General features: G+C 71.4%; 161 protein-coding genes, 6 pseudogenes and 1 riboswitch. Of the genes and pseudogenes, 64 read left to right on the top strand and 103 right to left on the bottom strand.

Going from position 1 to position 175,447, the window contains the following annotated elements; genetic code table 11:
• Positions 1–526: 526 nt before the first annotated feature.
• On the bottom strand, positions 527–1,768 hold the full coding sequence (locus V5O46_RS15235; protein WP_332885124.1) for a tetratricopeptide repeat protein: 1,242 nt from the start codon (positions 1,766–1,768) through the stop codon (positions 527–529).
• A 469-nt stretch (positions 1,769–2,237) separates the two neighbouring features.
• Between V5O46_RS15235 and V5O46_RS15230 the strand changes: the two genes are divergently transcribed.
• On the top strand, positions 2,238–3,404 hold the full coding sequence (locus V5O46_RS15230) for an amidase (RefSeq protein ID WP_332885136.1): 1,167 nt from the start codon (positions 2,238–2,240) through the stop codon (positions 3,402–3,404).
• Here V5O46_RS15230 and V5O46_RS15225 read toward each other — a convergent pair.
• From V5O46_RS15225 to V5O46_RS15210, 4 genes are all read right to left on the bottom strand, one after another.
• Entirely contained in the window at positions 3,394–4,350 is a 957-nt protein-coding gene (locus V5O46_RS15225; RefSeq protein ID WP_332885123.1) for an ABC transporter permease, read from the bottom strand. The genes V5O46_RS15230 and V5O46_RS15225 overlap by 11 nt on opposite strands.
• Positions 4,337–5,293 (bottom strand): ABC transporter ATP-binding protein, encoded by a 957-nt coding sequence (locus V5O46_RS15220; protein ID WP_332885122.1) that lies wholly within the window; start codon positions 5,291–5,293, stop codon positions 4,337–4,339. Before V5O46_RS15220 ends, V5O46_RS15225 begins: the two co-directional genes overlap by 14 nt.
• Before the next feature lie 190 nt (positions 5,294–5,483).
• Positions 5,484–6,686: a LolA family protein gene (locus V5O46_RS15215; protein WP_332885121.1), complete on the bottom strand. Its 1,203-nt coding sequence runs from the start codon at positions 6,684–6,686 to the stop codon at positions 5,484–5,486.
• 337 nt (positions 6,687–7,023) lie between these two features.
• On the bottom strand, positions 7,024–8,034 hold the full coding sequence (locus V5O46_RS15210; protein WP_332885120.1) for a polyprenyl synthetase family protein: 1,011 nt from the start codon (positions 8,032–8,034) through the stop codon (positions 7,024–7,026).
• A gap of 596 nt (positions 8,035–8,630) precedes the next feature.
• A riboswitch (cyclic di-AMP (ydaO/yuaA leader) is annotated at positions 8,631–8,799 on the top strand.
• 4 nt (positions 8,800–8,803) lie between these two features.
• On the opposite strand from V5O46_RS15210, the gene V5O46_RS15205 reads away from it, so the two are divergent.
• The gene (locus V5O46_RS15205; protein ID WP_332885119.1) at positions 8,804–9,301 is read left to right on the top strand and encodes a transglycosylase SLT domain-containing protein; all 498 of its coding nucleotides are present in this window, start codon (positions 8,804–8,806) and stop codon (positions 9,299–9,301) included.
• A gap of 33 nt (positions 9,302–9,334) precedes the next feature.
• On the opposite strand, the gene V5O46_RS15200 is transcribed toward V5O46_RS15205, so the two are convergent.
• Positions 9,335–10,141 (bottom strand): HAD family hydrolase, encoded by an 807-nt coding sequence (locus V5O46_RS15200; RefSeq protein WP_408648998.1) that lies wholly within the window; start codon positions 10,139–10,141, stop codon positions 9,335–9,337.
• Between the two features lie 254 nt (positions 10,142–10,395).
• On the opposite strand from V5O46_RS15200, the gene V5O46_RS15195 reads away from it, so the two are divergent.
• From V5O46_RS15195 to V5O46_RS15185, 3 genes are all read left to right on the top strand, one after another.
• Positions 10,396–11,475 carry a GNAT family N-acetyltransferase gene (locus V5O46_RS15195; protein ID WP_332885118.1) on the top strand — a complete coding sequence of 360 codons (1,080 nt, stop codon included), beginning with the start codon at positions 10,396–10,398 and terminating at the stop codon, positions 11,473–11,475.
• Between the two features lie 447 nt (positions 11,476–11,922).
• Positions 11,923–13,245: a glycosyltransferase gene (locus tag V5O46_RS15190; RefSeq protein ID WP_332885134.1), complete on the top strand. Its 1,323-nt coding sequence runs from the start codon at positions 11,923–11,925 to the stop codon at positions 13,243–13,245.
• Positions 13,246–13,385: 140 nt separating this feature from the next.
• Positions 13,386–14,141 (top strand): polysaccharide deacetylase family protein, encoded by a 756-nt coding sequence (locus V5O46_RS15185; RefSeq protein ID WP_332885117.1) that lies wholly within the window; start codon positions 13,386–13,388, stop codon positions 14,139–14,141.
• A 40-nt stretch (positions 14,142–14,181) separates the two neighbouring features.
• On the opposite strand, the gene V5O46_RS15180 is transcribed toward V5O46_RS15185, so the two are convergent.
• The 5 genes from V5O46_RS15180 to V5O46_RS15160 form a co-directional block, all read right to left on the bottom strand.
• Positions 14,182–15,261, bottom strand: coding sequence for a glycosyl hydrolase (locus V5O46_RS15180; RefSeq protein ID WP_332885116.1), 1,080 nt, complete (start codon positions 15,259–15,261; stop codon positions 14,182–14,184).
• Between the two features lie 104 nt (positions 15,262–15,365).
• The gene (locus V5O46_RS15175) at positions 15,366–15,794 is read right to left on the bottom strand and encodes a hypothetical protein (protein WP_332885115.1); all 429 of its coding nucleotides are present in this window, start codon (positions 15,792–15,794) and stop codon (positions 15,366–15,368) included.
• Positions 15,795–15,809: 15 nt separating this feature from the next.
• Positions 15,810–18,008 (bottom strand): glycosyltransferase, encoded by a 2,199-nt coding sequence (locus V5O46_RS15170; RefSeq protein ID WP_332885114.1) that lies wholly within the window; start codon positions 18,006–18,008, stop codon positions 15,810–15,812.
• Positions 18,009–18,345: 337 nt separating this feature from the next.
• Positions 18,346–20,691, bottom strand: a complete 2,346-nt coding sequence (locus V5O46_RS15165) for a lipopolysaccharide biosynthesis protein (protein ID WP_408648997.1) — start codon at positions 20,689–20,691, stop codon at positions 18,346–18,348.
• Positions 20,684–21,952, bottom strand: a complete 1,269-nt coding sequence (locus V5O46_RS15160; protein WP_332885113.1) for a DegT/DnrJ/EryC1/StrS family aminotransferase — start codon at positions 21,950–21,952, stop codon at positions 20,684–20,686. Before V5O46_RS15160 ends, V5O46_RS15165 begins: the two co-directional genes overlap by 8 nt.
• A 491-nt stretch (positions 21,953–22,443) precedes the next feature.
• Between V5O46_RS15160 and fahA the strand changes: the two genes are divergently transcribed.
• Positions 22,444–23,655, top strand: a complete 1,212-nt coding sequence (fahA, locus tag V5O46_RS15155) for a fumarylacetoacetase (protein WP_332885112.1) — start codon at positions 22,444–22,446, stop codon at positions 23,653–23,655.
• A gap of 191 nt (positions 23,656–23,846) precedes the next feature.
• On the top strand, positions 23,847–24,785 hold the full coding sequence (locus tag V5O46_RS15150; RefSeq protein WP_332885111.1) for a M56 family metallopeptidase: 939 nt from the start codon (positions 23,847–23,849) through the stop codon (positions 24,783–24,785).
• 23 nt (positions 24,786–24,808) lie between these two features.
• Here V5O46_RS15150 and recQ read toward each other — a convergent pair whose 3' ends face one another.
• From recQ to V5O46_RS15075, 15 genes are all read right to left on the bottom strand, one after another.
• Positions 24,809–26,764, bottom strand: coding sequence for a DNA helicase RecQ (recQ, locus tag V5O46_RS15145; RefSeq protein WP_332885110.1), 1,956 nt, complete (start codon positions 26,762–26,764; stop codon positions 24,809–24,811).
• A gap of 286 nt (positions 26,765–27,050) precedes the next feature.
• On the bottom strand, positions 27,051–28,709 hold the full coding sequence (nuoN, locus tag V5O46_RS15140; protein WP_332885109.1) for an NADH-quinone oxidoreductase subunit NuoN: 1,659 nt from the start codon (positions 28,707–28,709) through the stop codon (positions 27,051–27,053).
• Positions 28,706–30,277, bottom strand: coding sequence for an NADH-quinone oxidoreductase subunit M (locus V5O46_RS15135; RefSeq protein WP_332885108.1), 1,572 nt, complete (start codon positions 30,275–30,277; stop codon positions 28,706–28,708). The genes nuoN and V5O46_RS15135 overlap by 4 nt, the downstream gene beginning before the upstream one ends.
• A gap of 5 nt (positions 30,278–30,282) precedes the next feature.
• Positions 30,283–32,259: an NADH-quinone oxidoreductase subunit L gene (gene nuoL / locus V5O46_RS15130; RefSeq protein ID WP_332885107.1), complete on the bottom strand. Its 1,977-nt coding sequence runs from the start codon at positions 32,257–32,259 to the stop codon at positions 30,283–30,285.
• 15 nt (positions 32,260–32,274) lie between these two features.
• Positions 32,275–32,574, bottom strand: coding sequence for an NADH-quinone oxidoreductase subunit NuoK (nuoK, locus tag V5O46_RS15125; protein ID WP_037929353.1), 300 nt, complete (start codon positions 32,572–32,574; stop codon positions 32,275–32,277).
• The gene (locus tag V5O46_RS15120) at positions 32,571–33,413 is read right to left on the bottom strand and encodes an NADH-quinone oxidoreductase subunit J (protein WP_332885106.1); all 843 of its coding nucleotides are present in this window, start codon (positions 33,411–33,413) and stop codon (positions 32,571–32,573) included. The genes nuoK and V5O46_RS15120 overlap by 4 nt, the downstream gene beginning before the upstream one ends.
• Entirely contained in the window at positions 33,410–34,060 is a 651-nt protein-coding gene (gene nuoI, locus V5O46_RS15115) for an NADH-quinone oxidoreductase subunit NuoI (RefSeq protein ID WP_332885105.1), read from the bottom strand. The genes V5O46_RS15120 and nuoI overlap by 4 nt, the downstream gene beginning before the upstream one ends.
• On the bottom strand, positions 34,053–35,453 hold the full coding sequence (nuoH, locus tag V5O46_RS15110; protein ID WP_332885104.1) for an NADH-quinone oxidoreductase subunit NuoH: 1,401 nt from the start codon (positions 35,451–35,453) through the stop codon (positions 34,053–34,055). The genes nuoI and nuoH overlap by 8 nt, the downstream gene beginning before the upstream one ends.
• Positions 35,450–37,954: an NADH-quinone oxidoreductase subunit G gene (locus tag V5O46_RS15105; RefSeq protein WP_332885103.1), complete on the bottom strand. Its 2,505-nt coding sequence runs from the start codon at positions 37,952–37,954 to the stop codon at positions 35,450–35,452. Before V5O46_RS15105 ends, nuoH begins: the two co-directional genes overlap by 4 nt.
• Positions 37,951–39,300, bottom strand: coding sequence for an NADH-quinone oxidoreductase subunit NuoF (gene nuoF, locus V5O46_RS15100; protein WP_332885102.1), 1,350 nt, complete (start codon positions 39,298–39,300; stop codon positions 37,951–37,953). Before nuoF ends, V5O46_RS15105 begins: the two co-directional genes overlap by 4 nt.
• A complete protein-coding gene (gene nuoE / locus V5O46_RS15095) occupies positions 39,297–40,169 on the bottom strand; it encodes an NADH-quinone oxidoreductase subunit NuoE (protein WP_332885101.1) in 873 nt (290 codons plus the stop codon). The genes nuoF and nuoE overlap by 4 nt, the downstream gene beginning before the upstream one ends.
• Complete coding sequence (locus V5O46_RS15090; RefSeq protein WP_332885100.1) at positions 40,166–41,488, bottom strand: NADH-quinone oxidoreductase subunit D; 1,323 nt, start codon at positions 41,486–41,488, stop codon at positions 40,166–40,168. Before V5O46_RS15090 ends, nuoE begins: the two co-directional genes overlap by 4 nt.
• Positions 41,485–42,303, bottom strand: coding sequence for an NADH-quinone oxidoreductase subunit C (locus tag V5O46_RS15085; protein WP_332885099.1), 819 nt, complete (start codon positions 42,301–42,303; stop codon positions 41,485–41,487). Before V5O46_RS15085 ends, V5O46_RS15090 begins: the two co-directional genes overlap by 4 nt.
• Positions 42,300–42,854, bottom strand: a complete 555-nt coding sequence (locus tag V5O46_RS15080) for a NuoB/complex I 20 kDa subunit family protein (protein WP_332885098.1) — start codon at positions 42,852–42,854, stop codon at positions 42,300–42,302. Before V5O46_RS15080 ends, V5O46_RS15085 begins: the two co-directional genes overlap by 4 nt.
• 13 nt (positions 42,855–42,867) lie before the next feature.
• Positions 42,868–43,227, bottom strand: a complete 360-nt coding sequence (locus V5O46_RS15075; protein WP_003992243.1) for an NADH-quinone oxidoreductase subunit A — start codon at positions 43,225–43,227, stop codon at positions 42,868–42,870.
• A gap of 746 nt (positions 43,228–43,973) precedes the next feature.
• Here V5O46_RS15075 and V5O46_RS15070 point away from each other — a divergent pair.
• A complete protein-coding gene (locus tag V5O46_RS15070; protein ID WP_332885097.1) occupies positions 43,974–44,828 on the top strand; it encodes a C40 family peptidase in 855 nt (284 codons plus the stop codon).
• Positions 44,829–45,049: 221 nt separating this feature from the next.
• On the opposite strand, the gene V5O46_RS15065 is transcribed toward V5O46_RS15070, so the two are convergent.
• On the bottom strand, positions 45,050–46,384 hold the full coding sequence (locus V5O46_RS15065; protein ID WP_332885096.1) for a geranylgeranyl reductase family protein: 1,335 nt from the start codon (positions 46,382–46,384) through the stop codon (positions 45,050–45,052).
• 47 nt (positions 46,385–46,431) lie between these two features.
• Here V5O46_RS15065 and V5O46_RS15060 point away from each other — a divergent pair, with 47 nt between their 5' ends.
• Entirely contained in the window at positions 46,432–46,938 is a 507-nt protein-coding gene (locus V5O46_RS15060; protein WP_332885095.1) for a GNAT family N-acetyltransferase, read from the top strand.
• Between the two features lie 92 nt (positions 46,939–47,030).
• On the top strand, positions 47,031–47,381 hold the full coding sequence (locus V5O46_RS15055) for a PASTA domain-containing protein (protein WP_332885094.1): 351 nt from the start codon (positions 47,031–47,033) through the stop codon (positions 47,379–47,381).
• A 42-nt stretch (positions 47,382–47,423) separates the two neighbouring features.
• Here the strand turns inward: V5O46_RS15055 and V5O46_RS15050 are convergent, their stop codons facing one another.
• From V5O46_RS15050 to V5O46_RS15030, 5 genes and pseudogenes are all read right to left on the bottom strand, one after another.
• Entirely contained in the window at positions 47,424–48,119 is a 696-nt protein-coding gene (locus V5O46_RS15050) for a demethylmenaquinone methyltransferase (RefSeq protein WP_332885093.1), read from the bottom strand.
• A 46-nt stretch (positions 48,120–48,165) separates the two neighbouring features.
• Positions 48,166–48,765 (bottom strand): imidazolonepropionase-like domain-containing protein, encoded by a 600-nt coding sequence (locus V5O46_RS15045; protein WP_332885092.1) that lies wholly within the window; start codon positions 48,763–48,765, stop codon positions 48,166–48,168.
• Between the two features lie 7 nt (positions 48,766–48,772).
• On the bottom strand, positions 48,773–49,972 hold the full coding sequence (mqnC, locus tag V5O46_RS15040) for a cyclic dehypoxanthinyl futalosine synthase (protein WP_332885091.1): 1,200 nt from the start codon (positions 49,970–49,972) through the stop codon (positions 48,773–48,775).
• Between the two features lie 69 nt (positions 49,973–50,041).
• A pseudogene (locus tag V5O46_RS31935) lies at positions 50,042–50,563 on the bottom strand (prepilin peptidase); the annotation flags it as partial.
• 757 nt (positions 50,564–51,320) lie between these two features.
• Positions 51,321–54,380 (bottom strand): BTAD domain-containing putative transcriptional regulator, encoded by a 3,060-nt coding sequence (locus tag V5O46_RS15030; protein WP_332885089.1) that lies wholly within the window; start codon positions 54,378–54,380, stop codon positions 51,321–51,323.
• A gap of 270 nt (positions 54,381–54,650) precedes the next feature.
• Here V5O46_RS15030 and V5O46_RS15025 point away from each other — a divergent pair, with 270 nt between their 5' ends.
• Positions 54,651–54,875 (top strand): hypothetical protein, encoded by a 225-nt coding sequence (locus V5O46_RS15025; protein ID WP_332885088.1) that lies wholly within the window; start codon positions 54,651–54,653, stop codon positions 54,873–54,875.
• Between the two features lie 158 nt (positions 54,876–55,033).
• On the opposite strand, the gene V5O46_RS15020 is transcribed toward V5O46_RS15025, so the two are convergent.
• The 9 genes from V5O46_RS15020 to V5O46_RS14980 form a co-directional block, all read right to left on the bottom strand.
• Positions 55,034–55,504 (bottom strand): TadE/TadG family type IV pilus assembly protein, encoded by a 471-nt coding sequence (locus V5O46_RS15020; RefSeq protein ID WP_332885087.1) that lies wholly within the window; start codon positions 55,502–55,504, stop codon positions 55,034–55,036.
• A 77-nt stretch (positions 55,505–55,581) separates the two neighbouring features.
• The gene (locus V5O46_RS15015) at positions 55,582–56,073 is read right to left on the bottom strand and encodes a TadE/TadG family type IV pilus assembly protein (protein WP_332885086.1); all 492 of its coding nucleotides are present in this window, start codon (positions 56,071–56,073) and stop codon (positions 55,582–55,584) included.
• A complete protein-coding gene (locus V5O46_RS15010; RefSeq protein WP_332885132.1) occupies positions 56,074–56,454 on the bottom strand; it encodes a TadE family protein in 381 nt (126 codons plus the stop codon).
• Between the two features lie 229 nt (positions 56,455–56,683).
• Positions 56,684–56,935: a hypothetical protein gene (locus tag V5O46_RS15005; RefSeq protein WP_332885085.1), complete on the bottom strand. Its 252-nt coding sequence runs from the start codon at positions 56,933–56,935 to the stop codon at positions 56,684–56,686.
• Between the two features lie 74 nt (positions 56,936–57,009).
• On the bottom strand, positions 57,010–57,930 hold the full coding sequence (locus V5O46_RS15000; protein ID WP_332885084.1) for a type II secretion system F family protein: 921 nt from the start codon (positions 57,928–57,930) through the stop codon (positions 57,010–57,012).
• Positions 57,927–58,916 (bottom strand): type II secretion system F family protein, encoded by a 990-nt coding sequence (locus tag V5O46_RS14995; RefSeq protein WP_332885083.1) that lies wholly within the window; start codon positions 58,914–58,916, stop codon positions 57,927–57,929. The genes V5O46_RS15000 and V5O46_RS14995 overlap by 4 nt, the downstream gene beginning before the upstream one ends.
• 8 nt (positions 58,917–58,924) lie before the next feature.
• Positions 58,925–60,232, bottom strand: a complete 1,308-nt coding sequence (locus V5O46_RS14990) for a CpaF family protein (RefSeq protein ID WP_332885082.1) — start codon at positions 60,230–60,232, stop codon at positions 58,925–58,927.
• A complete protein-coding gene (locus tag V5O46_RS14985; RefSeq protein ID WP_332885081.1) occupies positions 60,229–61,101 on the bottom strand; it encodes a hypothetical protein in 873 nt (290 codons plus the stop codon). Before V5O46_RS14985 ends, V5O46_RS14990 begins: the two co-directional genes overlap by 4 nt.
• 14 nt (positions 61,102–61,115) lie before the next feature.
• Positions 61,116–61,835, bottom strand: a complete 720-nt coding sequence (locus V5O46_RS14980; RefSeq protein ID WP_332885080.1) for a hypothetical protein — start codon at positions 61,833–61,835, stop codon at positions 61,116–61,118.
• Positions 61,836–62,287: 452 nt separating this feature from the next.
• Between V5O46_RS14980 and V5O46_RS14975 the strand changes: the two genes are divergently transcribed.
• Positions 62,288–63,034, top strand: coding sequence for a hypothetical protein (locus tag V5O46_RS14975; protein ID WP_332885079.1), 747 nt, complete (start codon positions 62,288–62,290; stop codon positions 63,032–63,034).
• 352 nt (positions 63,035–63,386) lie between these two features.
• Here V5O46_RS14975 and V5O46_RS14970 read toward each other — a convergent pair whose 3' ends face one another.
• Entirely contained in the window at positions 63,387–63,680 is a 294-nt protein-coding gene (locus V5O46_RS14970; RefSeq protein WP_332885078.1) for a GntR family transcriptional regulator, read from the bottom strand.
• 389 nt (positions 63,681–64,069) lie between these two features.
• Between V5O46_RS14970 and V5O46_RS14965 the strand changes: the two genes are divergently transcribed.
• From V5O46_RS14965 to V5O46_RS14915, 11 genes are all read left to right on the top strand, one after another.
• Entirely contained in the window at positions 64,070–64,417 is a 348-nt protein-coding gene (locus tag V5O46_RS14965; protein ID WP_332885077.1) for a hypothetical protein, read from the top strand.
• A 230-nt stretch (positions 64,418–64,647) separates the two neighbouring features.
• Positions 64,648–65,304: a hypothetical protein gene (locus V5O46_RS14960; RefSeq protein ID WP_332885076.1), complete on the top strand. Its 657-nt coding sequence runs from the start codon at positions 64,648–64,650 to the stop codon at positions 65,302–65,304.
• Positions 65,305–65,360: 56 nt separating this feature from the next.
• On the top strand, positions 65,361–66,347 hold the full coding sequence (locus V5O46_RS14955; protein ID WP_332885075.1) for a hypothetical protein: 987 nt from the start codon (positions 65,361–65,363) through the stop codon (positions 66,345–66,347).
• Positions 66,348–66,567: 220 nt separating this feature from the next.
• Entirely contained in the window at positions 66,568–66,912 is a 345-nt protein-coding gene (locus tag V5O46_RS14950; RefSeq protein ID WP_332885074.1) for a hypothetical protein, read from the top strand.
• 433 nt (positions 66,913–67,345) lie between these two features.
• The gene (locus V5O46_RS14945) at positions 67,346–67,996 is read left to right on the top strand and encodes a hypothetical protein (protein ID WP_332885073.1); all 651 of its coding nucleotides are present in this window, start codon (positions 67,346–67,348) and stop codon (positions 67,994–67,996) included.
• Positions 67,993–69,033: a hypothetical protein gene (locus V5O46_RS14940; RefSeq protein WP_408648996.1), complete on the top strand. Its 1,041-nt coding sequence runs from the start codon at positions 67,993–67,995 to the stop codon at positions 69,031–69,033. Before V5O46_RS14945 ends, V5O46_RS14940 begins: the two co-directional genes overlap by 4 nt.
• Before the next feature lie 40 nt (positions 69,034–69,073).
• Positions 69,074–69,373: a hypothetical protein gene (locus V5O46_RS14935; RefSeq protein ID WP_332885072.1), complete on the top strand. Its 300-nt coding sequence runs from the start codon at positions 69,074–69,076 to the stop codon at positions 69,371–69,373.
• Between the two features lie 4 nt (positions 69,374–69,377).
• A complete protein-coding gene (locus V5O46_RS14930) occupies positions 69,378–70,733 on the top strand; it encodes an AAA family ATPase (protein ID WP_332885071.1) in 1,356 nt (451 codons plus the stop codon).
• A 9-nt stretch (positions 70,734–70,742) separates the two neighbouring features.
• Positions 70,743–71,156: a hypothetical protein gene (locus V5O46_RS14925; protein ID WP_332885070.1), complete on the top strand. Its 414-nt coding sequence runs from the start codon at positions 70,743–70,745 to the stop codon at positions 71,154–71,156.
• A 67-nt stretch (positions 71,157–71,223) separates the two neighbouring features.
• Positions 71,224–71,775, top strand: coding sequence for a hypothetical protein (locus tag V5O46_RS14920; protein WP_332885069.1), 552 nt, complete (start codon positions 71,224–71,226; stop codon positions 71,773–71,775).
• Between the two features lie 41 nt (positions 71,776–71,816).
• Positions 71,817–72,455, top strand: coding sequence for a hypothetical protein (locus V5O46_RS14915; protein ID WP_332885068.1), 639 nt, complete (start codon positions 71,817–71,819; stop codon positions 72,453–72,455).
• Between the two features lie 427 nt (positions 72,456–72,882).
• Here V5O46_RS14915 and V5O46_RS14910 read toward each other — a convergent pair whose 3' ends face one another.
• Together V5O46_RS14910 and V5O46_RS14905 are read right to left on the bottom strand one after the other, a co-directional pair.
• Entirely contained in the window at positions 72,883–73,413 is a 531-nt protein-coding gene (locus V5O46_RS14910) for an HAD domain-containing protein (RefSeq protein ID WP_332885067.1), read from the bottom strand.
• A gap of 129 nt (positions 73,414–73,542) precedes the next feature.
• Positions 73,543–73,845, bottom strand: coding sequence for a WXG100 family type VII secretion target (locus V5O46_RS14905; RefSeq protein ID WP_332885066.1), 303 nt, complete (start codon positions 73,843–73,845; stop codon positions 73,543–73,545).
• A 337-nt stretch (positions 73,846–74,182) separates the two neighbouring features.
• Here V5O46_RS14905 and V5O46_RS14900 point away from each other — a divergent pair, with 337 nt between their 5' ends.
• Positions 74,183–78,856 (top strand): FtsK/SpoIIIE domain-containing protein, encoded by a 4,674-nt coding sequence (locus V5O46_RS14900; protein ID WP_332885065.1) that lies wholly within the window; start codon positions 74,183–74,185, stop codon positions 78,854–78,856.
• A 38-nt stretch (positions 78,857–78,894) separates the two neighbouring features.
• Here the strand turns inward: V5O46_RS14900 and V5O46_RS14895 are convergent, their stop codons facing one another.
• Positions 78,895–80,793, bottom strand: coding sequence for a serine/threonine-protein kinase (locus V5O46_RS14895; RefSeq protein ID WP_332885064.1), 1,899 nt, complete (start codon positions 80,791–80,793; stop codon positions 78,895–78,897).
• 150 nt (positions 80,794–80,943) lie between these two features.
• Positions 80,944–81,792: a menaquinone biosynthetic enzyme MqnA/MqnD family protein gene (locus V5O46_RS14890; RefSeq protein WP_332885063.1), complete on the bottom strand. Its 849-nt coding sequence runs from the start codon at positions 81,790–81,792 to the stop codon at positions 80,944–80,946.
• A 289-nt stretch (positions 81,793–82,081) separates the two neighbouring features.
• Here V5O46_RS14890 and V5O46_RS14885 point away from each other — a divergent pair, with 289 nt between their 5' ends.
• Entirely contained in the window at positions 82,082–82,285 is a 204-nt protein-coding gene (locus V5O46_RS14885) for a cold-shock protein (RefSeq protein WP_004984723.1), read from the top strand.
• A gap of 261 nt (positions 82,286–82,546) precedes the next feature.
• Complete coding sequence (locus V5O46_RS14880) at positions 82,547–83,191, top strand: class I SAM-dependent DNA methyltransferase (protein ID WP_408649001.1); 645 nt, start codon at positions 82,547–82,549, stop codon at positions 83,189–83,191.
• Between the two features lie 69 nt (positions 83,192–83,260).
• Here the strand turns inward: V5O46_RS14880 and V5O46_RS14875 are convergent, their stop codons facing one another.
• Positions 83,261–85,255: an AMP-dependent synthetase/ligase gene (locus tag V5O46_RS14875; protein ID WP_332885061.1), complete on the bottom strand. Its 1,995-nt coding sequence runs from the start codon at positions 85,253–85,255 to the stop codon at positions 83,261–83,263.
• 324 nt (positions 85,256–85,579) lie between these two features.
• Positions 85,580–86,023 (bottom strand): annotated as a pseudogene (locus V5O46_RS14870) (thiolase family protein); the annotation flags it as partial.
• Between the two features lie 119 nt (positions 86,024–86,142).
• Here V5O46_RS14870 and V5O46_RS14865 point away from each other — a divergent pair.
• A pseudogene (locus tag V5O46_RS14865) lies at positions 86,143–86,640 on the top strand (SDR family oxidoreductase); the annotation flags it as partial.
• Positions 86,637–87,536, top strand: a complete 900-nt coding sequence (locus tag V5O46_RS14860; RefSeq protein ID WP_332885060.1) for a MaoC/PaaZ C-terminal domain-containing protein — start codon at positions 86,637–86,639, stop codon at positions 87,534–87,536. The pseudogene V5O46_RS14865 and the gene V5O46_RS14860, both read left to right, overlap by 4 nt.
• Here the strand turns inward: V5O46_RS14860 and V5O46_RS14855 are convergent.
• The 8 genes from V5O46_RS14855 to V5O46_RS14820 form a co-directional block, all read right to left on the bottom strand.
• Positions 87,524–88,318: a TetR/AcrR family transcriptional regulator gene (locus V5O46_RS14855; protein ID WP_332885059.1), complete on the bottom strand. Its 795-nt coding sequence runs from the start codon at positions 88,316–88,318 to the stop codon at positions 87,524–87,526. The genes V5O46_RS14860 and V5O46_RS14855 overlap by 13 nt on opposite strands.
• A gap of 186 nt (positions 88,319–88,504) precedes the next feature.
• On the bottom strand, positions 88,505–89,821 hold the full coding sequence (locus V5O46_RS14850) for a dicarboxylate/amino acid:cation symporter (RefSeq protein WP_332885058.1): 1,317 nt from the start codon (positions 89,819–89,821) through the stop codon (positions 88,505–88,507).
• A gap of 65 nt (positions 89,822–89,886) precedes the next feature.
• Complete coding sequence (locus tag V5O46_RS14845) at positions 89,887–89,988, bottom strand: putative leader peptide (protein ID WP_332885057.1); 102 nt, start codon at positions 89,986–89,988, stop codon at positions 89,887–89,889.
• Between the two features lie 244 nt (positions 89,989–90,232).
• Positions 90,233–90,523 (bottom strand): DUF4229 domain-containing protein, encoded by a 291-nt coding sequence (locus V5O46_RS14840; RefSeq protein ID WP_332885056.1) that lies wholly within the window; start codon positions 90,521–90,523, stop codon positions 90,233–90,235.
• A gap of 150 nt (positions 90,524–90,673) precedes the next feature.
• A complete protein-coding gene (locus V5O46_RS14835) occupies positions 90,674–91,198 on the bottom strand; it encodes a GNAT family N-acetyltransferase (RefSeq protein WP_332885055.1) in 525 nt (174 codons plus the stop codon).
• A gap of 117 nt (positions 91,199–91,315) precedes the next feature.
• Positions 91,316–92,479: an aminofutalosine synthase MqnE gene (gene mqnE / locus V5O46_RS14830; RefSeq protein ID WP_332885054.1), complete on the bottom strand. Its 1,164-nt coding sequence runs from the start codon at positions 92,477–92,479 to the stop codon at positions 91,316–91,318.
• A gap of 122 nt (positions 92,480–92,601) precedes the next feature.
• Positions 92,602–93,057, bottom strand: a complete 456-nt coding sequence (locus V5O46_RS14825) for an Lrp/AsnC family transcriptional regulator (protein WP_332885053.1) — start codon at positions 93,055–93,057, stop codon at positions 92,602–92,604.
• Positions 93,058–93,185: 128 nt separating this feature from the next.
• On the bottom strand, positions 93,186–93,875 hold the full coding sequence (locus V5O46_RS14820) for a UbiX family flavin prenyltransferase (RefSeq protein ID WP_332885052.1): 690 nt from the start codon (positions 93,873–93,875) through the stop codon (positions 93,186–93,188).
• Positions 93,876–93,966: 91 nt separating this feature from the next.
• Between V5O46_RS14820 and V5O46_RS14815 the strand changes: the two genes are divergently transcribed.
• The 3 genes from V5O46_RS14815 (at position 93,967) to V5O46_RS14805 (ending at position 95,894) form a co-directional block, all read left to right on the top strand.
• Entirely contained in the window at positions 93,967–94,593 is a 627-nt protein-coding gene (locus V5O46_RS14815) for a rhomboid family intramembrane serine protease (protein ID WP_332885051.1), read from the top strand.
• Positions 94,594–94,900: 307 nt separating this feature from the next.
• Positions 94,901–95,314 (top strand): peptidoglycan-binding domain-containing protein, encoded by a 414-nt coding sequence (locus V5O46_RS14810; RefSeq protein ID WP_332885050.1) that lies wholly within the window; start codon positions 94,901–94,903, stop codon positions 95,312–95,314.
• Between the two features lie 133 nt (positions 95,315–95,447).
• Positions 95,448–95,894, top strand: a complete 447-nt coding sequence (locus V5O46_RS14805) for a peptidoglycan-binding domain-containing protein (protein ID WP_332885049.1) — start codon at positions 95,448–95,450, stop codon at positions 95,892–95,894.
• 36 nt (positions 95,895–95,930) lie between these two features.
• On the opposite strand, the gene mqnP is transcribed toward V5O46_RS14805, so the two are convergent.
• Both mqnP and V5O46_RS14795 read right to left on the bottom strand, forming a co-directional pair.
• Positions 95,931–96,833 carry a menaquinone biosynthesis prenyltransferase MqnP gene (gene mqnP / locus V5O46_RS14800; RefSeq protein ID WP_332885048.1) on the bottom strand — a complete coding sequence of 301 codons (903 nt, stop codon included), beginning with the start codon at positions 96,831–96,833 and terminating at the stop codon, positions 95,931–95,933.
• Positions 96,830–98,287: a menaquinone biosynthesis decarboxylase gene (locus V5O46_RS14795; RefSeq protein WP_332885047.1), complete on the bottom strand. Its 1,458-nt coding sequence runs from the start codon at positions 98,285–98,287 to the stop codon at positions 96,830–96,832. The genes mqnP and V5O46_RS14795 overlap by 4 nt, the downstream gene beginning before the upstream one ends.
• A 77-nt stretch (positions 98,288–98,364) precedes the next feature.
• On the opposite strand from V5O46_RS14795, the gene V5O46_RS14790 reads away from it, so the two are divergent.
• The gene (locus tag V5O46_RS14790) at positions 98,365–98,733 is read left to right on the top strand and encodes a PLD nuclease N-terminal domain-containing protein (RefSeq protein WP_332885046.1); all 369 of its coding nucleotides are present in this window, start codon (positions 98,365–98,367) and stop codon (positions 98,731–98,733) included.
• A 12-nt stretch (positions 98,734–98,745) separates the two neighbouring features.
• On the opposite strand, the gene V5O46_RS14785 is transcribed toward V5O46_RS14790, so the two are convergent.
• Positions 98,746–100,848: a serine/threonine-protein kinase gene (locus V5O46_RS14785; RefSeq protein WP_332885045.1), complete on the bottom strand. Its 2,103-nt coding sequence runs from the start codon at positions 100,846–100,848 to the stop codon at positions 98,746–98,748.
• Between the two features lie 158 nt (positions 100,849–101,006).
• The gene (locus tag V5O46_RS14780; protein WP_332885044.1) at positions 101,007–101,504 is read right to left on the bottom strand and encodes an LppU/SCO3897 family protein; all 498 of its coding nucleotides are present in this window, start codon (positions 101,502–101,504) and stop codon (positions 101,007–101,009) included.
• Between the two features lie 196 nt (positions 101,505–101,700).
• Here V5O46_RS14780 and V5O46_RS14775 point away from each other — a divergent pair, with 196 nt between their 5' ends.
• Positions 101,701–102,303, top strand: coding sequence for a TetR/AcrR family transcriptional regulator (locus V5O46_RS14775; protein ID WP_332885043.1), 603 nt, complete (start codon positions 101,701–101,703; stop codon positions 102,301–102,303).
• Positions 102,304–102,321: 18 nt separating this feature from the next.
• On the opposite strand, the gene V5O46_RS31930 is transcribed toward V5O46_RS14775, so the two are convergent.
• Both V5O46_RS31930 and V5O46_RS14765 read right to left on the bottom strand, forming a co-directional pair.
• A complete protein-coding gene (locus V5O46_RS31930; protein ID WP_408648995.1) occupies positions 102,322–102,600 on the bottom strand; it encodes a hypothetical protein in 279 nt (92 codons plus the stop codon).
• Between the two features lie 130 nt (positions 102,601–102,730).
• The gene (locus V5O46_RS14765; RefSeq protein WP_332885042.1) at positions 102,731–103,135 is read right to left on the bottom strand and encodes an SRPBCC domain-containing protein; all 405 of its coding nucleotides are present in this window, start codon (positions 103,133–103,135) and stop codon (positions 102,731–102,733) included.
• 118 nt (positions 103,136–103,253) lie between these two features.
• Between V5O46_RS14765 and V5O46_RS14760 the strand changes: the two genes are divergently transcribed.
• Positions 103,254–103,673 carry a hypothetical protein gene (locus V5O46_RS14760; RefSeq protein WP_332885041.1) on the top strand — a complete coding sequence of 140 codons (420 nt, stop codon included), beginning with the start codon at positions 103,254–103,256 and terminating at the stop codon, positions 103,671–103,673.
• Here V5O46_RS14760 and V5O46_RS14755 read toward each other — a convergent pair.
• From V5O46_RS14755 to hemL, 9 genes are all read right to left on the bottom strand, one after another.
• A complete protein-coding gene (locus V5O46_RS14755) occupies positions 103,663–104,592 on the bottom strand; it encodes a CU044_5270 family protein (RefSeq protein WP_332885040.1) in 930 nt (309 codons plus the stop codon). The genes V5O46_RS14760 and V5O46_RS14755 overlap by 11 nt on opposite strands.
• A complete protein-coding gene (locus V5O46_RS14750; RefSeq protein WP_332885039.1) occupies positions 104,589–105,206 on the bottom strand; it encodes an RNA polymerase sigma factor in 618 nt (205 codons plus the stop codon). The genes V5O46_RS14755 and V5O46_RS14750 overlap by 4 nt, the downstream gene beginning before the upstream one ends.
• A 103-nt stretch (positions 105,207–105,309) precedes the next feature.
• Positions 105,310–106,380, bottom strand: coding sequence for a c-type cytochrome biogenesis protein CcsB (ccsB, locus tag V5O46_RS14745; RefSeq protein ID WP_408649000.1), 1,071 nt, complete (start codon positions 106,378–106,380; stop codon positions 105,310–105,312).
• A gap of 98 nt (positions 106,381–106,478) precedes the next feature.
• Positions 106,479–108,446 (bottom strand): cytochrome c biogenesis protein ResB, encoded by a 1,968-nt coding sequence (locus tag V5O46_RS14740; protein WP_408648994.1) that lies wholly within the window; start codon positions 108,444–108,446, stop codon positions 106,479–106,481.
• Positions 108,447–108,449: 3 nt separating this feature from the next.
• Positions 108,450–109,217 (bottom strand): cytochrome c biogenesis CcdA family protein, encoded by a 768-nt coding sequence (locus tag V5O46_RS14735; protein WP_332885038.1) that lies wholly within the window; start codon positions 109,215–109,217, stop codon positions 108,450–108,452.
• 1 nt (position 109,218) lies between these two features.
• Complete coding sequence (locus tag V5O46_RS14730) at positions 109,219–109,851, bottom strand: TlpA family protein disulfide reductase (protein ID WP_332885037.1); 633 nt, start codon at positions 109,849–109,851, stop codon at positions 109,219–109,221.
• 110 nt (positions 109,852–109,961) lie between these two features.
• Entirely contained in the window at positions 109,962–111,218 is a 1,257-nt protein-coding gene (locus tag V5O46_RS14725; RefSeq protein WP_332885036.1) for a polysaccharide deacetylase family protein, read from the bottom strand.
• A gap of 141 nt (positions 111,219–111,359) precedes the next feature.
• Positions 111,360–112,007 carry a histidine phosphatase family protein gene (locus tag V5O46_RS14720; protein ID WP_332885128.1) on the bottom strand — a complete coding sequence of 216 codons (648 nt, stop codon included), beginning with the start codon at positions 112,005–112,007 and terminating at the stop codon, positions 111,360–111,362.
• Positions 112,008–112,114: 107 nt separating this feature from the next.
• Positions 112,115–113,431, bottom strand: coding sequence for a glutamate-1-semialdehyde 2,1-aminomutase (gene hemL / locus V5O46_RS14715; protein ID WP_332885035.1), 1,317 nt, complete (start codon positions 113,429–113,431; stop codon positions 112,115–112,117).
• 654 nt (positions 113,432–114,085) lie between these two features.
• Between hemL and V5O46_RS14710 the strand changes: the two genes are divergently transcribed.
• Positions 114,086–114,523 carry a hypothetical protein gene (locus V5O46_RS14710; RefSeq protein ID WP_003974483.1) on the top strand — a complete coding sequence of 146 codons (438 nt, stop codon included), beginning with the start codon at positions 114,086–114,088 and terminating at the stop codon, positions 114,521–114,523.
• A gap of 67 nt (positions 114,524–114,590) precedes the next feature.
• Here the strand turns inward: V5O46_RS14710 and V5O46_RS14705 are convergent.
• Positions 114,591–115,522: pseudogene (locus V5O46_RS14705) on the bottom strand (tyrosine-type recombinase/integrase).
• A 13-nt stretch (positions 115,523–115,535) separates the two neighbouring features.
• On the opposite strand from V5O46_RS14705, the pseudogene V5O46_RS14700 reads away from it, so the two are divergent.
• A pseudogene (locus V5O46_RS14700) lies at positions 115,536–116,234 on the top strand (DUF3631 domain-containing protein); the annotation flags it as partial.
• A gap of 27 nt (positions 116,235–116,261) precedes the next feature.
• Here V5O46_RS14700 and V5O46_RS14695 read toward each other — a convergent pair.
• The 3 genes from V5O46_RS14695 to V5O46_RS14685 all read right to left on the bottom strand — a co-directional run bounded on the left by V5O46_RS14695 (position 116,262) and on the right by V5O46_RS14685 (position 118,355).
• A complete protein-coding gene (locus V5O46_RS14695) occupies positions 116,262–117,110 on the bottom strand; it encodes an IS5 family transposase (protein WP_332885034.1) in 849 nt (282 codons plus the stop codon).
• Between the two features lie 136 nt (positions 117,111–117,246).
• On the bottom strand, positions 117,247–117,477 hold the full coding sequence (locus V5O46_RS14690) for a DUF397 domain-containing protein (protein ID WP_266456055.1): 231 nt from the start codon (positions 117,475–117,477) through the stop codon (positions 117,247–117,249).
• Positions 117,474–118,355, bottom strand: a complete 882-nt coding sequence (locus tag V5O46_RS14685; RefSeq protein WP_332885033.1) for a helix-turn-helix domain-containing protein — start codon at positions 118,353–118,355, stop codon at positions 117,474–117,476. The genes V5O46_RS14690 and V5O46_RS14685 overlap by 4 nt, the downstream gene beginning before the upstream one ends.
• A gap of 183 nt (positions 118,356–118,538) precedes the next feature.
• On the opposite strand from V5O46_RS14685, the gene V5O46_RS14680 reads away from it, so the two are divergent.
• The gene (locus tag V5O46_RS14680; protein WP_332885032.1) at positions 118,539–119,861 is read left to right on the top strand and encodes a tetratricopeptide repeat protein; all 1,323 of its coding nucleotides are present in this window, start codon (positions 118,539–118,541) and stop codon (positions 119,859–119,861) included.
• A gap of 19 nt (positions 119,862–119,880) precedes the next feature.
• Positions 119,881–120,597 carry a 2'-5' RNA ligase family protein gene (locus V5O46_RS14675; protein WP_332885031.1) on the top strand — a complete coding sequence of 239 codons (717 nt, stop codon included), beginning with the start codon at positions 119,881–119,883 and terminating at the stop codon, positions 120,595–120,597.
• Here V5O46_RS14675 and V5O46_RS14670 read toward each other — a convergent pair.
• On the bottom strand, positions 120,575–121,018 hold the full coding sequence (locus V5O46_RS14670) for an ATP-binding protein (protein ID WP_332885030.1): 444 nt from the start codon (positions 121,016–121,018) through the stop codon (positions 120,575–120,577). The genes V5O46_RS14675 and V5O46_RS14670 overlap by 23 nt on opposite strands.
• A gap of 289 nt (positions 121,019–121,307) precedes the next feature.
• Between V5O46_RS14670 and V5O46_RS14665 the strand changes: the two genes are divergently transcribed.
• From V5O46_RS14665 to V5O46_RS14645, 5 genes are all read left to right on the top strand, one after another.
• Positions 121,308–121,736 (top strand): DUF6415 family natural product biosynthesis protein, encoded by a 429-nt coding sequence (locus tag V5O46_RS14665; RefSeq protein ID WP_252103116.1) that lies wholly within the window; start codon positions 121,308–121,310, stop codon positions 121,734–121,736.
• Positions 121,733–122,437, top strand: coding sequence for a hypothetical protein (locus V5O46_RS14660; RefSeq protein WP_332885029.1), 705 nt, complete (start codon positions 121,733–121,735; stop codon positions 122,435–122,437). Before V5O46_RS14665 ends, V5O46_RS14660 begins: the two co-directional genes overlap by 4 nt.
• A gap of 143 nt (positions 122,438–122,580) precedes the next feature.
• A complete protein-coding gene (locus V5O46_RS14655) occupies positions 122,581–123,699 on the top strand; it encodes a radical SAM protein (RefSeq protein ID WP_332885028.1) in 1,119 nt (372 codons plus the stop codon).
• Positions 123,696–123,908: a hypothetical protein gene (locus V5O46_RS14650; protein ID WP_332885027.1), complete on the top strand. Its 213-nt coding sequence runs from the start codon at positions 123,696–123,698 to the stop codon at positions 123,906–123,908. Before V5O46_RS14655 ends, V5O46_RS14650 begins: the two co-directional genes overlap by 4 nt.
• A gap of 85 nt (positions 123,909–123,993) precedes the next feature.
• The gene (locus tag V5O46_RS14645) at positions 123,994–124,809 is read left to right on the top strand and encodes a protein kinase family protein (RefSeq protein ID WP_332885127.1); all 816 of its coding nucleotides are present in this window, start codon (positions 123,994–123,996) and stop codon (positions 124,807–124,809) included.
• 542 nt (positions 124,810–125,351) lie between these two features.
• Here V5O46_RS14645 and V5O46_RS14640 read toward each other — a convergent pair.
• Complete coding sequence (locus V5O46_RS14640) at positions 125,352–126,677, bottom strand: NAD(P)-binding domain-containing protein (RefSeq protein ID WP_332885026.1); 1,326 nt, start codon at positions 126,675–126,677, stop codon at positions 125,352–125,354.
• Positions 126,678–126,810: 133 nt separating this feature from the next.
• Here V5O46_RS14640 and V5O46_RS14635 point away from each other — a divergent pair, with 133 nt between their 5' ends.
• Positions 126,811–127,215 carry an ArsR/SmtB family transcription factor gene (locus V5O46_RS14635; protein WP_332885025.1) on the top strand — a complete coding sequence of 135 codons (405 nt, stop codon included), beginning with the start codon at positions 126,811–126,813 and terminating at the stop codon, positions 127,213–127,215.
• Here the strand turns inward: V5O46_RS14635 and V5O46_RS14630 are convergent.
• A complete protein-coding gene (locus V5O46_RS14630; RefSeq protein WP_408648999.1) occupies positions 127,172–127,894 on the bottom strand; it encodes an aquaporin in 723 nt (240 codons plus the stop codon). The genes V5O46_RS14635 and V5O46_RS14630 overlap by 44 nt on opposite strands.
• 110 nt (positions 127,895–128,004) lie before the next feature.
• Positions 128,005–128,316 carry an ArsR/SmtB family transcription factor gene (locus V5O46_RS14625; protein WP_332885023.1) on the bottom strand — a complete coding sequence of 104 codons (312 nt, stop codon included), beginning with the start codon at positions 128,314–128,316 and terminating at the stop codon, positions 128,005–128,007.
• A 107-nt stretch (positions 128,317–128,423) separates the two neighbouring features.
• Between V5O46_RS14625 and V5O46_RS14620 the strand changes: the two genes are divergently transcribed.
• From V5O46_RS14620 to V5O46_RS14600, 6 genes and pseudogenes are all read left to right on the top strand, one after another.
• The gene (locus V5O46_RS14620) at positions 128,424–129,059 is read left to right on the top strand and encodes an arsenate-mycothiol transferase ArsC (protein ID WP_332885022.1); all 636 of its coding nucleotides are present in this window, start codon (positions 128,424–128,426) and stop codon (positions 129,057–129,059) included.
• Positions 129,060–129,196: 137 nt separating this feature from the next.
• Positions 129,197–129,616, top strand: a complete 420-nt coding sequence (locus V5O46_RS14615) for an arsenate reductase ArsC (RefSeq protein WP_332885021.1) — start codon at positions 129,197–129,199, stop codon at positions 129,614–129,616.
• Between the two features lie 207 nt (positions 129,617–129,823).
• A complete protein-coding gene (locus V5O46_RS14610; protein ID WP_332885020.1) occupies positions 129,824–131,824 on the top strand; it encodes an alkyl/aryl-sulfatase in 2,001 nt (666 codons plus the stop codon).
• An 82-nt stretch (positions 131,825–131,906) separates the two neighbouring features.
• Positions 131,907–132,032, top strand: a pseudogene (locus tag V5O46_RS31925) (cation:proton antiporter); the annotation flags it as partial.
• Between the two features lie 245 nt (positions 132,033–132,277).
• On the top strand, positions 132,278–132,724 hold the full coding sequence (locus V5O46_RS14605; protein WP_332885019.1) for a DUF7144 family membrane protein: 447 nt from the start codon (positions 132,278–132,280) through the stop codon (positions 132,722–132,724).
• 77 nt (positions 132,725–132,801) lie between these two features.
• A complete protein-coding gene (locus V5O46_RS14600; protein ID WP_332885018.1) occupies positions 132,802–133,074 on the top strand; it encodes a lipopolysaccharide assembly protein LapA domain-containing protein in 273 nt (90 codons plus the stop codon).
• 7 nt (positions 133,075–133,081) lie between these two features.
• On the opposite strand, the gene V5O46_RS14595 is transcribed toward V5O46_RS14600, so the two are convergent.
• From V5O46_RS14595 to V5O46_RS14585, 3 genes are all read right to left on the bottom strand, one after another.
• Positions 133,082–134,443 (bottom strand): HAMP domain-containing sensor histidine kinase, encoded by a 1,362-nt coding sequence (locus V5O46_RS14595; protein WP_408648993.1) that lies wholly within the window; start codon positions 134,441–134,443, stop codon positions 133,082–133,084.
• Positions 134,444–134,644: 201 nt separating this feature from the next.
• On the bottom strand, positions 134,645–135,403 hold the full coding sequence (locus V5O46_RS14590) for a response regulator transcription factor (protein ID WP_332885017.1): 759 nt from the start codon (positions 135,401–135,403) through the stop codon (positions 134,645–134,647).
• Between the two features lie 274 nt (positions 135,404–135,677).
• Positions 135,678–136,193 (bottom strand): hypothetical protein, encoded by a 516-nt coding sequence (locus V5O46_RS14585; RefSeq protein WP_332885016.1) that lies wholly within the window; start codon positions 136,191–136,193, stop codon positions 135,678–135,680.
• A 118-nt stretch (positions 136,194–136,311) separates the two neighbouring features.
• Here V5O46_RS14585 and V5O46_RS14580 point away from each other — a divergent pair, with 118 nt between their 5' ends.
• Together V5O46_RS14580 and V5O46_RS14575 are read left to right on the top strand one after the other, a co-directional pair.
• A complete protein-coding gene (locus tag V5O46_RS14580; protein WP_332885015.1) occupies positions 136,312–136,647 on the top strand; it encodes a YnfA family protein in 336 nt (111 codons plus the stop codon).
• 74 nt (positions 136,648–136,721) lie between these two features.
• Positions 136,722–137,498 (top strand): SDR family NAD(P)-dependent oxidoreductase, encoded by a 777-nt coding sequence (locus tag V5O46_RS14575; RefSeq protein WP_332885014.1) that lies wholly within the window; start codon positions 136,722–136,724, stop codon positions 137,496–137,498.
• A 19-nt stretch (positions 137,499–137,517) separates the two neighbouring features.
• Here the strand turns inward: V5O46_RS14575 and V5O46_RS14570 are convergent, their stop codons facing one another.
• Entirely contained in the window at positions 137,518–138,711 is a 1,194-nt protein-coding gene (locus tag V5O46_RS14570) for an RtcB family protein (RefSeq protein WP_332885013.1), read from the bottom strand.
• Positions 138,712–138,915: 204 nt separating this feature from the next.
• Between V5O46_RS14570 and V5O46_RS14565 the strand changes: the two genes are divergently transcribed.
• The 3 genes from V5O46_RS14565 (at position 138,916) to V5O46_RS14555 (ending at position 142,165) form a co-directional block, all read left to right on the top strand.
• Positions 138,916–139,779, top strand: coding sequence for a DUF3558 domain-containing protein (locus tag V5O46_RS14565; protein WP_332885012.1), 864 nt, complete (start codon positions 138,916–138,918; stop codon positions 139,777–139,779).
• 116 nt (positions 139,780–139,895) lie between these two features.
• A complete protein-coding gene (locus tag V5O46_RS14560; protein ID WP_332885011.1) occupies positions 139,896–140,753 on the top strand; it encodes a DUF3558 family protein in 858 nt (285 codons plus the stop codon).
• Positions 140,754–140,845: 92 nt separating this feature from the next.
• Positions 140,846–142,165, top strand: a complete 1,320-nt coding sequence (locus V5O46_RS14555) for a DUF2637 domain-containing protein (RefSeq protein ID WP_332885010.1) — start codon at positions 140,846–140,848, stop codon at positions 142,163–142,165.
• 225 nt (positions 142,166–142,390) lie between these two features.
• Here V5O46_RS14555 and V5O46_RS14550 read toward each other — a convergent pair whose 3' ends face one another.
• Both V5O46_RS14550 and V5O46_RS14545 read right to left on the bottom strand, forming a co-directional pair.
• Positions 142,391–144,604 carry a S1 family peptidase gene (locus tag V5O46_RS14550; RefSeq protein WP_332885009.1) on the bottom strand — a complete coding sequence of 738 codons (2,214 nt, stop codon included), beginning with the start codon at positions 144,602–144,604 and terminating at the stop codon, positions 142,391–142,393.
• A 34-nt stretch (positions 144,605–144,638) separates the two neighbouring features.
• Entirely contained in the window at positions 144,639–145,136 is a 498-nt protein-coding gene (locus tag V5O46_RS14545; RefSeq protein ID WP_332885008.1) for a hypothetical protein, read from the bottom strand.
• 519 nt (positions 145,137–145,655) lie between these two features.
• On the opposite strand from V5O46_RS14545, the gene V5O46_RS14540 reads away from it, so the two are divergent.
• Positions 145,656–149,033: an ALF repeat-containing protein gene (locus V5O46_RS14540; RefSeq protein WP_332885007.1), complete on the top strand. Its 3,378-nt coding sequence runs from the start codon at positions 145,656–145,658 to the stop codon at positions 149,031–149,033.
• Positions 149,034–149,225: 192 nt separating this feature from the next.
• Positions 149,226–149,609 carry a hypothetical protein gene (locus tag V5O46_RS14535; RefSeq protein ID WP_332885006.1) on the top strand — a complete coding sequence of 128 codons (384 nt, stop codon included), beginning with the start codon at positions 149,226–149,228 and terminating at the stop codon, positions 149,607–149,609.
• Between the two features lie 102 nt (positions 149,610–149,711).
• Here V5O46_RS14535 and lysS read toward each other — a convergent pair whose 3' ends face one another.
• Positions 149,712–151,484: a lysine--tRNA ligase gene (gene lysS / locus V5O46_RS14530; protein ID WP_332885005.1), complete on the bottom strand. Its 1,773-nt coding sequence runs from the start codon at positions 151,482–151,484 to the stop codon at positions 149,712–149,714.
• Positions 151,485–151,688: 204 nt separating this feature from the next.
• On the opposite strand from lysS, the gene argS reads away from it, so the two are divergent.
• The gene (argS, locus tag V5O46_RS14525) at positions 151,689–153,461 is read left to right on the top strand and encodes an arginine--tRNA ligase (RefSeq protein ID WP_332885004.1); all 1,773 of its coding nucleotides are present in this window, start codon (positions 151,689–151,691) and stop codon (positions 153,459–153,461) included.
• Positions 153,462–153,548: 87 nt separating this feature from the next.
• On the opposite strand, the gene V5O46_RS14520 is transcribed toward argS, so the two are convergent.
• Entirely contained in the window at positions 153,549–153,932 is a 384-nt protein-coding gene (locus V5O46_RS14520) for a peptidase inhibitor family I36 protein (RefSeq protein ID WP_332885003.1), read from the bottom strand.
• Positions 153,933–154,245: 313 nt separating this feature from the next.
• On the opposite strand from V5O46_RS14520, the gene V5O46_RS14515 reads away from it, so the two are divergent.
• Both V5O46_RS14515 and V5O46_RS14510 read left to right on the top strand, forming a co-directional pair.
• Positions 154,246–155,040 (top strand): peptidoglycan-binding protein, encoded by a 795-nt coding sequence (locus V5O46_RS14515; protein ID WP_332885002.1) that lies wholly within the window; start codon positions 154,246–154,248, stop codon positions 155,038–155,040.
• Between the two features lie 7 nt (positions 155,041–155,047).
• Positions 155,048–155,995 carry a helix-turn-helix domain-containing protein gene (locus V5O46_RS14510; RefSeq protein ID WP_332885001.1) on the top strand — a complete coding sequence of 316 codons (948 nt, stop codon included), beginning with the start codon at positions 155,048–155,050 and terminating at the stop codon, positions 155,993–155,995.
• 63 nt (positions 155,996–156,058) lie between these two features.
• On the opposite strand, the gene V5O46_RS14505 is transcribed toward V5O46_RS14510, so the two are convergent.
• The 8 genes from V5O46_RS14505 to V5O46_RS14470 form a co-directional block, all read right to left on the bottom strand.
• A complete protein-coding gene (locus V5O46_RS14505) occupies positions 156,059–156,901 on the bottom strand; it encodes an arylamine N-acetyltransferase family protein (protein WP_332885000.1) in 843 nt (280 codons plus the stop codon).
• Positions 156,902–157,028: 127 nt separating this feature from the next.
• A complete protein-coding gene (gene hemB / locus V5O46_RS14500) occupies positions 157,029–158,024 on the bottom strand; it encodes a porphobilinogen synthase (RefSeq protein ID WP_332884999.1) in 996 nt (331 codons plus the stop codon).
• Between the two features lie 253 nt (positions 158,025–158,277).
• Positions 158,278–158,577 carry a TetR/AcrR family transcriptional regulator gene (locus V5O46_RS14495; RefSeq protein ID WP_332885125.1) on the bottom strand — a complete coding sequence of 100 codons (300 nt, stop codon included), beginning with the start codon at positions 158,575–158,577 and terminating at the stop codon, positions 158,278–158,280.
• Between the two features lie 212 nt (positions 158,578–158,789).
• On the bottom strand, positions 158,790–160,487 hold the full coding sequence (locus tag V5O46_RS14490) for a bifunctional uroporphyrinogen-III C-methyltransferase/uroporphyrinogen-III synthase (protein ID WP_332884998.1): 1,698 nt from the start codon (positions 160,485–160,487) through the stop codon (positions 158,790–158,792).
• Positions 160,484–161,479 (bottom strand): hydroxymethylbilane synthase, encoded by a 996-nt coding sequence (gene hemC, locus V5O46_RS14485; protein WP_332884997.1) that lies wholly within the window; start codon positions 161,477–161,479, stop codon positions 160,484–160,486. Before hemC ends, V5O46_RS14490 begins: the two co-directional genes overlap by 4 nt.
• Entirely contained in the window at positions 161,476–163,218 is a 1,743-nt protein-coding gene (locus tag V5O46_RS14480; RefSeq protein WP_332884996.1) for a glutamyl-tRNA reductase, read from the bottom strand. The genes hemC and V5O46_RS14480 overlap by 4 nt, the downstream gene beginning before the upstream one ends.
• Entirely contained in the window at positions 163,215–163,979 is a 765-nt protein-coding gene (locus V5O46_RS14475; protein ID WP_332884995.1) for a redox-sensing transcriptional repressor Rex, read from the bottom strand. Before V5O46_RS14475 ends, V5O46_RS14480 begins: the two co-directional genes overlap by 4 nt.
• Positions 163,980–164,262: 283 nt before the next feature.
• On the bottom strand, positions 164,263–164,565 hold the full coding sequence (locus tag V5O46_RS14470; RefSeq protein ID WP_332884994.1) for a glutaredoxin family protein: 303 nt from the start codon (positions 164,563–164,565) through the stop codon (positions 164,263–164,265).
• Positions 164,566–164,739: 174 nt separating this feature from the next.
• Here V5O46_RS14470 and V5O46_RS14465 point away from each other — a divergent pair, with 174 nt between their 5' ends.
• The 3 genes from V5O46_RS14465 (at position 164,740) to V5O46_RS14455 (ending at position 168,618) form a co-directional block, all read left to right on the top strand.
• Positions 164,740–165,669: an HAD family hydrolase gene (locus V5O46_RS14465; RefSeq protein WP_332884993.1), complete on the top strand. Its 930-nt coding sequence runs from the start codon at positions 164,740–164,742 to the stop codon at positions 165,667–165,669.
• A 692-nt stretch (positions 165,670–166,361) separates the two neighbouring features.
• Positions 166,362–167,144 carry an ECF subfamily RNA polymerase sigma factor, BldN family gene (locus V5O46_RS14460; protein ID WP_332884992.1) on the top strand — a complete coding sequence of 261 codons (783 nt, stop codon included), beginning with the start codon at positions 166,362–166,364 and terminating at the stop codon, positions 167,142–167,144.
• A 241-nt stretch (positions 167,145–167,385) separates the two neighbouring features.
• Positions 167,386–168,618 carry a DUF5667 domain-containing protein gene (locus V5O46_RS14455; protein ID WP_332884991.1) on the top strand — a complete coding sequence of 411 codons (1,233 nt, stop codon included), beginning with the start codon at positions 167,386–167,388 and terminating at the stop codon, positions 168,616–168,618.
• Between the two features lie 96 nt (positions 168,619–168,714).
• On the opposite strand, the gene V5O46_RS14450 is transcribed toward V5O46_RS14455, so the two are convergent.
• Complete coding sequence (locus V5O46_RS14450) at positions 168,715–169,095, bottom strand: winged helix-turn-helix transcriptional regulator (RefSeq protein ID WP_332884990.1); 381 nt, start codon at positions 169,093–169,095, stop codon at positions 168,715–168,717.
• A 100-nt stretch (positions 169,096–169,195) separates the two neighbouring features.
• Here V5O46_RS14450 and V5O46_RS14445 point away from each other — a divergent pair, with 100 nt between their 5' ends.
• Positions 169,196–169,603: a RidA family protein gene (locus V5O46_RS14445; protein WP_332884989.1), complete on the top strand. Its 408-nt coding sequence runs from the start codon at positions 169,196–169,198 to the stop codon at positions 169,601–169,603.
• Between the two features lie 24 nt (positions 169,604–169,627).
• Here V5O46_RS14445 and V5O46_RS14440 read toward each other — a convergent pair whose 3' ends face one another.
• From V5O46_RS14440 to V5O46_RS14410, 7 genes are all read right to left on the bottom strand, one after another.
• Positions 169,628–170,692: a lysophospholipid acyltransferase family protein gene (locus tag V5O46_RS14440; RefSeq protein WP_332884988.1), complete on the bottom strand. Its 1,065-nt coding sequence runs from the start codon at positions 170,690–170,692 to the stop codon at positions 169,628–169,630.
• 15 nt (positions 170,693–170,707) lie between these two features.
• On the bottom strand, positions 170,708–171,769 hold the full coding sequence (locus V5O46_RS14435) for an NAD-dependent epimerase/dehydratase family protein (RefSeq protein ID WP_332884987.1): 1,062 nt from the start codon (positions 171,767–171,769) through the stop codon (positions 170,708–170,710).
• 248 nt (positions 171,770–172,017) lie between these two features.
• Positions 172,018–172,116 carry a 30S ribosomal protein bS22 gene (locus V5O46_RS14430; protein ID WP_003948845.1) on the bottom strand — a complete coding sequence of 33 codons (99 nt, stop codon included), beginning with the start codon at positions 172,114–172,116 and terminating at the stop codon, positions 172,018–172,020.
• 153 nt (positions 172,117–172,269) lie between these two features.
• The gene (locus V5O46_RS14425) at positions 172,270–172,479 is read right to left on the bottom strand and encodes a helix-turn-helix domain-containing protein (RefSeq protein ID WP_332884986.1); all 210 of its coding nucleotides are present in this window, start codon (positions 172,477–172,479) and stop codon (positions 172,270–172,272) included.
• A gap of 128 nt (positions 172,480–172,607) precedes the next feature.
• Positions 172,608–173,423 (bottom strand): phosphatase, encoded by an 816-nt coding sequence (locus tag V5O46_RS14420; RefSeq protein WP_332884985.1) that lies wholly within the window; start codon positions 173,421–173,423, stop codon positions 172,608–172,610.
• Between the two features lie 111 nt (positions 173,424–173,534).
• Positions 173,535–174,707: an acetoin utilization protein AcuC gene (locus tag V5O46_RS14415; protein WP_332884984.1), complete on the bottom strand. Its 1,173-nt coding sequence runs from the start codon at positions 174,705–174,707 to the stop codon at positions 173,535–173,537.
• A gap of 65 nt (positions 174,708–174,772) precedes the next feature.
• On the bottom strand, positions 174,773–175,417 hold the full coding sequence (locus V5O46_RS14410) for an HAD family hydrolase (RefSeq protein WP_332884983.1): 645 nt from the start codon (positions 175,415–175,417) through the stop codon (positions 174,773–174,775).
• Positions 175,418–175,447 lie beyond the last annotated feature (30 nt).

Below are 175,447 nucleotides of genomic sequence, written 5' to 3'. Positions count from 1 at the left end.
CGTCAGACCCGGGTAGCGCTGGAAGGTGTAGCCGAGATAGGCGTAGGCCACCGGAAGAACGCCGAGCGACGCCGCTGCGGGCTGTTCCGCTCGAATGAACATGGGGGCCGAACTGTCCTCCCAAACGTGACATTCACGCTGCGGAACGACATAGATTTCATCCTCATCCGTGCCGGTGCCGAGATTCGTCGCAGTGTTATTGCCCGACCAGGAGCCCGGACGACAGTTTGGCGCGAACGGCAGGACCGTATTCGTTCGTCGACGACAGTCCCCCAGTATTGACTGGCATACCGCTGGTGGACACAAACGGCCAAGTTGATCCGGACGACACGGCCCTGAACCGCAACAGCGACGCCGCGGCGTACGCGATGTGGGAGCTGTCCGGCTGAGGGTGCCCTCCGGCCGGGACGGGTCGGCGGAGCAGGGAAGGCAGGACCGTAGGGAGGGACGGGAGCGACGGGAGGCACACCGGAGGCACGGACCGGGCCGGGGCGAGCGTGGACCAGGGGCTGGAGGCCACGTCTCCTCACCCGGCCTGAGTACGCGCCCGATCGGTCAGGCGGGCCATGCGGGCGCGGGCGGACTCCAGTCGCTCGACGTCGGCGGCGGCCGGGCCGTCCTCGACCGTGAGCTCCGTCCACAGGCCGATCAGCTCGCGCCCCAGCTCCAGCCCCTGTACGGGGTCGCGTACGGCGCGCCAGGCTGTGGCCGCGCTCTGGACGTTGCCGTACGCGGCCTCCGCGTCGCCCGCGCGGCGGTACAGCCGGGCCAGCTCCAGAGAGAGACGGTGGGCGCGAACCGGTTCGCCCGACAGGTAGGCGATGTACGCGGTCAGTTCGCGCAACCGGAGCACCTCGGGGTGCTCCGTCCCCAGCGTCCGTGATGCCTGCTCCACCGCGTCCTCCGCCAACCGCGCCGCCTCCTGTGTGCGTCCCTCCTTGACGGCGTCGTTGATCCGGGCCGTCGGTCCGGCGAGCAGCGCGGGAGTGCTCGCATCGCCGGGCGCGGTGAGCGGGTCGCCCCCGAGCACGGCCTCGGCGACGGCGTCGAAGCCACGGGCCGGGGTGGGGGTCGACTTCAGATCCGGATCCGGATCCGGATCCGGGTCGGGATCGGGATCCGGATCGGGGTCAGGACCAGGGGTGGGACCCGGCCCGGCGATGGGATCGGGCTCAGGGTTGGCATCACCACCGCGGATCGGGCCGGGCTCACGGGTGGGGTGGGGAAGTGGGATGGGGCGGGGAGCGCGGATCGGGTCGGCATCGGGGATCGGGGCGGCATCGGGGATCGGGGCGGGATCAGAGTCCGGGGCAGACGTGTCCGGGTGCGTGGCCGGCGGTTCGTCCATCCGGGGCGGCGGTCCGAACACTCCCGTCGGCGGCGCCACCGTGCCGGGCGCCGTGCACTCGGGGCGCGAGGTGTCCGGCACCGCACGCAGCAGATGCGTGGGCCTGTCGCGCCGTGCCGGGGCGGGCTCGCCGGCGAGGTGACTGGAGCCGTCCGGTTCGACGCGGAGCGGCACGACGTAACCGAGGTTCTCGTCGTGCACGGTGGCGAGGACGGGGCCGCCCGCGGTGAGCGCGATGCGATGGAGGCGGTTCAGCACGGCGGCCCGGATGTCCTCGCCGGGAGCCGCGACGACGGGGACGCCGTCGACCGCACCGGGGCCGGTCATCGGGACACGGACGTCGAGCGGCTTCGCCGTCGGGGCGGCCGGCCCTTCGGCTTGCAGGTCGTCCCGTCTGCTGTCGCGGCTGAGTCGCGCCATCGTCCCCTCATTCGCCGACGGGTTCCGCGGGCGGTCGGGCCGGTGAAGTCGGCCCCCGCACCGTCAGACCCCTTTCGTACACCTAATGTTGAGTCTCTCCGGTTGCTCGTGGTTCTCGCGTCACCGCGCTGTCACAGGCTCGTTCCAGGAGACCGTGGCCCGGCGGAAGGGCGTGGAGCCGGGCGGCGGAGGCGGCCCGGGCGGCTGCAGGAAGAGAACGGACGTGCCTATGACACAAAGAGGCGGGGCGACTGAGCGGGGTGCTGCGAAGACGGACATGACATCCGTGACGGCCGTGACCGCTGAGACAGTCGTGACCACTAAGCCAGTCGTGACCAGTGCGACCGCGGTGACCGCTGCGGCAGCCATGACCAGTGCGACCGCCATCACCACTGCACCAGCCGCAGCACACGCCCTCGACGGCGGCGTGGACGCGGTCGGGATCGCGTCGGCCGTTCGTGCGCGGACGATGCGGGCCGTCGACGTCGTCGCGGCGGCACTGGACCGGATTGCGCACGTCGATCCCGGCCTGTGCGCGTTCCTGGAGGTGTGGGGCGAGGCGGCGCTGCGCCGGGCCGGTGAGGTGGACGCACGGGTTGCGGCGGGTGAAGCGCTGCCGCTCGCAGGTGTGCCGCTGGCCGTGAAGGGGCGGCGCGGGCTGCGCGCCGCGGGGCCGCTGCTCGCCGCCGGTTGCGTGGCGGTGGGCGCGACCTCGGTACCGGGCCCGGGCACCGCCTGGCAGACATGGGGGCTCGGGGCCCACGGCCGTACCGTCAACCCCTGGCGGGCCGACCGTACGCCGGGTGGTTCCTCGGCCGGGTCCGCCGCCGCGGTGGCGGCCGGGCTGGTGCCGCTGGCGACGGGCAGTGACGGAGCCGGGTCGGTGCGGATCCCGGCCGCATGGTGCGGTGTGCTCGGCCTGAAGCTCACCAGCACCGATCGTGACGGGCTCACGGCACCCGGGATCCTCGCCCGCTCGGCGCGGGACGTTGCGGCGTACTGGCGGACGGTGGCACCGGAGGCACGGCGGGCCGGCGGGGCGGCAGCCACCACTGCGCCGGAGCGGGGCGGAAGGACGGCGACGTCGCCAGGACCGGCCGGCAGGACGGCCGCACTTCCCGTCCCCGCCGTGTGGTCCCCCGACCTCGGCTTCGCCGCTTCCGATCCCGGGCCCGTCGCCCTGGCTCGGGCTGCCGTGGACCGCCTGGTCGATGCCGGGGTCGTCCGGCTCGTACGGCCGCGGCGCCCGGTCCGGCTGGCCGATCCTGCGTCCGCATGGCTGGCCCTGCGCACACCCGGGGCAACCGATGGCGACCGGCGGGCCGCCCGTCGGATCCGGGCGGAGAACGACCGCCGGCTGACCCTGCACTTCGCCGGCGCCGAGCTGCTGCTGACGCCGACGACCCCGATCGCGCCGCACGGCCACGACGGGCCGGGCGACTGCTACTCCACCGCCCTGACATGGGCGTTCAACCTGAGTGGGCATCCTGCGCTGAGTCTTCCCGCGGGCTTGGGCGACGACGGCTGCCCGGCCGGACTCCAGTTGGTGGCAGACCACGGCGACGAGGCACTTCTGCTCGGCGTGGCGGAGGCCTGGGAGAGCCGCGGGGGACGCGCCCCGGTCGTCACGCTGTGATGTCCTTCGCAGTGAAGCGCGCCCAGGCGGCCGAGCCGAACACCGCCGCGTACAGGGTCTGCAGACCGAGGTTCTTCGTCAGGTCCTCCCAGTAGACCGGATCGCGCATCAGGTCGGCGAAGGACAGCCAGTAGTGGGAGAAGAAGTACGGCTGGACCGCGCGGAGCTGGGGTATCTGGTCGAGGATCTGGACGGTGATCAGCAGCCCCACGGTGGTCGCCATCGCCGCGATGCCGCTGCCGGTGAGGGTGGAGACGAACAGGCCGAGGGCCGCGACGCCGACGAGTGACGCGGCGACGACCAGCGCGATCAGCAGGGCCCGGCCCAGGCCCTCGGCGAACGAGATCCGCGTGCCCGAGATGGTCGTCAGGTCACCGAGCGGGAACAGCAGCGCCCCGGCCGCCAGCGCCGAGACCGCGACCACGAGGGTGGCGGCCAGGCAGAAGACGATCACCGTGACGTACTTGGTGAACAGCAGGCGGGTGCGCCCGGCCGGGGCGACCAGCAGATAGCGCAGCGTGCCCGCGCTCGCCTCGCCGGCTATGGCATCGCCCGCGACGACCCCGACGGCCATCGGCAGGAAGAACGGCAGCGTGGCTGCCAGCGCGGTGAAGACCAGGAACAGGCCGTTGTTGGTGATCTGGGCGATGAACGCAGGGCCCGCCCCGCCTTCGCCGCCCCCGCCACCACCGACCGGGGAACCGTCGCTCGTCTCGATCCTGACAGCGATCCCGACCAGCACCGGTACGGCGGCGAGCACAGCGAGCAGCGCAAGGGTGCGCCAGCGCCGGAAGGTGGTCAGCAGCTCGCTGCGCAGCAGCCCGAACGTCCACAGCACGCTCGGCTCACGGGCGGACGGCCACGCCGCAGACCCGGCCCCCGTACCCTTCCGTGCCCCGGTCCGCGTGCCGGCCTGCGTCTCAGGCCCTGACTCAGCCCGCGACATCGAACCCCTCCCCGGTCAGGGCCACGAACGCGTCCTCCAGAGAGGCCCGTTCCAGTCCGAAGCCGCGTACGCGCACCCCGGCCGCCACCAGAGCGGCGTTCACCTCGGCCAGGTCATGGCCCGGCGGCTGCGCCGTCACCCGGTCCTCGGCGGTGACGACGTCCGCGGCGCCCTGCTCCTTGAGCACCCGGGCCGCGTCCGTGGTGTCCGGCGTGGTCACCACCAGTCGGCCGCGCACGCCCGCGGCCAGGTCCGCCACCGACCCCTGGACGATCAGCCGGCCCTGGGCCATCACGGCGGCGTGCGTGCACACCTGGTCGATCTCGTCCAGCAGATGGGAGGAGAGGAACACGGTGGTGCCGTCGGAGGCCAGCTCGCGCACCAGGGTGCGGATCTCGCGCATGCCCTGCGGGTCGAGTCCGTTGGTCGGCTCGTCGAGGACCAGCAGGCGACGCGGCTGCAGCAGCGCCGCCGCGAGCCCCAGCCGCTGTTTCATCCCCAGCGAGTAGGCCTTCGCCTTCTTCGTGGCCGCGGCTGTGAGGCCGACCCGGTCCAGCGCCGACGCGACCCGCTCGCGCCGGGTGCGCGGATCGGCGGTGGGGTCGGCGGCGTCGTACCGGAGCAGGTTGTCGCGCCCGGACAGATGGCCGTACAGGGCCGGACCCTCGATGAGAGCGCCTACCCACGGCACTACGGCGCGGGCCGCGCCCGGCATCGGTCTGCCCAGCACGGCTGCCGTCCCCGATGTGGGCTCGATCAGGCCCATCAGCATGCGGATGGTGGTGGTCTTGCCCGAGCCGTTGGGGCCGAGGAAGCCGAAGACGCTGCCCGCCGGAACGGTCAGGTCCAGGCCGTCCACGGCGAGCTGGCCACCGCGGTAACGCTTGGTGAGCGCGCGTGTGGCGATGACGGCATCACCCTCGCCCTCGCTCGGTTCGTCCATCGGCTCCCTCGCTACCCCGAGTACGGACGCTCGTCCTGCGTGCAGACGCGCCGCCCTGCGTACGGATACGCCGCCCTGCGTACAGACGCGCCGCCCTGCGTACGGACTCTCTTTTCCCTCCGTGCGGACGCTCCGCCCTCCGTACGGACTGGCGAACCGGTCGTCGGCCCCGGTTCGCCGGCCCGGACCGTCAGTTCCCGTTCGCCGCCTGGACCAGGGTGTCCTTGGTGACGGCGCCGACGTACACCTTGCCGTCCTCCGTGATCAGGGCGTTGATCAGGCGGGTCTTGAAGACCGTGCCCGAGCCGAAGGAACCGGTGACCTGGTCACCGAGCGAGTCCAGGAACCCGCCGAGGTCGCCGCCCGCGGAGGCCGTCGGCAGACCCTCGCCGCCGGTGTCGAAGGACGCGACCGCGTTCCAGCCCTCGCCTATGACGCTCAGGCCGTCGAAGCCCTTTGCCAGCTCCTCCTCCGACTTCTGGCCGTGCTCCGGCGCCTGGTCCTCCAGCGCGCCGTCCTCGGTGATCTTCGCGCCCTTGGGCGGCTCGAAGTCGAAGGTCGACGCGTCCGGCTTGGCGAAGCTCACCTGGGTGAAGCCCGCGTCGACCACGGCGGCGCCGCCGGCGGCCGGGGTCAGTGTGAACTTCAGCGGCATCCCGGTCCTGGCATCCACCGCCACGGTGATCGCGCCGACCGTGGTTCCGGACTGCTTGGGGTCGATCACGAGCCGGTACGCGTCCCGGCCGGCGACCTGCGCCGTGCCGTCCACGGTGACGGACGTGGTGTCGTCGACCGCCTTCAACGCCTCTTCGGCGAAGTCCTTCGGGGTGGCGGGCGGCTGCTCGTGCGACTCCTCGGCCTGGTCGGAGACAGTGGCGTGGTAGACCTCGTTGGACGCGCTGTCGTAGCCCCAGACGTCCTTGCCGTCGTGGATCAGGCTGTACTCGGCGGCGTCCTGGAGCACTGACACCTTCTGCCGGTCGGGTCCGTCGGCCGCGACCCGCAGCGTGTGGGTGCCGCTGGCCAGCTCCGTCAGCCGGGCCTGGGGATCGGCGGCGGAACCGCCGTCCTCGCCGGCGCCCAGGCCGCCGGACATCAGGCCGCTCTCCAGACCGCCGAGATCCGGGAGGCCGAGATCGGTGCTGATCTTCACCGTGCCGGACAGCTGCTCCACGTCCGACGTGGCGATCTTCTCGATGAGTTCCTGAGCGGTGATCTCCGGGAGGTCGGGGTCCCCGGAGTCGGCGAGCGCGGGAACGAGCCCGATCGTGGCGGCCGCCACGCCCATCACCGTGACCGGGACGACGTACCGTGCGGCCTTGCGCCGCCTCCCCGCCCGGCGCTCCTCGTCCTGTCCGGCGGTCTTGATGCCGTCGGATTCGTACGGTGCCATGTGTGCCCTACCTCCGTCGTCGGCGGCGGCTTTCTCGCGACCTCGCACTCGTCCACCCCTGAGCCGCCATTCTCACCCGAATCGGTGAGGAGTGGTGTTTTCCGTGGTGTCCATCCCACCAAATCCGCGCCGCAGAAGCGTCAGACCGCGGAGCCAACTGCGTGTACTGCTGGGGTATGACATGACGGCATGACACCTCCCCCGACCAGTAGGGGTCGTGTGACGCGCGCCACCCGCCCAGGCCGACGAACGGGCGAGTGGGGTAGACGGCGAGGAGGAGGGAGAGAAGGGGAGGGAAAGAGGAGGAAAGGGAGGAGAGGAAGAGAGGGGCGGGAGACTAACCGGCCCGGTGCACCACCGCGTCGCACAGTTCCACCAGCGCGGCCTTCGCGTCGCACTCCGGCAGCGGGGTCAGGGCGGCGCGGGCGTCCTCGGCATAGCGAACGGTGTCCCGCCGGGCCTGCTCCAGCGCGGGGTGGGCGCGCAGCAGGCGCAGTGCCTCCGCGTGGCGCCCGTCGTCGCTGAGGTCGGAGTCGAGCAGTTCGCACAGCGCGCGGTCCTCGGCGAGGCCCAGGCGGGCCGTCCGCTCCCGGAGCCGCAGCACCGGCAGGGTCGGGATGCCCTCGCGCAGGTCCGTGCCCGGGGTCTTGCCCGACTCGCGCGAGTCGGAGGCGATGTCCAGCACGTCGTCCGCGAGCTGGAAGGCGACGCCGAGCCGCTCGCCGTACTGGCTGATCACGTCCACCAGCCGCTCGTCGGCGCCGGACATCATCGCGCCGAACCGGCAGGACACCGCCACCAGCGAACCGGTCTTGCCGGCCAGCACATCCAGGTAGTGGTCGACCGGGTCGCGGCCGTCCTGGGGGCCGGCCGTCTCCAGGATCTGCCCGGTGACCAGCCGCTCGAACGCCAGCGCCTGCACCCGGACCGCCTCCGGTCCGAGGTCGGCGAGAATCTGTGAGGCCCGGGCGAACAGGAAGTCGCCGGTCAGGACGGCGACCGAGTTGCCCCAGCGAGTGTTCGCGCTGGCCACCCCGCGGCGGACGGCGGCCTCGTCCATCACGTCGTCGTGGTAGAGCGTGGCGAGGTGGGTCAGCTCCACGACGACGGCCGACGGCACGACACCGGGCGCGTACGGGTCACCGAACTGGGCCGCGAGCATCACGAGCAGCGGCCGGAACCGCTTGCCGCCGGCCCGCACCAGGTGCTGGGCGGCCTCGGTGATGAAGGGCACCTCGCTCTTGGTTGCCTCGAGCAACCCTTCCTCGACAGCCGCCAAACCGACCTGGACATCGGCTTCCAGAGCCTGGTCCCGCACGCTCAGCCCGAACGGCCCGACGACGGTCACGAGGGGTCTCCTGTCTGCTGGTGTCTACTGGCGGTTACCCGGCTTGTCGATAGGTCGCTGCCATCACTCGAGTCAGCGTATCCGGTCACGTTTCGATCACCGCTAGCGCCCACCGTTACAGGCCGGTCGGTATCGGATCATGAGCGGTATGTTTTCGATCAGGTGATATGGAGAGATTTTGATCGATACCGACCGGCGGGCGCGACCGCGACGCGCGGCCCGCCCAGGGCCCCGGCACCCCTCCCAACGCCCCCGGCCCCGCCGACGTCACCCATTCGACGCGCAATCGCACGATCCCGCCCACGAGTGGGCGGTTGACTCCTAGTTGGCTGTATTGCCCGATTTGCCGTAGATGCGATCGCGGGTGAGTTGGCTCACGCGAGCCTCTCGGCCCGGCAGTCACCTCGCCACTTACTCCTCCTTTACCTCGCAAGCCAGTTGACCCTTGGCGCCCACAAAGGATCAAGCACACCAAAAGCCTCGGATCATGGTCAAAGCGCTGCTTGTGTGAATCCTGCACTTGTTCCGGACATGTGCTCTCGCATACGTTCCCGGCCTGTCGGGCGGACGCCGAGTCCTGCCGCCGCCCGGACGGAACCCATCGACCGACCAACTCACGCACGGCAGGAGCGGGGGACCCAGGTAAGTCGCCGCGCCGGTCACCGACCGGAACGGCTCGGGGTGAAGCCACGCCCGTCAGGGCGCGGCCGGGCACCTCCCGCCCGAACCCGACAGCTCACCTCGCAGGCGTAGGAGAGGAATCCTTCACATGGCTGCCTTCGGCTCCCTTCGCCCCGCCCTGACCACCCGGACCTCGCGCCTCGCCCGCACGCTCGCCGTCGCCGGCACGGGCGCCGCCGTGCTCGCGCTGCCGCTCGTCGGCGCTACCACCGCCGCCGCCGCTCCCGCTGCCCCGGCGACCGTCACGACCGCGACGACGGCCTACTCCAACAACCTCGACGGCTGGATCCGCGAGTCGCTCGCCGTCATGGCGCAGCACGGCATCCCCGGCTCGTACAACGGCATCCACCGCAACATCATGCGGGAGTCGTCCGGTAACCCGTACGCCATCAACAACTGGGACATCAACGCGGCCAACGGCACCCCGTCCAAGGGCCTGCTCCAGGTCATCGACCCGACCTTCCGCGCCTACCACGTGCCCGGCACCTCCTGGGACCCGTACGACCCGGTCGCCAACATCACCGCCGCCTGCAACTACGCGGCCCACCGGTACGGCTCGATCGACAACGTCTACGGTCCGTACTGAGGCACCCCGGAGGCGCGGCAGGATTCCCCCTGATCACCGCCCGTACAGTCGCTCGAGGACGACGGCGATGCCGTCGTCCTCGTTCGACAGGGTGACCTCGTCGGCCACCGCCCGCAGTTCGGGATGTGCGTTGGCCATCGCCACACCGCGGTCCGCCCAGTCGAACATGGGGATGTCGTTGGGCATGTCACCGAAGGCGATGGTCTGTTCCGGGCTCAGCCCCAGCTGCGCGGCGGCCAGCGCCAGACCGGTCGCCTTGGTGATGCCGCAGGGCTGCAGCTCCACGGTCCCCGGCCCCGACATGGTGACCGTGGCCAGCGAACCGACCACCGCGCGCGCGGTGGCCGCCAATTCGTCGTCGGACAGGTCGGGATGGCGCAGCAGCACCTTGCTGATCGGTTCGGACCACAGATCCTCGCGCCGGCCGACCCGCACGGCGGGCAGCGTCGGGTGCGGCATCAGATACCCCGGCTCGATCAGTGTGAGCCCGTCGACGCCGTCCTGGTCGACGGCCGCGTACACCTGCCCCACCTCGGCCTCGATCTTGCCCAGCGCGGTCTCTGCCAGCTCCCGGTCCAGGGTGACCGACCACAGCAGACGGTCCGCCCGGGCGTCGTACAGCTGCGCTCCCTGACCGCACACCGCGAGCCCCTTGCAGCCGAGGTCGGCGAGGAGCGGCCGCACCCGGGGCGCCGGGCGGCCCGTCACCACCAGATGCCGCGCACCGGACCCGGTCACCCGCGTGAGCGCGGCGAGCGACCGATCGGAGACGGTGTCGTCGCCCCGGAGCAGGGTTCCGTCGAGATCGGTGGCGACGAGTGCATATGCGGTGGGGTCCATGATCAGAGAATACGGACATCGCGCCCCACCGACTCACCCACGGAACGCATGCGAAGCAGAACGCACGCGTGACGGTCAAGAACAGGTCCGCATCAGGACGTTTGTGTCCGAAAGCTATCGGATCACGGACTAAAGCCGGTTAAGGGCCTGTGCACCGATTGGCAACAACATGCTCCGCTACCTACCCTCCGGACGGCTCCGGCGGTACCTTCCTGTTTGTCCAGGGGGGACTTGATCGGGGGGTCGAGTTGAGCATGGGACGCGTACGTGTGCTGCGCCCGCACGAGCTGGGCGAGGGGGACCGGGAGCACTGGCGCGAACTGCGCGCCAAGTCGCAGGCGCCGCGGAACCCGTTCATGGAACCGGAGTTCACCGAGGCAGTGGGCCGGGTGCGGCCCGGGGCCCGGGTGGCGGTCCTGTACGACGGCCGGGAACCGGCCGGATTCCTGCCGTACGAGCGGGGTCCGCTGGGCCAGGGCCGCGCGATCGGCCTGGGCGTCTCGGACTGCCAGGGGGCGGTGCTGGGCCAGGGTCCGGCCCCGGACGCCGGTGCCCTGCTGCGGGCCTGCGGCCTGTCCGGCCTCTCCTTCGACAACCTCGAGGCGGAGCAACGGCTGTTCGTGCCGTACGCCGCCGAGGAGCACGCCGCCTACGTCATCGACGTGGAGCAGGGCTACGAAGTGTACGAGCGGCAACTGCGCGCCCGGTCCCCGAAGTTCCTGAGGACGACGCTGGCCAAGGAGCGGCGGCTCGGCCGCCAGGTCGGCGTCGTGCGCTTCGTGCTCGACGAGCGCGACCCGGCCGCGCTGCGCACGCTCATGGCCTGGAAGTCGGCGCAGTACCGCAGGACCGGGCGCCGGGACCGGTTCGCCCAGGAATGGATCGCCCGGCTGGTCGGCGGGCTCGCCGGGACCCGGGCACCGGAGTGCACCGGCACACTCTCCGTGCTCTACGCCGGCGAGCGCCCCGTCGCCGCCCACTTCGGGCTGCGCTCGGCGACCGTGCTGTCCTGCTGGTTCCCGGCGTACGACCCGGAGTTCGCGAAGTACTCACCGGGGCTGGTGCTGCATCTGCGGATGGCCGAGGCCGCCGCGGCCGAGGGCGTCGGCATGCTCGACATGGGGCGCGGGGCCGCCGAGTACAAGGACTCGCTGAAGACGGGCGAACTGCCCGTGTACGAGGGTGCGGCGGCACGTCCGGGGCCCGGTGCCGCGCTGCAGTGGCTCCGCCGGGAGCCGACGCGCCGCACACAGGGCTTCGTCCGCGCCCGGCCACGGCTCGCGTCGCTGGCCGTACGGACGTTGAGGGGGGCGGCGCGGCTGCGCCGGTCGTGAGGACAGGGTGACGAGCAAGGGGGTGGGCGCATGGCCGGGGCACGGCGCGCGCGTGAGGGGTCGCAGCGGGAACGGGCACGGGCTGAGGACCCGCAGAACGAGAGAACCGATCCGGACCAGGAAACGGCGGACCGGGAAGCGACAGGGCAGGGAACGACAGGGCAGGACGCAACGCGGCAGGAAGCGGCGCGGGAGGGGAAGACACTGCGGGGCAAGACACGGCGGGGCAAGACAGTGCCAGGGAGGACTCGGCGGGAGATCGAGCGGTTTCTGAGCATCGGCCCGGTGCAGGTGGCAGAGCTGGAACTCGGCCGTGAACCGGGGCCGGGGCTCGGCCGGGACCCCGGACAGGATCACAGACCGGAGCTCGGCCGCGGCCCCGGGGAGGATCACAGGCCGGAGCTCGGGCAGGACCCCGGGCAGGACAGCAGGCGGGACCCCAGGCGGATCTCCTGGTGCGACGGGGTGCAGCTCAGGCCGGGGCCGGCCAGTGCGACGGTGACGTCCGGTGAGGTGTTCGTCCTGGTCCGGCGGTCGGGGCGGCCCGTCGGCACACTGCTGGGACGGGTGCCGGAGGGCGCCGAACCGGCCGAGGTACTGGCGGGGCTCGCCCGGGAGTTGCCGGTGCCGGAGGAACCGGCAACTCCCGGGGGGCGGGTGCCGTCGGTGAGTGTCGTGGTGGCCACCCGGGAGCGCGCCGGTCAGCTGGCGCGGGCCCTCGACTCGCTGCTCGCCCAGGACCATCCGGACGCCGAGATCGTCGTCGTCGACAACGCGCCCGTGACCCACGAGACCCGGGAACTGGTCGAGCGCAAGTACGCCGAGCGCGTGCGGTACGTGTGCGAGCCGGTCCCCGGCCTCGCCGTCGCGCACAACACGGGACTCGCCGCCGTACGGGGCGAGGTGGTCGCCTTCACGGACGACGACGTGGTCGCCGACCCCCGCTGGCTCACCGAACTGACCGCGCCCTTCGCGGCCGACCCCGCGCTCGGGTGCGCCACCGGCCTGATCCTGCCCGCGCGGCTGGGCACCCCCGCCCAGGTGCTGCTGGAGAGCCACGGGGGCTTTGCCAAGGGATTCACACCACGGACGTACGACCCGTCCACCCCGCCCGTGGACGAGCCGCTGTTCCCCTTCACTGCGGGGCGGTTCGGCTCCGGCGCCAACATGGCGTTCCGTACCGAGGTACTGCGGTCCGTCGGCGGCTTCGACCCGGCCACCGGTGCGGGCACGCGCGCGCGTGGCGGCGACGACCTCTACGGGTTCGTCCGCGTCCTCGCCGCGGGGCACCGGCTGCACTACACGCCGTACGCCCTGGTGTGGCACCACCACAGGGAGACCTGGCGGGACCTGGAGACCCAGGCGTTCGGCTACGGTGCGGGCCTCACCGCCTACCTCACCGCGGTCCTGGTCAACCGACCTGCCCTGCTGCCGGCCTTCCTCGCCCGGCTCCCGCGGGGGCTCGCCCACGCGCACACGCTGACCGCGACGCGGGATCCGATGCGGGACGCAGCACAGGACGACGGGCCCGGCACCGCACAGGACGACGAGCCGGGCACCGCACAGGACGACGGACGGGACGTGCCGCAGGACGGCGTGCGGGACCGGGTGGGGATCGGGCAGGCCGGCGTGCCGGGTGGGCACGACTCCCGCAGCCACCCGTGGCCCCGGCGCCTGTCCCGCCTGCAGCGCCGCGGCATGCTGTACGGACCCGTCGGCTATCTCCGCGCCCGCCGGGCCCTGCGCACGGTCACCCTGGAGGAGCGATGAGCGAGGGCGCGAGAGCGGCACGCGGCAGGCCCGGGGCCCGGGTCGGGAGCGGGACCGGGACCGGGAAGCCGACGGGGGACGGGCGGAGCGGGGACGGCGCCCGGCCGGGGCACATCCCCGTGTTCCTCTACCACGCAGTGATGGACGATCCGCCCGGCTGGATCGCCGAGTTCACCCTCACCCCGAGGCAGTTCGCCGCACATCTGGACGCGATCGTCGACAGCGGCCGTACGCCCGTCACGATCGGCACGCTCGCCGGTCACCTGGCCGGACGGACGCCGCTGCCGTCCCGGCCCGTGCTGCTGACCTTCGACGACGGCTTCGCGGACCTGCCGGGGCGCACCGCCGAGGCACTGGCCGAACGCGCCCTGCCCGCCACCGCGTACCTGACCACCGGCGCCATCACCCCGGGCGGACACAGCCTGCTGCCTCCCGCCCCGATGATGACCCTGGACCAGGTGCCGGAGCTGGAACGTCACGGCATGGAGATCGGCAGCCACACCGTCACCCACGCACAGCTCGACACCCTGCCGGCGCGCCGCCTGGCCGAGGAGCTGCGCACGTCCAAGACCGTCCTGGAGGACGCCCTGGGCCACGCTGTCCCCCACCTCGCCTACCCGCACGGCTACAACAGCCCGCGGGTACGCGGGATGGCGGCCCGAACGGGCTACGAGACGGCGACCGCGGTGCGGCACGCGCTCAGCTCGGACCGCGACGAGCGCTACCGCATCGCCCGGCTGATCGTCCGGCGCTCGCACACCGCCGCCGACGTCGAGGCGTGGCTGGCGGGGCTGGGGGCGCGGACCGCCCCCTACCGCGACGGTCCGAGGACGGTGGCCTGGCGCTGGTACCGCAGGGCCCGCGCGGTGGTGCACGGGCCCGAGTTCGCGGGCTGACCCGGGGTGACAGCCGGTCGGCCCGCGCCCCGTCCGTCGCCTACTCGCGCGGCTGGTTGAGGTACGGGTCGGCGGCCACCTCGCGCAGGCTGCGCCACGCCGCGTCGTTGGCCACGGCGAGGTTGCAGTGCGGTCCCGGGTCTCGGTAGTTCCACTGGAGCGCGGCCTTCACGCCCTCGAGGCGCTTGAGCACCCGTGGAACCTGCGCGTACCAGTCGGCCTGCCGGTCCGGACGGTCCGTGTCGAAGGCGCTGCCGAACTCCGACAGCATCAGCGGCTTGTCGTCGGATATCCGCGTGCGGATCCAGTCGTGCGTGGCGGTCTGCGTCTCGGCGAAGGACAGCCAGCCCGTCTTGTGGCAGCGGTAGTAGTTGTACTGGTTGTAGCCGATCCAGTCGACGTAGGCGTGTCCCGGGTACATCCGCTCGAACAGCTCTGCGTGGTTCAGGTATCCGGTGATGATCCAGGTCCACACCACGTTGTCGACGCCCAGTTCCCGGAACCGGTCGTGAATGTGCCGGTAGGCGCGTACGTACTCCTCCGGGGTGCCCGCGTCCGGGGTGCGGGTGTCCATCTCCAGGTCGAAGGAGAGGAACACCTTCTTCCCTGTGCCCTGACCGTACTCCTTGATGCGCTGGGCCTGGACGTCGATCACGGAGTCGTCCAGGTCACCATCGGCAATCTGCTTCCAGGTCGGCTGCTGGTGCCGCGTGCCGCCCCACCACTTGCTCTCCCAGGACAACAGCAGCATCCGGTCCTCACCCACGCGCTGTTCCTGCTCGGTGAGCAGCTGTCCTTCCAGCCGGGTGTCCGTGACCGCTGACATGTCGTGGTACGTGTACACGATGTCGAGCCTGCGGCCCACGCGCTTCTCGTAGGCACGGACCTTCTCGGCGAGGTCCGCCTTGTCGTGCGGCACGAAGGCGCCGAACCAGGCACCGCACGGTGGTTCGAGGAGCTCCGTCGGACGGCAGTCGCCGTCCCGGCCGGAGCCTGGAGAACCGGAGTCACCTCCCGCGGGCCCGGAGGAGTGGCGCAGGGCGAGCACGGCCAGCAGGACCGCGCACATGACGGCGAGTGAGGTGACGAGCAGGCGGCGCCTGCTCCGCGTTCTGGGCATGCGGTCGGCGCCGGAGCGGCCGGGCGGGCCGGACGGCGCCGGGTCGGCCGTCGTGCGACGAAGGGGGCGGGGCAACCGGTTCCACCGGTTCGACCGGGACACCTTCACGGAGTGGAACCCTTTCCTGTCCTCGGCATCGGGGAGGCCCGCAGACGCGGGCAGAACGCGGCGAGCGTGGTCAGCAAGGTGAGTGCCAGCAGTACCCGCTCCCCGCTGAGGGCCTGCGCGGCTATCAGGACGGTCGCCACCAGGATCGTCGCGCTGACACTGAGGAACACGGCGAGCATCAGCCGCTCCAGCAGGTCGGAGTGGCGTTCGAAGGCGGCGTTCCGGCGTTCGACGGGTCCCTCGGCCGGCCGGGAGCTCAGCGCGGGGCCGCAGATTCTGACCAGCGCGGCTCCCGGCCCGGCTGCCAGGAAGACCGCGACCGCCGCGCCGCGCAGCGGTGAACCGCCGGGCAGAGCGAGCGCGGCGAGGGCCAGCCAGCCCCCGAACGCGGGCAGCATACGGATCACCAGATCCTGCGGTGTCATGGCGCGCACCTCTCCTCAGCTCGCCGGTGTCAGGACATAGAGCACGCCGGCGCCGTTCTCGGCGACCAGCCGGAACCGCGGCGACGCGGCCACGGACTCCCGTATGTGCTCGAGCTGTTCTCCGTCCAGCTGCCCGTTCATCTCGGAATTGGCCCACTGGCCCTGGGTGAGCAGGAAGTACGCCCGCGCCGGTGCCTCGACCCCGGACATGTCGCGGGCGAGCACGGTGGCCGGGTCCTGCACGATCGCGTCGACGTGCCGCCGGTCGTCGTCGAGGAACCAGTAGTGGTCGATGTTCCAGTACTCCTCGTAGGCGAGCGGGTAGTTGCGGTTGGCGGCGACCACGAGCGAACCGTCGGGCGCTCGCTCGAAGAGCTCGCGCACCAGGGCCACCTCCTGCGGCGGGAAGTAGTTGATGCGGTCCTTGCCGGAGTAGCTCGGCACGAACGCGAGCGTCCCGGCGAGGAGTGCGACCAGCGGCAACCACGCTCCGTACCGGGCGCGGGGCAGCGGGATCCTGCGGCGCGGGGCGGGCACGCTCCCGCCGGGCTCCCGCGCGGGAGCGGGCGCGGCGTCGGCGGCCAGGGTCCGCACCCTGGGCAGCAGCGCGGCGGCGAAGAAGGCCGCACCGGGCAGCATGAACAGCAGCACCCGGAAGATCATCTCGCTGCCGTAGCTGCTCGCCACGAGCATCGGCAGCGGCGCCGCGGTGACGAGCAGCAGCGGCAGGGCGCGGTGCCGCAGCACCGGCTGGCGCAGCACGCCGGCCAGTGCGAGCAGCAGGGCGGAGGCCGAGAGGAGCCTGGCGGCCCACGAGGTCCACTCCGCTCCGGTGCCGGTCGGCGTCGCCCCGTACCCCGTCGAGACATTGCCGCCGACGTCGCCGACGGAGCGGATCATGTCCGGCATCACGGAGGACAGGAAGGGCAGCGCGGCGGTGAGGCACCAGGCCAGGAAGATCACGACCGCGGTGACCAGCGGCACCCAGTCGCGATGGCGGCGGGTGAGGCACAGGGCCGCGAGCGAGACGACCAGCATGCCGGGCGTCAGCTGGTGTGTCACGACCATGGTCGTGACCAGCACGGTGACGACCACCGTCCAGAGTGCCTGCCGCTGTCTGCCGCTCCGCCCGCCCGACCGGCCGTACCGGCGCAGCACCACGGCCAGGACGCACAGGTGCAGGGCGAAGGCGACGGACTGCGGGGAGAAGTAGTCCTGGCCCACCCAGTTGCCGACGCAGAACAGCCACACCGCGGTCCAGATCAGCCGCCGGTCCGTGGTGAAGGTGCGGTAGACCAGCAGCAGCGGGAGCAGCAGCAACAGGCTGGAGACCAGCGGCCACCACGCCATGTACATCGCGGTGTTCTCGACGCCCAGCAGCCGTACCAGCGCCGCCTGGGCTGCGAAGAAGCCCGGCCACTGGTCGTAGACGGCCATGTCGCCGAGCTGGGCCTCGGTCTGCAGCCCGCCCGACGTCAGCAGATGGTCGACGACCGCGTCGTGCTTCCACGCCCAGGCGTACAGCGGACTCGGGTAGAGCAGGGCCTGGGTGGCGCGCTCCATGACCAGCAGCCCGAGGACGTACAACAGAGGCCAGGCGTGCCCGCGCCGCGGATCACGGACGGTGAACCAGAAGCCCGTGGTGAGTACGGCGAGGCCGGCCCAGAACGTGGGGTGCAGCGCGGTGACCAGGCCGAAGTCGTCGAGTGCGGAGACGTCGGTGCGGCGCAGCGCGTACAGCCACAGGGCGAGGGCGGTGAGCAGTGGCAGGACCGGACGGACGGCGAACGCTCGGCGCGCGGACCACGCGGACCACGCGGACGACAGCGGCGCGAGGTCGGCGAGGTCCGTCGGCGCCTCCGCGCCGGAGCCCGCCGGCTCCGCCGCGGTCTGCGTGGAACCCGGGGCGCCCAGGACGGTGGCGGTGTGCGGGGGCGGCGGGGAGATCTCCTCCTCGTCCGGCGTACGGGGGGCCGACTCCTGTGAACCCGGCGATTCCACCACGGTGCCCGGGCCGCCCGGGGCCACTTCCCCCGTGGCCGGGAAGTCGTCGGTCCCCGAGGTGCTCTCCCACACCGAGTCGCCCTCCGCGACTGTGGTGCCCTCCTTGGCCGAGGTGCCCTGCGGGGGCGTGCGATCCAGCGCGGGCGTGGGGCTCTGCGTGGGGCTCTGCGCGGGCGTGGTGCCCTGCATCCCCATGACGCCGCCCTGCATGTCCGTGGCGTCCGGTGTGCCCGTGGTGGCGTCCTGCGTGTCGGTGATGCTCCGCGTGTCCCTGGTGTACCGCGCCGGCGCGGCATTCTGCGCCTGTGCCGGAGCCTCGTGCTCGGTGTCGTGCGGGTGCCCGTCCTCCTCCGACGCGGCGGGCCTGCCCGGCCGCGAGGCGTCCCTGGTGGCCGAGGTGCCAGGCCCGTCCGAGGCAGCATCCTGCGCGTCGGACGTCTGCGCGTCCGGTACTTCCTTCCCTGGCGCGGGCTCTGATGCCCTTCTCTCCCGTGGAGTTGTTGACGGCCGCACGACGGTCCCCCCTGGCTTTCGGCTCTGTACTCGATCAGTCCTTGGTCATGTCGTTCGATCTGGTGCGGTGCGGGGGCTCCGTCGTCGGGGCCGGGCGGCGCAGCGACAGGAGCGGGACGGCGATGACGAGCAGCAGAAGCAGCGGAGGTGCGGCGGGCGCGAGCGCCTCCCGGCCCACCCAGCCCGTCACTGCGACGAGATAGAGAACCCCCCAGCGTCCCGGCCAGGGCAGTCGCTCACCCGCGTGCGCGAGGAGCAGCCACAGGGGTACGAGACACAGCAGCTGCAAGACGAGCGGCGACCAGCGCAGCAGGGGACCCGGCCCGTCCAGTGCCACCGCCTCCGCGAGGAATGCGGCCGCCTGCTCGTACAACACCCCACCGACCGGCAGGGGTTCCCGGCCGAGGGCGACCGGCGCGGCGTAGAGCGCGAGAACGGCCGAGCCCAGCGCGGCAGCGGGCAGCCACGGCTCCGGCCGCCGGCACAGCGTCACCGAGGCCACGAACACCACGAGCAGCACGCCGCCCGCGAGGAGCGAGACCGGCGGCAGCTCGTCCAGCAGGGCACGCCCGTTCACTTCGGCCGACGGCGCGGACGCACCGCCCGGCCAGGGCAGTTCGCGCAGCGCAGTCCAGAAGGCGAGGGTGGCGGCGCCGAGGAGCGCCCACAGGACGAGCCTGAGACGCCGCTCGCGGGTCTCGTCCCGCACCCGGACCCGGTCGGCCTGAGCAACGTCCGCGTCACCGTGGCCGGGCTGCTGCTGCGGCGGCCTGACCACCAACGCGAGCGTGTCCGCTTCCAGGGCCTCCCGTTCGTATCCAGGCCGCCCTATGAACAACGTGACGGTGTCCTCCTGGCCGGCGCCGCCGGACCCACCGGACCCGCCGGACCCACCGGCCCGCCCGCCGTCCTCGCCGGGCCCGCGCTGCTCGTACGCCGCCCGCCGCGCCCAGCTGGTGCCGTACCCGGCGGTCGCGTTGAGCCGCGCCCAGCGGGTGCCGTAGGCGGGGACTCCCTGGCTGGTGCCACGGCCGGCGCCCGGCACACCGCCCTGCCCCCTGCCCTTGCCGCCGCCTCCCCGCAGTACCGCGCGCAGCCCGGGGACGCAGCCCAGCGCGACCGCGGTCATCCCCAGCAGCACCGCCCAGCCCGCGCCCGCGATCCCGGCCGGGGTGAACAGCACCGCCGCGCTGCCCAGTACCAGGACACACATGGCGCCCTGCACGGCCGCGAGCACGCCGGTCCGACCCTGCACCCGCAGCACACCGATGTACAGCTCGACGAGGATTCTCGGCAGCGCACCCAGGGCGAGCAGACGCAGTACCAGGGAGCCGTGCTCGGCATAGTCCTGGTCGAAGGGGGCGAGGATCTGCGGCGCGAAGAGCACGAGCACCAGCACCACCGGCACCAGCAGCAAGGTCATCCGGCGCAGCGCACCGCGGACGCCGTCGGCGAGGCGGCGCGGGTCGTGCGAGGCGTGGGCGGTGAGGGAGGAGGCCATGTTGATGGCCATGAACTCCATGGTGCCGCCGACGGTGTACGCCACGTAGAAGTAGCCGTTCTCGGCGGCGGTGAAGCGGACGGCGACCATCACCGGCAGCAGATTGATCATCGCGAGGCTGAACAGCGCACCGAGCGAGTCGCCGGCCAGGAAGCGGCCCATCTCGCGCAGCCGGGGCGGCTCCACGTCACGGTCGGTGGCGGCCTGGCGCGGGATGAGCCGACGGAAGATCAGCCAGCCGAGGGGCAGCGTGGAGAAGGCGATCGCCACGGCCCAGGACACGAAGATGCCGAGGACCGGCAGCGCGGTGGCGAAGAAGGCCAGCAGGACGAGCTTTCCGATCGAGAACACCGCGTTCCCGGCGGGCACCCACTCGGCCTTGCGCAGCCCGGTCAGCACCCCGTCCTGCAGGGTGAGCAGCGCCCAGGCCACACAGGCGGCGACGAACAGGGCCCCGGCCGCCGGGGTGCCCAGCGGCGCGTACGACGCCCCCCACAGGTCGAGGGTGAGCAGGAACACTCCAGCGGCCAGGGCCACGATCAACGAACTCGCCGCGTACGTCCGCCACACCAGCGCCCCGGTGGCCCGGCCCGCGCGAGGGACGAAGCGGACTACTGCACCGATCATCGTCGTCGCCGTGATGCTGGCGAGCAGACGCATCGCGGCGATCGCGGCGGAGCCCTGGCCGACCGCCTCCTCCGAGTAGTAGCGGGCGGCCACGAGCCAGAAGCCCAGGCCGAGCACGGCGGACACGCCGGTGCTGAGCATGAGGAAGTAGGCGTTCTTGAACAGCGAGTCGCCGTCGCGCCCGCGGGCCGCCGGCTTCGGGCGGCCGTCGGCGGCCACCGCGGTGGTCTCGTGCACCTGCGTCTCAGCCACCGACCGGACCCGGCCCTTCCGCGGCGGGATCCGTCAGCGACTGCGGCGATTCGGCCGGCCGCACCCCGGCCTCCTCCAGCACCTCGACGGCCGCCCGCGCCTGCAGCGGGTCGACGGGCAGTGCGTGCCGCGCGAACCAGCGCGCCGCCTGGGGGGCGGGTGAGACATCGGTGAACGTCCCGCCCGCGTAGTCGTCCAGGGGCGGGTCGTACAGGTATCCGACGACGACGCCGCGCCGGGCCAGCACGGTGATTGCCGCGTCCCGGTCCGCCACCAGCAACGGCACCCGGAACAGCGGCTGGGCCCGTCCGGTGTCCCCCTGCCGCGTGGACGGGGGCGCCCAGCGCGTGGACAGCAGCAGTTCCGTGCCCGCCCGGCAGGCCGCCAGCACCTCGTCCAGCCGGTCCAGCCTGCGGCCGATGCGGGCCAGCCGGAACCGGCCGGACCGCAGCCGGTAGTCGTGCATGTCGACGCGTACCCACGGGTCATGGGCGGCGAGGTCCGGCGCCAGGGCGACCGCACGGGCCAGTTCCTCGGGGCGCAGCGGCATCCGGATCTCCTCGCGCTCCGTCAGGCCCAGCAGCCGCAGCGTGACCCAGGCGGCGCGCCGGAGGCGCAGTCCTCGCACGGCCGCCTCCGCGTACGGCCGGACCGCATACGCGAGTTCGGCCGTCGCCCGGCGTGGAGCCAGCAGTTCGGCGCAGGACGTCTCCATTGTCTCCCGCAGCCGCGGGTCGGCGACGGCGAGCACGCCTCCGGCCTGCGCGCCGGCATGCTTGGAGAGGCTGAAAACGGAGGCGTCGCCCCAGGCGCCGACCGGCCGTCCCCCCACCTCGCTGCCGATGGCGTGCGCCGCATCCTCGAACAGCGGGATCCCCAGCGCGTCGCAGCGGGCGCGCAGTCCGGGCGCCGGGTCCGGGTTCCCGTACAGGTTCGTCGTCAGCACCGCGGACAGCGAGCCCCACACCTTCTCGGGCACCGCGTCGATGTCGATCGACGCGTCCAGCGGGTTCAGCGGTGCCTGCACCGGGCGCAGTCCGGCCGCGAGGACGACGAAGAAGATGACGTCGTCGTTGACCGGCGACATCAGCACCCGGCTGCCCGGCGGGCACCAGTGACGCAGTGCCACGAACAGACCGAACCGGCATGACGGTACGTAAACGCATTCCCGGCCCAGTCGCCCGCGCATGGTCGCTTCCAGCCGCTCGCGCCGCTGCGCGGAAGCCCACGCCGAACCCGGACCGGCCACCCCAATGGCCATCCGCCCCCCTGGTGTGCCGTCGGAACGCCCCCTCCCCGAGGCCTTCCGGCACCCGCCCAGAGTCGCCCCCTTCGCACCGCTCCGTCAAGATTGCGGCCCGCCCTGTTGACAACTTCCCGCACACAAGCGGAAGCGGAGCGCCACCGGCCGACCGCGCCGCCCTGCGAAGGGCCCAGGCCTCACCGGTCCCTCCCACGAGCCCCAAGACCCCCATACCGCCCTCCCGTGTCACTCCACGCCGTTCCCGCATCACACCGCACCCCTCTGCCCTGATCCCGAGCGCACCCACCCGTCCCGCACCCGCACCTGGCCGGTCCGGCACACGCCGCGGTCTGCCGGTGCACTGCCCAAGACCCGCACGTCACCCGTAACGTGTGGCCAGACCACGGAACGTCGTGGCGCACGCCCGCGCCACCCGGCCCGTGACCCCATGGCTGACGCACACAGCGCGCACAGCGCACACGGCGAGCACGAAAGCGAGGCAGCACCCGATGCCCCCCTTCGATGTCCCCGAGGGCGATCCCTTCGGTCCGCACAACCTCCCGTACGGCGTGTTCTCGATCCCCGGCACGCAGGAACGGACGGTGGGCGTCCGGCTCGGCGACCACGTCCTCGACGTCGGCGCGGCGGCCCACGCGCTCGGCTCCCCGTACGCCTCCCTGCTTGCACGGCCGACCCTCAACCCGCTGCTCGCGGCGGGCCGCACCGCCTGGTCGGACGTGCGGCGCGCGCTGACGGCCTGGGTGACGGTGCCGTCCCACCGGGACACCCTCGAGCCGCTGTTCCACCCGCTGTCGTCGGTGACCCTGCATCTGCCCTTCGAGGTCGCGGACTACGTCGACTTCTACGCCTCCGAGAACCACGCCCGGAACGTCGGCCAGATCTTCCGCCCGGACGCCGAGGACTCCCTCACCCCGAACTGGAAGCACCTCCCGATCGGCTACCACGGCCGCTCCGGCACGGTGGTGGTGTCGGGCACGGACATCGGCCGGCCGTCCGGCCAGCGAAAGGCACCCACGGACACCGCTCCGGTCTTCGGCCCGTCGGTGCGGCTGGACATCGAGGCCGAGGTCGGCTTCGTCGTCGGCGTCCCGTCCGAGCTTGGCCGGCCAGTGCCGCTCGGCGACTTCCGCGAGCACGTGTTCGGGCTGTGCCTGCTCAACGACTGGTCCGCACGCGACGTCCAGGCCTGGGAGTACGTCCCCCTCGGCCCCTTCCTGGGCAAGTCCTTCGCCACGTCGGTGTCCGCCTGGATCACCCCGCTGGACGCTCTGGAGGAGGCCCGGGTGGCGCCGCCGCAGCGGACCCACGAGCTGCTGCCCTATCTGGACGATACGAACGAGGAGCCCGGCGGCTACGACCTGCGGATCTCCGTCGCCGTCAACGGCCACGTCGTCTCCGAGCCGCCCTTCTCCACCATGTACTGGACGGCCGCCCAGCAGCTGGCCCACATGACGGTCAACGGGGCGTCCCTGCGCACCGGTGACCTGTACGGCTCGGGCACGGTCAGCGGCCCGACCGAACGGGAACGCGGCTCCCTGCTGGAGCTGACCTGGAACGGCCGCGACCCGCTCGAACTGCCCGACGGCAAGCGCGCGTTCCTGGAGGACGGCGACGAAGTCACCCTCACGGCCTGGGCGCCCGGCCCGGACGGAACCCGGGTGGGCCTCGGGGAGGTGACGGGACGGGTGCTCGCGGGCTGACGCGACAGGCCCTGGACCGACGGCAGGGCACCCCGTCCTCCGGTCCGGCTGCGTGAACGGAGGCCTCCGGCACCTGACGCACACCGCCCGCCCCCGTCATACTGGCGGCGGGCGGTGTGCGCGGCACGCCGGCCCCTCCCGCACACCCCAGAGCCGAAGCCGCCTTCCGAACAGGATCCGGAGCCCGTGGCATGACTGTCTGCCTGCTCCTGCTCAGCATGGTCGCCCTGATCGCCGCCGTACCGGCACCGCGCGCGCTGACCCGGGCCGCCTGGCCGGAGCGGGATCCGGTGGTCGCCCTGTGGGTGTGGCAGTGTCTGGTCGCCACCGTGCTGCTGTCCTGCCTGACCGCCCTGGCCCTGGGCGCCGCCGCCGTCTTCGGCACCGTCCGAGCCCAGCTCTTCGCCCCGGCGCCGCCCGAGGTGACCGAGGCGTACAACCTTTCCGCCGGCCCGGCCTGGGCCGCCGCCCTCACCCTGCTGCTGGCCTGCGGCGCCGCCTGGACGACCGCCATGCTCGCCCGCCAACTCGCCGAGGCCCGCCGGCGCCACGCCCGATCCCGCGCCCGACTGCGCGAACGCGCCCCCGACCTGCCGGCCGGCCTGGCCGCCGAGCGGGGCCCGCTCCTGGTCCTCGAGGACGCGTATCCGGATGCCTGGTGGATGCCGGGCAGCCCGCCCCAGCTGATCGTCACCACCGGGGCCCTGCACCGCCTCACCGACCACCAGCTCGACGCCGTCCTCACCCATGAGCGCGGCCACGCCCGCGCCCGCCACGACTGGCTGCTGCACCTGTCCACCGCACTGGCCACCGGATTCCCCCGTATCCCGCTGTTCACCCACTTCTGCGACCAGACCCACCGGCTGGTCGAGCTCGCCGCCGACGACACCGCCTCGCGCCGCTGCGGTCACCTGACCACGGCGCTGGCACTGATCGAGCTGAACCAGCACCGGGGCGTCCTGTCCTGCGCCTCCAGCCACCGCCTGCTCGGAGAGCGCGTCGACCGCCTCCTGGAGCCACAGCCCCGCCCGAGCCGCCGCCATCGGGCGTTGGCCACGACCATGGCGGCACTCGTGCCGCTGCTCCCGCTGCTGATCACCTTTGCGCCGGGTCTGACGGCCCTGTCATAGCCGCGCCGCCCCGGCAGCGGGACCTACGCCCAGTCGTCGGGCTCCGGCTCGGGCTCCAGGGCCGGGTCCTCGTCGGGCAGGTCACCGGAGCCACCGCGCGGTCCGCTCAGCCCCGCCAGCACCTCCAGCACACCCTCGCCGTACGTCACCAGCTTCTTCTCGCCCACCCCGCTGACACCGCCGAGCTGCGCGATCGAGGTGGGCCACGCCGTGGCGATCTCCCGGAGGGTGGCGTCATGGAAGATGACGTACGCCGGAACGCCCTGATCCCGGGCCTGCTCCGCGCGCCAGGCCCGCAGTGCCTCGAAGGCGGGCAGCAGCTCCTCGGGGAGCTCCGCGGCCGCGGCTCTGGGCTTGCCCCCGCGTGCTCCGCCGGCCGTCCGCGTCGCCGCCGGTCTCTTCGGCTCCTTGCGCAGCGGCACCTCCCGCTCCTGACGCAGCACGGTGGTACTGGCGTCGGTCAGCACCAGCGTGCCGTACTCACCCTCTACGGCGAGCAGCCCCTGGGCCAGCAACTGCCGGACCACACCCCGCCATTCGCCCTCGGTGAGGTCCTCGCCGATACCGAACACGGAGAGCTGGTCGTGGTCGAACTGGATCACCTTGGCGGAGCGCTTGCCCAGCAGGATGTCGATGATCTGCCCGGTGCCGAACTTCTGCCCCCGCTCCCGCTTCAGCCGCACCACCGTGGACAGCACCTTCTGCGCCGCGATCGTGCCGTCCCAGGTCTCGGGCGGGGTGAGGCAGGTGTCGCAGTTGCCGCAGCCCGCCGTGCCCGGCTCCTGCCCGAAGTACGCCAGCAGCTGACCGCGGCGGCACCGGGCGGTCTCGCACAGCGCCAGCATCGCGTCCAGGTGAGCCTGGGCCCGGCGCCGGAAGGCCTCGTCGCCCTCGCCGGACTGGATCAGCTTGCGCTGCTGGATGACGTCATTGAGGCCGTAGGCCATCCACGCGGTGGACGGCAGTCCGTCGCGCCCTGCACGGCCGGTCTCCTGGTAGTACCCCTCGACCGACTTGGGCAGGTCGAGGTGAGCGACGAAGCGCACGTCCGGCTTGTCGATGCCCATGCCGAACGCGATGGTCGCGACGACCACCAGGCCCTCCTCCCGCAGGAACCGCGACTGGTGCGCCGCGCGGGTGCCCGCGTCCAGGCCCGCGTGGTAGGGAACCGCGTCGATGCCGCTGCGGGTGAGGAACTCGGCCGTCTTCTCGACGGAGTTGCGCGAGAGGCAGTACACGATGCCCGCATCCCCGGCGTGCTCCTCGCGCAGAAAACTCAGCAGCTGCTTCTTGGGGTCCGTCTTGGGCACGATGCGGTACTGGATGTTGGGCCGGTCGAAGCTCGCCACGAAGTGCCGGGCGGCCGGCATGTGCAGCCGCTCGGTGATCTCCTGATGGGTCGCATGCGTGGCCGTCGCCGTGAGCGCGATCCGCGGGACGTCCGGCCAGCGCTCGCCGAGCACGGAGAGGGTCAGGTAGTCGGGCCGGAAGTCGTGGCCCCACTGCGACACGCAGTGGGCCTCGTCGATCGCGAAGAGTGCGATCTTGCCACGGGAGAGCAGGTCCAGGGTGCTGTCCAGACGCAGCCGCTCGGGGGCCAGGTAGAGCAGGTCCAGCTCGCCCGCGAGGAACTCCGCCTCCACCATGCGGCGCTCGTCGAAGTCCTGCGTCGAGTTCATGAACCCGGCGCGCACGCCCAGCGCCCGCAGCGCGTCCACCTGGTCCTGCATCAGCGCGATCAGCGGGGAGACCACGATGCCCGTGCCGGGCCGGACCAGGGACGGGATCTGGTAGCACAGCGACTTGCCGCCGCCGGTCGGCATGAGCACGACGGCGTCGCCGCCGGCCACCACATGATCGACGACCGCTTCCTGCTCGCCGCGGAAGCCCTCGTACCCGAAGACCCGCCGTAGCGCGGCCAGCGTCTCGCTGTCCGACCCCGTCTCCGCCATCTCGCCGATCACGCCCGTCCCGCCCATAGTCCATTCCCCCGATTGTCCTGCCCTGCCCGGCTGTCCCGGCCTCCGGTCCCGGCCTTCTGCCCGGGTCTTCTGCTCCCGGCCGCTGTGGGCCGGCCTGCTGCTCCCGGCCAGACTCTCGGCCCCTCGGTCCCATCCGGTCCGTCCTGCCTCGACCACTGCCTCAACGATAGGGGCTCGCGCCGACAGTCCCGGAGTTATCCACAGGCCGTCCGGCCAGGAGACGAACGAGCGGCCCGGCACCCCCCAAGGTGCGCCGGGCCGCCCTGCCTCCGCGGGTGCCGTGTCAGCGGACGAACACCCCCGCCTGACCCGCCAGGTCCAGGAAGTACTGCGGCGCCACCCCGAGGACCACCGTGACCGCGACGCCGACCCCGATCGCCGTCATCGTCAGCGGCGACGGAACGGCGACGGTCGGGCCCTCGGGCCGCGGCTCGCTGAAGAACATCAGCACGATCACCCTGATGTAGAAGAACGCCGCGACCGCCGACGAGAGCACGCCGATCACCACCAGCGGAACGGCACCTCCCTCCGCCGCCGCCTTGAACACGGCGAACTTGCCCGCGAAGCCGGAGGTCAGCGGGATGCCGGCGAAGGCCAGCAGGAACACCGCGAACACGGCCGCCACCAGCGGGGACCGGCGGCCGAGCCCCGCCCATTTGGACAGGTGCGTCGCCTCGCCGCCGGCGTCCCTGACCAGCGTCACCACCGCGAAGGCACCGACCGTCACGAACGAGTACGCCGCCAGGTAGAACAGGACGGACGACACACCCTCCGGGGTGGCGGCGATGACACCGGCCAGGATGAAACCGCCGTGGGCGATCGACGAGTACGCCAGCAGCCGCTTGATGTCGGTCTGAGTGATCGCCACGATCGCACCGCCGAGCATGGTGACGATCGCCACCGCCCACATCACCGGCCGCCAGTCCCAGCGCAGGCCGGGCAGGACGACGTACAGGATCCGCAGCAGCGCACCGAAGGCCGCCACCTTGGTGGCCGCCGCCATGAAGCCCGTCACCGGTGTCGGCGCACCCTGGTACACGTCCGGCGTCCACATGTGGAACGGCACGGCGCCCACCTTGAAGAGCAGGCCCATCACCACCAGAGCGGAGCCGACGAGGAGCAGCGCGTCGTTGCCCATCGTCTCGGCGAGCGCCGGGGTGACCTCCTGGACGGTGCCGTCGACGACCCGCGCGATCGTCCCGTACGACATCGAGCCCGCGTAGCCGTAGAGCAGGGCGATGCCGAACAGCATGAACGCGGAGGCGAAAGCGCCGAGCAGGAAGTACTTGACCGCGGCCTCCTGCGACATCAACCGCTTGCGGCGGGCCAGGGCGCACAGCAGGTAGAGCGGGAGCGAGAACACCTCCAGGGCGACGAACAGCGTCAGCAGGTCGTTGGCCGCCGGGAAGACCAGCATGCCGGCGATCGCGAAGAGCAGGAGCGGGAACACCTCGGTGGTGGTGAAGCCCGCCTTGACCGCGTTCTTCTCGCTCTCGCTGCCCGGCACCGCCGCCGCCTGCGCGGCGAAGGAGTCCACGCGGTTGCCGTGCGCCGCCGGGTCGAGCCGGCGTTCGGCGAAGGTGAACAGGCCCACCAGTCCGACCAGCAGGACGGTGCCCTGCAGGAAGAGGGCCGGTCCGTCGACCGCCAGGGCGCCCATCGCGGTGATGCCCGCCCGGGTGGTGCCGTACCCGTTCGCCGCGAGCGCGACGACCGCGGCGAAGGCGGCGGTGAGCGCGACGGCGGAGAGGAACATCTGCACGTGATAGCGGGACCTGCGCGGCAGGACCGCCTCGACGAGCACGCCGACGACCGCCGCGCCCACGACGATCAGAATGGGAGCGAGCTGCCCGTACTCGATCTTCGGAGCGTCGATCTGCGAGATCGGCTGGGCCGCGGTGCCCGCGGTTGTCCACAGGCTGTGGACGGCTGTTGCGCTCACTTGGCCGCCTCCACCTCGGGCTGGGGATCCGTTTTCTGTACATCCGACATGGTCTGCTCGACCGCCGGGTTGACCACGTCCGTGAGGGGTTTCGGATAGACACCGAGGCCGATCAGCAAGGCGACCAGCGGCGCCACCACCACCAGTTCACGCAGCCGGAGATCCGGCATCTTGGCGATCTCGGGCTTCACCGGACCGGTCATGGTCCGCTGGTAGAGGACGAGGGTGTAGAGCGCGGCGAGCACGATGCCGAAGGTCGCGATGATCCCGATCACCGGATAGCGCGTGAACGTGCCGACCAGGACCAGGAACTCGCTGACGAAGGGGGCGAGTCCCGGCAGCGACAGCGTGGCCAGGCCGCCGATCAGGAAGGTGCCGGCGAGCACCGGGGCGACCTTCTGCACCCCGCCGTAGTCGGCGATGAGCCGCGACCCGCGCCGCGAGATCAGGAACCCGGCCACCAGCATCAGCGCCGCGGTCGAGATGCCGTGGTTGACCATGTAGAGCGTCGCACCGGACTGGCCCTGGCTGGTCATCGCGAAGATGCCCATGATGATGAAGCCGAAGTGCGAGATCGACGCGTAGGCCACCAGCCGCTTGATGTCCCGCTGGCCGACCGCGAGCAGCGCGCCGTAGATGATGCTGATCAGGGCGAGCACCAGGACGACGGGAGTCGCCCACTTGCTGGCCTCCGGGAACAGCTGGAGGCAGAAGCGGAGCATCGCGAAGGTGCCCACCTTGTCGACGACCGCCGTGATCAGCACCGCGACCGGGGCGGTGGACTCCTGCATGGCGTTGGGCAGCCACGTGTGCAGCGGCCACAGCGGTGCCTTCACCGCGAACGCGAGGAAGAAGCCGAGGAACAGCCAGCGCTCGGTGCTGGTCGCCATGGTCAGCTCACCGCTCGCGCGGGCCTCGGCGATCTCGGTGAGCGAGAAGTTCCCGGCGACCACGTACAGGCCGATCACCGCGGCCAGCATGATCAGTCCGCCGGCCAGGTTGTACAGCAGGAACTTCACCGCCGCGTACGACCGCTGCGTGGCCGCCGCCTTCTCACCGTGCTCGTGCGCCCGGTCCCCGAAGCCGCCGATGAGGAAGTACATCGGGATCAGCATGGCTTCGAAGAAGATGTAGAAGAGGAAGACGTCGGTGGCCTCGAAGGAGAGGATCACCATCGCCTCGACGAGCAGGATCAGGGCGAAGAAGCCCTGGGTCGGCCGCCAGCGGCTGCTGCCGGTCTCCAGCGGGTCGGCGTCGTGCCAGCCCGCGAGGACGATGAACGGGATCAGTACGGCGGTCAGCGCGATCAGCGCCACCGCGATGCCGTCCACGCCCAGTTCGTAGCGCACTCCGAAGTCCGCGATCCAGGCGTGCGACTCGGTGAGCTGGTAGCGGTCGCCGTCAGGGTCGAAGCGGACCAGGACCGCGATCGCCAGCGCGAGCGTGGCCAGCGAGAAGAGCAGCGCCATCCACTTGGCCACGGTGCGCCGCGCGGCCGGCACGGCGGCCGTGGCGATCGCCCCGACGGCCGGGAGCGCCGCCGTCGCTGTCAGCAGGGGAAAGGACATCGGTATCAGACCGCCCTCATCAGCAGGGTCGCGGCGACCAGGACCGCCGCACCGCCGAACATCGAGACCGCATACGAGCGCGCGAAGCCGTTCTGCAGCCTGCGCATCCGCCCGGACAGGCCGCCGACCGAGGCCGCCGTGCCGTTGACCACGCCGTCGACCAGGGTGTGGTCGACATACACCAGAGAGCGTGTGAGGTGCTCGCCGCCGCGGACCAGGACCACGTGGTTGAAGTCGTCCTGGAGCAGGTCGCGCCGGGCGGCCCGGGTGAGCAGTGACCCGCGCGGCGCGACGGCCGGGACCGGGCGGCGGCCGTACTGTGCCCAGGCGACGGCGACACCGACGACCATCACGGCGACCGTGGACACCGTCACAGTGAGGGCGCTGATCGGCGGGTGGCCGTGCTCATAGGCGGTGATCGGCTCCAGCCAGTGCACGAACCGGTCGCCGATACTGAAGAACGCACCTCCCGCCACCGATCCGACGGCGAGCAGGATCATCGGGATCGTCATCACCTTCGGTGACTCGTGCGGGTGCGGCGGGGTGTACTCGTCGCGGGCGCTCCCGCCGGCGGGCGCCACACCCGGCTCGGCCGGGGCCGGCGCCGGGGCGTTGCGCCAGCGCTCCTCGCCGAAGAACGTCATCAGCATCACGCGCGTCATGTAGTAAGCCGTGATCGCCGCCCCCAACAGGGCCACGCCACCGAGGATCCAGCCCTCCGTGCCCCCCTTGGCGAACGCCGCCTCGATGATCTTGTCCTTGGAGAAGAAGCCGGACAGCCCCGGGAAGCCGATGATGGCGAGATAGCCGAGGCCGAAGGTGACGAAGGTGATCGGCATGTACTTGCGCAGTCCGCCGTAGCGGCGCATGTCGACCTCGTCGTTCATACCGTGCATGACCGAACCGGCGCCGAGGAACAGCCCGGCCTTGAAGAAGCCGTGCGTCACCAGGTGCATGATCGCGAAGACGTAGCCGATCGGGCCGAGGCCCGCGGCCAGCACCATGTAGCCGATCTGCGACATGGTCGAGCCGGCCAGTGCCTTCTTGATGTCGTCCTTGGCGCAACCGACGATCGCACCGAAGATCAGTGTGACCGCGCCGACGACGGCGACCACCAGCTGTGCGTCCGGAGCGCCGTTGAAGATCGCAGCCGACCGGACGATCAGGTACACGCCCGCCGTCACCATGGTGGCGGCGTGGATCAGGGCGGACACCGGGGTCGGGCCCTCCATGGCGTCCCCGAGCCAGGACTGCAGCGGCACCTGGGCGGACTTGCCGCAGGCGGCGAGCAGCAGCATCAGGGCCAGGGCCGTGAGCCTGCCCTCGCCGGCCTCGCCCGCGAGACCTGCCTCCCCCTGGCCGCCGAGCAACGGCCCGAAGGCGAAGGTGCCGAACCACAGGAACATCAGCATGATCGCGATGGACAGGCCCATGTCGCCGACCCGGTTGACCAGGAAGGCCTTCTTCGCCGCCGTGGCGGCGCTGGGCTTGTGCTGCCAGAAGCCGATCAGCAGGTAGGAGGCGAGACCGACGCCTTCCCAGCCGACGTACAGCAGCAGGTAGTTGTCGGCGAGGACGAGGATCAGCATCGCCGCGAGGAACAGGTTCAGATAGCCGAAGAAGCGGCGGCGGCGCTCGTCGTGCTCCATGTACCCGACGGAGTACAGGTGGATGAGCGAGCCGACGCCGGTGATCAGCAGCACGAACGTCATCGACAGCTGGTCCAGCCGGAAGGCGACGTCCGCCTGGAAGCCCTCGACCGGGATCCAGGTGAACAGGTGCTGGGTCAGGGTGCGGTCCTCGGCACCCCTGCCCAGCATGTCCGTGAAGAGGACGGCGCCGAGCACGAAGGACAGGGTCGCCAGCAGTGTGCCGACCCAGTGGCCGACGGCGTCCAGTCGGCGTCCGCCGCAGAGCAGGACCACCGCTCCGAGCAAGGGCGCCGCCACCAGCAGCGCAATCAGGTTCTCTGCGTTAGTCACGGTTCAGCGACCCCTTTACAGCTTCATCAGGCTGGCGTCGTCGACCGAGGCCGAGTGGCGGGAACGGAACAGGGACACGATGATCGCGAGCCCGACCACGACCTCCGCAGCGGCGACGACCATCGTGAAGAACGCGATGACCTGGCCGTCGAGATTGCCGTGCATCCGGGAGAACGCGACGAACGCGAGGTTGCAGGCATTGAGCATCAGCTCGACGCACATGAACACCACGATCGCGTTGCGCCGGATCAACACACCCGTGGCGCCGATCGTGAACAACAGGGCCGCGAGGTAGAGATAGTTGACGGGGTTCACTTCGACGCCTCCTCGGCCCGCTTGAAGCCGGCCGGATCGACCGCCTTGCGCTCCAGGCGCTCCTCCGCGCGCTGCTCAAGCGCCCGCAGGTCGTTGAGCGCCTCCCGCGACACATCACGGATCTGGCCGCGCTCGCGCAGCGTCTTGCTGACGGTGAGATCGGACGGCGTGCCGTCGGGCAGCAGACCGGCGATGTCCACGGCGTTGTGCCGGGCGTACACACCGGGCGCCGGGAGCGGCGGCACGTGCTTGCCCTCGCGGACGCGCTGCTCGGCCAGCTCGCGCTGGGTCCTGGCCCGCTCGGTACGCTCACGGTGGGTGAGCACCATCGCGCCGACGGCGGCGGTGATGAGCAGTGCGCCGGTGACCTCGAAGGCGAAGACGTACTTGGTGAAGATGAGGGCCGCGAGGCCCTCCACATTGCCGCCCGCGTTCGCCTGGCCGATACCGCTGAACTCCGACAGCGAGGCGTTGCCGATCCCGCCGACCAGCAGGAGGCCGAAGCCTAGCCCGCACAGCAGGGCCAGCCAGCGCTGGCCCTTGATCGTCTCCTTCAGGGAGTCCGCCGCGGTGACGCCGACGAGCATCACCACGAAGAGGAACAGCATCATGATCGCGCCGGTGTAGACGACGATCTGCACGACGCCGAGGAAGTAGGCGCCGTTGGCCAGATAGAACACCGCCAGGACGATCATGGTCCCGGCGAGGCAGAGCGCGCTGTGCACCGCTCTCTTCATGAAGACGGTGCACAGCGCCCCGATCACGGCGACCGTGCCGAGGATCCAGAACTGGACGGCCTCTCCGGTGGACGTGGAGTAGGCGGCGAGCTGCTCGGTCATCGGCGGATCACCTTCTCGGACGCCGGTTCCTCCTCGCCGAACGTCGAGGCGGCCTCCTGGACCACCTCGCCCTCGGAATGGGCCACCTGCTGCTCGGTGCCGGGCGCGGCCTCCGTCACCAGGCCGCGGTAGTAGTCCTGCTCGTCCGTCCCCGGATAGATGGCGTGGGGCGTGTCGACCATGCCCTCGTCCAGCCCGGCGAGCAACTGCTCCTTGGTGTAGATGAGATCGGCGCGGGTGGAGTCGGCCAGCTCGAACTCGTTGGTCATCGTCAGTGCGCGCGTGGGGCACGCCTCGATGCACAGGCCGCACAGGATGCAGCGGGCGTAGTTGATCTGGTAGACCCGCCCGTACCGCTCACCCGGGGAGTAGCGCTCCTCCTCGGTGTTGTCCGCGCCCTCCACGTAGATGGCGTCGGCGGGACAGGCCCAGGCGCACAGCTCGCAGCCGACGCACTTCTCCAGGCCGTCGGGATGGCGGTTGAGCTGGTGCCGTCCGTGGAAGCGCGGAGCGGTGGTCTTCTGCTGCTCCGGGTACTGCTCGGTGAGCCGCTTCCTGAACATGGCCTTGAAGGTCACGCCGAAGCCGGCCACCGGGTTCTGGAAGCCGGGCTTCGACTGCCCGGCCTCCTTGGGCTCCTCAGCCATCGGACGCCTCCTTTCCCTCCGTAGATCCGCCCAGCGGTCCATCACTGTGAGTATCGGGCCCGCCACTGACAATCAGCTCCCGCTCCCGGCGGGGACGGCGGCGCGGCACCGGCGGTGACTCCTGTCCCGGCAGCGGCGGTACGGGGAATCCCCCGGCCATCGGGTCGAACGCGGGGGGCTCCTCGACGGGCCGCACCGCCTGCTTCGCCCGCTCGCGGTACATGTCGACGACGAAGGACAGCAGCAGCAGGACGAGCACCGCACCGGCGACGTAGAGGGCGATGTCCGCGAATCCGTACCCCTCGTTGCGCAGGGCCCGCACGGTGGCGACCATCATCAGCCAGGCCAGGGAGACCGGGATGAGGACCTTCCAGCCGAGTTTCATCAGCTGGTCGTAGCGGACCCGCGGGAGGGTGCCGCGCAGCCAGACGAACATGAACAGCAGCAGCTGGACCTTGACGACGAACCAGAGCATCGGCCACCAGCCGTGGTTCGCGCCCTCCCAGAAGGTGCTGATCGGCCATGGGGCCCGCCAGCCGCCGAGGAAGAGGGTCACGGCGATCATCGAGACCGTCACCATGTTCACGTACTCGGCGAGCATGAACATCGCGAACTTGATCGACGAGTACTCGGTGTTGAAGCCACCCACCAGGTCGCCCTCGGACTCGGGCATGTCGAGGGGGGCGCGGTTGGTCTCGCCGACCATCGTCACGATGTAGAGGACGAAGGAGACCGGCAGCAGGACCAGGTACCAGCGGTCCGCCTGCTGGTCCACGATCGTCGATGTCGACATCGACCCGGAGTACAGGAAGACGGAGGCGAACGCGGCGCCCATCGCGATCTCGTAGGAGATCATCTGGGCGCACGCCCGCAGTCCGCCGAGCAGCGGGTAGGTCGATCCGGAGCTCCAGCCCGCCAGTACCAGGCCGTAGATGCCGACCGAGGCGACGGCGAGGAGGTACAGCACCGCGATCGGCAGGTCGGTGAGCTGCATCGTGGTGCGCTGGCCGAAGATCGAGATCTCGTTGCCGGCCGGGCCGAAGGGGATCACCGCGACCGCCATGAAGGCCGGGATGGCCGCGACGATCGGCGCGAGGACGTACACCACCTTGTCCGCGCGCTTGACGACCACGTCCTCCTTGAGCATCAGCTTCATGCCGTCGGCGAGCGACTGGAGCATGCCCCAGGGCCCGTGCCGGTTGGGGCCGATGCGCCGCTGCATCCAGGCGACGACCTTGCGCTCCATGACGATGGAGACCAGGACGGTCACCATCAGGAAGGCGAAGCAGAACACCGCCTTGATGACGACCAGCCACCACGGGTCACGGCCGAACAGCGACAGGTCTTCGGCGGCGAGGACCGAGAGGTCCCCGGCAGCGAGGTACGGGCTCATGCCTCCACCTCCTTCGGGGCCTCGCCGACGGGCGTCGCCGGGCCGATACGGACGAGGGAGCCGGGCTGTGCCCCGGCGTCGGCGGCAACTCCGGCGCCGGTGGAGTTCAGCGGCAGCCAGACCACCCGGTCCGGCATGGAGGTGACCTTCAACGGCAGTTCGACGGTGCCGCCCGGGCCGGTGACCGCCAGCACGTCACCGTCGTCGACGCCTGCCTCGGCGGCCGTCGCGGCCGACACGCGCGCGTGTGCCGCGTGCCGGGTGCCGGCCAGGGCCTCGTCGCCCTGCTGGAGGACGCCCTGGTCGAGCAGGAGCCGGTGTCCGGCGAGCACGGCCTCTCCGGCGGCGGGCCGCGGCAGCGCACCGGCGGTCTCGATCGGCTCGGTGGCCGTCGGCCCGTCCCAGGCGCCGAGCCGGTCGATCTCCGCCCGCAGCGTTCGCAGGTCCGGCAGCCCCAGGTGGACGTCCATGGCATCGGCCAGCATCTGCAGCACGCGCGCGTCGGCGGGGGCGAGACGGCGCGTCATCTGATCGGGCTTGAGCGCGGCCTCGAAGAACCGGACCCGCCCCTCCCAGTTGAGGAAGGTGCCGGCCTTCTCGGCGACCGCCGCCACCGGCAGCACCACATCGGCGCGCTCGGTGACCTCGCTGGGCCGCAGCTCCAGCGACACCACGAAACCGACCTCGTCGAGTGCCGCACGCGCGCGTGCGGGGTCCGGCAGGTCGGCGACCTCCACGCCCGCCACGAGCAGTGCCTGCAGCTCGCCGCTCGCGGCGGCCTCGACGATCTGCCCGGTGTCCCGGCCGTAGCGGTGCGGAAGGTCGGCGACGCCCCAGACGGCGGCGACCTCCTCCCGCGCGCGCGGGTCGGTCGCCGGACGCCCGCCCGGCAGCAGCGACGGCAGCGCGCCCGCCTCGACCGCGCCGCGCTCCCCGGCCCGGCGCGGGATCCACACCAGCCGGGCGCCGGTCGCGGACGCGGTCCGTACCGCGGCGGTGAGGCCACCGGCGACCGCCGCGAGCCGCTCGCCCACGACGATCACGGCCCCCTCCGTGCGCAGCCCCTCGGCGGCCCGGGTGCCCGGCTCCTCCAGGCCGACGCCGCCCGCGAGCGCGTCCAGCCACTCGGTCTCGGTACCGGGAGCCGCCGGCAGCAGTGTGCCGCCGGCCTTCTGCAGACCGCGCGTGGCATGCGTGGCCAGGGAGAACACCCGCTGGCCGTGCTTGCGCCAGGCCTTGCGCAGCCGCAGGAAGACGCCGGGCGCCTCCTCCTCGGCCTCGAACCCGACCAGCAGCACCGCGGGCGCCTTCTCCAGGGCGGTGTACGTGACGCCCGTACCGTCGAGGTCACGGCCGCGGCCGGCGATCCGGGCGGCCAGGAAGTCGGCCTCCTCGCCACTGTGTACGCGCGCGCGGAAGTCGATGTCGTTGGTGTCGAGCGCCACGCGCGCGAACTTGCTGTACGCGTAGGCGTCCTCGACGGTGAGCCGGCCCCCCGCCAGGACACCGGTGCGGCCCCGCGATGCCAGCAGCCCTTGCGCGGCGATCTGCAGGGCCTCCGGCCAGGACGCCGGCTCCAGCTCGCCCTCCGGGCTGCGCACCAGGGGTGTCTGCAGCCGGTCCCGCTGCTGCGCGTAGCGGAACGCGAAGCGTCCCTTGTCGCAGATCCACTCCTCGTTGACCTCGGGGTCGTCGGCGGCGAGGCGCCGCATGACCTTGCCGCGCCGGTGGTCGGTGCGGGTGGCGCAGCCGCCCGAGCAGTGCTCGCACACGCTCGGGGAGGACACCAGGTCGAAGGGGCGGGAGCGGAACCGGTACGCCGCCGAGGTGAGCGCGCCGACCGGGCAGATCTGGATGGTGTTGCCGGAGAAGTAGGACTCGAAGGGGTCGCCCTCGCCGGTGCCGACCTGCTGGAGCGCGCCCCGTTCCAGCAGTTCGATCATCGGGTCGCCGGCGACCTGGTTGGAGAAGCGGGTGCAGCGGGCGCACAGCACGCACCGCTCGCGGTCCAGCAGTACCTGGGTGGAGATCGGCACCGGTTTCTCGAAGGTGCGCTTCTTGCCCTCGAACCGGGATTCGGCGTGGCCGTGCGACATCGCCTGGTTCTGCAGCGGGCACTCGCCGCCCTTGTCGCAGACCGGGCAGTCCAGCGGGTGGTTGATGAGCAGCAGCTCCATCACCCCCTTCTGGGCCTTCTCCGCGACCGGCGAGGTGAGCTGGGTCTTCACCACCATCCCGTCGGTGCAGGTGATGGTGCAGGACGCCATGGGCTTGCGCTGGCCCTCGACCTCGACGATGCACTGGCGGCAGGCGCCTGCCGGGTCGAGGAGGGGGTGGTCGCAGAACCGGGGGATCTCGATGCCGAGCCGTTCGGCGGCGCGGATGACCAGGGTGCCCTTGGGCACGCTGAGTTCGACGCCGTCGATGGTCAGCGTCACCAGGTCCTCCGGCGGGACCGCCGTCTCCCCCCCGCCTGAGGGGGCGTTGGTGGTCACGGTCATGCGTTCACCTCCGTGCGGTCGGCCCAGGCCGTCGACTTGGCCGGGTCGAAGGGGCAGCCGCGGCCCGTGATGTGCTGCTCGTACTCCTCGCGGAAGTAGGCGAGCGAGGAGAAGATCGGCGAGGCGGCGCCGTCGCCGAGGGCGCAGAACGACTTGCCGTTGATGTTGTCGGCGATGTCGTTCAGCTTGTCGAGGTCCTCCATGGAGCCCTTGCCGGCCTCGATGTCTCGCAACAACTGCACGAGCCAGTACGTCCCTTCCCGGCAGGGCGTGCACTTGCCGCAGGACTCGTGTGCGTAGAACTCGGTCCAGCGGGTGACGGCGCGTACGACGCAGGTCGTCTCGTCGAAGCACTGCAGGGCCTTGGTGCCGAGCATGGACCCCGCCGCGCCCACTCCTTCGTAGTCAAGAGGGACGTCGAGGTGCTCGTCGGTGAACATCGGTGTGGAGGAGCCGCCCGGTGTCCAGAACTTCAGCCGGTGGCCGGGGCGCATGCCCCCGCTCATGTCGAGGAGCTGGCGCAGTGTGATGCCGAGCGGCGCCTCGTACTGACCGGGTCCGGCGACATGGCCGCTGAGCGAGTAGAGCGTGAAGCCCGGGGACTTCTCGCTGCCCATCGACCTGAACCATTCCTTGCCTTTGTTCAGGATCGCGGGAACCGACGCGATCGACTCGACGTTGTTCACAACAGTCGGGCACGCATAGAGGCCCTCGACAGCAGGAAAGGGGGGACGGAGCCGCGGTTGGCCGCGGCGGCCTTCGAGCGAGTCGAGCAGTGCGGTCTCCTCACCGCAGATGTACGCGCCGGCGCCCGCGTGCACGGTGATGTCGAGGTCGAGTCCGCTGCCGAGGATGTTCTTGCCGAGCAGGCCTGCCGCATAGGCCTCGGCGACGGCCGAGTGCAGCCGCCGCAGCACAGGGACGACTTCACCACGCAGATAGATGAAGGCATGAGACGACCTGATGGCATAGCACGCGATCACCATGCCCTCGATGAGGCTATGCGGGTTCGCGAAGAGGAGCGGGATGTCCTTGCAGGTGCCCGGCTCCGATTCGTCGGCGTTGACAACTAGATAGTGAGGCTTGCCGTCCCCCTGGGGAATGAACTGCCACTTCATCCCCGTGGGGAATCCCGCGCCGCCGCGTCCGCGCAGACCTGAGTCCTTGACGTACGCGATCAGGTCGTCCGGCGACATGGCCAGCGCCTTGCGAAGCCCCTCGTACCCCTCGTGCCTCCGGTAGACGTCCAGCGTCCAGGACCTGTCCTCGTCCCAGAAGGCCGACAGCACGGGTGCGAGCAGCTTCTCCGGGCTGGTGTCCTTGATCTCAGCTGCCAAGGTCATCACTCCCCCTCCTCGGCGGTAGGCCCGGCGGGATGCGCCGGGTCGGAGGCCGATGTCTCCTGCGGCGCGTCGTGCGAGCTGAGGTGCTCCGTCGGCGACGGGTCGTGCACGGCCCCGTCGGGCGGGGCCGCGTGCGGCCCGCCGTCCCGCGGGTGTACCACGCGCGCGGCGGCCGTCTCGCCCTTCGCCAGCTTCAGGCCGACCAGGGAGGCGGGTCCCGCGCTTCCCCCGGCCTCGAGGGCGCCCTCACGCTCGTCGGGGAAGCCCGCCAGGATCCGGGCGGTCTCCTTGAACGTGCACAGGCGCGCACCGCGCGTGGGCGTGACGGGCCGGCCCTCGCGGAGGTCGTCGACCAGGCGCCGGGCGCTGTCCGGGGTCTGGTTGTCGAAGAACTCCCAGTTGACCATGACGACCGGGGCGTAGTCGCAGGCCGCGTTGCACTCGATGTGCTCCAGGGTGACCTTGCCGTCGTCGGTGGTCTCGCCGTTGCCGACGCCCAGGTGCTCCTGAAGCTCTTCGAAGATGGCGTCGCCGCCCATGACCGCGCACAGGGTGTTGGTGCAGACCCCGACCTGGTAGTCACCGGAGGGCCTGCGCCGGTACATGGTGTAGAAGGTGGCGACCGCGGTGACCTCGGCCGTGGTCAGGCCGAGCACGTCCGCGCAGAACCGCATCCCGGTGCGCGTGACATGGCCCTCCTCCGACTGCACGAGGTGCAGCAGCGGCAGCAGGGCGGACCGGGAGTCCGGGTAGCGGGCGGCGATCTCGCGCGCGTCGGTCTCCAGGCGCGCTCGGACGTCGTCCGGGTAGTCGGGCGCGGGCAGCTCGGGCATGCCCAGGCTGACACCGTGCTCGGAGGAACTGGTGGTCACCGGTCGACGCCTCCCATCACGGGGTCGATGGACGCGACGGCGACGATGACGTCGGCGACCTGGCCGCCCTCGCACATCGCCGCCATCGCCTGCAGGTTGGTGAAGGACGGGTCGCGGAAGTGGACCCGGTAGGGGCGGGTGCCGCCGTCGGAGACCGCGTGCACCCCGAGCTCGCCCTTGGGCGACTCGACCGCCGCGTACGCCTGTCCCGGTGGGACGCGGAAGCCCTCGGTGACCAGCTTGAAGTGGTGGATCAGGGCCTCCATGGAGGTACCCATGATCTTCTTGATGTGGTCGAGGGAGTTGCCGAGCCCGTCCGGTCCCAGGGCGAGCTGGGCGGGCCAGGCGATCTTCTTGTCGTCGACCATGACCGGGCCGGGCTCCAGCCGGTCAAGGCACTGCTCGACGATCCTGAGCGACTGGCGCATCTCCTCCAGGCGGATCAGGAAGCGGCCGTAGGAGTCGCAGGTGTCGGTGGTCGGGATGTCGAAGTCGTACGTCTCGTAGCCGCAGTACGGCCGGGCCTTGCGCAGGTCGTGGGGCAGGCCGGTGGAGCGCAGGATCGGGCCGGTGGCGCCGAGTGCCATGCAGCCGGCCAGGTCCAGATAGCCGATGTCCTGCATGCGGCCCTTGAAGATCGGGTTCCCGGTGGCGAGCTTGTCGTACTCCGGGAGGTTCTTCTTCATCTGCTTCACGAACGCGCGGATGTGGTCCACCGAGCCCGGGGGCAGATCCTGTGCGAGGCCGCCGGGGCGGATATAGGCGTGGTTCATCCGCAGGCCGGTGATCAGCTCGTAGATGTCGAGGATCAGTTCACGGTCACGGAAGCCGTAGATCATGATCGTGGTGGCACCGAGCTCCATGCCTCCGGTGGCGATGCACACCAGGTGCGACGACAGCCGGTTCAGCTCCATCAGGAGCACCCGGACGATCGTGGCCCTGTCCGGGATCTGGTCCTCGAGGCCGAGGAGCCGTTCGACCGCGAGGCAGTACGCCGTCTCGTTGAAGAACGACGTCAGGTAGTCCATGCGCGTCACGAACGTGGTGCCCTGGGTCCACGTGCGGTACTCGAGGTTCTTCTCGATACCGGTGTGCAGGTAGCCGATGCCGCAGCGGGCCTCGGTGACCGTCTCGCCCTCGATCTCCAGGATCAGGCGGAGCACACCGTGTGTGGACGGGTGCTGCGGACCCATGTTGACGACGATGCGCTCGTCGTCGACACGGGCCGCGGACTGGACGACCTCGTCCCAGTCGCCACCGGTGACCGTGTACACGGTGCCCTCGGTGGTTTCCCGAGGGGAGGCGTGCGAAGTGCTCATGAGTACGACCTCCGCTGGTCCGGAGCCGGGATCTGGGCGCCCTTGTACTCGACGGGGATGCCGCCGAGGGGGTAGTCCTTGCGCTGCGGAAAGCCCTGCCAGTCGTCCGGCATCATGATCCGCGTCAGGGCCGGGTGACCGTCGAAGACGATGCCGAAGAAGTCGTACGTCTCGCGCTCGTGCCAGTCGTTGGTCGGATAGACCGAGACCAGTGACGGGATGTGCGGGTCGGCGTCGGGAGCGCTGACCTCCAGGCGGATCAGCCGGTTGTGGGTGATCGAGCGCAGGTGGTAGACGGCGTGCAGCTCGCGGCCTTTGTCGCCCGGGTAGTGGACGCCGCTGACCCCGGTGCACAGCTCGAAGCGCAGGGCCGGGTCGTCGCGCAGCGTGCGGGCGACGCGGACCAGGTGCTCGCGTTCGATGTGGAAGGTCAGCTCGTCGCGGTCGACGACCGTCTTCTCGATCACGTTGTCGGGCAGCAGACCCTGTTCCTCCAGCGCGCCCTCCAGCTCGTCGGCGACCTCGTCGAACCAGCCGCCGTACGGCCTGTTCGCCGGCCCCGGGAGTCGGACCGAGCGGACCAGACCGCCGTAGCCGGAGGTGTCGCCGCCGTTGGTGGCGCCGAACATGCCGCGCTGGACGCGGATCTCCTCGCCGCCCTGGCCGCGCTGGCCCGGGAGGTTCTCGGCGGAGAGGTCCTTCTCGGGGTTGACCCCGTTGGAGCCGTCGCCCGGGTTGGGCCCACCGGCGCCGTTCGCGACGCCGTTGCCGTTGCCGTTGGCCTGGCCGTTCGCCTTGCCGTTCGCGTCGCTCATCGCAGCAGCCCCTTCATCTCGATGGTGGGCAGGGCCTTGAGCGCCGCCTCCTCCGCCTCGCGGGCCGCTTCCTCGGCGTTCACGCCGAGCTTGGAGTTCTGGATCTTGTGGTGGAGCTTGATGATCGCGTCCAGCAGCATCTCCGGCCGTGGCGGACAGCCGGGCAGATAGATGTCGACCGGGACGATGTGGTCGACACCCTGGACGATCGCGTAGTTGTTGAACATGCCGCCCGAGGAGGCGCACACCCCCATGGAGATCACCCACTTGGGGTTCGGCATCTGGTCGTAGACCTGCCGCAGCACCGGCGCCATCTTCTGGCTGACCCGGCCGGCGACGATCATGAGGTCCGCCTGGCGCGGTGAGCCGCGGAAGACCTCCATGCCGAAGCGCGCCAGGTCGTAGCGGCCGGCGCCGGTGGTCATCATCTCGATGGCACAGCAGGCCAGGCCGAAGGTGGCCGGGAAGACCGACGACTTGCGCGCCCAGCCCACGGCCTGCTCGACGGTGGTCAGCAGGAATCCGCTCGGCAGCTTTTCTTCGAGTCCCATGACTTAAGGCCCCTCAGTCCCATTCCAGGCCGCCGCGCCGCCATACGTACGCGTACGCGACGAAGACGGTGAGCACGAAGAGCAGCATCTCCACGAGCCCGAAAATCCCCAGGGCGTCGAAGGTGACGGCCCAGGGGTAGAGGAAGACGATCTCGATGTCGAAGACGATGAAGAGCATCGCCGTCAGGTAGTACTTGATGGGGAAGCGCCCGCCGCCGGCCGGCGTGGGGGTCGGCTCGATACCGCACTCGTAGGCCTCGAGCTTGGCCCGGTTGTACCGCTTCGGACCGATCAGCGTGGCCATGACCACGGAGAAGATCGCAAAGCCTGCCCCGAGGGCTCCCAGTACGAGGATGGGCGCATACGCGTTCACCGCTCCTCGCTCCTCTCAGTCGGCACTGACTGCTGGCGGTTGCACTGGACTCACAGCCGCCCCGACACCCCCACGAGCCCCGTCCGCCCTGCGACGAAGATCGCGAACATGTGAAGCAGGTCACAAGCCCAACTGCCTCGCATCTTATGCCCGCCGCTCTGTGATCTGCGACACGGGGTATTGCACAAGCTTTGTGATCTCCACCACCTGACGAAGGATCATGAAGTCATACCAGCGATGATCTTCGTACAGGAAGCGCCCGACTGGTCACCAGAGGTGACATTCTCGCTCGTCTCCGCTGGCCAGAGGGTGCGTCTCCATATCAAGAGACTTCCCTTGCATGCAAATTGGTGCCGGACACACCCTCCTGATAGAGGCACGCGTTCACACATCAGAGGGAGGCGCGGGACGCGATGTGGACGCGTGCATGCATTCACGAGCGGATCCGGCCGCACCGGTTCGCGCGAGACGCGGCCACCCCGGTAACCGTTCCGTGACCTCCGCCACATTCATGAGAGGCGCGTGAGAACCGGGCTTGGCCAATCACCTCAACCGGTGGTAGGCGAGGAGCAATTCGGGCGTAACGATCAAAGCCCGTGATCACAGGCGTATCACGGACGCCCGCAATGTCCGTTACGGCGTCAATAAAGGGCGACACGCCCGGGATTCACGGGGCCGGTTGAACAACTGTGGCGCAGCACACGTTTCTTGAAGGTATGGAGGAGCTCCTGATACCGGTTGTTTCCATGTCCCACACCGCTCACATACGCAGCCACCGGAAGCCCCGCCGCAGCGCGTCCAAGATCGCAATGCGGGCCGGAGTTGCCGGTGGCGTCCTCAGCACCCTGGCCGTCGCCGGGGCCTCCGGGTCGGCGAACGCCGCCGAGCCGGTCACGCAGACCCTGGAACTGCCCACCCTGACGGGTGACCTGGCCGCCCAGGTCGCCCAGTCCGCGGAGGTCACGGAGCAGGCGGCTGCGAACTACGAGCTGCGGGCCGAGCGCGACGCGGCCGCCGCGAAGGCCGCCGAAGAAGCCAAGGCGGACCTGAAGGAAGCCAAGAAGAAGGCCGAGGAAGCCAAGAAGAAGGCCGAGGAGGCCCGGAAGAAGGCCGCGGAGGAGGCTGCCCGCCAGGCCGCCGCCGAGCGCGCCTCGCGCAGCAGCGAGCGGGCCACCCTCAGCGCCTCGACGGACTCCGGCTCCACGGGGTCGTCCTCGTCCGCGAGCACGAGCACCTCCACGGCGACCGGCTCGGCCGCCGCGGTCGTCGCGTTCGTGCAGGCGCAGGTCGGCGACGCCTACGTCCTGGGCAGCACCGGCCCCAACTCCTGGGACTGCTCAGGCCTGGTGCAGGCCGCCTTCAAGCAGGCCGGCATCGACCTGCCGCGCGTCTCCCAGTCCCAGTCCACCGCCGGCACCCAGGTCTCGCTGAGCAACCTCCAGCCGGGCGACATCCTGTACTGGGGCGGCGCGGGCAGCGCGTACCACGTCGCCGTGTACGTCGGGAACGGCCAGTTCGTCGGCGCCCAGAACCCGTCCACCGGCGTGGTGCAGAAGTCGCTCTCCTACGACCCGCCGAGCGGTGCGGTGCGCGTGCTCTAGGAGCGCACCAGAGAACGCAGGAAGGGCCGCAGCCACTCGTGTGGCTGCGGCCCTTTCGCTCACACTCGCTCGGTCTCGCCTGCTTTCGCCCTGTTCGCTGCCGCCCCGTCCACTTTCACCCCGTCCACTTCACTCCGTCCACTTCACTCCGTCCGCTCAACTACGTCCACTTCACTCCGTCCGCCTCACTCCGTTTGCTGTCGTCCCGGTTCGTCCGCGACTCACGCCTTCGGGGCCACGCGGCTCAGGCCGTTGATGATGCGGTCCATCGCGTCGCCGCCCGTCGGGTCGGTGAGGTTGGCGAGCATCTTGAGGGTGAACTTCATCAGCATCGGGTGGGTGAGCCCCCGCTGGGCCGCGATCTGCATGACCTTGGGGTTGCCGATGAGCTTCACGAAGGCACGGCCGAGCGTGTAGTAGCCGCCGTAGGTGTCCTTCAGGACGCGCGGGTAGCGCTGCAGGGCGGTCTCGCGCTGGGCCGGGGTCGACCGCGCATGGGCCTGGACGACGACGTCGGCGGCGATCTGCCCGGATTCCATGGCGTAGGCGATGCCCTCGCCGTTGAAGGGGTTGACCAGCCCGCCCGCGTCGCCGACGAGCAGCAGGCCGCGGGTGTAGTGGGGCTGGCGGTTGAAGGCCATGGGCAGCGCGGCGCCGCGGATCGGGCCCGTCATGTTGTCGGGTGTGTAGCCCCAGTCCTCGGGCATGGAGGCGCACCAGGCCTTGAGGACCTCGCGCCAGTCGAGTTCCTTGAAGGAGTCGGAGGTGTTGAGGACACCGAGGCCGACGTTGCTCGTCCCGTCGCCCATGCCGAAGATCCAGCCGTAGCCGGGCAGCAGGCGGTCCTGCGGGCCGCGGCGGTCCCACAGCTCCAGCCAGGACTCCAGGTAGTCGTCCTCGTGGCGGGGGCTGGTGAAGTACGTGCGGACGGCGACGCCCATCGGGCGGTCCTCGCGGCGGTGCAGGCCCATCGCCAGGGAGAGCCGTGTGGAGTTGCCGTCGGCGGCGACGACCAGCGGCGCATGGAAGGAGACCTCGCGTTTGTCCTCGCCCATCTTCGCCCGTACGCCGGTGATGCGGCCGGTGCGGTCGTCGACCACCGGGGCGCCGACGTTGCAGCGCTCGTAGAGCCTGGCGCCGGCCTTCTGGGCCTGCCGGGCGAGCTGCTCGTCGAAGTCGTCGCGCTTGCGGACGAGTCCGTAGTCGGGGAAGGAGGCGAGGTCGGGCCAGTCCAGCTGGAGGCGGACGCCGCCGCCGATGATGCGCAGGCCCTTGTTGCGCAGCCAGCCGGCCTCCTCGGAGATGTCGAGGCCCATCGCCACCAGCTGCTTCACGGCGCGCGGTGTGAGGCCGTCACCGCAGACCTTCTCGCGCGGGAAGGCGGTCTTCTCCAGCAGAAGGACATCGAGTCCGGCCCGGGCCAGGTGGTACGCGGTCGTGGAGCCGGCTGGCCCCGCGCCCACGACGATCACGTCTGCGGTGTTGTCGGAGAGGGACTCGGTCACGGCGGGATCTCCCCCGGGTTCAGAATCTGCGTGCCGACCGGCACCGGACATGGGCAGTCTATGCAGCGTCACTGATCTCCCGGCTGAAGGGCTGCCCCGTGAACCGAGCTCTGCCCGCTGTACGGTTGCGCGTTCCCACCGACGAGGACGCCCTCGCCTGGCACCGGGTCTTCGCCCACCCCGATGTCATGGAGTTCCACGGCGGACAACCGGCGGAGCTGTCGGTGTACGAGGAGCTCACCGCCCGCCAGCGGCGGCACGACGCCGAGCGCGGGTTCTGCCTGTGGTCGGTGCTCGACGAGGCCGGGGAGGTCATCGGGTTCACCGGCGCCCAGCCCTGGCCCGCGGACTGGGGCCCCGCCGGCGAGATCGAGATCGGCTGGCGGCTCGGGCGGGACCACTGGGGCAAGGGGTACGTCACTGCGGCGGCCCGGCAGACCCTGGAGCGGGTGCGGGCGGCCGGGGTGCCGGGCGTGGTGGCGATGGTCGACGCCCGCAACACCCGGTCCATCGCCGTGACGCAGCGGCTGGGCATGCGGCTCGCGGAGGTGTTCGTAACGCCGGCGGCCGGGCGGGAGGGGCACTGTTACCGTCTGGATCTATGACACGGAGTGACCGACTGTCACAGAACGCCACCTGATGCTTCCGGCGGGTGCGCGGCGGAGCTACTCTGCCCGTACCGCTGGGGGTGACATCTGTGCGCACCACACGCAAGACACCCGAAGTACACGTACCGCGCTTTGTCGGCCTGATGGCCATGGACGCGCGGGAGGCGGCCCGTGCCCAGGACCTCGCCCTGACCACACCGGACCGGCCCGACCTGCCGTCGGCCGTCGTCGACTACGTCGTACGCCAGTACCCGCAGCCCGGGGCCGAGGTGCCGCGGGGTTCGACGGTGTACGTGTGGTTCGACCTCGGGGAGGGCGAGGGCGGCGGGGGTATGCGGGAACCGCGGATGCCGCCACCGCCGAGGGGCGGGCTGCGACGGGAGCTGACCGAGCCGCGCGAGCACCCGCCGATCGCCCTCGGGACCGTCGGTGTGCTGTGAGCCCCGCCGGGAGTTCGGGCGCCCTGCGGGGCCGGCCCGCGCTCAGTCCTCCTTGAACCCGCGGTGGAGGGCGACCACCCCGCCGGTGAGGTTGCGCCAGGCCACCTTCGACCAGCCCGCCCCGCCCAGCCGTGCGGCGAGGCCCGCCTGGTCGGGCCAGGCGCGGATGGACTCGGCGAGGTAGACGTACGCGTCCGGGTTGGAGGAGACGGCGCGGGCGACCGGCGGCAGCGCGCGCATCAGGTACTCGGTGTAGACCGTGCGGAACGGCGCCCACGTGGGGTGCGAGAACTCGCAGATGACGACCCGGCCGCCAGGTCGCGTCACCCGGTACATCTCGCGCAGCGCGGCATCCGTGTCCTGCACGTTGCGCAGCCCGAAGGAGATGGTGACGGCGTCGAAGACGTCGTCCCGGAACGGCAGCCGGGTCGCGTCGCCCGCGGTGAACGGCAGCCAGTCGTGGCGCCGCTTGCCGACCTGGAGCATGCCGAGGGAGAAGTCGCAGGGGACGACGTACGCCCCGGTCCGGGCGAAGGGGAGGGAGGAGGTGGCGGTCCCCGCCGCGAGGTCGAGGATCTTCTGCGCGGGCCGGGCATCGACGGCGCGGGCGACCTCCCTGCGCCACACCCGGTCCTGGCCGAGCGACAGCACGTCGTTGGTGAGGTCGTACCGTTCCGCCACGTCATCGAACATCGAGGCGACTTCGTGCGGCTGCTTGTTCAGGGAGGCGCGGGTCACGGGCCCATTCTTGCAGGCGGGCCGCCGGGCCGACGGAGCACCCGCCCTACGTGCGCCGGTACACCAGGCGGCCGCCGACGACCGTGGCCACGCAGGTCGACGCACCGAGGCGGACCAGCTCCGCCCGGTCGGGGACGTCGAACACCGCGAACCGCGCGGGGCTGCCGGCGCCGAGGCCGGGCAGCAGCACGAGCGGTACCGGAGAGAAGGACGCGGGCCCCGGCAGGGAGGCGGGACGTCCGCCCAGGGCGAGGCCGGCCCGGCGTACCGCGTCCAGGGCGGCTCGGCCGCGCAGTTCACCGGCGACGGCGACCGTTCCGTGTGCCAGCATCCGCTGCACTCCGCGGCGGGCGCTGGCACCCGGTGCGGACGCGTCGGCACGCAGCAGCGCCTGTGCGCGCGGCCCGAAGACCGGTTCGGTGCCGAGCCGGTCCGCCTCGCGCGGGTCGGGGTGGTAGGCCTGTTCCAGGAGTTCGGGGCCGTAGGGGTTGAGCAGCCCCGGCGTGAGGATGCCGGGCCAGCGCCGCACCCGCGCCCGCGGGTGGTCGGCGGCCAGTTGCCCGTACGGGCCGACGGCGGCGAGGTGCGTGCCGTCGACGAGGACGGCCGCGTCGGGTGAGGCCTCGGCCACGTGGATCGTCAGCATGATGACGTCAGTTGGAGGCGAGCAGCTTCAGTTCCGGATGGGCGGTGCCGCCGTCGATCGCGGTGGACGAGATATGGGAGACGACACGCTCGTCGACCGGGTCGTTCGCCGGGTCGTCGTGCACCACGAGGTGCTCGTACGTCGTGGAGCGCTGCGCCGGGACGCGGCCCGCCTTCCGGATCAGATCGATGATCTCCAGCCGGTTCGAGCGGTGCTTGGCCCCGGCCGACGACACGACGTTCTCCTCGAGCATGATCGAGCCGAGGTCGTCGGCGCCGTAGTGCAGGGAGAGCTGACCGATCTCCTTGCCGGTGGTCAGCCACGAGCCCTGGATGTGCCGGACGTTGTCGAGGAACAGGCGGGCGATCGCGATCATCCGCAGGTACTCGAAAACGGTGGCCTGGGTGCGGCCCTTCAGGTGGTTGTTCTCGGGCTGGTAGGTGTACGGGATGAAGGCGCGGAAGCCGCCGGTGCGGTCCTGCGCGTCCCGGATCATCCTGAGGTGCTCGATGCGCTCGGCGTTGGTCTCGCCGGTGCCCATGAGCATGGTGGAGGTGGACTCGACACCGAGCCTGTGCGCGATCTCCATGATCTCCAGCCAGCGCTCGCCGGACTCCTTCAGCGGCGCGATCGCCTTGCGGGGCCGCTCCGGCAGCAGTTCGGCGCCGGCGCCGGCGAAGGAGTCGAGGCCGGCCTGGTGGATCCGGGTGATGGCCTCCTCGACCGCCACCCCGGAGATCCGGGCCATGTGCTCGACCTCGCTCGCCCCCAGGCTGTGGATGACGAGCTGCGGGAACTCCTTCTTGATGGCGGCGAAGTGCCGCTCGTAGTACTCGACGCCGAAGTCCGGGTGGTGGCCGCCCTGGAACATGACCTGCGTCCCGCCGAGTTCCACCGTCTCCGCGCAGCGGCGCAGGATGTCGTCCAGGTCCCGGGTCCAGCCCTTGTCCTTGTCCTTCGGGGCCGCGTAGAAGGCGCAGAACCGGCACGCCGTGACGCACACGTTGGTGTAGTTGATGTTGCGCTCGATGATGTACGTGGCGATGTGCTCGGTACCGGCGTAGTTCCGCCGGCGGACGGCGTCGGCGGCGGCGCCGAGGGCGTGCAGCGGGGCGTCGCGGTAGAGGACGAGAGCCTCGTCGGGGGTGATCCGCCCACCGGCGGCGGCGCGGTCGAGGATGGGCTGAAGGTCGGCCTTCTCGGTCACCGGCGTCCCTTTCATAAGGGGTGTGGACGGACCCGACCAGCGTACGCCAGGGGTTACGCGCGATTTGCGTCAGGCCGTGTACGCGCCCGCCAGCAGCCCCAGGAACGCGCCCGCGATGAGGAACGGCCCGAACGCGATGTGCGTCTTGCGCCCGGCCCGGCGCAGGGCGACGAGGGCGCCCCCGTACAGCGCCCCGAGCAGGAACCCGGCGAAGGTGCCCAGCATCACCGTGCCCCAGCCGTACCAGCCGAGGACGGCACCGGCCCCCAGGGCCAGCTTCACATCGCCGAAGCCCATGCCGGCGGGGTTGATCAGCCACAGCACGAAGTACCCGGCGCCAAGGACGAGGGCGCCCAGCAGGGCGGTGGTCCACGATCCGGTGTGCTCGGGCGCGAGCGTGACCAGGCCGAGCAGGGCGAGGGCGGCGCCGGCGAACGGCAGCGTGAGCGGGTCGGGCAGCCGGGCCACGCGCAGGTCGACGACGGCCAGCAGCACGCCTACGGGCGCGAGCAGCAGCCAGACGGCCAGCTCGGGCCGGGCGCCGGTGGCAGCGGCGAGGGCGGCGCAGACGAGGGCCGTGATGGTGGCGGGGAGGGCGGGGCCGGGGGCGTACGAGGGGGTGTCGGGGGCGGGCGAGGGGAAGCCGGGGCCGCGCGAAGAGATGTCGGACCCGCGCGAGGCGGAGCCGGGGGTGGGCGAGGCGGAGCCGGCGGCGGCTGACGCGTTGCCGGGTGCGAACGGCGCGGCGGATTCGGTGTCGGGGACACCGGAGGCACTGGGGGCACTGGGGGCGCCGGGAGCGCCGGGAGCGCCGGGAGCGCCGGAGGCACCGGGAGCGCCGGAGGCACCGGGAGCGCCGGGAGCGCCGAGGGCACCGGGAGCGCCGGAGGCACCGGGAGCGCCGGGAGCGCCGGGAGCACCGAGGGCACTGGGGGCGCCGGAGGCATCGGGGACACCCGCGTCCCCCGTATCCCCCGCGGCGCACTGTCCGCACCGCGCCCCGCCGAGCCACCCGGCGAGCAGGTGCCCGCGCGGGCACCGCTCCCGCCACGGCTCCCCGGCCGGCGCGGAGAACCGGTAGGCGGCCCGCGGCAGCAGCGCCCCCGTCCCCGCACCCCACAACACGGCGACCACGACCACCAGCGCCTCGATGCCACCCTGCATGTCGGCGCTCAGCACCCGGCGCCCATTGCGCCCATGGCACTCGTGGCGCCCACGGCACGCATCACGCCCGCCGTGCCCCGCGCACCGATCGAACCCGTCGCACCCGTCGCACCCGTCGCAGTCACCATGATCACCGTGGTCATCGCACCCATCACAGTCACCGTGGTCACCGCACCCATCGCGGTCATCCGGCCGCAGCGGCGCCCTCGCGCCACGTCGGCAGCAGTTCGTCGAGCAGCGCCTCGGTGCGCGGCGGCAGTCCGCGGGCGCCGCTGCGGCCGACCAGGTCGTCGGCGAGGGCGCGGAGCCGGTCGGCATCGCCGGTGGCGTGCGTGGCGCGCAGCAGCTCGTGCCACAGCCGCTCGTCGTCCGGAGCGGTGCGCAGAGCGGCGTTCAGCGCCTCGATCGCCTTCTCCGCGCGGTCCTTCTCCATGTGGAACTCGGACAGCGCCAGCCCGGTGTCCGCGACGAGCAGCGGCAGCTGGGCGTCGACGATCTCGTGGCCGAGCCACCGGTAGCGGCCTTCCGGCCGGTCGGCGAGCAGCGGCCCGCGCACCAGCACCAGGGCGTCGGTGAGCATCCGCCCGCGCACGGCACGGCTGTCCACACCCTTGCCCTGGGTGGCCTCGTGGTAGAGGGAGCGCAGGACGTCCAGGTCGGAGACGACGGACCGGGCGAGGGTGAGCCGCCCGGTGGCATCGCTGCGCAGCCGCGGGCTGCCGTCGGTGTCGGTGCCGAGCCAGTCGCGCAGCCGCTCGAAGAGCGCGTCGCGTACGTCGTCGGTGACACCGCGCGGCCACAGCGCCGACGCCAGCACCCGGGGGTGGACGCCCTCACGGTGCAGCAGGAGCAGCGCGAGCGCCTCGTGCAGCTGGGCGCTGCGCTCCCCGTCGGGGTCGTCCAGGCCGATGATCTCGTACGGGCCGACGAGCCGGGCGTAGACCGCGGGCCGCCCCTGCTCGCTGATGTCGACGAGGAACGGCGGGGCGGCGCCCGGCCCGCCGTCGGCCGGCCCGCCGGATCCGCGCTCGGGGTCGGCCTCGACGAACAGCTCGACGACGGCCCGCTGCTGGGCGGTCGGCAGCAGCTGGGCGTCGAGTTCCAGCCCGAGCAGCGGGGCGAGCAGCTTGCCCTCGCCGGTGATCTCCATCTCCCAGGCGGCGCCGGGCAGATCGCCCGACTCGGTTCCGACGAGGTAGCCGATGCCGAGGCGGCCGGCGTCGGCGGCGAGTTCGGCGAGGCGGCGGGCGTCGTCGTCGGACGGCTGGGCGGCGAGCAGGACGAGGTGCGGGGCCCAGCGGGTGTGCTGGGCGGGTCCGGTGCGGCCGGTCAGTACGGAGTCGTGCCCGGCGGCGCCCAGTGCGCCGCGCCGCTGCCGGGTCTCCGCGGCCATCGTCTCGAACAGCGCCTCGACGTCGTCGAGATGGCGAAGCCGGTTGGGCGCCAGCGGCGTCAGATCCTCCCCGAATCCGACGAGGGTGATCGTCATCCGGTCCGACCAGCCGTTGGTGGCCAGTTCGGCGGCGACGGAAGCGAACACGGCGGCCCGGTCGGCCTCCCGGCCGCTGAGCGAGACGATGCCGGGCACGGACTCCAGGTTGAGCAGGAGCCGGGCGTCGTCCATGGTGCCGAGGCTGACGAGGCCGGGGTAGGGGGCGGCGGTGTCCACGTCCTCGTACCGCTCGGCGTCGTCCTTGGCGAGCATCCAGAACGTCTGGTCCTGCCCGAGCTGCCAGGGCGCGGGCGGCTTGCCGGCGGGCTGGGCGAGTTGCAGATGCAGATCGCCGTTGCTGAGCCAGGCGGCATAGACGACGGGCAGCGGGCGGGAGTCGGCGGCCAGCGCGGCGGACAGTCCGCGCAGCGAACGGTCGAGCAGCCGTACGCCGTCGGGGTCGGCACCGACGAGCAGCGCGTCCTGCGCGTCCTGCGCGTCGCCGGTCGGCGTGGGCGGCTCCATCCCGCGCCTGGCGCCGACACCGCCGAAGGCCGACTGCCACAGTGCCTGGCGACGCCGGTGGCCGAGGGCGCCGAGCAGGCCGGCGGCGAGGAGCGGGGCGGCGAGGAGCGCCTCGGGCAGCCCGAAGGGGGACTGACTCCCGGATTCCGTGGCGGCTTCGGCACCGGGAGCCGGGGCCGGGGCGGGCCGCTGCTCGGGAAGGGAGACGCGGGAGTCGGAGCCGTCGGCACGGCCGCCGGGCTCGGCATCGCCCTGCCCGCCGCCATGAGCACCGCCGCCATGGGCACCGCCATGAGCACCGCCGCCATGGGCACCGCCATGAGCACCGCCGCCATGGGCACCCCCGCCCTGGGCGTGATCGCCGGTCCGGGCGTAGTCCTGGATCTCCTGCTGCACCTGCTCGGAGACGTTCGGCGCCTCGTCGGGCATCTCGACGAGCTCGCCCCCGCGTGCGTCGCCCGGCATCTCCATGATCCAGCCGGGCCGGATCAGGCTGGCCTCGGAGAGCCGGGAACCGTCCGGCTGCACCCGGTCCTTGTTGAGCGCGAAGATCTCCTTGTACCGGCGTCCGTCCCCGAGGTGCCGCTCGGCGATCTCCCAGAGGGAGTCGTGGTGCCGGCCCTCGGGCGGCTGGATCCGGTAGTACTTCGTGTCGCCGTGCGCGGCGGCGCGGTCGGCGGCGGCGTCGGACTGGGCGGACGCCTGCTCCGCCAGCGCGCCCGCGGCACTCGTGGCGGACCGCTCCTGCTGCTGGGAGAAGACGCCCGGCGTCTGCTGCGCGGCGGCGACCGTCGGCTTCTGGTTCCCCTCCAGGCCCTGCCCGAGCTGCGACAGCCCCGGCGTGAGGCTCGCGGCACCCGCGCCGATGAGCAGCAGCGCGGCGACGAGCTGCCGGGCCAGCAGCTGGCTTGGCCCGGACCCCGGCACCCGGCCCGGCACTCCGACGCCGGACAGCGCGGCCCGGACCTCGACCAGCACGCAGGCGGTGAACTGCGCCCAGGCCAGCCAGACGACGACGGTGAGGATGTTCAGGAAGGTGCGGACGGTGATCTCACGCTGCAGCCAGTCCAGGCTCGGCGCCCCGTCCGGGAACGGCCATCCGCCCACGGTGGCCAGCGCCAGCGGCACCCCGACGACCAGCCCCAGCAACGCGACGAACGCGAGGAACGCCTTGACGACGTCCCCGAACGTCCGCCGCCGCACACGCACGGGCTGGGGCGTCCGGTTCCTCGGAGCCGTCGAGCTTCCCGTGGAGCTGGACGAGCTTGAGGTGCGGCGTCGCGGCATGGCGGGTGTCCCGGGTTGTCGTGGGGTGTCGGTGGTGGTGCGTCGGTGGGGGTGTACTGAGCCTACAGAGATCTTATGGACTCACGCGGAGCCCGTCGAAGGGGAGCCCGATAAGCCCGACTTGGCGTCATTGCTCACCGCCGCACGCCCCGACCGGGGAAGAACAGCCGTGGCCCACCGCGCCCGACATGGACGCCGGGTTCTCCCAGGACCGCGCGTGGGTGCGTTTCCTGCACGGACAAGAACCTGACGGTCATCGGCGCACCTTCGGTGCTCGACCCCGAGGTGTCGCTCTTCGCCCAGAACACGAAGGACCGGCTCAGGTACTGCACGAACGGGGCGGAAGCCCCGACCGAGCACCACAAGACGGGCAAGGGCGAGGGCAATCCCCCGGGCACCGATCCGGAGGTCGCCTACACGGTCACCATGCAGAAGTCCGCAGAGAAGGTGCGGCAGGCAGTGTCCACCGCGTCGAAGAGCGGTGGCTGCTCCTGATACGGCGGTGTACGAGGCTGCCGGCCGGAGTCCTCGCCCCGGCCCGGGCGGTCGTCCTCGCCGGCACCTCGGCGCAGGCCTTCGGCGGCGGGGGAACCAAGGCCGGACTCCGGCACCGGAACCCGCGTCACCCGGAACTCCGGCACCCGCCACCTGCGTCACCCCACCTCGTTCTCCGCCACCGCCTGTCCGCGGACCACCACGTCGCCGCCGTAGAACATGCCCGTGAACACCGGGGAATAGGTGAGCTGGACCTGGACCTGGACCTGGTCGGCGTCGGCGGACACGCAATGGGTCGCGGCGATGTCCGCGTTCGTCATGTCCATCTCGGCAGCGAACGCCTTGACCCGTGCGTTGCAGTTCTCGTAGTTGATCGGCGCGGGGCCGCCCACGTCGTCGTAGAGGGCCTCGCGGTCGATGTCCTGGGCGGCGTAGCGGGCGGCCTGTTCGGCGATGTCGGCGGCGCGTTCGCGCTTCGAGATGGACAGGCCGCCGTCGATGACGAACGCCGAGAGGGCGAGGAAGACCAGCGCGAAGATGATGACCGCGCCGGCGCCGGAGCCCCGGTCGTCGAGGGGGGCGCGGCGGGCGGACGTCCAGGCGTGCAGCCGGTACTTCGCGTTCCTCAAGCCCCTCGCGTTCCTCAAGCCCCTCGCATTCCTCGCGAGCCTTGTATTCCTCACACCGCTCACACCGTTCACACCGCTCACGCCGTCCTCCGGTACGGGTCGAGCGGGGAGCTGAAGCTGGCCGACAGCGTCGTCGGGATGTCCAGGCCGATCATCGCCAGGCCCCGCACCTCGCAGCTCACCTCGACCGTGAAGAGGGTGTCGGGTTCGAAGCCCTGGCTCTTCTGGACCACCGAGACCGGGCCGGAGCAGACGTCCGCGAGGTCCGCCTCCGCGGCCCTGCGCGCCTCCGCCATCGCCGTCGCGTGGTCCTTCTGGATCGAGCCCGCGCGTGCCGCGTCCCGCGCCGCGCCGTCGAGGGCCCCGCGGCCCCCCACCAACTGGCCGAAGCCCACCAGGACCAGGATGAACAGGATCATCACCGGGGCGATGATCACCACCTCGACGGTGGACAGGCCGCGGTCGCCGGACGGTGGGCACTCGGCCGGCGAGGGCTCCCCCGGTGAGGACTCGGCCGGCGAGGACTGCCGGCTCGTGCGGAGGCAGCGGAAGCGGACGGGGGCCCTCATCTAGTTGCCCCCGTCCTGCACGAACCGCTCCACCGGGCCCGTCGACTGCGCGTGCACCGTCAGGTCCAGTCCCGGGAAAACGGTCGGGATCCGGGCCGTGATCTCCACGCCGACGGTGTTCTGCTCCGGCTGCAGCATCTTGACGTCCGGTGCCAGGACCAGTTGGGGGCCCAGCTGGTCGATGTAGCTGTCGACCACGTCGCGTGCCTCGCCCCGCCACGCGCCCGGCTGGTCGTGCGCTGTGGCCCGCGCCTTTCGCGCCCCCGCCTGCGCCGCCGCCTGGGCGACGTGGTCGGCGAAGAAGTACAGCGCGAACTGGACGGTCGCGAAGATCATGAAGAACAGGATCGGGGTCAGCAGCACGAACTCGATCGCCGTCATGCCGGAATCACCGCGGGCGGCGGCGGCCTCCCGTGCGGCCACCACCCTGCGGCGTATCCATCCGCGGTAGCCGCGGCATCCGCGGCATCCGCGGTAGCCGCGGCATCTGCGGCACGCGCGGCATCTGCGGCATGCGCGGCATGTACGGCTTCTGCGGGCACTCACGTGCAACCCCGTCACCCCGTTGTCGGTACGTGCTTCGCGCCGCGCCTACGGCCGGCGCGTCAGGTCAGCAGGTGTTTCCGGCATCCGCACCCTTGATGCAGTCACCGACCTTGTTGGCGCCCTCGCTCAGCGCGGCGTTGATGATCGCGGCGACGACGCCCACGATCGCCACGACGACCGCGGAGATGATGACCCACTCGACCGCGGAGGCACCGCGGTCCAGTTCGCCGGAGCGGGCGCGCTCGACGCGGGCCTGCAGGAAGGTGACCAGGAAGTCCACGGCAGGGATACCGGTGCGGAAGTTCCGTCCGTTCATGATGTGCTGTCCTCTCGAATCAGTTCTGGAAGCGGCGTCGGGCTGTGTCGCCGGCCGGGGCGTCAGCGGTGCCGTCACACCTGGAACACCCGCATCGCCGCCGGAAAGATCAGGAAGACCAGGAACCCGGCGCACAGCAGCAGCTGCGCAACGAGCATCGACTGCGACTTCTCGCCCGCGCTGCCCTCGATCTCGGCCAGCTCGCGGTGGCGCATGGTCTCGGCACGGGAGGCCAGGGACTCGCGGACCTTGGCGCCGTCGTCCGACACCAGGGCCAGCGAGGCCGACAGGTCCTTCAGCTCCTCGACGCCGAGCTCGTCGCCGAGCTGCCCCAGCGCCTGCCACTGGCTGATGCCGGTGATCCGGGCGTCCGCGAGGGCGCTGCGGATCCGCTGGGCCGCCCAGCCGTCCGACACCTCCGCCGCCGCCATCAGCGCCTCCGGCAGACCGCGGCCGCCGGCCAGGCTCATGGAGACCAGGTCCAGATAGGCGCCGATGACGCGGCGCAGGTCGCGGCGCTTCTCCGCCGCGTCCCGCCGGACCTCCAGGTCGGGGAGGAAGAAGAACACCGCGGCGCACGCCAGGGCCAGCCAGACCGGGATGACCGGGCCGGATCCGAGCCCCAGCGTCCACACGATCGCGAACAGGAACGGCCCGAAGAACAGGCCTGCCACGCCCAGCAGCACCTTCGTCGCCAGGAACTTCTCCCAGCTGCGGTCCAGTACCGCCAGATCCGCGCGCAGCGAGCGCTGTTCCCAGCCCTGCTGCAGATACAGCTCGGCGACCCGCGTCCCCACCTGGGCGCGCAGCGAACCGAGGCGGCCGGTGTCCTGCGCCGTGCGGGAGGACTCGTACGCCGCCCCGCGCGCCCGCATCGCGTCGATCCGGGCGACCTGCGCGAGCGGGCTGCGTCTGCTCGGCATCAGGGCGCGTACGAGGACGTAGACGCCGAGGCCGATGAGGGCGCCGATCAGGACCGGCATCGTCAGGTTCACCGTCGTACCCCTTCCTCCGGACGGGCCCCTTCCGCGGGGGCCGGGGTCCGGGGACGGACGAACTGCACCGGCGACGCGTCCCGCACCAGGAAGCGCTCCGGCGTCTCGATGGTGGACAGCTTGCGCAGCCACCAGAAGCCCAGCGCGAACAGCCCGCACACGCAGGCCAGCACCAGCTGGCCGACGGCCGTGCCGTACGGCTCGACGAAGTCGCGGTTGAAGACGGACAGACCGAGGACGAACGCCACCGACACCGCCACCACGATCTGCACCGAGCGCCGGGTCGAGGCGCGCTGCGCCATCACGCGCTGACGCATGTCGACCTCCTCGCGCGCCGACTTGGCGAGCGCGCCGAGCACCTGGCGCAGCCCCGGCCCGCGCAGCCGCGCGTTGAGGATGAGGGCCGCGACGATGATGTCGGCGGAGGCGTCGTCGATCTCGTCGGCGAGTACCTGCAGCGCGTCGGGCAGCGGGGTGCGCGCCCTGAGGCGGTCGACCAGGGCGTCCAGGTGGGGACGGAGGACGGGCGCGGCGGCGCGGGCGGAGGACGGGATGGCCTGCTCCAGACCGACGGCGCCGGCGATGGTGTCGCGCAGCGACTCCGTCCAGGAGGCGAGGGCCTCCACGCGGCGCATGGCGGCGCGTTCCTCGGCGGCACCGCCGAAGAGCCGGTCCCAGAAGAAGACGAGGACGCCGGCCGCGATACCGGCGATGGCCCAGCGGGTGAGGAGGAGGACGGCGATGCCGACGAGCGCGGCGAGCGAGCCGCGCTGACCGGCGAAGCGGAGCAGCTCGTTGGCGCGCTCGGTGGCCTTCTGCTTCTCGTGCTCCGGCTTGGCGGGCAGTCCGCGTGCGGCGACGAGGAACAGCGCGAGGCCGCCGCCGACGGCGACGCCGCAGGCGAGGGCGTACAGGACGGTGGTGGAGAACAGGCCGCCCGTGGAGCCGAGCGAGCCTGCCGCCGCGAGAGTCGTGGAGGTCGTCACTTGATCGCTCACCCCCACGTTCCGCTGGGCCGGTAACCGTAGGCGATCAGTTCCTCCAGGCAGGCTATGGGGGCGTGCGCCACGACCCGTCCGTCGGGCGCCTCGGTGAACACCTCGCTGGAGAGCACCCGCCCGTCGACGCCGTTGACCTCGCGGACCGAGGTGACCATGCGCTGGAGCCGGCCGCCGCTCTGGAAGCCGTTGCGCCGCTGGACGAAGACGACGAAGTTGACGGCGCCGGCCACCAGCATCTGGCTGGCCTCGATCGGCAGCCGTTCCGTCGCCTGCAGGGCGTAGGTGGAGATGCGGTTGAACACCTCGTGCGAGCTGTTGGCGTGGATCGTGGACAGCGAGCCGTCGTTGCCCTGCGACATCGCGTTGAGCATGGTGACGATCTCGTCGCCGAGCACCTCGCCGACGATGACCCGGGAGGGGTTCATACGCAGCGAGCGGCGGACCAGTTCCGCCATGGTGATGGCGCCCTGGCCCTCGGAGTTGGGCAACCGCTCCTCGAACGCCACCACATTGGGGTGGAGTTCGACGAACGTGTCCAGGCCCAGCTCCAGGGCGCGCTCCACGGTGATGAGCCGCTCGTGCGGTGGGATCTCGTTGGCCAGGGCCCGCAGCAGCGTGGTCTTGCCGGCGTTCGTGGCGCCCGCGATCATGATGTTCTTGCGGGCGCGGACCGCGCAGGCCAGGAAGTGACCCAGCTCGGGGGTGAGGGTGCCGTTGCCGACGAGATCGGAGATGAAGACCTTGCCCATGCGGGCACGGCGGATGGACAGCGCCGGGCGGCGGGCCACGTCCATGACCGCGGACAGCCGCGAACCGTCCGGCAGCCGCAGGTCCAGCTGCGGGTTGGCGGAGTCGAAAGGGCGGGAGGACAGACCCGAGTAGGCTCCGAGGACCTGGATCAGCTCGATGAGCTCCTCGTCGGTGTCGGCGACCGGTTCGCCGCGCACCTCGCGGCCGTCGGAGTAGCCGACGAAGACGTTGTCGCAGCCGTTGATGTCGATGTTCTCGACCTCGGGGTCGTCCAGCAGCGGCTGCAGCCGCCCGACGCCGAACAGCGCGGCGTGCACGGCCGCCGCGTACTGCTCCTCGGTCTCCGCGTCCAGCGGCGTCCGTCCCGCGTTGATCTCGGTGCGGGCGTACTCCTCCAGGATCTGGGCTATGACGGCGCGCGCGTACTGCCGCTCGTCCTCCGTCGACATCGGCGTGACGCCGCCCACCTGGTCCAGGCGGCGCTGCTCGGCGATGCGGTCGCCGGCGTCCTGCCGGAACCGCTTGACGAGCTGGTGGTCGACAGCGGTCATCGCCCGGCCTCCGCATGCCCGTTCACCGGGTACCGGTCGGGTGCGGATGCGGGTGCGGCGCCGGGTACGGACCAGGCGGCGCCGTACTGCTGGTACAGATCGGCGGTGACCTTGCGGGCGGAGCGGACCAGCAGCGACTTGTCCAGCCTGCCCCGCCTGCGGCCGGCCAACTGGTCGGCGCCGGACGGGTCGTCGGCGAGGGTGCCGACCACCCGGGCGCCCGTCTGGGCGTGTACGAGCATGTCGTTGACCTGGCCGGCGAGCTTGCCGGCGGTGCTGGTGTCGGCGATCAGCACGACGCCGATCGCGGGCATGGCGATGCTCGCGGCACCGCGCGGCCCGCCGTGCAGCTTGGCGGACAGGGCCGCCGCGCGGTCCCGTACCCGCGCCAGCGCCTCCGGCTCGGTACGGGAGATCAGCAGCACCAGCGCGGCGTGCGGGAACAGTTCGGTGGCCGGGGTGTCGCCGCTGATCCGGCCGCAGTCGGCGATCACGTCGGCGGGCGCGTGCTGCGACTCGGCGAGCGAGGAGAAGGCCCGGCCGAGGGTGGGCCAGAGCCCGGCGAGTCCGGCGGCCTGCTCGGCGATCCCGAGTCCGACGAGGACCTCCAGGCCGCCGCTGAGCGGCTGGACGTGGTCCCAGAGCTGGTCGGGCACGAGTCCACGGCGCGCGGTGGCCGCGATGGACAGCATGCCGGTGTTGGGGTTCAGCGGCCCGCCGTGCGCTGCGGCGGAGCGGTACACCAGGTCCCCGCCGGCCGGGTCGGTCTCGGCGAGCAGCACCCGCCGCGGCCAGACCGCCGCGAGAGCGACGGCCGCGGTGGTGACGCCGGGGGAACCCTTGTCGGCGGCTAGGGCGATGAGGGCCATGGCTTCGGGCCGCCTTACTGCTGGGCGGGAATGACGACGAGGGCGACCTCACCGGCCGCCGCGGCCTGGGCGAGGGCGGCGGCTTCGGAGGCGTCCACGGTGAGGGTGACGGGGAGGTTGGTGCTGCTGACCACGTCGCTGCCGCTGTCGCCCTTGACCTTGCTGACCACGGCGCGGTCGACGAGCGGGGAGTCACTGCCTGACGAACCGGAGGAGCCGTCCTCGTCGCTGCTGGAGGCCTTGGTGCCGACTCGGTAGGCGGCGACGTTGTCCCCGGGCTTCAGGCCGTCCGGGTACTGCCCCTCCTTCAGGGCGAGGCCGACTGCCACCTTGCCCTGCTCCATGGCGGTCTTGCCGCCGAACATCTGCCCCACGAGGACCGTCTTCGCGTAGAGCGTGGACTTGGCCTGGAGCTTCATCAGCGAGCCACGCTGCTCCCACAGGACGAAGTCGGCGCCCGAATCGCCGTTCACCATCACCGGCTTGATGATGTCCTTGTTGATGGAGGAACCGGCGGGGACGTCCGCCGTCAGCTGGATGGCCTCGACCCGGTCGCCGGCACGGAGCACCAGCGTCGTGGCCCCGAGGGCACCGAGCAGAATCAGCAGCACCGCCAACGCGGCCAGCGCCGGCTTGCGCTCGCGGGGAGGTGTGGGAAGCCGGTCACCGACCGGCGGCTGAGCCGGAGCGGCGGCACGACCGGCGCCCGCCCCCGTACGCTCCTGGATCTTCACGCAACTGCTCCCCGTTACACCCAAGAAATTCTGCGAAATTACCTGCGAATTCGGACACTTCGCCCGCGCCCACGCCTCTCCCGACAGCCGGGAAATGCCGGACTTACCCGCCCGACCTGGGTGAATAGCCAGAGCAGGGGGCCAGTGTCAAGCCATCGGCACCGTATCAGCCGCACATAGGCCCCTCAAGGCAAGGCCGTTGTACCGGCTTCCACTCTCCCACCGTTTCTCTTCTGCAACTCGACAGGCAGGCAACCCCGTTGTCACGGCTACGCTACGGACTGCCCTCCTGTGCGGCAGCGAACCAGATACGCCCGTTCCCGACGGCCTCTCACGTGCTGTTCATCACGGCGTGGCCATGATGTCTGCACGATTCACTCACGAAGGTCCGGAACGACCATGCCATGATCTTCGCTCGGACCGGTGACGGTGCACACCACCAAGGAGCCCTCGTGAACCAAGTCCGTCTGGCCGCCACGGCTTCCGCCCTTTCCCTGCTCTCCCTGACCGCACTCACCGCGTGCGGCGGGAGCCAGGACGAAGGCGCGTCCCCGGGCGGCTCCCCCAAGGCAACGGCCTCGACCCCGGCGCCGGAGGAGAAGCCGCTCACCCCGGAGCAGCGCCTGGCCGAACTGATGGTCACCGCCGCCGACGTGGACGGCTTCACGGTGCAGGAACCCGGCGACGAGTTCCTCTTCGCCGAGTCCCCGGAGGAGGTGGAGCTCGACAGACCAGACTGCGCACCGCTCGCGTACGCGATGAACCAGCTCCCCCTCGGGACCCCGGACGCCGACCTCACGCGCGTACTGTCGGGTGACGAGGGCCTCAACGGCGCCCACACGTACATCACTCTCACCGCCTACGCATCCGGCGAAGGCGCGCGGTCCGCCCTGGCCGACGTGCGGAAGGCGGTGCAGTCCTGCGGCGAGGGCTTCACCGCCGAGGCGGGCGGCAACACCAGCGCGTACGACACGGTGACGGCGGAGGAGGCGACTCCGGGCGGCGACGAATCGATCGGCTTCGCCTCCACGATGAGCTTCCGGGGCGCCGACCACACCCTGCACACCGGGGTCGTCCGCAGCGGGGACGTCGTCGGGGTGTACTTCTCGGTCAACGGCCTCGCCATCACGAAGGCGCTCCCGAGCGACGCGAAGCTGCCGACGGCGGTGGTGCAGGCGCAGAACAAGAAGCTGGGGTGACCTCACCCGTACGGCACGTCCTGCCGGGCCCCGTCCCGCCACGGGCCCGGCAGGGACGGGTCACCGCCCGTCGTACTCACGTCCCACCTGCTCTGCCGCACGCCGCCGCACGTGCCCATCGCGACGGCTGCACCGAAGAGCGACACGAGAACCACACCGTACGAGCGGGCGCTCGGGCGGACGGGCGGACGGGCGGACGGGCGGACGGGCCACACCAGCCGGGTCGTAGCGCACCCGCAACGTGCCGCCCTCCGAAACCCAGTCGCCACAGCCACCGCCGGCACCCGGCACGCTGAACAGCAGCCACCGCATCACGTCGGCGTTCCGCCCACCCCGCGCCGCGCCCCCTCCGTCAGCTCTCCTGATCACCGTCTGCCGCGTCGTCACCATCGGCGGGGTACGCGACGAAGGTGCCCTTCGCGGGCAGCGTGACCACGAGGCCGCGTTCGCGGAGTTCACGGACGGCACGACGGGCGGTCAGGTAGGCAACCCCGTATTCGACACCCAGGTCCCGCTCACCAGGCAACCGAGCCCCTGGCCTCAGGTGACCCGACGCGATTCGGGCAGCAATGTGGTCGGCCACCTGCATATAGACGTACGCGATCTTGTTTGGATCGATCGGCGAATCGCCTGTGTCTGCTGCCATAAGAACCACGGTAAAACAGCTCTGAGCTGCAGCAATAGACGCATTGCTGCGCACTGCTATGCACTGACATGCGCAGCAATGTAGGCTTACTCGACGAAAGAAGACCCCGGCGACGGTGGTGGCCGTCCCGGGGCATGGCCAACGCTGCACAGGAGCGTCAACATGCTGGACCTTACCCTCCGCGCCCTCGCCCGGGCGCTGAGTCTCGCCACCCCACGCCCACGGGGCCGACACCGCGCAGGCGCCCTGCCGCCCCTCCGGTTCACCCCCACCCCACCACCGCCACCCCGCTTCACCGAGCTCCTCGACGGCACCGCATCCCGTCTCGTACGCCCCTACGTCTTAACTCCCGCCGAACTCCACGGCGCACGCGTCAAGGCGGCCGCCCGATGAGCCGCCGCCCGGCACTGCGCATGTGCACCCGCTGCGAGCGCATGACGGACGAACCGGTCGTGGTCCACGAGGTGCACGCCGCCACGGGCCCCGGCTTCAACATCTACGCCTGCCCGGACTGCGCCCCGCACTACCCGCCCATGACCGACCCGCTGGACCTCATCGAGTCCGCCCGCCACCATTCAAGGCTCACCCTCCACGCCGACAGGGCGGAAGCCGAAGCCACACCGCCCGACGACGAGGCCACCACCGGGCCCCACACCAGCCCCCTCACCTCACCGGCACCCTGCGCAACGGCGCACCCGCCTTGCAACTGCCGGAGGTGCACCACGCAAACGCAGTAGACAGCAGGCGGCAGGCAGACCCACCCCTGACACCCGGCCCCGGACGCACTGGCACGACGCATCCGGGGCGCCCATCCGTATGGCCACAATCACGTCGCAGAGCGCTTCGCCAACGCCCCCGGACACCCGAATTGCCCCGGTTCCCGGGTCAGTTCGCTCTGGCGAAACCAGGAACCCCACCGATACCGTCATAGCTCTCGACTGAATCTTTGTCTCACGGGGAGTCCACAGTGAAGCGCCGATCTTTGCCCGTTGCCGCCGCACTCACGGCAGCGGCAGCCCTGCTGCTGACGGCCTGCGGCAACGAGGACGACAAGGCCGGCGACAACGACAAGATCGCGGGAGCCGAGACCGGTGACACCACCGCGTCAGCAAGTCCCAGCGCCAGTGCACCGGCCGGAGCCGACCGGCCCACGATCAAGCTGCCGAAGGACATGACGAACGTCTTCGAGGGCGGCGAGACCGGCGACCCCGTCAAGGATGCGATCCTCCGCGACAGCCAGGGACGCATCAACTCACTCGACGAGGCCATCCACACCCGCTCTCTCGAGCGACCCTCGTTCGGCTTCTACTCCACCGGCAAGGCCGCCCGCTCGGCTGCCGTGTGGGTCCAGGGATTCTTCGACGACGGCATCACCTGGACCGGAACCGTCCGCTACTACGACCACAAGGTCTCCGTCGAGGGCGAGGACAGGGCCACGCTCTCGTACTGCTCGGACGAATCCAAGGCGTACAACAAGGACCTCAAGACGGGAAAGACTTCGGGTGAGGTCGACAACCCCGTCGATTCCCTGGTCTTCTACACCACCCGGCTGGCGAAGAACGACAAGGGTGTCTGGCAGACCACCGATGTGTTCTCGAAGAGGGGGGCTTCGCAGTGCCAGTAGTCCGGCGAGCCTCCATAGTGTGGCCAACCCTGGCCGCAGCCGTCGCGCTCTCCCTCGTGCCCCAGTCCGCATGGGCGGGAGGCAGCCGAGGATCGGGCGGGGCGACCGAGAATCCGCCCGCCACACCATCCGGCGGTGCGGACGGCAACAACATCCATGCCAGCGTCGTTCAGTACGACGACTCGAAGAACGGATCCGGGGGAGCCACCGGCCCCGTCGCTCCAGTGGGAGATTGGGATCCTCCCGCCTGCTGGTACGAGCCGAGGTGGACGCCCGAGGAGTTCGAGGAGGAGTTCCGGCGGCGCTGGGACGTGCCGCACTTCAGCGGGGCCGGCGAGGCCCACGCGATGGACCAGGACCGCTACATCAATGGCGAACCCTACGACGACTTCAACAAGGAGAAGTCCGGCGAGGGCATGTGGTGGGAGATGGTCCGGGACGAGCGCCGAGCAGAGGAGGGAGACCCGGCCGCATTCGCCTGCGAGGAACCGACATTCTGGGTGGACAACGGTGACGCGCCCCAGGTGGAGAACGCCATCACGCCGGAGATCCTGGCACAGCTCGCTTACAACAGGATCAAGGTGCCGGGCACCGAAGTCACCCTCCGCCCGCAGCAGGCAACCAAGGTGAACCTCCCGACCTGGGCCTGGCTCGACAAGGCCACCTTCAAGGAAGTCTCGGTCACCGCCTCCCTCAATGCCGGCGGGGTGAACATCTCGGCGACCACCACCGCCAAGCCCGTCTCCCTGAAACTGGAACCCGGCACCAACGACGCCGAGACCTACCCCGCCTCCGGCGAATGCACGATCAGCGACGACGGCTCGATCGGCGAGCCCTATGCCGACGGCAAGGCCGACGAGACCCCGTCCTGCGGCCTCAAGTACCTCAGAGCCTCCGGAGACGCCGGCTACAACCTCCAGGCAACCGTCACCTGGGACATCACCTGGGAAGGCACGGGTGGCGCAGGTGGCGACCTGCCAGACGGCACCTTCGGCAACGACCAGCAAGTCATCGTCCAGGAGATCCAGGCCATCAACCGCTGAGACCCCGTAGATGGCAGTCCCCCACGGCTTGAGCGGCGGGCCGCTGCCCCGCACTCCCACGCAGATGCGGCTGTCTGGCACGGTGACGGCAGTCGCGACGTAGTGAAGGCTGCCGGGACTCGGCATGGTCCCGGACCCGGTCAAGGGCGACGATCATGAGGGCCCCGCAAGGTGTTTCAGCGGTTCCGGCCGTCTGGTCGAGCAAGAGAAGGAGCAGCCCATGGCATGGGTGGTGGGAGCGGGAATGCTCCTGAGCGCATTGGCGGTCACGGTCGGCATCATCACGCTCCGGACCGGATGGATCCCGCCCCTGGCGCGCGGCCACGTGCGCAGGCCCAAGCTCTACGGTCTCGGTGTTCTGGCCATGGGCCTGTCGCCCTTGCTCCCCGGTCTTTTCTACTTCGACGTCCTGCCGGGAGCTTCCTGGGACCTGCGCTTCTTCGGAATGAACGCCTTCGTGCTCGTCGGCCTTCTTCTCATCGCCGCGAGTCAACTGATGCCGGTGAGGCGCCCTTCGCCGACCCACGAGGTCCTGGGCGATGCGGCCTCACCGGACCGGGGGTAGCAGAGCCGGGCAAGGCACCTACTCCGGCGGCGTCCACGGCACACCCATCGCAGCCAAGCGGGGGCCTGACGGTGAACTGCTCAGCCCTCCGCCGTGACCTTCGCTAGCGCGTTCAAAGAGTGTCGCAAAAGGGCGGCCCCCGGCCACACCGGCACCCTGCACCCTGCACAAGGACCCACCCTGTACCTGCCGGAGGCGCACCAGGCCGCAGCGCTGAACCCACACAGCCCACGATCGGCGGCCCGGAGGCACGACACGACGGCGTCGGGGACCGTCACCTATATGGGCACGATCACGTCGCAGAGCAGGTGGACAACACCCCCGTACACACCAATTGCCCATGTTCTCAGGCCAGTTCGCTCTGGTGAAACCAGGAACCCCACCGATACCGTCAGAGCTCTCGACTGAATCTTTGTCTCACGGGGAGTCCACAGTGAAGCGCCGATCTTTGCCCGTTGCCGCCGCACTCACGGCAACGGCAGCCCTCCTGTTGACGGCCTGCAGCAGCGGAGACGACAAGGCAGGGGACAACGACAAGATTGCCGGCGCCGATCAGGGCGGTGAGGCTAGCAGCCCTTCGCCACGCACCGCGCCCTCGCCGGAGCGCCCTAGGATCTCGCTGCCCGGCGACGTCAAGAACGTCTTCGACGGCTGGACGATCGGAGACCCTGGCAAGGACGCCGTCCTGGCAGACGTCAAGCAGCGCATCAACGCAACCGACGCAGCCATAGCAGCTGGGGACCCCGATGCCGAAACCCTCGGCCTCTACTACAAAGGGGAAGCCCTCGTCGGGGTCGCCGAGTGGGTCCAGGGCTACGTGGACGACGGCAAGTCGATCACCGGCACCGTGCGCTTCTACAAGCCCGACCTCGTGATGGTCGACAAGGACACTGCCGCCTTCGCCTACTGCGCCGACGAGACCAAGGCCTTCGACAAGGACCGCAAAACCGGCAAGGCCGACCAGAACGCTGTGACCGACGACGCGTACGTCGCATACAACACCCGGGTGGAGAAGAACCAGGACGGGGTCTGGCAGACCTCCAGCCTCCTCTCGGAGAGGGGCAACGCGAAGTGCACTCCGTGACTCAGCGGCGCGGTGTCCTCCTGGCGGCTTTAGCTGCGACCGCCATGGCCCTCATCCCTGCCATTGCGTACGCCGAGCGCGGAGGCGGCCGGTCACAAGGCGATTCAACGGAAACGAGCGGCACTCAGTCCGGACGAAGTATCGCGTCCACGGTCCGTTACACCGGCAGCACGGTCGGCAGGGGCGACAGCGCCTCGCGAAGTCTCAAGCCCGCGGGAAACTGGAGCCCGCCGGCCTGCTGGTACGAACCACGCTCGGCGGAGGAGTTCTCGGAGTACGTAGAAGCCGCCTATTCGGAAACGGTCAATACGCCCGGGCAGCACGGCTATGCCAAGACGACCGTCGGCGAGTTCCGCGACAGGTACAAGGACAGCGAGTACGAGAACTACAACCTCGAGAAGGCGGACGAGGGCTACTGGTGGGTCGCGGTCCGTGACAAGGACCGCTGGATGGAACCGGAGGCCCAGGTGTGCGACATGCCGCCGTTCTGGGTGGAGAACGGCGATGCCCCGCCCGTAGAGAACGCCATCACGCCGCAGATTCTCGCCGAACTCGCCTACAACCGCGTTCAACTACCCCCCACCGAAGTAGCTCTCGCCCCCGACGCAGCCACCAAGGTCAACCTTCCGACCTGGGTCTGGCTCGACGAGGCAACCTTCAAGGAGGTCTCCGTGACCGCCTCGCTGGACGTGGGCGGGCTTGACATCCAAGCGACGACAACGGCCAAGCCGGTCTCTCTGAAGCTGGAGCCCGGCACCGCCGACGCCGAGACCTACCCCTCCTCCGGCGAGTGCACGATCAACACCGACGGCGTCTCGATCGGCGAGCCCTACGCCGACGGCAAGGCCGACGAGACCCCGCCATGCGGCGTCAGGTACCTGCGCTCCTCCGGCGAAGGCACCTTCAAGCTGCAGGCCACCATCACGTGGGACATCACCTGGGAAGGCACGGGCGGCACGGGCGGCGACCTGCCCGACGGGACATTCGGGAACGACCAGGCGGTGACAGTCCAGGAGATCCAGGCCGTAAACCGGTGATCATAGATTCGCCACACCACATGCACAGGGAGACTCATCAGTGGCAGACCCGGACCTGACGGTCGACTTCGCCTTCCTCGCAGACTGCGAGCGCAAGCTCAGCCAGCTCAAGAAGACCTTCGAGGACATCGAGAACCGCCGGGACGACATGAAGGAGCACTGGGGGTCCGGGGCCGTCGCCGGAGCCATGGAGGACTTCGTCGACAACTGGGACGACTACCGCACCAGACTCATCGAGTCGATCGAATCGGTCGGCAAGCTCGTGGCCGGCAGCAAGAAGGCGTTCGAGGATCTCGACGACGAGCTGGCCAAGGCGAACAAGAAGAAGCAGAAGAAGTGACGCCATGACACCGACATCCAAGCGCCGTCCGGTGGACTGGCAGCCGCTGTGCGAATCCGACCCCGTCCCCGGCGATCCGGAGGAGATCCGAGCCGAGGTCAAGCACATGGTCTCGGTCGCCAAGAAGCTCCGGGACCAGGCCAAGAATCTCAAGGCGATCAGCGACGACGAGACCCTCAAGGGCAAGTACGTAAAGGCCCTGCGCGACCAGTCGTCCACGCTGGAGAAGCACATGCGGGAGGTGGCCGGGCGGTACGAGCGCGTGCACGGCCATCTGACCAAGTGGTCGAACGAGCTGGAGGACTTCCAGAGCGACGCCGACAAACTCCTGCGCCAGGCCAAGGAGAAGCAGGAGGAGGTCGAGGCCGACAAGGCCAAGAAGGCCGCCTCGGAGGACAAGGACGTCCCCCACGCGCCTCCCAGCGGCACCAGTTCCGCCGACGACCCCCTCCAGCCGCACCGAACCCGCCTGCACACCCTCACCGGCGACCGGAGTACCCGCGCCAGCCACTATGCCGGGAAGATCCGCGACGAGATCGACGACGTGATCGAGGACTCGTTGTGGGACGACGTCAAGGGCTGGGTCCATGACCATGCGGACGGGATCAAGGCGTTCATCGATGTTCTCGGCTGGGTCGCGACGTTCGCGGGCTTTCTGGCGCTCGCCATTCCCGGTCTGAACCTGCTCGTCCTTGGCATCGCGGCGCTCACGATCGGGCTCAGACTCCTGCTGGTGGCATCCGGCGACGCCACCTGGACGGATGTCATCTTCGACGTCGTGGGTGGGCTACTCGTCGTGGGTGGCCTCGGGACCGCCGCGAAGCTCGCCACTGGCGCCAAGGCCACCGTGGGCGCCGCTCAGGCCGCCCGGACCGCTGGCCTGAGCCGAGGGCTCAGGGGCGTCAAGGGCATCATGGACGACATGGGACGGCTGATGTCCAGAATGCCGGCAGGGGCGGGGCGACAGGTAATCGGTGCGGCCCGTAACGGCATACGCAAGTCCATCTCCCAGAACGTCGGCCTGGTGGTCAAGGGGCCTCTACGGGTCAGCCCCCTGTCGACCCTGTTGCACCTCGGTGATAAGGAAATGGCCGGCATGGCCAAGATGCTGAAGGCGAATAAGGCCGCCTTCCCGGAGGCTGCCGGGGCCGCCGCGGACCGTGCGTACAAGTCCTACCAGGTGGGCCTCGGCATCGCATGGACCGGCATGGGGATGGACATCGTGGACAAGGTCCTCGGCAAGAGCGACATGACAAGCTGGACCCACGAGAACCTCGGGACCGGTGAAAAACCATACAACGAGGGCTACTCCGACTGGAAGGACAACACCCTGAAGCCCGCCCCCGACACTCACTGGTGAGGAACGATCATGGATCTGCACTCGGCGCAACGCATTGTCGGAGCCGAAGCCGCCCGCACGGGACTCGGCACTGGCCCTAACCGGCGTCTCAGGCTGACTTTGTTCATCGGAATGCCGCTGGCTTTTCCGGTGATCGGAATCATGATCCTCGTGCCAGAATTCCTGAGGAACGACGTTCTTTACGTCTATGAGGCCGGGATCATCGGCTGCCTCCTCCATTATGTCTGGGTCTTCGCGAAGTACCCCCGATATGCAGGCCGTCCGCCCTACCTCACACGAGATCTCGCTATGGGTGGCGGCTTCTTCCTGCCTTCTTTGATGCTCGGCTTCTGGCCGGGCATCATCGCCGCCCCGGCGTGGGCGTTCTTCGTGGGCGTTGCCTATGCCGTGGAAGTGACGCGGGGGCGCAATGGCCACCGCTGAGCACCGTCGAGCCCCGAACGGCTTCAACCTCGTGCCGCCACCTGGCTGGGACGTAATTCCACTACGTATGGGCACCAAGGAAGCGGTGGACCGCATCGTCCGCAAGGCCGTCGCACAACTGCCCGTCGGCTTTCCCAAGGACGACATTCCGAAGGCCCGGCTGAAGCTCACTCAGGAGATGCAGAAGGTCATCCGCCGGGCCAGGGCCAAGGGGGGAATGACCCTCTACCTCCCCACGGAACGACTCCACGGCGTCGCGCTGCCCGTCTCGATCGTGGCCTCCGAGCCGATCGAGATTCCGCGGGTCAGGCCTAACAGCGGCCCGGACGTGGTCCTGGCCGCGCTCGCGTCCGTCACGCCCGGTGCGGAGTCGCGGGAGCTCGACGACACCGCGGCCCTGCGCTCGGAGCGAGACGTACCCGCCGACGCCGCCAAGGGCGTCGACGTCGCTCACCGCCGGGTCGAGTACTTCGTTCCCGTCCCGGACAGCGTCCCCGACCAGTACCTCACCTTCTCCTTCAGCGCCCTGATCGCGCCCGGCTCGGATCCCACTTTCTACGACACCCTCGTGGAGTTGTTCGATGCCGTGATGGGCACCTTCCGCTGGAGCTATGCCTGAAGGCTCCCCCCTGCCGTGCCCCCCGAAGAAAGAGACCACTCATGTCCGAAGGCACCCTGTGGAGCACCGAACTCGGCGCTCTTCACATCGACACGGATGCCAATAAGGGCCTTTGGGGCTATCTCTGGCTCCAGATGGACAAGAAGACCTTTAAGGAATGGCTGGACGCATCCCTGGCCGACCTGGCCGCCGCACACGACATCGAACTCACCCGCAAACTCCGACGATTCCACAAGAGTTTCTACGAGCAGACGATCACCACCCTCCGAGACAAACTCCAGGCCGACGAGGCGTTCATCTACCACCCCGTTCCACTGACGTACATGCCGCTGGTGATGCACGCCACCCGCCTCCACTGCGAGGCCCGTGACGCGGCCTCCTGCGAGGGAGTCACGGCGCTCACAGCGCCGCACCCGGACATCCCCGAATGGCAGCAGCGAACCGGCAGCGTGCCGTTCGAATCTCCGCACCTGGGCGCGGACGGGGTCCGGGTCACCCGCTCCTACCCTGCGGACAGCACCATCATGATGACCTCGGTGACGTACCATTGGCACACCCCGCCCGGCCTCCCCGATGTTCTGTTCCGTGGCCACCACGACGATCCGGAAGTGATCGCCGCGGCGATGGAGGCACTGGACGACTTCGCGCGGACGCTCCGGCTTCCCGGGACGGCTCACTGACCGGCGCCGCCGGGGGCGGACTCGAGCGGTGAGACTCTCGCCGACCCACACGACCTGATCAGCGCCGGCCGGCGGCCGGAGGCACCTCACTGGTACTTGCCCTGGCCTCCTGGCCCTGGCCCTGGCCCTCGCAGCCGAGCCCTTCGACCTGCCCGCATCACCGGCCCTCTACGACAAGGTCCATGCCGAGGATCGGGCTCTCGAAGCCATCGGCATCATCTGGGCGCTGCTCGCGATACCCATCGGCGGCCTTCTGCAGACCCCCGTGGCACGGCTGAGCGCGGCGCGGATCGCAGCGGGTTGGGCCCTGCTGGCCCGGCTACTGGCCGTACTCCCTGCTCCTGGCGGTCGCCAACTGGCAGGTGCAGGACCTCTTCCCACCACACGACGGCCCCGGGAAGAGCGGCGGACTGCTCGACGCCACGCCTCACAAGCTGCGCAACCAGTCGTCCAGGACGACGAAATCCGCGTCGGTCAGCCCGTGACGAGGATCGACTCGAACTAGCAGTGCCCGGTCTCCACGGCGCGTGGCGATCCACGCCCGGTCTCTGTCGGTGATCTCGTCGTCAACCCAGGCGAACGCCCTTCGTCCCGCCCACTCGAGGAGCGGACGCGTCTTCCAGTGCAGCCCCGCACGCACGTCTCGTTCCTCCTCCTCGGACGGGACCGGCCACTCCACGACGGGCAGCTCGGGCAGCCCGAGTCGTGGTGCAATGCACGAGTTCGCGTCAGCCATCCACGTGGTTGCCCAGACCAGGTCGCACGGAAGGGCCGCCAGTCTGGCTCCGTGATCGGGACTGAGTCTGTCGAGAAGTGGGTTCGATGCCGCACTCGAGGACTCGTGTCCCATTCGGAATTCCCGGCGTACCGGCTTCCGCTCGTGCGCCGGTGCACCGAACGGGATGAGTGGTCCGTCAACGTCGAGAAAGAGAAGGGGGCGCTCTGCGGAACCAGTCACTGCCGCACGATAGCGGTGCATGGCCGCGGGTGCGCCGCAGTCGTGGGTACGGATCGCCTCTCGCGGTCTGTGGGTGGTCGGCACCCGTGCCGGCCGCCCACAGACCGCTTCCGGCTGCTGCCGCGCGGCCTACTTGCTGCGCGCCTGCTTCGCCAGTTCGTCGTCGATCTGCTCGAACTTGTCGGCGGCCGTGGTCAGGTAGTCGCCCATGCCGTCCAGGCCGTCCAGCGTGGTCTTGGCACCGTTGGTGAACTCGTCGAAGTTCTCGTCGAAGGCCTTGGACGAGCTCTTCGTGACGTAGCCGGACTGGACCAGGTTGCTGATGTACTTGCGGAGGCCGTCGAGCTTCTCCTGGAGCTTCTCCTTCTCCTTCACGACATGCTTGGCAGCTTCCCGCATGTCCTGATATGTGATGTCAAGGTCCTTGGCCATGAAGCCGCTCCCTCTCAACACGCCGCAGGGCCAACCCCCGTGGCTCCCTGTTTGCGGACCGGACCGGCCCGGCGCAACGGGCCCGCTGGGCGCACGTGACCGCCGGTGTGATCGTCCGTTCTTGTGGCAGCAGCTTACGGGGGTGGCTTGTGGTGTCACATCCCCACCGCGTCAGCGTGCGGTCGCGGAGCCGTCACAGGACCCGCCCTCGCGTTGCCTTCGGGAACGAACGTCATGCCGCCTCCCCATTGCCCCGCCCCGACGCCCAGCGGATATCGTCGCTTCGACTGTGCGGCCGCATTGCGGAAGCGGCCACGGGGGCCTGGGGAGGACAAGCGTGCGCCTGACTCTGACCGTCGTCGACCCGTTCGGCGGGGGCACCGCCGACGTCGTGCTCGACGCCGATCCTGAGTCCACCGTGGGGGACATCTCCGCGGAGTTGGCCCGGCAGGTCGGCGCCGCGGGCGGTGCGCAGGTGATCCCCATCGGGCAGCAGCGGCGCGGCGGCGGTGTCCCCGCCGGCAACGCGCCCCTGGTCTACGTCGACGGGTACGCGGTCGACCCCTCCGCCACCGTCATCGGGTCGCCGCTGCGCGACGGCGCCGTCGTCAGTCTGCAGGATCCCGGCGGATGCCTGCCCGGGGAGCCGAGCGGGCTGGTGGAGGTGCGGGTCGTCGGGGGACCGGGCGCCGGGTTCGTGCACCGGCTCGGGGTCGGCAAGTACGACATCGGCAGCGGGGCCGCCTCGTACATCCGTATCGACGATCCCGAACTGGACGAGCGCGCACTCACCCTCGCCGTGGCCACCGACGGGACCTGCCGGCTCACCGTGCACTCCGACAAGGAGACCGTCACCCTCGACGGCGAGTCCGTCGGAGGCAAGGAGGAGAAGGAGACGAAGGGAAAGAAGAAGGAGAAGAAGAGGGGTGGGAGCAGCACCGGCAGCGGCGCGGGCCGGGGCAGTGGTGGCGGCGACAGCTCCGCCTGGCCGCTCGGTGCGCAGGTCGCCGTCGGGAACAGTCTCGTCGAGCTCGCCCGGTACTCCCCGCCCGACGCCGCGCTCAAGTGGTCGGACGACGGGATCGGGCTGGACTACAACCGCCCGCCGCGGCTGCGGCCGCCGGAGCGGCAGACGAAGTTCCGGTTGCCGTCGTCGCCGCGTGAGTTCGAGGCGCGGCCGCTGCCCTGGCTGATGGCGCTGACACCGCTGGTCGGTGCGGTGGTGTCCGCGATGATCTTCCAGCGCTGGTACTACCTGATCATCGCGGGCCTGAGTCCGTTCATCCTCTTCGCGCAGTACTTCAACGACAAGAAGCACGGCCGCAAGTCGCACGCCAAGCAGGTCAGGGAGTACAAGGAACAGAAGGCGCGGATCGAGCAGGACGCGCAGGACGCGCTGGTCGTCGAGCGGAACGACCGGCGGCATGCCGTTCCGGATCCCGCGACCGTGCTGTCCGTCGGGACCGGGCCGCGAACCCGGTTGTGGGAGCGGCGGCGCACCGACCCGGATCACCTGCTGCTGCGGTTCGGCACCGGGCGGCTGCCCTCGGAGGTCGTGCTCGACGATCCCGAGCAGGACGACCATCGCCGTGAAGTGACCTGGAGGATCGAGGACGCGCCGGTCGCCCTCTCCCTGCGCGGGCTCGGGGTCATCGGGGTCGCCGGGCCGGGGGACTCGGCGCGCGCACTCGGGCGGTGGGCCGTCGCCCAAACGGCCGCGCTGCACAGCCCGATGGACGTGCAGTTCTATGTGCTGAGCGAGAACTCCGCGCAGGAGTCCTGGGACTGGGTGCGGTGGCTGCCGCACGCCCGCCCGTCCGGCGGGCAGGACGTGAACGTGCTGATCGGCACCGACGCCGAGACCGTCGGCGCCCGGATCGGCGAGCTGACGCAGATCCTCGACGCGCGGAAGAAGGCCGCCGAGGAGAACCGGTCGCAGGGCACCTCGTTCAGCGACCCGGACATCGTCGTCGTATGGGACGGGTCGCGGCGATTGCGGTCGCTGCCGGGTGTGGTGCGGCTGCTGCGCGAGGGTCCGGCCGTGTCCATGTTTGCGGTGTGCCTCGATGCCGAAGAGCGGTTTCTGCCCGGCGAGTGCCAGGCGTTCGTCGTCGCCGAGCCCCAGGCCGAGGAGACCGACCGGACTCCTCAGGTGCGGGAGGCACAGCAGGTCGCCGGGGGGTTCCCGTCCTTCCAGGCCTGGCACACCGGCGGCCGGCAGCCGCAGCGCCCGGAACCGGAGCGGGAGCGGCAGAAGCTGCGGCTGCGGGTGGAGGAGGCCGGGGCGGAGCGGCTCACCGGTGTGCGGCCCGACTTCGTCACGGGTGCCTGGTGTCTGCGGATCGCCCGGTCGCTCTCCCCGCTGCGCGACATCAGCGGGGAGACGGAGGACTCGGCGCTGCCCGGTTCCAGCCGGCTGCTGGACGTCCTGCAGCTGGAGCCGCCGACGAGCGAGGCGATCGCGGCCCGGTGGCGGACGGGCGGACAGTCGACACTCGCGGTGATCGGCGAGTCGTACGACGGCCCGTTCGGGATCGACATGCGCAAGGACGGGCCGCACGGTCTGATCGCCGGTACCACCGGTTCCGGCAAGTCGGAGCTGCTGCAGACCATCGTGGCCGCGCTGGCCGTCGCCAACACCCCCGAGAACATGACGTTCGTGCTCGTCGACTACAAGGGCGGCTCGGCGTTCAAGGACTGTGTGAAGCTGCCGCACACGGTCGGCATGGTGACGGACCTCGACGCCCATCTCGTGGAGCGCGCGCTGGAGTCGCTGGGCGCCGAGCTGAAGCGGCGTGAGCACATCCTCGCCGCCGCCGACGCCAAGGACATCGAGGACTACCAGGATCTGGTGCGGCGGGATCCGTCGCACGCTCCGGTGCCCCGGCTGCTCATCGTCATCGACGAGTTCGCGTCGATGGTGCGGGATCTGCCGGACTTCGTGACCGGGCTGGTCAACATCGCCCAGCGAGGGCGGTCCCTCGGGATCCATCTGCTGCTCGCCACACAGCGGCCCAGCGGCGTCGTCTCCCCAGAGATCCGTGCCAACACCAACCTCCGCATCGCACTGCGCGTCACCGACGCCGGAGAGTCGACCGACGTCATCGACTCGCCGGAGGCCGGGCACATCGCGAAGAGCACGCCGGGCCGTGCCTACGCCCGGCTCGGGCACGCCTCGCTCGTCCCGTTCCAGTCGGGGCGGGTCGGTGGCCGCCGGCCGGGTGCCGCGGACCCGGCCGCGCTGGCGCCCTGGGTAGGGCCGCTGTCCTGGGAGGATCTGGGCCGGGCGGCCCTGGCCAAGCCGAAGACCGAGGCCCGCGAGGACGACGAGATCACCGACCTGAAGGTCTTGGTGGACGCCGTGCGCGACGCCAACCGGGCGCTCGCCATCCCTGCCCAGCACAGCCCCTGGCTGCCGGCGCTGGACGAGACGCTGCTGCTGGACGACATCGAGGTGCCCTCGCCCGTCCCCGCGCCGGGCAAGCTGCCACCCGCGCCGTACGGCATCGAGGATCTGCCCTCCGACCAGGCTCGCCGCCCGGTCGTGGTGGACTTCTCCTCGTTCGGGCACCTGATGATCGGCGGTGCGCCGCGCAGCGGCCGTTCCCAGGTGCTGCGCACCATCGCGGGTTCCCTCGCCCGTACCCACTCCACCGCCGACGTCCACCTCTACGGCATCGACTGCGGCAACGGCGCCCTGAACGCGCTGACCCGGCTGCCGCACTGCGGCGCGGTCGTCGGCCGCAACCAGACCGAGCGCGTGGTGCGGCTGGTCAACCGGCTCAAGGGCGAGCTGTCGCGGCGTCAGGATCTGCTGGCCGAGAAGGGCTTCGCCGACATCGGTGAGCAGCGTGCCGCGGTCGCCGAGGACGAGCGACTGCCGCACATCGTGGTGCTGCTGGACCGCTGGGAGGGCTGGGTGCCCACCCTCGGCGAGATCGACCACGGCTCACTCACGGACGAGCTGCAGACGATGATGCGCGAGGGCGCCAGCGTCGGCATCCACCTGGTCCTGACCGGCGACCGCACGCTGCTGGTCGGCCGGATCGCAACGCTCACTGAGGACAAGTACGGACTGCGCCTCGCCGACCGCAGCGACTTCTCCTCGCTCGGCATCCCGGCCCGCAAGGTGCCCGAGGAGATCCCGCCGGGCCGCGGCTTCCGCAACGAGGCCGGTACGGAGACGCAGTTCGCGCTGCTCGCCGAGGACACCACCGGTCAGGGGCAGGCGGCGGCGCTGACCGCAATCGGCGAGTCCGCCGCGGCCCGCGATACCGAGGTGCCGCGCGTCCGGCGCCCGTTCCGGGTGGACAGCCTGCCCAGCCGCATCTCCTTCGCGGAGGCCTGGGAGATGCGCGACCCGGAGGCGTCCGGCTCCAGGCTGTGGGCGCTGGCCGGTATCGGCGGCGACGAGATCGTCGGGTTCGGCCCCGATCTCGCGGAGGGCGTCCCGACGTTCGTCATCGGCGGTCCCGCCAAGTCCGGCCGCTCGACGGTCCTGATGAACATCGCCCACTCGCTGCTGGCGCAAGGCACCCGGCTGGTCGTCGCCGCACCCCGGCAGTCTCCGCTGCGTTCCCTCGACGGCACCGACGGCGTGCTGAAGGTGTTCACCGGCGACGACATCGACGAGGACGACTTCGAGGAGCTCATCGACGAGGCTTCGCCTTCACGTGAGGAGCCGGTCGCCGTGCTCGTCGACGACGCCGAGATCCTGGAGGACTGCGACGCCGAGAAGCACCTGAAGAAGATCGTCTCGCGCGGCGCCGAACGCGGCCTCGCCCTCGTCATCGCCGGTGACGAGGAGGACGTGTGCAGCGGCTTCTCCGGCTGGCAGGTGGACGCCAAGAAGGCCCGCCGCGGCATCCTGCTCTCCCCGCAGGAGTCCTCCAGCGGCGACCTCATCGGGCTGCGCCTGTCCCGCAGCATGGTCGGCGGCCAGGTCAGCCCCGGCAAGGGCATGCTGCACCTCGGGGACGGTGAGCTGCGGACGGTCGTGGTGCCGGGGTGAGTGCCCCGGTCCGTGCCCCGGGCCGCGGGGGCGGCCGGTCAGCCGACCCTCGACAGGCGGGCCTCCGGGCGGCCCGATTCCTCGCTCTCCGAGGTGTACTTCAGGTCGTCGCCGACCGGGGTGAGGCGGACGGTCGTGGGGGCCGGGTTGCAGCCGCTGTGGTTGGTCTCGGCGCCCACGGACCTGGCGACGAGCTCCTTGTCCGTCACCTGCTTCAGGGTCAGTACGTCGACGCAGACGCCGCCGAGCGCGTCGGTCTGGTGGAGTCGGCCCAGCTCGTCCCCCGGGTCGGCGCGCTCGACGGTGATGCGGAAGGTGCCCAGCGGCAGCCTGCCGTTCAGGGCGGTGCCCTGGCCCTCCCAGGTGCCGAGGTAGGCGGCGGGCACGGAGTCCTCGCCGGTGTCGGCGCCGGGTTCCGTGGCGGCGGGGGGCGTACCGGTGTCGTTCCCGTCGCCGCCTTGGCCACCCGGCAGCAGGTCGAGGACGAACACCGAGCTGACCGTCACCGCGGCCAGTGCCCCGGCGACGGCGAGGGCCACAGTGCAGCTCAGCCGCCGGGCCCGGCCGCCGGTCCCCTCGGGTGTCGAGGTCGCTGCGACGGAGACGGAGACCCTGCCGGGGCGTCGGCCCGAGGGCTGGGTCGGCTCGTACCGGTGCGCTAGCTCGTGCGGGTGGGCGTTCCGGGGGGCGTGGACGGAGGAGGACGGCACGGAGGAGGACGGCACGGAGGAGGACGGCACGGAGGAGGACGGGACGGAGGAGGACGGGACGGAGTGGGACGGCGCGGAGACGGGTTCCCGTGGCGGCATTGCCGGGGGCGGCCCGAAGCCGCCTGCCGCCGGAGCACCGGCACCCGAACCGCCCGGAAAACCGCCCGGCGCCGGACCGAGCCCCGAACCACCCGGGAAACCATCCCCCGCCGGAGCACCCTGAGAACCGCCCGCCGCCGGAGCACCGGCACCCCGACCACCCGGAGTGTCCTCCGCGGTCACCGCCGGGCTGCTGAAGCCCATCGGGCCGGACGGTGCGGGGCCCTCCCCCGTCGTCTCCAGGTTCAGCAGCTGTACGGCGCTGCGGCTGACCTGCTCCACCAGCGGGCCCGGCAGCCAGCCGCCCGTGACGAGGCGGGCCGCACCCGCGGGCGCGAGTCGGCGGGCGAGCTCCGCCGGGGCCGGGCGCGCGGCCGGGTCCTTGGCCAGGCATTCCGCCACCAGGTCCCGTACCTCGCCGGTCAGGGCGCCCAGCTCCGGCTGCTCGTGGACCACCTTGTACAGCAGCGCCGCCGAGGAGTCGCCGGGGAACGGGGGCTCGCCGGTCGCCGCGAAGGCCAGCACGGCGCCCAGGGAGAACACGTCCGCGGCGCCCGTGACGCCCTTGCCGAGGATCTGCTCGGGTGCCATGTAGCCGGGCGAGCCGATCGACACGCCGGTCGAGGTCAGGGAGGCCGTGCCGTCGGTGGCGCGGGCGATGCCGAAGTCGATCAGCAGGGGGCCGTCGAGGGTGAGCAGCACGTTGGACGGTTTCACGTCACGGTGGACCAGGCCCAGCTCGTGCACGGCCGCCAGCGCCTCGCCGAGGCCCGCGCCCAGCGCCCGTACGGTGTGCTCGGGCAGCGCGCCGGTGTCCGCGACCGCCGAGGTCAGGGAGGGTCCTGCGGCGTACGCCGTGGCCACCCAGGGCACCCGCGCCTCCGGGTCGGCGTCCAGGACCGGCGCGGTCCAGGCGCCGCCAACCCGGCGCGCGGCCTCGACCTCGCGGCGGAAGCGGGCCCGGAACTCCTCGTCGAGCGCGAAGTGCGGGTGCACGATCTTCACCGCGACGGTGCGGCCCCCGGCGCTGCGGCCCAGGTAGACCCGGCCCATGCCGCCCGAGCCGAGCCGGCCGAGCAGCCGGTAGGGCCCGAGGACCGTGGGTTCGTCGCTGTCGAGCGGCTGCATGGGCGTCCACCCTCCCCGTATCCCCGTAATCCCCCGTGACGCCGTGACAGGCAGCAGCGTAGTGGCGGGGCACCTGCTGCGGCCCCCGAGGCGTCGGGGCCCCGAGCCTCCGAGGCCCCAGGAGGAGTCCCAGGGCTGAAGGCTCAGGGCTCAGGGACGGAGCAGGTCCACCGTCACGTCCGCCGGGAAGCCGGTCGTCGGGCCGACCCGGCGGGCGAACTCCGCGACCGCCGCCAGCTGCCGGGTGCCGAGTCGGAAGTCGAGGGTGGTGAAGTACTGGGCGAGGGTCCGCTCGTCGAAGTCCTCCCAGCGGGCCGCCTGCTCGGCGACCTTGCCGACCTCCTCCAGGGAGAGGTTGCGGGAGGCGAGGAAGGCCTCGTGCACCTGGCGGGTGATCACAGGCTCGCGTTCGGCGTAGTCGCGCCGGGCGGCCCAGACTGCGAAGACGAACGGCAGGCCCGTCCACTCCTTCCACAGGGTGCCCAGGTCGTGCACCTCCAGGCCGAAGCGGGGGCCGTCGAGCATGTTGGCGCGCAGCGCCGCGTCGCCGATGAGGACGGCCGCCTCGGCCTCCTGCATCATCAGGCTCAGGTCGGGCGGGCAGCTGTAGTAGTCGGGCCGGACGCCGTAGCGATCGGCCAGCAGCAGCTGGGCCAGGCGCACGGAGGTGCGTGAGGTGGAGCCGAGGGCGACCCGGGCGCCGTCCAGCTGCTCCAGCGGCCGCTGCGACACGATCACGCAGGACATCACCGGGCCGTCGCAGCCGACGGCGATGTCGGGGAAGGCGACGAGCCGGTCGGTGTGCCTGAGGAACTCGACCAGGGTGATCGGGCCGATGTCGAGGTCCCCTCGCACCAGCTGCTCGCTGAGCTTCTCCGGGGTGTCCTTGGTCAGCTCGAAGTCGAGGAGCGTGCCCGTTCTCGCGAGCCCCCAGTACAGGGGCAGGCAGTTCAGGAACTGGATGTGGCCGACGCGCGGCCGGGTGCGAGAATTGTCCACATCGTGAGGCTAGCCCTCGTCCCACGGGCTCCGGGCGCCGACCCCCGGCGTCAGGGAGACCGAAGTCGCGTTCAAACATTCGGGTGAAGTGATCTTGACCTCTGTTGCTTTCGGCCGCCTGCATGCTAGGCTCGCCGCAAGTTGCAGTTTGGTTTCCCTTGCAGTGCAGAGCCTGCGGAGCATGTGACCGCGGGCTCTAGTCATTCTCAGACATATGCAGTTGTGCAGAATTTCTCTTCACACTTGCTGGTTCTGGAGCAGGGCAACCCTTTGAGCCCAAGGAGGGCTTATGGCTACCGGAACCGTGAAGTGGTTCAACGCCGAAAAGGGCTTTGGTTTCATCGCCCAGGAAGGCGGCGGCCCCGACGTCTTCGTCCACTACTCCGCGATCAACGCGACCGGCTTCCGGTCCCTCGAGGAGAACCAGCAGGTGTCCTTCGACGTCACGCAGGGCCCGAAGGGCCCGCAGGCGGAGAATGTCACTCCTGTCTGATTGACAGCAGTACCCAAGGAGCCCCGCGCCGTTCCGGTGACGGGGCTCCTGCCCTTTTGAGGACCCGGCTCCCTCATCCCGGGCGCCGCCGGTCGCTGAATTCCTGGTGAATTCCTCCCGTACACGCCGCATGATCAGCGCGAACTCCTGCCCCTGGGATACGGCCCGCAGTCATGGCCGTAGCCATTGCCGTGGCGGCCGATGATGTCAGTGGTCGCCCCTAGAGTGCCCGCCATGACCGCCGAGACCGCCATGACCGCCATGACCGCCATGACCGCCGAGACGATCAACACCCGCACGTTCTACGACGCCATCGCCGAGGACTACTCGGTCCGGTACCGGGATGTACTCGCCGCCCAGCCCCTGGACCGGGGCGTGCTGGCGGGCTTCGCCGAGCTGGTCGGGGCGGGCGGCCGGGTGGCGGACCTGGGCTGCGGGCCCGGCCGGGTGACCGCCCACCTCGCCGCCCTGGGCCTGGACGTCTACGGCCTCGACCTCTCCGCGTCGATGCTCGCCGTCGCCCGGCGCGAGAACCCCGGGCTGCGGTTCGAGCAGGGTTCGATGACCGGGATACCGGCCGCCGACGGGGAGCTGGCCGGGGTGGTGTCCTGGTACTCGTCCATCCATACGGCGGACGAGCGGCTGCCGGGGCTCTTCGCCGAGTTCCGGCGGGTGCTGGCCCCCGGCGGGTACCTCCTGCTCGCCTTCCAGACGGGTGACGAGCCCCGGCGCGTCGAGCGGCCCTTCGGCCACCCCGTCTCCCTCGACTTCCGCCGGCTGCGGCCCGGGCGTGTCGCCGAGCTGCTGGAGGGGGCGGGGTTCGGTCTCCGCGCGCGGACCGTGCGGGAGCCGGCCGAGGAGTCGGGCGAGTCAACCCCCCAGGCCTTTCTGATCGCCCGCCGCTGAGCCCCGAGAGCGCCCGGCGGTGGCGTCCCGCCGCCGGTCACCACGGTTCCCGGGGCCCAGACCCACCGGTCACTGTCCTGACCAGCCCCCGCCCCCGCCCGCGCCGCTGCCCCGTCCCCGTCCCCCGTGCCGGTCCCGGTCACCGTAGAGCCCCTCCACCACCTCCGCGAAGTCCCGCATGATCACATCTCGGCGCAGCTTCATCGACGGGGTGAGATGACCCCGCTCCTCGGTGAAGTCCGCCGGGAGGACGGCGAAGCGGCGGATCGACTCGGGCCGGGAGACGAGCTTGTTGGCCTCGTCGACGGCGCGCTGCAGCACCTCGTGCAGATCCTCGTCGTCGGCGAGCAGCTCCGGCGGCACCGGGTGCTTGCCGTTCATCCGGCGCCAGTGGGTGATGCCGTCCGGGTCGAGGGTGAGCAGGGCCGAGACGTAGGGGCGGGCGTCGCCCAGGACCATGGCGTGCGAGATCAGGGGGTGGGCGCGGAGCCAGTTCTCCAGCGGGGCCGGGGCCACGCTCTTGCCGCCCGCGGTGATCAGCAGCTCCTTCTTCCTCCCGGTGATCGTCAGGTAGCCCTCGTCGTCCAGGGTGCCGATGTCGCCGGTGGCGAACCAGCCGTCCGGCGCGGCCGGGACGACCCCGCCGGCGGCCGGGTCCCAGTAGCCGTGCAGGACCTGGTCGCCGGCGATGAGGATCTCGCCGTCGGCGGCGATCCGGATGCGGGTGCCCGGCAGCGGCCAGCCCACGGTGCCCAGCCGGGGCTGCAGCGGGGGCGTCACCGTGGCCGCGCCGGTGGTCTCGGTCAGCCCGTAGCCCTCGAAGATCTCGATGCCCGCACCGGCGTAGAAGGCGGCCAGTCGGCGGCCCAGCGGGGAGCCGCCGCAGATGGCGTACCGGACCCGGCCGCCCAGGGCGTTGCGCAGCCGCCGGTAGGCGAGGGGGTCGTAGACGGCGCGGGCCGCCTTCAGCGCGCGCGAGGGGCCGGGTCCCGTCCCGCTCTGGCGGGCCTCCAGCGCCTCTCCGTACTTCACCGCCACCGATGCCGCGCGCTCGAAGGACGCCGCCCGGCCGATCGATTCGGCCTTGGCGCGTGCGGCGTTGAAGACCTTCTCCAGCAGGTAGGGGATGGTGAGGAGGCAGGTGGGTCGGAAGGCGGCGAAGTCGGGGAGCAGGTCGTCCGGTTTCAGGCTGGGGGCGTGGCCCAACCGGACCCGGGCGCGGACGCAGGCCACGGCGACCATGCGGCCGAAGACGTGGGACATGGGCAGGAAGAGCAGGACGGAGGCTTCCTCGCTGGTCCTCGCCTTGAAGATCGGGTAGAGCAGCTCGATGGCGTTGTCGACCTCGGCGAAGAAGTTCCCGTGGGTGAGGGCGCAGCCCTTCGGGCGGCCGGTGGTGCCCGAGGTGTAGACGAGGGTGGCGAGGGTGCTCGGGCCCAGCATGCCGCGGCGTACGGCGACCTCGGCGTCCGGGACGCCGGCACCGGCCTCCGCCAGCCGCTCCACGTGGTCCTTCTCCATCACCCACAGATGCCGCAGGTCGGGCAGGTGCTCCAGTTCGGGGCCGAGCGCCGCCGCCTGCGCGGCCGTCTCCGTGACCAGGGCGACCGCGCCCGCGTCCTGGAGGATCCAGCGGGTCTGGAAGAGGGAGGACGTCGGGTAGATCGGCACCGTCACCAGGCCGGCCGCCCAGGCGGCGAAGTCGAGGAGCGTCCACTCGTACGTCGTACGGGCCATGATCGCGATCCGGTCGCCGGGCGTCAGGCCCTCCGCGACCAGGCCCTGGGCGACGGCCTGTACCTCCGCGGCGAAGCCGGCCGCCGTCACGTCCGTCCACCGTCCGTCCCGGCCCTTGCGGCTGAGCACGACCGTGCCGGGTGCGGCGGCCGCGTTGTCGTACGGCAGCTCCGCGAGGGAGCCGTGCCGCACCGGCGGCGCGAACGGCGGGACGTGCGCCTCCCGGACCGCCCCGTCCAGCCGCCGGGTCTCGGGCGCCACGAGGGTGGGACCGGGCGCGTCGGCGAAGGCGGCGGACGCGGCGCGGGAGGGAAGGGGGGTCGACACGGGCGGCTCCTGGGACGTGCGGCGGCGACACGGCTCTGCTGCAGCGGCCTGCTGCAGGGCTCTGCTGCAGCAGGCCGCTGCAGCAGGACGTACGCGCCTCGCGCGCCGAGGCGTTCACCGGCGGACCGTCGAGGAAGGGGGTTGCCGCCGGCCGGGATGGAGATCGTACGAGGCTGTCGTGGGGGGTTGGTGCGGGTTCGACGATGGTCCGGAGCCGGGTCTGTGCAACCTCGCGGGTTACGTGAGAGTAGGTCACGTTCGCCCCCCGGCCGTCCGTCCCGGTCCTGGCGCTCACGGGCCTTCCAGCACCGCCCTCACCCCCTCGCCGCCCGCGACCGCGGACTCCGTCCGGCCGGGGGCGATCTTGTCGGCGGCGGCGGTCACGGCCCGGAGGCCGGTACCGCAAGCCTGCTGGAGGTCATGGGCGGGAGTGCGCGGGTCCCGGGCCGAGCCGAGCACGGTCTCGCGGGCGGGGTTGAGGTCGCGGCTGTGCCCGAGGACCGCTCCGGCGACGAACTCGCCGACGGCGCCGGGAGCCGGTAGGCCGTGGCGGCCGACCGGGTCGTTCAGAGGGGGGTGAGCAACTCCCGGTGGGCGGCGGTGGCGTACGGGCCGTCGGAGCGGGCGAGCGGGCGAGCGGGATGGGCGGGCGAGCGGGATGGGCGTACCGCCGACGATCGCGACACGGCGGAACTGGACGCCGCTCTGCGACGGCGGCTGCGGCTGCGGCTGCGGCTGCGGCTGCGGCTGCGGCTGCGCGAGGCTCATCCCGATCTGCTCCTCAGCGTGGAAGGGGCGCGGACGTGGACTTACCTCCGGTAACTTTACTCCAGAGTAAGCAGTTTGCGACCGACCGGGAGACACACATGGCCGACCGTTACCTGAGCCTCGCCGGCATCACCCGGGACCGGCGGCTGGTCAACATGCCCGCCGAGCGCTGGAGTCCGGTGCCGGAGGTGAGTCTGACGAGCGTGCCGCGCACGACGGGCGCACTGCTCACCTCCCGCACGCTGCGGCCGGGCGGCCGGACCGTGGCCACCGCCTCCATCGCCGGGATCGCGGGCAACGCGGGCAACGCGGGGCAGACCGACTACGGGGCGGGCAAGGCGGGGATCGTCGGCCTGGCGCACTCCCTCGCCCCGGGGGCGCTCGCCGAGCACGGGGTGACGGTCGACGCCGTCGCGCCGGGGTTCACCGAGACCAGGACGACGACGGCGGCCGTCCCGCGGTTCCTCCGGGAGGCCGGGCGCCGGATGAACTCCCTGGCCCAGGGCGGGCTTCCGGTCGACGTCGCGGAGACCACCGCCTGGCTCGCGCACCCGGCGTCGGGTGCGGCCAACGGCCAGGTCGTCCGGGTCTGCGGCCGGATTCTGCTGGGGGCATGATGACCACCGACGGGAACGCCGTCACCCTCACCTCCCCGCCCGCACTGCCGCCGCTGCTCGCCCGGGGCGCCCTGCTCTCCCCGCTCAAGCGGCCCCGCCCGGACGCCGGCCACGCCCGTACCCGGCTGCTGCTGCCCGCCCTGCGGGTGGATCCCGCCCGGCTCGCGGCGTACGAGCGGGTGTGCGGCTTCGCGACGGGCGCGGGCCCCGGCGTGCTGCCGGTGACGTATCCGCATGTGCTGGGCTTTCCGCTGGCCATGCGTCTGATGAGCGGACGGGACTTCCCGCTGCCGCTGCTGGGTCTGGTCCACACGTCGATCGAGATCCGGCGGCGCGGCGCGATGCCGGCCGACGGGGAGTACGGACTCGCCGTGCACATCGCCGGGCTGGCACCGCACCGGCGCGGGACCGAGGCCACGGTGGTCACCGAGGTGCTGCGCGGCGGGGATGCCGTATGGGAGTCCCGCAGCACGTATCTGGCGCGGCACCGTACGCGGTGCTCCCCACCGGCGGAGGCGGCGGCGCTCCGGCCGGATCCGGAGCCGCTTCCCGTACGGGACGAGTGGCGGCTCGGCGGCGATCTGGGCCGGCGCTACGGTGCCGCCTCCGGCGATCGCAACCCGATCCACCTGCATCCGCTCGCCGCCCGTCTGTTCGGCTTCCCGCGGGCCATCGCCCACGGCATGTGGACGGTGGCCCGGTGCCTGGCCGCCCATGCCACCCCCGAGGCGGTCGCGGTACGCGCCGGGTTCCGGGCCCCGGTCCTGCTGCCGGGGACGGTGGTGTACGGGGCCGGGGGCGGGCGGTTCGAGTTGCGGGGCGGCGGAGCGGACGGCAGCTCTGCGCGGCCGGACGGCGGCCGGCTGCATCTGACCGGCGAGGTCTACCCGGCCTGAGCCACGGGTGCCGCCGCTGCCCCGGCGGCGACCGCGGGCTCCGCCCCGGCCTCGGGCACGGTCCGCGCCCCGGGCTCCGTCCGGGCACCGAACCCGGCCCCGGTCTCGCGCTCCGTCCCGGCCCCGGTCCCGCCCTCGTCCCCGGGCGGTGGCCAGGAGCGGCCTGCCATCAGGTCGCCCAGGCCGGTCCAGGCGAAGTTCATCAAGGTGGCCGCCGCCTGCCGGGCCGTGACGCCCGGGGTGGCGCCGGCCCAGTCGGCGAGCGACTCCGCGGCTCCGACCAGCGCTTCGGCGAGCCCGGCGACCTCGTGCTTCGGCAGGTCGGGGGCGCGGTGCGCCTCCCGCGCGGCGACGGCGATCAGCTGTGTCACGAACGCGACGATCTCCCGGCGCATCGCGTTGACCTCGGCGGCGAAGATCTCGCCGTGAGTGCGGGCCTGGAGATGCAGCACCGCCCAGCCGTCGGGGTGCTGGGCGGTGTGGGTGAAGAAGGCCCGCAGGCCGTTCCAGAGCTGGCGGTCGGCGGGCAGGTCGGACGGCTGGGCGCCGGCCCGGACGGCCTCGGTGAGCGCCTGCGCCTCGCGGCGGATGCAGGCGCTGAAGAGGTCCTCCTTCGAGTTCAGGTACAGGTACACCAGCGGCTTGGAGACACCGGCGAGTTCGGCGATCTCGTCCATCGACGCGGCCATGTAGCCACGCTGTCCGAAAATCGTCACGGCGGCGTCCAGCATCTGCTGCTCGCGGACCGCACGCGGCATCCGCTTGGTCTTCCCGTCACCCATGCGGCTTAGCGTACGGTCCGTGCGGCAGTCGGCAGGAACTTCCGGCCGTCGGGGCCGGCCCGCCCGGCAGGTCGGCTGAATGCGGCTGCGGTCCGGGCGCCCCGAAGGGCGCGGGGAACCGCGCGGTCGGTCCACGACGGCGCGGCCGTGGACCGACCGCACATCGCGGCACTTCCGGCGGAGCGCTCAGGCGACGGCGGTCACCGGCTCCGGCTCCGGCGCCCGCTGCGGCTCGGGCTCGTCGATCGGCGAGCCGTGCGCGGCGTCGTACGCCGTGCGGTCGAGCAGGCCCTCCCGGGCGGACACGAGGACCGGGACCAGCGCCTGGCCGGCCACGTTGGTCGCGGTGCGGATCATGTCCAGGATCGGGTCGATGGCGAGCAGCAGGCCGACGCCCTCCATCGGCAGGCCGAGCGTGGACAGGGTCAGCGTCAGCATCACCGTGGCGCCGGTGAGACCGGCCGTGGCGGCGGAGCCGATCACCGAGACGAACGCGATCAGCAGGTAGTCGCCGATGCCCAGCTGGATGTCGAAGATCTGCGCGACGAAGATCGCAGCGATCGCGGGGTAGATGGCGGCGCAGCCGTCCATCTTCGTCGTCGCGCCGAACGGCACGGCGAAGGACGCGTACTCCTTCGGAACGCCGAGGCGCTCGGTGACCTTCTGGGTCAGCGGCATGGTGCCGACGGAGGAGCGGGAGACGAAGGCGAGCTGGATCGCCGGCCAGGCGCCCCTGAAGAACTGGACCGGGTTGGCCTTGGCGACGGTGGCGAGCAGCGCAGGGTAGACCACGAAGAGGACGATCGCGCAGCCGACGTAGATGTCTGCGGTGAAGGTGGCGTACTTGCCGATCAGGTCCCAGCCGTAGGTGGCGATGGCCTTGCCGATCAGGCCGACGGTGCCGATCGGGGCGAGCCGGATGACCCACCACAGGGCCTTCTGCAGCAGGGTGAGGACGGACTCGCTGAGGGTGAGGATCGGCTGGGCCTTCTCGCCGAGCTGCAGGGCGGCGATACCGGCGACGGCGGCCATGAAGACGATCTGCAGCACGTTCAGTTCGGTGAACGGCGTGATGACGTCGGTCGGCACGATGCCGGTGAGGAAGTCGATCCAGGAGCCGGTGTTCTCCGGCGCGGCGCCGTCGGCGGGCGTGAGGCCGGTGCCGGCGCCGGGGTTGGTGAGCAGGCCGATGGTGAGGCCGATGCTCACCGCGATCAGCGAGGTGATCATGAACCAGAGGAGGGTGCGGGACGCCAGGCGCGCGGCGTTGTTGACCTTCCGCAGGTTGGTGATCGAGACGAGGATCGCGAAGAAGACGAGCGGGGCGACGGCCAGCTTCAGCAGGCCGATGAAGGTGTCGCCGACCTTCTCCAGGGTGGTGACCAGCCAGGAGACGTCCTGGTTGCGGGCTATCCAGCCGAGCAGGACACCGAGGACGAGACCGGCGAGTATCTGGGCCCAGAAGGGCACCTTGAAGGACTTCAGGCGTGTGGACACGGACATGCTCCGTTAGGGGACGGGACGCGCAGGGCTGACGTGGCGGACGACGGGGGTCGGGACGGAGGACGTCAGGGACGACAGTTCGCGGACGCGCACCGACAGAGGTCCACGTGCAGGCGCGCCACGAGCGGAACGCTCGACGGCGATGAGGGCGCGGCTGCTGACTTCATGCGCTCGACTTTAACACTCATGCTTTGGGACCCCCAAAGCCTGACTTTGATAGGCCGGATGGGGCTCTCACCCTCGGAAACGCAAAGCGCCCCGGTCTCCGGTGAATTCGGAAACCGGGGCGCTCGCGCGTGTGACGGAGGTTACGGCCCTCCGGGCCGGGGCTGCCGCGCCGGGCGCCGGGCAGGCACATCCGCGTGCCGCGCGGTCACGCCCGGGGCCGGGCGGTCCAGGGTGCGGGCCGTGTCACGCCTGGGTGCGGGCGGCCTCGTCGACGGAGTCCTCCTGGCTGCGGTTGGCCTCCAGGTCGGCCTTCATACGGTCCACCCGCTGCACGACCTGCACGGAGGCGCGGTCCCGCTCCTTGCGGAGGACGACGAAGCTGATGGGCGCCGAGAGCAGCAGGGAGAGCAGGATGATCCACATGCCGTTGGAGTCACCGAGACCGCGCGGGAACACGCCGACGTAGACGAGACCCCAGACGACCACGAGGCAGCCCACGAAGATCCCCAGGCGCTTCAGCGTGTAGCGGAGCATCTCAATCCACTCTTCCGTTTCTGGCACAAAGAGGCACCGTCCAGTGAAGCATGCCGGAGCGCCGGCCCTGCAGGGGGGTCCAGCCGGGGCCCGCTGGATGCGCAGGCCCCGGTGAGCGTGCGCGGCCCGGTGAGCGTGCACGTGCGAGGCTCAGTCCAGCGACAGCAGCATGATGATGTCGTCGCGGTCGTCACCGTGGGCCACGCGGATGGCGGCGGGGATCCGGCCGACCTCCTTGTAGCCGCAGGAGGCGTAGAACCGCTCCAGGCCGACGCCGCCCCGGCAGGTGAGCCGGACCGCCTCGATGCCGTCGAGGGTGCGGGCGGCGTCCGCGGCGGCGGCCAGCAGGTCCCGGCCGTACCCCCGGCCCTGGTGCCGCGGGTGCACCATCACCGTGTAGAGCCACAGCCAGTGCACCATCAACCGGTGGGTGTTGAGGGTGAGGAAGGCGGTGGCGGCCACCGCACCGTCGGTGTCGTGCCCGACGAGCAGCCGCGTGCGGCCCTCGGCCATGGCCGCCAGATGCTTGACCAGTTCGGGCCGGATGGCATCCCGGTCGACCGGGGGCACGAAGCCGACCGAGCCGCCCGCGTTGGAGACGTCGGTCCACAGGTCGAGGATGCCGTCACGGAGCTCGGGTGTGACGGCGGGATCGAGCGTGAAGGTAAGGGACACATATCGATGGTAACCCTTACCCTCACTCGAGTGGCCGCCATCGGCCGGTGCCGCCCCCACCCCGCGCGAGTCCCCGCGGGTATCCCCGCGTGGATCCCCGCCTGAGTCCGGACGGTCTCACACCCGCATCGGCTGCGGGGCGTCGCGCCGCGCCGGGTCCGGGCCGTCGTACTCCCGGACGACCTCGTAGCGCGTGTTGCGCTCCACCGGACGGAAACCGGCGTCGCGGATCAGGTCGAGCAGGTCCTCGCGGGTGAGCTTGTTCGGCGTGCCGTAGTTGTCCGCGTCGTGGGTGATCTTGTACTCGACGACCGAGCCGTCCATGTCGTCGGCACCGTGCTGGAGCGCCAGCTGCGCGGTCTGCACCCCGTGCATCACCCAGAAGACCTTGAGGTGCGGGACGTTGTCGAAGAGCAGCCGGGAGACGGCGAAGGTCTTCAGGGCCTCGGCTCCGGTGGCCATCTGGGTCCGGGCCTGCAGCCGGTTGCGGACCTTGCCGTCCTGCATGTCGACGAAGTCGTGCTGGTAGCGCAGCGGGATGAAGACCTGGAAGCCGCCGGTCTCGTCCTGCAGTTCGCGCAGCCGCAGCACGTGGTCGACGCGGTGGCGGGGCTCCTCGACGTGGCCGTACAGCATGGTGCACGGGGTCTTCAGCCCCTTCTCGTGCGCCAGTCGGTGGATGCGCGACCAGTCCTCCCAGTGGGTGCGGTGGTCGACGATGTGCTGCCGGACCTCCCAGTCGAAGATCTCCGCGCCGCCGCCGGTGAGGGACTCCAGACCGGCGTCGATCAGCTCGTCGAGGATCTCGGAGGCGGACAGCCCGGAGATGGTCTCGAAGTGGTGGATCTCGGTTGCGGTGAACGCCTTCAGGGAGACGTCCGGCAGGGCGGCCTTCAGCTCCCGCAGCGAACGCGGGTAGTACCGCCACGGGAGATTCGGGTGCAGACCGTTGACGATGTGCAGCTCGGTGAGGTTCTCCGCCTCCATCGACCTCGCCAGCTTCACGGCCTCCTCGATGCGCATGGTGTACGCGTCCTTCTCGCCGGGCTTGCGCTGGAAGGAGCAGTAGGCGCAGGAGGCCGTGCACACGTTGGTCATGTTGAGGTGGCGGTTGACGTTGAAGTGGACGACGTCGCCGTTCTTCCGCGTCCGCACCTCGTGCGCGAGGCCGCCCAGCCAGGCCAGGTCGTCCGACTCGTACAGCGCGATGCCGTCCTCGCGGGTCAGGCGGACGCCCGCCCTGACCTTCTCCTCCAGCTCGCGCCTGAGCCCGACGTCCATGCCGATTCCCTCTCTGCCGAAGAGTTGTGAAGACTCGCGAAGACCTGCGAGGACTTTCCTGAGCCGTCCGAAGCCGTCCGAAGCCGTCCGAAGCCGGCTCCGCCCACCGTACGCCCAGCCGGCTACACCGATTCCGGCAGCTCACCCACCCGGTTCTCCCACTTGGTGGAGAGCACGATCGTGGTACGGGTGCGGGAGACGCCCTTGGTGCCGGAGAGCCGGCGGATGATCTTCTCCAGGCCGTCCACGTCGGTCGCCCGCACCTTGAGCATGTAGGAGTCGTCGCCGGCGATGAACCAGCAGTCCTCGATCTCCTGGAGGTCCTTCAGCCGCTGGGCCACGTCCTCGTGGTCGGTGGCGTCGGACAGCGAGATGCCGATGAGGGCGGTGACGCCGAGGCCCAGCGAGGCGGCGTCGACGGTGGCCCGGTAGCCGGTGATGACACCGGCCGCCTCCAGCCGGTTGATGCGGTCGGTGACACTGGGTCCCGACAGTCCGACGAGGCGCCCCAGCTCCGCATAGGAGGCCCGGCCGTTCTCCCTCAGGGCCTGGATGAGCTGCCTGTCCACCGCGTCCATGCGATCGAAGCCTTCCGGTGTATTCCGATGAATTGAGGTACGGGAAGAGAAGACGAGATACGAGATACGAGATTCGGGAGTCGGGAATCGGGAGTCGGGAATCGGGATCGGGGTTGACGGGACAGGGGTCAGGGGGTGCGCGAACCGCCGCCCAGCTCACCCCGCCAGCGCCGGTACAGCCCGTGCTCGACGCCCGCCGCGTCCAGGACGCGTCCGGCGACGAAGTCCACCAGGTCCTGGATGTGCGTCGCGCCCGCGTAGAAGGCCGGTGAGGCGGGGACCACGGCCGCGCCGGCGTCGTCCAGGGTCACCAGATGCCGGAGGGTACGGCCGTCCAGCGGGGTCTCCCGGACGGCCACCACCAGTCTGCGCCCCTCCTTCAGGGTGACGCTCGCCGCCCGCTGCAGCAGGTCCTTCGACAGCCCGAGGGCGACACCGGCCACGCACGCCGTCGAGGCGGGCACGATCAGCATGCCCCGGGTGCGGTACGACCCCGAGGACGGTCCGGCGGCCAGGTCCCCGGCGCTCCAGTGCCGTACCCGGTCGGTGCCGAGGTCGACGTCGAAGGAGCCGGGCTTGCCATCGGCCCCGCGGGACAGCCATTCCCGCAGGTCGTCCCGCCAGTGGGCGTCCCGGAAGGAGATGCCGGTCTCGTCGAGCAGGGTGAGCCGCGAGGCCCGGCTGACGACCAGGTCGACGCTTTCGCCCGCGGCGAGGAGCGCGCGCAGAACCGAGGCGGCATACGGGGTGCCGGAGGCACCGGACACCCCTACGATCCAAGGCGTACGCCGCGTCTCTCCTGGCTTGACTGGGTTCACGACACCGAGCCTATCCGGCCGCGCGGGGCGGGAACCGGTCAAGGGGTGCCGGGCGTTCTCCGGAGGGGACGCGCAAGCAGTGGGGGTCGACATGTCGGGTACGCCGGGCACGCTGGGCACGGGGCGCGACCGGTCGCCCGGAGACCGTGCGACGACCGCGGCCAAGCTGATGGTGGGCTGGGTCGCGCTGCTGTGGCTGCTGGAGGTCGTCGACGTGGCCAGCGGCCATGCGCTGGACCGCTTCGGCATCGTCCCGCGCGTCCCGTCCGAGCTGGCCGACGTCGTCCCCGCCTCGTTCATCCACTTCGGCTTCGCCCATGTGGCCGCCAACAGTCTGCCGCTGCTCGTCCTCGGTTTCCTCGCCGCGCTGGGCGGGATCGGCCGCTTCCTCGCGGTCTGCGCCCTGATCGTCGTCGCGGACGGCCTCGGCGTCTGGCTGGTCTCCCCGGAGTACAGCAACACCGCGGGCGCGTCCGGCCTGGTCTTCGGCCTCTTCGGCTTCCTCCTGGTCAGCGGCTTCGTGGAGCGCCGGCCGGTCGGTGTCCTGGTCGGGGTGCTGATCGCCGCGATATGGGGCGGCTCCATCCTGGCCGGCATAGCCCCGACCCAGGCCGGCGTCAGCTGGCAGGGCCATCTGATCGGGCTGGCGGCGGGGGTGGCGGCGGCGTTCCTGTTCCGGCGCCGCACCGGGCCCGCCGACGCGCCGCTCGGCCCCTGAGCCCGGGCTCCGCGTCCGGCCCGCTCCGCCGGGCGTTCCAGACCGTCCCACCGGATGGAGTTCCCGGGTCACGTCCCCGCAGGTGAGCGACTGGGACATCCCAGGAACTCCCGGGACGTCCCGGATCGTGGCGCCACCGCCGGAGCGCCGGACAGTCTGGAGGCGCATGCGCACCGCACCACCGGCCCGATCCGACAGGCAGTCGGCTCCGGCCTCGGCGAGCGGAGACGCATGCGGGTCCGAGCGTGCACGTGCGACGCACGGCGCGCCGCGGCCCGGAACCGACCCCCTCTCGGAAGGAACACCCATGCAGCTTCGCCTCCGTACCGGAGCCGCCGCCCTGGCCGCGACCGCCGCACTCGTCGGCGCGGCCGGAGCCACGGCTCCCGCCGCGGTCGCGGCGCCCGCGACCGCCGGGAAGGCCGCCGCGTCGTCCTGCACCTACGGCAGCATCGGCTGGTACTGCGGCCACTACTACGCCACACCGCAGCGCAGTGTCACGCTCTCCTACGGCAGCAGCGGAGCCGCCGTCCGCGAGCTGCAGGACCTGATCGGCTCGACGACGGCCTACTACGCGTACCACAACCAGCCTCTCACCGTGGACGGTCAGTTCGGGCCGCAGACCCGCAGTGCCGTCCGCTGGTTCCAGGGCCACTACATGGGGAAGGGCGCGGTCGACGGCATCGTCGGCCCGAAGACCTGGCGCGAGCTGCGCGGCTGACCCGGCGCACCGCCCCCGCCCGGAGACAGACCCGACCGGCCCGGCACCGGGCCTCGGACGGGTGTCCCGCAGGCACTCGACGGACTTCCGCAAGCACTCGGCGGAGTTCCCCACGCACTCGAAGGAGTCACCCATGCACCACACCCGGCAGCACCCCCACGGTGGACCGCGCCGGACGGCGGTCACCGCCGCTGCCGCCGCTGCCGCCGCCGCCCTGATCCTGCTGCCCGCCGGTTCCGCCCAGGCGGCCGGCGGCGCGTCATCGGCTCCGGCCGCCGCCAAGGCCGCGGCCGGCTGCTCCGCTGTCAGCACCGTCGGCCGCTACTGCGGCTACCACGCGGGCACGGCCTGGGCCCAGCGCGGCAGCACCGGCGCCCATGTCAGGGAGATCCAGGCGCTGATCAACGAAACCACCCGCTTTCCGCAGGCCAGCGGCAAGAGGCTGGCCGTGGACGGCATCTACGGCCCGGCGACGGAGACCGCGGTCGAATGGTTCCAGTGGTACTACATCGGCGTGAGCGCCTCCGACGGCATCGTCGGCCCCCAGACCTGGGAGGAACTGCGCTACGGCAAGCGCTGAGCCACCGGTCCCAGACCGGTGGCTGAGCCACCGGTCCTAGACCGTCAGCCCGCGGACCAGCAGGTCGAGCAGCGCGCACACGAACAGGGCGATGCCGATGAACCCGTTGACGCTGAAGAACGCCCGGTCGACGCGGGTCAGGTCGTGGGGACGGACGATGGTGTGCTCGTAGAGGAAGGCGCCCGCGACGATCAGCAGGCCGAGCCAGAAGAAGGCACCGGCGTCGGTGGCGACCGCGTACCAGACCAACAGCGCGGTCGTCACCGTGTGACAGGCGCGGGCGCCCCAGATCGCGGCCGGGACGCCGAAGCGGGCCGGAACCGAGCGGACACCGATCTCCCGGTCGGTGTCCACGTCCTGGCAGGCGTAGATCAGGTCGAAGCCGCCGATCCAGATGCCCACCGCCAGACCGAGGAGCACCGCGTCCCAGGACCAGCTGCCGGTGATCGCCAGCCAGCCGCCGACCGGGCCCATGGCCTGGGCGAGACCGAGGATGGCCTGCGGGAAGTTGGTGAACCGCTTGCCGTAGGGGTAGACCACCATCGGCACGATCGCGATCGGCGCGAGGGCCAGGCAGAGCGGGTTCAGCAGGGCCGCCGCGCCCAGGAAGACCACCAGGGCGACCAGGGCGCCCGTCCACGCGTGCCGCACCGACATCGCGCCGGTCACCAGCTCGCGGTGGGCGGTGCGCGGGTTCCGCGCGTCGATCTCACGGTCGATGATCCGGTTGACGGCCATCGCGAAGGTGCGCAGACCGACCATGGCGAGGGTGACCAGGAGCAGTCGGCCCCAGTGGATGTTCCGGTCCCACTCGTACATCGCCGTCAGTGCGGCGATGTACGCGAAGGGCAGGGCGAACACCGAGTGCTCGATCATCACCAGCCGCAGGAACGCGCGTGCCCCACCGGGCTGGGGCACCGCGGCGGCGGAGGCGGTCACAGGCCGTATTCCTTCCAGCGCCGCGTCACCCGTTCGGCCGTATCCGGGTCCGAGAGGACCATGTCGGGCCAGCCGCCGTCGCGTGTGTAGCCCTCCTCGGGCCACTTCTTCGTCGCGTCGATGCCCGCCTTGCCGCCCCAGAACTGCTGGTAGGAGGCGTGGTCGAGATGGTCGACGGGGCCTTCGACGACGGTGAGGTCGCGGGCGTAGTCGGTGTTGCCGAGCGCGCGCCAGGACACCTCGTGCAGATCGTGGACGTCGCAGTCGGCGTCCACCACCACGATCAGCTTGGTCAGCGACATCATGTGCGCGCCCCAGACGGCGTGCATCACCTTCTGGGCGTGCTTGGGGTACTTCTTGTCGATCGAGATGATCGCGCAGTTGTGGAAGCCGCCGGACTCGGGGAGGTGGTAGTCGACGATGTCCGGCACGATGATCTTGAGGAGGGGGAGGAAGAAGCGCTCCGTGGCCCGTCCCAGCGGCCCGTCCTCCGTCGGGGGGCGGCCGACCACGATCGACTGGAGCAGCGGACGCTTCCGCATCGTCACGCAGTCGATCTTCAGCGCGGGGAAGGGCTCCTGCGGGGTGTAGAAGCCGGTGTGGTCGCCGAAGGGCCCCTCGGGCAGCATCTCGCCGGGCTCCAGCCAGCCCTCCAGCACCACCTCGGCCTGCGCCGGCACCTGCAGCGGCACGGTCTTGCAGTCGACCATCTCGATCCGCTTGCCCGCCACGAACCCGGCGAACAGGTACTCGTCGATGTCGCCGGGCAGCGGGGCGGTGGAGGCGTAGGTCACGGCGGGCGGGCAGCCGAAGGCGATGGCGACCGGGAGCCGCTCGCCGCGGCGGGCGGCGACCTGGTAGTGGTTCCGGCTGTCCTTGTGGATCTGCCAGTGCATGCCGATGGTGCGGCTGTCGTGCCGCTGCAGCCGGTACAGCCCCAGATTGCGGACGCCGGTCTCCGGGTCCTTGGTGTGGGTCAGGCCCAGGTTGAAGAAGGAGCCGCCGTCCTGCGGCCAGGTGAACAGCGCCGGGAGCCGGTCCAGATCGACGTCGTCGCCCTGCAGCACGACCTCCTGCGCGGGCGCGCTGTCGGACTTGACCTTCTTCGGCGGTACGTGGGTCATCGCGCCGAGCTTGCCGAAGGCCTCGCGCACGCCGACGAACCCGTGCGGCAGCTCGGGCCTGAGCAGCCCGCCGATCTTGCCGGAGATCTCGTCGTACGACTTCAGGCCCAGCGCCTTGAGCAGCCGGCGGTCGGTGCCGAAGACGTTCATCGCCAGCGGCATCGCGGAGCCCTTCACGTTCTCGAAGAGCAGCGCGGGACCGCCGGCCTTGTTCACCCGGTCGACGATCTCCCCGACCTCCAGATACGGGTCCACCTCGGCCTTGATGCGCTTGAGGTCGCCCTCGCGCTCCAGCGCCCTGAGCAGGGAGCGAAGATCGTCGTAAGCCATGGGGTCCAGTATCCCCGAGCGGCTACCCTGGCCCTGTACCGCCCACCGCTTTCGCACGATTCGCTGGAAGAGGCCGCATGCTCCGGGTGCTGATGTTCCTCGTGCCACTGGCGTTGAGCGTCTATGCGTTCATCGACTGCATCAGCACGAAGGACGAGGACGTGCGCCACATCCCCAAGCCGCTGTGGGCGATCCTCGTCCTGCTGTTCCCGCTGGTCGGATCGATCTCGTGGATCCTCGCGGGCAAGAAGCGGCACGGGTCCGCTCCGCTGGGCCGCGCCCAGGGTCCGGGCCAGGGCCGGGCGCAGTGGGTCGCGCCGGACGACAATCCGGACTTCCTCAAGTCCCTCGGCCAGGACAAGGACCGGGACGGGGACAAGGACGGCGGCCCTGACAAGGACCGCGGCCGGGACAGGGACCGTGACGAGGATCCCAAGGGCGACTGAGCCGGGCCCGGCTCAGCTCCGCGTCCAGCGCTGTGACGCCTCCCCCGCGCAGGTGGACGTCGCCACACCGCCGCCGAAGGCCAGGTCGAGGCAGCCGCCGTTGCTGACGCTCCGGATCGATCCGCCGGACCCCGACTTCCAGCGCGCCGCCGTGCTGTCGCAGCCGCCGATGAAGACCGCCTGGCCCAGCATGTTCGCGTACAGGCACCCGCCGTTGGCCTGGTTGACGAGCCGGAAGCTGCCACCCGACGCGGCCTGGACGGTCCAGGAGGCGGCGGCGCCCGAGCAGGAACCGTCGGACGCGGCGCTGAAGACGGCGGTGAGGCAGTTGCCGTTGTCGCCGTTGCGGTAGCGGTACGGGCCCGAGCCGGGGGCCGGGGCGGAGGTCGACGCACCTCCGGAGCTACCACCGGAGCTGCCACCGGAGCTGCCACCGGAGCCGCCTCCGGAACTCCCGCCGGAGCTGCTCGACCCGCCAGAAGCACCGGAACCGCCCGAACTCCCAGAGCTCCCAGAGCTCCCAGAGCTCCCGGAACTCCCGGAACTCCCGCCGGAGCTGCCGGACCCGCCTGAGCCGTTCGAGCCGCCCGACCCGTTCGAGCCGCCCGACCCGTTCGAGCCGCCGCCCGTGCCGGAGCCGCCGCCCGCACCCGTACCGGTGTCGGCACCCCCACCGCCACCGGCGCCCGAGCCGCCCGTGGCACGGGAGGTGTCCCCGCCCGAACCGCCGCCCTGGCCGGCGCCGTTCCTGGCCGATCCGCCCCCGGTGTCCTTGCCGTTCCCGCCCTTCCCGCCGTCCTTGTCCGCGCCCTGCGACGACGACGGGGACGCGGACTCCCCAGGGGTGCTCCCCTCCGCGCCCGAGGCGGACGAACCGGGTCCGGGCGACGCCGTGACGGCGGCCGAGGCGGACGGCCCCGCGTCGGCTCCGGTGGCCGGGTCGGAGACGTTCGGCAGGAGCTGGATCGCGAGCGTCGTCCCGGCGGCCACCACGACGACGGGCACGACGGCGAAGAAGGGGCGGGCCCGGCGCCGGGCGCCCTTCTTCCCCTTCTCCCCCGTCTCCTGCTGCTTCTGCTTCTCCGGCTGTCCCGGCCGCGCAGCACCCGCGGGCTGCGGCTCCGGCTCCGGCTCCGGCTCGGGCTCGGGCTCGGGCTCGGGCGGCAGTTCGCCGGGTTCCGGCACCCGCGCGGCGAAGGCGGCCCGCTCGGCCAGCCGGGCACTGACCGTCTCCGGCCACAGCGGCGCGGCGAACGGGCCGTGCCGGTCGGCGAGTCCGACGAGCTCGGCGGCGCTGGGCCGCCCTTCGTAGTCCTTGTCGAGGCAGGACGCGACGACTTCGGCAAGCTCGGCGTCGAGTGCGTGCAGGGCGCCGAGGTCGGGTTGCTCGTGCACGATGCGGTAGAGCACCGCGTGCCCGGACTCCTCGCCGAACGGAGGCCGCCCGGAAGCGGCGTACGCGAGGACCGAGCCGAGGGCGAAGACGTCGACGGCGCTGCTCGACGCCCGGTTGCCCGAGGCCTGTTCGGGCGACATGTAGGCGGGCGTGCCGACCACCATGCCGGTCCGGGTCACCTGGCTCTGCTCGGCGGCGCGGGCGACCCCGAAGTCGATGAGCGTGAGCCCGTCGAGGGTCAGCATCGCGTTGGACGGCTTGAGGTCCCGGTGCACCATGTCCAGCGCGTGCACCGCGGCCAGTCCCGAGGCGGCCTCCCGCAGCAGCAGCCACAGCGCGTCGGCGGGCAGCGGTCCGTGCAGCTCGACGGCCTCGTGCAGGGTGATGCCGGGTACGTAGGCGGTGGCGAACCAGGGCGGCCGGGCCTCGCGGTCACCGGCGAGCAGCGGTGCGGTGGCCTCCTCGGGCAGCCGGGACAGGTTGTCCAGCTCGTGCCCGAAGCGGCGGACGAAGTCGGGGTCCTCGGCGACGACGGAGGGCAGCACCTGCTTGACCGCGACGTGGCGGCCCTCGTGGACGCCGAGGAACACCCGGCCCATGCCTCCGGCGCCGAGCCGTCCGATCAGCGGGATCGGCCCGATCCGCCGCGGGTCGTCCGCCTCCAGCGGTTCGGCCCCGCTGCCCGAGAGTTCCGGCCCTTGCCCCTGTGGCCCGTTCACGCTCTCCCCGTCTCCCCCGTCTCCCCCGTCGGCCTGGCCGGACCCGCGTCCGTGCGCTCCCCCCCGGAGCCCGCACGGACGGACACGGATCCGGGCGTGGGCACCAGTCTGGTCCATCGTCCCGTCCGTGAAAAGTCTTTCTAGAAAACAGTTCTATTTCAGCGGGCGTACGAACCGAGGCCGATCAGGCAGTACACGTACTCGTTGATGGTCGCGCCGTTGAGGGTGTAGCGGGAGGAGAAGGCGTACTGCGTCCGGGGGTTGTCCTCGCAGCGGCTCAGGTCCGAGGTGAGCGGGATGGTCTCGATCACCTTGTAGTGCGCGTCCGACGCCGAGCAGGACACCTCGTCGACATCGTCGACCTCTTGCGCGGTCGTGGAGGTGGGCAGGCTGCCGTTGAGGCAGGTGCCGGACTCGTACGGGTCCGGCGGCTCGCTCGGCGAGGCGTAGGGGTCGCTGCTCTCGGGAGTGTACGGCGAGGGACTGTACGGACTCGACGGGCCCGACGGGCTCGACGACCCGGCCGCCGCGTCGGAGCCGTCGGCGCCGCCGCAGCCGGTGAGCGCCAGCGAGAACCCGAGGGCCGCGGCGGCGAGCAGTGCCGGGCGGAAGCGGCCCGGGCGAGCGGCGGCCGAGGGGTGCTGCGAGGAAGACACGGGCGACTCCAGGTCCTGGCGTAGGGCGTGCGACGAGGCACCAGTGTGCTCCGCCGCGGCGGCTTACTGTAGTGGATTTCTAGAAATGAACTCTAAAAATTCACCTGCTGCGGCGCAGGAGGGCCCGTGCTCTACCCTGTCGGTCACCGCCCCCCACCAGGCAACCGGCCCAGCACGACACCGAGGACGGCCATCGATGAGCCCCAAACAGCACCGCGGGGAGGTCACCGCCGACCTGCTGCTCGACACCGCCCTCCGCCTCTACACGGAGTCGGGCGAGCAGGGCGTCACCGTCAGCGCCGTGACCAAGGCGAGCGGGGTCAGCCTCGGCAGCCTCTACCACCACTTCGGGAGCCTGGACGGCCTGCTCACCGCCCTCACGGAACGCTGGACGCACCGGCTGCTGGGGCAGTTGGTCACCGCGGTGACAGCGACCGACACCGGCCCGGACGGAATCCGGGCCGTGGTCGAGGCCTACGTCGGCTTCGTCCGCGAGCACCCCGGCGCCGCGCTGCTCATCCACTCGCCCTACGCGGACGAACGCATGATGGCCAGGGCTCCGGAGCTGCGGGAGGCGCATGCCCCGAGCGTGTCGGCGTTCGCCCTCTGGGCGCAGCCCCGCATCGAGTCCGGCGAACTCGCCCCGCTGCCGCTGCCGTTGGTGGAGACGCTGGTCCTGGGCCCGGTGGTGGGGCTCGCCCGGCGCTGGCTGGCCGGCATCCAGGACATCGACCTCGACGAGGCGGTACGTATCCTGCCGGACCGGATCTGGCGGTCGATCAGCGCGGACCCGGACTGAACCGGGCCCGCGCCGGGATCACTGGCCGTCGAAGAACTCTTCGGCCCGGGTCGCACCGAGTGCTCCGTCAGGCCAGAGGTCCACGTGTCCCGCGACGCGATGGAGGAACCCGCCCTGCTCGGCGGTATCCAGGCTCAGCAAGATCAGAGCAGCGGACCCAGAGGCTGACAGAACGTCCGCCCTGAGCACATCACAGGTCCGGCTGTGCCGCACGAAGACGGCCGGATCGTCGCTGAAATGCCCCCGGTCCAAGGACTCGGAGTACACCCAGCGCTGTCCGTCGGGCATCTCGATCAACGACAGAGAAGTGTCCGGGCGATCGATGTCCTCACGGCCCGCGGGGGTTACCGGCGCAGTTTCGCGGACTACGCGGTACTGGAGAGCGGCCCCGGCGATGACACAGCGCGGCCACCCCCGCAGGACGGGCTCAGTCAGTCTGTTCCAGGACCGCGACGAGCCGCTCGAACCGCGCCCGCCAACGCTGTTCGCTCTCCCGGCCACCGCGGAACTCATGAGTGAAGCGGAGGGCTGCGCCCCGGTCGCCGTCGCGTTCCAGGTGGAACCGGATCCGCCCGCCGTCCTCCAGCGTGTACTCGGCGACCCGGTCCACGTCCCAGGCGGTGACCCGGCCGGTCCCGATGTCCCGCAGGGTGACCGCGCCGCCGAGCCGGGCTTCGAGGACGTCGGCCGGGGTGAACCAGGCGGCGAGCCCCGTCGGTGTGGACAGGGCGGGCCAGACCTCCTCCATGGGCCGGGGGAGCCGCACCAGGAAGTGCAGGATGTGCGTGCTCCCGCGCGTCCGGCTGGCGCCCTGTTCGATGGAACCGGTCATACCTCCAGCGTGACTCCGGCCTTCGCAAAATGCACACGGCCGCACACCAAGATCGTGATATTCATAGAGCGACCCCGAACATCCATGCGATGTTCATGAAAACGGGAGGGAACCCCACGTGAAGAAGAACCTCGGCCGGTCCGCTTCGGTCGCCGCCGCCGCGTCCGTCCTCGCCCTGGGCGCCACGCTGGCGAGCGCCGGTACCGCCAGCGCGCACCCGTCGGTGAAGTTCGACTACTCCAGCAACCAGATCATGGTGCTCACCGGCGGTACCCCCGCCGGCTACGCGAACTGGTTCGCGGACCCGCAGGCGGGCTGGCCGGGCGACCTGATCACCGCCTACGACTCCAAGTCCGACGGGTACGGCATCGAGGCCCACCTCAGCAACGGGCGCGTCGCCTCGACCCGGGGCCACAACGCCCCGTACACCGACAAGGCCTCCGGCAACCTCCCCGAGGGCAAGAGCTACAAGATGTGGGTCTGCCTGGTGAAGGGCAGCTGGTCCTCCTGCTCCTCGAAGATCACCGTCACGGCCTGACCCCCGCCTCGTCCACCACGGCACGGCGGAGCACCGCCGTGTTGCTGGTGACGGTGCCCTTCTCGACGTCCGAGTAGTCCTCGGTGGCCACGCTGCGCTCACCGAGGAACTCGTACGTCGTCCGGTCGAAGATCCACTCGTCGCGGGTGGGGTTGTCCGGGTCCTCGCGGGTGATGGCCACTCCCTTGCGCCCGGCGGCGTCGACCGCGTTCTCGACGATCGTCACGCCGGGGATCCGCGCGACCGCCCGGTAGAGCGCGGCACCCTGCTCGGGCGGCACGACGGCGTTCCGGATCAGGTCGGCGACCAGCACGTACATCGCCTGATGGGTCTCCTGGCCGCTGTACTCCGGGGCGGTCTCGCGCAGCCAGTCGTACATCTCGTCCGGATCGGTGGGCAGCGTGGACAGGTGGCGGTAGTTGGTCGTGACCTCGTAGCCGGCCTCTCCCGGCTGTGCGTCGGGGTCCGTCGACCACCGGCCCCGTCCCGTCTCCTGCATGAGCCCCTTGCGGGTGCCGTCCACCGCGTGCCAGCTCTCCAGCCGGTGCAGCGGCGGAATCCTCGTCTTCGTCCCCTCGCCGGTCTGCGAGTAGGACACCTTGCTGTCCACGTACACGTACTGGTCGTCGCGGATCTCGCCGTAGTCGCCGCCGCGCTCGGCCGCCAGGGCGATGTCCTCCAGCAGCGCGACCGTCGCCCGGCTCGGGGGCTTCGCGCTCGCGTCGCCGCCGGAGCCCGGCGGCAGCAGCACGAGGGAGACGGCGGCGGCCGTGGCGACGGCAGCCGCGGCGAGTGCCGGGCGCAGCCACCCCCGGCGGGCGCGGGTGGTCTGTTCTTCCTGCCGGATCTCGGTCATCAGATGCTCCTTGAGGAGGCGGTGACGGCCCGGCCGGAGGTCCCTCTCGGGAAGCTGGTTCATCGGTTTCCCTCCGTGATGGGCCCGACCGCGCGGGTGCGGTCGTCACCTCTCATCTGTCCGTGAGCGGCGGACGGTTCCATACGTTCGAGATGTTTCGCGAGCTTTGTCCGGGCTCGGGAGAGCCGGGAGCGAACGGTGCCCACCGGCACGCCGAGCGCCTCCGCGGCGGCGCGGTAGTCCAGTCCCGACCACACGCACAGTGCGAGCACCTCCCGCTCGGCCCGCCGGAGCCCGGCCAGCGCGGCGCGGACGAGGGCCAGTTGTGCCGCGTCGTCCACCCGCCCGGCGACTTCGTCGGCGAAGTCCCGTACTGTCTCGTCGCGCGGCAGCCGCGACACCGCAGCCGCGTGTCTTCGGGCGGCGCGGGTGGTGTTGCGGGCCACGTTGGTCGCGATGCCCAGCAGCCAGGGCCGCAGCGAGCCGCCCTCCGCGTCCAGCCGCCCCCGCAGCCGCCAGGCCTCCAGGAAGGTCAGCGAGACGACGTCCTCGGCCGTGCTCCACTGCCCCGTGAGCCGGAAGGCGTGGTTGTAGACCGAGCGTGCGTACGCGTCGAAGAGGTCGCCGAAGGCGTCGTGGTCCCCCGCACGGATACGGTTCCGCAGATTCGTCTCCACACCCTGTCGTCTGTCCGTACGGCGAAGGCCGGTTCCCGTGACGCGGGTCACGGGAACCGGCCTTCGGCGGCGGCACGGGGCGGGACGGCCGGTGCGCGGGGCCTCAGAAGCCGACGGCCTGGAGCGCGCCCAGGCCCACATCGGCGTACGAGTGCTTGCCGGAGACGAAGATGTTGACGCCGTAGTAGTTGAACAGCCAGCAGGCGAAGGCGACCAGGGCCAGATACGCGGCCTTGCGGCCCTTCCAGCCGGCGGTGGCGCGGGCGTGCAGGTAGCAGGCGTAGGCGATCCAGGTGATGAAGGACCAGGTCTCCTTGGGGTCCCAGCCCCAGTAGCGGCCCCAGGCGTCGCCCGCCCAGATGGCGCCCGCGATGATCGTGAACGTCCACAGCGGGAACACGGCGGCGTTGACGCGGTAGGCGAACTTGTCGAGGGAGGCGGCGGAGGGCAGCCGGTCGAGGACCGAGTCGGCGAAGCGGCCGGGCTTGCCGCCGCTCGCGAGCTTGTTCTCGAAGCCGTCCTTGAACAGGTAGAGGACGGTGGAGACCGCGCCCACGTAGAAGACCGCGCCGCAGAAGATCGCCGTGGAGACGTGGATCCACAGCCAGTACGAGTGCAGGGCGGGCACGAGCTGGTCGCTGGCGGTGTAGAGGACGGTGACGGCCAGACCCAGGTCGAGCAGCACAGTGGTGGTCAGCGGCAGGCCGAGCCAGCGGATGTTCTTCTTGAGGGCGAGCAGCACGAGGTACACGCCCACCGCGGTGGTGGTGAACGTGATGTTGAACTCGTACATGTTGCCCCACGGCGCCCGCTGCACCGACAGGGCGCGGGTGAGCACACCGCCGAACTCCAGCGCGAAGGCCAGCACCGTGAGGGAGATGGCGATCCGCCCGTAGAGGTCGCCCTTGACGGTGTCGCCGTGCGCGCCGGGCCCGTCGGGCACGTCGCGGGTCCCGGAGGTGGACCGGACGACGACCTTGGGGCGCTCCAGGACGGTGGTACCGCCGCCGGCCTGCTTCACCGTCACCGCGGGGGCCGTCCCGGTGCCTGCCTTCGCCCCTGCCGCGGCCTGCGCCTCGGTGGTGAGCGCGGCGGCGGTACGGCCGACCCTGCTGCGGCTGCCGAAGATCCACTCGGCGATGTACGCGAGGAAGGCCAGGGTGTAGACCGCCATCGCGGAGTAGATCAGCGTGTTGCTGAGGTTCGCGAGGTTCTCGTTGGTCGCGGCGGCCAGGTCGACCGCGGCGGCGAGATCGTGGGTGATGGCGAGAGTCACTTCTGCTCAGCCCTCTCGGCAGGTGCGGCTGCGTGGTGGTGTGGGTCGGGGGCTTCGTGGGTGTCGGGCGTGTCGTGGGTGCCGGGCGTGTCGCGGGTGCCGGGCTCCGAAGTGCCGGGCTCGGTGGGCTCCGGGGCGGTGGACTCGAGGCCGGTGGGCTCCGGGGCGGTGGACTGGGGGTCGGTGGACTCCGGGGCGGTGGACTCGGGGTCGAGGTCGGCGGGCTCGGAGTCGGGTGCGCCGGGGGCCTGTGCGTACAGGACCGCGGCAAGATCGCCGAGTTCCTCGGGCACCTTGGCGGACTCGCTGCGGCCGAGGCCGGCCATCTCGACGACGGTGACCCCGTCCGCGCCCCTGACCGCCCGCACCCACACACGGCGGCGCTGGACGAACAGGGAGGCGGCGAGACCGAGGATGGCTGCGAGGGAGCCGGCGAGCGCCCAGCCGCTGGCGGGCTGTTCGGTGACCTGGAAGCCGGCCCACTCCGTGACGCCCTCGAAGGTGACGGTGCCGGCGCCGTTCGGGAGAGTCATGGTGTCGCCCACGGCCAGCTGCTCCTTGAAGAGCTCGCCGTCGGGGTCCTTGAACTCCTCCAGGTTCCGCTTGTCGAGCTGGTAGACGCTCTGCGGGAAGCCCGCGTCCACGCCGAGGTCGCCGTGGTAGGCGGAGAGCGCCAGCATCGGATTGAGCGGCGCCGGGAACTGGGACACCATCGTGGTGCCCTTGCCGCCGTACGTCGGCAGGAACCAGGCGTTGAAGCCGAGCTGCTCCTTCTCCCCCTTGGCGTTGCGGTAGCCGTCCATGACCTTGACGGCGCCGGAGGAGGTGACCATGGCGTCCTGCGGCAGCAGGGGCACGGCCTCGTGGTCCATGACCACGTTGCCCCGGGCGTCCTTGACGGTGAGGATCGGCGCATAGCCGTGGCTGACCAGGTAGATCTTCGAACCGTCGATCTCCAGCGGCTCGTTGACCTTGATCGTGGTGGTCTTCTCCGCGCCGTACGCGCCCTCGCTGTAGGTGAGGTGGGCCTCGAAGGTGCGCGGGGTGCCGCGGTTGGGGCCGGTCGGCTCGTAGGTGCCGTTGAAGTCCTTCAGGGTGAAGCTGAACGGGTCCAGGTCGTCCGCGGCGAAGAGGTTGCCGGACTTGAAGTCGTCGTACTGGGTGAGGGTGTTGGAGAAGCCGCCGCCCTCCAGGATCAGCTTGTTGCCCTCGTACCGGAACAGCTGGCCCCAGGCGAAGGCGATCAGCATCACGATCAGGGCGACATGGAAGACGAGGTTGCCGAGCTCACGCAGATAGCCCTTCTCGGCGGCGACCGCGTCCCCGCTGACATGGGCGCGGAAGCGGCGCCTGCCCATCAGGGCGAGCGCGGCCTCGCGGACCTGCTCCGGCTCGGTCTGTGTGCGCCAGGTGGTGTAGGCGGGCAGCCGGGTCAGGCGGCGGGGCGCGCCGGGCGGGCGGCTGCGCAGCTGGCCCACGAACTGCCAGGTGCGCGGGACGATGCAGCCGATGAGGGAGACGAACAGCAGGATGTAGATCGCCGAGAACCACACCGAGCTGTAGACGTTGAAGAGGCCGAGCTTGTCGTAGACCGGGGCGAGCGTCTCGTGCTTCTGGCGGAAGAGCTCGACCTGGGTGGGGTCGACGCCGGTCTGCGGGATCAGCGAGCCGGGGATCGCGCCCAGCGACAGCAGCAGGAGCAGCAGCAGCGCGACCCGCATCGAGGTGAGCTGCCGCCAGAACCAGCGGACCCAGCCGACGACGCCCAGGGCGGGCAGGTTCGGCTCCTCGGTGGGGGCCGTGGACAGCCGGGATCCGGCGTCGCCCAGCTGCTGGTCGTCGCGGGCCTGCGGGGTCTCGTCGGTGGTGACCCCGGCCACGTCGGTGGTGACCCCAGCCGCGTCGCTGGTGACCCCAGCCGCGTCGGTGGTGGCCTCGGTCGCGTCGGTGGTCGCCTCGGTCATCGGTCAGATCCCCACAGTGAAGCCGTTGGACCAGGTCTGCATCTGCGCCACCATGCTGTCCCAGGCGCCGGTCAGCAGCAGCAGACCGGTCACGATCATCATGGTGCCGCCGATGCGCATCACCCAGACATAGTGGCGCTTGATCCAGCCGAAGGCGCCGAGCGCCTTGCGGAAGGCGACCGCGGCGAGCACGAAGGGCACGCCGAGGCCGAGGCAGTAGGCGACGGTCAGTACGGCGCCGCGGCCGGCGCCCGCCTGACTGGAGGAGAGCGCCAGCACGGACCCGAGGGTCGGGCCGATGCAGGGTGTCCAGCCGATGCCGAACAGCGCGCCCAGCACCGGGGCGCCGACCAGCCCCGTCGCGGGCCGCCGGTGGAAGCGGAACTCGCGCTGGGTGAACCAGGGCATCAGCCCCATGAAGAAGACGCCCATGAGGATCATGAAGACGCCCAGCACCCTGGAGAGGATCTCCTTGTTCTCCTGGAGCGTCTGCCCGAAGTAGCCGAGCAGCGCCCCGCTGGAGACGAACACGGCGGTGAAGCCGAGCACGAACAGGGAGGCGCCGACCACCATCCGCCCGCGCCGCGCGTCGGCCAGATCAGTACCGGTGACCCCGGTGACGTAGGAGAGGTAGCCGGGGACGAGGGGCAGGACGCAGGGCGAGAAGAAGGAGACGAGCCCGGCGAGCAGGGCGATCGGCAGCGCCAGCAGGAGCGCCCCGTCGCGTACCGTCGCGCCGGGATCCGCCGCGAGCGTCGAGACTGCGCTCACGTCACTTCTCCGCGAGGACCGGGTCGACCATCTTGCGCAGCTTCTCCTCGGTCAGCGGCTGGAGGGCGCGGGAGGCGATCTTCCCGTCCCGGTCCAGGACGAGGGTGGAGGGGATGGCCTGCGGGTTGAGCGTGCCCTTCTCGAAGCGGAGCATCAGCTTGCCCGAGGGGTCGTACAGGCTGGGGTAGGTGACGCCCTGCTCCTCCTCGAAGCGGAGGGCCGCGGCGGTACTGGTGTCGCGGGTGTTGATGCCGACGAACCGGACGCCCTGGTCCTTGGTGTCCTGGTAGACCTTCTCGAAGTTCTTGGCCTCGGCGCGGCACGGCCCGCACCAGGAGCCCCACACGTTGAGGACGACGATCTTGCCGCGGTAGTCGGCGACGTCGAGCTGCCCGCCGTCGACGGTCTCGCCGGACAGCTCGGGTGCCTGGTGCCGCTCGCCCTTCGCCACGGTGGCGATGCCGTCGGTGCCGGTGACGAAGTTGGTGTCACCGCCGCCGCCCGAGGTCCCCCCGGAGCTGCACGCGGTCGCGAACAGTGCGCACGCGGCGGCGCCCGCGGTCAGGGCGGCACGGCGACGGACGCGGACCGTGGTGCGGTTCGAGCGCTGGGAGGCGCGGCTGTCGGCACTCATGTGAAAAGTTTCGCATGTCCGTTCCGGGGATCTTGCCCACCCCCCTCACGGGTGAGAACCCGCATTTCAGAGCCGTTTCCGGCGTCTCGTTCGCAGGATCGCCCGCGCACTCAGGTCCGCTTCCAGCCCTCCGCCGGCGCCTGGCCGACCTCCAGTCGGCGCAGCTGCGCGAGCACGTCCGGCTTCTGCACGTCCAGCCAGTCGGTGAACTGCCGGAAGGAGACCATCCGGATGTCCCCGCCCTTGTCCCGCTCCCTGGCGATGTGCTTGAGGGACTCCTCCACGGCATCCATGTAGATGCCGCCGTTCCACTCCTCGAAGTGGTTGCCGATGAAGAAGGGTGCCCGATTTGACTCATACGCCCGCTTGAATCCCTGGATGTAGGCCTGCGCGGACTGCTCGCGCCAGGCCGGGTAGTTGTGCGGCGGCGCCTTGGTGGTGTTCACCGACTGGTTGGCGAGCATGTTGTAGTCCATCGAGAGGACCTCGAAGGAACGTCCGGGGAAAGGTATCTGCTGGAGCGGAAGGTCCCATATGCCCTGCTTCCTCACCGGCCACACCTGACGACCGCCGGGCGAGGAGGCGTCGTAGCGCCAACCCAGCTCACGGGCGGCGGGCAGCAGCTTGTCCTGGCCGAGAAGGCAGGGCGTACGGCCGCCGACCAGTTCCTTGTCGTAGTCGAAGGGCAGCGACGGCAGATCGGTCCAGCCGGTGTTGGTGCGCCACTGCTTGACGAAGGACTTCGCCTGGTCGATCTCGCTGCGCCACTGCTTGGGCGTCCAGTTGCCGACCGAGCCGGAGCCGGCGCAGAAGTGGCCGTTGAAGTGGGTGCCGATCTCGTGCCCGTCCAGCCAGGCCCGGCGGATGTTGGTCAGCGTGTCCTTGATGTGGCCGTCGGTGAGGTATCCGATGTCGGAGGCGCCGCGGCGGTTGTTCGGCGGGTCGTAGAGCCGCTTCTTCGACTCGGGCAGGAGATACAGCCCGGAGAGGAAGAAGGTCATGTGCGCGCCGTGTTCCTCGGCCAGGTCCAGGAAGCGCGGGAAGAGGCCGTTGCCGACCTCGCCCGCGCCGTCCCAGGAGAAGACGACGAACTGCGGCGGTTGCTGCCCCGGCTCCAGCGGCACCGGCTCGTCCGGCTGGTGGGGCTGCTTCCCGGTGTACGACGTGGAGCCGTCGCCGATCGGACGGGCCTTCGGCGCACTGCTGCCGGACGGCGACGACGACGGGCCGCCGGAACCGCCGGCCGCCCCGGAACCGTCCGACGGTGTACGGGAGTCCGACCCGGGAGAGCCGCAGCCCGCCAGTCCGACGGCCGCCGCGGCACCCGCACCGAGCCCGAGCATTCCCCTGCGGGTGAGAGAGCGCATCGCTTCCCCGATTCTCACGTCCTCTGGTGGTCACCCAGTCAGAGGACATGAGAGAAGGGGTGGTTCCGGATTACTTCCGGAAATCTGTGCGGATTCCGTAACGAAAGGTGATCAAGTCGGGCGGAAGCGACGAGCCTCGATTCAGGCCCCGTACGCCTTGGACTGCCCCTTGACCGGCTTGGCGCCGGCCAGGAGGTGGGCCGGGACCAGATCGCGGGCCGGTTCGGTGTAGCCGACGGAGACGATCCGGTCGCCCTGGTACGTGAACGTCGTCAGTGACGCCAGCGTGCACTGGCGGCGGCGCGGGTCGTGCCACAGGCGGCGCTTCTCCACGTAGGACCGCACGATCCAGATCGGCAGCTGATGGCTGACCAGCACCGCCTCGTGCCCGCGGGCACGGTCCTTGGCGGCGTCGAGCGCGCCCATCATCCGGATCACCTGGTCGACGTACGGCTCGCCCCAGGACGGCTTGAACGGGTTGACCACGTGCTTCCAATTGGCGGGCCGGCGCAGGGCGCCGTCGCCGATGCCGAAGGTCTTGCCCTGGAACACGTTCTCGGCCTCGATCAGCCGCCCGTCGGTGTCGAGGTCCAGCCCGTGCACCTTGGCGATCGGCGTCGCCGTCTCCTGCGCCCGCTCCAGCGGGGAGGCGACGGCGTAGGTGATGTCCCGGGGGGCGAGGTGCTCGGCGACCCGGTCGGCCATCCGCCGGCCCAGCTCGGACAGGTGGTAGCCGGGCAGCCGCCCGTACAGGACCCCGTCGGGGTTCTCGACCTCGCCGTGCCGCATCAGGTGGACGACGGTGATGTCGTCGCCGTGCGCACCCCGGGCGTTCCCGCCGGTCCCGCCGTTCCCGGTGCTGCCGGTGCTGCCGGTGCTGCCTGCGTTCCCGGTGCTCATGCCGTCGCCTCCGCAGCCGCCCGGGCCGCCGCCGGAAGGGCGTCGGCGATGCGCTGCACGGCGAGCTCGTCGTGCGCGGTGGACACGAACCAGGACTCGAAGGACGACGGCGGCAGATAGACGCCGCCCGCCAGCATCGCGTGGAAGAAGGCGGTGAACCGGAACGACTCCTGCGCCCTGGCCTCGTCGTAGTTGTTCACCTGCCCGTCGGTGAAGAACACCGAGAACATGTTGGAGGCGGTCTGCAGGGTGTGCGCGACGCCCTCCTTGGCGAGTGCCTCCGTGACGAGGCCCTGGATCTGCGCGGACACGGCGTCGACCCTGACGTACGCGGCGTCGTCGAGGAGCCGCAACTGGGCGAGGCCGGCGGCGGTGGCGACCGGGTTCCCGGAGAGGGTGCCGGCCTGGTAGACGGGCCCGGCCGGGGCGAGGTGCGCCATGACGTCGGCGCGTCCGCCGAAGGCCGCGGCGGGGAAACCGCCGCCCATGACCTTTCCGAAGGTCATCAGGTCGGGGACGACGCCCTCGACGCCGTACCACCCGGCCCGGCTGGTGCGGAAGCCGGTCATGACCTCGTCGGACACGAACAGCGCGCCGTTCGCGGCGCAGGCGTCCTTGAGCCCCTGGTTGAACCCGGGCAGCGGGGTGACGACGCCCATGTTGCCGGGAGCGGCCTCGGTGATCACGCAGGCGATCTCGCCGGGGTGGGCGGCGAAGGCGGCGTGCACGGCGTCGAGGTCGTTGTACGGCAGCACGATCGTGTCGCCGGCCTGGGCACCGGTGACGCCGGGCGTGTCGGGCAGCGCGAAGGTGGCGACGCCGGAGCCGGCGGCGGCGAGGAGCGAGTCGACGTGGCCGTGGTAGCAGCCGGCGAACTTGATCACCTTGGTGCGCCGGGTGAAGCCGCGGGCGAGGCGGATGGCCGACATGGTGGCCTCGGTGCCGCTGGACACGAGCCGGACCTGCTCGAGGGGGGCGATCCGGGCGATCATCTCCTCGGCGAGCGCGACCTCGCCCTCACCGGGTGTGCCGAAGGAGGTGCCGCGGGCCACGGCCTCCTGCACGGCGGCCGTCACCTCGGGGTGCGCATGCCCGACGATCATCGGCCCCCAGGAGCACACGAGGTCGACGTACTCCCGCCCGTCGGCGTCCGTCAGATACGGCCCGGTGCCCGACACCATGAACCGGGGGGTGCCGCCGACGGCGCGGAAAGCCCGCACCGGCGAGTTCACGCCGCCGGGCGTGACGGCCGCCGCACGGTCGAAAAGGGCCTGCGAGGCCGGGGCTTCGTACGGATATGCCTGTTCGCTCATGACCTGCGACTTCTCCGACCTTCTCGACCTTCTCCGACTTCTCGGACACCGGTTGCGTGGCTGACCTCCTCAGGGTAGGCCAGGGGGCAGGCCGGCAGCGGGGGCCGGGCGGGCCGTCGGCGCCTGCCCGGGTTGTGACCAGGGCGGTGGCCGGAACCATGGACACGGATGCATACGGATGCCCACGGATGCACACGGATCACGGCCGGATGATCGGACAACCGGTCCGGGAGCCGCGTCGTCTGCCAGACTGGAGCCGGAAACAGGCAGTTCACACGGGGCACATGACCACGGCCTGACGAGAGGCTGCCGACATCCTGCGGACAGATGTTTTCACCGCACGTTTCGGCGGGCTGCCGTGGGGGAGGTCACTGACACGATGATCGGGTTGCGCGGAGGGGTCCGCGCGTCCTAGAAAAGCAGTCGGGTGGAGATATGCATCGCGGTGGCGGACTGGGCGAGGGGACCGACGACCTGGGTCCTCGCCGTGCCCGGCGGGGAAGGCACCGGCGCGAAGCGGAGGACACGACCGAAGCACGTCGGACGTTCGGCACGGACGACGCTGCAGACGGTGCAGACGGAGTACCGAGCGATCCGGGCCGGCCCGACCGACGGGTGGACCGGCTGAGGGCGGGGAGCAGGAATGGTGGTCGGGTGGGGGTGACGTACAAGTATTTCGGCGCGCCCGACGGCGCGACCGCGGCCCGCGTCCCGATCTCCATGCGCCCGGAAGAACTGGGCGGCGACGAGCTCGGGATGAACGGCATGTTCACCAAGATCAAGCCGGAGACCATGGCCGCCATGGTCCTCACCGGCATCGAGGGCGTCCCCCTGCACAAGGTGCCCCCGCTGGAACTGGTCGTCCTCCACCCCGACTACGCGGTCGTCAAGCTCCCGATGACCGTCGTCGACCCGCTCCGCGGCATCGGCGAGGAGGCGGTGGGCGCGGCGGCGTTCATCTGGTCCACGGTCCCCGACCGCGGCGGCCCGCGGGACGCGTTCAACGTCTACCAGCTGCTGCACGAGTGGCAGGACTTCTCGCACCGCCTGCACGAGGCGGGGCATCAGCCGTACTGCCTGGTGTGGCCCTGACCTGGGGTTTTGGTGGGTTCGGGCGGGGCTTTCGGGTCCCGCTCTCACTAGTGCCTGAGAGGGGCCGTCAGGCGGCCAGGGCACATTGAGGGCACATTGGTTTCGCGTGGGGCACCGATGTGCCCTGGGCGGCGGCGGGATCGCCGTCGTCCTCGGTCTCGGCTTCCGTGAAGGCGTCGTCGATCGCCTTGCGGGTACGGGTCTCGCTGGACGGCAGCAGGTGGGTGTACGTCCGCAGCGTGAAGCCCGGGTCCGAGTGGCCGAGGTACTCGGAGAGCGCCTTGATGCTCTCGCCCGCGTCCAGGAGCACGGAGGCATACGCGTGACGGAGGGCGTGCATGCCGTCCTCAGGCGCCGCCTGGAGGTACCTCTCCCCGCGCTCGCGGGGAGGGATCACGCCGGCGGCGACCAGGGCTCGCTTCCAGGCGCCCATGTTGAAGACGCTGCGGTTGTCGCTCGGCCCTTCTCGTCGACGAAAAGCAGCCGGAAGGTCTTGGGCTCGCCGTCGGGCTTCGCCCAGGGCAGCGTGACCGCCGTGGGCGGGAATCGCCTCATGTGGCCCTTGAGGGCAGTGGCCGGCTGCGCCGACAGCGGCACTGACCGGATCCGGTTGCCCTTTGTCAGGGCGAAAACCGGCTTCGTGCCGACGAGCCGCACCTGGCGGTTGACGTGGATCCTCAAGGACCGCAGCTCGCGCCGGCCGAGGTGGGCGACGATGTGGTTGCGAACGGTGGCCTCGTAGCGGAGGGCCGTGGTCGGGCCGACCGAGTTCGCGTCGAGCCACTTCTGGGCGTAGGCGCCGAGCGTCTGCTTCGTCTCGGCGGGAACGACGTAGCTGCCGCTCCGGATTTCGACGTCGACCTCGGCCGCCCGCTTGTCGGCTTCGGCCCTCGTGTGGAAGTTCTCCTTGCGCTGGTGGCCGTCCAGGTCCCGGTACCGAACCTGCCAGCGCTTCCCGGTCCCGTGGTCCAGCGAGCGTGATGGGACGGATAGCTCCAACGAAGGCGCCGGCCTGCTGGACGAGCTGCGCGCAGCGATCGCCCGGTACGTGATCCTGCCAAGTGGCGAGGCGCTGACCGCCGTCATGCTGTGGGTGGGGGCCACGCACATCCAGCCCGCACTGCAGCACGCTCCGCGCCTGGCGGTGGTCGGGCCGGCGAAGCGGTGCGGCAAGTCCCGCCTGCTGGACGTGATCACGGAGACGGCCCACGACCCGCTGATCACCGTGAACACCAGCCCAGCTGTCGTCTTCCGTGCCATCGGTGACGACCCGCCCACTCTGCTGGTGGACTAGGCCGACACCATCTTTGGCAGTATCAAGGCCGCCGAGAAGAACGAGGAACTGCGCGGCCTGCTCAACGCCGGCCACCAGCGCAACCGGCCCGCCCTGCGGATCTCCGGCCCCGAGCACAAGACGCGGAAGTTCCCCACCTTCGCCATGGCCGCGCTTGCCGGCATCGGCGCCCTGCCGGACACGGTCATGGACCGGGCGGTGGTGATCCGCATGCAACGCCGCAAGGACGGCGAGCGGGTCGAACAGTTCCGCTCCCGCCGCGACATCCCCGCCCTGCACACCCTGCGGGACCGCCTGGCGGCCTGGATCCGTCCGCTCATGGACACCGCCGAGGACCTGGTACCGCGGATGCCGGTGCAGGACCGCGCGGCGGACACCTGGGAACCTCTCGGGCCCGGGCGGCGTCTTCCTGGAGGTCCAGGGCGTCGAGGAGGGGCTCGATGTTCACGCTGCCACCGCCTGCGTCTCGCGCCAGGTGGGGGCGTTCGCGCCGGTGAGGCGTCGGGTCATGACGTGGGTCATCGCCCAGTAGACACTGGAGGCGGAGGAGGAGGTGTGGTGCTCGTAGTCGCGGACCGGACGCCGGTGCAGTATCAGGATCCCGTAGGTCTGCTCGGCTCTCCACCGCTTCGGCTGGGGCACGAACCCCTTGACCTGCGGGTTGCGTTCGACGATCTCGACGTCGATGCCCAGGCCGGCGCCGTGCATGACGACCTGATTCTTGAAGCCCTGGTCGGCCAGGGCTTTGCGCACGGTTCCGTCGGCGTGCTCGGCGACCTGGTCAAGCAGGACGATGCCCGCGGCGTTGTCGTGGGTGTTCGCAGCAAGGACGACGACCGCGATGACCAGGCCGAGGACGTCCACGGCCAGGCCGCGCTTGCGGCCGGGCACCCGCTTGGCCGGATCGTGGCCACTCGTGGAGGCGGGGACCCCGGCGGCCACGTGGACACTCTGGGTGTCCAGCACCACCAGGGTCGGGTCCTCTGATCGTCGGGCCCTCTCCCGGACCTGGCAGCGCAGGAGTTCATGAATGACCTGGTCGGTCCCGTCGTCCCGCCAGGCGGCGAAGTAGTAGTACGTCGCGCTCTTCTGCGGCAGGTCGTGCGGGAGATGGGCCCACTGGCAACCGGTCCGCCCCTGGTAGAGGATGGCGTTCACGATCTCCCGCATGTCGTAGGCGCCCTGATGACCGCTGACCGAGCGGTGCCGGTCCTTCCATGCGATGATCACCGGTTCGATCAACGACCACTGCTCGTCCGATAAGTCACTCGGGTACGGCTTGCGTTCACTCACCCGGTCACATCACCAGACCACCAACCGCTGACCGGCAGAGTCCGCCCCACCGCCACACGATCAGGCGACAGCAGATCGACTCAAAGACTCACGAACCGCCCACTAAAACGGTGGCATGTGCGGCTCGGGCAGTGCGTCAGCCGACGCAAGTTTCGCCGTCCGTGTAGTGGTCCAGCAGATCGCCCAGGGCGGAACGGCTGAGGATCACAGGTGAGAGGTCAGGAGCCTTGGAATCGCGCATCCCCGCGTACGCGCCGAGGTCGGCGATCTCGACACAGTCGTTGGCACCTCCGCTGTAGGAGCTCCTGCGCCATTGCGCGTTGTGCAGTTCCTCGGCGCGGGGACGGCGGGGTGGATTCGTGCTCAAGGTTCGAGCTCCTCGGCAGTGCGGATGAAGCGGGTAAGGGTCTCGGCCGGGCTGAGGGCGGAGGCCCTGAGCTGGTCGAAGGTGTCCGTGTAGTTCTGGACGTCGCTTTGGGACTCCAGATACACGGAGTTGTTGGGGTTCTCCAACCAGACCAGCGGAGCTGTGGGCTGGGGGAAGGTGAGGATGACAAAGGGGCCGTACAGGCCCGGATGGGCACCGAGGGCGAACGGGAGGAGCTGGATGGTGACGTTCGGTTGTTTGCCGGCCTGGACCAGGCGCGCGAACTGCTGGCGCATCACGGTGGGTGAGCCGATGACACGGTGGAGGACTGCTTCGTCCAGGACTGCCCGCAGTTCGGCGGGACGCTCACCGGACAAGCGGCTTTCCTGACGTTCCATGCGTACCTTGACCAGAGCGTCCACCTGATCGGCACTGAGATCAGGACGCATTTGTGCAATGACAGCGCGAGCGTAGTCCTCCGTCTGAAGCAGGCCGGGAACGAGCAGGGGCTGGTAGTTGGCCAGCCCGATGGCACCTGCCTCCAGGGCGAGGTAACCGTCGTAGCGGGTCGGGGTGAGAACCGTGGAGTACTTGCGCCACCAGGGCTTCTGCTGTTCCTTGTCGGCACGCACCAAGTCCAGGATGTCGTCGCGCAGCTCGGTGTCCGTGACGGCGTAGCAGTCGAGGAGAGCCCGAACCAATACCGGGGTGGTGCCGCGCTCGCCGGTCTCGATCCGGCTGAGAGACCCCTGGTTTACTTCAATCTGCTCCGACACCTCGGTGAGGGTCAGGCCGGACGCCTCCCTTAACTCGCGCAGTCGTGTGGCGAGCTGGCGTCGGTAGACCGACTGAGGGACCAGCTTCCTCTTCAGTGCCATGGAGGCAGTCTGTCCATCCACCCATTGGCGGACAACCCGAACGGGGCAACTTAGCCAGACATATTGCCTAGTTGCACTTTGCGTCGGCACTCTTGCGTAGGACATCCCGTACGCCACACGGTCCGGCGTGCGTGCCGTTCGCCGAGGAGCCCCTGGTTCCGCCGACGTGTTGGAGGGTCTTCCATGCCCCGTAACACGCTGCTTCGGCAGTTACTCGAAGAGCGCCACCTCACGACTTACGCGGCGTTCGAGGTGCAGTTCTCCCGCGCGGCCCGGGACCTGGCCGAGGAGGCGGGTGACCCTCGGCTGGCCTCGGTCGCGGTCTCTTCGCGACAGTTCGACCGGTGGATGAGTGGGGAACTGAAGCAGCTTCCCCGCCCCGACACGTGCCGCATTCTGGAGGAGCTGCTGGGAAGGGCCGCCCGCGACCTGTTCGCTTCGGCCTCGGCCTATCCGCCGACCGTCCCAGAACCACTACCAGCGGACGTTCCAGCTTCTACCCAAGCCGGTCCGCCGGCCCACGATGACGACCCGGCGGAGATCGTCGCCCGAGCCCGCCAGCTGGCCTGCGGCAACGTCGACCAGACCACTCTGTCCTTTCTCGCCTCCCGGATCGAGGTGATCACCGAGCGGTACGAGAAGGACGGGCCGGACGGCCTGTGGGGACAGACGAAGAGCCTGCACAGCATGGGGTACACCCTGCTAGCGGGTCAGCAACCTCCATCCGCACGCAGGGAGCTGTTCCGGATCACTGCACGCGCCGGCGGACTGCTCGGCTACATGGCGGTCAACACCGGCGCGTTCCGCCTGGCTGAGGCGTACTGCGCCGAAGCGCTGGAACTGAGCCGGGCGATCGGCGATCTCGACACCGAGATGTGGGCCTGCGCCACCCAGTCCTTCGCGGCGTACTACGCAGGCCGTTACGACGAGGCCGACGCGCGGGCCGTCGCCGCGGTGGACCGGGCGCCGGACCACCCGCAGGCCATCCGGCTGCTGGTCAACGGCCGGGCCCGGGCGCTCGGCAAGCTCGGTGACCGGAACCAGGCCGAGCGGGCCATCGGACGGGCGCTGGAGCTCTCCGACCGGCATGATGTGCCCGTCGGCCTGACCTCATGCATCTCCTTCTTGCCGTATGGGCGGGCCCGCACCCTGGCAAATGCGCTGACCGCCCGTGTCGCTCTGCAGGACACCGGGCACGTGCTGCGGGACGCCGAGGACCTCGACGACCTGGTCGAGAAGTCCGACTCCGCGTGGAGCCGCTCGCTGGTCCGCCTCGACGTGGCCACCGCGGTGCTTCAACAGCGAGCACCGGATGTGGAGCACGCCATGTCCCTCGGGCAACAGGCGATCACTCTGGCCAGCCCGCTGCCGATCAGTTCGGTGCGGCAACGCTCTCGGGATCTGTACGAGCGAGCAGCCCCTTGGCGGTCCCGGTCGGCGGTGCGCGAGTATGGCGAACAGCTCCGCGTCTGGGGCTGTCAGCTCCCGCCTGCTGAGGCGGGGTGATCACGGAGGAGTTCGCCGGGTGTCTTGGCCGCATGTCCAGCTCAGCGCCGATCCCGCAGCCTTCCCTACCCATCCCCCGGCCGACCTGAGTGACCCGGTGGTGATCGCGGCACACGACCAGGCCGCCTTCGACGCCGTGGAGACCATGGTCGATCACTGGGATCGGCCCGGCTGGACGGCACAGACCCGGGCGTACTACTGGATGCTCACCTTCCCCGGCAGTCCAGCGTTGGCCGACCTCGCTCTTCGCTGCCAGCAGCACCTCGCGCGGCTCGGCCTGGACCCGGTCCCCGACGACGGGCTGCACATCACGCTCACACGCGTCGGTTCCGCCGCAACGCTGCCGCTGAGCCGTCTCGATGACGTCATCAGCGCGGCGGCCCCGCTTCTCCCGGCGGCCTTCCGCCTGCGGGCTGTCCCGCTCGCGGGTTCTCGGGGAGCCGTACGCCTGACGGTCGCCCCTTGGGGCCCGGTACTGGCGCTGCACTCGGCCCTCAGCGAGTCCATGGCTTCGCTCGGGCTGGCGCCCCGCAAGCCGACCGCGCTGTTCCGCCCCCACCTGAGCCTGGCCTACAACAACCGGCCACGCCCCGCTGCCCCGGTCATCGAGGCCGTCACCCCACTCCGGGGCCTTGCACCAGTCGATCTGCACGTCCAGGAAGTGCAGTTGGTGGAGCTGCGACGTGAGGACCGCGCCTATCGGTGGAACGTCGTCAAGAGCCTGCCGCTCGGCTGACTGCCGCTTCCCCGCGCGGCAGGACGGCAACGACCGCCTTGCCGACGGCGGTGGTCTCCACGTACCACCGACGTGCCAGCGTCTGCACCAGCCACAGCCCACGGCCGGACTCGGCCAGCGGATCGGCAGCCGTCTCCGACAGGTGCACACGACCGTCGTCAGGCTCCGGGTCGTGGACCGCGACGATGACCTGATCCCCGTCGATCTCGATGGTCAGACAGTCAGGGCCGGCCGTCGTGTGTCGCACGGCGTTGCCCACCAGCTCGGATACGACCAGCACAGCGTCGTTTTCGCAGGGGGCGACGTCGGCCAGGACGGTACGTGCCCGGTCACGGGCCGAGGCAAGGGGATCGCACCGACCGGCCAGGGCCACCCAGTGCGTGTGCGGACTGGGCACTGCCGGGCTCGAGTCGTTCAGCATCGCGGTCGCTCTTCCGGTCGTACGAACGGGCGTGACCCACAGGTTCCTCCTGTCTCCAGCGCGTCTCCACGCCGCTCGACCGACGCTTCTCCGCCGTCCAGACGGCGGGGGGACGACGTAGCGACGGCGTGGAAACGCCACTACGGCAACGGGATCCTCGAAGCCGATGGCCGGCCCTCTCCAGGGACGGACGTTCGGATCGCCGACTTCGTGCAGAGGAGATCACCGTGCCCGCCCCCGTACGAGGTACCTACCGGCTCCGCCTCGCCGTGCCAGAGGAGTCGAGGCGATGACGGCCACCACCATCCGCCCCGGTTGGTCCCATCCCGTGCGAGCCGCTGTACCGCCCTTCACCGAGGCCGGCTTGAGAAGGGTCCTGGAGAAGGTGCAGCGCTGGGCCCCGTACGTCGACGGACTGCTGCTCGATGACGTGGCAGCCGTCCTGGACGACTACACGCCCACTGAACACGAGGTCGACGAGCACGCGCAGCGCCTTCGTGGCCACCTGATGCGGCTCGTCCACCTCGCTGTGGTCTCCAAAGTGGCCGAGCAGGACGGGCAGGTGGCCGACCTCATCGAGCGCGGGCGCACCATCGGGACCGAGGAAGTACCCACCGACCACCGTCGTGCCGTCGGGCACCTCCGGCGCATGGCGTGGACGCTCCACGAACTCCTCGAACGCCTGGTGGCCCACCAGTGCCTTACGGAGGCGCCGTGACCTTCCCGCCCCTCCGCCTCACGTACAATCCGCGGGCCGCCGAGTCGAGAGACAAGAGTCTCTCCCTGGTCCCGTATATCACCCAGAGGGAAGGGGAGGACGCGGCGCCGGACAACCTCGTCATCATGCGTCACTCCTCCAGCCCGCGGCTGTATTACGCGGACGAGGACCCCCGGGACCGAGACCCGCGGGGCGTGCTCTGGGCCCGGTGCGGGTGGAACCCTGTCGACACCGAAGGCCGGATCTCCGGTGTGCCGCAGTGGAAGCTGATGCACCCCCACCGGCAGATGGTGTGCATGCAGACGCTCACCTGCCAGGTCTGCACAGGTCCCGCCCGCACGCCCCTCGGCTTCATCTTTCTCACCGGCCCTCGGGATCACGATCCAAGTCGGCCGAGCATCCTCACCAATCAACCTCCGGTGTGCCGCAGGCACACCCGTGCTGCCGCGAGGCTTTGTCCGCACCTGGAGGACGACCCGACGGTGTTCCTGGCCAGGAGCGCACCCCTGTACGGCGTGCACGGCACTCTGTACGGCCGGGACGAGGGCGGTGTGAAGGTCATCGCACAGCCGGATGCGCCCTTGCCGTACGGCCATCCGAACATCGGGACGTTCCTCGCCTCGCAATTGGTTCGCCGCCTCCAGTCGTTCCGCGTCGTCGGCCTCGACGAGCTGCTCAATGATCTGGCCACTGCCTCGTAGCTCCCCACGTCGGGGCCCTCTAGCCTCACCGGCCGGCCAACCGAAGGACAGGGGGCCGGTGAGCGGGGCGGGTCCGAGGAGTTCCCCCGACTCCACCTCTGCAAGGACCCGCCCCACCCCCTGCCAGACGACATGGAGGCAACGTGCACCAACTGATCGCGAGTCCGTTCCTGGGCCAGTACCTCCTCCTCCGGCCCGGTCACGCCAAGGGAGTGGCCATCCCCGAGTCCCGCTTCGAGGCACTGCACACGGCGGTCACCGAGGATCGGTCGGCCCCGGCCTGGCTCGCCGAGGCGGCCACGGCCGCATGGCAGATTCCCCTGCCCACCGGGCCACTGCGGGACACCCTCCTCGTCCGTGAACGCTCCACCTACGGGTATGCGAAGGCGTCATGGGAGATCAACCTCGGCTGTGACCACGACTGCGGCTTCTGCTACCTCGGCGAGAAGCGGTTCGAGGGCCTGGACTGGGACGACAAGACGCGCCTGCTCACGATGCTGCGAGACGCCGGTGTCCTGTGGCTCCAGATCACCGGCGGCGAGGCACTGATCGACCCGCAGTTCGCCGCCGCGTACGAATACGCCACCGGGCTCGGGATGATGATCCAGGTATCGACGAACGGCAGCCGGCTCCACAAAGTGAGGATGCAGGAGCTGTTCACCCGCCTGCGGCCCTACCGCCTGACGGTGAGCCTCTACGGGGCGACCGGGGAGACCTACGACGCCGTCACCCGCAACCGCGGCGCCTTCGACCGCTTCAGCCGCGGCCTGGACGCCTCCCGTGCGGCGGGCCTGCCCGTGCGAATCAACATCATCGTCGCCGAGGAGAACGCCCACGAGGTGGACGACATGGTCCGCCTGGTGGAAGACCGCTGGGGCTTCCCGTACCAGGTCTTCACGAACATGTCCCCGACGATCGACGGAGAGGCGAAGCCGCTCGCCTCACAGGCCCAGAAGTACGTCCGCGCCCGCCGTGTCTTCACCGGCTGCAACGCCGGCCACACCTTCTTCCACGTGGACCCGCACGGCATCGCCTCGGTCTGCAAGATCGGCCGCGACCCCAGCGTGAACCTCATGACCGAGGGTCTGACCGCCCTCCCCCGACTCGGCGGCATCGCCGAGTCCCTCCAGCTCCGCACCGGTGGATGCTCCGGCTGCTCGAAGGTCGGCGCCTGCAGGACATGCCGACCGCTGGCCAAGCTCCACCAGGAGGCGGGGGACAACCGATCGCTCTACTGCCAACACGGAGGTTACGGAGCATGACTCCCACCAGCGCCAGCCTGACCCGGCCCGCACCGGTCCCGGTCACCATCGGCCTGCGCCCGCCCACAGAGGCCACCGGCACCCTGCCCGTGCCCATCTCCGCGCCCCCGGTCCCTGAGGGCACGTTCCGGATCATCGGCGACCTGGACGTCGACGTCGCCGAGTCCGCCGGGTGCAGCTGCTCGGCCGGCGACGACCAGCCCTACTAGACCGGGGCTCCGCTCCGGCACGCTGCCCCGGCCGTACGCTGGCCGGGGCAGCCCATCGTCTTCTCCGAGGAACCGCGCCGTGTCCATGATCCGCCGCCACTTCCACGACCTTCCCGTGGAGGCACGCCAGGCCATCGCCGACAAGGCGGGCCCCGTCCACGCCGCCCGCACCGCCGACGGAGGGCTGAACTCGGGCATCGCCGCGTTCCTCGAGACCGATCACGGCCCGGTCTTCGTCAAGGGCATCCCCACCGACCACCCACAGGCCCCGGCCCAGCGTCGAGAGGCCGCGATCAACCCACACCTCCCCCGTGCCTGCCCCCGCCTGTACTGGCACATTGAGGTGGCCGGCTGGGACCTCCTCGGATACGAGGTCCGCCCGGGGCGGCACGCCGACTACAGCCCGGGCTCCCCAGACCTGCCCCTCGTTGCTGCCGCTCTTGCGGAACTCCAGGAGACCACCGCTCCCACGGACGTTCCCATCAAGGCCGCCGAACAGCGCTGGGCCGCCTACGCCCCGCCCGGAACCGCCGCCCTCTTCTCCGGCGACACCCTCCTACACACCGACCTCGCCCCGCACAACGTGCTCGTGGACGACCACGCCCACATCCTCGACTGGGCTTGGCCCACACGCGGGGCAGCCTGGATCGACCCCGCCATCCTCATCCTGCGCCTGCTGGAAGCCGGACACACGCTCGTTGAGGCGGAAGCCTTCGCCAGCCGATTCTCCTCCTGGCGCACTGCGCCAGCCGAGGCCAAGCAGGCGTTCGCCGCCGCCAACGATGCGGCGTGGCGGGAGATCGCCCGCGACGATGCCGCGCCCTGGAAGGCTGCGATGGCTGGCCACGCGGCCGCCTTCCAGGCTCACCTGCACACCTGTAGAGAGAAGGACAGCGCGTAGAAGGCGTGCCGGTCGTTGACCAGCAACTGCGACCCTGAGCCCGGGTGCGCACGCCGTCATCAAATGATGACCTGGCCAGCCCAGCATGGCTCCGTTGTTCAGCTGATTCAAGCAAGCCTTGCGTCCAGTTGAAGTGAGCGGATCAGCTCGGTCGAGGTCAGTCGCATCGAAAGCCAGTCGACTGGCACCGGCGGGCAGCCCCCTGAGGTTGCGTCCTGGGAAGTGGTGTACGGGTTGGACCTGATCCGTACAAGCACATCGGAGCGACCATCCACGTCGCCTCCACGTCCGGGCTCAAGGCACCCGTCACCGTCCTCCGCACGAAGAACGTCAGGGAAGGTGTCGCCATGTACGTCGAGGCGTGCGTACGCAAGAGCGGCCGCTACCCCGACTGCTCCAACCGGGTTCCCGTTCACTCCGAGAGCCGCCATCGGGACTGGCCGTGGACGGCGGCGGCGTCGGGGGGAGAGCCAGGCCCGATCGTTCAAGGAGTGCCGGAGCAGCGGGTGAGCGAGCAGCCGGGGGGCGGCCGAGGCGAGGGGTCAGGTCGCGGTGCCCGGGGTGCTGCAGCAGCCGCTGGGCTGGGTGGCGGGGTCCGGTTCGTCGTAGAGGCCCGCGCCGCCGCAGACTCCGGTCTCCGGGAGGGTCAGTTCGACGCGTGCCGCGGCCTCGTGATCGCCGGCGAGGGCGGCGGCGACGGAGCGGACCTGTTCGTAGCCGGTCATCGCCAGGAACGTGGGCGCGCGGCCGTAGGACTTCATACCGGCGAGGTAGACGCCCTGTTCCGGGTGGGAGAGCTCGGCCGCGCCGTGCGGGTAGACCGTGCCGCAGGAGTGGACGTTGGGGTCGATGAGCGGGGCCAGTGCGGTCGGCGCCCGGAGGCGCTCGTCGAGGCCGAGGCGGACCTCGGAGAGGAAGGACAGGTCGGGGCGGAAGCCGGTCAGCACGATGATCTCGTCGACCGGGTCCAGCCGGCGGCCGTCCTCGGCGACCAGGGTCAGCCGGTCGCCGTCGGGCTCCACGGCCCGGGTGCGGAATCCGGTCACGGCGGAGGCGTGGCCGGCCTCCACCGCCGCCTTTGCACGCAGGCCCAGCGCACCGCGGGCGGGGAGCTGGTCCGCCTCGCCCCCGCCGAAGGTGGAGTCGGTGAGGCCGCGGCGCAGGATCCATACGGCGTGCGCGCCGCTCCCGTCCCCGGCCAGGTCGGCGAGACCGGCCAGCGCGGTGAAGGCGGAGGCGCCGGAGCCCACGACGGCGGTGCGCCGGCCCGCGTACCGAGCGCGGACCGCGGGGTCCCTCAGGTCCGGGACCCGGTAGGAGATGCGGTCGGCCGCCGCCCGCTCGCCGAGGGCGGGCAGGCCGTCGGCGCCCAGCGGGCCGGGGACCGACCAGGTCCCGGACGCGTCGATCACGGCCCGGGCGGCCAGGCGCTCCTCGCGGCCGTCGGCGGTGCGGATGTGCACGGTGAAGGGCTGCGCCTCGCGGTCGGCGTCGACGATCCGGTCCCGGCCGGCGCGGGCCACGCCGGTCACCGTCGCGCCGTAGCGGACCCGGTCGCCGAGGGCGTCGGCGAGCGGCTGGAGGTACCGGTCGGCCCAGTCGCCGCCGGTGGGGTACGCGGCACCGTCGGGCCGGGTCCAGCCGGTGGGGGCGAGAAGCTTCTCCGCGGCCGGGTCCGTGAGCTCGGCCCACGGGGAGAACAGCCGCACATGCGCCCACTCGCGCACGGCGCTGCCCGCGACCGGCCCGGCCTCCAGGACCACTGGTTCGATTCCGCGCCCGATGAGATGGGCTGCCGCGGCCAGACCGATCGGGCCGGCTCCGATGACCGCGACCGGGGGCGGCTGGTCGGCGGTGGGCGAGGTCATGAGGTTCCCCTTTGCTTCGACGTTCGTCGATGACTTGGCAGCCAGCCTGGCACTTGATTCGACATTCGTCAACATAGATGAATGTCGAATCAGCCGGGATCCGTTTTGGATCGACGTGTGTCAACATAGATATGTGTCGAACACCCGGGTACTGGCCCTACTGGACTCCGCCGACGACGGAACGGTCGCGGCGCCCTGCTGCCCGCCACTGACCGAGCGGCCGTTCAGCGCCGAGGAGGCGGAGACGGCCGCCCGGATGTTCAAGGCGCTCGGCGATCCGGTCCGGCTGCGGCTGTTCTCGGCCGTCGCCTCGCACGAGGGCGGCGAGGCGTGCGTGTGCGACATCTCCGACGTCGGGGTCTCCCAGCCGACCGTCTCCCACCACCTGAAGAAGCTCAAGGACGCCGGCCTGCTCGCCTCCGAGCGGCGCGGCACCTGGGTGTACTACCGGGTGGAGCCCGCCGTGCTGGCCGCGATGGGGAGGCTGCTGACCGTCACGCCGCCGGTCGGCCGTCAGGGTCCTGCCGGCCCCGCGTGAAGATCAGCGCCACCAGCGCCAGACCGGCGACCGCGCCGCAGAGCTGCGCGCCGACGAACGCCGGAACCGAGCCGGGCGCGATACCCGCGAAGGTGTCGGTGAAGGCACGGCCGACGGTCACCGCCGGGTTGGCGAAGGACGTGGACGAGGTGAACCAGTAGGCGGCGCCGATGTACGACGCCACGGCCACCGGCGCGAAGCGCAGCCGGTCGGTGCGGGCCAGGCCGAAGATCAGCAGGATCAGGCCGGCGGTGGCGACGAACTCGCCGAGCAGCAGATGGCCCGCCGACCGGTCGTGCGTCGACCACTGCACCAGCGGACGCCCGAACATCGCATCGGCCAGGATCGCCCCCGCGACCCCGCCGGTGATCTGGGCGGGTATGTAGACGACCGCCTCGCGCGCGGTCACCCCGGCACCGCCACGCCGGGCGGTCCACCACTCGGCGAGGGTGACGGCCGGGTTGAAGTGTGCGCCGGAGACCGGGCCGAAGAGTGTGATCAGCACGCCGAGGCCGAAGACGGTGGCCAGGGAGTTTGCCAGCAGCTGGAGGCCGACGTCCCCTGTCAGCTCGGTGGCCTGGATGCCGGATCCGACCACGACCGCCACCAGCGCCGCGGTGCCGACCAGTTCGGCCGCCGCCCGGGCCGGCAGCGGAGGGGTCCGGGGCCGCTGGTCCACGCCGGCGGCCTCGCGACGTTCGGTGACTTCACGGGTCCCGGTGGCTCTGGAGGTCTCGGCGGCCTCGCGGGTCCCGGGAACCCCGTCGATCCCGGTGGGCTCTGTGGTGGTCAACAGGACCGCCTGACGTTGTTCTCGACGGTCACGCGCGCCTTCTCCGCGAGGTCCGTGAACTGCCCCGCCAGCGCGGCGATGACATCGGGTCTGAGCCGGTAGTAGGTGAACCTGCCGCAGGGCTCGGTCTCCACGACCCCCGCCTCGCGCAGCACCTTCAGATGGTTGGAGAGGTTGGTCTGCCTGGCCCCCGTCTCCTCCATCAGGTGTGTGGTGCAGAGCGTCTCCTCCGCGAGCAGAGTGACGATCCGGAGCCGGAGCGGGTCCGCGAGCACCCGCATCAGATCAGTGTCGACTGACGTCATCATGGGCTGATACTCTCACATCACTCCGAGCTGATACCAGTCTGGAGTGAGCCGTTGGGCACCGACCCGAAACCCACACCCGTGGGACCCGCGCCCCGAAGGGGTTTCCCATGACCGCATCACCGCCCCCGGTCCTGCCGGACCAGCGCCTCGCGTCCGGCGTCGCCCGCCTCGCCCTGCGCTATCGCGGGCGCTTCTCCCCGGAGACCATCCTGCGCCTGGTCGGCGACTCGTACGAGCGGCTCGCCGAGCACGCCCGCGTCCGCACCCACCTCGTCGTGCTCGCCGAGCACCTGGCCACCGAACGGCTGGACGCGCTCGCCCATGTCCAGGGCGCCCCGGGCACCGGCCTGCCCCGCGTGCTGTTCGTGTGCAGCCAGAACGCCGGCCGCTCCCAGCTGGCCGCCGCCCTCCTCGCGCACCGGGCCCAGGGGCACGTCGTCGTCTCCTCGGCGGGCACGCACCCGGCGGCCGAGGTGGAACCCGCCGTCGCGCAGGTGCTCACCGAGGCCGGCGTGGATCTGACGTACGCCTTCCCCAAGCCGCTCACCGACGAGGTCGTGCGCGCCGCCGACATCGTCGTCACCATGGGCTGCGGTGACGCCTGCCCCGTGCTGCCCGGCCGCCGCTACCTGGACTGGCCGGTCACCGACCCCGAGGGCTCCCCGGTCGCCGTCGTCCGCGGCATCCGCGACGAGATCGACGCCCACATCGCCGAGCTGCTCGCGTCGTTGCCGCGCAGCTGAACCCGCCCGAGCCCACCTCCGGGGCCCGGGCCCGCCGGCCCCAGGTCCCACCCGAACCACCGGACCCCCAACCACCAGACCCCCAACCACCAGACCCCCAACCACCGGACCCCGAACCACCGGAAAAGGAAGTACCGATGTCCTCCAGCCCCCTCGCCTCCGTGCTCTTCGTCTGCGTCCACAACGCGGGGCGCTCGCAGATGGCCGCCGGATTCCTCTCCCATCTCGCGGGCGACCGGGTCGAGGTGCGCTCCGCCGGGTCCGTGCCCGGGGACCGGGTCAACCCGGCCGCGGTCGAGGCGATGCGGGAGGTCGGCATCGACATCTCCGCGGCCACGCCCAAGGTCCTGACCACCGAGGCCGTACAGGCGTCCGACTACGTCATCACCATGGGCTGCGGCGACGCCTGCCCGGTCTTCCCCGGCAAGAAGTACCTCGACTGGGCCCTGGAGGACCCGGCCGGCAAGGGCGTCGAGGCCGTCCGCCCCATCCGGGACGAGATCCAGAAGCGTATCGAGGAGCTGATCGCCGAGATCGATGCCGGGCACGGGGACTGAGGGCAGGACGAGGGCAGGACGACGGCCGGGCAGGGGCCGGGCAAGACCTGGCAGCGGGCCCCGGGTCCGGGTCGGACGGATGCCGCGACCGCTCCCTCCGACGGCGTAGCAGCGGTGGGCCCGGCGCGGAGGCGCGGGTGAGAGTGGCAGTGGCCGTGCGGCCGTCGCGTCGGCGGCCTCCGGACGCCGTCAGCGAGGGAGACGCCGATGCCCCACCCCACGCAGTCCAGGCCCGCCGAGCCGGCCATCGCCGCGGCCAACCGGGCCGTGCGGCAGCGTTTCCCCTTCGGTGACACGCAGGACCTGGAGGACGCGCGGCGCGGGTTCATGGGCACGGCGGCCGAGGACGTGATCCGGGGCGCCGACGGGCGGGCGGTGTGGGATCTCGCCGCATACGGCTTTCTGCGGCAGGACTGTCCGGACTCGGTCAACCCGAGCCTGTGGCGGCAGAGCCGACTGGTCGCCGACCACGGGCTGTTCGAGGTGGTCGAGGGGATCTACCAGGTACGCGGCTTCGACCTGTCGAACATGACCGTGGTCGAGGGCGAGCGCGGCATCCTCGTCATCGACCCGCTGATCTCCGCCGAGACCGCCTCCGCCGCCCTCGCCCTCTACCGTGCCCACCGCGGGGACCGGCCCGTCACCGGGATGCTGTACACCCACAGCCACGTCGACCACTTCGGCGGGGTGCGGGGGGTCGTGGACGACCAACAGGTCGCCGCCGGGGTGCCGGTGATCGCGCCGGCCGGCTTCCTCGGACACGCCGTCAGCGAGAACGTCTACGCCGGCACCGCCATGGCCCGCCGCGCCGCCTACATGTACGGCGCCGCACTGCCGAGGAGCGAGCGCGGCCAGGTCGGCGCCGGTCTCGGGCAGACCACCTCGACCGGCAGCGTCGGGCTCATCCCGCCGACGCGGGACATCGTCCGGACCGGGCAGACCGAGACCGTCGACGGCATCCGCATGGTCTTCCAGCTCACCCCCGGCACCGAGGCCCCGGCGGAACTGAACATCCACTTCCCGGACCACGCGGCCCTGTGCATGGCCGAGAACGCCACCCACAACCTGCACAACCTGCTCACCCTGCGCGGCGCCGAGGTCCGCGACCCGCGGGTGTGGGCCCGCTACCTCACCGAGGCCGCCGACCTCTTCGGCGGCGCCTCGGACGTCGCCTTCGCCTCCCACCACTGGCCGGTCTGGGGCCGGGACCGTGTCCTCGCGTTCCTGACCGAACAGCGCGACCTGTACGCCTACCTGCACGACCAGACGCTGCGCATGCTCAACCAGGGGCTGACCGCACCGGAGATCGCCGAGGAGATGAGCATGCCGCCGGCGCTGGAGCGGGCCTGGCACACCCACGGCTACTACGGCTCGGTCAGCCACAACACCAAGGCCGTCTACCAGCGCTACCTGGGCTGGTTCGACGGCAACCCGGCACACCTGTGGCAGCATCCGCCCGCCGAGGCCGCACGCCGGTACGTGGAGTTCATGGGCGGTGCCGACGAAGTACTGCGCCGCGCCCGGAAGTCATACGAGGCCGGAGACTTCCGCTGGGTGGTGCAGGTCGTCGACCACCTGGTCTTCGCCGAACCCGGCAACGCCGAGGCCCGCACCCTCCAGGCGGACGCCCTGGAACAGCTCGGCTACGGCAGCGAGAACGGAACCTGGCGGAACTTCTACCTCACCGGAGCCCTGGAGCTGCGCCGCGGCCCCGTCGGCACCCCCACGGTCACCACGTCCCCCGACCTCCTGCGCGCCCTGACGGTGGAACAGCTCTGCGACGCGCTGGCCATCCGGGTGGACGGACCGCGGAGCTGGGACGCGGACATCAGCGTCCGGTTCGATCTCAAGGGGGGTGCCAAGGGCGGTGCGTCCAAGGGGGGTGTCGGCAAGGGGAGCGGCTCCGTCACGCTGCGGCTGCGCAACGGCGTGCTCACCCACGGCACCGGCCCCGGCCCGGACTTCCGCCCCGGTTCACGGTCAGGATCCGGCCCGCACGCCGCCCCCGGACCGCACGCCGCCCTCGAACCGGACGTCGCCATCGCCCTCGACGAGGACACCCTGCGCGGCCTCCTCCTCGGCACCACCGCCCCCGGCGAACTGTACGACCGGCCGGGCGTCGAGATCACCGGCGATCCGGCCGCGCTGACCGCCCTGCTCGGCCATCTCGACACCCCGGATCCGGACTTCGTCATCGTGACCCCCTGACCCTCCGCCCTCCTGGCGGTCCGTCCGTCCTCCTGACCCCCGTCCTCGGTGATGTCGGCGTTCGGCGCGGTCGGCGAGTTCGGGCAAGGCGGAGGCGATGGGGTTCGGCTTCCTGGTACCGCTGTTCTACGTGGTCACGGGCATCGAGTTCGACCTGGACGCGCTGCTGGACGACCCCGTGGCGCTGCTGCTGGTTCCGTACTCGCTCTGCCGCTGCCGGCGATGCGGCTGCGGGCGGCGGCCGGACCGCCCCGGCCGGCGCCGCCCGCGCAGGACACCGCGGAGAGCTCGGAGGCCTGGTGACAGCTCCGCCGGCGACGGGCCCGCGCGCTCACCCGTTCGGCGCAGGTCCTGTGGTGGCCGGTGGCGGGGGCCGGTCAGGGTCGTAGCAGCAGTGCGGCGCGCCGGGCGCCCGCGCCGCCTCCCCGCAACGGACTCGGAAGGGACAGGACCATGAGCGGACAGCCGTCCTGGGGCTCATCGGCCTCATCGGCCTCATCGGCCTCATCAGCCTCCAACAGCGGCTGGGTCACCGGCGGCGTCATCTTCGCGGGCGCCCTGATGCTGATCAACGGAGTGCTGTTCGTCTTCCAGGGGATCGCGGCGATCGCCGAGGACGACGTGTACGTCCGGGTCGACGACTACATCTACCGGATCAACCTCACGGGCTGGGGATGGATCCTGCTCGTCCTCGGTGTCGTCGCGTTCTTCGTCGGCGTGGGCATCCTGCAGGGCGCGGCCTGGGCGCGCGTCCTCGGCATCCTGCTGGCCGCGCTGAGCCTGGTGGCCCAGTTCCTGTTCCTGCCGTACCAGCCCGTCTGGTCCGTCGTGATGATGGCCATCGCCGTCTTCGTCATCTGGGCGCTCGCGGTCCACCACCCCGACCCCGCCAGGCGCTGACCGCGCCCGTGGGCCGCGTCACCCGGACGGCCGCCCTCATCGCAGCACGGCGGTCCGGCGCGGCCGATGCTGGCATCATGAGCCGAGCAGACAACCCGGGCCCGTCGGGCAGAGGCACCGGCCGACGCAAGAGCGCAGGGCGGCGCCGCGGCCCCGAACTGACCGCGACCCGCATCACGGTGCTGGTGCTGATCGCCCTCGCGATCATCCTCATCGCCGAGAACACCGAGGACATCGAGATCCGGCTCGTGGTCCCGGTCGTCACGATGCCCCTCTATCTGGCCCTCCTCCTCATGTTCCTGATCGGCGGCCTGGCCGGGGCGCTGGCCCTGCGCCTGAGGAACAGGTGACGCGCCCTCACCCCCGGCCCACGGTGAAGCCGATCACCGAGCCGCCGCCCTCCCGCCGGAACGCGAACGGCGCTCCCCCGTGGGCCAGCGCCACCTCCCGCACGATGGACAGGCCGAGGCCAGAGCCGGAGCGGGAGCGGGCCTCGGCGGCGCGGTAGAAGCGGTCGAAGACCCGGGTCAGATCGCCGTCGGCGATACCGGGCCCGCGGTCGCGGACCTCGACGCGGACGATCCCCGCGGGGCCGGGAGTCCCCCGGAGGGCCGGGCCGGTCACGGCGACCTCGATGGGGGCGGCGCCGTCGGGGTCGAACTTCGCGGCGTTCTCCACCAGGTTGGACAGCGCGCGGGCCAGCATCGCAGGGCGGCACTCCGCCGCCGTGTCGCCACCGGCCCGCACGGCGATCTCCCGGCCGGTGCGGCGGCGGGCGGCAGCCGCCACGTCGTCGGCGAGATCGGCGAGGTCCACCCGCTGCGGGGGCTCGCTGTCCGACTGGCCGGCCGCCAGGTCGACCAGCTCGTTGACCAGGTCGGTCAGCTCCCGGGCCTCCTGGCCGAGGTCCGCGACGAGTTCCTCCCGGGTGGCGGGCGGGAACTCGTCGATCCTGCGCAGCAGCGAGATGTTGGTCCGCAGCGAGGTCAGCGGCGTACGGAGCTCGTGGCCCGCGTCCTGCACCAGCCGCCGCTGGTCGTCCTCCGACTGGGCGAGCCGGCCCAGCATGCGGTCGAAGGCCCGGCCGAGCCGGCCGACCTCGTCGTGTCCGGTGACCGGGACCTGGATGCCGAGCCTGCGGGTACGGGCGACGTCCTCCGCGGCGGAGGTGAGCGCCACCAGGCGGCGGGTGATGCGGTGGGCCAGCCACCAGCCGAACAGCCCGGCCGCGGTCACCACCGCGGCCATCAGCACCAGCGTGCGGCGCTGCAGGGCGCGCAGCAGATCCTCGGTGCCGCTGAACTCCTGCGCCACCTGCACCGCGCCCCGCCCGCCGCCGAGGGAGACGGTCGCGATGCGGTAGACGTCGGCGCCGACACCGACGTCCTGGTGCCGCACCAGCCGCCCGGGGGCCACGGAGGCGGCGATCCGCCGGTCGGCTCCGGTGACCGGCAGCCGCCGGCCGGCCCCGTCGGAGACCTCGCCGCCCGCGCCGAGCACCTGGACGTAGGTGCGGGCCGGGCGCACGATGTCGTGGCCCGGCGCGGCGGACAGGAAGTCGCCGGGGGTCATCCGCTGCTGCCGTACCTCGGCCCGCAGATCCTGCACGGCCTGCGCGAAGACGGTCTCCTGGTCGACGCGGACGAGGCGGGCGGCGGCGCTGTAGGACAGCACGCCGACGAGCACGGTGACCGCGGCGGTGACCGCCGCGAAGGACACGGCGAAGGTGGTCCGCAGCGAGGTCGGCCGAGGCCGCCGCCCGGAGCAGGACCGGGCCCCTGGCCTGTCCCCGACCTCCGCCCCCTCCTCAGCCCCTGCCCCTGGCCTGTCCCCGACCTCCGACCCCTCCTCAGCGCCTGCCCCTGGCCTGTCCTCGACCTCCGCCCCCTCCTCAGTCCCTGCCCCTGTACCTGCGGTCACTCAGTCCTCCCGCAGGACGTAACCCACCCCGCGCACGGTCTGGATCGGCTGGGGCGCGCCCGGCTCGTCGAGTTTGCGGCGCAGATAGCCGACGTAGACGGCGAGGTTCTTGGAGCCGGGCCCGAAGTCGTAGCCCCAGATACGGTCGTAGATCGTGGAGTGGTCGAGCACGATGCCCGCGTTGCGGACCAGCAGCCCCAGCAGCTCGAACTCGGTGCGGGTCAGCTCCAGCTCCCGCTCGCCGCGCCAGGCGCGCCGGGCCCGGGGGTCCATGCGCAGCCCGGCCGCCTCCAGGTACCGGGCGGGCGACTGCGCCGGTGCCTGCCCGGGCGCCCGCTGCGGGCGCGGCCCGGCCCCGGCCCGGTTCCCGCCGCCGCTCCCGCCGTCCGCGGTGCCGGTGCGGCGGAGCAGGGCGCGCAGCCGGGCGAAGACCTCCTCGACGTCGAACGGCTTGACGACGTAGTCGTCCGCGCCCGCGTCCAGGCCCGCGACCCGGTCGGCGGTCTCCACCAGCGCCGTCAGCATCAGGATGGGCGTGGAGTCGCCCTCGGCGCGCAGTTCCCGGCAGACCTGGAGCCCGTCGGGACCGGGCATCATCACGTCCAGTACCAGCACGTCCGGCCGGGCGCACCGGCTCTGCTGCAGCGCCTGGGCGCCGTCCGCCACCGCGGTGACCTGGTAGCCCTCCAGGGTGAGGGCGCGCTCCAGGGCGTTGCGGATGGCACGGTCGTCCTCGGCGAGCAGCACGGTGTGGGGCACGCGCCCAGTCTGCCAAGTCCACCGGCCGCCCAACCGCCGGGCGGGTGCGGCTTCTTACCGGCCTCTCACCCGGCCCTCCGGCCGCCCCCCGATCCGGCCTCGGCCACCCCGAGCCGGGCCACTCCGCCGCCCCCGAGCCCAGCCCTCCGCCGGCCCCGAGCCCGGCTCACCGCCGGCCCCTCGCCGGCGGCCGTCCGCTCGGCCGGGCAAGGAGCCCCGGCCGAGGCCTCCAGGCCCGCCGTCCAGGCCCGGCGCCCAGGGCGTGGCCCGCTGCTCAGAAGTGGTAGGTGTCCCCGGTGTCCAGCACGAGCACCCGCTGCTGGTCGTTCTCCCGGTTGCGGTCCACCGCGCCGCCGCCCCACACGGTGTCCAGCTCGAGCACGACCTCCGACGGGGTGTCCTGCAGCGACACCCGCAGTTCGATCGGCTCCCCCACGCCGTCCGCGGCCAGCGCCCCGGTCCGGCACAGGACCACCTGGGTTCCCGACCGCGCGCACCCGTCGGGCAGCTCCTGCTGCGCCACCGGGGGCACGGACCAGCGCAGCCGCACGGTCGCGTCCGGCACCGCCGAGGGGCCGTGGTTGCGCGGCACGAAGGAGACGTCCACCCGGCCTTCGTCCAGCGTCGCGGACCCGTGGTACGCGAGGTCGGCCTCCGGCGCGCCACCGGGCACCGCCCGCTCCGCGCCGGCCGCCGACCCCGCCGTCCCGGCCACCGTCGTCGTCAGTGCGGCCCCGCACACCGCGAGCGCCCGCACCGCCCTCGTCACCCTGTTCCGCCGCTGCCGCATCGGAGCCTCCTGCACCTGTGCCGTCCCGTCCTGTGGATGTATGCCACGCCGGGCCGCCGTCAGGCGCCCTCCAACAGGTGATGCACGGAGCCGGCCGGGCACATGCCAAGCTGCCCGCATGCTCATCCTGCGCTCCGCCGCCCTCTTCGTGATCGCCGCCCTGTTCGAGATCGGCGGCGCCTGGCTGGTCTGGCAGGGCGTGCGCGAGAACCGGGGGTGGCTGTGGGTCACCGGCGGAGTGCTCGCGCTCGGTGCCTACGGCTTCGTCGCCACCTTCCAGCCCGACGCCCACTTCGGCCGGGTCCTCGCCGCGTACGGCGGGGTCTTCGTGGCCGGGTCGATCCTGTGGGGGGTGGTGGCGGACGGCTACCGCCCGGACCGCTGGGACATCACGGGCGCGCTCATCTGTCTCGGTGGGATGGCGGTGCTGATGTGGGCCCCGCGCGGCGGCTGACCGCCCGCTCGCCCCGTCCACCCCGTCACCTACGCTGGGTGACGACCGGTCGTACCCATGCCGAGGAGCAGCCCATGGCCACCGCCGCACCGTCCGCCGCGTCCCGCATCGCCGTCGTCACCGGTGCGAGCAGCGGCATCGGCGCCGCCACGGCCCGCGGGCTGGCCGCCGCCGGCTACCGGGTGGTCCTCACCGCCCGCCGCAAGGACCGTGTCGAGGCGATCGCCGAGGAGATCAACACCGCCGGGCACTCGGCGACGGCGTACCCGCTCGACGTCACCGACCGGGCCGCGGTCGACGAGTTCGCGACCGCGTTCCGGACCATCGGCGTCCTGGTGAACAACGCGGGCGGCGCGCTCGGCGCCGACCCGGTGGCCACCGGCGACCCGGACGACTGGCGCCGGATGTACGAGACCAACGTCATCGGCACCCTCCACCTCACCCAGGCGCTGCTGCCCAAGCTGGAGGCCAGCGGCGACGGCACGGTGGTGGTCGTCTCCTCCACCGCCGGCCACGGCACCTACGAGGGCGGCGCCGGCTACGTCGCCGCCAAGCACGCCGAGCACGTCCTGGCGGAGACGCTGCGCCTGGAGATCGTCGGCCGCCCGGTGCGCGTCGTCGAGATCGCGCCCGGCATGGTGAAGACCGACGAGTTCGCCCTGACCCGCTTCGCCGGCGACCGGGAGAAGGCGGACAAGGTCTATGCGGGCGTGGCCGAGCCGCTGACCGCCGGCGACGTCGCCGACACCATCGTCTGGACGGTCACCCGCCCCTCCCACGTCAACGTCGACCTCCTGGTGGTCCGCCCCCGCGCCCAGGCGTCGAACACCAAGGTCCACCGGGAGCGGTGAGCTCCGCGGGGAAGGGGGGTCAGCCCTTCACGCAGACGACCTGCTTCAGCTTCACCACGACCTCCACGAGATCCCGCTGCTGGTCGATGACCTGCTCGATCGGTTTGTAGGCACCCGGGATCTCGTCCACGACGCCGGAGTCCTTGCGGCACTCCACGCCCTGCGTCTGCTGCTCCAGGTCCCTGGTCGAGAAGCGGCGCTTGGCGGCGTTGCGGCTCATCCGGCGGCCGGCGCCGTGCGACGCCGAGTTGAAGGAACCGGGGTTTCCGAGCCCCTTCACGATGTACGAACCCGTGCCCATGGAGCCGGGGATGATGCCGTACTCGCCGGAGCCCGCGCGGATCGCGCCCTTGCGCGTCACCAGCAGGTCCATCCCCTCGTACCGCTCCTCCGCCACGTAGTTGTGGTGGCAGGAGATCTCCGGCTCGAAGGTCGGCCTGGCCTTCCTGAACTCCTTGCGGACGACGTCCTTCAGGAGCGCCATCATGATCGAGCGGTTGTACTTCGCGTACTCCTGTGCCCAGAACAGGTCGTTGCGGTAGGCCGCCATCTGCGGGGTGTCCGCGACGAAGACGGCGAGGTCCCGGTCGACCAGACCCTGGTTGTGCGGGAGTCCCTGGGCCACGCCGATGTGATGGTCGGCCAGTTCCTTGCCGATGTTGCGGGAACCGGAGTGCAGCATCAGCCAGACGGAACCGTTCGTATCCGTGCAGACCTCGACGAAATGATTGCCGCTGCCCAGCGTTCCCATCTGCTTGTGCGCACGGTCCTGACGGAACCTGACCGCTTCGGCCACTCCGCCGAAGCGCCCCCAGAACTCGTCCCACCCGGAGGTGGCGAACCCGTGCAGTCGGCCCGGGTCGACCGGGTCGTCGTGCATCCCGCGGCCCACCGGGATGGCCTGCTCGATCCGGGAGCGCAGTCGCGAGAGGTCCCCGGGCAGGTCGTTCACCGTGAGGGAGGTCTTCACCGCGGACATCCCGCAGCCGATGTCGACCCCCACCGCCGCCGGGCACACCGCGCCCCGCATGGCGATGACGGAGCCGACGGTCGCACCCTTGCCGTAGTGCACGTCCGGCATCACGGCCAAGCCCTTGATCCACGGCAGCGTGGCGACGTTCCGCAGCTGCTGGAGGGCGCCCTCCTCGACCGTCGCCGGGTCGGCCCACATACGGATCGGGACCTTGGCGCCCGGCATCTCCACGTACGACATAACTTCCCCGTTCCCCCGAAAACGAACAAAAGTCCCGAAGCGCAAAACCGGCGCCAGATCCCCGGAAAAAGGGCGACGGACCGGCGTCCACGGCAGCGCGTGCGATACACATTGTGTCCAGCGGGCGCCCCCGTGCGGCAAGCGAATATCCAGCGGGGACACTGGAACACCGTGCCGAGATCCACCGTCGAGAGGAGCCAGACCGTGCAGCGGAAGGCGTATGTATCCGGCGCCGCCGCACTCCTCGCGGCACTGCTCACCGGCTGCACCGCGGGCTCCGGCGAAGGCGGCCCGGCGGACGACTCCAACCCCGGCGACCCGGACGCCACCTCCGCAGCGGCCGAGCCCGGCAGGTACCGCACGCTCCCCGAGCCGTGCCGCGCACTCTCCCACGACACGCTCGACGGCCTGCTGCCCGGCATCCGGCAGATCGCGGACAGGGAGCAGCGCGAGAAGGCCTACGAGGGGGCGCCCACCCTCACCTACGACACCGACCGCAAGGTCGGCTGCCGCTGGAAGGTGGAGTCGGCGGACGCCACCCACCACCTGTTCGTCGACTTCGAGCGGGTGGTGTCGTACGACACCGCGGTCAGCGACGACGACCGGGCCGAGACCCTGTTCGCGGGCAAGGAACTGGCCGCCGACCTCCCCGAGCCGGCCGCGAGCACGGGCGGGTCGCCCGGCGGCAGCGGACCCCCCTCCGGGTCGCCGTCCGGGTCGCCGTCCAGCAGTTCCTCCCCCTCGGCGACCAGCTCGCCCGGCGCGAACACGAGCTCGAGCCCTGCCACGGACGCCTCCACCGGTCCGTCCACCGGTGCCACCCCCACCGGACTCCAGCCCCGCACCCTCGACGGCCTCGGTGACGATGCCTTCGTGGACGACGAGCTCAGCACCGCCGGGACGGCCAAGCGCCGTACGGTCACTGTGGCGTTCCGCACGTCGAACGTGATCGTGACCGTCGAGTACGTCGAGCAGCCGGCCACGGCCGCGGTCGAGCCGGACAGCGAGGAAATGCAGGACAGGGCGCGGAAGCTGGCCGCGAGCCTGGACGATTCGCTGGGCGGCTGAGGCGGCTTCGGCCCGCCCGGTCCCGGCGGGCGAATGCCGCCGACCGGGACCATGGGGTTCCTTCACCGCGTACCGTGGCCCCTCGGACAGAGTCCGACCGCAGGAACACGAGCGTCATGAGTGAAGGAACCATGCAGCGACGAGCCCAGCGAGACCAGCGTGCCCAGCGAGACCACGGAGCCAGGCGCCGCCGCCGCGCATTCGCCGGCCTCGCCGCAGTCCCCGCGGTGCTGCTGGCCGCGGGCTGCTCCTCGGACTCCGGCTCCGGCAACTCCGGGGACAAGGCCCGCAAGTCGCCCTCGGCCTCCGCGAGCCCGTCCCCGACCGTGCAGGCGGCGGTGTACGGCAAACTCCCCGAGCCCTGCTCCGTGGTGCCGGAGAAGACGCTGAAGGACCTGGTGCCGAAGGGCGCCGACTCCGGCAAGGAGGGCTCCTCCAACGACATCGCGACCCGCGCCAGCTGCTCCTGGGACAGCCTGGACGACAACGGCGTCGACGGTTCGCAGTTCCGCTGGCTGAACGTCTCGCTGCTGCGCTTCGAGTCGGACCTCGCGCGGGGCGAGGGCGACCTGCTGGCGCAGGAGTACTACGAGAAGCAGGTCAGGGACGCGCAGGCGGTCGACGGCGCCAAGGGGACGAAGGCCGAGCCGCTGTCCGGGACCGGCGACGTGGCCACGGCGGTGCGCTACGACCTGAAGAAGAAGGAAGGCACCTTCAAGCAGCAGACGGTCGTCGTCCGCGCGGAGAACGTGGTCGTCACCGTCGACTACAACGGCGCCGGTCTCGCCGGGGACAAGACCCCGGACGCCGGTGACCTGATGAAGGACGCCCAGCGGGCCGCCGAGGACGCGGTCGCCGCGGTCGCCGCCGCCAACAAGGACGGCGGCAGCGGTGCGGCGAGCGGCTCGCCGTCGGCCTCGCAGGGCGCCTCCGACCCGGCGTCGGCATCGGCCTCCGCCGCGGCGAAGAGCTGACGCGGAAGCCTTCCCACCGCACCGGTCACCCGTACGCCGTACGCATGTGCCACTCTGTTCCGCGCAACACAGGCACTGGGAGGGGAGTACGGGTGGCCGCGCCACTGAAGCTGACACGGATGCACCGCGTTCTCATCGGCGTGGTCGTCTTCGGTGCCGTCATCATCGCGGGCATCGGCTTCGCGGGGTCGTACGCGGCCGTCCGTGAGCTGGCCCTCAAGAAGGGCTTCGGGGACTTCAGTTACGTCTTCCCGATCGGTATCGACGCCGGGATCTGCGTCCTGCTCGCCCTGGATCTGCTGCTGACCTGGATCCGGATCCCGTTCCCGCTGCTGCGTCAGACGGCGTGGCTGCTGACGGCGGCGACGATCGCGTTCAACGGCGCGGCGGCCTGGCCCGATCCCTTGGGCGTGGGCATGCACGGGGTGATCCCGATCCTGTTCGTGGTGTCCGTGGAGGCCGCCCGGCACGCGATCGGGCGGATCGCCGACATCACGGCGGACAAGCACATGGAGGGCGTGCGGCTCACCCGCTGGTTGCTGTCCCCGATACCGACGTTCCTGCTGTGGCGCCGGATGAAGCTGTGGGAGCTGCGCTCCTACGACCAGGTCATCAAGCTGGAGCAGGACCGGCTGGTCTATCAGGCCCGGCTGCGCTCGCGCTTCGGCCGTGCCTGGCGGCGCAAGGCCCCGGTGGAGTCGCTGATGCCGCTGCGGCTGGCCCGCTACGGTGTGCCGCTGGCCGAGACCGCCCCGGCGGGGCTGGCGGCGGCCGGCATCGAGCCGGCGCTGCTCCCGCCGGCGGTGGAGCAGGAGGGCCCGGCACAGCGGGAGTACGCCGCCGGGACGTCGACGGCCGCGGCCACGGCGGCCGAGCCGCGCCCCGAGCTCGTGCGCGGCGCTCCCGGTCCGGAGGGGCCCGGGCGGGCCGACCGGGAGCCGCGGCCGGAGGAGGCCGGGCCGGAGGAGAGCCCGTGGTTCAACACCCCGCGCCAGGTCGCGTACCAGGGCGGTTACGACCCCACGTACGACCCGGCCGAGCAGTACGCGCAGTGGTACGCGGAGCAGCAGCAGGCCGAGCAGTACCGGGACCAGTTCGAGGAGGAGCCTGCGCCGCAGGACGTGCCGCCGCCCTCTTCGGAGGACACCGGCAGCTTCCCCATACCGGTGGGTCCGGGCCGCACCCGGGAACTGGGCGAGGGCGGTGCCACGGCGGCCACGGAGCCGGACGAGGACTCGTACTACCAGGTGTTCAAACAGTCGATCAACGGCAGCTATCCGACACCGCGGGAGTTCGGCGAGAACGTCGAGGCCGAGTTCAGCATCGGGCTGCAGCCCGACGAGGCCAAGCGCATGGTCAACCGTTTCACCAACCGCTACAACGCGGAGCTGGAGGAGGACCACATCGCCTGACAAGGTGCGCCGGGTACGGCGAAGGGGGCGCCCGGTGGGTACCGGGCGCCCCCTTCGTCGGTGCGGGCGGCTCCAAGCAGGTCGGGCGAAGCCCGCTGCGGTTCGGCAGCGCCCCGAAGAGGCGCGGGGACTGCGCGACCAGTGAAGAGGCGCGGGGACTGCGCGACCAGCCACGACGGCGCCGCGGACGAGCGACGGCACATCGCGGCGCCTCCAGCGGAGCGCCTAGCGGGCCGCGTGGCCGAAGCGGACCCCGCTCGCGGGAAGACCACCCTGGCCGGGCTGGTAGGCGGTGACCGCGGCCGGGGGCACCCCGAGGGTCACGTTGTCCATCGGCAGGGCGTACAGCGTGCCGTGGGCGCTGGGACCGTAGGGCATGCCGACGTAGAGGTGGGTGCCGGTGAAGTGCAGGCTGGCGCCGAGGCGCTCGCCGGCGCCCGGGTTGCCGGGGATGCCGTCGCCGTCACCGGGCTCGATCCACTTGTCGTGGTCGCCGGGGTTGCCCAGGAACGAGAAGACGTGCACGGCGCCGGACCTGGACTCCGAGCCGATCGCCTCGTCCGGGATGCCGACGGCCACCTTCATGGTCGCCGCGGTGCTCACCGCGCGGGGGGCGGTGTTGATCGCGGTGAGGGTGGTGCCGAAGCGGTCGCCGGACTCCGAGGTGCCGGAGATGTCGTCGTCGCCGGTGCCGGAGGACATGCTGCCGGTCTGGGTGTAGGTGCCGGCGGCGGTGACGCGGAAGAGCAGGACGCTGCCGGTGTCGGTCTTGTTCGCGCCGCCGACGGTCAGGTCCTCGCCCGGGGTACCGACCGCGAGGTAGGAGTCGGTGGCCGCCGCCGCGCCGGAGGGCCGGTAGGGGGCGAGGGCGAGGGAGGCGCCGAAGGCGTCACCGGGCTCGGCACCGCCGGAGACGGTGTCCAGGTCCTGGTCCAGGCCGAACAGCGGGGTGGGCCGGTTCTCGGAGTTCAGCCGGTGCGAGAAGACCGCGAGGTTGCCCGCGCCGTTGTCGGCGCCGATGGCCTCGTCGGGGGCGCTGATGGCGATGTGGTTGGCGTCGGCCGCCACCACGGTGCCGAAGCGGTCGCCCGCCTCCACCGCGCCGGGCACGTCCAGCTTGTCCTGGTGGACGGAGACGTTGGTCGTGCCGTGCACGTAGAACGCCTGGCCGGCGTCGGCGACCGAGCCGAGGGCCTCGCCGGGCACGCCGATCACCAGGAACGGCTTGCCGGCCGCGGTGGTGCCGGCCGCCAGGGCGTGGCCCATGCGGTCGCCGGACTCGGAGGCGGAGGCGGATATGGAGCCGTTGCCCTTGCCCTGCTCGAAGTGGGTGTCCTTGACCGCGCCGGTGCCCAGGCCGCCCGGGGCGCCGTGCAGGATCTCGACCATGCCGGCGTCGGTACCCCCGCCGATGTTCTCGCCGGGGACGCCGACGGCCAGGTCGGTGCAGCCGTCCTCGTCCCAGTCGACGGTGTCCAGGGACTCGCCGAAGTTGTCGTTCGGCTCGGAGCCGCCGCGCACCCAGTCCAGGTCCTGGCTGATCTCGGCGGTGCCCTTGCCGCCGCCGTAGACGATCCGGACCAGACCGGCGCCGGCGTCACCGCCGACGGCCGCCTCGGGGTCGGCGATGGCGATGTCCTCGGCACCGTCGCAGTTGAAGTCGGTGACGCGGTGGGCGCCGGTCCTGGACGCCACCCAGGAGGCCAGGTCGTCCACGCGGGCGGCGATGCCGCCGGTGCGGGTCTCGGTCTCGTCGATGCCGAGGCAGCCGCCCTGGTAGGAACGGCTGGCGAGGGCGACGAGCTGGTGGGTGCCGCCGTCGGTGCGGACCAGCGGGCCGCCGGTGTCGCCCATGCACGCGGCGGCGCCGTCCTTGCCGGTGACCGTCGCGGTGGTGGCGTCGGCGGCGTCCACCGCAAAGGCGCCGGTGTGCAGGTTCAGCGGCGCCCACTCGGTCGCCGTCCGGCCGTAACCGGCGAGCTTGAGCTCCTCGCCCGCGGCGGGTGCGGCGCCGGCCAGGGCGACGGGGGCGACGTCGGTGACGGGGCGGTTGAGCCGGGCCAGGACCACGTCGCGGTCGGTGCGCGGCACCAGCTCGACGACCTCGCGGACGGCGCCGGCGGTGCCGGTCAGGTCGGAGCGGCCGATCGTCGCGGTGGTCTTCAGCTCGGGCTTGCCGGCGGGGACCGTCAGGCTCGCGGCCGGGTCCTCGGCGAAGCAGCTGGCCGCGGTGAGCAGCCACTCGGCGTCGACCAGGACACCGGAGCAGCCGCGGTCGTGGTTGCCGACGATCAGCTGGGCGGCGTAGGCGTGGGTGGTGTCGCCGGACGGGGCGGCGGGGCCGGTCACGGCGGCGGCGGGCGTCACGGACAGCGCGAGCGGTCCGGCCGCCAGGGTCGCGCCGAGCGCGGTGAGGCGAAGGCGTCTGGTGGAATGCATGAAGGTGGTGTCCTCTGTTCCTGCTGTGCGACGGCTACTTGGCGGAGCGGATCTCCACGAGCATGTGCTCGCGGTCCTGTTCGTCCGCGCTCTCGCCGACGGCGGTCCAGGTGTTCTTCTCCAGGTCGAAGGACTTCTCCTCGGCACCGACGGTCATGTCGACCTGCGTGTCGTAGTCGTTGCCCTTCATGGAGAAGACCGCCGGGATCTCCAGGGTCAGCCAGCCGGAGTCGCCCACGACCTTGAAGCACACCTTGCCGGAGTGCCGCCGTGCCAGGACCTCGATATAGCCGGTGCCGCCGGCGCAGTCCACCAGCGTGATGTGGCCGTCACCGCGCTTGAGCAGGATGTTCTGCTCCGCCAGGATCCGGTCCGCGTCGGGGTAGTTGAAGTCCTCGACCGCGTAGCCGGGCGCGGCCTCGGCGACCGTCGACGCGGCGCCTGACCGGGCGTCGGCGGCACCGCCGAGCACGCCCGAAAGGGCCGCCCAGGCCAGGGCGCCGCCCGCCGCCGCGGCGGCGACGGTGCGCACGAGGAATCTCTTCCCGGGCTTGTTCCCGCGAAATTCCGAGGGTTCTGCAACGGCCTTCATCGCGCTCCAAGAGTCGTCGTTCCGTGGGGCGTCGGGCCAGCGGAAAACCCACGGCGACGAAACCGTCCGACGAGGGTTTCCGCATCGCCGTAACGCGCAAGGGAGGGGCGGCTTGCACGTGTCCGCGAGCCACCCGCCTTCCCATGCAATCCGCCTCCCTACGACCTGTCCACTTCGCCAACCGGCCGAATCTGGACGTACGTTCACCTCGTGATGTGACTCCCGTCACCCCTCCGAAAGGTTGTAGCGAGCGACGTGAAGAGCTCGTGATGATCCGTCATGCAGTTTCACACACCACCGGTTCGGGTCGACTTCCCTTTGTGCACCGGCAATTGACGGTCCTTGAGAAATATGAATGGCTAGGGCGTCGTCGCGTCACGACAGCTTTCCGCCGTGTGCCGTTTCCGCACGGCACCCACCTGGTTTCCGCACGGCACTCACCTGGAGGACGACATCCCTATGGAGACAGTGTTCTGGAGCCGGCGACGCCTGCTCGGCACCCTCGCCGCCGTCACGGCCGTCGCCGCCGCGCCCGGTGGCCCGGCCCTGCCGGCCCGTGCCGCGGCGGCGACGACGGACGATCCGCCCAACCCGTTCACGCTGCCGGACACCCAGCGGGCGCAGGTGGTCAAGGCATGGCTGACCGGTGGCAGGGCGACCAAGGCAGCCGCGGCGGAGGCACTGTACGGCACGGACGCGGACATACAGACGTTCCTCACCTCGACGCTGGCGAAGGTGGCGGCGGAGGACAACCGCGTCGCGGTGGCGAGCTATCTCGCCAGATCCGGGGTGGGGCTGCGGCGTGAGGCGTCCGCGGCGCTGGACGGCGGGGACAGCGCGGTGGCCGCCTTCCTCGACGGGGGCTTCAGGTCGGGCCTGCTCGAGGACCTGCAGGTGGCCACGGCCACCGTCTCGGCCACCGGCGGCAAGGGGGTCAGGCGCGAGGCGTCCGCGGCACTGGACGCCGGTACCGAGCAGGCACTCGCGGAGTTCCTGTCCGAGGGCCGGTTCACCGCCCGCGAGGAGGACCAGCGGGTGGAGACCGCCTCCATGCTGATGTCCGGCGGCTCGGAGGTGCAGAAGTACGCGGACCGCGCGCTCAGCGGCAACCGCCAGGAAGTGGAGTGGTTCCTGGACACCGGGCAGCACATCGCACGCGCCCGCGACCAGGAGGCGGCGACGATCGAGGAACTCGTCGCCGTCGTGGAGCGCGAGGGCAAGCGCGCCCAGGCGGAGACCGACCTCGCCGTCGAGGCCTCCGAACGGGCCAGGACCGCCGCCGAGAAGGCGAAGGAGGCCGCCGAGAAGGCCGCCGCCGAGGCCGAGGCGGCCAAGGACGACGTGGCGAAGTCCGGTGCGGCGGCCCGCAGAGCCGCGAGCGCCGCGAAGGGCGCCGCCAAGGCCGCCCGCAACGCCATCAGCGCCTCCCGGACGGCGGTCGCGGCCTCACGCCGCGCCTCGTTCGCCGCGACCGCCGCCGCACAGGCCGCCGCCACCGCGGGCAACGCCGCGGCTCGTGCGTACAACGCGGCCATCGCCGCCTCCAAGGACGCCTCCAAGGCACAGGCGGCCAAGAACGCCGCCATCGCGGCGCGCAACGGCGCGGACCGGGCCCGTACCGCGGCCACGGCCGCCGACTACGCGGCCACCGCGGCCGCACAGGCGGCCGGTGCCGGTTCCGCCGCCGCGTCCGCGGCCCGCAACGCCGCCTCCGCCGCCAACGCCTCCGCACAGGCCGCCACCGCGGCGGGCGTCGCCCAGTCCGAGGCCGCCGAGGCCAAGCGCCAGGCCGAGATCGCGAACAACGCAGCGAACCGCGCCACCAACGCCGCCTCCACCGCACAGGCCCTGGCCAACAACGCCGCGTCCGCCGCGCGCACCGCACGCGACGCCGCCAACTCCGCCGCGGCACATGCCGACAAGGCCGCCGACGCGGCCGAGGAGGCATTCGAGTACGCGGGTCAGGCCATCGACTACGCCAACAGGTCCAGGGCGCACGCCGAGGAGGCGATCAAGGCCGCCAACACCGCGACCAAGGCCGTCGAGGACGCCCAGGCGGTGGAACAGGCCGCCCGGGACGCGGAGGCGGCGCGCCTGGAGGAGGACAAGAAGGACGGCCTGGAGGAGGCCAGGCTGCTCGCCCGGATGGAGGCGGAGGAGCGGGCCGCACTCGCCAACCTGCGCACGCAGGACGAGCAGACCGCACAGGCCCTCAAGGACCAGATCGCCGCCGCCGAGACCGCGCTGGCGGACGGTGACCTCGCGCTGGCCGCCACCCTGGGCCGCAAGGCGGCCATGGGCATGGCGGCCGCCAAGGGCGCCTGGGCGCGGGAGGCCGCCCAGTTCGCACTGGCCGGCACGGATGCCGACATCCACGCCTGGATCGACGCCGACCGCGCCCTCGCCGAGGACCAGGACGACCGGGAGACGGCCCTGCATCTCGCGGAGGTGGGCCCCGCCAACGTCGGCAACGCCGTCCATACGGCGCTGACCAGCCAGACCGCCGGAGCGGTGAAGGCCTTCCTGGCCGACGGGCTGCTCGCGGCCGCGGCCGAGGACTACCGGGTCAGCATCGCCGGCATCCTCGCCGCCGATCCCGGCCCCGCCGTCAAGGCCGCCGCCAACGCCGCGCTCGACGCGAACACCCCCCAGGCGCTGCGGGACTTCTTCGAGCACGCGCACCCCGACGCCGTCCGGGACGACGACGGGGTCGCCACCGCGGCGCTGCTCAACTCCGGGGGCATGTACACCAAGGCGTACGCGGAGGTGGCCCTGGAGGGCCCGACGTGGATGCGCCGGAACTTCGTCTCCGTCGTCCAGCACAAGGCGGCCCGGCTCGACCACGACTCGGCCACCCACATCGCCGCGATCCGGGGCGCGATCGCCGCGGCCGCGAAGATCGCCTGCAAGGCGCAGGAGGACGCGCAGCTCGCGTCCAAGGCGGCCGCGGAGGCACGCGACGCGGCGGAGGAGGCCCAGGAGTGGGCGGACAAGGCGCTCGCCTCCTCGGAGCAGGCCGACACCTACGCCGCCCAGGCCAGGCAGAACGCCGACGACGCCGACGCGTCCGCCCAGGCCGCCCAGGCCTCCGCGGACCGGGCGAAGAGCGCGGCCCAGACGGCTCGCAAGGCGGCCCGGGCCGCCAACTACTCGGCCAACCGGGCCATCGACTCGGCACGCAGCGCCCTGCGCTCCTCCTACAGCGCGCAGGCCTCGGCGAACAGCGCGCGCCAGGCCGCCGTCGCCGCGGGCAAGGACGCGGACGCGGCCGCGGCGGCGGCCGGCGACGCCCGCCGCATCGAGGGGGAGAAGCGCAGGGCGGAGGCTGCGGAGGCCGCGCGCAAGGCCGCCGAGGAAGCCCAGAAGGCCAAGGACGAGGGGCGGAACCCGGCCGACAGCCCGACGCACGACCGGACCAACTCCGGTGGCAGCGAGGGCGACAAGGACGAGTGGTGGAACGACGCCAAGTTCTACGCCGACGCGTTCAACTGGATCAGCATCGGCTCCGGGTTCCTCGCCGCGGCCCTCGCCTTCGCCGCGCCGTGGACCGGCCCCTTCGCACCGGCCGTCGCCGCCGCGGCGGGCGTCCTCGGCTGGGTCTCGGTGGGGTCGGCGGCGCTCAGCACGCTGTTCACGGGCATCGAGTACGGCTTCGACAGCTCCCAGTTCGCGGGCTCCCTGGTCGGAACCAGCCTGGGCCTGCTCACGTTCGGCCAGTCCAAGTGGATCGGGCACACGCTGGACGGCGTGGTGTCGCCCATCGCCAGGCGGGCCACCCAGCTGGGCAGCGACATCATCTCGCCCATCACCGGTACGCTGTCCTCCCTTTTCGGGTGACCGTCCGGTGACCACCGGATGACGGCCGACCGCTGGTCCGGCCGGAGGGGACCGGCTCACCGCGCCGGTCCCCCGTGGTAGCAGGGCGCCGGTCTCCCCGGTACAGAAGGACATCCCGGCGCAGCAGGGCACTCCGCCACAGAAGGGCACTCCGGCGCAAGGAGAGCACCCCGGCACAGAAGGGCACCCCTCATGCTCACGTCCGTACCCATCGGGTGGCTTTGGCTACTGGCCGCGGCGGCCACCGTGCTGTCCAGCTGTGTGCTGGGCAGCTGGATACCGCTGCGGAAGTTCCGCATCGCCTACCCGGTGATCATGGTCACCGGGGGCGCGGTCCTGGTCCTCGTCTGCCGGGTGAAGGGCATCGACCTGACCGGGGCGCTCGTCATGTACGCCTGCGCCCACATCGGTCTGACCCTCGGCCTGCTGCCCCAGCGGAGGATGTTCCGCGAGGTGCTCGAGCGGTGGCGCAGGGGAGAGCCCACGGACCACCTCAAGGCCCCGCGCCGGCACCACGTGTTCCTCGCCGTCTGCGTGGTCGGCGTCTCGCTCGCCGGTTTCGCGCTGACCCGCTGACCCGGCCGCCCGTCGGCACTGCCGCCGACAGGGCCACGCCGCCGGCCCGGGCCCGCGGAACCGCGCAGGAACGCGGCGCCGCGGGGCCCGTGCCGGTGTGTCCTACTGCCCCAGCAGGGTCCGCACCCGCTCCTGCCCGACCGCCAGCAGCAGCGTGGGCAGCCGCGGGCCGGTGTCGCGGCCCACGAGCAGGTGGTAGAGCAGCGCGAAGAACGACCGCTGGGCGGTCTTGATCTCCGGCGGCAGCTCCTTGGGCGTGGCGTCGGCGGAGAAGCCCGCCCGGACCTTGGGCACCCCGTAGACGAGATGGGTGAGCCCGTCCAGCGACCAGTGCTCGGCCAGCCCGTCGAGCAGCAGCCGCAGCGACTCGCGACCCTCTTCGTCGAGCGACTTCAGCAGCTCGGTGTCGGGCTCCTCGCGCACGATGGTGCGCTGGTCGGCGGGCACATACGTGTTGATCCACGCCTCGGCCCGGTCATAGCGCGGCCGGGCCTCGTCCAGCGAGCCGATCGGGTCGGACGGGTCCAGCTCGCTGAGGATGCGCAGTGCCTGGTCCTCGTGCCCGGCGGTGATGTCGGCGACGGAGGCCAGCGTCCGGTACGGCAGCGGGCGCGGCGTCCGCGGCAGCTCGCCACCCGCCGTGCGCACCGCACGCGCGTGCGCGGCCGCGTCCGCGGGCAGCGCCGACCCTCCCCCGGTGCCCGATGCCCGGGAGGTGCCCCCAGCGACCTTGGCGTCGAGCCGGTCCCACTCGTCGTACAGCCGCTGGATCTCCTGGTCGAAGGCGATCTTGAAGGACTGGTTGGGGCGGCGCCTGGCGTACAGCCAGCGCAGCAGCTGCGGCTCCATGATCCGCAGCGCGTCGGCGGGCGTCGGCACCCCGCCCTTGGACGAGGACATCTTCGCCATGCCGCTGATACCGACGAAGGCGTACATCGGCCCGATCGGCCGCTCCCCGCCGAAGATCCCCACGATCTGGCCGCCGACCTGGAAGGACGAGCCCGGCGAGGAGTGGTCGACACCGCTCGGCTCGAAGATCACGCCCTCGTACGCCCAGCGCATCGGCCAGTCCACCTTCCAGACCAGCTTGCCGCGGTTGAACTCGCTGAGCCGGACCGTCTCGGAGAAACCGCAGCCGGTGCAGCCGTAGGTCAGCTCGGTGGAGGCGTCGTCGTAGGTGGTGACGGTCGTCAGGTCCTTCTCGCAGTTGCCGCAGTACGGCTTGTACGGGAAGTACCCGGCGGAACCGGAGCTGCCGTCGTCCTCGCTCGCCGCGCCGGAGCCCTCGGCGGCCTCCAGCTCGGCCTCGTCGACCGGCTTCTGCGACTTCTTGGCCTGGGCCCTGGGCTTGGTCCGGTACTGGGCGAGCACCGCGTCGATGTCGCCCCGGTGCTTCATGGCGTGCAGGATCTGCTCGCGATAGGCGCCGGAGGTGTACTGCGCGGTCTGGCTGATGCCGTCGAACTCCACACCCAGCTCGCCGAGCGCCTCGACCATCGCGGCCTTGAAGTGCTCGGCCCAGTTGGGGTGCGCGGAGCCGTCCGGGGCGGGGACGGAGGTGAGCGGCTTGCCGATGTGCCCGGCCCAGGACTCGTCGACGCCCGCGACCCCGGCCGGCACCTTGCGGAAGCGGTCGTAGTCGTCCCAGGAGATCAGGTGCCGCACCTCGTGGCCCCGGCGGCGGATCTCGTCGGCGACCAGGTGCGGGGTCATGACCTCGCGCAGGTTGCCCAGGTGGATCGGGCCCGACGGGGACAGCCCGGACGCGACGACGACCGGTTTGCCCGGGGCACGGCGCTCCGACTCGGCGATGACCTCGTCCGCGAAACGGGAGACCCAGTCGGTGGTCTCGGTGCTCTGAGCCACGATCGGCACGTCCTCTTGATTCTGAAGTGGGTCTGGACCCCCGGAGTCGTCCGGGCTCCGGGAGACGTCCGGACTCCGGGAGTCGGGGCTGCGTGGCGGCTTCGCCACCTCCCCATGATTCCAGACGGCCGCGCGACCGCGAAAACCGCTTTACCCCCCGTGAGAGACTGGCCGTGGCTATCCATCCCCACGAGGAGAACGGCACCCTTACCTATGGCCTCGGTCACGTCCCTCAGCGACTCCGTCCAGCAGCAGCTCACGTCCGCCCTCACGGCCGCCCGGCCGGAGGCGGCCGGCGCGGACCCGCTGCTGCGACGCAGCGACCGGGCGGACTACCAGGCAAACGGCATCCTCGCGCTGGCCAAGCAGGCCAAGGCGAACCCGCGGGAGCTGGCCGGCGAGGTGGTCTCCCGGGTCACCACCGGCGATCTGATCAAGGACATCGAGGTCTCCGGCCCCGGCTTCCTCAATATCACCGTCGGCGACCGGGCGATCATCGAGAACCTCGCCGCGCGGTACGCGGACGACACCGGCCGCCTCGGCGTGCCGCACGCCGAGCACCCCGGCACCACGGTGATCGACTACGCCCAGCCGAACGTGGCCAAGGAGATGCACGTCGGCCATCTGCGCTCCGCGGTGATCGGCGACTCGGTGGTGCAGCTGCTGGAGTTCACCGGCGAGACCGTCGTCCGGCGCCACCACATCGGCGACTGGGGCACCCAGTTCGGCATGCTCATCCAGTACCTGGACGAGCATCCGCACGAGCTGGACCACAAGGCCGGACCGGATCTCCAGGCCTCCGGCGAGGAGGCGATGTCCAACCTCGACCGGCTCTACAAGGCGGCCCGCAAGGTCTTCGACACCGACGAGGACTTCAAGACGCGCGCCCGGCGCCGGGTGGTCGACCTGCAGGCCGGGGACCCGCACACGCTCGCCACGTGGCAGAAGTTCGTCGACGAGTCGAAGATCTACTTCTTCTCCGTCTTCGAGAAGCTCGACATGGAGGTCCGCGACCCCGACATCGTCGGCGAGTCCGGCTACAACGAGATGCTCGCCGAGACCTGCCGCCTCCTGGAGGAGTCGGGCGTGGCCGTCCGCTCCGAGGGCGCGCTGTGCGTGTTCTTCGACGACATCAAGGGCCCGGACGGCAATCCGGTCCCGCTGATCGTGCAGAAGTCCGACGGCGGCTTCGGCTACGCGGCCACCGACCTGTCGGCGATCCGCGACCGGGTGTTCCGGCTGAAGGCCGACTCGCTGCTGTACGTGGTCGACGCCCGCCAGTCGCTGCACTTCCGGATGGTCTTCGAGACCGCGCGCCGGGCCGGCTGGCTGAACGAGGGCGTCAAGGCGGTCCAGCTCGCCTTCGGCACGGTCCTCGGCAAGGACGGCAAGCCGTTCAGGACCCGTGAGGGCGAGACGGTCAAGCTGGTCGACCTGCTCGACGAGGCCATCGACCGGGCCTCCGCGGTGGTCCGGGAGAAGGCCCAGGACCTGTCCGAGGAGGAGATCGCCGAGCGCGGCACCCAGGTGGGCGTCGGCGCGGTGAAGTACGCGGACCTGTCCACGTCGGCCAACCGCGACTACAAGTTCGACCTCGACCAGATGGTCTCGCTCAACGGCGACACCTCGGTCTACCTGCAGTACGCCTACGCCCGGATCCGGTCGATCCTGCGCAAGGCCGGGGACGTGCGCCCGGCCGCGCGCCCGGAGCTGGAGCTGACGGCCGCCGAGCGCGCCCTGGGCCTGCACGTGGACGCCTTCGCCGAGACGGTCGCGGAGGCCGCCGCCGAGTACGCCCCGCACAAGCTGGCGGCGTACCTGTACCAGCTGGCGTCGCTGTACACGTCGTTCTACGACAAGTGCCCGGTGCTGAAGGCCGAGACGCCGGCGCAGGTGGAGAACCGCCTCTTCCTGTGCGACGTGACGGCGCGGACGCTCCACCGCGGCATGGCCCTGCTGGGCATCCGCACCCCCGAGCGCCTCTGAGCACCCGCGTCGACCACGGCCGCGGCCCGTCCTCTCCCCCGCAGGGAGGACGGGCCGCGGTGGTTCACGCGGTCGGTCCCGGGCGGGTCAGCGGCAGTTGACCCACGTGTTCGACTTCTGGTACCAGACCGTGTTGCCCGTCCCCTTGTTGCCCCGTGAGACGACACCGGTCTCTCCGCGGTGGTTCGTCCTGCTGTACCACCGGTAGTCGCAGGACCTGCCGTGGTTGTACCAGGACTTGAAGCCCTGGAAGACCACGAACTTGGTCAGGTCCTTGTTGGTCCCGGCGACCTTCTGCATGCGGCCGGTGTAGTTCTTCCCGGACCAGACGCAGAACCAGCCCGACGGGCAGTCCTTCGCCGCCGCCGGCGCGGCCTGCGCCGCACCTGCCGTCCCCGCGCTTCCGGCCAGCAGGCCACCGGTCAGTGCGACGCCGCTGGCGAGGACCGCGAACTTCCTGGTCCTGTGCATGCTGTTCCCCCTTCGAGGTCTGGGTGCGCCGGCCCGCAGCGGCCGGCTCGGCAACGAGACTGCGGGATCCGGGGCGCAGGTCTCCACAGTTGCCGCAGAAGTGACGCACCGGCGGGACGTCCCACGCGCCGACCTGCGCGGACACCCCCCGCCGAGTCGGTACGGAGAGACGGCCGGGACGCCCCCGGTGGCCGGTTCCGCACGCTGTGGGAGCCGCCGTCCGCCAGGGACCACGGCTGCGGGGGCAGAATGCGAACCGGGGGGAAGGGCCTCTGGACCGGGGGCCCTTGAACACCTACGCGATGGGGGGAGCATGTCGCGTTGGAAGGGACTTCCCGCGGACCTCGACCCGCGCACGCGCCGGCTGGTGGTGCGCCTGCGCCGGGCGAAGGACCACAGCGGGCTCAGTATGCGGCAGCTGGCGGCGAAGACGGGGTTCAGCGCCAAGTCGTGGGAGCGCTATCTGAGCGGCAGGACGCTGCCGCCACGGGAGGCCGTCGAGGCCGTCGCCCGGCTGGGCGGCGACGATCCGACCCGGCTGCTCGCCCTGCACGAGGTCGCCGCCGCGGCCCGGGCGGACCGCCGCGAGAGCGCGGCGGCCGAGACGTCCGAACCGCTCGAGCCACCCGGGGCTCCCGGCCCCCCGCCGCGCGGCCGTCTCCGGCGGCGTCCCCGGTACACCGTGCTGTGCACGGCCCTCGCGGCCCTGGTGCTGGCCGCCGCCGTCCCGGCAGCCGTGCTGCTCGCCCAGCGCAGCGACGACGGCCCGGACGCGACGGGGCCCGCCGCCCGGGCCACCACCCCGGCGCCCGGCCCGGCCTCCGCCGCGTCGTCGCCGGTCACCTACACCTGCGCCGTGCAGCGGATCGACGGGCGCTGGTACGCGGGCAACAGCCGCACCCGGGATGCCATCGTGGCCTACGGTCACGCGGGCCCGGAGGTCGCCGAGGTGCAGTGCCTGCTGCGCCGGGCCGGACTGTCCCCCGGGGAGGTCGACGGGATCTTCGGGCCGCTGACGCAGCGCGCGGTCAAGCAGATCCAGCAGCGGGACGGGCTGGTGGTGGACGGCATCGTGGGCCCGCACACCTGGAAGGCGCTGCGGGGGTGACGGGGCGATGAGCGGGACGTCACCCCCGCCGTCACCGGAGCGGACGCGGCTGACGGCCGTGCTCCGGGAGCTGAGGGCAAGCACCGGACTGAGCCTGGCGGGCCTCGCGGAGCGTACTGCGTACAGCAAGTCCTCGTGGGAGCGGTATCTCAACGGCAAGGCGCTGCCGCCCCGCCGCGCGGTACAGGACCTGTGCCGGCTCGCCCGGGAACCGGACGGGCGGTGTCTGGCCCTGTGGGAGATCGCGGAGGCGGAGTGGAGCGGGCGCGGAGCGCCACCACGGGACGGCGGACGCGCAGCGCCAGGACGGGCGCCGTCCCGCCGGACGCCCGGACCGGCGCCGCCGCCGTCACCGGCACCGGCACCGGCGTCCGAGCCGGACCCGGCCCCCGGACCGCCGCCGTGGGAGGACGAGAGCCGTGCCGGCGGCCGCGGCACGGCGGTGACCGCGCTGCTGGTGTCGGTGTGCGCCCTGGTGGCCGGAGGCGCGGCGACGGCCGCCCTGCTGCTGACGTCCCCGGACGGCGGATCACGGACGTCGTCGGCCTCGTCGCCGGCCCCCTCGGCTGCGTCGCCGTCCGCTCCCGGGCCGCGCTGCCGAGGCGCCGCCTGCGAGGGCCAGAACCCGATGCACATGGTCTGCGGCGGCGCCCCGGACACGCTGGCCGCACACCGCACGGCCACCGGCGCCCGGCTGGAACTGCGCTACAGCCGGGAGTGCGGCGCGGGCTGGGCCCGGATGTGGGACACGCGTATCGGTGACCGGCTGGAGGTGACGGCGGGCGGCCCCACCCACGACGTGGAGATCGAGGACAGCCTCGACGCACAGGCCTACATCCACACCACCATGGCCGCCACCCGCCCCGGAAGCGTCCTGCACGCCTGCTTCCGGCCCGCGGCGGACGGCACACCCGAGTGCTTCGACGCCCGCGTGGGCCGAGCCCCTGAGCCCTGAGCCCGCCCCTGCTCCCCTCGAGCCCTGCCGCCCCCGTCCCCCGTCCCCCGTCCCCCGTTCCGGTCAGCGCGGCAGGGTCAGGCCGTCCGGCACCTCGACGTCCAGCTCGGTGTCGATGACGCTGCGGATCTCCGCCTCGCCGGTCAGCTCCCGCCGGGTGACCGTCCCGTCGGTGCGGGTCTCGGTGAGAGCGGTGCCGTGCAGCAGGAGGTGGGCGTCCGTCGTGAGCCGCTGGATGTACAGGGTGCGGCTGAACGGCGAGCGCGGGCTGGTCGCGACGTGCCAGTTGACGACCTCCACGTCGGCGTGCTCGAACGGCTCCAGGGTGAAGGCGTACTGCGCCTCCCAGCCGCCGCCGTCCCCCGCCCCGTGAGCCTCCAGCACCCACATCGGCAGCGGGCCCCGGTGCGGCCGGTGCACCAGGCGGTGGCGGCGCCCGGCGCCGGGGAACTCCTCGCCGGTCCGCAGCGGCACCGGCTCCAGCAGCGCGCCGACGGCGCCGAAGCCGACGTCCGACAGATAGGTCTGCGGGTCGCCGGGAACCCGGACCTGCAGGGCCAGGTGGGAGCGGGGCCGGTCCTCCGGGCGGTGCGCGCCCAGCTGGACCCGGCAGAGCAGCCGGGTCACCCCGAAACCGAGGGTCTCCAGCACCCGGGCGAAGAGGGTGTTGTGCTCGTAGCAGTAGCCGCCACGGCGTGCGTGCACCAGCTTGGCCGTCAGGTCGGCGAGGTCGAGCGAGGGTGCTCTGCCGCGCACGGGGTCGAGGTTCTCGAACGGGATCGCCCGGACATGGGCGTGCTGCAGCCCCCGCAGGGTGTCGAGGCAGGCCCGCCGCACTCCCTCCCAGCCGGTCCGGCGGAGATACGCGTCGAGGTCGAAAGGCGTGGTCGGCGCGGTGTCACTCATGCCCCCCACGCTATGAGCGCCGTACCTGCCCCGTCCGCCTGCCCGGGTCCGAACCGTGCTCCGCCCTTGGTCCTAGGCACCGGGGCGGACACCCGGGGCGGTACCGGGTGTCCCGGGGAACGCCGGGCTACCGGCCCAGCCTCTGCGCCGCCTCGGTCGCCCAGTACGTCAGGATGTTCCGCGCGCCGGCCCGCTTGATGCCGGTCAGCGCCTCCAGGATCGCCCGGTCCCGCTCGATCCAGCCCTTCTCGGCGGCGGCCTCGATCATCGCGTATTCGCCGGAGATCTGGTACGCGGCCACCGGCACGTCCACGGCGTCCGCGACCCGCGCCAGGATGTCCAGGTACGGACCGGCCGGCTTGACCATCACCATGTCGGCGCCCTCCTCGAGGTCCAGCGCCAGCTCCCGCATCGACTCCCGCACATTGGCGGGGTCCTGCTGGTAGGTCTTCCGGTCCCCGGTGAGCGAGGAGCCGACGGCTTCCCGGAACGGCCCGTAGAAGGCGGAGGCGTACTTGGCGGTGTAGGCGAGGACCGCGACGTCCTCGCGGCCGATCTGGTCCAGGGCGTCGCGGACGACGCCGATCTGACCGTCCATCATCCCGCTGGGTCCCACCACGTGCGCCCCGGCGTCGGCCTGCACCTGCGCCATCTCGGCGTACCGCTCCAGCGTGGCGTCGTTGTCGACCCGCCCCTCGGCGTCGAGGACCCCGCAGTGGCCGTGGTCGGTGAACTCGTCCAGGCACAGGTCGGACATGACGAGCAGGTCGTCGCCCACCTCGGCGCGCACGTCGCGCAGCGCGACCTGCAGGATCCCGTCGGGGTCGGTGCCCGCCGTACCGGCGGCGTCCTTCTTCCCCTCCTCCGGCACGCCGAACAGCATGATCCCGGAGACCCCGGCCGCCACCGCCTCCGCGGCCGCCTTCTTCAGGGTGTCCCGCGTGTGCTGCACGACGCCGGGCATCGCCCCGATCGGCACCGGCTCGCTCACGCCCTCGCGCACGAAGGCCGGAAGGATCAGGTCGGCCGGGTGCAGCCGGGTCTCGGCGACCATCCGACGCATGGCGGGGGTGGTCCGCAGCCGCCGGGGCCTGGTGCCGGGGAAGGATCCGTACGTCGTCATGGCCCCTACGCTACGCCCGTCCCAACCGTGCCTTTGCCGACGCCCGGTCGGCGCGGGCGGGCCTCGGAAGTGCCGGATGCCCGCGGCCGGCGTGCGGGTCCACGGCGCGTCCACGTCCTGCGCGCCGTCGCCACCAGCAGATGACAGAGCATGCCGACGGCGAAGAAATCCTGCACCTGCCGCTCGTCCCCGCCGGAGGCGCCGCGCACATACCCCACCGTCCGGGCGCAGCCGGCCCGCACCGCGTCCCGGATCACCGGCTCGGTGCGGCGGCCTGCGCACGCATCCGGACCAGCAGCAGTTCCCTGTCGCGGATCAGCCGGGCGCAGGAGTCCTCCATCGCCGGCAGCCTCCTCGGGCGAACCGCCCGCGGCGCCGGCCACCCCTCCTCCAGGCTCTGCCGCACCCGGGTGAAGCAGTACGTGACGACCGCGACGAAGTGCGACTCCTTGTCGGGGAACAGCCGGCAGGCATACGCCTGGGGGATCCCGGCGGCCTTGGCGACCTCCGTGGTCGTGGTGCCGTGGCAACCCCGGTCGGCGAACGCCCCGATGGCGGTGCGCAGTACCGTCTCCCGGCGCTCCTGCGCGGTGGACAGCCGACGCGTTCGCTCCGAGGTCCTGTGAGCAGTCGATCACTCACAGGAAACGGCGGTCAATTGCGAGGCCCGTCCGGCTGCAGCCGCCGAACAGGACGGGGCGGGACAGGGGCGGGGCGGGGCGCTCGCGAAGAGCACCCCGCCCCGGTCGTCAGGCCATCGGGCCGTCAGGTCGTCGTCGAACGTCTCCGCCGCGCCCCCGGGCGCCGCTCGCTCGGACGCGTCACCGGATCCCCGGCCTCGATCGCCGCCGCCCGGCGCTTGGCGCCGAAGTCGGCCAGCGCCTCCGCCAGTTTGAGCACGGAGGGCTCGGGGGCCATCACGTCCACCCGCAGTCCGTGCTCCTCGGCGGTCTTGGCGGTCGCCGGACCGATACAGGCGATCACCGTCACGTTGTGCGGCTTGCCCGCGATGCCGACCAGGTTCCGCACCGTCGACGACGACGTGAACAGCACGGCGTCGAAGCCGCCGCCCTTGATCGCCTCCCTGGTCTGGGCCGGCGGCGGCGAGGCGCGCACGGTCCGGTAGGCGGTGACGTCGTCGACCTCCCAGCCCAGCTCGATCAGCCCGGCGACCAGGGTCTCCGTGGCGATGTCGGCGCGCGGCAGGAAGACCCGGTCGATCGGGTCGAAGACCGGGTCGTACGGCGGCCAGTCCTCCAGCAGACCCGCGGCCGACTGCTCGCCGCCGGGCACCAGGTCCGGCTTCACACCGAAGGCGATCAGCGCGTTCGCTGTCTGGTCGCCCACTGCGGCGACCTTGATCCCCGCGAAGGCGCGGGCGTCCAGGCCGTACTCCTCGAACTTCTCCCGGACCGCCTTGACCGCGTTGACCGAGGTGAACGCGATCCACTCGTAACGGCCGGTCACCAGGCCCTTGACCGCGCGCTCCATCTGCTGGGGCGTGCGCGGCGGCTCGACGGCGATGGTCGGTACCTCGTGCGGCACGGCCCCGTAGGACCGAAGCTGGTCGGAGAGCGACGCCGCCTGCTCCTTCGTCCGCGGGACGAGCACCTTCCAGCCGAACAGCGGCTTGGACTCGAACCACGACAGCTGGTCGCGCCGGGCCGTGGCGCTGCGCTCACCGACCACGGCTATCACGGGCCTGGCGCCCTCCGGCGACGGCAGCACCTTCGCCTGCTTCAGCGTCTGCGCGATGGAGCCGAGGGTGGCGGTCCAGGTGCGCTGGCGGGTGGTCGTACCGGCGACCGTCACGGTGAGCGGGGTGTCCGGCTTGCGGCCCGCCGTCACCAGCTCACCGGCCGCCGCGGCGACCGAGTCCAGCGTGGTGGAGACGACGACCGTGCCGTCGGAAGCACCCACCTCCGTCCAGCAGCGGTCGGACGCCGTCCGGGCGTCCACGAACCGCACGTCGGTGCCCTCGGCGTCGCGCAGCGGCACACCGGCGTACGCGGGTACGCCGACCGCCGTCGCGATACCGGGGACCACCTCGAAGGGCACTCCGGCGGCGGCGCAGGCCAGCATCTCCTCGGCGGCGTACGTGTCGAGCCCGGGGTCACCGGACACCGCACGCACCACCCGCCTGCCGCCCCGCGCGGCCTCCATGACAAGATGTGCCGCATCCCTCACCGGAGGGGCGCCAGCGGTTTTTGACGCGCTGTCAACGACCGCCAGCTGAGGCGTGCCCGAGGCGGACTCGCCCGCGTCGGTGTGCACCTCGGCGACGCCCTCCCGGGCGTGCGTACGGACCACGTCGAGCACCTCGTGCTCGGCGACGACGACATCCGCGTGCGCCAGCGCCTCCACGGCGCGCAGAGTCAGCAGTCCCGGATCTCCGGGTCCGGCACCGAGAAAGGTGACGTGCCCGTGTTCCGGACCGGCGGCGGGAAGGGTGGTGGGGCTCAATGTGCTCGCTCCCCCATCAGACCGGCCGCGCCCTGGGCGAGCATCTCGGAGGCGAGTTCACGTCCGAGAGCGTGTGCCGCCTCGTGCGTCTCGGGCACGGGACCGGTGGTGGACAGCTGCACCAGCGTCGAGCCGTCGGTGGTGCCGACGACGCCGCGCAGGCGCATTTCCTTGACAATCTGCCTGTCGGCCTGGGGGTCCCCCCGCTCGAGCGGAGCCGAGCGGGACGGAAGGTCGGCCAGCGCGCCCACGGGGGCGCTGCAGCCGGCCTCCAGGGCGGCGAGCAGTGAGCGCTCGGCCGTCACGGCGGCCCGCGTGAACGGGTCGTCGAGCTCGCCGAGCGCGGCGATCAGCGCCGCGTTGCCCGCGGTGCATTCGATCGCCAGTGCCCCCTGGCCGGGGGCGGGCAGAACCGTGTCGACCGACAGGAAGTCGGTCACCTCGTCGATCCGGCCGATCCGGTTCAGTCCGGCGGCGGCCAGTACGACGGCGTCCAGCTCACCGCTGCGGACGTACCCGATACGGGTGTCGACGTTGCCGCGGATCGGGACCGTCTCGATCTCCAGGCCGTGGGCGCGGGCGTACGCGTTCAACTGCGCCATGCGCCGGGGCGCACCGGTGCCGATGCGCGCGCCGCGCGGGAGATCGGTGAGTTTCCGCGCGTCCCGGGCGACGACCACGTCGCGGGGATCCTCGCGCTCGGGGACGGCGGCCACGACCAGCTCGTCGGGCTGCGCGGTCGGCAGGTCCTTGAGCGAATGAACCGCGAAGTCGACCTCGCCCCGCAGCAGTGCCTCGCGCAGCGCTGCCACGAACACGCCCGTGCCGCCGATCTGGGCGAGCTGCTCGCGCGACACATCGCCGTACGTGGTGATCTCGACCAGCTCGACGGGCCGCCCGGTCACCCGGCTCACCGCCTCGGCCACCTGCCCGGACTGGGCCATGGCGAGCTTGCTCCGCCGCGTCCCCAGCCTCAGTGCCTTCTCAGTCATGCCGGCCCTCGGTTCTTCTCGGTGCTGTTCCCGGCCCGGGAGACGGAGGCCACCGTCTCCGGGTCGAGGTCGAACAGGGTGCGCAGCGCGTCCGCGTACCCGGCACCGCCGGGCTCGGCCGCGAGCTGCTTGACCCGTACCGTCGGCGCGTGCAGCAGCTTGTCGACGACGCGCTTGACGGTCTGTGTGATCTCGGCGCGGTGCTTGTCGTCGAGGCCGGGCAGTCGCCCCTCCAGCCGGGCGATCTCCCCGGCCACCACCTCGGCGGCCATGCTGCGCAGGGCGACGACGGTGGGCGTGATGTGCGCGGCCCGCTGCGCCGCGCCGAACGCGGCGACCTCGTCGGCGACGATGCGGCGGACCGCGTCGACGTCGGCGGCCATCGGCGCGTCCGCGGAGGCCTCCGCGAGCGACTCGATGTCCACCAGCCGCACCCCGGCCAGCCGGTGCACGGCGGCGTCGATGTCACGCGGCATCGCCAGGTCGAGCAGGAAGAGGGCCGGTCGGGGGCGCGACACCTCGGCGACCGGCTCGGGGCGGCGCCGCTCCGGGATGCGGCCGGCCGTCGCGGCGGTCGCGGCGAGCACGGTGATCAGCTCGGCGTCGGCCGCCGCGTCCGCCTCCGCGCCACGCCGCCCGGTGCCGCGCGGGCGGTCCACGGCCGTGCCGCCGGCCACCCAGGCCGCGTGCTGCTCCAGGGTCGCCGCGTCCATGCCGGCCACGGCGGCCTCGCCCAGCACGGAGAAACCTCCCTGCGCGGCGGACGGCAGGTCCAGCGGGCAGCCGTCCTCGCTGCCGACGCTCGTGGGCGGCAGCGGCCTCTCGCGTACGTCGGCGGCCGGGGCGGCGGCCGTACGGGGCTCCCGCCCGGCGGCCGGCACCTCCAGGGGCGCCCCGGTGCGGTGCTGCACGGCCGCGGCGACCTCGTCGGCGGTGAGGACCAGTCCGGTCGCCCCGGTGCAGGAGACGGCGACGTCGGCACGTGTCAGCTCGACCGGCACCGAATCCATCGGTACCGCGCGGGCCACCACGTCCGTGCCGTCGCCCTCGGTGAGGATCTCCGCGAGGCGCTGCGCGCGGTCGAAGGTGCGGTTGGCGACGACCACCTCGGTGACCCCGGACCGCGCCAGCGTGGCCGCGGCCAGCGACGACATCGAACCGGCACCGATGACCAGGGCTCTCTTGCCGTGGGCCCACTCCGTCACGTCACCGCCGGCGGAGAGCTGCTCCAGGCCGAAGGTGACCAGGGAATGGCCGGCGCGGTCGATGCCGGTCTCGGAGTGGGCGCGCTTGCCGACCCGCAGCGCCTGCTGGAACAGGTCGTTGAGCAGGCGGCCCGCGGTGTGCAGGTCCTGCGCCCGGGCCAGGGAGTCCTTGATCTGCCCGAGGATCTGCCCCTCGCCGACGACCATCGAGTCCAGCCCGCAGGCCACCGAGAACAGGTGGTGCACGGCCCGGTCCTCGTAGTGGACGTAGAGGTAGGGCGTGAGCTCGTCGAGGCCGAGCCCGCTGTGCCGGGCGAGCAGCGTGGACAGCTCGGCGACACCGGCGTGGAACTTGTCCACGTCCGCGTACAGCTCGATGCGGTTGCAGGTGGCCAGTACCGCGGCCTCGGCGGCCGGTTCCGCGGCGACCGTGTCATGCAACAGCTTGACCTGCGCGTCCGGGCTCAGCGAGGCCCGCTCCAGCACGCTGACCGGGGCACTGCGGTGGCTCAGTCCGACGACGAGGAGACTCATGCCGGCATCACGGCGGGGACATCCCCGTCGGGCCCTTCGTGGGAGGACTGTTTGCGGGACGCGGCGGCGGCCGGGACGGCACCCTCGGCCGCGGCCTCCTCGCCGGCCTTGCGCTGCTCGTGGAAGGCGAGGATCTGCAGCTCGATGGAGAGGTCGACCTTGCGCACGTCGACGCCGTCCGGCACGGACAGCACGGTCGGCGCGAAGTTCAGGATGGAGGTGATCCCGGCGGCCACCAGGCGGTCGCAGACCTGCTGGGCGGCGCCGGCGGGGGTGGCGATCACACCGATCGAGACGCCGTTGTCCTCGATGATCGACTCGAGCTCGTCGGTGTGCTGCACCGGGATGCCGGCCACGGGCTTTCCGGCCATCGTCGGATCGGCGTCGATCAGCGCGGCGACCCGGAAACCGCGGGAGGCGAAGCCGCCGTAGTTGGCGAGCGCGGCGCCGAGGTTACCGATACCGACGATCACAACCGGCCAGTCCTGGGTGAGGCCGAGTTCACGGGAGATCTGGTACACGAGATACTCGACGTCGTAGCCGACGCCGCGGGTCCCGTAGGAGCCGAGGTAGGAGAAGTCCTTGCGCAGCTTCGCGGAGTTCACGCCCGCCGCTGCGGCCAGCTCCTCCGAGGAGACCGTGGGCACCGAGCGCTCGGACAGCGCGGTGAGGGCGCGGAGGTACAGCGGAAGCCGGGCGACGGTGGCCTCGGGAATCCCTCGGCTACGGGTCGCCGGTCGGTGTGTTCGGCCAGTTGCCACAGTGCTCCTGCGGGTAGAGCGGGGCTCTGGGCGGCCGTACGTCCCGACGTGACCGCCCCGTCGAATGCAGGCTATGTCTTTGTGAACGCGTGCACAAAGATGGTGTCCGATTTGCCCGGCCAACGTGACCGGGGTCACGCGCCCCCGGCGCACGACGGGGGAACCGGCACGGGCGCCCGCGCGTTCCTCTCTCATTGGGGGCAAAGCCGTACACGCTCCTCACGATCAACGCCCCCGAGACCACATCACCATCGATCCTAAGCGACCATCCGGACTACTTGGACTACTCGGTCAGTGCCCTGCGCAGTCGGTCCTCGTTCACACGCCAGAAGGTGTGCTGCCGGCCGTCCACGAGGACGACGGGAATCTGCTCCCAGTACTGGTCGTGGAGCCGGCGGTCCTGGGTGATGTCCTTCGCCTCCCACGGCACGCCCAGGTCCGCGCAGACCTTCGCGACGACGGTCTGCGCGTCGTCGCACAGATGACAGCCCGGTTTGCGGATGAGGGTGACGAGATGCTGCTCAGAATGCTCGGCCGACGCGGCTTCCGGGTTCTTCCGGCGGAACAGGGGGCTCATGTCCGCCATTCTCCCGCGCCGGACCCGGACGGGGACCCCCGCCCGGGCGAGCGTGCGGCCTGCGCGCGGCGCACGGCGACGCGCCCGCCGGGCGCACTCTTTAACGTCACCGCCGCCCAGAGTTCACGGCTTCCCAACGCCGCGGCTCCGGCACGCCCGAACAAACTGGCTATGCTCACGGACATGGCCGCTCTCGGATGGCTCACCCCCCGCAGGCGCTCCGCCACGGCGCGGAGCGTGCTCGCCGGCGAGGCCTCGGCGGAGGCCGCCCGCAAGTCCACGCAGGACGCGGCCGCCCAGGAGGCGCCCGACTCCGGGGAGCCCGACTTCCCCGTCCACGGCGACGAGCGGGCTGCGGCGTTCTTCGACCTCGACAACACCGTGATGCAGGGCGCCGCCCTGTTCCACTTCGGGCGGGGGCTGTACAAGCGGAAGTTCTTCGAGACCCGCGATCTGGCGCGGTTCGCCTGGCAGCAGGCGTGGTTCCGGCTGGCCGGGGTCGAGGACCCCGAGCACATGCAGGACGCACGCGACTCGGCACTGTCGATCGTGAAGGGCCACCGGGTCTCCGAGCTGCGGTCCATCGGCGAGGAGATCTACGACGAGTACATGGCCGAGCGGATCTGGCCCGGGACGCGGGCGCTGGCCCAGGCACACCTCGACGCGGGGCAGCGGGTGTGGCTGGTGACGGCGGCGCCGGTGGAGATCGCGCAGGTGATCGCGCGGCGGCTGGGGCTGACCGGGGCACTGGGTACGGTCGCCGAGTCGGTCGACGGGGTGTACACCGGCAAGCTGGTCGGCGAGCCGCTGCACGGGCCGGCGAAGGCGGAGGCGGTGCGGGCGCTGGCCGTGGCGGAGGGGCTGGATCTGTCCCGGTGCGCGGCGTACAGCGACTCGCACAACGACATTCCCATGCTGTCGCTGGTCGGGCATCCCTACGCGATCAATCCCGACGCGAAACTGCGCAGACACGCGCGCGAGCTGGACTGGCGGCTGCGGGACTACCGCACCGGGCGGAAGGCGGCGAAGGTCGGCATCCCGGCGGCGGCCGGAGTGGGCGCGGTGGCGGGCGGCACAGCGGCGGCCATCGCGCTGCATCGGCGCCGTAGGTAGCCTCCGGCGGTTCGGCGGGGATGTGGTGCCCGCGGCCGTCCGGGCGGTTCGGTGGGGGTGCTGGTGCGGGTGGGGTGCCTGCGGCGGCCTGTGCGGGTGGCCGGGAGTGCGGGGTGCGCGTTCGGCTGTGTCGCGGTGTCGGGGCCGGGGGTGCCCGTCCTCCGAGCGGCGCGGAATGATGGGTGGGCCGGGACCTGACCGGCGTGGACGTGCCGACCGCTGCGTGCGGCCACCCCCCGCCCCCTTCTCTCCGTCCACGACTGCGGGCCCGTCCCCCACCGGGCCACGGACAGTCGCCCCACCTCATCTGGTGGGCGTCGGTGCCCGCCCCCACGCCCACCGAAGGCACGCCCTCGGTCACCGCGGCGCGCAGTGCCTCGCGGGCGGAGGTCAAAACAACTGACGTACCCCCGCCGCAGCCGCCCCACTCCACCCTCCCGGGACCTGACCACAACTCGTCCGCCGGACCCCCGGAACCCGGCCCGTTCCGATCAGGAATCGATCACTCTCCGACGTTCAATCGACCGCCAATCGGTTACAGAAGCGACGTAATCGATGATTTGAGCAACCGGGTGTAGCAGGCCCTGCACGAAGCGTTATTCTCCTCAGACGCAAACCGGTACCCCTCCGTCGCCACGACGGGTGAACGGTCCCGCACTGCACGTGATGGAAGCTCTGCCTCTGGGAGTCCCGTGTACCCACACGTCGGGGTTGACGCCTCGGGCCTGGCTACGCTGCGCGCAACGGTCAAAACGCTCCAGGACCTGTTCCGCGACTTCGTCCCCACCGCGTACGCCGTCCCCGCCCTCGCCGCAGCCACCGCCCCCGCCGCCCCGTGCTACGCGCTCGCCGACGGCGGCGCGGCCGTCGGCAGACGCGGGCGGTCGTCCGGGACCGCCACCGCCCGCCGCCCGGCCGCGGACAGCGACAGCGCCCGGATGATGGACCTCGTCGAACGCGCCCAGGCCGGCGAGGCCGACGCCTTCGGGCGGCTCTACGACCAGTACAGCGACACCGTGTACCGCTATATCTACTACCGCGTCGGCGGCAAGGCGACCGCCGAGGACCTGACGAGCGAGACCTTTCTGCGCGCCCTGCGCCGGATCGGCACCTTCACCTGGCAGGGCCGTGACTTCGGCGCCTGGCTGGTCACGATCGCCCGCAATCTCGTCGCGGACCACTTCAAGTCCAGCCGCTTCCGGCTGGAGGTCACCACCGGCGAGATGCTCGACGCCAACGAGGTCGAGCGCTCCCCGGAGGACTCCGTCCTGGAGTCGCTCTCCAACGCCGCCCTGCTCGACGCCGTACGCCGGCTCAACCCGCAGCAGCAGGAGTGCGTGACCCTGCGCTTCCTCCAGGGCCTGTCCGTCGCCGAGACCGCCCGCGTCATGGGCAAGAACGAGGGCGCCATCAAGACCCTCCAGTACCGGGCCGTCCGCACCCTGGCCCGGCTGCTGCCGGACGATGCACGCTGACATCCGGCACCGCAACCCTCAGCCGTCCTCAAGTCACCTCCGGTGAAAGTCTGTTGACTCCGCGGTCCGCCCCTCCCGTGTCCGTAACCCAAGTGCCGCGCCGCTCGTTGTGCGGGATGCAGGCTCCCTGTGGTCGTACACCGACGGAGGCCGATCACACGATCGTGTGGTTTCCGTCCGGGTGTGCAACCCTCAGGACCCCCTGGGGAGTCGACCGTCATGACGAGAGGAGGTGCCGCCAGTGATCGCGAACGTATCGGCGCACCGGCGGGCGAACGCCTTCGCCCAGGCTCTGGAGGAGCAGTCCGATCGGGGCGCGGCGGCCGAGCAGTCAGGAGGACCGGCTCCGGCCGAGGCCGCGGAACGGACCGAGCAGGAGCGCCTGTTGGCTCTCACCGCCGGTCTCGACGCGCTGCCCCGTCCGGAGCTCGACCCCGAGGTCAAGGTCGTCCAGCGGGCCCAGCTGGTGGCCGCGTTCGAGGCCATGCTGCAGGAGGGCGATGCGGCGGACCCTTCGGTGCCCGGGCAGCGCAGGGCACGCGGCGCCCATCGGGCGACCCCGCTGAAGCGGTTCCGGCCGCGCACCCGACTGGCCAAGGGCCTCACCGCGGGCGGACTCAGCGTCGGCGTGGCCGCGGGAGCGTTCGGCGGCGTCGCCGCTGCCAGTTCGGACGCCCTGCCCGGTGACTCGCTCTACGGCCTCAAACGGGGCATCGAGGACTTCAAGCTCGGCCTCGCCGACGACGACAGCGAGCGCGGGCGCGCCTACCTCGACCAGGCGTCGACCCGGCTGAGCGAAGCCCGTCGGCTGATGGAGCGGGACCGCGGAGGCCCCCTCGACCACGAGTCCCTCGGCGATGTCCGCCGCGCCCTGTCCGGCATGCAGCACGACGCCTCCGAGGGCCACCGCCTGCTCAGCGGGGCCTACGCCCGCGATCCCGGCTCGCTCGGCCCCATGCAGGCCCTCTCCTCCTTCTCGCGCTCCCACCGCGAGACCTGGGGGGCGCTGCGCGAGCGGCTGCCGGTGCAGCTCGGGGACGTCAGTGAGCAGGTGTCGTCGGTCTTCGACGCCATAGACGAGGACGTGGCCCCGCTGCAGTCCCTGCTGCCGGAGTCCCCGGCCCAGGACAGCGGTGGCGGCGGCCGGGGCGGCGGTGCCGACTCGACCGTCACCGACGCACCCGGCACCGGCCGGTCGACGGCGCCCAGCGCAGAGAGCGGTGGGGACGGCTCGTCCGACGGCGGGCGTCACGACAGCGAACAGCCCAGCGAGTCCGCGGAACCCGGCCGCGACGACGACGGTCTGATCGGCGGCGGCGCGGGCGGCCTGCTCGACCCGCCGGTGGACACCGGCAGTGCCTTGCCGTCCACCGGCGACGGCCGAAGCACCGTGCCCGAGCCCGATGTCACCCTCCCGCCCCTGCTGCCCGGGCTCCTTCCCGGCCTCGGCATCGAGGGCGAGAACATCGACTGAGCCGGCCTCCAGCGGCTGATCTCCGCAGGCCGGTGGGGCTCCCTCGGTGTGAGGGCCGTCCCACCGGCCTGGCTCATGTCCGGCACCGGACGCTTCTCATGCGTCGAAGCGGCTCCGGGAGGCCTCGATGTCACCCAGGTACCGGCGGGTCCAGCCGCACAGGCCGTCGATCGTCACCCGCAGCGCCCGGCCCGGCTCGGTCAGGGTGTACTCGACCCGTGGCGGCACCGTGGGATGCACGGTCCGTTCCACCAGGCCGTTGCGCTCCAGCATGCGTAGGTTCTGGGTGAGCATCTTGTGGCTGATGCCCTCCACCCCGTCCCGCAGCCCACTGAACCGCAGAGTGCGCTCACCCAGGCACTCGATGATCAGCAACGCCCACTTGTTGGCGACGTCCGAGAAGATCTCCCGTGCCAGGGAGTCCGCGCGGGTCAGGTCCGCGTCCTCGGGCAAGCCGCTGAACTGCTTGGTTCCCATCAGGTTCCCCAGTCACCGAAAAGTGCGTTCTTCCAGGTCAGCCCTGACTCTCCTACGGTGATGAAGTAACCGCAAGAGAGTGAGTGAAAGGAGCGGGCGCATGACCGTCACACTGGTGAACCCCCGAGGGCTGCCGCAGGTCGACGCCTACCGACAGGTGTCGATCGCGACCGGATCGAGGCTGGTCCACATCGCCGGACAGGTCGCGTGGGACGCCGGCGGTGTCACGGTCGGCGACGGCGACCTCGCCGCCCAGGTCGAGCAGTGCTACCTGAACGTCGCCGCGGCCCTGGACGAGATCGGCGGCGGTGTCGGCGACCTGGCGAAGCTGACGGTCTACGTCGTCGACTGGGCCCCGGACAAGATGCCGCTGCTCATGGAGGGCATCACCCGGGCGGCCGCACGGCTCGGCACCGTTCCGGTACCGCCGGCCACGCTGATCGGTGTCGCGGCACTGGACGTACCCGAGCATCTGGTGGAGATCGACGCCGTCGCGGTCCTCGACTGATCTCGCCGCCGGCCGGGGAGCGGATCAGAAGAACACCGACCTGCGCTGCACCAGCAGCTTGTAGAGGGTGTGCTGGATCTGTTCCCTGACCTGGTCGGTCAGATTGAACATGAGCATCGGGTCCTCGGCCGCCTCCGCCGGATAGCGGTCCGTCGGGATCGGCTCGCCGAACTGGATCGTCCACTTCGTCGGCAGCGGCACGGCCCCGAGCGGGCCGAGCCACGGGAACGTCGGCGTGAGCGGGAAGTACGGGAAGCCGAGCAGCCGGGCGAGGGTCCTGGCGTTGCCGATCATCGGGTAGATCTCCTCGGCCCCGACGATCGAGCACGGCACGATCGGGGTGCGCTGCCGCAGCGCCGTGGAGACGAAGCCGCCGCGGCCGAAACGTTGCAGCTTGTAGCGCTCGCTGAACGGCTTGCCGATTCCCTTGAAGCCCTCCGGCATCACCCCGACAAGCTCGCCCTGGCCGAGGAGGCGTTCGGCGTCCTCCGCGCAGGCCAGGGTGTGGCCGAGCTTGCGGGCGAGTTCGTTGACCACGGGGAGGACGAAGACCAGGTCGGCCGCGAGCAGCCGCAGATGCCGGCCCGCCGGGTGGTGGTCGTGCACCGCGACCTGCATCATCAGGCCGTCCAGCGGCAACGTCCCGGAGTGGTTGGCGACGATCAGCGCACCGCCCTCGGACGGGATGTTCTCGATGCCCTTCACCTCGACCCGGAAGTACTGCTCGTACACCGGGCGCAGCAGGGACATCAGCACCTGGTCGGTGAGTTCGGCGTCGTAGCCGAAGTCGTCGACCTCGTAGTCGCCGGTGAGACGGCGGCGCAGGAAGGCCAGTCCGGCCGCGATCCGCCGCTCCAGCCCGCCGTCGTCGCCCGGCTGCTCCCGGGGAAGGTCCCCCTGTTCCTCCTGCGTCACCGGCACATCGTCCGGCACGGCGCCCGGGACCGGGAGGGGCTGGACCTCACGCACCGGCACGGGCTCGGCCGCGCCCTTGCGCCGGCTGCCCAGGGTGCGGCGCCGCGCCGGGCGCTGCACCGCGCCGCCGCGGGACCGGTCGTCGTCGAACGGAATGACCTTGGCGTCCGCCATCGTTGAATGCGCTCCTCAGTTGGCGCTCTGGGTCGGGAGGTGGCCGCTGTCCCTGAGGGCCAGTGCCGCGATCCGGTCGACGGCCCCGGCAAGGGCCTGAGGGGGGAGCAGTCCGGGTCCCCGGCTGCGCACGAAGTCCGCGAACGTCTGGGCGGTGGTGTGTTTCGGCTGGAACCCCAGCGTCTCCCGCATCTGGGTGGTGTCCACGACCCGGCCGTGGGTGAGCAGCCGGATCTGCTCGGGTGAGAAGTCCGTCATCCCCAGCGTACGCACCACCGTGCCCGCCCCGGTGACGGCCGGCAGCAGCAGCGGCACCGTGGGGCGGCCGAGGCGCCGGGAGCACTGGGAGAGCAACAGCACCCCGTCTCCGGCGACGTTGAACGTGCCGCTGTTGAGGGTGCCCCGGCGCGGCTCGTGCGCGGCGATCCGCAGCACCTCGATCACGTCGTCCTCGTGCGCGAACTGCAGCCGCGGGTCGTAGCCGAACACGGTCGGCAGCACCGGCAGCGAGAAGTACGACGCGAGTGGGGTCTCCGCGGTCGGGCCCAGGATGTTGGCGAACCGCAGCACGCACACCGCGACATCGGGCCTGCGGCGCGCAAAGCCCCGTACATAGCCCTCGACCTCGACGGTGTCCTTGGCGAAGCCCCCGCTGGGCAGGGACTTCGGCGGGGTGGTCTCCAGGCACACCGCCGGGTCGCGGGGTGCGGACCCGTAGACGTTGGTACTGGACTTGACCACCAGCCGTTGCACGGCCGGTGACTTCTGGCAGGCGCCGAGCAGCTGCATCGTGCCGATGACGTTGGTCTCCTTGACCGAGGCCCGGCTGCCGCTGACCAGCGGCGTGCCCGTGACGTCCATGTGGACGACGGTGTCGGCGCCGGTCTCGGCGAGCACCCGCCCGATGGTGGGCTGCCGGATGTCCGCGAGGACGAAGTCGGCGCCGCCCAGATGATGCTCGGGTGGTACCGCGTCCACGGCGATGACCCGGTCGACGTCCGGGTCCCGCTGGATCCGCCGGACGAACCGGCCCCCCAGCTGTCGGGCCACTCCGGTCACGAGCACGACCTTGCCCAAGATCAGCGCCTTCCTTCCGCCCTGGCCGTCGGGTCAGCGGTCCGCCACCGCCGACGTCTCCGCTGCCCGTACCCTGCCGCGTTCCCCGTCTGCGGCCAACCTAGCGGGTCGGTGTTGCGCCGTGATGACCGCCGGATGCAGCAAGTGACGTGAATTCGTCGTCGCCCTGCCGGTGCCCGGGAAACGGCTGTGGCCCCCCACCGGTTGCGGTGGGGGGCCACAGACACGCTCTCGCGGCGTCGCGTCGCTTACTTCTTGTTGCGACGCTGGACGCGCGTGCGCTTCAGCAGCTTGCGGTGCTTCTTCTTCGCCATCCGCTTGCGCCGCTTCTTGATAACAGAGCCCACGACTACCCTCGCTCACTTCTCATCACTCGGTTGTTTGGGCGCCATGGGCCCACACGACCTACGAGGGGCTAGCCTACCCGCCCGAGCGCTGAGGTCGTAATCGAGGGGCGGAGGAGGTCCTGCGAAGCCCTGACGGACCCCCTCCGGACGCCGTCAGGCGGTGTCCACCCCCACGAAGCTCTCGCGGAGGTACTCGTGAACCGCGTTCTCCGGCACCCGGAACGACCGGCCCACCCGGATCGCAGGCAGATGACCGCTGTGCACCAACCGGTACACGGTCATCTTCGACACTCGCATCACCGCAGCGACTTCCGCCACGGTAAGGAACTGAACCTCGCTCAGAGGCCTCTGGTCAGCAGCCATGACACACCTGAACCTTCCGCACTCGACGGCCACCGGCTTCCCCTCCGGTGACTCTTCGTCGCTGCGTGCTCACTCCCCAGGGTAGGGGCGGGTGATGCAAGTGGGGAAGAGGTGCACCCATCGGCGTCCTACTGGGACAGACACGCTCGTTTGAGTACGTAGCGGGTGAGCGGCCGGTAGTAAGCAGACCGCACAGCGTCATCAAGTGGAACGGCCACGGACACGGACCCCTCCGCCTCTCCGACGAACAGCGCGGGGTCGTCCGTATCGGCCAGACCGATCGCCTCGAACCCCAGCTGACCTGCTCCGCAGACCCAGCCGTGGTCCCCGATCACCAGCTCCGGAAGCGGCCCGCCGGCCTCGGCCACCGCGGCCAGCGCGGTACGAACCGGCAGCGGTGAGTGGGTGTGTGCGCCGGGCTCACAACCGGAGCGGGAAGCACCGGGTTCTTGCATCAGCGCGACTCCTCGTACGTAGCCGAGGTTGTGGGTGCGTAGGCCGAACCGGGTCGTTATGTCGACAGAGCGACCCTGCGCGGGTGTGAGTACGGCACATCCCGCCGCCGACAGCGCGTCTGCCAGGGCGGCGTAGAAGCCGAGCAACCGGTGCGGGTGCCCGGTGCCGAACAGTACGGGGGCACGGCGCCGGGCGGCCTCGGCGAGCCGGCCGGCGAAGGCGTCCAGCGCGAGGAGCGTCCGGTCCGGGTCGATCACATCCTGACCTGTGGTGTGCCGAGGATCGGCCGAAACCCCGCACCTGTCCGCCATCAACGTGATCAGATCCCGTTGCGTCCAGGCTCCCTCGGGATCGATCCCCATCAGCGCACGCGGATCCCGCGCCGCGAACAACCGGTAGCTTCGCAGACTCACCTCACGCGAGGTGGCCACGACCCCGGCCAGCCGGGCACACAGCAGATGAGCACGGAGCGCTCCCCGATCCCACACCCCCGCCAGCCTGCCGGATCGCCCGCACGAACACACGGGGAACCGGCAATCACCCCACGGTCGGCGTAAACCGGCCCCCACCCCCGCGGGCAGACGCCTGCCCGCCCGGCCTCACGCCAGCATCCCCCGCAACGGAAACACCGCCCGCCGCACGGCCAGCACCGCCTGATCCAGCCGGTCCGCGGGGTCGTATCCCGCCTCCCATCCCACCCACTCCACAGGCCACCGCCCGTCGGTCATCCGCATCGGCCCCAGTTGCCGCGTCCGGGCGAACACCTCCTGACGCCACCCCTCGGGAATCACCGTCTCCGGCGCCACCTCCCGCCCGGCTGCGATCCCCACCAGATGCGTCCAGGACCGCGGCACAACGTCCACCACCGCGTATCCGCCGCCGCCCAGCGCCACCCACCGCCCGTCGGCGTACTGGTGCGCCAGATCGTGACAGGCCATCTGCACCGCCCGCTGCGCGTCCAGCGAGACCGCCAGATGTGCCAGGGGATCCTCGAAGTGCGTATCGGCGCCGTGCTGTGTCACCAGCACCTGGGGCCGGAAGTCGGCGATCACCTCCGGCACCACGGAATGGAACGCCCGCAGCCACCCCGCGTCCCCGGTCCCGGCCGGCAGTGCCACGTTCACCGCCGAACCCTGCGCGGCTTCGGCACCCGTCTCCTCCGGCCAACCGGTCTGCGGGAACAGCGTCCGCGGATGCTCGTGCAGCGAGATCGTCAGCACCCGCGGGTCCTCCCAGAACGCGGCCTGCACACCGTCCCCGTGATGCACGTCCACGTCCACGTACGCGACCCGCTCCGCGCCGAGTTCCAGCAGCCGCGCGATCGCCAGCGCCGCGTCGTTGTAGACGCAGAATCCCGACGCGCTCCCGGGCATCGCATGGTGCAGCCCGCCCGCGAAGTTCACCGCGTGCAGGGCCTCCCCGCGCCAGACCGCCTCCGCGGCGCCCACCGACTGTCCGGCGATCAGGGAGGCCACCTCGTGCATCCCGGCGAACGCCGGGTCGTCGATCGTTCCCAGCCCGTACGACCCGTCCGCGGACCCGGGATCCTCGGACGCGGCCTTCACCGCGTCGATGTAGTCCTGCCGGTGGACGAGCGCGAGCGTCGACTCGCCCGCCGCCTTCCCCGCGACCACCTCGACGGCCCGGTCGAGCCCGAGGGCGTCGACCAGCCGTCGCGTCAGCGCGAGCCGGACCGGGTCCATCGGATGGTCCGGACCGAAGTCATAGCCCGTTACTGCCTCGTCCCACATCAACTGTGCGTGGCCGCTCATGCCCGCCACCGTATCGGTCAGGTTGAGCGGCGAACGATCGTGGTTCCCGGGCCCGCCGCCGGACGTCAGGCCAGCAGATCGGCCAGCTCTCCCATGCCGCTGAAGTGTCCGGTGGCTCCGGCCAGCCTCGCCGCAGGCGTCATCGCCGTGAATCCGTACACGTCCATGCCTGCCGCCACGGCAGCCTGCACCCCGAGCCGACTGTCCTCGACCACCACACACCGCCCGGGCTCCACTCCCATCCGCTCGGCAGCGTGGAGGAACAGATCGGGCGCGGGCTTCCCCCGGCCCACGTCCTCCGAACTGAAGATCCGCCCGTCGTCGAACCACCGGTCCAGTCCGGTGGTCCGATGCCCCACCCGGATCCGCCGATGACTGCCGGAGGATGCCACGCAGTACGCCACCCCGTCGGCGGTGAGCTTCTCCAGGGCGTCGGCCACGCCGCCGACGGCCACGAGGTCCCGCTCGAACGCCGCGAACACCCGCGCGTGGAAGACGTCGTCGAAGTCCGCCGGCAGCCGCCGCCCCGTGCGTTCCAGGATCAGATCATGGACCCGGTGCATCGCGGCACCCATGTAGTCCCGCAACGAGTCCTCGTACGACGTCGGATGCCCCAGCTCGGTCAGATATGCCGCCAGCAGCCGGTTGGAGATCGGTTCACTGTCGACGAGGACGCCGTCGTTGTCGAAGATCACGAGGTCGTAGCGCATGCAGGCACACTATTCGACGCGGCTATCCGG

Source organism: Streptomyces poriticola, assembly GCF_036689765.1.
GTDB lineage: Bacteria > Actinomycetota > Actinomycetes > Streptomycetales > Streptomycetaceae > Streptomyces > Streptomyces poriticola.
Note: the sequence above shows the minus strand (reverse complement) of the source record. Positions and strands in the feature narration are given on the sequence as shown.

Bases quoted from the DNA above. Each gene is read 5' to 3' on its own strand.
- V5O46_RS15235 (WP_332885124.1), bottom strand. From the start codon at position 1,768: ATGGCGCGACTCAGCCGCGACAGCAGACGGGACGACCTGCAAGCCGAA.
- V5O46_RS15230 (WP_332885136.1), top strand. From the start codon at position 2,238: ATGCGGGCCGTCGACGTCGTCGCGGCGGCACTGGACCGGATTGCGCAC.
- V5O46_RS15225 (WP_332885123.1), bottom strand. From the start codon at position 4,350: ATGTCGCGGGCTGAGTCAGGGCCTGAGACGCAGGCCGGCACGCGGACC.
- V5O46_RS15220 (WP_332885122.1), bottom strand. From the start codon at position 5,293: ATGGACGAACCGAGCGAGGGCGAGGGTGATGCCGTCATCGCCACACGC.
- V5O46_RS15215 (WP_332885121.1), bottom strand. From the start codon at position 6,686: ATGGCACCGTACGAATCCGACGGCATCAAGACCGCCGGACAGGACGAG.
- V5O46_RS15205 (WP_332885119.1), top strand. From the start codon at position 8,804: ATGGCTGCCTTCGGCTCCCTTCGCCCCGCCCTGACCACCCGGACCTCG.
- V5O46_RS15200 (WP_408648998.1), bottom strand. From the start codon at position 10,141: ATGGACCCCACCGCATATGCACTCGTCGCCACCGATCTCGACGGAACC.
- V5O46_RS15195 (WP_332885118.1), top strand. From the start codon at position 10,396: ATGGGACGCGTACGTGTGCTGCGCCCGCACGAGCTGGGCGAGGGGGAC.
- V5O46_RS15185 (WP_332885117.1), top strand. From the start codon at position 13,386: ATGGACGATCCGCCCGGCTGGATCGCCGAGTTCACCCTCACCCCGAGG.
- V5O46_RS15180 (WP_332885116.1), bottom strand. From the start codon at position 15,261: ATGCCCAGAACGCGGAGCAGGCGCCGCCTGCTCGTCACCTCACTCGCC.
- V5O46_RS15175 (WP_332885115.1), bottom strand. From the start codon at position 15,794: ATGACACCGCAGGATCTGGTGATCCGTATGCTGCCCGCGTTCGGGGGC.
- V5O46_RS15170 (WP_332885114.1), bottom strand. From the start codon at position 18,008: ATGCAGGGCGGCGTCATGGGGATGCAGGGCACCACGCCCGCGCAGAGC.
- V5O46_RS15160 (WP_332885113.1), bottom strand. From the start codon at position 21,952: ATGGCCATTGGGGTGGCCGGTCCGGGTTCGGCGTGGGCTTCCGCGCAG.
- fahA (WP_332885112.1), top strand. From the start codon at position 22,444: ATGCCCCCCTTCGATGTCCCCGAGGGCGATCCCTTCGGTCCGCACAAC.
- V5O46_RS15150 (WP_332885111.1), top strand. From the start codon at position 23,847: ATGACTGTCTGCCTGCTCCTGCTCAGCATGGTCGCCCTGATCGCCGCC.
- recQ (WP_332885110.1), bottom strand. From the start codon at position 26,764: ATGGGCGGGACGGGCGTGATCGGCGAGATGGCGGAGACGGGGTCGGAC.
- V5O46_RS15135 (WP_332885108.1), bottom strand. From the start codon at position 30,277: ATGTCCTTTCCCCTGCTGACAGCGACGGCGGCGCTCCCGGCCGTCGGG.
- V5O46_RS15120 (WP_332885106.1), bottom strand. From the start codon at position 33,413: ATGACCGAGCAGCTCGCCGCCTACTCCACGTCCACCGGAGAGGCCGTC.
- nuoI (WP_332885105.1), bottom strand. From the start codon at position 34,060: ATGGCTGAGGAGCCCAAGGAGGCCGGGCAGTCGAAGCCCGGCTTCCAG.
- nuoH (WP_332885104.1), bottom strand. From the start codon at position 35,453: ATGAGCCCGTACCTCGCTGCCGGGGACCTCTCGGTCCTCGCCGCCGAA.
- V5O46_RS15105 (WP_332885103.1), bottom strand. From the start codon at position 37,954: ATGACCGTGACCACCAACGCCCCCTCAGGCGGGGGGGAGACGGCGGTC.
- V5O46_RS15090 (WP_332885100.1), bottom strand. From the start codon at position 41,488: ATGAGCACTTCGCACGCCTCCCCTCGGGAAACCACCGAGGGCACCGTG.
- V5O46_RS15085 (WP_332885099.1), bottom strand. From the start codon at position 42,303: ATGAGCGACGCGAACGGCAAGGCGAACGGCCAGGCCAACGGCAACGGC.
- V5O46_RS15080 (WP_332885098.1), bottom strand. From the start codon at position 42,854: ATGGGACTCGAAGAAAAGCTGCCGAGCGGATTCCTGCTGACCACCGTC.
- V5O46_RS15070 (WP_332885097.1), top strand. From the start codon at position 43,974: ATGTCCCACACCGCTCACATACGCAGCCACCGGAAGCCCCGCCGCAGC.
- V5O46_RS15065 (WP_332885096.1), bottom strand. From the start codon at position 46,384: ATGTCCGGTGCCGGTCGGCACGCAGATTCTGAACCCGGGGGAGATCCC.
- V5O46_RS15045 (WP_332885092.1), bottom strand. From the start codon at position 48,765: ATGCTGACGATCCACGTGGCCGAGGCCTCACCCGACGCGGCCGTCCTC.
- V5O46_RS15030 (WP_332885089.1), bottom strand. From the start codon at position 54,380: ATGCCGCGACGCCGCACCTCAAGCTCGTCCAGCTCCACGGGAAGCTCG.
- V5O46_RS15015 (WP_332885086.1), bottom strand. From the start codon at position 56,073: ATGAGGGCCCCCGTCCGCTTCCGCTGCCTCCGCACGAGCCGGCAGTCC.
- V5O46_RS15010 (WP_332885132.1), bottom strand. From the start codon at position 56,454: ATGACGGCGATCGAGTTCGTGCTGCTGACCCCGATCCTGTTCTTCATG.
- V5O46_RS15005 (WP_332885085.1), bottom strand. From the start codon at position 56,935: ATGAACGGACGGAACTTCCGCACCGGTATCCCTGCCGTGGACTTCCTG.
- V5O46_RS14990 (WP_332885082.1), bottom strand. From the start codon at position 60,232: ATGACCGCTGTCGACCACCAGCTCGTCAAGCGGTTCCGGCAGGACGCC.
- V5O46_RS14985 (WP_332885081.1), bottom strand. From the start codon at position 61,101: ATGGCCCTCATCGCCCTAGCCGCCGACAAGGGTTCCCCCGGCGTCACC.
- V5O46_RS14970 (WP_332885078.1), bottom strand. From the start codon at position 63,680: ATGGCAGCAGACACAGGCGATTCGCCGATCGATCCAAACAAGATCGCG.
- V5O46_RS14965 (WP_332885077.1), top strand. From the start codon at position 64,070: ATGAGCCGCCGCCCGGCACTGCGCATGTGCACCCGCTGCGAGCGCATG.
- V5O46_RS14950 (WP_332885074.1), top strand. From the start codon at position 66,568: ATGGCATGGGTGGTGGGAGCGGGAATGCTCCTGAGCGCATTGGCGGTC.
- V5O46_RS14930 (WP_332885071.1), top strand. From the start codon at position 69,378: ATGACACCGACATCCAAGCGCCGTCCGGTGGACTGGCAGCCGCTGTGC.
- V5O46_RS14925 (WP_332885070.1), top strand. From the start codon at position 70,743: ATGGATCTGCACTCGGCGCAACGCATTGTCGGAGCCGAAGCCGCCCGC.
- V5O46_RS14920 (WP_332885069.1), top strand. From the start codon at position 71,224: ATGGGCACCAAGGAAGCGGTGGACCGCATCGTCCGCAAGGCCGTCGCA.
- V5O46_RS14915 (WP_332885068.1), top strand. From the start codon at position 71,817: ATGTCCGAAGGCACCCTGTGGAGCACCGAACTCGGCGCTCTTCACATC.
- V5O46_RS14905 (WP_332885066.1), bottom strand. From the start codon at position 73,845: ATGGCCAAGGACCTTGACATCACATATCAGGACATGCGGGAAGCTGCC.
- V5O46_RS14895 (WP_332885064.1), bottom strand. From the start codon at position 80,793: ATGCAGCCGCTCGACAGCGACGAACCCACGGTCCTCGGGCCCTACCGG.
- V5O46_RS14885 (WP_004984723.1), top strand. From the start codon at position 82,082: ATGGCTACCGGAACCGTGAAGTGGTTCAACGCCGAAAAGGGCTTTGGT.
- V5O46_RS14880 (WP_408649001.1), top strand. From the start codon at position 82,547: ATGACCGCCATGACCGCCGAGACGATCAACACCCGCACGTTCTACGAC.
- V5O46_RS14860 (WP_332885060.1), top strand. From the start codon at position 86,637: ATGATGACCACCGACGGGAACGCCGTCACCCTCACCTCCCCGCCCGCA.
- V5O46_RS14855 (WP_332885059.1), bottom strand. From the start codon at position 88,318: ATGGGTGACGGGAAGACCAAGCGGATGCCGCGTGCGGTCCGCGAGCAG.
- V5O46_RS14850 (WP_332885058.1), bottom strand. From the start codon at position 89,821: ATGTCCGTGTCCACACGCCTGAAGTCCTTCAAGGTGCCCTTCTGGGCC.
- V5O46_RS14845 (WP_332885057.1), bottom strand. From the start codon at position 89,988: ATGAAGTCAGCAGCCGCGCCCTCATCGCCGTCGAGCGTTCCGCTCGTG.
- V5O46_RS14840 (WP_332885056.1), bottom strand. From the start codon at position 90,523: ATGCTCCGCTACACGCTGAAGCGCCTGGGGATCTTCGTGGGCTGCCTC.
- mqnE (WP_332885054.1), bottom strand. From the start codon at position 92,479: ATGGACGTCGGGCTCAGGCGCGAGCTGGAGGAGAAGGTCAGGGCGGGC.
- V5O46_RS14825 (WP_332885053.1), bottom strand. From the start codon at position 93,057: ATGGACGCGGTGGACAGGCAGCTCATCCAGGCCCTGAGGGAGAACGGC.
- V5O46_RS14815 (WP_332885051.1), top strand. From the start codon at position 93,967: ATGTCGGGTACGCCGGGCACGCTGGGCACGGGGCGCGACCGGTCGCCC.
- V5O46_RS14810 (WP_332885050.1), top strand. From the start codon at position 94,901: ATGCAGCTTCGCCTCCGTACCGGAGCCGCCGCCCTGGCCGCGACCGCC.
- V5O46_RS14805 (WP_332885049.1), top strand. From the start codon at position 95,448: ATGCACCACACCCGGCAGCACCCCCACGGTGGACCGCGCCGGACGGCG.
- V5O46_RS14795 (WP_332885047.1), bottom strand. From the start codon at position 98,287: ATGGCTTACGACGATCTTCGCTCCCTGCTCAGGGCGCTGGAGCGCGAG.
- V5O46_RS14790 (WP_332885046.1), top strand. From the start codon at position 98,365: ATGCTCCGGGTGCTGATGTTCCTCGTGCCACTGGCGTTGAGCGTCTAT.
- V5O46_RS14775 (WP_332885043.1), top strand. From the start codon at position 101,701: ATGAGCCCCAAACAGCACCGCGGGGAGGTCACCGCCGACCTGCTGCTC.
- V5O46_RS14765 (WP_332885042.1), bottom strand. From the start codon at position 103,135: ATGACCGGTTCCATCGAACAGGGCGCCAGCCGGACGCGCGGGAGCACG.
- V5O46_RS14755 (WP_332885040.1), bottom strand. From the start codon at position 104,592: ATGAACCAGCTTCCCGAGAGGGACCTCCGGCCGGGCCGTCACCGCCTC.
- ccsB (WP_408649000.1), bottom strand. From the start codon at position 106,380: ATGGCGGTCTACACCCTGGCCTTCCTCGCGTACATCGCCGAGTGGATC.
- V5O46_RS14740 (WP_408648994.1), bottom strand. From the start codon at position 108,446: ATGACCGAGGCGACCACCGACGCGACCGAGGCCACCACCGACGCGGCT.
- V5O46_RS14730 (WP_332885037.1), bottom strand. From the start codon at position 109,851: ATGAGTGCCGACAGCCGCGCCTCCCAGCGCTCGAACCGCACCACGGTC.
- V5O46_RS14725 (WP_332885036.1), bottom strand. From the start codon at position 111,218: ATGCGCTCTCTCACCCGCAGGGGAATGCTCGGGCTCGGTGCGGGTGCC.
- V5O46_RS14720 (WP_332885128.1), bottom strand. From the start codon at position 112,007: ATGCGGCACGGCGAGGTCGAGAACCCCGACGGGGTCCTGTACGGGCGG.
- hemL (WP_332885035.1), bottom strand. From the start codon at position 113,431: ATGAGCGAACAGGCATATCCGTACGAAGCCCCGGCCTCGCAGGCCCTT.
- V5O46_RS14685 (WP_332885033.1), bottom strand. From the start codon at position 118,355: ATGGCACTGAAGAGGAAGCTGGTCCCTCAGTCGGTCTACCGACGCCAG.
- V5O46_RS14680 (WP_332885032.1), top strand. From the start codon at position 118,539: ATGCCCCGTAACACGCTGCTTCGGCAGTTACTCGAAGAGCGCCACCTC.
- V5O46_RS14670 (WP_332885030.1), bottom strand. From the start codon at position 121,018: ATGCTGAACGACTCGAGCCCGGCAGTGCCCAGTCCGCACACGCACTGG.
- V5O46_RS14665 (WP_252103116.1), top strand. From the start codon at position 121,308: ATGACGGCCACCACCATCCGCCCCGGTTGGTCCCATCCCGTGCGAGCC.
- V5O46_RS14650 (WP_332885027.1), top strand. From the start codon at position 123,696: ATGACTCCCACCAGCGCCAGCCTGACCCGGCCCGCACCGGTCCCGGTC.
- V5O46_RS14645 (WP_332885127.1), top strand. From the start codon at position 123,994: ATGATCCGCCGCCACTTCCACGACCTTCCCGTGGAGGCACGCCAGGCC.
- V5O46_RS14640 (WP_332885026.1), bottom strand. From the start codon at position 126,677: ATGACCTCGCCCACCGCCGACCAGCCGCCCCCGGTCGCGGTCATCGGA.
- V5O46_RS14625 (WP_332885023.1), bottom strand. From the start codon at position 128,316: ATGATGACGTCAGTCGACACTGATCTGATGCGGGTGCTCGCGGACCCG.
- V5O46_RS14620 (WP_332885022.1), top strand. From the start codon at position 128,424: ATGACCGCATCACCGCCCCCGGTCCTGCCGGACCAGCGCCTCGCGTCC.
- V5O46_RS14615 (WP_332885021.1), top strand. From the start codon at position 129,197: ATGTCCTCCAGCCCCCTCGCCTCCGTGCTCTTCGTCTGCGTCCACAAC.
- V5O46_RS14610 (WP_332885020.1), top strand. From the start codon at position 129,824: ATGCCCCACCCCACGCAGTCCAGGCCCGCCGAGCCGGCCATCGCCGCG.
- V5O46_RS14605 (WP_332885019.1), top strand. From the start codon at position 132,278: ATGAGCGGACAGCCGTCCTGGGGCTCATCGGCCTCATCGGCCTCATCG.
- V5O46_RS14600 (WP_332885018.1), top strand. From the start codon at position 132,802: ATGAGCCGAGCAGACAACCCGGGCCCGTCGGGCAGAGGCACCGGCCGA.
- V5O46_RS14585 (WP_332885016.1), bottom strand. From the start codon at position 136,193: ATGCGGCAGCGGCGGAACAGGGTGACGAGGGCGGTGCGGGCGCTCGCG.
- V5O46_RS14580 (WP_332885015.1), top strand. From the start codon at position 136,312: ATGCTCATCCTGCGCTCCGCCGCCCTCTTCGTGATCGCCGCCCTGTTC.
- V5O46_RS14575 (WP_332885014.1), top strand. From the start codon at position 136,722: ATGGCCACCGCCGCACCGTCCGCCGCGTCCCGCATCGCCGTCGTCACC.
- V5O46_RS14570 (WP_332885013.1), bottom strand. From the start codon at position 138,711: ATGTCGTACGTGGAGATGCCGGGCGCCAAGGTCCCGATCCGTATGTGG.
- V5O46_RS14560 (WP_332885011.1), top strand. From the start codon at position 139,896: ATGAGTGAAGGAACCATGCAGCGACGAGCCCAGCGAGACCAGCGTGCC.
- V5O46_RS14550 (WP_332885009.1), bottom strand. From the start codon at position 144,604: ATGCATTCCACCAGACGCCTTCGCCTCACCGCGCTCGGCGCGACCCTG.
- V5O46_RS14540 (WP_332885007.1), top strand. From the start codon at position 145,656: ATGGAGACAGTGTTCTGGAGCCGGCGACGCCTGCTCGGCACCCTCGCC.
- V5O46_RS14535 (WP_332885006.1), top strand. From the start codon at position 149,226: ATGCTCACGTCCGTACCCATCGGGTGGCTTTGGCTACTGGCCGCGGCG.
- argS (WP_332885004.1), top strand. From the start codon at position 151,689: ATGGCCTCGGTCACGTCCCTCAGCGACTCCGTCCAGCAGCAGCTCACG.
- V5O46_RS14520 (WP_332885003.1), bottom strand. From the start codon at position 153,932: ATGCACAGGACCAGGAAGTTCGCGGTCCTCGCCAGCGGCGTCGCACTG.
- V5O46_RS14515 (WP_332885002.1), top strand. From the start codon at position 154,246: ATGTCGCGTTGGAAGGGACTTCCCGCGGACCTCGACCCGCGCACGCGC.
- V5O46_RS14510 (WP_332885001.1), top strand. From the start codon at position 155,048: ATGAGCGGGACGTCACCCCCGCCGTCACCGGAGCGGACGCGGCTGACG.
- V5O46_RS14505 (WP_332885000.1), bottom strand. From the start codon at position 156,901: ATGAGTGACACCGCGCCGACCACGCCTTTCGACCTCGACGCGTATCTC.
- hemB (WP_332884999.1), bottom strand. From the start codon at position 158,024: ATGACGACGTACGGATCCTTCCCCGGCACCAGGCCCCGGCGGCTGCGG.
- hemC (WP_332884997.1), bottom strand. From the start codon at position 161,479: ATGACTGAGAAGGCACTGAGGCTGGGGACGCGGCGGAGCAAGCTCGCC.
- V5O46_RS14480 (WP_332884996.1), bottom strand. From the start codon at position 163,218: ATGAGTCTCCTCGTCGTCGGACTGAGCCACCGCAGTGCCCCGGTCAGC.
- V5O46_RS14470 (WP_332884994.1), bottom strand. From the start codon at position 164,565: ATGGCGGACATGAGCCCCCTGTTCCGCCGGAAGAACCCGGAAGCCGCG.
- V5O46_RS14465 (WP_332884993.1), top strand. From the start codon at position 164,740: ATGGCCGCTCTCGGATGGCTCACCCCCCGCAGGCGCTCCGCCACGGCG.
- V5O46_RS14450 (WP_332884990.1), bottom strand. From the start codon at position 169,095: ATGGGAACCAAGCAGTTCAGCGGCTTGCCCGAGGACGCGGACCTGACC.
- V5O46_RS14445 (WP_332884989.1), top strand. From the start codon at position 169,196: ATGACCGTCACACTGGTGAACCCCCGAGGGCTGCCGCAGGTCGACGCC.
- V5O46_RS14440 (WP_332884988.1), bottom strand. From the start codon at position 170,692: ATGGCGGACGCCAAGGTCATTCCGTTCGACGACGACCGGTCCCGCGGC.
- V5O46_RS14425 (WP_332884986.1), bottom strand. From the start codon at position 172,479: ATGGCTGCTGACCAGAGGCCTCTGAGCGAGGTTCAGTTCCTTACCGTG.
- V5O46_RS14415 (WP_332884984.1), bottom strand. From the start codon at position 174,707: ATGAGCGGCCACGCACAGTTGATGTGGGACGAGGCAGTAACGGGCTAT.
- V5O46_RS14410 (WP_332884983.1), bottom strand. From the start codon at position 175,417: ATGCGCTACGACCTCGTGATCTTCGACAACGACGGCGTCCTCGTCGAC.